The sequence below is a fragment of the Lysobacter sp. DMC97 genome, assembly GCF_056313745.1.
Map to the genome: position 1 here is coordinate 119,637 of NZ_JBQUZR010000007.1, position 167,959 is coordinate 287,595.

At 69.3% G+C, this 167,959-nt stretch carries 155 protein-coding genes, 3 tRNA genes and 1 pseudogene (1 of these 159 running past the window's edge); 74 read left to right on the top strand and 85 right to left on the bottom strand.

From position 1 onward, the window contains the following. Together cysD and cysN are read left to right on the top strand one after the other, a co-directional pair. Positions 1-264, top strand: partial view of a sulfate adenylyltransferase subunit CysD gene (gene cysD / locus ACT53Q_RS16020; RefSeq protein ID WP_476187652.1) — the 3' portion only. 645 nt of this gene lie to the left of the window's left edge; only the last 264 of its 909 coding nucleotides appear in the window; the start codon falls outside the window, past its left edge; the stop codon is at positions 262-264. After that, on the top strand, positions 264-2,177 hold the full coding sequence (gene cysN, locus ACT53Q_RS16025) for a sulfate adenylyltransferase subunit CysN (protein ID WP_476187653.1): 1,914 nt from the start codon (positions 264-266) through the stop codon (positions 2,175-2,177). Before cysD ends, cysN begins: the two co-directional genes overlap by 1 nt. A gap of 87 nt (positions 2,178-2,264) precedes the next feature. Here the strand turns inward: cysN and ACT53Q_RS16030 are convergent, their stop codons facing one another. Then, on the bottom strand, positions 2,265-2,501 hold the full coding sequence (locus ACT53Q_RS16030) for a GlsB/YeaQ/YmgE family stress response membrane protein (protein ID WP_476187654.1): 237 nt from the start codon (positions 2,499-2,501) through the stop codon (positions 2,265-2,267). Between the two features lie 152 nt (positions 2,502-2,653). Next, a complete protein-coding gene (locus ACT53Q_RS16035) occupies positions 2,654-4,162 on the bottom strand; it encodes a M20 family metallopeptidase (RefSeq protein ID WP_476187655.1) in 1,509 nt (502 codons plus the stop codon). A gap of 261 nt (positions 4,163-4,423) precedes the next feature. On the opposite strand from ACT53Q_RS16035, the gene ACT53Q_RS16040 reads away from it, so the two are divergent. The 3 genes from ACT53Q_RS16040 (at position 4,424) to ACT53Q_RS16050 (ending at position 6,456) form a co-directional block, all read left to right on the top strand. Beyond that, positions 4,424-4,759, top strand: coding sequence for a ComEA family DNA-binding protein (locus ACT53Q_RS16040; protein ID WP_476187656.1), 336 nt, complete (start codon positions 4,424-4,426; stop codon positions 4,757-4,759). Positions 4,760-4,899: 140 nt separating this feature from the next. Next, complete coding sequence (locus ACT53Q_RS16045) at positions 4,900-5,499, top strand: HutD/Ves family protein (RefSeq protein ID WP_476187657.1); 600 nt, start codon at positions 4,900-4,902, stop codon at positions 5,497-5,499. Positions 5,500-5,652: 153 nt separating this feature from the next. Continuing rightward, a complete protein-coding gene (locus tag ACT53Q_RS16050) occupies positions 5,653-6,456 on the top strand; it encodes an oxygen-binding di-iron domain-containing protein (RefSeq protein WP_476187658.1) in 804 nt (267 codons plus the stop codon). Positions 6,457-6,490: 34 nt separating this feature from the next. On the opposite strand, the gene ACT53Q_RS16055 is transcribed toward ACT53Q_RS16050, so the two are convergent. The 3 genes from ACT53Q_RS16055 to ACT53Q_RS16065 form a co-directional block, all read right to left on the bottom strand. Continuing rightward, positions 6,491-7,153: a PepSY-associated TM helix domain-containing protein gene (locus ACT53Q_RS16055; protein WP_476187659.1), complete on the bottom strand. Its 663-nt coding sequence runs from the start codon at positions 7,151-7,153 to the stop codon at positions 6,491-6,493. A 64-nt stretch (positions 7,154-7,217) separates the two neighbouring features. Next, positions 7,218-7,904, bottom strand: a complete 687-nt coding sequence (locus tag ACT53Q_RS16060; RefSeq protein ID WP_476187660.1) for a Fe2+-dependent dioxygenase — start codon at positions 7,902-7,904, stop codon at positions 7,218-7,220. A 21-nt stretch (positions 7,905-7,925) separates the two neighbouring features. After that, complete coding sequence (locus tag ACT53Q_RS16065) at positions 7,926-10,310, bottom strand: TonB-dependent receptor (protein WP_476187661.1); 2,385 nt, start codon at positions 10,308-10,310, stop codon at positions 7,926-7,928. Between the two features lie 251 nt (positions 10,311-10,561). On the opposite strand from ACT53Q_RS16065, the gene ACT53Q_RS16070 reads away from it, so the two are divergent. The 3 genes from ACT53Q_RS16070 to ACT53Q_RS16080 are packed head-to-tail and all read left to right on the top strand — an operon-like array spanning position 10,562 to position 13,531. Further along, the gene (locus ACT53Q_RS16070) at positions 10,562-11,245 is read left to right on the top strand and encodes a histidine phosphatase family protein (protein ID WP_476187662.1); all 684 of its coding nucleotides are present in this window, start codon (positions 10,562-10,564) and stop codon (positions 11,243-11,245) included. Further along, positions 11,242-12,507 carry an acyl-CoA dehydrogenase family protein gene (locus tag ACT53Q_RS16075; protein ID WP_476187663.1) on the top strand — a complete coding sequence of 422 codons (1,266 nt, stop codon included), beginning with the start codon at positions 11,242-11,244 and terminating at the stop codon, positions 12,505-12,507. The genes ACT53Q_RS16070 and ACT53Q_RS16075 overlap by 4 nt, the downstream gene beginning before the upstream one ends. A gap of 4 nt (positions 12,508-12,511) precedes the next feature. Then, on the top strand, positions 12,512-13,531 hold the full coding sequence (locus tag ACT53Q_RS16080; protein ID WP_476187664.1) for a phosphotransferase family protein: 1,020 nt from the start codon (positions 12,512-12,514) through the stop codon (positions 13,529-13,531). A gap of 157 nt (positions 13,532-13,688) precedes the next feature. Here ACT53Q_RS16080 and ACT53Q_RS16085 read toward each other — a convergent pair whose 3' ends face one another. From ACT53Q_RS16085 to ACT53Q_RS16125, 9 genes are read right to left on the bottom strand one after another with little or no spacing between them, the layout of a single operon-like run. Beyond that, positions 13,689-14,012 (bottom strand): Rieske (2Fe-2S) protein, encoded by a 324-nt coding sequence (locus tag ACT53Q_RS16085; RefSeq protein WP_476187665.1) that lies wholly within the window; start codon positions 14,010-14,012, stop codon positions 13,689-13,691. Next, positions 14,009-14,569, bottom strand: a complete 561-nt coding sequence (locus ACT53Q_RS16090) for a GNAT family N-acetyltransferase (protein WP_476187666.1) — start codon at positions 14,567-14,569, stop codon at positions 14,009-14,011. Before ACT53Q_RS16090 ends, ACT53Q_RS16085 begins: the two co-directional genes overlap by 4 nt. An 11-nt stretch (positions 14,570-14,580) precedes the next feature. Continuing rightward, positions 14,581-15,804, bottom strand: a complete 1,224-nt coding sequence (locus ACT53Q_RS16095; protein WP_476187667.1) for a cysteine desulfurase — start codon at positions 15,802-15,804, stop codon at positions 14,581-14,583. Beyond that, positions 15,801-17,111: a Fe-S cluster assembly protein SufD gene (gene sufD, locus ACT53Q_RS16100; protein ID WP_476187668.1), complete on the bottom strand. Its 1,311-nt coding sequence runs from the start codon at positions 17,109-17,111 to the stop codon at positions 15,801-15,803. Before sufD ends, ACT53Q_RS16095 begins: the two co-directional genes overlap by 4 nt. Beyond that, positions 17,108-17,875 carry a Fe-S cluster assembly ATPase SufC gene (sufC, locus tag ACT53Q_RS16105; RefSeq protein WP_476187669.1) on the bottom strand — a complete coding sequence of 256 codons (768 nt, stop codon included), beginning with the start codon at positions 17,873-17,875 and terminating at the stop codon, positions 17,108-17,110. The genes sufD and sufC overlap by 4 nt, the downstream gene beginning before the upstream one ends. A 58-nt stretch (positions 17,876-17,933) precedes the next feature. Continuing rightward, positions 17,934-18,179, bottom strand: a complete 246-nt coding sequence (locus ACT53Q_RS16110) for a CBU_0592 family membrane protein (protein WP_476187670.1) — start codon at positions 18,177-18,179, stop codon at positions 17,934-17,936. Then, a complete protein-coding gene (locus ACT53Q_RS16115) occupies positions 18,176-18,586 on the bottom strand; it encodes an ACT domain-containing protein (protein WP_476187671.1) in 411 nt (136 codons plus the stop codon). Before ACT53Q_RS16115 ends, ACT53Q_RS16110 begins: the two co-directional genes overlap by 4 nt. Further along, positions 18,583-20,052, bottom strand: coding sequence for a Fe-S cluster assembly protein SufB (gene sufB / locus ACT53Q_RS16120; RefSeq protein WP_476187672.1), 1,470 nt, complete (start codon positions 20,050-20,052; stop codon positions 18,583-18,585). Before sufB ends, ACT53Q_RS16115 begins: the two co-directional genes overlap by 4 nt. 8 nt (positions 20,053-20,060) lie before the next feature. Further along, positions 20,061-20,522 carry an SUF system Fe-S cluster assembly regulator gene (locus tag ACT53Q_RS16125; RefSeq protein ID WP_476187673.1) on the bottom strand — a complete coding sequence of 154 codons (462 nt, stop codon included), beginning with the start codon at positions 20,520-20,522 and terminating at the stop codon, positions 20,061-20,063. A gap of 211 nt (positions 20,523-20,733) precedes the next feature. On the opposite strand from ACT53Q_RS16125, the gene ACT53Q_RS16130 reads away from it, so the two are divergent. From ACT53Q_RS16130 to ACT53Q_RS16140, 3 genes are all read left to right on the top strand, one after another. Continuing rightward, on the top strand, positions 20,734-20,991 hold the full coding sequence (locus ACT53Q_RS16130) for a hypothetical protein (protein WP_476187674.1): 258 nt from the start codon (positions 20,734-20,736) through the stop codon (positions 20,989-20,991). An 84-nt stretch (positions 20,992-21,075) separates the two neighbouring features. Further along, positions 21,076-21,561: an SET domain-containing protein gene (locus ACT53Q_RS16135; RefSeq protein ID WP_476187675.1), complete on the top strand. Its 486-nt coding sequence runs from the start codon at positions 21,076-21,078 to the stop codon at positions 21,559-21,561. Between the two features lie 174 nt (positions 21,562-21,735). Further along, a complete protein-coding gene (locus tag ACT53Q_RS16140; protein ID WP_476187676.1) occupies positions 21,736-23,970 on the top strand; it encodes a DUF5916 domain-containing protein in 2,235 nt (744 codons plus the stop codon). Positions 23,971-23,995: 25 nt separating this feature from the next. Here ACT53Q_RS16140 and ACT53Q_RS16145 read toward each other — a convergent pair whose 3' ends face one another. The 6 genes from ACT53Q_RS16145 to dnaE form a co-directional block, all read right to left on the bottom strand. Continuing rightward, a complete protein-coding gene (locus ACT53Q_RS16145; RefSeq protein ID WP_476187677.1) occupies positions 23,996-24,571 on the bottom strand; it encodes a DUF1439 domain-containing protein in 576 nt (191 codons plus the stop codon). Between the two features lie 96 nt (positions 24,572-24,667). Beyond that, positions 24,668-24,964 carry a helix-hairpin-helix domain-containing protein gene (locus tag ACT53Q_RS16150; protein WP_476187802.1) on the bottom strand — a complete coding sequence of 99 codons (297 nt, stop codon included), beginning with the start codon at positions 24,962-24,964 and terminating at the stop codon, positions 24,668-24,670. A gap of 157 nt (positions 24,965-25,121) precedes the next feature. After that, positions 25,122-25,496, bottom strand: a complete 375-nt coding sequence (locus ACT53Q_RS16155) for an HU family DNA-binding protein (protein WP_476187678.1) — start codon at positions 25,494-25,496, stop codon at positions 25,122-25,124. A 237-nt stretch (positions 25,497-25,733) separates the two neighbouring features. Next, positions 25,734-26,786: a polyphosphate kinase 2 gene (gene ppk2 / locus ACT53Q_RS16160; RefSeq protein WP_476187679.1), complete on the bottom strand. Its 1,053-nt coding sequence runs from the start codon at positions 26,784-26,786 to the stop codon at positions 25,734-25,736. Between the two features lie 156 nt (positions 26,787-26,942). Then, positions 26,943-27,902, bottom strand: a complete 960-nt coding sequence (locus tag ACT53Q_RS16165) for an acetyl-CoA carboxylase carboxyltransferase subunit alpha (RefSeq protein ID WP_476187680.1) — start codon at positions 27,900-27,902, stop codon at positions 26,943-26,945. Between the two features lie 91 nt (positions 27,903-27,993). Then, the gene (gene dnaE / locus ACT53Q_RS16170; protein ID WP_476187681.1) at positions 27,994-31,557 is read right to left on the bottom strand and encodes a DNA polymerase III subunit alpha; all 3,564 of its coding nucleotides are present in this window, start codon (positions 31,555-31,557) and stop codon (positions 27,994-27,996) included. Between the two features lie 130 nt (positions 31,558-31,687). On the opposite strand from dnaE, the gene ACT53Q_RS16175 reads away from it, so the two are divergent. After that, positions 31,688-32,128 (top strand): hypothetical protein, encoded by a 441-nt coding sequence (locus ACT53Q_RS16175; protein ID WP_476187682.1) that lies wholly within the window; start codon positions 31,688-31,690, stop codon positions 32,126-32,128. A 36-nt stretch (positions 32,129-32,164) separates the two neighbouring features. On the opposite strand, the gene ACT53Q_RS16180 is transcribed toward ACT53Q_RS16175, so the two are convergent. From ACT53Q_RS16180 to ACT53Q_RS16250, 15 genes are all read right to left on the bottom strand, one after another. After that, positions 32,165-32,524 carry a hypothetical protein gene (locus tag ACT53Q_RS16180; RefSeq protein WP_476187683.1) on the bottom strand — a complete coding sequence of 120 codons (360 nt, stop codon included), beginning with the start codon at positions 32,522-32,524 and terminating at the stop codon, positions 32,165-32,167. Between the two features lie 80 nt (positions 32,525-32,604). Beyond that, positions 32,605-32,964: a hypothetical protein gene (locus ACT53Q_RS16185; RefSeq protein WP_476187684.1), complete on the bottom strand. Its 360-nt coding sequence runs from the start codon at positions 32,962-32,964 to the stop codon at positions 32,605-32,607. A gap of 157 nt (positions 32,965-33,121) precedes the next feature. Further along, on the bottom strand, positions 33,122-33,781 hold the full coding sequence (rnhB, locus tag ACT53Q_RS16190; protein ID WP_476187685.1) for a ribonuclease HII: 660 nt from the start codon (positions 33,779-33,781) through the stop codon (positions 33,122-33,124). Further along, entirely contained in the window at positions 33,778-34,944 is a 1,167-nt protein-coding gene (gene lpxB / locus ACT53Q_RS16195) for a lipid-A-disaccharide synthase (RefSeq protein ID WP_476187686.1), read from the bottom strand. Before lpxB ends, rnhB begins: the two co-directional genes overlap by 4 nt. Further along, the gene (gene lpxA / locus ACT53Q_RS16200; protein ID WP_476187687.1) at positions 34,944-35,729 is read right to left on the bottom strand and encodes an acyl-ACP--UDP-N-acetylglucosamine O-acyltransferase; all 786 of its coding nucleotides are present in this window, start codon (positions 35,727-35,729) and stop codon (positions 34,944-34,946) included. Before lpxA ends, lpxB begins: the two co-directional genes overlap by 1 nt. 10 nt (positions 35,730-35,739) lie before the next feature. After that, a complete protein-coding gene (gene fabZ, locus ACT53Q_RS16205) occupies positions 35,740-36,222 on the bottom strand; it encodes a 3-hydroxyacyl-ACP dehydratase FabZ (RefSeq protein ID WP_476187688.1) in 483 nt (160 codons plus the stop codon). Next, positions 36,219-37,244 carry a UDP-3-O-(3-hydroxymyristoyl)glucosamine N-acyltransferase gene (lpxD, locus tag ACT53Q_RS16210; protein ID WP_476187689.1) on the bottom strand — a complete coding sequence of 342 codons (1,026 nt, stop codon included), beginning with the start codon at positions 37,242-37,244 and terminating at the stop codon, positions 36,219-36,221. Before lpxD ends, fabZ begins: the two co-directional genes overlap by 4 nt. A 173-nt stretch (positions 37,245-37,417) precedes the next feature. Beyond that, positions 37,418-39,874, bottom strand: coding sequence for an outer membrane protein assembly factor BamA (bamA, locus tag ACT53Q_RS16215; protein WP_476187690.1), 2,457 nt, complete (start codon positions 39,872-39,874; stop codon positions 37,418-37,420). A 134-nt stretch (positions 39,875-40,008) separates the two neighbouring features. Continuing rightward, the gene (rseP, locus tag ACT53Q_RS16220) at positions 40,009-41,391 is read right to left on the bottom strand and encodes an RIP metalloprotease RseP (RefSeq protein WP_476187691.1); all 1,383 of its coding nucleotides are present in this window, start codon (positions 41,389-41,391) and stop codon (positions 40,009-40,011) included. Continuing rightward, a complete protein-coding gene (locus tag ACT53Q_RS16225; RefSeq protein ID WP_476187692.1) occupies positions 41,388-42,560 on the bottom strand; it encodes a 1-deoxy-D-xylulose-5-phosphate reductoisomerase in 1,173 nt (390 codons plus the stop codon). The genes rseP and ACT53Q_RS16225 overlap by 4 nt, the downstream gene beginning before the upstream one ends. A gap of 85 nt (positions 42,561-42,645) precedes the next feature. Beyond that, a complete protein-coding gene (locus ACT53Q_RS16230) occupies positions 42,646-43,512 on the bottom strand; it encodes a phosphatidate cytidylyltransferase (RefSeq protein WP_476187693.1) in 867 nt (288 codons plus the stop codon). Further along, complete coding sequence (gene uppS, locus ACT53Q_RS16235; RefSeq protein ID WP_476187694.1) at positions 43,509-44,288, bottom strand: polyprenyl diphosphate synthase; 780 nt, start codon at positions 44,286-44,288, stop codon at positions 43,509-43,511. The genes ACT53Q_RS16230 and uppS overlap by 4 nt, the downstream gene beginning before the upstream one ends. 11 nt (positions 44,289-44,299) lie before the next feature. Then, complete coding sequence (gene frr / locus ACT53Q_RS16240; RefSeq protein ID WP_476187695.1) at positions 44,300-44,857, bottom strand: ribosome recycling factor; 558 nt, start codon at positions 44,855-44,857, stop codon at positions 44,300-44,302. Between the two features lie 125 nt (positions 44,858-44,982). Beyond that, the gene (locus tag ACT53Q_RS16245; protein WP_476187696.1) at positions 44,983-46,041 is read right to left on the bottom strand and encodes a cation diffusion facilitator family transporter; all 1,059 of its coding nucleotides are present in this window, start codon (positions 46,039-46,041) and stop codon (positions 44,983-44,985) included. A gap of 55 nt (positions 46,042-46,096) precedes the next feature. Continuing rightward, positions 46,097-48,088 carry a peptide MFS transporter gene (locus ACT53Q_RS16250; protein ID WP_476187697.1) on the bottom strand — a complete coding sequence of 664 codons (1,992 nt, stop codon included), beginning with the start codon at positions 48,086-48,088 and terminating at the stop codon, positions 46,097-46,099. A 155-nt stretch (positions 48,089-48,243) separates the two neighbouring features. On the opposite strand from ACT53Q_RS16250, the gene ACT53Q_RS16255 reads away from it, so the two are divergent. Next, positions 48,244-50,325 (top strand): S9 family peptidase, encoded by a 2,082-nt coding sequence (locus tag ACT53Q_RS16255; protein ID WP_476187698.1) that lies wholly within the window; start codon positions 48,244-48,246, stop codon positions 50,323-50,325. Positions 50,326-50,399: 74 nt separating this feature from the next. Here ACT53Q_RS16255 and modB read toward each other — a convergent pair whose 3' ends face one another. The 12 genes from modB to ACT53Q_RS16315 all read right to left on the bottom strand — a co-directional run bounded on the left by modB (position 50,400) and on the right by ACT53Q_RS16315 (position 62,143). Continuing rightward, entirely contained in the window at positions 50,400-51,089 is a 690-nt protein-coding gene (gene modB / locus ACT53Q_RS16260) for a molybdate ABC transporter permease subunit (RefSeq protein WP_476187699.1), read from the bottom strand. Between the two features lies 1 nt (position 51,090). Continuing rightward, positions 51,091-51,882 carry a molybdate ABC transporter substrate-binding protein gene (gene modA, locus ACT53Q_RS16265; RefSeq protein ID WP_476187700.1) on the bottom strand — a complete coding sequence of 264 codons (792 nt, stop codon included), beginning with the start codon at positions 51,880-51,882 and terminating at the stop codon, positions 51,091-51,093. A gap of 58 nt (positions 51,883-51,940) precedes the next feature. Beyond that, complete coding sequence (locus tag ACT53Q_RS16270) at positions 51,941-52,153, bottom strand: YbdD/YjiX family protein (RefSeq protein ID WP_476187701.1); 213 nt, start codon at positions 52,151-52,153, stop codon at positions 51,941-51,943. Then, positions 52,128-54,185, bottom strand: coding sequence for a carbon starvation CstA family protein (locus ACT53Q_RS16275; protein WP_476187702.1), 2,058 nt, complete (start codon positions 54,183-54,185; stop codon positions 52,128-52,130). Before ACT53Q_RS16275 ends, ACT53Q_RS16270 begins: the two co-directional genes overlap by 26 nt. Before the next feature lie 181 nt (positions 54,186-54,366). After that, a complete protein-coding gene (locus tag ACT53Q_RS16280; RefSeq protein ID WP_476187703.1) occupies positions 54,367-54,822 on the bottom strand; it encodes a hypothetical protein in 456 nt (151 codons plus the stop codon). 134 nt (positions 54,823-54,956) lie between these two features. Further along, positions 54,957-55,979: a magnesium/cobalt transporter CorA gene (gene corA / locus ACT53Q_RS16285; protein ID WP_476187803.1), complete on the bottom strand. Its 1,023-nt coding sequence runs from the start codon at positions 55,977-55,979 to the stop codon at positions 54,957-54,959. Positions 55,980-56,035: 56 nt separating this feature from the next. After that, positions 56,036-57,268 carry a lipoprotein N-acyltransferase Lnb domain-containing protein gene (locus ACT53Q_RS16290; protein WP_476187704.1) on the bottom strand — a complete coding sequence of 411 codons (1,233 nt, stop codon included), beginning with the start codon at positions 57,266-57,268 and terminating at the stop codon, positions 56,036-56,038. Positions 57,269-57,370: 102 nt separating this feature from the next. After that, positions 57,371-58,603: a hypothetical protein gene (locus tag ACT53Q_RS16295; RefSeq protein WP_476187705.1), complete on the bottom strand. Its 1,233-nt coding sequence runs from the start codon at positions 58,601-58,603 to the stop codon at positions 57,371-57,373. Positions 58,604-58,749: 146 nt separating this feature from the next. Next, a complete protein-coding gene (locus ACT53Q_RS16300) occupies positions 58,750-59,634 on the bottom strand; it encodes an HlyC/CorC family transporter (protein ID WP_476187706.1) in 885 nt (294 codons plus the stop codon). Between the two features lie 87 nt (positions 59,635-59,721). Beyond that, positions 59,722-60,213 carry an rRNA maturation RNase YbeY gene (ybeY, locus tag ACT53Q_RS16305; protein WP_476187707.1) on the bottom strand — a complete coding sequence of 164 codons (492 nt, stop codon included), beginning with the start codon at positions 60,211-60,213 and terminating at the stop codon, positions 59,722-59,724. Beyond that, positions 60,210-61,133, bottom strand: coding sequence for a hypothetical protein (locus ACT53Q_RS16310; RefSeq protein ID WP_476187708.1), 924 nt, complete (start codon positions 61,131-61,133; stop codon positions 60,210-60,212). Before ACT53Q_RS16310 ends, ybeY begins: the two co-directional genes overlap by 4 nt. After that, positions 61,130-62,143, bottom strand: coding sequence for a PhoH family protein (locus tag ACT53Q_RS16315; RefSeq protein ID WP_476187709.1), 1,014 nt, complete (start codon positions 62,141-62,143; stop codon positions 61,130-61,132). The genes ACT53Q_RS16310 and ACT53Q_RS16315 overlap by 4 nt, the downstream gene beginning before the upstream one ends. A gap of 101 nt (positions 62,144-62,244) precedes the next feature. Here ACT53Q_RS16315 and ACT53Q_RS16320 point away from each other — a divergent pair, with 101 nt between their 5' ends. From ACT53Q_RS16320 to ACT53Q_RS16340, 5 genes are read left to right on the top strand one after another with little or no spacing between them, the layout of a single operon-like run. After that, a complete protein-coding gene (locus ACT53Q_RS16320) occupies positions 62,245-62,928 on the top strand; it encodes a TetR/AcrR family transcriptional regulator (RefSeq protein WP_476187710.1) in 684 nt (227 codons plus the stop codon). Continuing rightward, positions 62,925-63,902 carry an HlyD family secretion protein gene (locus ACT53Q_RS16325; RefSeq protein WP_476187711.1) on the top strand — a complete coding sequence of 326 codons (978 nt, stop codon included), beginning with the start codon at positions 62,925-62,927 and terminating at the stop codon, positions 63,900-63,902. Before ACT53Q_RS16320 ends, ACT53Q_RS16325 begins: the two co-directional genes overlap by 4 nt. Next, entirely contained in the window at positions 63,899-64,312 is a 414-nt protein-coding gene (locus ACT53Q_RS16330; RefSeq protein WP_476187712.1) for a DUF4260 domain-containing protein, read from the top strand. Before ACT53Q_RS16325 ends, ACT53Q_RS16330 begins: the two co-directional genes overlap by 4 nt. Positions 64,313-64,347: 35 nt before the next feature. Further along, on the top strand, positions 64,348-65,268 hold the full coding sequence (locus ACT53Q_RS16335) for an ABC transporter ATP-binding protein (RefSeq protein ID WP_476187804.1): 921 nt from the start codon (positions 64,348-64,350) through the stop codon (positions 65,266-65,268). Next, positions 65,265-66,347 (top strand): ABC transporter permease, encoded by a 1,083-nt coding sequence (locus ACT53Q_RS16340; protein ID WP_476187713.1) that lies wholly within the window; start codon positions 65,265-65,267, stop codon positions 66,345-66,347. The genes ACT53Q_RS16335 and ACT53Q_RS16340 overlap by 4 nt, the downstream gene beginning before the upstream one ends. Before the next feature lie 72 nt (positions 66,348-66,419). Here the strand turns inward: ACT53Q_RS16340 and ACT53Q_RS16345 are convergent, their stop codons facing one another. The 15 genes and pseudogenes from ACT53Q_RS16345 to ACT53Q_RS16415 all read right to left on the bottom strand — a co-directional run bounded on the left by ACT53Q_RS16345 (position 66,420) and on the right by ACT53Q_RS16415 (position 78,282). Then, entirely contained in the window at positions 66,420-67,061 is a 642-nt protein-coding gene (locus ACT53Q_RS16345) for a DUF2306 domain-containing protein (RefSeq protein ID WP_476187714.1), read from the bottom strand. Between the two features lie 121 nt (positions 67,062-67,182). Then, complete coding sequence (gene metX / locus ACT53Q_RS16350) at positions 67,183-68,295, bottom strand: homoserine O-acetyltransferase MetX (protein ID WP_476187715.1); 1,113 nt, start codon at positions 68,293-68,295, stop codon at positions 67,183-67,185. An 80-nt stretch (positions 68,296-68,375) separates the two neighbouring features. Next, positions 68,376-69,329, bottom strand: coding sequence for an endonuclease/exonuclease/phosphatase family protein (locus ACT53Q_RS16355; protein WP_476187716.1), 954 nt, complete (start codon positions 69,327-69,329; stop codon positions 68,376-68,378). 6 nt (positions 69,330-69,335) lie between these two features. Beyond that, entirely contained in the window at positions 69,336-70,103 is a 768-nt protein-coding gene (locus tag ACT53Q_RS16360) for a COG4705 family protein (RefSeq protein ID WP_476187717.1), read from the bottom strand. Positions 70,104-70,119: 16 nt separating this feature from the next. Further along, positions 70,120-71,145 carry a tetratricopeptide repeat protein gene (locus ACT53Q_RS16365; RefSeq protein ID WP_476187718.1) on the bottom strand — a complete coding sequence of 342 codons (1,026 nt, stop codon included), beginning with the start codon at positions 71,143-71,145 and terminating at the stop codon, positions 70,120-70,122. Further along, complete coding sequence (locus ACT53Q_RS16370; RefSeq protein WP_476187719.1) at positions 71,145-71,594, bottom strand: cytochrome c-type biogenesis protein; 450 nt, start codon at positions 71,592-71,594, stop codon at positions 71,145-71,147. The genes ACT53Q_RS16365 and ACT53Q_RS16370 overlap by 1 nt, the downstream gene beginning before the upstream one ends. After that, entirely contained in the window at positions 71,591-72,127 is a 537-nt protein-coding gene (locus tag ACT53Q_RS16375) for a DsbE family thiol:disulfide interchange protein (RefSeq protein WP_476170179.1), read from the bottom strand. The genes ACT53Q_RS16370 and ACT53Q_RS16375 overlap by 4 nt, the downstream gene beginning before the upstream one ends. Positions 72,128-72,229: 102 nt before the next feature. Continuing rightward, positions 72,230-74,155 (bottom strand): annotated as a pseudogene (locus tag ACT53Q_RS16380) (heme lyase CcmF/NrfE family subunit); the annotation flags it as partial. Between the two features lie 5 nt (positions 74,156-74,160). Next, positions 74,161-74,640 (bottom strand): cytochrome c maturation protein CcmE, encoded by a 480-nt coding sequence (gene ccmE / locus ACT53Q_RS16385; protein WP_476187720.1) that lies wholly within the window; start codon positions 74,638-74,640, stop codon positions 74,161-74,163. Then, positions 74,637-74,807: a heme exporter protein CcmD gene (gene ccmD / locus ACT53Q_RS16390; protein ID WP_476187721.1), complete on the bottom strand. Its 171-nt coding sequence runs from the start codon at positions 74,805-74,807 to the stop codon at positions 74,637-74,639. The genes ccmE and ccmD overlap by 4 nt, the downstream gene beginning before the upstream one ends. Beyond that, positions 74,804-75,598: a heme ABC transporter permease gene (locus tag ACT53Q_RS16395; protein ID WP_476187722.1), complete on the bottom strand. Its 795-nt coding sequence runs from the start codon at positions 75,596-75,598 to the stop codon at positions 74,804-74,806. The genes ccmD and ACT53Q_RS16395 overlap by 4 nt, the downstream gene beginning before the upstream one ends. A gap of 169 nt (positions 75,599-75,767) precedes the next feature. Further along, complete coding sequence (ccmB, locus tag ACT53Q_RS16400) at positions 75,768-76,463, bottom strand: heme exporter protein CcmB (RefSeq protein WP_476187805.1); 696 nt, start codon at positions 76,461-76,463, stop codon at positions 75,768-75,770. Between the two features lie 23 nt (positions 76,464-76,486). Further along, positions 76,487-77,128 (bottom strand): heme ABC exporter ATP-binding protein CcmA, encoded by a 642-nt coding sequence (gene ccmA, locus ACT53Q_RS16405; protein ID WP_476187723.1) that lies wholly within the window; start codon positions 77,126-77,128, stop codon positions 76,487-76,489. Between the two features lie 52 nt (positions 77,129-77,180). Next, entirely contained in the window at positions 77,181-77,696 is a 516-nt protein-coding gene (locus ACT53Q_RS16410) for a DUF3293 domain-containing protein (RefSeq protein WP_476187724.1), read from the bottom strand. Positions 77,697-77,808: 112 nt separating this feature from the next. Next, a complete protein-coding gene (locus tag ACT53Q_RS16415) occupies positions 77,809-78,282 on the bottom strand; it encodes a DUF3293 domain-containing protein (protein ID WP_476187725.1) in 474 nt (157 codons plus the stop codon). A gap of 123 nt (positions 78,283-78,405) precedes the next feature. Here ACT53Q_RS16415 and ACT53Q_RS16420 point away from each other — a divergent pair, with 123 nt between their 5' ends. Beyond that, positions 78,406-79,551, top strand: a complete 1,146-nt coding sequence (locus ACT53Q_RS16420) for a pyridoxal phosphate-dependent aminotransferase (protein WP_476187726.1) — start codon at positions 78,406-78,408, stop codon at positions 79,549-79,551. Between the two features lie 112 nt (positions 79,552-79,663). Continuing rightward, positions 79,664-80,476: an amidohydrolase gene (locus tag ACT53Q_RS16425; RefSeq protein WP_476187727.1), complete on the top strand. Its 813-nt coding sequence runs from the start codon at positions 79,664-79,666 to the stop codon at positions 80,474-80,476. 13 nt (positions 80,477-80,489) lie between these two features. On the opposite strand, the gene ACT53Q_RS16430 is transcribed toward ACT53Q_RS16425, so the two are convergent. Further along, positions 80,490-81,101: a hypothetical protein gene (locus ACT53Q_RS16430; protein WP_476187728.1), complete on the bottom strand. Its 612-nt coding sequence runs from the start codon at positions 81,099-81,101 to the stop codon at positions 80,490-80,492. Continuing rightward, complete coding sequence (locus tag ACT53Q_RS16435) at positions 81,098-82,210, bottom strand: NAD(P)/FAD-dependent oxidoreductase (protein ID WP_476187729.1); 1,113 nt, start codon at positions 82,208-82,210, stop codon at positions 81,098-81,100. The genes ACT53Q_RS16430 and ACT53Q_RS16435 overlap by 4 nt, the downstream gene beginning before the upstream one ends. Positions 82,211-82,380: 170 nt before the next feature. Between ACT53Q_RS16435 and ACT53Q_RS16440 the strand changes: the two genes are divergently transcribed. Together ACT53Q_RS16440 and ACT53Q_RS16445 are read left to right on the top strand one after the other, a co-directional pair. After that, entirely contained in the window at positions 82,381-83,760 is a 1,380-nt protein-coding gene (locus ACT53Q_RS16440; RefSeq protein ID WP_476187730.1) for a DUF2252 domain-containing protein, read from the top strand. 57 nt (positions 83,761-83,817) lie between these two features. Continuing rightward, entirely contained in the window at positions 83,818-84,975 is a 1,158-nt protein-coding gene (locus tag ACT53Q_RS16445) for a hypothetical protein (protein ID WP_476187731.1), read from the top strand. 22 nt (positions 84,976-84,997) lie between these two features. Here ACT53Q_RS16445 and miaB read toward each other — a convergent pair whose 3' ends face one another. Further along, entirely contained in the window at positions 84,998-86,398 is a 1,401-nt protein-coding gene (gene miaB / locus ACT53Q_RS16450; RefSeq protein WP_476187732.1) for a tRNA (N6-isopentenyl adenosine(37)-C2)-methylthiotransferase MiaB, read from the bottom strand. Between the two features lie 167 nt (positions 86,399-86,565). On the opposite strand from miaB, the gene ACT53Q_RS16455 reads away from it, so the two are divergent. The 6 genes from ACT53Q_RS16455 to ACT53Q_RS16480 all read left to right on the top strand — a co-directional run bounded on the left by ACT53Q_RS16455 (position 86,566) and on the right by ACT53Q_RS16480 (position 91,574). Then, positions 86,566-87,477 carry a transglycosylase SLT domain-containing protein gene (locus ACT53Q_RS16455; protein WP_476187733.1) on the top strand — a complete coding sequence of 304 codons (912 nt, stop codon included), beginning with the start codon at positions 86,566-86,568 and terminating at the stop codon, positions 87,475-87,477. Between the two features lie 162 nt (positions 87,478-87,639). Next, positions 87,640-88,281 carry a ubiquinol-cytochrome c reductase iron-sulfur subunit gene (petA, locus tag ACT53Q_RS16460; protein ID WP_476187734.1) on the top strand — a complete coding sequence of 214 codons (642 nt, stop codon included), beginning with the start codon at positions 87,640-87,642 and terminating at the stop codon, positions 88,279-88,281. Between the two features lie 3 nt (positions 88,282-88,284). Continuing rightward, the gene (locus tag ACT53Q_RS16465; protein ID WP_476187735.1) at positions 88,285-89,556 is read left to right on the top strand and encodes a cytochrome b; all 1,272 of its coding nucleotides are present in this window, start codon (positions 88,285-88,287) and stop codon (positions 89,554-89,556) included. A 10-nt stretch (positions 89,557-89,566) separates the two neighbouring features. Further along, positions 89,567-90,370: a cytochrome c1 gene (locus ACT53Q_RS16470; protein ID WP_476187736.1), complete on the top strand. Its 804-nt coding sequence runs from the start codon at positions 89,567-89,569 to the stop codon at positions 90,368-90,370. Positions 90,371-90,451: 81 nt separating this feature from the next. Further along, positions 90,452-91,084, top strand: coding sequence for a glutathione S-transferase N-terminal domain-containing protein (locus ACT53Q_RS16475; RefSeq protein WP_476187737.1), 633 nt, complete (start codon positions 90,452-90,454; stop codon positions 91,082-91,084). A 55-nt stretch (positions 91,085-91,139) separates the two neighbouring features. Continuing rightward, positions 91,140-91,574 carry a ClpXP protease specificity-enhancing factor gene (locus ACT53Q_RS16480; RefSeq protein ID WP_476187738.1) on the top strand — a complete coding sequence of 145 codons (435 nt, stop codon included), beginning with the start codon at positions 91,140-91,142 and terminating at the stop codon, positions 91,572-91,574. Positions 91,575-91,654: 80 nt separating this feature from the next. Here ACT53Q_RS16480 and ACT53Q_RS16485 read toward each other — a convergent pair whose 3' ends face one another. Beyond that, positions 91,655-92,005, bottom strand: a complete 351-nt coding sequence (locus ACT53Q_RS16485) for a DUF3301 domain-containing protein (RefSeq protein ID WP_476187739.1) — start codon at positions 92,003-92,005, stop codon at positions 91,655-91,657. A gap of 60 nt (positions 92,006-92,065) precedes the next feature. Between ACT53Q_RS16485 and ACT53Q_RS16490 the strand changes: the two genes are divergently transcribed. Both ACT53Q_RS16490 and ACT53Q_RS16495 read left to right on the top strand, forming a co-directional pair. Continuing rightward, positions 92,066-92,818: an FHA domain-containing protein gene (locus ACT53Q_RS16490; protein WP_476187740.1), complete on the top strand. Its 753-nt coding sequence runs from the start codon at positions 92,066-92,068 to the stop codon at positions 92,816-92,818. A 2-nt stretch (positions 92,819-92,820) separates the two neighbouring features. Next, complete coding sequence (locus ACT53Q_RS16495) at positions 92,821-93,117, top strand: hypothetical protein (RefSeq protein ID WP_476187741.1); 297 nt, start codon at positions 92,821-92,823, stop codon at positions 93,115-93,117. Positions 93,118-93,145: 28 nt separating this feature from the next. Here ACT53Q_RS16495 and nadC read toward each other — a convergent pair whose 3' ends face one another. After that, positions 93,146-94,015 (bottom strand): carboxylating nicotinate-nucleotide diphosphorylase, encoded by an 870-nt coding sequence (gene nadC, locus ACT53Q_RS16500; RefSeq protein ID WP_476187742.1) that lies wholly within the window; start codon positions 94,013-94,015, stop codon positions 93,146-93,148. Positions 94,016-94,026: 11 nt separating this feature from the next. Beyond that, complete coding sequence (locus tag ACT53Q_RS16505) at positions 94,027-94,278, bottom strand: Trm112 family protein (RefSeq protein WP_476187743.1); 252 nt, start codon at positions 94,276-94,278, stop codon at positions 94,027-94,029. 71 nt (positions 94,279-94,349) lie between these two features. On the opposite strand from ACT53Q_RS16505, the gene purE reads away from it, so the two are divergent. The 3 genes from purE to ACT53Q_RS16520 are packed head-to-tail and all read left to right on the top strand — an operon-like array spanning position 94,350 to position 96,957. After that, entirely contained in the window at positions 94,350-94,865 is a 516-nt protein-coding gene (purE, locus tag ACT53Q_RS16510) for a 5-(carboxyamino)imidazole ribonucleotide mutase (protein ID WP_476187744.1), read from the top strand. 7 nt (positions 94,866-94,872) lie between these two features. Further along, positions 94,873-96,024 (top strand): 5-(carboxyamino)imidazole ribonucleotide synthase, encoded by a 1,152-nt coding sequence (locus ACT53Q_RS16515; RefSeq protein WP_476187745.1) that lies wholly within the window; start codon positions 94,873-94,875, stop codon positions 96,022-96,024. A 51-nt stretch (positions 96,025-96,075) separates the two neighbouring features. After that, a complete protein-coding gene (locus ACT53Q_RS16520) occupies positions 96,076-96,957 on the top strand; it encodes a hypothetical protein (RefSeq protein WP_476187746.1) in 882 nt (293 codons plus the stop codon). Between the two features lie 15 nt (positions 96,958-96,972). On the opposite strand, the gene ACT53Q_RS16525 is transcribed toward ACT53Q_RS16520, so the two are convergent. The 3 genes from ACT53Q_RS16525 to sodB all read right to left on the bottom strand — a co-directional run bounded on the left by ACT53Q_RS16525 (position 96,973) and on the right by sodB (position 98,889). After that, positions 96,973-97,518, bottom strand: a complete 546-nt coding sequence (locus tag ACT53Q_RS16525; RefSeq protein ID WP_476187747.1) for a CcdC protein domain-containing protein — start codon at positions 97,516-97,518, stop codon at positions 96,973-96,975. Between the two features lie 118 nt (positions 97,519-97,636). Then, the gene (locus ACT53Q_RS16530; RefSeq protein ID WP_476187748.1) at positions 97,637-98,065 is read right to left on the bottom strand and encodes a hypothetical protein; all 429 of its coding nucleotides are present in this window, start codon (positions 98,063-98,065) and stop codon (positions 97,637-97,639) included. 245 nt (positions 98,066-98,310) lie between these two features. Next, positions 98,311-98,889, bottom strand: coding sequence for a superoxide dismutase [Fe] (gene sodB / locus ACT53Q_RS16535; protein WP_476187749.1), 579 nt, complete (start codon positions 98,887-98,889; stop codon positions 98,311-98,313). Between the two features lie 200 nt (positions 98,890-99,089). On the opposite strand from sodB, the gene grxD reads away from it, so the two are divergent. The 5 genes from grxD (at position 99,090) to ppnN (ending at position 106,057) form a co-directional block, all read left to right on the top strand. After that, positions 99,090-99,410 (top strand): Grx4 family monothiol glutaredoxin, encoded by a 321-nt coding sequence (gene grxD / locus ACT53Q_RS16540; protein WP_476170148.1) that lies wholly within the window; start codon positions 99,090-99,092, stop codon positions 99,408-99,410. Continuing rightward, a complete protein-coding gene (locus tag ACT53Q_RS16545) occupies positions 99,410-100,150 on the top strand; it encodes an SDR family NAD(P)-dependent oxidoreductase (RefSeq protein WP_476187750.1) in 741 nt (246 codons plus the stop codon). Before grxD ends, ACT53Q_RS16545 begins: the two co-directional genes overlap by 1 nt. Then, positions 100,147-100,755, top strand: a complete 609-nt coding sequence (locus ACT53Q_RS16550) for a MarC family protein (protein ID WP_476187751.1) — start codon at positions 100,147-100,149, stop codon at positions 100,753-100,755. The genes ACT53Q_RS16545 and ACT53Q_RS16550 overlap by 4 nt, the downstream gene beginning before the upstream one ends. A gap of 296 nt (positions 100,756-101,051) precedes the next feature. After that, positions 101,052-104,504, top strand: a complete 3,453-nt coding sequence (locus ACT53Q_RS16555) for a TonB-dependent receptor (RefSeq protein ID WP_476187752.1) — start codon at positions 101,052-101,054, stop codon at positions 104,502-104,504. Positions 104,505-104,668: 164 nt separating this feature from the next. After that, positions 104,669-106,057 carry a nucleotide 5'-monophosphate nucleosidase PpnN gene (gene ppnN, locus ACT53Q_RS16560; protein WP_476187753.1) on the top strand — a complete coding sequence of 463 codons (1,389 nt, stop codon included), beginning with the start codon at positions 104,669-104,671 and terminating at the stop codon, positions 106,055-106,057. A 27-nt stretch (positions 106,058-106,084) separates the two neighbouring features. Here ppnN and ACT53Q_RS16565 read toward each other — a convergent pair whose 3' ends face one another. Beyond that, positions 106,085-107,146: a sensor histidine kinase gene (locus ACT53Q_RS16565; RefSeq protein ID WP_476187754.1), complete on the bottom strand. Its 1,062-nt coding sequence runs from the start codon at positions 107,144-107,146 to the stop codon at positions 106,085-106,087. Positions 107,147-107,301: 155 nt separating this feature from the next. Between ACT53Q_RS16565 and ACT53Q_RS16570 the strand changes: the two genes are divergently transcribed. Genes ACT53Q_RS16570 through ACT53Q_RS16595 form a run of 6 tightly spaced genes read left to right on the top strand, consistent with a single transcriptional unit; the run spans position 107,302 to position 113,628 of the window. Next, entirely contained in the window at positions 107,302-107,910 is a 609-nt protein-coding gene (locus ACT53Q_RS16570; protein WP_476187755.1) for a GspH/FimT family pseudopilin, read from the top strand. Then, the gene (pilV, locus tag ACT53Q_RS16575; RefSeq protein WP_476187756.1) at positions 107,910-108,380 is read left to right on the top strand and encodes a type IV pilus modification protein PilV; all 471 of its coding nucleotides are present in this window, start codon (positions 107,910-107,912) and stop codon (positions 108,378-108,380) included. Before ACT53Q_RS16570 ends, pilV begins: the two co-directional genes overlap by 1 nt. 5 nt (positions 108,381-108,385) lie before the next feature. After that, a complete protein-coding gene (locus ACT53Q_RS16580; RefSeq protein ID WP_476187757.1) occupies positions 108,386-109,438 on the top strand; it encodes a PilW family protein in 1,053 nt (350 codons plus the stop codon). Next, positions 109,435-109,959 (top strand): pilus assembly PilX family protein, encoded by a 525-nt coding sequence (locus ACT53Q_RS16585; protein ID WP_476187758.1) that lies wholly within the window; start codon positions 109,435-109,437, stop codon positions 109,957-109,959. The genes ACT53Q_RS16580 and ACT53Q_RS16585 overlap by 4 nt, the downstream gene beginning before the upstream one ends. Positions 109,960-109,972: 13 nt before the next feature. Then, a complete protein-coding gene (locus ACT53Q_RS16590; RefSeq protein ID WP_476187759.1) occupies positions 109,973-113,182 on the top strand; it encodes a pilus assembly protein in 3,210 nt (1,069 codons plus the stop codon). Positions 113,183-113,187: 5 nt separating this feature from the next. Continuing rightward, the gene (locus tag ACT53Q_RS16595; protein WP_476187760.1) at positions 113,188-113,628 is read left to right on the top strand and encodes a type IV pilin protein; all 441 of its coding nucleotides are present in this window, start codon (positions 113,188-113,190) and stop codon (positions 113,626-113,628) included. 135 nt (positions 113,629-113,763) lie between these two features. Here ACT53Q_RS16595 and ACT53Q_RS16600 read toward each other — a convergent pair. Both ACT53Q_RS16600 and ACT53Q_RS16605 read right to left on the bottom strand, forming a co-directional pair. Further along, positions 113,764-113,840: transfer RNA gene (locus ACT53Q_RS16600), tRNA-Asn, on the bottom strand. Positions 113,841-113,913: 73 nt separating this feature from the next. Further along, positions 113,914-114,474 (bottom strand): GspH/FimT family protein, encoded by a 561-nt coding sequence (locus ACT53Q_RS16605; RefSeq protein WP_476187761.1) that lies wholly within the window; start codon positions 114,472-114,474, stop codon positions 113,914-113,916. 155 nt (positions 114,475-114,629) lie between these two features. Between ACT53Q_RS16605 and uvrB the strand changes: the two genes are divergently transcribed. From uvrB to ACT53Q_RS16620, 3 genes are all read left to right on the top strand, one after another. After that, positions 114,630-116,660 (top strand): excinuclease ABC subunit UvrB, encoded by a 2,031-nt coding sequence (gene uvrB, locus ACT53Q_RS16610; protein WP_476187762.1) that lies wholly within the window; start codon positions 114,630-114,632, stop codon positions 116,658-116,660. Further along, positions 116,657-117,283, top strand: coding sequence for a hypothetical protein (locus ACT53Q_RS16615; RefSeq protein WP_476187763.1), 627 nt, complete (start codon positions 116,657-116,659; stop codon positions 117,281-117,283). The genes uvrB and ACT53Q_RS16615 overlap by 4 nt, the downstream gene beginning before the upstream one ends. An 86-nt stretch (positions 117,284-117,369) precedes the next feature. Beyond that, positions 117,370-117,444 (top strand) — tRNA-Val (locus ACT53Q_RS16620). A gap of 123 nt (positions 117,445-117,567) precedes the next feature. Here the strand turns inward: ACT53Q_RS16620 and ACT53Q_RS16625 are convergent. The 3 genes from ACT53Q_RS16625 to ACT53Q_RS16635 are packed head-to-tail and all read right to left on the bottom strand — an operon-like array spanning position 117,568 to position 123,353. Next, a complete protein-coding gene (locus ACT53Q_RS16625) occupies positions 117,568-118,980 on the bottom strand; it encodes an efflux transporter outer membrane subunit (RefSeq protein ID WP_476187764.1) in 1,413 nt (470 codons plus the stop codon). Next, complete coding sequence (locus tag ACT53Q_RS16630) at positions 118,977-122,135, bottom strand: efflux RND transporter permease subunit (RefSeq protein ID WP_476187765.1); 3,159 nt, start codon at positions 122,133-122,135, stop codon at positions 118,977-118,979. The genes ACT53Q_RS16625 and ACT53Q_RS16630 overlap by 4 nt, the downstream gene beginning before the upstream one ends. Before the next feature lie 9 nt (positions 122,136-122,144). Next, a complete protein-coding gene (locus ACT53Q_RS16635) occupies positions 122,145-123,353 on the bottom strand; it encodes an efflux RND transporter periplasmic adaptor subunit (protein ID WP_476187766.1) in 1,209 nt (402 codons plus the stop codon). Between the two features lie 154 nt (positions 123,354-123,507). On the opposite strand from ACT53Q_RS16635, the gene baeS reads away from it, so the two are divergent. Next, positions 123,508-124,887: a sensor histidine kinase efflux regulator BaeS gene (gene baeS / locus ACT53Q_RS16640; RefSeq protein WP_476187767.1), complete on the top strand. Its 1,380-nt coding sequence runs from the start codon at positions 123,508-123,510 to the stop codon at positions 124,885-124,887. After that, positions 124,884-125,564 carry a response regulator gene (locus ACT53Q_RS16645; RefSeq protein WP_476187768.1) on the top strand — a complete coding sequence of 227 codons (681 nt, stop codon included), beginning with the start codon at positions 124,884-124,886 and terminating at the stop codon, positions 125,562-125,564. The genes baeS and ACT53Q_RS16645 overlap by 4 nt, the downstream gene beginning before the upstream one ends. 24 nt (positions 125,565-125,588) lie before the next feature. On the opposite strand, the gene ACT53Q_RS16650 is transcribed toward ACT53Q_RS16645, so the two are convergent. From ACT53Q_RS16650 to ACT53Q_RS16685, 8 genes are read right to left on the bottom strand one after another with little or no spacing between them, the layout of a single operon-like run. Continuing rightward, positions 125,589-127,112, bottom strand: coding sequence for a glycosyltransferase family 87 protein (locus ACT53Q_RS16650; RefSeq protein WP_476187769.1), 1,524 nt, complete (start codon positions 127,110-127,112; stop codon positions 125,589-125,591). Between the two features lie 28 nt (positions 127,113-127,140). Next, on the bottom strand, positions 127,141-127,890 hold the full coding sequence (locus ACT53Q_RS16655) for an HAD family hydrolase (protein WP_476187770.1): 750 nt from the start codon (positions 127,888-127,890) through the stop codon (positions 127,141-127,143). Position 127,891: 1 nt separating this feature from the next. Continuing rightward, a complete protein-coding gene (locus ACT53Q_RS16660) occupies positions 127,892-129,973 on the bottom strand; it encodes a hypothetical protein (RefSeq protein ID WP_476187771.1) in 2,082 nt (693 codons plus the stop codon). Continuing rightward, complete coding sequence (locus ACT53Q_RS16665; protein WP_476187772.1) at positions 129,964-130,551, bottom strand: PI-PLC domain-containing protein; 588 nt, start codon at positions 130,549-130,551, stop codon at positions 129,964-129,966. Before ACT53Q_RS16665 ends, ACT53Q_RS16660 begins: the two co-directional genes overlap by 10 nt. Then, entirely contained in the window at positions 130,548-131,297 is a 750-nt protein-coding gene (locus ACT53Q_RS16670) for a glycosyltransferase family 2 protein (RefSeq protein WP_476187773.1), read from the bottom strand. The genes ACT53Q_RS16665 and ACT53Q_RS16670 overlap by 4 nt, the downstream gene beginning before the upstream one ends. Beyond that, positions 131,294-131,713 (bottom strand): GtrA family protein, encoded by a 420-nt coding sequence (locus tag ACT53Q_RS16675; RefSeq protein WP_476187774.1) that lies wholly within the window; start codon positions 131,711-131,713, stop codon positions 131,294-131,296. The genes ACT53Q_RS16670 and ACT53Q_RS16675 overlap by 4 nt, the downstream gene beginning before the upstream one ends. Before the next feature lie 3 nt (positions 131,714-131,716). Then, positions 131,717-133,369, bottom strand: a complete 1,653-nt coding sequence (locus ACT53Q_RS16680) for an NTP transferase domain-containing protein (RefSeq protein WP_476187775.1) — start codon at positions 133,367-133,369, stop codon at positions 131,717-131,719. 26 nt (positions 133,370-133,395) lie between these two features. Then, positions 133,396-134,403, bottom strand: a complete 1,008-nt coding sequence (locus tag ACT53Q_RS16685) for a class II aldolase/adducin family protein (RefSeq protein WP_476187776.1) — start codon at positions 134,401-134,403, stop codon at positions 133,396-133,398. Between the two features lie 402 nt (positions 134,404-134,805). On the opposite strand from ACT53Q_RS16685, the gene ACT53Q_RS16690 reads away from it, so the two are divergent. The 25 genes from ACT53Q_RS16690 (at position 134,806) to ACT53Q_RS16810 (ending at position 167,886) form a co-directional block, all read left to right on the top strand. Next, positions 134,806-138,147: a non-ribosomal peptide synthetase gene (locus tag ACT53Q_RS16690; RefSeq protein ID WP_476187777.1), complete on the top strand. Its 3,342-nt coding sequence runs from the start codon at positions 134,806-134,808 to the stop codon at positions 138,145-138,147. Then, on the top strand, positions 138,148-141,510 hold the full coding sequence (locus tag ACT53Q_RS16695; RefSeq protein WP_476187778.1) for a non-ribosomal peptide synthetase: 3,363 nt from the start codon (positions 138,148-138,150) through the stop codon (positions 141,508-141,510). It abuts the gene before it with no gap. Positions 141,511-141,633: 123 nt separating this feature from the next. After that, entirely contained in the window at positions 141,634-142,971 is a 1,338-nt protein-coding gene (locus ACT53Q_RS16700; protein ID WP_476187779.1) for an MFS transporter, read from the top strand. Positions 142,972-143,188: 217 nt separating this feature from the next. Further along, positions 143,189-143,956: a DUF6875 domain-containing protein gene (locus ACT53Q_RS16705; RefSeq protein WP_476187780.1), complete on the top strand. Its 768-nt coding sequence runs from the start codon at positions 143,189-143,191 to the stop codon at positions 143,954-143,956. Next, positions 143,953-145,296, top strand: a complete 1,344-nt coding sequence (locus ACT53Q_RS16710) for an FAD-dependent oxidoreductase (RefSeq protein WP_476187781.1) — start codon at positions 143,953-143,955, stop codon at positions 145,294-145,296. The genes ACT53Q_RS16705 and ACT53Q_RS16710 overlap by 4 nt, the downstream gene beginning before the upstream one ends. Before the next feature lie 79 nt (positions 145,297-145,375). Further along, complete coding sequence (locus tag ACT53Q_RS16715; protein ID WP_476187782.1) at positions 145,376-146,035, top strand: 4'-phosphopantetheinyl transferase family protein; 660 nt, start codon at positions 145,376-145,378, stop codon at positions 146,033-146,035. 290 nt (positions 146,036-146,325) lie between these two features. Further along, a complete protein-coding gene (thrS, locus tag ACT53Q_RS16720; protein ID WP_476187783.1) occupies positions 146,326-148,245 on the top strand; it encodes a threonine--tRNA ligase in 1,920 nt (639 codons plus the stop codon). A 57-nt stretch (positions 148,246-148,302) separates the two neighbouring features. Further along, positions 148,303-148,827 carry a translation initiation factor IF-3 gene (gene infC, locus ACT53Q_RS16725; RefSeq protein ID WP_476187806.1) on the top strand — a complete coding sequence of 175 codons (525 nt, stop codon included), beginning with the start codon at positions 148,303-148,305 and terminating at the stop codon, positions 148,825-148,827. A gap of 191 nt (positions 148,828-149,018) precedes the next feature. Then, positions 149,019-149,699, top strand: coding sequence for an ankyrin repeat domain-containing protein (locus ACT53Q_RS16730; RefSeq protein ID WP_476187784.1), 681 nt, complete (start codon positions 149,019-149,021; stop codon positions 149,697-149,699). A gap of 60 nt (positions 149,700-149,759) precedes the next feature. Further along, positions 149,760-151,271: a Tle-like phospholipase domain-containing protein gene (locus ACT53Q_RS16735; protein ID WP_476187785.1), complete on the top strand. Its 1,512-nt coding sequence runs from the start codon at positions 149,760-149,762 to the stop codon at positions 151,269-151,271. A 129-nt stretch (positions 151,272-151,400) separates the two neighbouring features. Next, entirely contained in the window at positions 151,401-152,078 is a 678-nt protein-coding gene (locus ACT53Q_RS16740; RefSeq protein WP_476187786.1) for an ankyrin repeat domain-containing protein, read from the top strand. A gap of 79 nt (positions 152,079-152,157) precedes the next feature. Next, positions 152,158-153,414, top strand: a complete 1,257-nt coding sequence (locus tag ACT53Q_RS16745) for a Tle-like phospholipase domain-containing protein (protein WP_476187787.1) — start codon at positions 152,158-152,160, stop codon at positions 153,412-153,414. Between the two features lie 21 nt (positions 153,415-153,435). Beyond that, entirely contained in the window at positions 153,436-154,650 is a 1,215-nt protein-coding gene (locus ACT53Q_RS16750) for a Tle-like phospholipase domain-containing protein (protein ID WP_476187788.1), read from the top strand. A gap of 257 nt (positions 154,651-154,907) precedes the next feature. Continuing rightward, entirely contained in the window at positions 154,908-155,105 is a 198-nt protein-coding gene (gene rpmI / locus ACT53Q_RS16755; RefSeq protein ID WP_027083463.1) for a 50S ribosomal protein L35, read from the top strand. A 13-nt stretch (positions 155,106-155,118) separates the two neighbouring features. Beyond that, positions 155,119-155,478 (top strand): 50S ribosomal protein L20, encoded by a 360-nt coding sequence (rplT, locus tag ACT53Q_RS16760; RefSeq protein ID WP_476187789.1) that lies wholly within the window; start codon positions 155,119-155,121, stop codon positions 155,476-155,478. 126 nt (positions 155,479-155,604) lie between these two features. Continuing rightward, the gene (gene pheS / locus ACT53Q_RS16765; protein ID WP_476187790.1) at positions 155,605-156,615 is read left to right on the top strand and encodes a phenylalanine--tRNA ligase subunit alpha; all 1,011 of its coding nucleotides are present in this window, start codon (positions 155,605-155,607) and stop codon (positions 156,613-156,615) included. Between the two features lie 151 nt (positions 156,616-156,766). Next, complete coding sequence (gene pheT, locus ACT53Q_RS16770; protein WP_476187791.1) at positions 156,767-159,160, top strand: phenylalanine--tRNA ligase subunit beta; 2,394 nt, start codon at positions 156,767-156,769, stop codon at positions 159,158-159,160. A 68-nt stretch (positions 159,161-159,228) separates the two neighbouring features. Further along, on the top strand, positions 159,229-159,531 hold the full coding sequence (locus tag ACT53Q_RS16775) for an integration host factor subunit alpha (RefSeq protein WP_476170097.1): 303 nt from the start codon (positions 159,229-159,231) through the stop codon (positions 159,529-159,531). Further along, a complete protein-coding gene (locus tag ACT53Q_RS16780) occupies positions 159,524-159,880 on the top strand; it encodes a MerR family transcriptional regulator (protein ID WP_476170096.1) in 357 nt (118 codons plus the stop codon). Before ACT53Q_RS16775 ends, ACT53Q_RS16780 begins: the two co-directional genes overlap by 8 nt. Before the next feature lie 69 nt (positions 159,881-159,949). Further along, positions 159,950-160,026, top strand: a tRNA-Pro gene (locus ACT53Q_RS16785). 487 nt (positions 160,027-160,513) lie between these two features. Beyond that, positions 160,514-161,326, top strand: a complete 813-nt coding sequence (locus ACT53Q_RS16790) for a hypothetical protein (protein ID WP_476187792.1) — start codon at positions 160,514-160,516, stop codon at positions 161,324-161,326. Positions 161,327-161,332: 6 nt separating this feature from the next. After that, positions 161,333-162,256, top strand: a complete 924-nt coding sequence (locus ACT53Q_RS16795) for a hypothetical protein (RefSeq protein ID WP_476187793.1) — start codon at positions 161,333-161,335, stop codon at positions 162,254-162,256. 121 nt (positions 162,257-162,377) lie between these two features. After that, a complete protein-coding gene (locus ACT53Q_RS16800) occupies positions 162,378-163,523 on the top strand; it encodes a cysteine desulfurase family protein (protein WP_476187794.1) in 1,146 nt (381 codons plus the stop codon). Between the two features lie 119 nt (positions 163,524-163,642). After that, complete coding sequence (locus ACT53Q_RS16805; protein ID WP_476187795.1) at positions 163,643-164,572, top strand: DUF4007 family protein; 930 nt, start codon at positions 163,643-163,645, stop codon at positions 164,570-164,572. Further along, complete coding sequence (locus tag ACT53Q_RS16810) at positions 164,569-167,886, top strand: hypothetical protein (protein ID WP_476187796.1); 3,318 nt, start codon at positions 164,569-164,571, stop codon at positions 167,884-167,886. Before ACT53Q_RS16805 ends, ACT53Q_RS16810 begins: the two co-directional genes overlap by 4 nt. The last annotated feature ends 73 nt before the right edge of the window (positions 167,887-167,959 follow it).

Consider the following 167,959-nt stretch of genomic DNA (forward strand, 5'->3'; position numbering starts at 1 on the left):
GTGGTGGAACGCGACGGCGCGCTGATCATGGTCGACGACCACCGCCTGCCGCTGCAGCCGGGCGAGACGCCGGCGCTGCGCCGCGTGCGTTTCCGCACGCTGGGCTGCTATCCGCTGACCGGCGCGATCGAGTCCGAGGCCGACACGCTGGAGAAGATCATCGCCGAGATGCTGGTCGCGACCACGTCCGAGCGGCAGGGGCGGGTGATCGACCACGATCCCTCCGCGTCGATGGAGAAGAAGAAGCAGGAGGGCTATTTCTGATGAGCGACACCACTTCCCTGCCGGGCGCGCCCGAACAGGACGCCGCCGAGGCGGTCGCCGCCTACCTGCACCAGCACGAGCGCAAGCAGCTGCTGCGCTTCATCACCTGCGGCAGCGTCGACGACGGCAAGAGCACGCTGATCGGCCGCCTGCTGCACGACACCAAGCTGCTGCTGGACGACCAGCTCGCCTTGCTGGAGGCCGACAGCCGCCGCCACGGCACGCAGGGCGAGCGCATCGATTTCGCGCTGCTCGTCGACGGCCTGCAGGCCGAGCGCGAGCAGGGCATCACCATCGACGTCGCCTACCGTTTCTTCAACACCGAGCGGCGCAAGTTCATCGTCGCCGACTGCCCCGGCCACGAGCAGTACACCCGCAACATGGCCACCGGCGCGTCCACCGCGGACCTCGCGATCGTGCTGGTCGACGCGCGCAAGGGCCTGCTCACGCAGACCCGCCGCCACAGCTACATCGTGTCGCTGCTGGGCATCCGCCACGTGGTGCTGGCGGTGAACAAGATGGACCTCGTCGACTTCGACGAAGCCGTCTTCGCGCAGATCGCCGACGACTATCGCGCGCTGGCGGCGCGGCTGGGCATCGCGCAGGTCACCTGCATCCCGCTGTCGGCGCTGGACGGCGACAACATGCTCGCGGCCTCGCCGCGCACGCCGTGGTACGGCGGCCCGTCGCTGCTGGAGCACCTGGAAACGGTCGAGGTCGGCGGCGACGCCGGTGCCGACGCCCTGCGCCTGCCGGTGCAGTGGGTGTGCCGCCCGGACCAGCACTTCCGCGGCTTCGCCGGCACGCTGGTGTCCGGCCGCGTGGCGCCCGGCGATGCCGTGGTCGCGCTGCCGTCGGGCCGGCGCTCGCGCGTGGCGCGCGTGGTCGGCGGCGACGGCCAGGATCTGCCGCACGCGGTGCGCGGGCAGGCGGTGACGCTGACGCTGGCGGACGAGATCGACATCAGCCGTGGCGACGTCATCGCCGCCGCCGATGCGCCGCCGGAAGTCGCCGACCAGTTCGCCGCCCATGTGCTGTGGATGGGCGAGCGCACGCTGCTGCCGGGTCGTCCGTATTGGCTGAAGCTCGGCAGCCGCACCGTGGGCGCCACGGTCACCGAGATCAAGCACCGCGTCGACGTGAACACGCAGGAGCATCTCGCCGCGAAGCATCTCGAACTCAACGAGGTCGGCGCGTGCAACCTGCACCTCGACCAGCCGATCGCGTTCGAGCCCTACGCCGAGAACCGCGAACTCGGCGGCTTCATCCTGATAGACCGCCAGACGCATGCCACCGTCGCCGCCGGCACGCTCGACTTCGCGCTGCGCCGCGCCGGCAACATCCACTGGCAGCACCTGGAAGTGGACAAGGCCGCGCGTGCGCGCAGCCTCGGCCAGAGCCCGCACTGCCTGTGGTTCACCGGCCTGTCGGGTTCGGGCAAGTCGACGATCGCGAACCTCGTCGAGAAGCGCCTCACCGCGCTCGGCCTGCACACCTACGTGCTCGACGGCGACAACGTCCGCCACGGCCTCAACAAGGACCTCGGCTTCAGCGACGAGGATCGCGTCGAGAACATCCGCCGCGTCGCCGAAGTGGCGAAGCTGATGGTCGACGCCGGCCTGATCGTGCTGGTCAGCTTCATCTCGCCGTTCCGCGCCGAGCGCCGCATGGCGCGCGAACTCTTCGACGCCGGCGAGTTCATCGAGGTGTTCGTCGACACCCCGCTGGAGGAAGCCGAACGCCGCGACGTGAAGGGCCTCTACGCCAAGGCGCGCGCCGGCAAGATCCCCAACTTCACCGGCATTTCCTCGCCGTACGAAGTGCCGGAAGCGGCCGAACTGCACCTGCACACCGCCGGCGAGGCGCCGGAGTTGCTGGCGGAGCGCGTGGTGGCGCGGTTGCTGGAGGGCTGAGGCTGGCGCATCGCATCGATGCCGCCGACCATGACGACGCCCGGCTCCGGCCGGGCGTTCGCGTTCAGGGCTGGCGATCGGTACAGGCTATTTCTTTTTCCGCATCGATTCGTACACGAACAGGATCACCACCGCGGCGACGATGGCGACGATCCAGGTCCGCAGCCCGTGGCCCGCATACAGATAGCCGCCCACCGCGGCGCCGGCGATGCCGAGCAGGATGGTCATGATCCAGCCCATGGGATCGGCGCCGGGTTTGACCAGGCGGGCGAGCAGGCCGATGACCGCGCCGCCGATGATGTAGCCGAGGATGCCTTCGAACATGACGATGCCCCCACTGCCGGGCGCAGGACTGGCGCGCGCACAGGCTACGCCCGACGCTGCAGTGCGGCATGGGCCGCAGGCCGTTCGCATGGCCGGACACGACGACGCCCCGGACCGGCCGGGGCGTCGCGTTCACTGCTTGGCGGAGCGGATCAGCAGCAGCCGTGGCTGCCGTGCTGTTCGCCGCCGGCCACTGCGGCGATGCCGGTGGTCTCCCCGCGCACGCTGGCCTCGCGGTGTTCGGCGATCACCCGCGCCACGCAGGCGGTCACGCGCTTGCCCATCGGGATGTGCAGGAACTCGTTCGGGCCGTGCGCGTTCGAGTGCGGGCCGAGCACGCCGGTGATCATGAACTGCGCGCCGGGGAACTTCTCGCCGAGCATGCCCATGAACGGGATCGAGCCGCCTTCGCCCATGTACATCGCCTGCTTGCCGAAGGCGTCGCGGCTGGCGGCGTCGATGGCCTTGTCCAGCCACGGCGTCATCGTCGGCGCGTTCCAGCCGGACGAGGCCTTCTCCAGGTCCAGCGTGACTTCCGCGCCGTACGGCGGATCCTTCAGCAGCGCGGCCTGCAGCAGTTCGCCGGCGCGCTTGCCGTCGAGCGTGGGCGGCAGGCGCAGGCTCAGCTTCAGCGAGGTGTAGGGACGCAGCACGTTGCCCGCCGACGACAGCGGCGGCATGCCGTCGACGCCGGTGATCGACAGCGCCGGGCGCCAGGTGCGGTTGAGCACGAGTTCGGTGAGATCGCCGCGCATCGGCGTCATGCCGGGCAGGAACGGGAACTTGTCGTGCACCGCGCTGCCCAGCACCTGCGCGCACTTGCGTGCCTGCGCGTAGCGGTCGGCCGGCACTTCCACGTGCAGGCCGTCGATGAGGATGCGGCCGCTGTTCTGGTCCTCGATCCGTGCCAGCAACTGGCGCAGGATGCGGAAGCTCGACGGCACGATGCCGGACGCATCGCCCGAGTGTACGCCTTCGGACAGCACCTTCACCGTGAGGTTGCCGCCGGCGAGGCCGCGCAGCGACGTGGTGCACCACAGCTGGTCGTAGTTGCCGCAGCCGGAGTCGAGGCAGATGACCAATGAAGGCTTGCCGATGCGCGCGGCGAGGTGGTCGACGTAGGCGGGCAGGTCGTAGCTGCCGGATTCCTCGCAGGCCTCGATCATCACCACGCAGCGCGCGTGCGGCACGCCCTGCGCCTGCAGCGCCTGGACGGCGGCGAGCGAACCGAAGATCGCGTAGCCGTCGTCGGCGCCGCCGCGGCCGTACAGGCGATCGCCCTTCAGCACCGGCGTCCACGGGCCGAGGCCGTCGTCCCAGCCGGTCATCTCCGGCTGCTTGTCGAGATGGCCGTACATCAGCACGCAGTCGTCGCCGGTGCCGGCGTCGGCGCTGGCGGGCACTTCGATGAAGATCAGCGGCGTGCGGCCGGGCAGGCGCACCACTTCGACCTGCATGCCGGGCACGTTCTGCGCGCGCGCCCAGCGTTCCATCAGCGCCACCGCGTCGTCCATGTAGCCGTGCGCGACCCAGTCGCTGTCGAACATCGGCGATTTGTTGGGGATGCGAATGTAGTCGACGAGCTGGGGAACGATCTCGTCGTCCCATTTCTCGCCGACGAAGGCCTGCAGCGCGGTCGACTCGATGCGGGTGGAATCCATGGAGGCTTGGTCCGGTTCGGAAACAGGCCCGCATTGTACGCCCGGCCCGCCGAGGGGTCGGAATTTCCCGACCCCCGCATGCGGCGTTGCCCGGCCCTCCGGCGGGCGATCCGGCGATGTGGCCGACCCCCGTGGATCCGGAGACTGTCCCTGTCGACGCAGCGCAGCCCAACGGCCCGCCACCGTCAACGAAGCAGGACCCGCGGCGCCGCCGCACAGACCTTCACATCCGACATCCACTTCATTCCCAGGAGATCCGCCATGTTCGCCACCAAGACCCTGAACGCCATCATCGCCGCCGCCACCCTGTCGATCGCCCTCATGGGCAGCGCCTTCGCCGCCGAGCGCGTCAACATCAACACCGCCGACGCCGCGACGCTGGATCGCGTGCTGGTCAACGTCGGTCCCGCCAAGGCCGAGGCGATCGTCGCCTACCGCAAGGCGCACGGCCCGTTCCGCAGCCCCGAGCAGCTCGCGCAGGTGCAGGGCATCGGCCTGAAGACGGTCGAGAAGAACCGCGAGATGATCCTCGTCGGTGGCGCTGCGCCGGTCGCGGCGCCGGCCAAGGCGCCGGTGGCCGCGCAGCGGGCCCGCTGATCCCGCGTTCCCTTCCGCCGATCCATCCGTCACGCAGGCCGCGCCTTCCCGCGCGGCCTGCGTGCGTTCCTGCACAGGGCATCCGTGCATGGAGCGCGCGATGGCCTCCGCTACACTGCGGCGTCCGCACGGAGACCGGCATGTCGTCCTTCCTTCGCCCGCTGCCTGCCCACGAATACCGCCGCGAACGCTGGCGCAACGGCCATGGCTGGACGCGCGAAGTGCTGCGCATGCCCGAAGGCGCGGACGACTGGGACTGGCGCCTGTCGATCGCGGAGATCGAGCACGACGGGCCGTTCTCGTCGTTCCCCGGCATCGAGCGCATCCTGGTGCTGCTGCACGGCAACGGCGTGCGCCTGCGCTTCGACGACGGCGAACTGCGCGAGGTCGTGCCGCCGCATGGCCGCGTGCGCTTCGCCGGCGAGCGCGCGCTCACGGGCGAGCTGATCGACGGCCCCACCCACGACCTCAACCTGATGTGGCGGCGCGATCGCGTCGAGGCCGAGCTGTGGCATCGCCCGCTGGTGGGCCTGATGGTGCTGTTCGTCGAGCCCGGGGAGCGGTGGCTGGTGTTCCTGCTGTCCGGCCGTGCACATTGCACGCACGGCGACGACACCGCGGCCATCGCGATGGGCGATAGCCTGCTGCTATCGGCGGATGGGGCGCGGGAACGGTTTGCAATCGATGGCAGCGGCGAAGCGCTGATCGCCCGGCTCCGCAGGCGCACGCCGGAAGTGTGACTGCGGGCGGTTCGCATTGCGATCCCCGACGAAGAACGCGGCATTCGACCATGGTCCGGGTCCTGCATGGCCCGCGATGTTGAGCATGATCAAGAACTTCCGGCGGATGCCTCCTTACCCTGCGTGCACTTCTTTCGTGCAGGGGCGATCCACATGGGATTCGTGCTTTTCGATTCGGACGGACATCGGTGCGTTGCCTACAACGACCTGGTCCGTGGCGATGACGGGGTCCAGGCCAACCAGTTCCTGGTCAAGCACGGCGAACGCTCGGCCCTGATCGACCCGGGCGGCGCGCTGCTCTACAACCCGCTGGTGCTGGCACTGGGGCGTGACGTGCGCCCGCACCAGATCGACCTGGTGCTGTGCTCGCACCAAGACCCGGACATCATCGGCTCGGTCGACAAGTGGCTGCTCTACACCCAGGCCACGGTCGTGTGCTCGAAACTCTGGGGCCGCTTCGTGCCGCACCTGGTGCCGCACTACATGGAGAACGCGGGTCGCGAGCGCTACCTGCTGGTCGACGACGAAGGCGCGCGCATCCCGCTGGGCGACAGCGCCGAACTGATCGCGCTGCCGGCGCACTTCCTGCACTCGGTCGGCAACCTGTCGTTCTTCGATCCGGTCAGCCGCATCCTGTTCTCGGGCGACGTGTGCTCGGGGTTGGTGCCCAGCGGCGCGCCGTACGGTTTCGTCGAGGACTTCGACAGCTACCGTCCGTGCATGGAGGCGTTCCACCGCCGCTACATGGCCAGCAACCGCGTGCTGAAGCTGTGGGTGGACATGGTGCGCGAGCTCGATCCGGAGATGATCGTGCCGCAGCACGGCATGCCGTTCCGCGCCGCCGCGCAGCGTTCGCTGCTAGATTGGCTGTCGGGGTTGCAGTGCGGCGTGGACCTGGTCGGGCCGATGAACTTCCGGCCCAAGGTCACGCGCTTCGCGACGCCGGCGCAGTACTGACCGCGCCGGCGCCAATCGTCACATCAGGCCATCGTCACAGCAGGTTCGGTACCAGCACCAGCAGCGTCGCCACCACCGAGGCGCCGAACACGCTCAGGATCATCTGCTTCGGCGTGCGATTGCGCGCCCACAGCAGCAGGCCGGAGATCCCCAGCAGGATCATGCCGATCGCGAAGCTGTCGCCGAGCAGGCGCCAGCCCGCGCCGCCGGCCACCGCCTTGTGCAGGCGCGTGAACGCGGCGAGCGTGCTGTGCTGCGTGCGCTTGAGTTCCGCCGTGTCCGCGCCGGGCACGTACTCGACCGACCAGCTGGCGCTCGCGGTGCCGCCGCTGAGCGACCAGCCCGACGGGCCGCGACGCTCGCCACCTTTCTCTCCGCCCCGGCCTTCCGGCTTCGGCTTGCGGATGTTCTGCGCGTCCAGGCCCTGGCTGTCGCGCAGCCACAGCGACAGTTCCTCGGCGCTGGTCCGCGCCTCCGCGGGCACTGCGAGCGTGGTGCGCCCGATTTCGTGGCTGTCGCCCTGCGGCCAGGCGTTGTCGCCGAAGCGGTGGCTCATGATCAGGCCGGTGGTGCCGTAGAGCACCGCCGCCAGCGCGCCCCAGGCGCCGATCCACAGGTGGAGCTGGCGGATCCAGCGATGCATCGAAGAACGAGGGCGCGGGGCGGGACGATTCGGAGCGGTCGCGGTGGCGGACATGGCGAAGACAGGTTGCAGGAGGGGGTGAACGAGGAACGGACGAGAGGCCGTGTCGGTTGACGACTCAGGTCTCGGCCCATTGTCGCAGCAGGTTGTGATAGATGCCGGTCAGTCGCACCAGCGCATCGTGGTCGCGCAGTTCGGCGGTGAGCTGGCGGATCGAGACGTCGAGTTCGAACAGCATGCGCCGCTGCGCGTCGTCGCGCACCATGCTCTGCATCCAGAAGAACGAGGCCACGCGCGCGCCGCGCGTCACCGGCAGCACGCGATGCAGGCTGGTGCCGGGATACAGCACCATGTGGCCGGCGGGCAGCTTCACCCGCTGCGTGCCGTAGGTGTCCTCGATCTCCAGTTCGCCGCCGTCGTATTCGTCCGGATCGGCGAGGAACAGCGTCGCCGACAGGTCGGTGCGCACGGGGTCGACGCCGCCGCGGCTGCGGTCGTAGCGCACCGCGTTGTCGACGTGCCAGCCGAAGGTCTGGCCGTCCGCGTAGCGGTTGAACAGCGGCGGATAGATCCGCTTCGGCAGCGCGGCGGCGAAGAACGTGCTGTTGCGCGACAGCGCCGCGAGGATGCGCTCGCCCAGCGCCTTCGCCACCGGCGAGGTTTCCGGCAACTGCGCGTTGTCCTTGGCCATCGCGGACTGGTGGCCGGCGGTGATGCGTCCGTCCGCCCAGTCGGCGGCGTCGAGCGCGGTGCGGAACTCGGCCACCTGCGCGGCGTCGAGCACGTCGGGAATGGCGAGCAGCATGGCGTGGTCCCCCGTGTCCGATCAGAAACGCCAGGTGGCCGTCAGCGTGGCGGAGCGGCCGTCGCCGGGCGTGGCCCAGCCGTTGCCGCCGGTCACCGTCGCGCCGGTGAAGGTGATGTTGTTGCGGATGCGCGTGTAGTACTCGGCGTCGAACAGGTTGTTGACGTTGAGCTGCAGGTCGAGGCGATCGTTGACGGCGTAGTTCACCATCGCGCGCTGCACCCAGTACGCATCGGTCCAGTACAGCTTGCGGCCGTCCAGCGTGTTGTTCTGCACCACGAAGCGGCCCTGGTAGGTCGCGCCGTAGCCGAACGTCCACTTGCCGGTGGCGTAGGTGGTCCAGAGGCTGCCCGAATGCTTCGGCGTGTTGGTCAGCGGATTGCCGGCGAAGGGATCGCGGTCGGTCGCGCTGTTGCCGCAGGCGGTGCTCGGGTTTTCCAGGCAGTGCGACGACACGCCGCGCACCACGGCGCTGTCGAGATACGTGTAGTTCGCGAACACCTGCCAGCCCGGCAGCAGCGTGCCGGCGATGCCCAGCACCGCGCCGTCGACGCGGGCGCGGCCGTCGAGCTGCTGCTCGCCCGCGGGATTGTCCGGATTGCCGGGATCGGCGACGCGGTAGTTGCGGCGCTCGTTGCGGAATACCGCGGCGGTGAGCGCGAGGTTGCGGTTCGGCAGTTCCCACTTGGTGCCGAGTTCGATGTTCACCGCGGTCTCGGCGCCGACGTCGCAGTTCGCGGTGCCGGTGGTGCTGGTCAGCGTGCAGCTGCCGTTGACCGACGCACGCGACGGCGTCTTGCTGTTCGCCCACGCCAGGTACACCGTGCCGGCCTCGACCGGCTTGAACACCAGGCCCGCGCGGTACGACAGCAGGTTCTCGTCATTGCGTGCCAGCGGCGCGACGCCCAGCAACTGGCCGCGGGTGGCGTTGTCGGTGGAGACGATCCACGTCTTCGTCGCGCCGCGGTTGCGGTCGTAGCGGGCGCCGAGGTTGAGCATCCAGCGATCGCCGAACTTCAGCGTGTCGAAGACGTAGGCCGCGACGGTGTCGAGGTCGCCTTCGCTCTTCGCGCGGCGGAAGGCGTTGAGCGGACCGCGCCAGACGTTGTCGGGGCGATGCAGGTCCATCGGCGGATAGCCGGTCGCGTTGTCGGGCACCGGGCTGCCGTCGGCGTTGAAGAACACGCCGTAGTTTTCCAGCGAGAACGATTCGGTCGAGAACGCCGCGCCCGCGACCAGCGCATGCCGCACGGCGCCGGTGGCGAAGCGCGCGGTGACGTCGGTCTGGCTGATCGCCAGCGTGTTGCGGGTGTCGCGCACGTAGCCGCGCGGGCCGCTGTCGGGCAGCCACGTGCCGGCCGGCTGGCGGCTCGTGCATGCAAGGTTCGTGTACGGGTCGGTGCCGTCGTCCAGGCACCAGTGGCCCTGCAGCGCGGTCACGTTCGACACCTGGTCCACGCGCTGCAGGCGGGCGAGGCTGCGCAGCGTCACCGCATCGCCGAAATCGCGCTCGAACACGCCGGTCAGCATGTCCACGTCGCTGGTCTGGCGCGAGACGTTGCGGTAACCGAAGTAGGTGCTCGGGTCGACGCCCGGCAGCGGGCCATCGTGGTAGCCGTTCAGTGCGAACGGCACGCCGTACTGCGGCACGTTGTCATCGTGCTGGTGCAGGTAGCTCACGGTCACGCGCGTGTCGGTGCCCAGCCCGAACGCGACCGACGGCGCGATGCCCCAGCGCCGGAAGCGCTCGACGTCGCGGCCCGGCACGTCGTTGCGGTGGTTCATCACGTTCAGGCGCAGCGCGGTGCCGTGGCCGAAGTCGTGGTTGACGTCGGCGGTCGCACGCGCATAGCCATCGGTGCCGACGCCGACCGCATAGGCCTGCGCATCGCCTTCCTGCGCCTGCTTGCTGACCAGGTTGATGTTGCCGCCGACCGAGCCCGCGCCCGACATCGTCGAGTTCGCGCCGTTCACCAGCTCGATCGATTCGAGGTTGAAAGTGTCGCTGCGGGTGTACTGCGCGCTGTCGCGGACGCCGTCGGTGGTGATGTCGCTGCTGGCGGTGTAGCCGCGCAGGGTGATGCTGTCGCCGTAGCCGCCGCCACCTTCGCCGGCGCCGAAGGTGATGCCGGGCAGGGTGCCCAGCACGTCGCGCAGGCCGAGCAGGTTCTGCTGCTCGATCACCGCACGGTCGACCACGGTGATGGTCTGCGGGGTGTCGTTCAGCGATTCGGTGTACTTGGGGGATTCGGCCTTGCGGACCGTGGCGCCGACCACTTCGATGGTGTCGATTTCGGAGACGCCGGCGGCGGCATCCGCGGCGGGTTCGGCCAGCGCGGGGCCGGCGGCGAGGGTCAGGGCGATGGCGAGCGGGGACAGTCGGGCGGGGGAGGGACGATCGTTCATGGGGAGGAATCGGTCGGCAGGTGCCCACGCAGGCCGCGGGCGAGGAAGAGTGTGAACGCATAGTAATGAGAATCATTATCAAATGGAAGGGGCGATCTCCAGAATCGACGACTTGCTCGACGGCTCGTTCGACGGCTTGGAGGCCGTCCGCGGGCGATCTACGATGCCCGGCCCCCTTCGGAAGACCCGCCCTTGTCCTGTCCCGCTCCCGCTCCCGCGACGCGTCCCGCTCCGGCCGCAAAGGCCGCGCCATGAGCCTCCTGCTGGTCCGCCACGGCCAGGCGAGCTTCGGCACCGACGACTACGACCGCCTGTCCGATCGCGGCTGGGACCAGTGCCGCCGCCTGGGCGACTGGCTGGTCCGCGGCGGGCACCGCTTCCGCACCGTCGTGGTCGGCGGCATGCGCCGGCACCAGCAGACCGCCGACGCCATCGCCGACGCCTTCCTTGCGCAGGGCACGCCGCTGCCGGAACCGGTGGTCGACGCGGGCTTCGCCGAGTTCGACCATCACGCCGTGTTCCAGGCGTATCTCGATCGTGATCCGCATGACCCGATCGCCGTCGCCAGCCGCAGCGGCGATCCGCGCGACGTCGGCGCGATGCTGTGCGCGGCGCTGCTGGCGTGGGCGCGCGACGAACTGCCCGGCGTGCCCGAGTCGTGGGCGGTCTTCGGCCAGCGCGTGCAGGCCGCGGGCGAGCGCCTGGAAGCGCTGGCGGGCGACGACGAGGCGCTGGTGCTGACCTCCGGCGGCGTGATCTCGCGGCTGGCGCAGCACGCGCTGGACGTGCCGATCGAGCGCGCGGTCGAGCTCAACCTGTCGCTGCGCAACAGCGCGCTGTCCGAATTCCACCCGCACGGCGGACGGCTGCGCATGGGTTCGTGGAACGCGCTGCCGCACCTGCACGGCGAACGCGCGCTGTGGACGTACTATTGAAGGCCCGTGCCGCGCTGCCGACGATGACGCCCGACGCCCCCGCCACGCTGTTTCCCTTTTCCGATCGCTCGCGCCGCCTGCAGGCCGAGGTCCGCCGCTTCCTCGACGAGAAGATCCTGCCGGCCGAAACCGCGCTGCAGGCGCACGTCGGCGATCCCGCGACGCGCTGGACGATCCCGCCGCTCATCGAAACCCTGAAGGACGAGGCCAAGGCGCAGGGCCTGTGGAACCTGTTCCTGCCGCCGCATGCGGCGCATGGCGACGCCTCGCACGGCGCCGGCCTGAGCAACCTCGACTACGCGCCGATCGCCGAGATCATGGGCCGCAGCCTGTTCGCGCCGGAAGTCTTCAACTGCAACGCGCCGGACACCGGCAACATGGAAGTGCTGCTGCAGTTCGCCACGCCCGAGCAGCAGGCGCCGTGGCTGCCGGGCCTGCTCGACGGCCGCATCCGTTCCGCGTTCGCGATGACCGAGCCCGCGGTCGCCAGTTCCGACGCCACCAACATCGCGCTGCCGATCGTGCGCGACGGCGACGAATTCGTCATCGACGGCCGCAAGTGGTGGACCACCGGCGCGGCCGATCCGCGCTGCAAGGTGCTGATCGTGATGGGCGTGACCGATCCCGACGCGCCGGTGCATCGTCGCCAGTCGATGGTGCTGGTGCCGATGGACACGCCCGGCGTGCGCGTGCTGCGCCCGCTGACCGTGTTCGGCTACGACGACGCGCCGCACGGCCACGTCGAGATCGAATTCACGCACGTGCGCGTGCCGGCGGCGAATCTGCTCGGCGCGTCCGGCAGCGGTTTCGAGATCGCGCAGGCGCGGCTCGGGCCGGGTCGCATCCACCACTGCATGCGCCTGATCGGTCTCGCCCAGCGCGCGCTGGAAGCGATGGTCGCGCGTGCCCGTACCCGCGAGGCGTTCGGTCGTCCGCTCGGTGGCCACGGCATGGCGCAGGAAGCGATCGCGCTGTCGCGCTGCGAGATCGAACAGGCGCGGCTGCTCACGCTGCAGGCCGCTGCCGCGCTCGACGCGCACGGCAACAAGGGCGCGAAGGACCTGATCGGCATGATCAAGATCGTCGCGCCGCGCATGGCCTGCGCGGTACTCGATCGCGCGATGCAGATCCACGGCGCGGGCGGGTTGTCGCAGGACCATTTCCTCGCCCAGGCCTACGCCGGCGCGCGCTCCCTGCGCCTGGCGGATGGACCGGACGAGGTGCACATCGCCGCGCTCGCGCGCGCCATGCTCAAGGGATGAGCCCATGACCCACCCGCTGGACCTGCCGGCCGACGCGCTGGCGATGTATCTCGAAGCGCACGTCGACGGTTTCCGCGGCCCGCTGGTCGCGACCAAGTTCAAGGGCGGGCAGTCGAATCCGACCTACCGCATCGACGCCGCCAGCGGCACGTACGTGCTGCGGCGCAAGCCGCCGGGCGTGCTGCTGCCGTCGGCGCACGCGGTCGATCGCGAATTCCGCGTGCTGCAGGCGCTGCACGGCGGCGCGGTGCCGGTCGCGACGCCGCTGCACCTGTGCGAGGACACGGCGGTCATCGGCTCGATGTTCTACCTGATGGCGCACGTCGACGGTCGCATCTTCTGGGACCCGTCGCTGCCGGAGTTCGAGCCCGCCGCGCGCGCCGCGCATTACGACGCGATCGTCGACACGCTGGCCGCGCTGCACGCGATCGATCCCGCTTCGGTCGGCCTCGCCGACTTCGGCAAACCGGGCAACTATTTCGAGCGCCAGCTGCGGCGCTGGACCGAGCAGTACCGCGCCAGCGAGACGCGCCCGATCGCGGCGATGGACGCCCTGATCGACGCATTGCCGCCGCGCTGTCCCGCCGACGACGGCACCGTCGCGCTGGTCCACGGCGACTTCCGCATCGACAATCTGATCTTTGCGCCCGATGCGCCGCGCGTCGCCGCGATTGTCGACTGGGAGCTGTCGACGCTGGGACATCCGCTCGCCGACCTCGGCTACTTCTGCATGGCGCTGCGATTGCCGCGCAATCCGGCGCTGCCGGGGTTGGCCGGGCTGAACCGCGCGGCGCTGGGCATTCCCGACGAAGCGGCGCTGCTCGCGCGCTACGCGGAACGCAGCGGTCGCGCGATTCCCGCCGACTGGCCGTTCGTGCTGGCCTTCAGCTTCTTCCGCCTGGCCGCGATCGCGCAGGGCGTGGCCAAGCGCGCCGAGCAGGGCAACGCGTCCAGCGAGCAGGCCGCGCAGGCCGGTCGCATGGTCGAGCTGCTGGCGACGCTGGGGCTCGAAGCCCTGGGGTGATCATTGCCGGCCTGCGCCGCGCTTTCCCGTGGGAGCGACGGAAGTCGCGACGGACTGCGGAAAGATTTTCTTCGATTCGTCGCGGCTTCCGTCGCTCCCACGAGAAGCGATTGCGGCTTGTTCGAGGATTTCGATCCAGAGCCAGCCCTTCGCAATGTCACTCGCGATCGTCGCGAGTCCAGACGCCGCCGTGTTCGATCTTCACCGGGAATTTCGCGACCGGGTCGTAGGCCGGTGCGCACAGGGCGCGGCCGTCGCGCAGGTCGAAGCGGGCGCCGTGCAGCACGCAGGTGATGCTGCCTTCGGCGACATCGACGTCGCCGGACGACAGTTCGAATGCGTCATGCGTGCATTTGTCTTCGACCGCGTACAACTCGCCGTCGAGGTTGACGACGAGGATTGGCGTGTCGTCCGCCCACACCGTGGCCTTTTCGCCCGGCAGCAACTGCGCCGTCGGGCACACGAACACCCAGTCGCTCATGCGGCGGTCTCCGTCAGCGGCTTCTCGAGAACTTCGAAGCGCAGGCCGGCGCGCTTCGGCACGCCGTAGCGCGGGTCGTCGTAGGGGAAAGGCTTGAACACGCCGGTGCGGACGTAGCCGCGGCGCGCGTAGTAGGCGACGAGTTCGTCGCGGCAATCGATCACGGTCATGCGCATGCGCTCGGCGCCGAGCGTCTCGCGCGCGACGCGTTCGGCTTCCGCCAGCAGCATGCGGCCGAGGCCGCTGCCCTGCAGGTCCGGACGAATCGAGAACATGCCGAACGCCGCCGTGCGCACGCCGTCGTCGGAAGGCACGATCGCGACGTGCGCACAGCCGATCGCGCGACCGTCGTCGCCGGCTTCCGACGCGAGCAGGATGAGGCTGTCGGGCGCGTCGAGGTCGGCGCGCAGCATGTCGGCGTCGATGCGCTGGCCGTCGAGCAGGTCGGCTTCGGTGGTCCAGCCCTGGCGGCTGGCGTCGCCGCGATAGGCCGCGGTGACCAGCGCGATCAGCACGGGAATGTCGCCGTGCGTGGCGAAACGGTAGACGGGTGTCATGAAGGTCGGAATCAGCCGAGCAGGCGACGGACCTTGCGGATCGCCTCGGCGAAGCGCTCGATCTCGTCGTGGGTGTTGTAGAACGCGAGCGAGGCGCGGCAGGTCGCGGGCACGCCGTAGAACTGCAGTAGCGGATGCGCGCAATGCTGGCCGCTGCGCACCGCGACGCCTTCGAGATCGAGCAGCGTCGCGAGGTCGTGCGCGTGCGCGCCTTCGACGAGGAAACTGATGACGGCCGCCTTCTCGGGCGCGGTGCCGAGGATGCGCAGGCCGTCGATCGCGGTCAGCGCCTCGGTGGCGTGCGCCAGCAGTTCGGTCTCACGCGCCTCGATCGCATCCATGCCGATCGCCGAGAGGTAATCGACGGCGACGCCGAGGCCGACGTGGCCGGCGATGTTCGGCGTGCCGGCCTCGAAGCGGTGCGGCGGATCGTTGAACACCGAGCCCTCGAAGCGCACTTCCCTGATCATTTCGCCGCCGCCGAGGAACGGCGGCATCTGCGCCAGCAGTTCGCGCCGCGCCCACAGCGCGCCGGTGCCGGTCGGGCCGCACATCTTGTGGCCGGTGAGTGCGTAGAAATCGCAGCCGAGCGCGGGCACGTCGACCGCGCGGTGCGGCACCGCCTGCGAGCCGTCGACCACGGTGACGATGCCGCGCTTGCGCGCTTCGCGGCAGATCTCGCGCACCGGGTTCACCGTGCCCAGCACGTTGCTGACGTGGGCGAGACCGAGCAGCTTCACCTCGCCGGTCATCGCCGCGAACAGTGCGTCGAGGTCGAGCGAGCCGTCGGGCAGGAGTTCGGCGACGCGGATCGTCGCGCCGGTGCGCGCGGCGACGAGCTGCCACGGCACGATGTTGGCGTGGTGCTCCATCCGCGTGAGCAGGATGACATCGCCGGCCTTCAGTTGTGGCAGTGCCCACGAGTACGCGACGAGATTGAGCGCGAACGTGGTGCCGCTGCACAGCACCAGGTCGTCGCGATGCACCTTGAGGAAGCCGGCGAGCTTCGCCCGCGCGCCTTCGTAGGCTTCGGTGGCTTCGGTGCCCAGCGCGTGCACGGCGCGGCTGACGTTCGCATTGTGGCGACGGTAGAAGTCGTCGACGGCGTCGATCACCGCCGCCGGCTTCTGGCCGGTGTTGGCCGAGTCGAGGTAGATCAGCGGCTTGCCGTGGACGTCGCGCTGCAGCAGCGGGAAGTCGGTGCGGATCGCGGTCCAGTCGGGCGTCGTCGTCATGCCGCAGCGCTCCCGAGGCGGGCCAGCGCGGCGTCGAGTGTGGCTTCCATCGACGCGCGCAGCGCGGCATCGTCGATGCGAGACAGCGTCTCGCGGCAGAACGCGGCGGTGAGCAGCGCGCGCGCTTCCGCTTCGGGGATACCGCGCGAGCGCAGGTAGAACAGCGCAGTCGGATCGAGCTGGCCGACGGTCGCGCCATGCGCGGCCTTCACTTCGTCGGCGTGGATGACCAGCACCGGCTGGGTGTCGATCTCGGCATTCGCCGACAGCAACAGGTTGCGGTTGGACAGGTCGGCGTCGCTGCCGTCGGCCCCCGCGCGGATGGTGATGCCGCCGTGGAAGACCGCGCGCCCGCGATCCGCGCCGAGGCCGCGCCAGCGCAGCGCACAAGTCGTGTCGGGCGCGATGTGTTCGATGCCCAGGCGCGTGTCGAGATGGCGCTTGCCGTCGGCCAGCAGCACGCCGTCGGCGGCGAGGCGCGCGCCGAGGCCTTCGAGGCGCACGTTGAGTTCGTGCCGCGACAGCGCGGCGCCGAGTTCGAGATCGAGGCGGACGTAGTCCGCGTCGCGCGCGAGCACGGCGTCGGTGCGCGCGAACACGCTGGCGCTGGCGTCCTCGTGCTGCACGCGCACGTGCTCGCAGCGGCTGCGCTGGCCGAGGTGCAGGTGCAGGACGTGGTTCGAGAGCCCCTTGTGCGCGCCGAGCGCCAAGTGATGTTCGACCAGCACGAGATGGCTGTCGTTGCGCAGGTCGACGAAATGGCGCAGGTGCGCCGCCGTGTCCGGTGCGCGCCCGCTGGACACGAACACCAGGTGCAGCGGAAAGGCGCCCGCGGTTTCGCGATCGAGGCGGATCACCGCGCCTTCTTCCGCAAGCGCGGCGTTGAGGGCGGCGAAGACTTCGTCCGCACCGGCGTAGCGGTAGCCGAGGAAGTTCGCGTCGCGCGGTTCCTGGGTGCGCAGCACCTCGGAGAGCGGTTCGACGGCGATGCCGGGCATGACGATCGCCGAGACGCCGCTGCGGGCCGCATCGTGGCGGCCGTCGACGAACACCAGCCGCGGGAACGGGATGGCGGCGAGCGTCGCGTCGAGCCGGGCGCCATCGACCGGCGCATCGCTCGCCGGCGCGAACGCGCGGCGCTCCAGCGCACGCAGCGACGTGTATTTCCAGGCCTCGCTGCGCGGGCCGGGCAGGCCGTCGTGTAGTGCGGCCTCGAGCGCCGCGCGCCGGGACGGGCCCAGCGCCGCGGCCTCGGGCTGCGCGAGGCCGTCGAACGCGGCCGCGAACGAATCGAGCAGCGCGCTCATCGGGCGGCCTGCTCCGGGGCGACGCGATCCTTCAGCCAGGCGTAGCCGTGCGCTTCGAGTTCCAGCGCGAGTTCCGGGCCGCCGGTCTGCACGATCCGGCCGTCGGCGAGCACGTGCACCACATCCGGCTTGATGTAGTCGAGCAGGCGCTGGTAATGCGTGATGACGATGAACGCACGATCCGGGCTGCGCAGTGCGTTCACGCCGTCGGCGACGGCCTTCAGCGCGTCGATGTCGAGGCCGGAGTCGGTCTCGTCGAGGATCGCCAGCTTCGGCTCCAGCACCGCGAGCTGGAAGATCTCGTTGCGCTTCTTCTCGCCGCCGCTGAAGCCTTCGTTGACGCCGCGATGCAGCAGTTCGTCCTTCAGGTGCAGGATCGCCAGCTTCTCGCGCACCAGGCGCAGGAACTGCATCGAATCCAGCTCGGCCTCGCCGCGCGCGCGGCGCTGCGCGTTCAGCGCACTGCGCAGGAAGTAGGTGTTGTTCACGCCCGGGATCTCGACCGGATACTGGAACGCGAGGAACACGCCCGCGGCGGCGCGCGCCTCGGGTTCGAGCGAGAGCAGGTCGTTGCCCTCGAACGTCACGCCGCCGGCGGTGATTTCGTAGCCCTCGCGGCCGGCCAGCACGTTGCCGAGCGTGGACTTGCCGGCGCCGTTGGGACCCATGATCGCGTGGACCTCGCCGGGCTTCACGTCGAGCGTGAGGCCCTTGAGGATGTCCTTGCCGGCGACGCGGGCGTGGAGGTCGGTGATGGTCAGCATGCGGGGATCTTCGGAAGTGGGTGTCGCGCCGGTGGAGGCGATTCGATCGAAAGGAAGGTCACGGTGCGGTGTGCGGACGCCAGCGCAGCAGGCCCCAGCCGGCCACCGCGACCCAGACGCCCTCCAGCACCACGAAGGGCATGAAGTGCACCAGCCATGCGGACCAGCCGCAGAGCGCCGCGCCGACCATGTTCATGGCCAGGAAGGGGCGGGAATGTTCGGACAGCAGCCGGCGCTGGTTGAGCACGAAGCCGACCAGCAGGATGCTCACGCCGAGGGTGCCGATCACGTCGCTGGCGGTCATGCGCGCCCCCCGGCGGCGAGCGCGTGCAGTGCGGCCATCGCGTCGTCACGCTGCGTCCACGGCACGAACAGGTGGTCGTGGTAGTAGGCCGAGACGACGTTGCAGGGAATGCCCGCGTCGGCGAGCGCGGCCGAAATGGCGGCCATCATGCCGACGGCGTCGAGGCTGGAGTGGATGCGCAACGTGATCTGCGCCCACGGCGGCGCGTCGTCGCGTTCGCCGTCGTCGTTGTCGACAACGGGGACGATCACCGTCGTGCCTTCGTCCTCGCGGAACAGCAGCAGCGCGTCCGCGGGCACCGGTGCATCGTGGGCCTGCGTGCGGATCGCGCGCGGCTGCGGCGCCAGCGCGGGCGCGAGGCCGGCCAGCAGGCGTGCCAGATCGGTTTCGCCGACGATCGCGCTCATCCCACCGAACCTTCCAGCGAGACTTCCAGCAGTTTCTTCGCTTCCACCGCGAATTCCATCGGCAGTTCGCGGAAGACCGAGCGGCAGAAGCCGTCGACGATCATCGACACCGCGTCTTCCTCGGAAATGCCGCGGCTGCGGCAGTAGAACAGCTGGTCGTCGCTGATCTTCGAGGTGGTCGCCTCGTGCTCGACGGTCGCACCGGGGTTCTTCACCTCGATGTACGGGAACGTGTGCGCGCCGCAGTGCTTGCCGATCAGCAGGCTGTCGCACTGGGTGTGGTTGCGCGCGCCGTCGGCGCCGCGCTCCACCTTCACCAGGCCGCGGTAGCTGTTCTGGCCGCGGCCGGCGCTGATGCCCTTGCTGACGATCTTCGACTTCGTGCGCTTGCCGACGTGGATCATCTTGGTGCCGGTGTCGGCCTGCTGCCGGTGGTGCGTGAGCGCGACGGAATGGAACTCGCCCGTCGAATCGTCGCCCAGCAGCACGCAGGACGGGTATTTCCAGGTGATCGCCGAACCGGTCTCGACCTGCGTCCAGCTGATCTTGCTGCGCGCGCCGCGGCATTCGCCGCGCTTGGTCACGAAGTTGTAGATGCCGCCAATTCCATTTTCGTCGCCGGGGTACCAGTTCTGCACCGTTGAGTACTTGATCTCGGCGTCGTCCAGCACGACCAGCTCGACCACGGCCGCGTGCAGCTGGTTCTCGTCGCGCTGCGGCGCGGTGCAGCCTTCGAGGTAACTGACGTAGGCGCCTGCCTCGCACACGATCAGCGTGCGCTCGAACTGGCCGGTGTTCATCGCGTTGATGCGGAAGTAGGTGCTCAGTTCCATCGGGCAGCGCACGCCCTTCGGGATGAACACAAAGCTGCCGTCGGAGAACACCGCGGCGTTCAGCGCGGCGAAATAGTTGTCGCCGACCGGCACCACGCTGCCGAGATACTGCCGGACGAGGTCGGGATGCTCCTTGATGGCTTCCGACATCGAGCAGAACACGATGCCTTTCTCGGCCAGTTCCTTGCGGAAGGTCGTTCCGACGCTGACCGAGTCGAACACCGCGTCCACCGCGACGCCGGCCAGCTTCGCGCGTTCGTGCAGCGGCACGCCGAGCTTGTCGTAGGTGTCCAGCAGTTCCTGCGGCACTTCGTCCAGCGACTTGTACTTCGGACCCTTCGGCGCGGCGTAGTAGCTGATCGACTGGAAGTCGATCGGCGCGATCTCCAGCTTCGCCCAGTGCGGCGGCGTCATCGTCAGCCAGTGGCGATAGGCGGCGAGCCGCCACTCGGTCATCCACTCCGGCTCTTCCTTCTTCGCCGAGAGGAAGCGGACCACGTCCTCGTCCAGCCCCGGCGGCAGGGTGTCGGTCTCGATGTCGGTGACGAAGCCGGCGGCGTAGCGGCGGCCGAGCTGTTCGAGGATCTCGGCGTTCTGCGGCGCCGGCGTGTCGTGGGTGTCGATGGCGGTCATGGCGATCCTCAGCCGGCGGTGAGGGCGAGGGGAATGGCGCGGCCCGGGGCGAGGCCGCCTTCGGGCGCGGGCGGCAGGGCCATCTCGGCCAGGCTGACCCGGCGGAGGGCGTCGGCCACCACGTCGTTGATGCGGCGCCAGTTGGCGCGCGCGCCGCAGGAATGGGCGATGCCGCACTGGCCTTCGTGGCCGCTGCACTCGGTCATCGCCAGCGGGCCTTCCATCGCCTCGACGATCTCGACCAGCGTGATCTCGGTGGCCGGCCGTGCCAGCCGGTAGCCGCCGGCCACGCCGCGGAAGGCGCGGACCAGACCGGCCTGGGCCAGCGGCTTCAGCACCTTGGCGACGGTCGGCGGCTCCAGCCCGGCGCGTTCGGCCAGCCCGGCGGCACTGAGCACCGCCCCGGTCTCGGCGGCGAGCACGGTCAGCACCACGGTGGCGTAGTCGGTGAGCTTGGTGACGCGAAGCATGGGAAGTGCCGGACGGCGGCGACGGACGGAAAAGAGGACCGAAATTGTACGCTTTCGACCCCGGCGGCTCAAATCTTCCTGAACGGTGTCGGTGTCGTTCCGGGACATGCGGGTGACGGCTGTCATCCGCGATCGCTGACGCCCGTGCGTGGTCCGGTCGGCGCCGCTGCGGAGAATGGGCCGCGTCCACTCCCGGACGCAGGAGCCCGCCATGCACACCCGCACCGCCACGCCGTCCCCGATCGAAACCGCGCTGCACGCCGCCGTCGGCCAGCTCGTCGAGCGCGCGACCGCCGCGCCGGCCGCATCCGCCGACGCCGGCCGCACGCCGTGGCTGCGTTGGCTGATCGCGCTGGGCGCGGTCTTCCTCGCCTGGAAGGCCTGGCGCGGGCTGCGGTCGCTGTTCTGGACCGCATTCGGGCTGGGCATGGCACTGTTCTGGAGCGGCGCGTGGCACCGGATCTTCTGAGACCCGATGCCGCGACTGACGCGCCCGCGCCGGGCGGATCGGCCATAATCGACGACTCCGCCCGTCGTCCCCGGATCCGCGTCCATGCCGAAGAAGAAGATCGTCGCCCGCCTGTCCCCCATCCACGGCAACGGCGTGTTCGCCGACGAGGCGATCCGCAAGGGCGACCGCATCGTCCGCTACAAGGGCAAGGTGCGCAGCCATGCCGAGGTCGACGAGCTCTACGGCGAGCAGCAGGAGAACGGCCACACCTTCCTGTTCACGCTCAACGACGACTACGTGATCGACGCCAACGAGGACGGCAACATCGCGCGCTGGATCAACCACAGCTGCGCGCCGAACTGCGAGGCGGTGCAGGAAGAGAACGCCAAGGGCAAGACGCACAAGGACAAGGTCTTCATCGAGGCGATCCGCGACATCGCGCCGGGCGAGGAACTGACCTACAACTACGGCATCGTGCTGGACGAGCCGCACACCGCGAAGCTCAAGAAACTGTGGGGCTGCCGCTGCGGTTCGAAGCAGTGCACCGGCACGATGCTCCAGCCCAAGCGCGGCCGCGGCAAGGACTGACGCCGTACCGGCGCCGCGTCTCTCCGGCGCGCGGCGCACGGCCTCCCGACGGCCTTCCCGCCAAGGTCGGCAAACCCGCCGGTGACGGCGGATGCGCCGCGGCATGACCAAAGACAGTCGTCGATCGCCCGCGGATCGCGCAGGATGCGCGCACTTCAACGCGGGAGAGCCCCGATGCGCGTCTGGCTGCTGCTCGCGGTCCTGTGCCTGCCCCTGCCGGTCTTCGCCGTCGACATCGACGGCCGCATCGACGACGGCGAATGGGCCGCCGCGAAGCACATCGATGATTTCCGCCTGACCCAGCCGCTGAGCCGCGCGCCCAGTCCGTATCCCACCGAGGCCTGGGTGCTGTCGACGCCGGACGGGCTCGCGATCGCGTTCCGCAACCATCAGTCCGCCGACGTGCCGCGCACGCGCCAGCGTTTCCAGCGCGACAACAACGGCAACGTCGACCGCGTGAACGTCTACGTCGACTTCGACGGCGACGGTCGCACCGGCTACAACTTCATGCTGGCGATGTCCGACAGCATCGGCGACACCACCATCGCCAACGAAAACCAGTTCAACGCCGACTGGGACGGCGCCTGGCGGCACGCGGTGTCCGAGGACGCCGAAGGCTGGAGCGCCGAGTTGCTGATCCCGTGGCACATCGCGCCGATGCGCGAAACGCCCGGCGACACGCGCACGATCGGGCTGTCGCTGGACCGCGTGATCGGCGACACCGGCCAGCGCATGTCGTGGCCGGCGATCACCTTCAACGAGCAGCGTTTCCTCGGCGCGCTGGAAAAGATCGACGTGCCGCGTTACGACCAGTCGCTGCTGGTGGTCACGCCGTACGTCGCCGGCCTGCAGGACCTCGTGCACGGTGGCGCCGACGTCGATGCCGGCGCCGACGTGTTCTGGAAGCCGAACGGCCGCTTCCAGCTCAGCGCCACGCTCAATCCGGATTTCGGCCAGGTCGAGAGCGACAGCATCGTCGTCAACTTCAGCGCGATCGAGACCTTCTTCGGCGACAAGCGGCCGTTCTTCACCGAGAACCAGAGCTACTTCGAGATCCCGTTCGGCTCGCTCGGCAATGCGCAGCAGCTGATCTACACGCGCCGCGTCGGCGCGGCGTCCGACGACGGCACCGGCTCCGGCGACGTGGCCGCGGCGGTCAAGATCAACGGCAGCGCCGGCGGCTTCGGCTACGGCGTGTTCGCCGCGAGCGAGCACGGCGAGGTCGGCCGCGATTTCTACGCGCTGCGCGCCACCCGCGACTTCGCGGGGCAGGGCATCGGCGCGACGCTGACGCGGGTCGAGCGTCCGTTCCTCGATCGCGAGGCGACGGTCGCCGCGCTCGATCACCGCTGGTCGCCGACGCCGGCCTGGAACGTGCGCACGACGCTGGTAGGTTCCGACGTCGTGCAGTCTGGTGAACACACACGCGACACCGGCGGACAACTGCGCATCGACCACCAGATCGATCCGGTCTGGCGCCAGCAACTGTTCCTGCTGCACACCGGCGGCGACCTGCAGCTCAACGATTTCGGCTTCCTCGACCGCAACAATTTCAATTACGCGCGCTACGAACTCTCGCGCCGCATCACCGACCTGCCCGAGACCTCGCCGTATGCCTCGCACCTGTGGCGCTACGCGGTGTCGCGGCGCCAGAACGACGACGGCGTGAAGATCGCCGATGCCTTCGCGTTCAATCGCCAGAGCGAGCGCCGCGACGGCGGCAGCCAGTTCTTCGAAGTGGCCGGCTGGTCCGCAGGGCACGACGATCTGATCACCCGCGGCCACGGTGTCGTCGACCTGCCGGCGCGGCTGTACGCCTTCGCCGAGCGCGCGTTCCCGAAGAAGCGCCACTGGGCGTTCTACGGCAACGTGAATTTCGACTCGCAGGGGCTCGAAGGCGTGCACGGCGGCAGCTGGACGGCGTACATGGAACCGTCGTACGCGGTGAACGACGACCTGAGTTTCTTCGGCGGCCTGCAGTTGCAGCGCAACGCCGATTGGCTGCTGTGGCGCGGCGACGATCGCTTGGGCACCTTCGCCTCGCGGCAGGCGCTGCTCAGCGCCGGCACGGTCTGGCTGATCGGTGGCAAGCAGGAACTGCGGGTGCGGCTCGAAGCGCTGGGCCTGGACGCGCAGGCCCGGCAGGCGTGGCGGGTGGCGGCCGACGGCCGGCCCGTGCGCAGCGCCGATCCGCTCGACGATTTCGCGCTGCGCAACCTCGGGTTCCAGGTGCGCTACCGCTACGAATTCGCGCCGCTGTCGTACCTGTACGTGGCCTACGTGCGCGGCGGCTCGCGGTTCGGCGCGGGTGAGGGCCCGTACAGTGCGGGCGAGGAACTGGCGAGCGCCTTCGATCTGCGCGACAGCGAGCAGTTGCTGGTGAAGCTGTCCTACCGGTTCGAACTCTGAATGCGGTTGCAGCGGGTGGTCGCGCTCAGCGATCGAGCTTGATCACGATCCGGCCGTCCTGCACCAGCGTGCCGGCGATGCGGCGCTCGCCCAGTTGTGCTTTCAGGTCGGGATCGACCCGGTACACCGGTTCGCTGCGGGCGTAGTCGCGCAGCCAGCTGTTGATGAATTCGCGTCCCGTCGCATTCATGCGGTTGCCCAGCACCGGCAACTCGGCCGATTCCAGTTCCGGTTCGTCGAGATACAGCGCGCTTGCCCGGGTGTCGTAGCGCAGGCCGCTGGTCACGGCGAAGTGGCCGGCGGGGCTGTCCCCGTCCAGGCCGAGGCCGTCGATGCCGACGTCGAAATCCAGATGCAGCCGGGTGTCGGCTTTCGGGATCGCGACGCGGGGGTTCATCACGCGGAGCGTGGCGAGACCGCCGAGTTGCGGATAGTCGCGCGGATACTGGCGATCGAGATAGGTCTGCAACTGCGCGGCGGAGAGGGCGACCTGGTTGCCGAGCAGCGCCTGGGCGGTATCGAGCGCCGCGCAACCGGACAGGGCGGCGGCCAGGGCGACGACGGCGGAGCGCAGGAGGAAGCGACGGCGCGAAACGGGCATGGGTGGTCTCCGGACAGATCGGCGCAGCATCGTCACGTCCCGGTGAATGCGAGGTGATCGCGCGGGTCGATCCCCGGCGATGATCGCGTGCTCCGCTCAGCCGCGGCCGAGCATGGCCTTGCGTTCGGGGGTGTAGTGCCACCAGGGGCGGGCCGGCGCGCCGCGCATGAAATCCACGCTGGCAAGGAAGACGTCGATGACGCAGGGATCGTGGCGCACGCCGTCGATGTCGCACAGTCGGCGGTAAAGCGCGAAGGCGTCGCAACCGGCCAGTTCCGCCGGCGCACGCAGCCCGAGTCGGGCGAAGTCGTCCGCGGTGGCCGGGCCGACATTCGGAATGTCGGTGAAGCGGCGGACCTCGTCGGCGCTGCGGGCCTTGGCCACGGCGATCATTCCCGGCATGCGCTTCAGGCGCGGAAGCGACGAAGGAGGATCATCGTGGATACCGATGAAACCGGCATCCACGAGCAAAGCCGGATTCCGGCAGGAGATCCGGCCCTTCCTTCGTGCGTTGCCGCGGGCGAACCCGCGGCGTCGGACACGGCGGCGATCAGGCCGTGGCGGCGTCCTTGAGCTTCTTCATCGGACGCACCTTGACCTTGACCGTGGCCGGCTTGGCGGCGAAGACGGTTTCCTGGCCGGTGAAGGGGTTGATGCCCTTGCGCTTGGGCTTGGCCGCGACGCTGACGGCGGTGATCTTCAGCACGCCCGGGAGCACGAACTGGCCGGCACCCTTCTTGCCGATGGAGGCGTGGATGGCGGCCTCGAGCGCAGCCATCACGGCGCGGACGTCCTTCGCGGCGACTTCGGTCGCACCGGCGATGTGGGCGACCAGCGCGGACTTGCTCATCACGTCCTTGATCGGCTTGGCGGCGGCAGGTTTGGCCGCAGTCTTCTTGGCAGGGGACTTCTTTTTGGTTGCCATGAGAATTCGTTTTCCTCGTCGGATGGTTGATCAGTCTTCGGGCCGGTGGACCGGCATGCGCACTGTAGGCCAAGGGCTGGGCGTCGCCAAGCCCTTTTTCGCTTTTTTCACGTGTTTTCAGGGCTCTTGCGAGCGGCAGGTGCGTTTCGGCCGGTCGCGGCGGGGGGTTTCCTCGTTGATGCGTGAAATCCCGCGAAAAACGCGATTCCCTGCGTGGACGGGACACGTCCGCGCTGGTCACTGGCCGTTGGCGAGCACGTTCGCGGCGGCGCCGACGATGAGCGGGTCGGCGGACCGGGCGACCCGCGGGTCCTTCCCCGGATAGGGCAGGGTGCTGAGGAAGTGGCGCATGCAGTCCAGACGCGCCCGCTTCTTGTCGTCGGACTTGATCACCACCCAGGGCGCGTCCGCGGTGTCGGTGTGGAAGAACATCGCGGTCTTCGCCTCGGTGTATTCCGGCCACTTGTCCAGCGACTGCAGGTCGATCGGCGACAGCTTCCAGTGCTTGAGCGGATCGTTGCGCCGCGACTTGAAGCGCCGCAGTTGCTCCTCGCGGCTGACCGAGAACCAGAACTTGTACAGGCGCACGCCGCTGCGCACCAGCATGCGCTCGACCTCTGGCGCCTCGCGCAGGAATTCCAGGTATTCCGCGGGCGAGCAGAAGCCCATCACGCGTTCGACGCCGGCGCGGTTGTACCAGCTGCGGTCGAAGAGCACGAGCTCGCCGGTGGTCGGCAGGTGCTCGATGTAGCGCTGGAAATACCACTGGCCGCGTTCCTGGTCGTTGGGCTTTTCCAGGGCGACGACGCGCGCGCCGCGCGGATTGAGGTGTTCGGTGAAGCGCTTGATCGTGCCGCCCTTGCCCGCGGCGTCGCGTCCCTCGAACAGGATGACGATGCGCTGGCCGGTGTCCTTCACCCAGCTCTGCACCTTGAGCAGTTCGATCTGGAGCTTCTTCTTCTCCGCCTCGTAGTCGCGGCGGCGCATGCGGGTGCGGTAGGGATAGTCGGCCGGCAGCGGTGCGCTGGCGCTGTCCTCGTCGCTGAGCGGGACCGCGGCCATGCGCAGGGCGGCCTCGGGTGACAGCCCGGGTTCCAGCGCAGGCGCGGGGTCGAGTGGAGGTCCGGACAGGTCGGCGCCGACCGGCGGTGGTGTCGGGTCCGCGGCCGGTGACGGGGCCGGCTCGGTCGTTGCGGCGGCGACTGCGGCCGTGGTCGCGAGCGCGCGGCCACGGGGCGAGGAGGCGGAACGCGGGGTGGACGTGCTCTTGCGCGGACGCGATGCGGTCATGAAGGGCTCCTGGCGATCGATGGGGCGGCCGCGACGCTCATCGCGGCCATCCGTCCATCGTCCGCCGGGTGTCCCCCGTGCGCTTGCCTCCGGTCAACTTTCGGCACGGCATCCTGGGCCACTGTCCGGCCCCGGGCTGAGCCGCCGATGTCCGGTTCAGGCGGCCTCGTAGGCGCCGTAACCGCGCAGGCGGCGGTAGCGACGATCCAGCAGGTCGTCGACCGGCACCGCTTCCAGCGCGTCCAGCTCGTTCAGCAGCACGGCCTTGAGGCGCTTGGCCATCTGCACCGGGTTGCGGTGCGCGCCGCCGATAGGCTCGCGCACGACCTTGTCGATCAGGCCCAGCGACTTCAGCCGCGGCGCGGTGATCGCCATGGCTTCGGCGGCCTCCTGCTTGCGGTCGGCGGTCTTCCACAGGATCGAGGCGCAGCCTTCGGGCGAGATCACCGAATAGGTACTGTATTCCAGCATCACCGTGCGATCGCCGACGCCGATCGCCAGCGCGCCGCCGGAGCCGCCTTCGCCGATCACGGTGCAGACGATCGGCACCTTCAGTTCGGCCATCTCCATCAGGTTGCGCGCGATGGCCTCGGACTGGCCGCGCTCCTCGGCATCGATGCCCGGCCAGGCGCCGGCGGTGTCGATGAAGGTGAGGATGGGCAGGCGGAAGCGTTCGGCCATCTTCATCAGCCGCAGCGCCTTGCGGTAGCCCTCGGGACGCGGCATGCCGAAGTTGCGGCGGACCTTGCCCTTGGTGTCGCGGCCTTTCTCGTGGCCGATCACCATCAGGCTGCGGCCGTCGATGCGGGCCAGGCCGCCGACGATGGCGCAGTCGTTGGCGAAGGCGCGGTCGCCGGCGAGTTCCTGGAACTGGTCGCACATCACCCGCAGGTAGTCGAGCGTGTACGGCCGTGCAGGGTGGCGCGCGAGCTGCGAGACCTGCCAGGCGCTGAGGTCGCGGAAGATCTGGGCGGTGCGCAGGCGCAGCTTGTTTTCCAGCGCGCGCACTTCGGCATCGATGTTCACCGCGGGGCCGGTGCTGGCCTGACGCAGTTCGCGGATGCGACCTTCCAGGTCCGCGATCGGCTGTTCGAAATCGAGGTAGTTCGGGTTCATGCGAGGGGAGCGTTCCGTGGCCCGGGAACCGGCAGTCTAGCCGAGGAATCCCGGGAATCGCCGTACCGCGGGGAATTTGCCCGGGACCGCGTCACTGCGCCCAGGGCTTGCCCATGGCGACCTTGACCGTCCGCACCCCTGGCAGGGCGCGGAGGGCGCTGGGCAGCTCGGCCTCGACCCGGACCGACTGGGTGCCGTTGATGTCCAGGGTGCCCGCGGCCCCCTGCGGCAGCAGCAGGTCCATCCGCAGCGGGGTCTTGCCTGGGCGATGGCGGGCCAGCAGGTCCTCGACCGACCGCAGCAGCCCCGGGGTGCGCAGGTCCAGCCGCAGCGACAGCCGCTGGGCGTGCTGGGCGCAGATCGCGTGGTAGTCCCAGCAGCGCCGCGCGCGCAGGGAGAAGCCGCCGCTGAACTCGTCCTCGCGCAGGCCGCCCTCGACGATCAGGATGCGGTCGCGGGTCAGCAGCGTCTGGTTCTCGAAGAAGGCTTCCGCGAAGAACGCGCATTCCAGCCGGCCGCGCCCGTCCTCAATCTGCACGAACGCCTGCGAATCGCCGCGCTTGCGCATCGCCACCACTTGGCCGGCGACGATCGCCGTGGCCTCGGCGCGCCAGCTGCGGCCGCCGCCGTCCTCGCCGCCACCGCCGCGGCCGCGCGCGCTCTGGGCGCTGTCCCACAGGGCGTCGAGCCGGCCGAGGTCGGTGCCGACCAGCGCCGCGACCTCGTCGCGATACGGGTCCATCGGGTGGCCGCTGAGGTAGTGGCCCAGCGTCTCGCGTTCGCCCTGCAGCTTCTGCGACAGCGGCCATTCGGCGCAGGTCGGCAGGTCGATGGCGATGTCCGGCGCGCCGGCCGCGTTGCCGAACATGTCGACCATGCCGGCGTTGCGGTTCTTCGTGATCTGGTCGGTCGCCTTCAGCACTTCGGGCAGCTGCAGCATCAGCGAGGCGCGCGTTGGCGCCAGTCCGTCCAGCGCGCCGGCGTGGATCAGCGCTTCCAGCGTGCGCCGGTTGAGCTTGGTCGAATCCACGCGCTTGCAGAAGTCGAGCAGGTCGGCGTACGGGCCGTTGGCGCGGCGCTCGTCGGCGATCGCCTCGCAGGCGCCGCGGCCGACGCCCTTCACCGCGCCCAGGCCGTAGCGGATCGAGCCGTCTTCCTTCGCCTCGAACATGTAGGCGGAGGCATTGACGTCCGGCATGCGCACGTCGATGCCCAGCGCGCGGGTCTCGTCCAGGAACATCACCACCTTGTCGGTGTTGTCCATGTCCGAGGACATCACCGCGGCCATGAACTCGGCCGGGTAGTGCACCTTCAGCCACGCGGTCTGGTAGGCGACGAGCGCGTACGCCGCGGAGTGCGACTTGTTGAAGCCGTACTCCGCGAATTTCTCCATCAGGTCGAAGATCTGCGTCGCGGTCTTCGGGTCGACGCCGCGTTCGGCCGAACCGGCCTCGAACTTGGCGCGCTCCTTCGCCATCTCCTCGGGCTTCTTCTTGCCCATCGCGCGACGCAGCAGGTCGGCGCCGCCCAGCGAATAGCCGGCCAGGACCTGGGCGATCTGCATCACCTGTTCCTGGTACACGATCACGCCGTAGGTCGGCTTCAGCACCGGCTCCAGCGCCGGGTGCGGATACGTCACCTCGGTGCGGCCGTGCTTGCGATCGACCCATTCGCGATCCATCCCCGAGCCCAGCGGGCCGGGGCGGAACAGCGCGGCGAGCGCGATGATGTCTTCGAACGTGTCCGGCTGCGCGCGCTTGAGCAACTCGCGCATGCCGCGGGATTCGAACTGGAACACCGCGACCGTGTCGCCGCGCGCGAACAGCTGGTAACTCGGCTTGTCGTCCAGCGGCAGCGCGCCGATGTCCAGCGGCGGCTGGCCTTCGCGCGCGCGGCGGACGTTGATCGCCTTCACCGCCCAGTCGATGATCGTCAGCGTGCGCAGGCCGAGGAAGTCGAACTTCACCAGGCCCACCGCTTCGACGTCGTCCTTGTCGAACTGCGTGACCGGGTTGCGGCCGCGGCCGTTGCCGTCGTGTTCGGCGAACAGCGGGCAGAAGTCCGACAGCGGCTGCGGCGCGATCACCACGCCGCCGGCGTGCTTGCCGGCGTTGCGGGTGAGGTCTTCCAGCTGCAGCGCGAGGTCGATCAGGTCGCGGACGTCGTCCTCGCTGTTGTAGCGCTCGATGATCTCGCCGATCGCGCGGTCCGGATCCTGCTGCGCGCGCTTGCTGCGGCCCAGCACGTCCTCCAGCGACAGCGGGTCGGCCGGCTGCAGCGGGATGAGCTTCGAGATGCCGTCGACGAAGCCGTACGGCAGGCCCAGCACGCGGCCGGCGTCGCGCACCACCGCCTTCGCCGACATCGTGCCGTAGGTGATGATCTGGCTGACGCGGTCGCGGCCGTACTTCGCGGCGACGTAGTCGATCACCTCGTCGCGGCGGTCCATGCAGAAGTCGATGTCGAAGTCGGGCATCGACACGCGTTCGGGGTTGAGGAAGCGCTCGAACAGCAGGTCGTACGGCAGCGGGTCGAGATCGGTGATGCCCAGCGCCCACGCCACCAGCGAACCCGCGCCCGAACCGCGGCCCGGCCCGACCGGGATGCCGTTCTGCTTGCCCCAGTTGATGAAGTCCGCGACGATCAGGAAGTAGCCGGGGAAGCCCATCTTCACGATCACGTCCAGCTCGATGTCGAGCCGCGATTCGTAGCTGGCGCGGTCGTGCCCCGGCGCCAGCGGGTACTTCTCCAGCCGCGCTTTCAGGCCGTCGTGCGCTTCCTTGCGGATCCAGCTGTCGAGCGTGTGGTCGTCGGGCACCGGGAAGGCGGGCAGGTAGTACTTGCCCAGCGACAGTTCCAGGTTGCAGCGCATCGCCAGATCGACCGCGTTGTCGATCGCGTCCGGCGCGTCGGCGGCGAACAGCGCCGCCATCTCCTCGTTGGTCTTGAGGTACTGCTGCGCGGTGTACTCGCGCGGCCGCTTGGGATCGTCCAGCACGCGGCCGGTGGCGATGCACACCCGCGCCTCGTGCGCCTCGAAGCCGTCGGCATCGAGGAAGCGCACCTCGTTGCTGGCGACCACCGGGATGCCGCGCTCGCCGGCGGCGTGCAGCGCGAAGGCGTTGAACGCCTCCTCGCCGTCGAACCCGCAGCGGGTGAGTTCCAGATGGAAGCGGTCGTCGAAATGGCGCTGCCAGTCGTGCAGCCACTGCGAGGCGAGGTCGTGGCGGTTGCCCGCGGCCAGCAGCCCGGCCTGGCTGTGGCGGCCGGCCAGCGCGAACAGGCCCTCGTTGGCCTCGGCCAGCCAGTGCGGCCGCACCACCACGCCGTCGTGGCGCTGGCCTTCCATCCACGCCCGGCTGAGCAGTCGCGACAGGGCGAGATAGCCGCTGCGATCGCGGCAGAGCAGGGTGAGCTTCCAGGGCGCTTCGTCGCCCTCGGCCACCTGGATGTCGGCGCCGGCGATCGGCTTGATGCCGGCGCCCTCGGCCGCCTTCCAGAACTTCACCAGCGCGAACAGGTTGTTGCGGTCGGTCAGCGCCACCGCCGGCTGGCCCTGCGCGGCGCAACGGGCGACGAGTTCCGGGATGCGGATCGTCGAGTCGGCCAGCGAGTACTCGCTGTGGAGGTGGAGATGGACGAAGCGGGAGGACATCGGCGGGCCGGCGGGCGCAGACCGGCAGGGTAGGGCCCGGGACGGGTGGGGACAAGGCTTGACGGGCGGATTTCCTGCCGTCTCCGGGGCGCATGCGATCATCCGCCGCCGTTCATCCGCCTGCCTCCCCGTGCCTGCCTCCTCGATCCGCCTGTCCGGCGTCTGCCGCTTCTCGCCCCCGCTCGATCCGCGCGGCGGGCGGGTGCGCCGCGACGGTGGCAGCACCGAGCACTGGCTGATCCTCGCCTGCGACCCGGAGCTGGGGCGCTACCTGCGCCACCTCTACCTGCTCGACGCCCGCCGCACCCGGTCGCTCAGCGACCCGCTGTGGGGCCCGCACGTGTCCGTCGTCCAGGGCGAGGTGCCGGTGCAGCCGGCGTGCTGGAAGGACCGCGAGGGTGCCGAGATGGCCTTCGAACTGCGTTTCCCGCCGCAGGAGATCGGCGACTACGTGTTCTTCCCGGTCGACTGCGAGGCCGCGCTGGACTATCGCGAGGCGCTGGGCCTGCCGCGCGCACCGCGGCACCCGCTGCACCTGACGATCGGCAACCGCAAGCGCCCGTCGCGCTGACGCCGGCACCGCGCGGTGCCGGCGCCTGGTGTCGCGTCAGACGCAGTTGAGCGTGGTCGTCTGGGTCGCGCTGCCGAAAACGTTGTAGATCGTCACCGACACCCGGTACGGCCGCCCGGGCGTGCAGTGGCCGAACAGGTTGCTGCTGCCCGGCGGCGTGGTGAAGCTGCCCGGCACCGACCACGAGACCTTGGCGGGCGTCGCCGAGGCGTAGCCGACCTCGCACTCGAAGTTCCCGTGCTCGATGTTGAGCGGACAAACGAAGTAGGTGATGACCGGGGCCCCGGACTGCGCGGCCACCGGGGCGGACAGGCACAGCGGCAGAACGCAGGCGAGTGTGGCGAGGGCAGCGGTGCGGAGCGGACGGAGCATCGGACGGGCGATCGCGATGGGCATGGACAATCTCCTGATGAGAATGCGGGGTTCCTTCCGGACCCGGCGACGGCGCGGCCGCCGCCGGGGCATGCGGCGCGCGATCAGAGGATGATCGGCCCGCCGTTGCACTTGAACGTCCGCGAGCGCGAGGTCGAGCCGGAGGCGTTGGTCACCGTCACGGTCACGGTGATGTTGCTGCCGATGCTGCAATGGCCGTAGAAATCGCTGTGGCCGGTGTCGTTGATGATGGTGCCGCCGCCCGACCAGCCGACCGTCGTCGTGCTGTCGGAGGTGTAGTCGATGAAGCAGTAGAAGCGGCCGCCGCCATTGTCCAGCGGGCAGGCGAAGGTGGTGATGGTCGGGACGGCGGCATGCGCCGTCGTCGGCGTCATCAGGCCGCCGGACACGGTGGCGGCGAGGGCGGCGGCGAGGCCGAGGGTACGAAGCGGATGGAAATGCATGGTCTCCTCCTGAGGATTCCGTTGCGTCGAGTGCGACGCCGCTGCGGATGCCGCGGGCCGGTCGCGTTCCCGCGACCCGGCGAGCATGGCGGGCCCTCGTCTCGCGGACCGTGACCGGATGCGCGTCGCCGAGCGCTGCTGCCGTCCGGGGCGGTGTTCAGCCGCCGAGGCGGGCCAGCGCCTCGCGCACCGGAGCGTAGCTGCGCCGGTGTTCCGGGCAGGGGCCGTGCTCGTGCAGCGCGGCGAGGTGCGCCGGGCTGGGGTAGCCCTTGTGGCGGTCGAACCCGTACTGCGGCCACTGCGCGTGCAGCTCGCGCATGCGCGCGTCGCGGGCGACCTTGGCGAGGATCGACGCCGCCATGATCGCCGGCTCCAGCGCGTCGCCGCCGACCAGCGCCTCGGCGGCACAGGGCAGGTCCTTCGGCAGGCGATTGCCGTCGATGCGGGCCAGATCGGCCGCCGGCGACAGCGCTTCGAGCGCGCGGCGCATGCCGGTCAGGGTCGCCTGGAGGATGTTGAGGCGGTCGATCTCCTCGCGCTCCACGAACTCGATGTGCCACGCCAGCGCGCGTTCGCGGATCAGCGGGAACAGCGCCTCGCGCGCCGCTTCCGACAGCTGCTTGGAATCGTTCAGGCCGTCGATCGGGCGGTCGGGATCGAGGATCACCGCCGCCACCGACACCGGACCCGCCAGCGGGCCGCGGCCGGCCTCGTCGACGCCGGCGATGCGCAGCGGTCGCGTGCGGGCGATCGCGGCCAGCGGGTCCTCGAAGAGACCGTCGGTGTTCGCGGGTGGCGTGGCGCGACGCCGGGTCACGGCGTCAGCGTGGCGCGGGCCGGCGCGGTGGCCAGTTCGGCCACGACGTCCGCCGCGCGCGCGGAGGCATCGCGGCGCAGCGTCTCGTGCAGTTCGACGAAGCGCGGCAGCAGCGCCTCCACCGTCTGCGGCTGGCCCAGCCAGCGCAGGCAGGCGGCGGCGAGCTTTTCGGGCACGCAGTCGTCCTGCAGCAGTTCGGGGATCAGCGGCGCGTCGGCCAGCACGTTCGGCAGGCTGACGAAACGGGTCTTCAGCAGCCCGAGCTTCGTGACGATGCGGTAGGTCGTGGGCGAGATGCGATGCCCGACCACCATCGGCCGCTTGCACAGCATCGCTTCCAGCGCCGCGGTGCCCGAGGCCAGCAGCACCAGGTCGGACGCGATCATCGCCCGCTGCGCGTCGCCGTCGAGCACGCGCACCCGCGCGGCGACGCCGGGTTTCGTTGCCAGCTGCGCGCGGATCGCGCGTTCGCAGGCGTCGTTCGCGGCCGGCAGCACGATGCGCAGCGCCGGCACGCGCTGGGCGACGAGATCGACCGCATCGAGGAACACCGGCAGCATCCGCGCGATCTCGCCCAGGCGGCTGCCGGGCAGCAGCGCCAGCACCGGCGCGTTCGGTTCCAGTCCCAGCGCGGCGCGCGCGGCGGCGCGATCGGGTTCCAGCGGGATCGCATCGGCCAGCGGATGGCCGACGAAGCGCGCGTCGACCGCGTGCTTCGCGTAGATCGGCGGCTCCATCGGGAACAGGCACAGCACGCGGTCGGCGCTGCGGCCGATCTTCGCCGCGCGGCCCTCGCGCCACGCCCACACCGACGGGCTGACGTAGTGCACGGTGCGCACGCCGCGGCGCTTGAGCCATTTTTCGACGCCGAGGTTGAAGTCGGGCGCGTCGATGCCGACGAACACGTCGGGCTTCCACGCCAGCACGCGTTTGCGCAGGTTCGCGCGCAGGCGCAGCAGGCGCGGCAGGTGCGACAGCACTTCGGCCAGGCCCATCACCGCCAGCGCCTGGCTGTCGTGCCACGCCTCGAAACCGGCGGCACGCATCGCCGGCCCGCCGATGCCGGCGAATTCGGCGTCGGGGAAACGCGCCTTCAGTTCGGCGATGAGGCCGGCCCCGAGCTGGTCGCCCGAGGCCTCGCCCGCGACCAGCGCGATGCGCATCAGCGCAGCAGCGGCCGTTCGCCGCGTTCGATGAAATCGAGGAAGGCGCGGACGTCGTCGCTCTCGGCGGCGATCTCCGCGAGCTGGCGCTTGGCGTCTTCCAGCGGCGCGCCGGAGACGTACAGCGCGCGGTAGGCGCGCTTGATCGCGGCCACGCGCGCCGGGTCGAAGCCGCGGCGCTTCAGGCCTTCGCTGTTGATGCCGCGCGGGCGGCCGTAACCTTCCTGCGCCACCATCAGGAACGGCGGCACGTCGCCGTTGACCAATGCGCCCATGCCGATGAACGCGTGGTCGCCGATGCGGCAGAACTGGTGCACGCCGGCGAAGCCGCTGAGGATCACCTGGTCGCCCACTTCGACATGGCCGGCCAGGGTCGCGTTGTTGGAGAACACGCAGTCGTTGCCGACCTGGCAGTCGTGCGCGACGTGGGTGTAGGCGAGGAACCAGTTGCGATGGCCGATGCGGGTCGTGCCGCCGCCGCCGCCGGTGCCGCGATGGATGGTGACGAACTCGCGCACCACGTTGCCATCGCCGATCACCAGTTCGGTGCGCTCGCCGGCGTACTTCTTGTCCTGCGGATCACCGCCGATCGCGGCGTGGCCGTGGAAGCGGTTGTCGCGGCCGATGCGGGTCGGGCCGGTGATGCTGCAGTGCGGACCGACGTGGGTGCCGTCGCCGATCTCGACGTCCGGGCCGATCGTCGCGAACGGCGCCACGACGACGCCGGCGCCGAGCTTCGCGGACGGATCGACGTGCGCCAGCGGGCTGATCGAGGCTGCGCTCATGCTCGCCGCCTCAGTCCCGCGCTTCCGCGCACAGGATGTCCGCGCTTGCCGCTTCCTCGCCGTCGACGCGGGCGACGCCGCTGTACAGCGCCATGTTGCGGATGCGGCGCTTGATCGACACGTCCAGTTCCAGGCGGTCGCCGGGCACGATCATGCGGTTGAAGCGCGCGTTCTCGATCTTCACCAGGTAGAAGAGCTTGTCCTCGACCTGCACGCCGTTCATGCGGCTGGTGAGCTGGTAGAGCACGCCGCCGGCCTGCGCCAGCGCTTCCACCACCAGCACGCCGGGCATCACCGGGCGGCTGGGGAAATGGCCCTGGAAGAACGGCTCGTTGATGGTGAGGTTCTTGAACGCCAGGATGCGCGCGCCGGCCTCGAACTCGACCACGCGGTCGATCAGCAGGAACGGGTAGCGGTGCGGCAGCAGCGACTGGATTTCGCTCGCGCCGAGCGGCAGGACGGGGGGCGAGGCTGGGATCTCGGACGAGGTCATCGGGGTTCCTGGTTGCGCCCGCCGACCTGCCGCGCCAGGGCGTCGAGCTGTTTGAAACGGGCGGCGCTCTTGCGCCAGCTGCGGTTGTCCATCAGCGGGGTGCCCGACGAGTATTCGCCGGGTTCGCGGATGGTGCTGGTCACCAGGCTCATCGCGGTGACCACGACGCGATCGCAGACTTCGAGGTGCCCAAGGATACCCGCGCCGCCGCCGATCAGGCAGTAGCGGCCGATCGTGGCGCTGCCGGCCACCGCGGAACAGCCGGCCATCGCCGTGTGCGCGCCGATGCGCACGTTGTGGCCTATCTGGATCTGGTTGTCGAGGCGCACGTCCTCCTCGAGCACGGTGTCGTCGAGCGCGCCGCGGTCGATGGTGGTGTTCGCGCCGATCTCGCCGTCGTCGCCGACGACCACGCCGCCGAGCTGCGGCACCTTCAGCCAGCGCCCGTGCTCCATCGCCAGGCCGAAGCCGTCGGCGCCGAGCACCGCGCCGGGATGGATCAGCACGCGCTTGCCGAGGCGCACGCGGCGCACCAGCGTGACCCGGGCGACCAGTTCGCAGCCTTCGCCGACCACGCAGTCCTCGCCGATGACGCAGCCGGGGCCGATCGTGGCGCCGGCCTCCACGCGCGAGCCGGGGCCGATGCTCACGAACGGGCCGACGTGGGCCTCGGGCGAGACGGTCGCGGCCGGATCGATGGCGGCGGAGGGATGGATGCCCGGCGCCAGCACCGGGCGGTGGTCGAACAGCGCCGAGATCTTCGCGAACGCGGCGTAGGGGTCCTTCGCGATCAGGGCGGTGCCGGCGTGGTCCGCGGCGTCGTCCTCGCGCATCACCACCGCGCCGGCGCTGCTGGCGGCCAGCTGGCTGCGGTAGCGCGGGTTGGCGAGGAACGCGACCTGGGTCGCGCCGGCGCGGGCGAGGGTGGCGACGCCGTCGATCGGGCGGTCCGCGTCGCCGTGCACCGTCAGCCCGAAGCGCTCGGCGAGGGTGGCGACGGTGAAAGTGGGGGACGGAGGCACGGGCGGGCTCGGCAGGGCGAAACCGGGATTATAGGAGCCCGGCACCGCGGACCGCGGGATTCGGGACGGTTTCGTGCGTGGCCGGCGGGCGGGCGGCCGGAAACGCGAAGGCCCCGGCGTTGCGGCGCCGGGGCCTTCGGGTCATGCGGGTCGGACGACGGGGCGTGCCGCGATCAGAACGCGCCGCCGAAGGTGAACTGCAGGCGCTCCAGCTCGTCGTCCGGCTGGTCGCGGAACGGGAAGGCGTAGCTGATCGAGATCGGGCCGACCGGCGCGCGCCACAGCAGGGCCACGCCCGCGGAGCCGCGCAGTTCGGACGAGTCGAAGCTCTTCCAGTCCTTGAACACGTTGCCCACGTCGACGAACGCCGAGACGCGCGCCGCAGGGGTGTCGAGCAGGGTCGGGAAGAACATTTCCAGCGAACCGACGGTCTTCACCGCGCCGCCGATCGGCTGGCGCAGGCTGCTGTTCGCCGCGAAATCGACCGGGCCGAGGGTGTTGTCGCGGTAGCCGCGCACCGAGCGCACGCCGCCGGCGTAGAAGTTCTCGAAGAACGGCAGGCCGGTGGCGACCAGTTCGCGCTCGAACGTGCTGCCCGGGGCACAGGCGGAGTCGTTCAGCGCCGCCTTCGGGATGTGCGGCTGGCCGCCCTGCAGCGTGCAGGTGATGCGCGTGGTGTCGCCGCCGTAGCTGTCGCCGTAGCCCAGCTGGAAGCGGGTGTTCAGCACCAGCGCGCGGTTGAGCGGCCAGTACTTCGAGAACTCGTAGTTGAGCTTGTAGTACTCGGCGGTCGAACCGGGCAGGGTGATTTCGGCCGACAGGCGCTGGTAGGTGCCGTAGGTCGGGGTGAAGAAGTCGTTGCGGGTGTCGCGCGCCCAGCCCAGCTCGGTGCGCCAGGCGTGGAACGTGCTCTTGTCGTAGGCGTCGATGTAGTCGACCACCGACTTCGGCGACGAGCCCGGGTAGGCGAGGATCTGGTTGCGGTCCAGGCCGAACACCACCGAGATGCTGTCGTTCTCGGTCAGCGGGATGCCCAGCACGGCCTGGCCGGCGGCGCTGGTGGTCGAGTACTGCGCGGTGTTGAAGTCGGAGTTGTCGAACTCGCGCCACCACACGTTGTAGCCCAGCGACATGCCTTCGTCGGTGAAGTACGGGTTGAGGAACGAGAACGAATAGCGCTGCAGGTAGGCGTTGCGCTGCACTTCGGCGCTGATCTGGTTGCCGGTGCCGAGGAAGTTGTTCTTCGTCAGCTGCAGCGTGGTGGTCAGGCCCGACAGCTGCGAATAGCCGAAGCCGAAGGTGAAGCTGCCCGAGGTGGTTTCCTTCACGCTGAAGACCACGTCGACCTGGTCGTTGGTGCCCGGCACCGGCTTGGTCTCGACTTCGACCGAGCCGCTCTCGAAGAAGCCCAGGCGCTGCAGGCGCACCTTCGAACGGTCGATCGCGGCCTGCGAGTACCACGAACCCTCGAACTGGCGCATCTCGCGGCGCAGCACTTCGTCGGTGGTGCGCGTGTTGCCCTTGAAGGTGATCTGCCGGACCATCACGCGCGGGCCGGGCACCACCTGCAGGTTGATGCCGACCGTGCGCTTCTCGCGGTCGATGTTCGGGATCGGGTTCACCTCGGCGAAGGCGTAGCCGATGTTGCCCAGCGAGTTGGTGATCGCGTCGGAGGTCAGTTCCAGCAGCGCGCGCGAGAAGGTCTGGCCCTTCTTCAGGAACACGTAGCGCTGGATCTGCTCCTGCGACAGCACGGTGTCGCCGGTGATCTGCACGTCGTCGATGGTGTACTGCTCGCCCTCGGTGAGGGTGGCGGTGACGAACATGTCGCGCTTGTCGGGGCTGATCGCGACCTGGGTGTTGTCGACGCTGAAATCGACGTAGCCGCGGTCGAGGTAGAACTCGTTGAGCTTCTCGAGGTCGCCGGTGAGCTTCTCGCGCGAATACTGGTCGTCGCGGCGGTACCAGCTCAGCCAGTTGCTCTCGTTCGACTCCCAGCCGTCGCGCAGCGTCTCTTCCTCGAACTTGTCGTTGCCGATCAGGTTGATGTGGCGGATCTTCGCCGCCTTGCCCTCGTTGACGTTGATGGTGACGTCGACGCGGTTGCGGTCGAGGCGGGTGATGGTCGGGGTGATCTGGACGTTGTACTTGCCGCGGTTGTTGTAGGCGCGGTTGAGTTCGAGGGTGACGCGATCGAGCGCGAGCCGGTCGTAGGTCTCGCCCTCGGCGATGCCGATCTCCTTGAGATTGGTCATCAGGTCTTCGGTCTTGATGTCCTTGTTGCCGGACAGAGTCAGCGTGTTGATCGCCGGGCGTTCGGTGACGTTGACGACGAGGATGCTGCCTTCGCGGTCGAAGCGGATGTCCTCGAAGAAGCCGGTCTTGTACAGCGCCCGCATGGCCTCGGCGATGCGCGCGGAATCCACGGTGTCGCCGCGCTCGATCGGCAGGTAGGTGAAGACGGTGCCGGCGCCGATGCGCTGCAGGCCGTCGACGCGGATGTCGGAGACGGTGAAGCTGGAGGCGGAGGCCGGGGACGCGGTCTGCGCCAGGGTCGGCGCGGCGTGGAGCGAGGCCAAGCTCGTGGCGAGAGCGAGTGCGAGCAGGCGGCGGTGGGGCGTGCGCGTCATCAGGACATCCGGTAAATGGGTGCGGTGGAGCGGTGGCGGAATGTGGAGCGAAGCGGAGCGGTGGCCGGTCCCGGGCCGTCAGCTCGCCGGCCCGGCGTCGAGGGACGGCGGGCGGCGATCCGGATTGGCGGAAGTCATCGAATCAGCCCCTGAAGGTCGTTGTAGAACGCCAGGCCCATGAGTCCCAACAGCAGGGCGAGCCCCACATATTGACCGGCGGCCATGGCACGATCGCTTAACGGTCCGCCCTTGAGCAACTCGATAAGGTAATACAGCAGGTGCCCGCCATCCAAGACCGGGACCGGCAGCAGGTTCAGCACGCCCAGGCTCAGGCTGAGCAGGGCGAGCAGGCTGAGGTACCAGGCGAGGCCGTTCTTGGCGTAGGCATTGGCCGCCCGGGCGATGCCGATCGGCCCCGAAAACGTGTTCTTGACCGCCAGCCGGCCGTCGAAGGCCCGCTTGAACATGCCGAACAGTTCGCCGATCTGGAACTTCGTCTCGTGGAAGGCGGCCGGCACGGCCTCGATCGGGCCGTAGCGCAGCAGCGCGTCCTTGGGCGCCTTGGCGACGTCCCTGGCCGCGCCGATGCCCAGTTGCCAGGCCTGGCCCCCGCCGGCTTCCTTCGGGCGACTGCCCCAGCGCGGCACGAGGGTGGCGGTCTTGCGGGCGCCGTCGCGCTCGAACGTGATCGTGCCGCCGCCCGCCTCGCCCAGGCGGGCGACCAGCGGCGGCAGGTCGGCCCACAGCGCCACCGGCGTGTCGCCGACGGCGAGGATGCGGTCGCCCGGCTTCAGCACGCCGTCGGCGGCACCGCCCGGCGCCACCGAGTCCACCAGCGGGATCTGCATCTGGTGCCGGGGGAGGATGCCGATGTGGCCGGCGGCCACGTCCAGGTCGTTGCCGGCCGGGAGCTTCGAGAAATCGAGGGTGCGGACGGCGGTGGCGCCGCCGGCGGTGCGGATCTTCACCGGGGTGGGGCCGCGGTCGATGGCGGCGGTCAGCAGCGCCATGCTGGCCTCGGTCCAGGTCGGCGTCTCGCGGTCGCCGATCGCCAGCAGGGTGTCGCCGCGCTTGAGGCCGGCGGCCGCGGCGATGCCTTCGGCCTGGCCGACCACCGGCGCGTAGTCGGGGCGGCCGATCACGAACATCAGCCACAGCAGGGCGACGCACAGCACGAGGTTGGCGAACGGGCCGGCGAAGCTGATCAGCATGCGCTGGCCGACCGGCTTGTGGTCGTGCGACTCGCTGCGTTCGGCCTCGGACACCGGGGTCTTGCGGTCGACGAGGTCGTGCTCGCCCAGCATCCGCACGTAGCCGCCCAGCGGGATCGCGGCGATCGCCCATTCGGTGCCGTGCTTGTCCTTGCGCATCCACAGCGGCTTGCCGAAGCCCACCGAGAATCGCAGCACCCGCACCCCGCACCAGCGGGCGGCGGCGTAGTGGCCGAGTTCGTGGATGGTGACGAGCACGCCGAGGGCGACGATCAGCCACCAGGCGGAGGCGAAGAAATCGTTCATGCGTGCGCCTCGCGGGCGATCGCCGCACGGGTGGCCGCGCGCGCGGCGGCGTCGGCGGCGAGCAGGGCGTCGAGCGATCCGGCAGCGGCGTGCGGCATGCGGTGCAGGGCGTCTTCGACGAGAGCGGGAATGGACAGGAAACCGATGCGGCCCTGAAGAAAGGCTGAAACGGCCTCTTCGTTGGCGGCGTTGAGCACCGCCGTCGCGGCGCCGCCCGCGGCCAGCGCGTCGTAGGCCAGGCGCAGGCAGGGGAAGGCGTCGGTGTCGGGCGCCTCGAAGTCGAGCCGCCCCTGCGCCAGCAGGTCCAGCGATTCCACGCCGGACGCGATGCGTTCCGGCCAGGCGAAACCCACCGCCAGCGCGGTGCGCATGTCCGGCAGGCCCAACTGGGCGAGAGTGGAACCGTCGATGAACTCGACCAGCGAGTGGACCAGGCTCTGCGGGTGCACCAGCACCCCGATGCGCTCGCCCGGCAGCCCGAACAGGTGGTGCGCCTCGATCACCTCGAGGCCCTTGTTCATCAGCGTGGCCGAGTCGACCGAGATCTTCGGGCCCATCGACCACTTCGGATGCGCCACCGCCTGCGCCGGGGTGACGCCGGCCAGCTCGGCGCGGGTCCGGCCGCGGAACGGGCCGCCGGAGGCGGTCAGGCGGATCCGCGCCAGCCCGGCATGGGCCTCGGCGCTCGGCAAGCACTGGAAGATCGCGTTGTGTTCGCTGTCGATCGGCACGATGGTCGCGCCGTGGGCGCGGACCGCGGCCATCAGCAGGTCGCCGGCCAGCACCAGCGACTCCTTGTTCGCCAGCAGCAGGCGCTTGCCGGCGCGGGCCGCGGCGAGCGTGGACGACAGCCCGGCCGCGCCGACGATCGCCGCCACCACCGTGTCGCTGCCGGCGTCGGCGGCGAGGGCGTCGATCGCCTCGGCGCCGGCGTGGGCTTCGGTGGTCAGACCGGCGTCGCGCAGGCCGTCGCGCAGGGCCGGGTAGGCGGCCGGGTCGGCCACCGCCGCATGCGCGGGGCGATGCCGGCGGCAGAGGTCGACCAGCGCGGCGGCATTGCCGCCGGCGACCAGCGCCTCGGCGCGGAGGCGGTCGGGGTGGCGGGCGATCACGTCCAGCGCGGACGTGCCGATCGAGCCGGTGGCGCCGAAGACCGCGACCCGCTTCATCGGCGGGCTCCGGCGGGGGCGGGCGGCAGGGCGGGCATGGCGGCGGCGGGCATGACGCGGTTGGACCGTGGCGCGGTCATGGCGTTCAGAAGCCGAACAACAGTTTGCCCAGCGCGAACACCGGCAGCGCCGCGAGCTGGCTGTCGATGCGGTCGAGCACGCCGCCGTGGCCGGGGATCAGGTGGCTGGAATCCTTGGCCCCGACGTGGCGCTTGAGCAGGCTCTCGAACAGGTCGCCGACCACCGAGAACAGGATGGTCCACAGCGCGACGATGGCGACGTACGGCAACTGGCCGAGAGTGGCGCCGGCGAACGGCGCGGCGCCCACCGCCAGTGCCATGCCCGCGACCACCCCGCCGAACAGGCCCTCGATGGTCTTGTTCGGGCTGATCCGCGGCGCGAGCTTGTTGCGACCGAAGGCACGGCCGGCGAAATAGGCGCCGGTGTCGGCGGCCCAGACGATCGCCAGTGCCAGCAGCAGCCAGCGGTGGCCGCCGGGGATGCCCGTGGTCACCGGCGGCGCGCCGACCTGGCCGGCGTGGATCAGCACCAGCGCGCACCAGGCCGGGATGATGCTGAGCGTCGCCGCCGCCAGCTTGAACATGCGGGCGTGGGTGTCGTGGTCGGAGGCGAATTCGTAGCGGCGCAGCCACAGCAGCGCCAGCAGCCACCAGATCCCGCCCAGCAGCACGGTGATCTTGAACAGGATGAACGAGCCACCGCTGTTCGAGCGCGAGGCCCAGACCAGCGCGACCATCACCAGCAGGTTCACCAGCACCAGCACGCCGCGGGCGATCGGATCCTCGATCTCGGTCAGCCGCAGCCACTCCCACAGCCCGATCAGGAAGGCGGCGGCGGCGAGCAGCGCCAGCCACGGCGTGGGCAGCAGCAGCACCGCGGCGATCGCCAGCGGGGCCATGACCAGCGCGGCCAGGAGGCGGGTCCGGGTCATGCGTCGGTCCTGTCGGGAAGGGAAGAGGGCGGCACGGCCGCGTCGGGGGCGACCTGGGCGCTGGTCAGGCCGAACCGGCGCTCGCGGCCGCCGAAATCGGCCAGGGCGCGGTCCAGCGTGGCCTCGTCGAGGTCTGGCCACAGCAGGTCGGTGAACCACAGTTCGGTGTAGGCCAGCTGCCACAGCAGGAAATTGCTGATGCGGTGGTCGCCGCCGGTGCGGATGAACAGGTCCGGCGGCGGCAGGTCGGCCAGCGCCATGTGCCGGCCGACCGCGGCCTCGTCGATGTCGGCGACGGCCAGCCGGCCGGCCGCGACTTCGGCGGCGATGGCGCGCGCGGCATGGGCGATGTCCTGGCGGCCGCCGTAGCTGGCGGCGACGGTGAGGTGCAGGGCGTCGTTGCCGGCGGTGCGGGCCTCGGCCTCAGTCATCCGCGCCAGGATGTCCGGCGCGAAGCGCTCGCGTTCGCCGATGAAGCGCAGGCGCACGCCGCGGCGGTGCAGTTCCTCGACCTCGCGCTCCAGCGCGTTGAAGAACAGCTTCATCAGCGCGCCGACCTCGTCCTGCGGGCGGCCCCAGTTCTCGCTGGAGAACGCGAACAGGGTCAGCGCCGCGACGCCGCGGCGCAGGCACCAGTCGATGCACAGGTTCACCGCCCGGGCGCCGGCACGATGGCCCAGCACGCGCGGACGGTGGCGACGCTCGGCCCAGCGGCCGTTGCCGTCCATGATGACGGCGAGATGGCGCGGGACGCCGGGCTGCGGCGGCGGAGACATGCCGGCAGGCCTCAGACGGCCATCAGTTCCTGTTCTTTCGCCTTGACGACCTCATCCACGTCCTTGATGGCCTTGTCGGTCAACTGCTGGATGTCCTGCTCGCTGCGGCGCTCCTCGTCTTCCGTGATCTTCTTGTCCTTCAGCAGTTCCTTGACGTGCTGGTTGGCGTCGCGGCGGATGTTGCGGATCGCGACCTTGGTGTCCTCGCCCTCGGCGTGCACGTGCTTGGACAGCTCGCGGCGGCGCTCCTCGGTGAGCGGCGGCAGGTTGATGCGGATCACGGTGCCGGCGGTATTCGGGGTCAGGCCCAGGTCGGAGGCGTAGATCGCCTTCTCGACCGCCGCGACCATCTGCTTCTCCCACGGGGTGATCGTGAGCGAGCGGGCGTCGGCGACCGCGATGCTGGCCACCTGCGACAGCGGCATGTCCGAGCCGTAGTAGTTCACCTTGAGGTGCTCGACCAGCGACGGCGAAGCGCGGCCGGTGCGGACCTTCGTCAGGCCGTGGCGCAGGGATTCCACGCTTTTCGCCATGCGGGCCTGCGTGTCTTTCTTGATGTCGTTGAGCATGCCGGTTCCTGGTATCGGTCTGGTGGTGGCCGCGCGGGACGCCTGGTGCGGCCGGAACGCCAAGACCGGCGATTATATGCGATGCCGCCCGGGCGCCGGTTCGGTGCGGGCCGGACCGGGTGCGGTCAGGCCGGGCGGGCGGGCGCCGCGTCACCGTGGGGTGCCCGGCCGCCGCAGTCGTGGCCGCAGCGCGTGCCGTGCTCGATCTGCAGGGTCGGGTGATTGATGCCGAAACGCTCGTCCAGCGACTGGTGCAGCGTGTCGAGGAAGGCGTCGTGGTCGTCCGCGGCGGCCCGGACCAGATGCGCGGTCATCGCGATCTCGCCCGCGCCCAGCGACCAGATGTGCAGGTGGTGCACGGCGCTGACCCCCGGCTGCGCGGCGAGGAAGGCTTCGACCTCGGCCTGCTCCAGCCCGCGCGGCACGGCGTCCATCGCGGCGTCGAACGCATCGCGCAGAAGGCGGAACGAGCCGACCGCCACCACCACCGCGACCAGCGCCGCGGTCGCCGGATCCAGCCAGCGCCAGTCCAGCCACAGCATGCCGGCGCCGGCCAGCACCGCGGCCAGCGACACCGCTGCATCGGCCATCAGATGCAGGAAGGCGCCGCGGCGGTTGAGGTCGTGCGCGTGCGCATGCCCGCCGTGCACGAACCATGCCGCGCCCAGGTTCACCACGATGCCGATCGCTGCCACCACCATCACCGGCACGCCGGGGATTTCCGGCGGCGCGGCGAAGCGGCGCAGCGCCTCCCAGCCCAGCGCGCCGCTGAAGCCCACCAGCAGCAGCGCGTTGCCCAGCGGCGAGAGCAGGGTGGCGCGGCGCCAGCCGTAGGTGTGGCGGGCCGTCGGCGCGCGCCGGGCCATGACCATGGCGCCCCAGGCCAGCGCCAGCCCCAGCACGTCGCCGAGGTTGTGCACGGCGTCGGACAGCAGGGCCAGCGAATCGGTGGCGAAGCCGTAGCCGGCTTCCAGCGCGGTGTAGGCGAGGTTGATCAGCGTCGCGAACGCGAACGCGCGGGTGCCCGAGGCGATCCCGTGCGTGTGCCCGCCCGGGCCGTGCGCATGGTCGTGGTCGCGGTGGCGATCCTCGTGGCCGTGGCCATGCGGATGATCGTCGTCGTGGCCATGTGCATGGCCATGGTCGTGGGCGTCGTGGCCGTCGTGGGCGTGCGGGAACGTCATGTCGGAATTTTCACATGCACGCCGAAACGGACACTATCCGCCCCGGCGCCATGGCTCACTTGACCCCGTGCATCATCCGCCGCAGCAGCGGCGAGGCCGCGAACGCGACCACCGCACAACCGATCCCCATCCACATCAGCAGCCAGAACAGGTCGGCGTACTTCGCGCCGGCCACGGCCATGTCGATGGCGGTGCCCTCCGGCACGTCCAGCGCCGCCAGCTTGCCCAGCAGCGCGGCCAGCGTTTCCGAGAACGCCGTCGCCAGGAACCACGTGCCCATCATCAGGCTGACCACGCGCGGCACCGACAACTGCGTCACCGCCGACAGCCCGACCGGCTGCAGGCACATCTCGCCGATCTCCAGGATCAGGTAGGCCAGCACCAGCCACCACACCGTGGCCATCTGCCCGCTCGCGCCGGCCTGCTGCGCCGCCAGCGCCAGCGGCACGAAGCTCAGGCCGCCGAACAGCAGCCCGAAGGCGGATTTCGTCGGCTTCGACGGATCGAGGCCGCGCTTGTCCAGCCACGTCCAGATCACCGAGAACAGCGGCGCCAGCAGCACGATGAACAGCGCGCCGAGGTAGGTGAGCGAGCCCGCGGTCTGCGGCAGCACCAGCGCGTCGCGCAGCAGGAACACCAGCATCAGCAGCATCGCCGCGCCGAACAGCCACTTCGGCGCGGTCGAGTCCGCGTTGCGGTCCGACAGCGACGCCGACACCATGAACGCCAGCGGCGCCATCAGCAGCGAAATGATCGACCACGGTGCGCTGCCGACGAACGTCGCCAGGTCGGAGCCGAACCCGCCGCTCCAGTCCAGCGCCGGGGTCGGCTGCACCAGCTGCGGCACGATGTCCTTGGTCAGCATGCGCTCGGTGAACGTCACCCACGAACCGTAGGTCTGCTCGTACAGCGTGTAGAACACCAGCGCGGCGAAGATCAGCGCCATCATCGCGCCCATGCGTTGCGCCTCGACGCGCGAGCAGTGGCGGGTGACGAACCAGACGTACCAGAAGCCCACCAGCAGGAACACCACCGACATCAGGATCAGCGCGAGCGTCGATTCCTCGATGAAGAACGCCAGCACGCCGGTATTGGCCGACAGCCAGATCGTGCCGAGTCCGAGCAACGCGAACGCCGCCATCGACGGCGCATAGGCGAGCATCGGCTTCGGCGCGGCGTCGTCGCGGCGCGCGGACTGCCACATCGACCAGACGATGCCGGCCAGCGCCATCACCACGATGCCGAAGGTCCAGCGCACGAGGTCCGGGCCGAGCTTGATGCGGGTCACGGCCTCCATCAGCCACGCCACCCCGAACACCGCGGCCAGCGCGACCGCGTAGATGCCGAATTCGCGGCCCTTCGCCAGCGGCGCCGGCGGTTCGCCGATGCCGCGCAGGTACTTGCGGCCCCACAGGAACTGCACCAGCCCCAGCACCATGCCGATGCCCGCGGCACCGAAGCCGTAGCTCCAGCCGAAGGTCTGGCCGAGGTAGCCGCAGACGATCGACGCGAACAGCGCGCCGAGGTTGATGCCGGCGACGAACAGCGAGAAGCCGGAGTCGCGGCGCGGATCGTCCTCGCGGTACAGCCGGCCGACGATCGTCGACACGTTCGGTTTGAGGAAGCCCACGCCCATGATGATGAGCGCCAGCGACAGGTACATCGCGCGCAGCGCGCCGTCGTCGCGGGTGACGACGCCGTTCGCGACCGTGGCGGCATGGCCCTCGATGCTCATGCCCGCATGGCCCAGCACCAGCAGCAGGCCGCCGAAGATCACCGCCCGGCGCATGCCGAGGAAGCGATCGGCGAGCATGCCGCCGAACACCGGCACGCAGTAGACCAGGCCGCCGTAGGCGCCGAGCAGGTCCAGGCCCGCGCGGTCGCCGAACTTGTGGTGCTGCAGCAGGAACAGCAGCAGCAGCGCCTTCATGCCGTAGAAGGAGAACCGCTCCCACATCTCGGTGAAGAAGCAGACGTAGACGCCCTTGGGATGCCCGAACAGCTCGTCGGAGGACGGCACGGCGGCGGTAGCGGCGGTGGACGACAAGGCGGACTCCGGGGCGTGCGGGCGACGGGGGAGTATAGCCCCGGGCCCGCGGCCGTCCGGTTGGCCTGCGGACCCCGCGCCCCTGCCTTTCGGGCTATGCCGGTCCGGGGCGTCCGGCCTACCATCGCGTGTTGACCTCACCCAGGACGCCTTCGATGTCCCCGACCCGCCTTTCCCTCTGTCTCGCGCTGGCGCTGGCGCCGTTGGCCGCCCACGCCGCCACCGGTTCCGCCGAGCCCGCCCGCGGTTTCCAGCCGCGCGACATGGCCACGCTCGATCGCTATTCATCGCCGACGCTCTCGCCCGACGGCCGCCTGCTGGTGTTCGCCAAGCGCGTCGTCGATTTCGACGCCAACAAGGGCAGCACCGGGCTGTGGATCGAGAATCTCGTCGCGCGCGACGCGGCGCCGCCGAAGCGGCTCACGCCCGAAGGCTGGAACGTCAATTCGCCGGCGTTCTCCAATGACGGCAAGACCGTCTACTTCCTCAGCGCCAAGTCGGGCAGCCAGCAGCTGTATGCCATTCCCGCCGCCGGCGGCATGCCGAAGCAGGTCACCGACCTGCCGCTGGACGTCGGCACGTACAAGTTCTCGCCCGACGGCATGCAGGTCGCGCTCGGTCTGGAGACTTATCCCGACTGCGCCGGCGACCTCGACTGCACGAAGCAGAAGGCGGACGCCGCCGGCAAGCGCAAGACCACCGGCGTGGTGTTCGACCGCATGTTCATCCGCCACTGGGATGCGTGGAACGAAGGCAAGCTCAACCGCCTCTTCGTCGCGCCGCTGGGCGACGCGACGATCAAGACGGCGACGCTGGTCGGCGCCGACGTGATCGGCGACGTGCCGTCGAAGCCGTTCGGGGGCGACGACGAGTTCACCTGGTCGCCCGACGGCAAGTCGCTGGTGCTGTCGGCGCGCAAGGCCGATCGCACCGAGCCGTGGAGCACCAACTTCGACCTGTATCTCGTGTCGGCCGACGGCAAGGGCGCGGCGCGCAACCTGACCGAAGCGAACAAGGCCTGGGACACCGGCCCGGTGTTCTCCGCCGACGGCAAGATGCTGTACTACCGCGCGATGGCGCGGCCCGGCTTCGAGGCCGACCGCTTCGCGCTGATGGCGATGGACCTGGCGTCGGGCAAGACCCGCGAGATCGCGTCGAAGTGGGACGCGTCCGCGGACGGCATCACGTTGTCGGCCGACGGTCAGTCGATCTACACCACCGCGCAGGAACTCGGCCGCCACCCGCTGTTCTCGGTGTCGCTGAAGAACGGCGAAGTGACTTCGATCTGGAAGGACGGTTCGGTGTCGTCGTTCGCGCTGGCCGGCGGCACGCTGGCGATCGCGTCGAACTCGCTCAAGAGCGGCGACACGATCCGCACCACCACCGCCGACGGCAAGGCCAAACCGCGCGCGATCACGCCGACTGCCGGCGAGATGCTGCCGGCGGTGCGTTTCGGCGACTACGAGCAGTTCGCCTTCCCGGGCTGGAACGACGAGACCGTGCACGGCTACGTGGTCAAGCCGTGGAACTACGAAGCCGGCAAGAAGTATCCGGTCGCGTTCCTCATCCACGGCGGCCCGCAGGGCAGCTTCGGCGACGGCTGGAGCTATCGCTGGAATCCGCAGACCTACGCGGGCCAGGGCTACGCGGTGGTGATGATCGATTTCCACGGTTCGACCGGCTACGGCCAGAAGTTCACCGACGCGATCAGCCAGCACTGGGGCGACCGCCCGCTGGAAGACCTGCAGAAGGGCTGGGATGCGGCGCTGAAGAAGTACGCGTTCCTCGACGGCGGCCGCGCCTGTGCGCTCGGTGCCAGCTACGGCGGCTTCATGGTCAACTGGATCGCCGGCAACTGGAATTCGCCGTGGAAATGCCTGGTCAGCCACGACGGCGTGTTCGACCAGCGCATGATGGGCTATGCCACCGAGGAACTGTGGTTCACCGAGTGGGAGCAGGGCGGCACGCCGTTCGAGGTCGCGCAGAACTACGAGAAGTTCAACCCGGTCGACCACGTGTCGAAGTGGAAGGTGCCGATGCTGGTCATCCATGGCCAGCAGGATTTCCGCATCCCGGTGGAGCAGGGCATCGGCGTGTTCACCGCGCTGCAGCGCCAGGGCATCGAGTCGAAGTTCCTGTATTTCCCCGACGAGAACCACTGGGTGCTGAAGCCGCAGAACAGCGTGCAGTGGCACGAGACGGTCAACGGCTGGCTGAAGCAGCACATCGGCAACTGAGGTCGTCTCCGTTCCGCACGTGCGAAGCCCCGGCCATGCCGGGGCTTCGTCGTTTCAGGCGTCGCGCAAGGCGCTCACTCCGGCGGCCGGCGATACGCCGAGCGTCGCACCATCCATTCCGACAGCAGCAGCGCGCCGAACGCCAGCGCCAGCGACACCGCGGCGAGTCGCAGCATGCCGTCGCCGCCGTCGGGGCGTTCGATCAGCGTGTACATCGCCAGCGCGATCGTGCGCGTCTCGCCGGGGATGTTCGACACGAAGCTGATGGTCGCGCCGAATTCGCCCAGCGCCTTCGCGAACGCGAGGCTCATGCCGGCGACGATGCCGGGCAGGCTCAGCGGCAGCGTCACCTGCCGGAACGCCGCCCACGGCCGCGCGCCGAGGCCCGACGCGGCCTCGTGCACTTCGCGCGGGATCGCTTCCATCGACAGCCGGATCGCGCGCACGAACAGCGGGAACGCCATCACCGCGGCGGCGATCACCGCGCCGGTCCAGCGGAAGGCGAACGTGAGGCCGAACCACGCGTACAGCCAGTGCCCGATCGCGCCCTGCCGGCCCAGCAGCACCAGCAGCACGTAGCCGGTCAGCACCGGCGGCATCAGCAGCGGCAGGTGGATCAGGGCGTCGAGCAATGCCTTGCCGCGGAAGCGCCCGCGCGCCAGCACGTGCGCCGCGAGCAGCGCGAACGGCAGCGACACCGCGACCGCCAGCGCCGCCACGCGCAGGCTCAGAAAAATCGCCGAGGTTTCCTCCGGCGCGAACACGTCAGGGCGCGGTGAAGCCGGCGCGCGCGAACGCGGCCTGCGCCTCGCGCCCGCGCAGGTACGCGAGGAAGCCAGCGCTGCGGCGCGCGTCGGCGGCGCGCACGCGCGCGGCCGGGTAGACGATGCGCGGATGCGTGCGCGCGGGGAACGTCGCGACGACGCGCACGCGCGGCTCGGCCCGTGCATCCGTGGCATAGACGATGCCCAGCGGCGCTTCGCCGCGGGCGACGAAGGCCAGCGCGCCGCGCACGTTGTCGCTCTCGGCGAGATGCGCGGAGACCGTCGTCCACAGGTTCAGCGCAGTCAGCGCCGCGCGGCCGTAGCGACCGGCCGGAACCGTGGTCGTTTCCGCCATCGCGATGCGGCCATTGCCGAGCGCTGCCGCCAGCCCGCGTTGCGTCAGCGCGACCGTGCGCGGGCCGCCGTCCACCGGCGCGATCAGCACCAGCCGGTTGCCGACGAGGTCGAAGCGCGTCGCCGGATCGATCGTGCCCTGCGCCTGCAGCGTGTCCATCCACTGTTCGTCGGCGGAGACGAAGACATCGGCCGGCGCGCCCTGCGCGATCTGCTTCGCCAGCGCGGCGCTTCCGGCGTAGCTGATCTTCACCGGCTGCCCGCTGCGTTTGGTCCATGCAGTGGCGACGTCGTCCAGGCTGCCCTGCAGGCTGGCGGCGGCGAAGACGAGGATGGGTTCGGGCGCGGGCTTCGCGGGTGCGGCGATGGCCTGCGCGGCGAACAACGCGGCGCCGAGCAGCGCGAACGACGACAGCAGGAGGGCGATCAGGCGAGGCATGCGGATCGGTGGCGGGGCGGGCGGTCCAGCCTACACCAGCGGTGCGATCGTCCGCGCCTCAGCAGCAGCGCGACGCCCCGCGGCCGTAACGCGCCTGCACGCGATCGGCGAAGAACGCCTCGCGGGTCATCGGCGTGCGTTCCGGATGGCGCCGGCGCAGATGCGCGACGTACAGGTCGTAGTCCGGCACGCCCACGATCAGCCGGCCGGTCTGCACCAGCCAGCGCCACGTCGCCCGCAGCCCGTCAGCGAACGGCGTCGAACGCGACATAGGGCGTCTCCTGCACGCTCGGCTGCGCCTGCCGGCGTGCGGCCAGTGCGGCGCGCAGGCCCAGCAGCACCATCAGCACGACCACGCTCATGAACAGCACGCACAGCGCCGCGTCGAGCTGGTTGTTGAACACGATCCGGTGCATGTCCTGCATCGACTTCGCCGGTGCGATCACGTCGCCGGTCGCCAGCGCGTCGCCGTACTTGCGTGCGTTGGCGAGGAAGCCGATCTTCGGGTCGTCGTGGAACAGCTTCTGCCAGCCCGCGGTCATCGTGCAGACCAGCAGCCACGTCGTCGGCAGCAGCGCCACCCACAGGAATTTCTCGCGCTTCATCTTCACCAGCGCCACGCAGACGAAGATCATCGCCATGCCGGCGAGCATCTGGTTGGCGATGCCGAACAGCGGCCACAGCGTGTTGATGCCGCCCAGCGGATCGGCCACGCCCTGGTAGAGGAACCAGCCCCAGCCGGCGACCGCCAGCCCGGTGCAGACGAGGTTCGCGGTCCAGCTCTCGGTGCGGCGGAACGGCGGGTAGGCCACGCCGATCACTTCCTGGATCATGAAGCGCGCCACGCGCGTGCCGGCGTCGATCGTGGTGAGGATGAACAGCGCTTCGAACAGGATCGCGTAGTGGTACCAGAACGCCAGCATGCCGTCGCCGCCGAACAGCCCGTGCAGGATCTGCGCCATGCCCACCGCCAGCGTCGGGGCGCCGCCGGCGCGCGAAAGCACCGTGGTTTCGCCGATCTCGCGCGCGGCCGCGGTCAGCGCGTCGGGCGTGATCGTGAAGCCCCAGGCCGAGATCGCCTGCGCCGCCGATTCGGGCGTGGTGCCGATCAGCGCCGCCGGCGCGTTCAACGCGAAGTACAGGCCCGGATCGAGCACGCAGGCGGCGATCAGCGCCATCACCGCCACGAACGATTCCATCAGCATGCCGCCGTAGCCGATCAGACGCGCGTCGCGCTCGTTCTCCAGCATCTTCGGCGTGGTGCCGCTGCTGATCAGCGCGTGGAACCCGGAGATCGCGCCGCAGGCGATCGTGATGAACAGGAACGGGAAGAGCTTGCCCGCGAAAACCGGGCCGGTGCCGTCGGCGAAGCGGGTGACTGCCGGCATGCGCAGGTCGGGGAGGGCGACGCAGATCGCCACTGCCAGCAGCACGACGGTGCCGATCTTCAGGAAGGTGCTGAGGTAGTCGCGCGGCGCCAGCAGCAGCCACACCGGCAGCACCGCCGCGACGAAGCCGTAGCCGATCAGCATCCACGCCAGTGCCTTGCCGTCGAAGGTGAACAGCGCCGCCCACTCCGGCGACGCCGCGACGCGGCCGCCCAGCCAGATCGACAGCAGCAGCAGCGCGAGGCCGATCAGCGACACCTCGAGGATGCGGCCCGGCCGCAGCCAGCGCAGCCACACGCCCATCAGCAGCGCGATCGGGATGGTCGCCGCCACCGTGAACGTGCCCCACGGGCTGGTCGCCAGCGCCTTCACCACCACCAGGCCCAGCACCGCGAGCAGGATCACCATGATCGCGAGGATGCCGACCATCGCCACCAGCCCGGCGGCGTGGCCCAGTTCGCTGCGGATCATGTCGCCCAGCGAGCGGCCGTCGCGGCGCACCGACAGGAACAGCACCAGGAAGTCCTGCACCGCGCCGGCCAGCACCACGCCGAACAGGATCCACAGCATCCCCGGCAGGTAGCCCATCTGCGCCGCCAGCACCGGGCCCACCAGCGGGCCCGCGCCGGCGATCGCCGCGAAATGGTGGCCGAACAGCACGCGCTTGTCGGTCGGCACGTAGTCGAGGCCGTCGTTGCGTCGCCAGGCCGGCGTGGCCCGGGTCGGGTCCAGCCGCAGCGCGTGCTCGGCGATGTACTTCGAGTAGAACCGGTAGCCGATCGCGAACACCGACAGCGCCGCCGCCAGGATCCAGAACGCACTGATCGTCTCCCCGCGCGACAGCGCGACCGTCCCCAGCGCGAACGCGCCGAACACCGAGACTGCGCCCCAGCCCACCATTTTCATCGCCGTCATCGTCGAGCTCCCGCTTTGGTGTCGTGCCCGGCCCTCGCGACCGTGCGCGCAGGGTGTCGCCGAACCGGCCCGCGGTCAATGCGCGGTGCGGCAAGGCGTGCGGGGATGGGGATCGATCGGGGGGGGGCAGACAAAGACCCGGGCGCCGTTGCACGGCAGCCCGGGCGGCAATGCATGTGGATCAGCGCGGACCCATGATCAGGGGACGCGAGGAGTCCAGCACGACGCCGTCGTAGAGGAACCACACCTGGAGCGGGCTGTAGTACACCGGGCCACTACCGTAGTCGATGGCGACCTTGAAACCCACGGCGCTCTGTGGGCACGCACCTGCCGCCACGACATCCGGACGGTTCTGCAGTTGGAGGAGGTGGAATACGGGCGGGATGACCACCTGGTTGAGCACTGCGGCCCTGACTGACAGGCCACGCAAGTCGAAGCTGCCACCCGGGTTGGTGCAGGCCCAGCCCTGCGCCTCGACGCGGTAACCGGTGAAGGGGGCGCAAGTGGCGCGTCCCTGCGGACACTTGTCGACGAAGGTGTCGACCACGCCGCGTGCGGGTGCTGCCGGGTCCCATGCGAACGCGGGGGCGCTCGCCAGCAGTGCCGTTGCGAACAGAAGGGCAAGAGTCTTTCTCATGTGGATCTCCTTGGTGGTGGATGGATGGCATCGCCATCGGTCGGGCCACGAGGAGCGTCCTCAAACGCGGAGACGGGCGGAATTATCCGTTCGTCGTATGTACGCCGGGCGCAGGATCGCCATGCGCATTCGTTCTAGAGCCACTTCACCTTCTTCAGGTAGCGGTACAGCACGATGCACACGACCGCGACGACGAGGATCATCACCGCGTAGCCGTGGCGGGTGTGGATCTCGGGCATGAACTCGAAGTTCATGCCGTACCAGCTCGCGAGCAGCGTGGGCACCGCGAGCAGGCCGGCCCAGCCGGCGAGTTTCTTGACGACTTCGCCCTGGTGGATGGCGACCATCGACAGGTTGACGCTGAGCGCGGCGCCGAGCATCTCGCGCAGGGTGTCGATGCCGTCGTTGACGCGCACCACGTGGTCGAGCACGTCGCGCAGGTAGAGCTTGGCTTCGTCGGAGAACAGCGCCATCGGGCTGCGGCTGAGCTGCGCCAGGATGTCCTGCAGCGGCGCGACGGCGAGCCGCAGCTGGGTCAGTTCCTTCTTCAGTTCGTACAGCTTGACGATGGTGTCCTTGCGCCAGGTCTCGGCGAAGATCTCGTGCTCGAGGTCGTTCAGTTCATCGCGGAAATCGTTGACGATGGGCTGGTAGTTGTCGACGATGAAATCGAGGATGCCGTACAGCGCGAATGCCGGGCCCTGCGCCAGCAGTTCGGGCTCGCGCTCGAAGCGGTCGCGCACCAGCCGGTACGACAGCGACGCGCCGTGGCGCACGGTCACGAGGAAGCGCGGGCCGATGAAGACGTGGGTCTCGCCGAAGCGCACGTGGCCGTCGACCAGCTGAGCGGTGTGCACGGCGATGAACAGCGACTTGCCGTAGACCTCGATCTTCGGGCGCTGGTGCGCGTGGTGCGCGTCCTCGATCGCGAGGTCGTGCAGGCCGAATTCCTCCTGCAGCTTGTCGAGCTGGGTTTCCTCGGGCTCGTACAGGCCGACCCAGATGAAGCTGCCGTCGTCGACCGCGAGCACGTCGCTGATGTCGTCCAGGCCGATGTCGGTGCGCGCGCCGTCGCGGTACACGGCGCAGTTGACCACGCAGGCCGGCAGCGATGGCGCGGCGGCGGGGGCGGAGGACGGCGTCTGCATGCGCGGCATCGTGCCGCGATCGGCCGGCATCGGCAAGCGCGGTGCGGACAAGTCGCGCGGCCCGGTCAGGCCGCGGCCGGCGCGCGGTCCGCGCCGCGCCACAGCGCGACGTGGATCGGCAGCAGCAGCGCGATCCAGTGCGCGTCGGCCTGCGGCGGATTGGCCAGCCAGTAGACGAACACCGCCAGCGCGGCGGCGACGGCATGCAACACCAGCACGCCACGGAACAGCCGTCCCGGTGCCCGCCCGCGCAGGCCGCGCCACAGGCCGGGCAGCAGCAGCCACGCCGTCGGCAGGAACAGCAGCAGGTTGCGGTTGGCCCAGGCGAAGCGGTGTTCGGTGCCCACCCACAGCAGCAGCATCACGCTGCCCAGCAGCGCCGCCGCGAACCAGAGGACGCCGGCGATCGCCAGCGCGGTGCGCGGGGCGCGCGCATGCAGCAGGCGCCACGCGAGCGCGATGCCCAGCCCCGCCAGCAGCCAGGGCCACCACGGCTGCGGCTGTTCCGCCGGCTCCGGCGCGACGCGGTGCGGCGCGACCTCTTCCTCGGCGGCCACCAGCGGGCGGCCGTCGGGCAGGCGGGCCTCGCGCAGGCCCTCGGCCAGGCGCATCGGCACGTAGGCCTCTTCCCACAGCGACATCGGTGCGTCGGCCGCCGGCCCGAGGCCGACGTCGAAGCCCCAGCGCATCCACCACGCCGGCCGCGCGAGGCGCACCGCTTCGCTGCGATAGGTGTTGCCGCGCGAACGCGAGGTCAGCTGCCGGCGCAGGTCGCCGCCCAGCGCGCGGTCGATCGCGTCGCGCACGCGGGTGGCGCAGTTGTCGGTGAAGTATTCGTAGCGGTAGCGCGCGTTCTCCGGCCGCGCGTTCTCGGCCAGCGCGCGGGCCATGGCCTCGGCCTGCGCGGGCGCGAGGTCCAGCCACTGGATGCGCACGCCGCGGCCGGTCTCGCGGTAGTAGCGCAGGTCCTGGTTCCACGGCAGTTCGGCGAGCCGGTACACCATGTCGCCGTGGATGAAATTCCCGACGAAACCGGGTTCGCCCGGGTCGAAGATGCCGAAGTTGTACGAGACCGGCGCGGCGCCCGGGTACTCGACGACGATGGCGTTGTGGCCGAAGCGTTCGAAGAAGATCTCGCCGGGCAGCATCGTGGCCACACCGATGCGCGGCGTGGACGGCGCGGCCCAGGCGATCGCCGACAGGCAGAGGAGCAGCAGGCCGAACAGGCCCCGGACGATGGTGCGGCGACGGCGCGTCACGGTGTCGGCGCGTGGCAGGCAGGAGCGGGTGGCGATCATGGCTGCGCACTATGCCATGGGGCGGGGCGGTCGCGATCCGCCGTGCCCGGGCCGCCGCCACTACGCCCGCGGGCGATCGCGGCGATGGCCCGGGTCACGCGTTCAGAGCTGGCCGTTGCGCCACGCCTGGTTCAGCTGCGCCAGCGTCACTCGGACGTTTTCGAGGCTGCCGACCGCGAGGTAGGTCGTGTAGGTCAGCGTGGTACCCGCGGCGACCGCGCCGATGCGGTAGACCGCGTTCCACTTCATCGTCGCGTTGCTCTCGATCGACGACGGGAAGCGGAACTGGCCGTAGCCCGCGCCCGGGAACTGCGGCTGCGGCAGCGACGGCGACCACACGCCCATCGCATGGCTGCCGCTCGGGGTCGACAGCACCAGCGGCTTGTTCTGTTCGCCCATCGGCAGCGAGGGCGACAGCAGCGTCAGCGACTGGGTGGCGTCGGTGTAGGTGTAGAACGCGGTCATGTCGCCGGCGAGGTAGCCGGTGGGTGCTTCGATGACGAGGCTGTTCACCGCTTCCGGGACATGGATCCGGGTGATGAAGCGGATCGCATGGCGCATGCCGGGCAGGCCGACCTGCACGTCGGTGTACGTGCGGTAGTTCGAGCGCGTCGTGGTGTTGATGACGGCGCCGCAGTGCGGATCGGTGGTGAACGGCGCCAGCCAGAACGCCGGCAGCGTCTGCGTCGACAGCTGGCTGGACGCCACCGACGCGGCTTCCAGCAGGCTGCTGGTGCCGGTGCTCAGGCCGTCGGGCGCGCTGCCGGCGAGGGTCGGGTTGTAGCACTCGCCGTAGCCGTTCTTCGACAGCGCCGGCTGCAGCTGGCGGCCGTGGTCGTAGGAATTGATGAACTCCTTGCCGTTCCAGAACACGCTGTCGATCGCGCCGGCGACGCGCCGCGATGCCGTCACCGAGAGGATGTCGTTGCGCGCCGTCCAGCGGTTGTACGCGCCGGTGGCTTCGTTCGGCCCGTAGCCGATGCGGCCTTCGCCGATGCCGTAGACCAGATAGTGCCGTAGCGCCAGCGCGTAGTTGCTGCCGTAGGCGGACGCGAGATCGGCATAGCGGCCGATGTACTGCGCGGAGTGGAAGTCCGGATGCGCCTGGCGGCCTTCGCACAGGCCGTTGCTGCGCCAGTGGTTGCGCGCGCCGGCGGCGGAATTGATGCCCGCGGCGCCGAGGTCGGCGTTCTCGTTGAGGTAGTACTGCCAGTTGAAGACGCGGGCGTCGTAGAGGTCGACGCCGCTGGCGTCGTTCGGATTGCACGCGGCGGCGGCATGGCCGGCGGCGAGGAGCAGGAGCGGGGCGATCAGTCGCGCGATCGTTCTGGACACGGGAAACCTCCTTGTGGGGTGGGCGTCCGTCGCGACGCACGGCCCGTTCGGTTTCGTCCGATTGCAATCCATGCCTTCCGCGACGGCCGGGCGAGCATAGCGCCACGGCCGTGCGGCTTCCGTGCGCCTGTGCGCACGGCGAGCGATCAAGTGCCGTGCACGCTCACGTGCAGCGTGTGCAGGCGACGCGCGTCCGCGTGCGCGACGCGGAAGCCGAAGCGCGCCAGCGTGAGTTCCTCGCCGGCCTCCGGCAGATGCCCGATGGCCGCGGTGACGAGGCCGCCGATGGTGTCGTACTCGTCGTCGGCGAAATCGGCACCGAAGCGCGCGTTGAAGTCGGCGATCGGCGTGAGCGCGTCGACCAGGTACTGGCCGTCGGCCTGCGCCGCGATCAGCGCGTTCGGGTCCTCGGCGTCGTCGTGCTCGTCGTCGATCTCGCCGACGATCTGCTCCAGCACGTCCTCGATGGTGACGAGGCCGGAGACGCCGCCGTACTCATCGATGACGATCGCCATGTGGTTGCGCGACTGGCGGAACTCGCGCAGCAGGATGTCCAGGCGCTTGGTTTCCGGCACCAGCACCGCCGGGCGCAGCAGTTCGCGCACGGTGCCCGGGCCGTCGTCGGCGACCACGCCGCGCAGCAGGTCCTTCGCCAGCAGGATGCCGAGGATCTCGTCCTTGTCCTCGCCGTGCACGGGGAAGCGCGAATGGCCGGATTCGACCACCTGCTTCATCAGCGGCACGAACTTGCCGTCGACCGGCAGCGCGACCATCTGCGCGCGGGGAATCATGATGTCGCCGACGGTGAGGTCGGAGATGGCCACGGCGCCTTCCATGATCCGCAGCGTGTCGGCGTCGATGACGCCGTCGGCCTGCACGTCGCGCAGCAGCTCGACCAGATCGTCCTGATTGTCGGGCTCGCCGGAGATCGCGGCGGTCAGGCGGGAGAACCAGGAGCGCCGCTTCTCGGGGGCCTTCTCCTGCGGTTTCGCGGCGCCATCCGGCGCGCGGGTACTGTCGTCCTCGGACATCGTCGTCTTGGGGGCGCCCGTGCGGGCGGGTGGGCCAGTGTAACGCGTCAGACCGGAGGGCGTCCCCCGCGCCGGGGGCGCCGGCGGTCAGTCCTGCACGCGGTAGGGATCGTCGATGCCCAGCCCGGCCAGGATTTCGCGCTCCAGCCGTTCCATGCACTCGGCCTCGCGTTCGTCCTGGTGGTCCATGCCCAGCAGGTGCAGCACGCCGTGCACGGTCATGTGCGCGTAATGATGCGCGACCGGCTTGCCCTGTTCGGCGGCCTCGCGCGCCACCACCGGTGCGCACAGCACCAGGTCGCCCATCAGCGGCAGAGTCACGCCTTTGGGCAACTTCACGCCCTCGGGCATTTCGCCCGGGAAACTCAGCACGTTGGTCGCGTAGTCCTTGCCGCGGTAATGCCGGTTCAGCGCGCGGCCTTCGTCCTCGCCGACGATGCGGATCGCGATGTCCGCCTCGCGGATGCGGCCTGCCGCCGCCGCCGCGACCCAGCGCCGGAAACTCGGCGCCGCGGGCACCCCGGCGCGCGCGGTGGCGTAGCCGACGGCGACGTCGAGGCGAATGGGACCCTGGGTCATGGTTTGCCGCCCCAGTCGCCGGGTTCGAAGCGGATGGCGACGACCTCGTTCCGCGCGTCCGGCGCGCGGATCGTCGCGTCCCGCGAGGTCCCCGTACAGCCGCGCCAGCCCATCTCGTCCATGGCCTGCAACACGAGCCCGACGCTTGCGGAGCCCACGTCGCCGACATAGGCCGACGTGTCGCCGCAGCGGCCGATGTTCTCGATCTCGAGCCCGGACACGAGGCCCTGGATCACGCGATCGGCTTCCGCGCGATGCGCCTTGTCCGGGGCAGTGCCATCGAACGTGATCGTGCCGCGCACGAAGTACATGTGGCGGACGAAGACATAGACGAACTTCGTCGCGGGCGTCACGCCGTCCGCACCGGCTTTCGGGTCGGTGTAGGTCACGGTGATGCGATTGCCGCGCAGCGGCGGCTGCGGATAGAGCTTCTGGTCCGTGCTTGCGGGATGAGGCGATACGGTGACGCTCTCCACACCATTCGCGGGAACCGGTTGCGGTCCGATCGCGACGGTCGTCGACTGGGCGGGACGCCGCGGCATCTTCACGGTGAAACCCGACTGGTCCGCGATCCGGAAATCCGCATATCCCGTGCGCGCCGCACCTGCTTGCAACGTTTCGGCGACGTGGTCGACCTCGTCGCCCAATGCCTTGCGTTCCGGAGTGTCGCCGGCCGGATGGATCACGAAGGTGATCTTCATGTCCGGCCGTGCTGCGTCCCGGTAGCGCAAGACGACGCCGGCCAGTCGCTGCGCCGGATCGTATTCGGGGGCATCGAGGGACCATGCCTCGAATGCACGAGGTGCCGAGATCCGCGATTCCTCGACGTAAGGCTGCAAGGGCACCTGCGCCGGAGCATCGGCGGCCAAGGCGCTGGCCGCGAGTCCGGCCAGGATTGCGCCGATCGCGAAGGTCTTCATGGCGTCGCGTCCTTCGCGCGCTCCGTCTTCGCCGCCTGCGCGTCGTACGCGCGGACGATCTTCGCCACCAGCGGGTGGCGCACCACGTCGCGGGCCTCGAAGAAGGTGAAGCTCACGCCTTCGACGTCGCGCAGCACCTCGATGGCGTCGCGCAGGCCGGACTTCACGGTCTTCGGCAGGTCGATCTGGCTGATGTCGCCGGTGACCACGGCGGTGCTGCCGAAGCCCAGGCGGGTGAGGAACATCTTCATCTGCTCGACGGTGGTGTTCTGCGCCTCGTCGAGGATCACGAACGCATCGTTGAGCGTGCGGCCGCGCATGTACGCGAGCGGCGCGATCTCGATGACGTTCTTCTCCAGCAGCCGCGCCACCTTCTCCACGCCGAGCATCTCGTACAGCGCGTCGTACAGCGGGCGCAGGTAGGGATCGACCTTCTGCGAGAGGTCGCCGGGCAGGAAGCCGAGCTTCTCGCCGGCCTCCACCGCCGGGCGCACCAGGATGATGCGCTGGATGCGCGCGGTGTTCAGCGCCTCCACCGCCATCGCGACCGCGAGGAAGGTCTTGCCGGTGCCGGCCGGGCCGACGCCGAAGTTGATGTCGTGGGTGGCGATCGCGTGCAGGTATTTCTGCTGGTTGGCGCCGCGGCCGCGCACGGTGCCGCGCTTGACCTTCACCGCGACGTCCTGCGGCGCGTAGGCGGCGCCGTCGTTGCCGGCGTCGTCCGCGGCCTCGTCGCTGCCGAGGCGCAGGTGGATGGCGGGTGCATCGAACACGACGTCCGCGGCTTCCGCGTAGAGCGCGCGCAGCAGTTTCTCGACGCCGGCCACGACGGCCTCGTCGTCGCCGCTGACGCGGAAGACGTTGCCGCGGTTGGCGATCTCCACGCCGCGGCGCAGTTCGATCTGGCGCAGGTGGGCGTCGAAGGGGCCGGCGAGGTTGGCGAGGCGTTCGGGGTCGGCCGGGTCGAGCGCGAAATCGCGATGGTGCCTGTGGAGCGCTTGGGTCTGCATACGCCGCGCAGGTTAGCGCGGGGCGGGGGCGAACGCCATGCGGAGACGCCGTTCGTCGGGTCGGGATCGACATTAATTAATCGATGAATTAATTATGGCGCATGCCTGCCGATGCCCCTGCCGCCACGTCGCCGTCCCCGGCCCGCCGTCCCCGTCGGCGCGCGCCCGGCCGTCCCCCGGGCGACGGCGACGATCTGCGCGGCCGGCTGCTGGACGCCGCGGTCGGGCGTTTCGCCCGGCAGGGCATCGCCGGCAGTTCGCTGCGCGACATCGCCCGCGACGCTGGCACCACGCCGGCGCTGGTGCACTACTACTTCGGCAACCGCGACGCGCTGCTGGAGGCGGTGATCGAGGAACGCCTGATGCCGGTGATGCAGACGGTGCGCATGCCGCTGCTGGCCGGAGGCGAGGACCTGCGCGCGATCGTGCGCGGCTTCGTGCGCGCCGTGCTCGGCATCGCCATGGCGCACCCGTGGCTGCCGCAACTGTGGGTGCGCGAGGTGCTGCACGAAGGCGGCGGTCTGCGCACGCTCATGTTCGATCGCATCGGTCCGCTGCTGCCGCAACTGCTCGCCGCGCGCTTCGCGCAGGCGCAGGCGGCCGGGCAGCTGAATCCGCGGCTCGATCCGCGCCTGCTGGTGCCGTCGCTGGTGGGCCAGACGATGTTCCTCGCCGCCAGCGCGCCGATCTGGCGCGGCCTCTTCGACGCGCAGGACATCGACGCCGATGCGCTCTGCGCCCATGTCATCGCCCTGCTCGAATCCGGTCTGGAGTTGCCCGCATGAACGTCCGCGCACGATCCCGTGCCTTCCCCCGCGTCGCCGGCCTGTTACTCGCCGCCGCGGCGCTGTCCGGCTGCGCAGACGAGGGCACGCAGGTGCTCGGCACGCTGGAGTACGACCGCATCACCCTGCCGGCGCCTGCGGCCGAGCGCATCGCCTCGGTGGCGGTGCACGAAGGCGAGCGGGTGAAGGCCGGCGCCGAGGTGATGACGCTGGAAACGACGCGCGTCGCCGCGCAGACCGAGGCCGTGCGCGCGCAGGCGCGGCAGCAGCGCGACGCGCTCGACGAACTGCAGGCGGGCACACGCAGCGAGCAGGTCGCGCAGGCGCGGGCGCAACTGGCCGGCGCACAGGCGCAGGCGCGCGACGCGCAGGCTTATCTCGGCCGCGTGGAGCCGCTGGGCCGGCGGCAGCTGGTGGCGAAGGTCGAGGTCGACCGTGCCCGCGCCGCCGCGCAGAGCGCCGACGCCCAGGTCCGCGCGGCGCAGGCGCTGCTGGACGAACTCGAACACGGCGCGCGCCGCGAGCGCATCGCCCAGGCGCAGGCCGCGGTCGACGTTGCGGAAGCACAGGCGTCGGCGCAGGCGGTGACGCTGGACAAACTGCGCATCGTCGCGCCGCGCGATGCCCGCATCGACAGCCTGCCGTACAAGCTCGGCGACCAGGCGCCGGTGGGTGCGCCGCTGGCGATCCTGCTGGTCGGCGACGCGCCGTACGCGCGCGTCTACGTGCCCGAGCCGATGCGTGCACACGTGAAGGTCGGCGATGCCGCGAGCGTGCACGTCGACGGCGTCGACAAGGCGTTGTCCGGGCACGTGCGCGCGATCCGCAGCGATCCCGCGTTCACGCCGTACTACGCGTTGAGCGGCAAGGACGCGGCGCGGCTGAGCTATCTCGCCGAGATCACGCTCGATGGCGGCACCGATCTGCCCGCGGGCGTGCCGGTGCAGGTCACGTTCGCCGGAGCGTCGCGATGAACGCCGTCGTCGACGGCGCGGTGCGCGGCGGTGTGCGCGCGCTGCTGCGCATGGAGGCGGCGCTGCTGTTCGCGCTGGCGCTGTGGGCCTACGGACGGTGGGGCGCGGGCTGGGGCATGTTCGCGGCGTGCTTCCTGCTGCCGGATCTCGCATTCCTCGGCTATCTCGCCGGTCCGCGCGTCGGTGCGCTGGCCTACAACGTCACGCACGCGCTGGTCGGTCCGCTGGCGACGCTCGCCCTCGGCATCGCCGGCGGCGAACGCACCGTGCTGGCGGCGGGCCTGATCTGGATCGCGCACGTCGTTTTCGACCGCATGCTCGGCTACGGCCTGAAATACGCAACGGGCTTCCGCACGACGCACCTCGGTCGCATCGGTCGCGATCACCCGGCGACCGGGATAGCCGCATGAACGCTGCCTCCGCCGATGCCGACGGCGACCTCGCCATCCGCGCCACCGGGCTGAGCAAGCATTTCGGCGCGTTGCGTGCGGTCGATGCGGTCGACCTGCGCGTGCCCAAGGCGCACGTCTACGGCTTCCTCGGGCCGAACGGTTCGGGCAAGTCGACCACGATCCGCATGCTCTGCGGCCTGCTCACGCCGACTGCCGGCGACATCGAGGTGCTGGGCCTGCGCATCCCCGAGCAGGCCGAGGCGCTGCGTCGGCGGATCGGCTACATGACCCAGAAGTTCGCGCTGTACGAGGACCTGAGCGTGCGCGAGAACCTGGAATTCCTCGCCGACGTGCAGGGCGTGCCGCGGGCGGAGCGGCGGGCGCGGGTCGACGAACTGATCGAGACCTACGACTTCGCCGATCGCCGCAACCAGCTCGCCGGCACCATGAGCGGCGGACAAAAACAACGATTGGCGCTGGCGGGCGCCACCGTGCATCGCCCGGAACTGCTGTTCCTCGACGAACCGACCAGCGCGGTCGATCCCGAATCGCGCCGCGACTTCTGGGAAAAGCTCTTCGATCTCGCCGATCGCGGCACCACGCTGCTGGTGTCGACGCACTACATGGACGAAGCCGAGCGCTGCCATCGCATCGCCATCCTCGATCGCGGCCGGCTGGTCGCCGATGGCACGCCGGCCGCGCTCACCGCCGCGCTGGCCGGACGCACACTGGGCGTGCGCGCGGCCGAACCGCGTCGCGCGCAGGCCGCGCTGCATGGCGCGCCGGACGTGCTCAGCGTGGCGCAGGTCGGCAACGCCCTGCGCGTGCTGACGACCGGCGGCCTCGACGCCGCGACGCTCGCCGCGCGGCTGCGCGCCGCCGGCCTCGACGCCGACGCCGCGGACATCGAGCCGAACCTCGAGGACGTGTTCGTCTCGGCCACGCATCCGGCCTCGCCCGCGGAGGCGGCATGAACCTGCGCCACATCCTCGCGATCGTGCTCAAGGAAATCCGCCAGATGCGGCGCGACCGCATGACCCTGGCGATGATGATCGGCATTCCCACGCTGCAGCTGGTGCTGTTCGGGTTCGCGATCAACCTCGACGTACGCAACCTGCCGGCGGCGGTGGCGGACATGGCGAACACCGCGGGCTCGCGCGCGCTGGTGGAGGACCTCTATGCCGCCGGCGTGGTGCGCCGCGCCGGGGAGGCGCGGACGCCGCAGGAGATCCGGTCGCTGCTCGACCGCGGCGCGATCAAGATCGGCGTGGTGGTGCCGCCGGATTTCGAGCGCCGCCGTCTCGACGGCCGCGACGCGGTGCAGGTGATCGTCGACGGCAGCGATCTGACCGTCCAGTCCGCGGCGCGCCAGCTCACGGCGCTGCCGCTGGACGGCCGCGCGTCGTCGTCCGCGTCGCCGATCGTCATGCTGCCGCTCTACAACCCCGAACGCCGTTCGGCGGTGAACGTGGTGCCCGGGCTGATCGGCGTGATCCTGACCATGACGATGGTGATGTTCACCGCGATGGCGATCGTGCGCGAACGCGAGCGCGGCAACCTCGAACTGCTGATCACTACGCCGGTGTCCAGCGCCGAGCTGATGATCGGCAAGGTGCTGCCATACGTCGCGGTGGGCCTGATCCAGACCACCGTGGTCCTGCTGCTGGGCATCGGCGTGTTCGCGGTGCCGGTGCGCGGATATCTGGTCGACGTCTATGCCGCGGCGATGCTGCTGATCGTCGCCAACCTCGCGCTGGGCCTGCTGGTGTCGACCCGCGCGCAGACACAGTTCCAGGCGATGCAGATGGCGTTCTTCCTGTTCCTGCCGTCGATCCTGCTGTCGGGGTTCATGTTCCCGTTCGATGGCATGCCGGTGGCGGCGCAGTGGATCGCGGAGGTGCTGCCGCTCACGCACTTCGTGCGCCTGATCCGCGGCGTGATGCTGCGCGGGGCGTCGTTGCCGTCGCTGTGGCCGGACGCGCTGGCGCTGGTGGTGTTCTCGGCGATCGCGATGACCGCGGCGATCTCGCGGTTCCGGAAGCGGCTCGATTGATCGATGCGCGCGCACGGCGTTCCGGCGGACGTCATCGCCTCCGCGAGACGCCGTGACCGTCGCGCGCGATGGTCACCCGGCCGCTTTGGCGGGTGAACGGGCGATGTGGCGGATGACCATCTCGGCGACGATGATGTTCATGGCCCACGAGACGACGAAGAGGACGTCGGAAAGCAGGCCGATCGGGGGCTGGCCGGTAATCAGGTAGAGCGGCATGTACACCAGCGCGACGGTCCCCAGGCCCATGCCGACCGCGTAAGAGCGGATCATCCAGGCGCGGTGGCGGATGATGTCGCGTTTGTGGATGGCCGCCATCGCGATCGCGAGCGCGATCAGCAGCGCCACGCCGAAGATGCCGCGGGCGATGCCGACCATGGGCGTCCTCACCGACGTCACCTGCGCGAGGATCGACAGGCCCGACAGGCCGATGGCCGCACCCGACAGCACGAAGATCCGGCCCAGCACCCGGTGCAGCCTGCCGAAGCGGTGGCGGAGGGCACGGACGAATTGCGTGGGACCGGTGATGCCGAACGCGACGCCTGCCAGGACATGGAGGAACCACGAGACGGGGGCCACGGCCAGATGGGCGCTGTCTTCGGGGTAGGTCCCGGACGGAATCTGGAACACTTCCACGAACGAATTCAGGATCGGGATGCCGGTCAGGACGGCGAGCAGCAGGACGAGCGCGATCGGGCGCCGGAAGAAGCGGAACATGGGATGTCCTTATCCATTCTGCGGGATGTGCTGCGTTCGATGCCGGCCCGCAGCGGCCCCGGGTTTCCTGGTGAATGCGGCGAGGGGCGGCGGCAGGGTCGCGATGGCGGGCGGGGGGCCGTCACAGCGACGCGAGGAACTCCTGCACCGCCGGCCCGAACCGCGCGAAGTCGACGAGGAAGGCGTCGTGGCCCTGCGGCGAGGGCAGGGCGAGACAGCGGGCGTCGGCGCCGCCGGCGAGCAGGCCGTCGGCGATCTCCTGCTGCTGCTGGATCGGGAACAGGATGTCGGTGTAGACGCCGATCGCCAGCGCGCGGTCGACGCGCAGCTTCGACAGGCCCTGCTCACAGGTGACCTGGCAGGATTCGCCGACGTCGAACCAGTCCATCGACCGGCTGAGGTAGAGGTAGCAGTTCGGATCGAAGCGGCGGATGAAGCGGCGCGCGTGGCCTTCGAGATAGCTTTCGACCTCGAATTCCAGGCCGAACGGATCGTCGTCGCGGCGCATCGAATCCAGGCGCACGCGGCCGAAGCGGCCGTCCCATTCCAGCGCCGAGCGATAGGTGATCACGCCGAGCTTGCGCGCGAGGCGCATGCCCGATTCCGGATACACCGCGTCGTCGTATTCGCCGTTGTTCCACTGCGGATCGAGCCGGATCGCTTCGCGCTGCAGCGAGCGGATCGCGATCGAGAACGGCTGCGCGCGCGCGGCGCCGGAGATGTTGACGTGGGCGTGGGCGATGCCCGGATGCCGCTGCAGCAGCGACAGCGCGACCATGCCGCCCATCGAGTTGCCGATCACGCACGCGAGCCGCGCGATGCCGAGCGCGCGGACCACGTGCGCCGCGGCGTCGGCGCCGTCTTCGACCGACAGCTCGGGGAACGACAGGCGGTACAGCGCGCCGGTGGCGGGGTCGATCGATGCGGGGCCGGTCGAGCCCTTGCAACTACCCAGCGAGTTCACGCAGATCACGAACCAGCGATCGGTGTCGATCGGCTTGCCCGGGCCGACCATGGGTTCCCACCAGCCGGGTTCGGGATTGTCGCCGTGGCTGGCGGCGTGCGCGTCGGGCGACAGGCCGGTGAGGATCAGGATCGCGTTGCCGGCCGCGGCGTCCAGCGTGCCCCACGTCTCGTAGGCCATGCGTGCGCCCTGCAGCGCGCCACCGCGCTTCATCGGGAACGGCGACGGCAGGTCGACGAAGCGGGTACCGGGGGGAATGAATTCGGTCATCCGTGGAATCCAGGCGGCAGGGCGAGAAGTGCGCCCGGCAGCTTACGCGATGCCCCGCCGCTTTTCCCGCCCGACGGCGGTCACTGCATGGGGGTGTCGAGGGACAGAATGGCGCGGATTGGCCGGTGATCCGAGCCGATGTCGGGACCGCGCGCGGTTTCGCCGCGCCGCCAGCCCGGGCCGGCGAGGACATGATCGATCGGAATACCGACATGCGCCGACGGCCAGGTAGGGGCGAGGTCGGTCGCGCGGCGCAGGCCGAGGCGCGCTGCATCGGCGAGCGCACGCGACCACGGCGTGGCGTTGAGGTCGCCGGCGATGATCGTCGGGCGCACCCGGGCCTCGCGTGCGAGCGTGCGCAGCAGGTCGTCGCGCGCCTGCTGCCAGTGCGGCGCCAGCGGCGGCATCGGATGCGCGGCGATCACCCGCACCGGGCCCCGTGCGGTGTCGACGGTCGCGGCCAGCGCGGGAATGCCGTCGGCGCTGTCGGTGCGCACGACGTCGTGCAACGGTCGACGCGACAGCAGGCCGATGCCGAACGGCGAGTCCGCCACGAAGAACGCGTGGTGCGGATAGGGGCCGGCGAGTGCCTGCTGCAGGCCTTCGGCGTACGCGGGCGTGAGTTCGACCAGCACGACGACATCGGCCGGCTGCGCGCGCAGCCATGCCGCGAGCGGTGCGGGATCGGGATTGCCGGCGTGCACGTTCGCGCTGGCGACGACCAGCGTCGGCACGGCGTCGTCACGGGCAGGAGGCAGCGCCGGGCTCGCGGTCCACAGCGGCAGCAGCGCCAGCGGCGTTGCCGCCCACCAGCGCCGGTCACGCCGCGCCGACAGCAGGCACAGGCCGATCCACACCGCAGAGCACGCCCACTGCCAGTGCGCGGCGAGATCGATCGCCCAGCCGATGAGGCCGACCGGCGCCGGCCAGATCGCGCTCAGCCACGGCAATGCGAAGCCGGCGAGGCAGAGACTCGCGAACGGGATCGGCAGGCGTCGTCGCCACCAGGCCGGAGGGTCGCGCGGCGTCGACATCGAGGCTCAGTGCGCCCGCGTCGCCGACCGTTGCGGCAGGCGCCACACCAGCAGTGCGATCGCCGCGAGCAGCACGCCGGTGGCGCCGCACCGGCTGAGCGCGAGGCCGCCGTGATCCAGCGGCTTGTCGAGGAAGTCGCCGACCACCGCGCCCAGCGGACGGGTCAGCACGAACGCCGCCCAGAACAGCGCCGTGCGCGAGATCCGCGTGAATGCCGCCGCGAGGGCGATCAGCGCGATGAGACCACCGAACACCAGCGCGCTGCCGAGGTAGCCGAGCCCGGCGTCGTCCGCGGTCCAGTCGCCGAGCGCGGTGCCCAGCGTCTGCGACAACATGATCGTCAGCCAGTAGAAGGCCTCGGATTTCGGTCCGGCGACGCCGCCGATGTCCAGCGATCCGAGCGCGCGATGCCAGGCGAAGAACGACACCGCGAGCGCCGCGGCCAGCAATGTGGAGCCACCGGCGTAGCCGACGCCGAGCGAGCGGTCGGCGTAGTCGGCGAGGGTGGTGCCGACGGTGGTGGAGGCGATGATCGTCGCCCAGTACAGCGCCGGCCGGAACGTGTGCGCGCGGATCTGCGCGACGACGGCGACGACGAACAGCGCGAAGAAGATCGCGGTGCCGACGAGGTAGCCGAGGTCCATCGACATCGACACCGCGTCGCCGCCAGTCTCGCCGAGCGTGGTCGCGAGGATCTTGAGAATCCAGAACCGGAGCGTGACCTCGGGCACCTTGGCGACGATGCGGGCGGCTGCGGACGGCGCGGCGTTCATCGCGCTTCGCCGCCGGTCATTCGCCGAGCGTGAGCGCGACCGGTCCCTTGGCCGGCAGCATCGTGCGCACCGGCTTCGATTCGATGTCGCCCGGCTGGCGCATCGGCGAGCCGCTGTCGGAGATGCGCGCGAGCACTTCGACTTCGCCCACCCCCGAGAGCTTCGCCGTCGGCATCGGGCCGTCGCCGTCGTCGAGCACGACCTTCAGCGGCAACTCCGACACGGTGTGCTTCTCGACCGCGATTGGCATCGGCGGGCCGTCGGGCCCGCGCGCGATCACGAACACGGTGGCGTCGCCGCGCAGGCGCACGCGCTCGGCGAACGCGGGATCGAGCGCGACCGTCACGGTCAGCGCGTGCGCGCCGGGGCCGGCCGCTTCCGCCGGCTTCGGCGCCGGCAGCGGCGGCAGGCCGGCGTCGCGGCGCGCGGCGTCGACTTCCGCGCGCAGGGTTGCGCCGTTCTCGTCGCCGAGCGTGGCGAGCAACGGCTCCCACAACTGCGCGGCCTCGGCGGCCTTGCCCTGCTGGCGCCGCGCGATGCCGAGGAAGAAGCGCGCGCGCTGGTGGTTCGCGTCCAGTTTCAGCGCGTGTTCGAGGTAGCCGACCGCCTGCGCATCGAAACGATGGCCGGCATCGGCCTGCGCGCGCACTTCCGCGGCGGCGGCGAGGTAGTCGGGTTCGTCCGGTGCGCGCTTCAGCACCTGCTCCCAGGCGCTGCGCGCGTCGGCGAAGCGGCCCGCCTGCGCATAGGCGCCGGCGAGCATCACCCAGCCTTCCTGATCGGGGAACCGGTCACGGCTGCGCTCCAGTTGTTCGATCGCCTGCGCCAGCGTGGCCGGGCGTTCGACCATCGCGGCGTCCAGCGCCATGGGCGTGCCTTCGGCGCGGTACAGGCCGCCCGCCAGCACGGCGAGTCCGGCGATGAGCATTGCGGCCGCGCGCGGGCGGGCGCGCCACAGCGGGTGCAGCACGAGGCCGAACGCCGCGAGCGTGAGCACGGTGGCGACGAGGGCGAACACGATGGCGGAGGCGGAACCGGACATCACCACTCCTGGGCGTCGTCGGCGGGCACCGGCGTCGCGGTCGCGGGGGCGCGGCGCAGCAGCCGCCAGATCACGACGCCGCCGACCAGCACGAACAGCAGCGGGCCGAACCACAGCAGCCACGTGGTCGGCGACACCCGTGGGCGATACAGCACGAACTCGCCGTAGCGATCGACGAGGTAGTCGCGGATCGCCTGGTCGTCGCGGCCCTCGCGCATCAGCGTCAGCACTTCGCGGCGCAGGTCGACGGCGATCTGCGCGTTGGAATCGGCCAGCGACTGGTTCTGGCACATCACGCAGCGCAGTTCGACCACGAGGTCGTGGAAGCGCTGCGCCTCGGCGGCGTTGCGGAACTGCAGCGGTGTCGCGTCGACGGCCTTCTGCGCGGACACGGCGCCGGCCAGCGCCAGCAGCAGCGTGCACAGCAGCAGGCGGACGGCGGCCTTCACTTGCGCTCCGTGGCGGCGAGCGCCGGCAGCAGCTCGGTGCGGACGATGTCGTCGGTCAGCGGGCCGACGTGCTTCCAGCGCACGATGCCCTGGCCGTCGACGAGGAACGTCTCCGGCGCGCCGTACACGCCGAAGTCGATCGCGGTCTGGCCGACCTCGTCGCTCAGCACCACCCAGTACGGATTGTTGAACTTCTCCAGCCACGCCAGCGCGTCGGCGCGCTCGTCCTTCCAGTTGAAGCCGATCACGCGCACGCGCTTGGTCTCGGCGAAGCGGGTGACGACCGGATGCTCGACCTGGCATTCCACGCACCAGCTGCCCCACACGTTCAGCACGTAGGGCTGGCCGCGCAGGTCCTTCGCGGTGACGACGCGGGTCGGCTCGTGCAGCACCGGCAGCGCGAAGTCGGGCGCGGGCTTGTTCAGCAGCGCGGACGGCAGCGCGTCGCGATCGGGATCGCGGCTGAGCCACACGCCGGCGGCCAGCAGCGCGGCGACGAGCAGGAAGGCGATGAAGGGAAGCCAGCGTTTCATGGCGGTATTCGATCAGATGCCGACGTTGTCGGAGAACTCGCCGGTGCGTTCCGGCGGCGGTGTGCGCATCGATTGCAGTGCGCGCTCGTGTGGCTCCTGGCGTGCCTTGCGGAACCGGCGGTCGGTGGCGGTCACGAACCCGCCCAGCGCCATCATCAGCGCGCCGATCCAGATCCAGCGCACGAACGGCTTGACGTGCACGCGCACCGCCCACGCGCCGCCGCCGAGCGGCTCGCCGAGGGCGACGAACAGGTCGCGGGTGGCGCCGGGCAGGATCGCCGCTTCGGTCATCACCTGGCCGCCGAGGTACTGGCGCTTCTCCGGGTGGATCACTTCCACGAGGCGATCGTCGCGCAGTACCTGCACGGTGCCGATGCTGGCGCGGTAGTTCGGGCCCGGTGCCTCGCGCACGCCGTCGAAGCGGAAGGCGTCGCGGCCGATGGTCAGCGTCTGCCCCGGGCGCAGCGCGACCTCGCGCTGCTGCAACTGCGCTTCGACCAGCAGCGCACCGATCAGGAACACCGCGATGCCGGTGTGCGCCAGCAGCATGCCGACCATCTCCGGCGTGAAGCGGCCGCCGGCCTCGCGCACGCGCAGCCACGCGAAGCGCGCGGTGCCCAGCGCGATCCACAGCGCGCCGGCCACGCCCGCGGCGGTCTTCAGCGGGCCCTGCGGCGCCTGGACATACGCGATCGCGCCGGCCACCAGCGCAAGCCCCAGCCACGGCAGCAGCAGCTTGAACGGCCGCGACAGCTGGTCGCGCTGCCAGCGCACCAGCGGGCCCAGCGGCAGCAGCGCCACCACCGGCGTCATCAGCACGATGAACAGCAGCGAGAAATAGGGCGGGCCGACCGAGAGCTTGGCATCGCTGCCCAGTGCGTCCAGCAGCAGCGGGAACAGCGTGCCGACGAACACCATCGCCGCGGCCGCGGTCAGCAGCAGGTTGTTGACCAGCAGCAGCGTCTCGCGCGAGCTGGCGGCGAACGGCTTGCCGCCGTCGATCTCAGGCGCGCGCAGCGCGTACAGCAGCAGCGAGCCGCCGACCACGATCGCGAGGAACACCAGGATGAACACGCCGCGGCCCGGGTCGGCGGCGAAGGCGTGCACGCTGGTCAGCACGCCGGAACGCACCAGGAACGTGCCCAGCAGCGACAGCGCGAACGCGGCGATCGCCAGCAGCAGCGTCCAGCTGCGGAAGCTGCCGCGCTTTTCGGTGGTCGCCTGCGAATGCAGCAGCGCGGCGCCGGCCAGCCACGGCATGAAGCTCGCGTTCTCGACCGGGTCCCAGAACCACCAGCCGCCCCAGCCGAGTTCGTAATACGCCCACCAGCTGCCCAGCGCGATGCCGAGGGTGAGGAAGCCCCAGGCGACGTTGGTCCACGGCCGCGTCCAGCGCAGCCAGCTCGTGATGGCCTCGGGGCCGGAGGATTCGCGATCCAGCAGCGCCGCGATCGCGAACGCGAACGGCACCGCGAAGCCGACGTAGCCCATGTAGAGCATCGGCGGATGGATGATCAGGCCCGGGTCCTGCAGCAGCGGGTTGAGGTCGCGGCCTTCCTCGGCCATCGGCAGCACCCGCGCGAACGGATTGCTGGTGAAGAACAGGAACGCGAGGAAGCCGGTGCTGATCGCGCCCATTGCGCCCAGCACGCGGGCGACCACGGCGTCGGGCAACGACCGCGAGAACAGCGCCACCGCCGCGGTCCACACCGCGAGGATCAGCGCCCACAGCAGCTGCGAGCCTTCGTGCGCGCCCCACACCGCCGAGAAGCGGTACATCACCGGCAGCAGCGAGTTGGAGTTCTCGGCGACGTAGCGCACCGAGAAATCCTGCACGAGGAAGGCATGGACGAGGATGAGGAACGCCGCGCCCACCAGCGCCAGCTGCACGAACGCCGCCGGCCGCGCCACCGCCATCCACGCCGTCACGCCACGATGCGCGCCCAGTGGCGGCAGCACCGCCTGCAGCAGCGCGACCAGCATCGCCAGGACGAGCGTGATCTGTCCGAACTCGGGAAGCTGGTGCATGCGGATCAGGGCTGTGCCGGCGCAGGCGCGGCGGGCACGTTGTGCTTCTTGTGCGCCATGCCCATCTTGTCGGCCACTTCCTTCGGCACGTAGGTCTCGTCGTGCTTGGCCAGCACCTGCTCGGCCACGAACACCTGGCCGTGCATGCGGCCGGTGGCGACCACCGCCTGCTTCTCGCGGAACAGGTCGGGCAGGATGCCGGTGTAGACGACCGGCAGTTCGGCGTCGCCGTCGGTCACCTTGAAGTGCGCTTCCATCGAGCCCTGCGCGCGCTGGAACGAGCCGGCCGCGACCATGCCGCCGAGGCGGAACACCGCGTCGCCCGCGACGACCTTCGCGCCGGCGTCGCCGTTGATCACTTCGCGCGGCGTGTAGAGGTAGGCCACGTTGCGCTGCAGCGCGAGGGTGACCAGCGTGACCGCGGCGCCGGCCGCGGCCAGGACCGCCAGCACCAGCCAGAGCCGGCGTTTGCGCGAAGGATTCATCGTTGCAGTTCCGTGGGAAGGGGGGCGGCCTTGGCGGCGGTGCGGCGATGGCGCAGGCGCACGCGGCGCAGGGTGCGGCGGATGCGCGCCAGCGGCGCGAGCAGGTCCCACAGCAGCACGCCGGCGAAGAGCGCGTAGGCGGCGGCGACGTAGCCGAAATAGGTCATGGCGCGGCCTCCGCGGCGTCGGCGCGTTCGCGCACCCAGTCCTTGCCGGCCTCGCGGTCGAGGTTGTCGGCGCGGGCGCGCAGCAGCAGCGAGCCCAGGAACCAGAACTTGGTGCCGATCAGCATCACGATCAGCGGCGGCAGCATGCTGGCGTCCATGCTGGACTTGCCGAACATGCGGATCGTCTGGCCCTGGTGCAGCGAGTTCCACCATTCCACCGAGTAGCGGATCACCGGCAGCAGCGCGACGCCGACGATCGCCAGCAGCCCGGCGGCGCGCGCGGCGTTGCGGCGGTCGTCGATGGCCTGGTACAGGCCGATCACGCCGAGGTACAGGAACAGCAGGATGAGTTCGCTGGTCAGCCGCGGGTCCCATTCCCACCAGGTGCCCCACATCGGCTTGCCCCAGATCGAGCCGGTGGCCAGCGTGATGACGGTGAACGCGGCGCCGATCGGCGCGCAGGCCATCGCCAGGATCTCGCACAGCTTGATCCGCCAGACCAGGCCGATCGCGGCGTAGAACGCCATCAGCGCGAAGATGAACATGCTCATCCACGCCGACGGCACGTGGATGTAGAGGATGCGGAAGCTGTCGCCCTGCTGGTAGTCGGACGGCACGAAGAACCATGCGCCCACGCCGGGCAGCGCCGACAGCAGATTGAGCGCCCAGGCCACGCCGATCGCCATGACCAGCGCGCCCGTACCGAAGCTCCACGGCGCCCAGCGCGCGGCGAAGCGGTCGAAGTAGGGCGGCGAACCGAGTTGGTGGAACCAGCGGACGAGTGGATTCATGCCAGGGAATTCATGCCGGGGGAGTCGGGCCTGGAAGGTCGGGGCAAAGCGCGGACGGTGGCATCGGAAGATTAGGAGGAACTGAAGGCGCCCGCCGCCGCGGATTGTCCATGCCCGGGACGGGGTCCGGCCTTGACCCGCCTCAAGCGGGGACGGGCGCCGGCGGCGTTCAGCTGGCCGAGATCCGGATCGCGGCGGCTGCGGTCAGCGGTGCGGCGATCGCGGCGACCGCCAGCCCTGCGCCGAGCAGCAGCAGCGCACCGACGGGATCCAGCCCCTGCGCGCTGGCCGCCACGCTGCCGGCGCCGAACACCAGCACCGGCACGTACAGCGGCAGGGCGAGCAGCCCGACAAGGATACCGGACCGGCGCATGCCGACGGTGAGTGCAGCGATCACGGCGCCGATCAGGCTCAGCAGCGGCGTGCCCAGCGCCAGACCCGCCAGCAGCACCGGCAACTGCGCGTGCGGCAGGTGCAGCAGTTCGGCCAGGAACGGCGTCGCCAGCAGCAGCGGCAGGGCGGTGGTGGCCCAGTGCATCGCGGTGCGCACGGCGACCAGCCAGGCCAGCGGCACCGGCGCCAGCATCCACTGCTCCAGCGAGCCGTCCTCGACGTCGCTGCGGAACAGCGTGTCCAGCGCCAGCAGGCCGGCCAGCAGTGCGGCCACCCACAGCACGCCGGCGGCCACGCGCGACTGGAGTTCGGGTTCGTTGCCCAGCGCCAGCGCGAACAGCACCACCACGATGAGCGCGAACAGCGCCGGCTGGAAGGCGTCGCCGCGGCGGCGCCACAGCAGCTGCAAATCGCGGGCGAGCAGCGCGCGGGCGGCACCGGGCATCGACGGCGGGTGGCCGTCGATGGTCATGCGGACGGGGCGGACGGTGTCGTTCATGCAGCGCGCTCCAGCACCAGTTCGCGGGTGCGCACCGGCGGTGCGGCGTAGGCGCCGTGGGTGGTGACCAGCGCCGCGCCGCCCTCGCGCAGGTGCGCCTGCACCATCCGGTTCACCAACTGGATGCCGTCGAGGTCGAGGTTGGCGTAGGGCTCGTCCAGCAGCCACACCGGCGCCGGCGACAGCCACATCCGCGCCAGCGACAGCCGCTTCTTCTGGCCGGCGGAGAGCTGCCGGGCCAGCGCGTCCTGGTAGCCGTCCAGGCCGACGATGCGCATCGCCGAGTCCGGCGTCTGGCTGCCGCGGCGGCCGTGCAGGCCGCACAGGAACACGAGGTTCTCCAGCGCGCCGAGGTCGGCCTTCAGCGCCGGCAGGTGGCCGAGGTAGGCGAGGGCGCGGGTGCGTTCGGGGGTGTCGGTGGCGCGGCCGTCGATCTCGATCCGGCCCGATTCCGGCCGCAGCAGGCCGGCCAGCACGCGCAGCAGGGTGGTCTTGCCGGCGCCGTTGTCGCCGCGGATCAGCAGCGCTTCGCCGGCGTCCACCGCCAGGTCGACCGGGCCGAAGACCGGCGTGTCGTTGCGCGAGAAACACAGCCCGCGGGCGGCGAGCAGGGGAGGCGTCGGTGCGGGATCGGTCATCGCGGTGGCCGGCTGGCCGGAAGAGGCTGAGGGCCAGCCCGGGTCCGCGATTCTACGGATTGCCCGGGGGGATTGCCCGTCCGGCCGGATCGACCCAGTCGATGTCGGGGTGCGCGCCCGTCGCCGGGCGTGCGCCGCGCAGGCGCAGCCGCACCGGTTGCCCGCGTTCCCACAGCAGGCTGCCGAACTGGCCGAAGGTGCGGGTCAGGGTGTCGAAGGCCGCGTGTTCCGGGTCCACCACCAGCCAGCCGTAGGCCTTCCAGGTGCGGTTGCCGGCGGCGGCGCAGGCCGGCCGGTAGTGCAGGCCCAGCCGGTCGAGGGCGCGCTGCAGGGCCCGGTCGGCCTCCGCCTCCGCCGGTCCGGGATCGTTGGCGTAACCGGGGCGCGCGGCCGACAGCAGGCCGAAGCCGCGGGCCTCGGGGAAGGCGGCCTCCAGCTCGTCCGCCGGATGGCCGACGCGCAGCGCGCGCCAATGGCCGTCCAGCTCCCAGCGGTAGTCGGCCAGGCGCAGGCGATCGGGCAACAGGGTGGGGCAGGAGGCGGGACAGCCGGAGACGTTCGCGGGCACGGCGATTCACGGGACCGATCGGGGATGGCGAAAGGGTAGGCGGCACCCGTTCGAGTCCCCGCTCGGATTCGGCCGGCAGCGCGGGTCGCCGTTCAGGCCCATGACCGGCCGTTCAGGTTCGCAGCCAGTCGAGGTACGGGTGCCCCGCCAGCGACGGCGGCGCCGGGGCGTCGACCCGCATCCGCACCGGCGCGTCGGTGGGCCAGTACAGCGTGCCCAACTGGCCGAAGCGGCGCGACAGGGCATCGAACGCGCCCATCGCCATGTCGATCACCAGCCAGCCCGGTTCGCGCCAGGTGCGGTTGCTGGACGACGAGAACGCCGGGCGGAACGCGCAGCCGCTGGCGACGAGATCCGCCTGCAGCCGTTCGTCCTCGGCGCGGTTCTCGGCGTCGGACCGCGCGACCGAATGCGGGTTCCAGGCCGACAGCAGACCGGCGGTGCGTGCGGCCGGATAGCGCGCGGACACCGCGGGCGCGGGCGCGCCGACGTGCAGGTCGAGCCATTCGCCATCGCGCTCCCACCGGTATTCGGCGGCGAGATAGGCACGGACGAGATCGGCGATCCGGCCGTCGCCTGAGGACATGGGGGACACGGGCATGGCACAAGGTTTAACCCGGGCGCGCCTGCCCGTAAACTCTGGCGCCCATCGGCGGGAAATGCTATGGCGCGCGCCGCCGGCATCCCGCGCACGCTTCCGGAACCGAGCATGCCCCAGACCAAGCTGCCCCGCGTGGGCACCACCATCTTCACCGTGATGTCGCAGCTCGCCGTCGAGCACGGCGCGATCAACCTGGGCCAGGGCTTCCCGGATTTCCCGGTGCCGTCGCGGCTGGTCGACGAACTCGACAAGGCCATGCGCGCCGGACACAACCAGTATTCGATGATGACCGGCATCCCCGCGCTGCGCCGCGCGATCGCCGACAAGACCGCGCGCCTGTACGGCGTGCGTCCCGACGAAAACAGCGAGATCACCGTCACCAGCGGCGCGACCGAAGCGATCTTCAACGCCATCCACGCCGTGGTGCGCGCGGGCGAGGAGGTCATCGTGCTCGACCCGTGCTACGACTGCTACGAACCGGCGATCGACCTCGCCGGCGCGCGCGCCGTGCACATCCCGCTGGATCCGCAGACCTTCGCGCCCGACTGGGACCGCGTGCGCGCGGCGATCACGCCGAAGACGCGCATGCTGATGATCAACAGCCCGCACAACCCCTCCGGCGCGATGCTGGGCGAGGCCGACCTGCGCGCGGTCGCCGACCTGCTGCGCGACACCGGCATCTGGCTGCTGTCGGACGAGGTGTACGAACACATCGTCTTCGACGGCGCGCGCCACGAATCCGCGCTGCGCTATCCGGAACTGCGCGAACGCGCGTTCGTGATCTCCAGCTTCGGCAAGACCTACCACTGCACCGGCTGGAAGGTCGGCTACTGCATCGCGCCGCCGGCGCTGAGCACCGAGTTCCGCAAGGTGCACCAGTACAACGTGTTCTGCACCTTCCATCCGGCGCAGCACGCGTTCGCGGCGATGATCGACGCCGAACCCGAGCACTACGAACAGCTCGGCGCGTTCTATCAGGCCAAGCGTGACCGCTTCCGTGAACAGCTGCTGGGCACGAGGCTCAAGCCGCTGCCGGTGCCGGGCGGCTATTTCCAGCTGGTCGACTACTCGGCGGTGAGCGATCTCGACGATCTCGATTTCTGCCGCTGGCTGACGATCGAGAAAGGCGTCACCGCGATCCCGCTGTCGCCGTTCTACGAGACGCCGCCGGCCGGGCAGCGCCTGGCAAGGCTGTGTTTCGCGAAGAACGAAGCCACGCTGGACGCCGCGATCGAGCGCCTGATGAAACTCTGAAACGCTCCCTCCCCCGCATGCGGGGGAGGGTCGGGGTGGGGGCATGTCGAGGTCCTTCGCCCCCCATCCCGTACTTCCCCCGCGATCGGTTCCCCATTCCTGAAGAGACTCCATGAACGACCTGCGCATCAGCCTCGTCCAGGGTGACACCCGCTGGCACGATCCCGCGGCCAATCGCGACTACTACGGCGACCTGATCGGTGGCCTGCGCGGCCAGACCGATCTGGTCGTGCTGCCGGAAACCTTCACCAGCGGCTTCTCGAACGACGCCATCGCCCAGGCCGAGACCATGGACGGCCCGACCGTCGCGTGGCTGCGCGACCAGGCGCGGGCGCTGGACGCCGCGGTCTGCGGCAGCGTGCAGCTGCGCGTCGGCGATGGCGCCAGCGGTCCACAAGTGTTCAACCGGCTGCTGTTCGCCACGCCCGACGGCGCGCTGCACCACTACGACAAGCGCCACCTGTTCCGCTACGGCCGCGAGCACGAGCGCTACGCTGCCGGCCGCGAACGCCGGACGGTCGAGTGGCGCGGCTGGCGCATCTGCCCGCTGGTCTGCTACGACCTGCGTTTCCCGGTGTTCTCGCGCAACCGCTTCGACACCGAGCGCGCCGGCGCGCTCGATTACGACCTGCTGCTGTACGTCGCCAACTGGCCGTCGGCGCGGGCGTATCCGTGGAAGACGCTGCTGCGCGCGCGGGCGATCGAGAACCTGTGCTACGTCGCCGGCCTCAACCGCGTCGGCAGCGACGGCAACGGCCTGCACTACAGCGGCGACAGCGCGGTGATCGACTTCCTCGGCCATCCGGTGAGCGAATGCGGCGAGGAGGTGCTGGTCGTCACCACGACGCTGCAGGCGGCCGAACTCGCCGCGCACCGCGAGCGCTTCCCGGCAATGCTCGACGGGGATCGTTTCGACCTGCGCTGAACCCGCGCGGGCCTCATGGTCGCGCGAGGCCGCCGCGGCACTGCGCGATCGCGTCCTCCGCGCCGTACCAGTCCGGTGCCGGCTCGAAGCGCAGCGTGCGGTAGCTCCACAGCGACACTGTGTCGCCGCGCACGCGCCAACCGTGCGGATGGCGGCCGCCTTCGAATTCGTCGAACGCGAGGACGTAGCGCTGCCGCAGCGAGGCCATCAGCGACCACGTTTCGTGGCAGGCCGGTGCGTTGTTCATCAACTGCGTTTCCATCAGTGCGGTGCGGATGCCTTCGCCGCAGCCGACCAGCACCCACAGCGACAGACTCGCCGCCAGCGTCCAGCGCAGCGGCCGCGGCAGGCGATCGCGCGTCGGCCGCGCGGCAGACCATAGCAGCGCCGCGAACAGGGTGCCGCAGCCGTAGACCATGAGCGCGAACAGCGGCGCCCGCGTCGCCACGTCCCAGGCGCCGTAGACGCCTGCCGGCGGGAAGAACAGGTGCGCGACGGCGAGCAGCCCGACCACCGGCAGCGCCTGCACGGACAGCGCGACGTGTGTCAGCCCCAGCGCGAACAGCAGTGCGAGGCCGCTGCGCACGCGCAGTGGCAGGCGCGAGACGACGGTGGGCAACCTCATGCGACCTCCCGCCGGCCAAAGTAGACGCGTTCCGCGGCCCAGCGCATCGGCGCGGCGCCCAGCATCAGGTCGAACGGCCAGTCCATCTGCAGGTGGTCGAACGCCCAGCGCAGCGCACGCTTCATCCGGTAGCGCGGCGCCGCGCGTTCGGCCACGCGCTCGGGCGCGGGCCCGCCCTCGCGCAGGTGGCGCGCGATCGCCTCGCCGGTGGCCCAGCCGTGCTGCCACGCCGAATGGATGCCGCCGGCGGTGACCGGCGAGACGATGCCCGCGGCGTCGCCGGTGAGGATCACGCCGGGCATCGCCAGCGGCGCGACTGGTCCGCCGCAGGGGATCAGCCCGGCGCGGATCGCGCTCGGCGCGAGATCGTCCGGCAGCCCGAGGTCGCGGCCGACGCGGGCGCGCAGCGTTTCGATGTCCGGCGTGCCGGTGCGGCCGCTGCGATGGCGGAACGCGAGGCCGAGCTGCACGCCGGTCGGATTCTGCGCGGCCCAGCCGATGTAGCCCGGCGCCAGCGTGCGGCTGACGTAGCAGTGCAGGGCGTCGGGTTCGGCCAGCGCGTGGCCGGCGAATTCGTACTCCACGCCGTAGAGGAAATCGCGCACGTGGCCGAGCCCGAAGCGCTGCGCGACGCGCGATTTCGCGCCGTCGGCGCCGACCAGCCAGCGCGCGTGGCCGATGCCCGGCAGATGCCAGCGCCCGCGCTGCGGATCGGCCGACGGCGAGGCATGAGTGAACGACTGCGCCAGGCGCACGTCGATATGCTGCGTGCGCATCTCGTCGACCAGCCAGCGCATCAGGTTCGGGGTGTCGGTGGTGAGGAAGTAGTAGTCCGGCACCTGCAGCGCGACGTTGCGCAGGTTCGGCGCGTACAGGCGCACGCGCTCGATCCGCTGCACGAGATGCGACGGTGCGCGATTAAGCCAGGTGCGCTCGGCTGCCTCCTTCACGATGATCCCGGTGGTGTGCAGCTTCAGCCCGGGGTCGCGCTTGCGCTCCAGCACGCACACGCGCAGGCCGTACTGCGCGGCGGCGAGCGCGCAGGCGGCGCCGGCGAAACTGGCGCCGACGACGACCAGGTCGACATCGCGTTCGGGGGTGGCGGCCATGCGGACTCCTGCTGCGGGGACGGCGGGCAGTCTCGCGGCGCCGCGCGGGAGCCGCGTGGGGCTTGTGTGAAGTCGCGCTTCACACGGGCGGAGGTCGCCCGGCGGCGGTGACACGCGGCTGACATGCGACGCTGCTGCAATCACGGGCCGTTCCGTGGACAGGGTGTCCCATGCGAAGCTCGTTCAACAGCCTCTTCGCGCCGCTGACCGCGGTCCTTCTCGCCATGACCACGTTCGTGCCCCCCGCTTCGGCCGCGACCCCGCGCCCGACGTGGGTCGTCTCCGAGATCCGCGCCTGGAACCATCCGTACGCCGCCACCGCGGCCGGCGAACTGGATACCAAGCTCGCGAAGATGGCGCTGGATCCGTACACGTTCTATCGCGGCACCGCGCACCTGTTCCAGCGCGACATGGCGACGTGGCCGGCGTCCGCGTACGCGACGGCGCAGACCGGGCAGACGTGGATCGGCGGCGACGCGCACCTCGGCAATTTCGACGCCGCCCGCGACAGCAGCGGCACCGCGGTGTTCCGCGTCTCCGACTTCGACGAGGCCTACCTCGGCCAGTACGTGTGGGACCTGCGCCGGCTCGCGACGAGCTTCGTGCTGGCCGGCCGCGCGAACGGCGTGGCCGACGCCGATCTCCGCACCGCGATCGGCACGCTGGTCGGCGCCTACGCCGACAAGATGACCGACTTCAAGGGCAGCAGCGCCGAGGCGTCATTCCGGCTGACGAAAAGCACCACCACTGGCGTGGTCGACGACCTGATCGCCGCGGCCGACGCGAAGACGCGGGCGTCGCTGCTGTCGAAGTACACGCAGGTCTCCGGCGGCGTGCGCACGTTCCAGACCACGGCCGACCTCGTGTCCGTGCCGGCGACCACCCGCAGCGCGCTCGTCGGCGCGATGACCGGCTACGTCAATTCGATCGCGGCGTCCAAGCGCTACGCCGCCGGCTTCTACACGGTGAAGGACGTGCGGCAGAAGCTCGGTTCGGGCGTGGGCAGCCTCGGCCGGCTGCGTTACTACGTGCTGGTCGAAGGCGCGTCGACGTCGACCTCGGACGACGTGATCCTGGAATTCAAGCAGGAAGCCGCCAGCGCCGTCGCCCTGACCGTGCACGGCAACCTGCCGTCCTCCGCGTACGGCGGACACGAAGGCCAGCGCGTCGCGCGCACGGCCAAGGCGCAGGTGGCGAACGCCGACGTGCTGATCGGCTGGACCACCGTCGCCGGGCTGCCGTACTGGGTGCACGAGAAATCGCCGTACCAGCAGGACGTCGACGCGGCCGCGTTCGACAGCGCCGGCAAGCTCGACACCGCGGCGACGTACTTCGGCCAGGCGCTGGCCTCGGCGCACGCGCTCGCGGACCAGGACTACGACGCCGCGGTCGTGTCTTACAGCATCGACAAGCAGGTGAGCGACGCGATCACCAGCAAGAGCGGCCTGAAGACGGAGATCGCGAACTTCGCCTTCGCCTACGCCGACCAGGTGGCACTGGACTGGGCGGCGTTCGTCGACGCCTACGACAGCGGGGTGCCGCTGTATTGAACTGACGCCCGTTTCGTTTCGCTGTTCCGCGGCCCCGATCCTGTCGGATTAGACAGGATGCGGTCGCTTGTCGCCGTGCGCATGCTGGACGGCAGCCGACGTCAAGAAGGTGGGGAGGTGGCGCCGATGAGGCACGACGACCTGCGGGAATGCTGGGACGATGCGGCGCGGTTCGATCGGACGCTGTCGGCCATGCCTGTCCAGCTCCGGCGACTGGCCGAGCGTCGGGTGCTGCCCCGTCCTTATTCCCGGCGTGCCTTGTTTGAAGCGATGTCGCAGGGTCGGCCGATGCTGGCTTCGGGGCTGGGCGTGGTCGTGGAAAAATCCGAAGCAGGGCGCGCCGCGGATGCGTTGGCCGGGATGATCGCCCGTGCTTTCCCTCCGGCGGAGCGGATCAGCGTGCAGGCCGGAAAGACCGGGACACGCCGTCGCATCGCCGTATCCGAACTCGTGAGCCGATGGCGCGACCCCGGTCACGTGGTAAGCGTGACTGACCTGCACGTGCGCGGCACGTGTCTGGAAGGCGCGATCGATCTCGCGGCGTTGTCCGCGTTCAATCTGCTGCCTTCGGGTTCCGAGCGCATGCGCCTGCAGGAAATGATGACGCTGGTCGTGAGCTCGCGCGGCAACGTCACTGATTCGCACTCCGACGATCCGGACGGCAGCAATCATTCCTTCTGCGGTCGCAAACTATGGATCGCCTGGGAGACCTTCGAGGGTCTGCGCGTCGGTCTTCAGGACGTGCAGCGGGAAGATGCCGCCGATCGGGCCGCGTTCGACCTCGACGCGTTCTGCAGATTGCCCAGCGCCTGCTGGTGGGTCGTCGGCCCCGGCCAGACGCTCTTCCTGCCCGGGCGCCTGACCCACAAGGTCGTCACTCTGGAGGCCTACCTCGGCATCGGCAGTTTTTACGTGGCGCCGTGTTCCTGTCTCGATAGTCTCAGCCGATGGTACGTGCACACGCCGCTGTGGTCGCTCGAAGACCGGATGGGCGAGAACGCGGGCCTGGTCGACGAAATCGCCTATGCGATGAATGCCAAGCTGGAATGGCTGGCGGGGCAGTCGGCAGGGGTGCGCCGGACATGGGGCTTGGACGTCCTGCCGCGTGCACTCGCGCACTGGGAGCATAGCTGGACCGCATCCCGTCGCCGCTCGCTCCTGGCTCGCCCGCCGTTCGCGAATCTGATGCGGACGGTGAGGGCGCTGGCTGGATGAGGCGGCTTCGGTGGGCGCGGCCTCAGCCGGCCAGCCGCCCGCGCAGCGAGTTGCTCATCGCGTCGGTGATCACGACGTCGACGAAGCGGCCGAGCAGCGATGCGTCGGCCGGCGCCGGGAAGTTCACGAAGCGCATGTTCTCGGTGCGGCCGGTCAGTTCGTTCGGGTTTTTCTTCGACGGGCCTTCGACCAGCACCGTCTGCGTGGTGCCGACCATCGCCTGCGCGATGCGCCTGGCGTTGTCGTTGATCGCGGCCTGCAGGCGCGAGAGGCGGGCGTGCTTCTCGGCGTCGGTCACGGTGTCCTCGAGGTCCGCGGCGGGCGTGCCCGGGCGGCGCGAGTAGATGAAGGAGAAGCTCTGGTCGAAGCCGACGTCCTCGATCAGCTTCATCGTCTTCTCGAAGTCGGCGTCTGTCTCGCCGGGGAAGCCGACGATGAAGTCCGAACTGATCGAGATGTCCGGGCGCACCGCGCGCAGCTTGCGCACCTTCTGCTTGAACTCCAGCGCGGTGTAGCCGCGCTTCATCGCCGACAGCACGCGGTCGCTGCCGGACTGCACCGGCAGGTGCAGGAAGTTCGCCAGCTGCGGCACGTCACGGTAGGCCTCGATCAGCGAGTCCGAGAACTCCAGCGGATGCGAGGTGGTGAAGCGGATGCGGCCGATGCCCTCGATCCCGGCCACGGCGCGGATCAGCAGGCCTAGGTCGGCGACCTCGCCTTCGTCGCCATACGGGCCGCGGTAAGCGTTGACGTTCTGGCCGAGCAGGGTGGCCTCGCGCACGCCCTGGGCGGCGAGCTGCGCGATCTCGACCAGCACGTCCTCGAACGGCCGACTGATCTCCTCGCCGCGGGTGTAGGGCACCACGCAGAACGAGCAGTACTTCGAGCAGCCCTCCATGATCGAGACGAAGGCGGTCGGGCCCTCGGCGCGGGGTTCGGGCAGGCGGTCGAACTTCTCGACCTCCGGGAAGCTGATGTCGACCTGCGGCCGGCCGGTCTCGCGCTTGGCCCGGAGCAGGTCGGGCAGGCGGTGCAGGGTCTGCGGGCCGAACACCAGGTCCACGAACGGTGCGCGCTTGAGCAGCGCCTCGCCTTCCTGGCTGGCGACGCAGCCGCCGACGCCGATCACGACCGGCCGGTCCCGCTTCAGCCCGCGCCAGCGACCGAGCTGGCTGAACACCTTCTCCTGCGCTTTTTCGCGGATCGAGCAGGTATTGAGCAGGATCACGTCGGCTTCTTCCGCGTTCTCCGTCAGCACCATGCCTTCCTCGGCGCCGAGCACCTCCGCCATCTTGGCGGAGTCGTACTCGTTCATCTGGCACCCGTGGGTCTGGATGTAGAGCTTCTTCGGCGCGGCGGCCGGCGAGCGGGCGGGCGCGGACGGGGCGGCGTCGAGGGCGCCGGGGGCGAGGGTGTCGGTCATGGGCGTGTCCGGGGCGCGGCGGTGAGTCCGGGCCGGCAGCAGGGAAGGGAGGGCGTGGCGGGTATTCTGCCATGCGCCGGAGGGTGCCGGCCGCCGGTCGCGATGCGCGTCGCCGTTTGACAATCAAGGACTTGGCAAACCTTCCTCGTGCCGCCAGACTGTCGGCCATGCGAGGCGCCCGGATCACCATTGCGATTGGCCTGCTGCTCGCCGCCGTGCCCTGCGCGCACGCGGGGACGGTCTATCGCTGCGATGGCGCCGACGGCACGCCGACCTACGGCAGCAAGCGGGTCAAGGGCGCGCGTTGCACCGTGATCTCGCGCTACACGCCGTCGTCGCCGGCCGCGCGCACCGTGCCGCCGCCGGTCTCGGTGACGGTGACGCCGCCCCCTCCCGCCGTTCCCGCCCCGGCCGCCATGGTCCCGCTCGCCGCGGCGCCCGCGGCCGTCGCGCTGCCGCCATCGCCGCCGCCCGCCCGCGCGGCGAACACCACCCGCCGGGTGCAGGGACAGGTCTACTCCTACATCAAGGACGGCGTGCGCAACTACACCAGCAAGCCGCCGCGCGGCGTGGCCGGTGCGACCGCGGTCCGCACGATCCGCTACAGCTTCCTCGAGACCTGCTACGCCTGCGCCCCGCTGCCGGGCGTGAACTTCGGTACCCTGCGGCTCAACACCGCCGCCTACGCCGCCGAGATCCGCGCCGCCGCCGCCACGCACGGGGTCGAGGAGGCCATCGTCCGGGCGATCATCCACGCCGAGTCGTCCTACAACCCCAACGCCATGTCGCGGGTGGGCGCGCAGGGGCTGATGCAGCTGATGCCGGCCACCGCGCGCCGGTTCGGCGTCAGCAACGCCTTCGACGCCGGCCAGAACATCAGCGGCGGCGTGCAGTACCTGGCCTGGCTGCTCAAGCGCTACAACGGCGATCTCGCGCTGGCCGCCGCCGGCTACAACGCGGGCGAGGGCGCGGTCGACAAGTACCGCGGCGTGCCCCCGTACAGCGAGACCAAGCGCTACGTCGAGCGGGTCCGGGTCCTCGCCGAACGCTATCGCGGCGCCCTCGGCGGCCGCGGCTGACCCCCGGCAGGGCCGGTCCCGGCCCGCCCGGCCGCCTCCGATGGCGGCAAAGATTGTCGGCCGATTCAGCGTTCCGTTACACTTTGCCGTCTTTGCCGACCGACCTCCGGAGACGGAACGGGCCGGCAATCCAAGTAGCCCACGTTTTTTGCGGAGTGCCGGATGGCAACAAAAGTCGAAGGCGGGTCGGACCACCCTCGGGGTGACGGCGCGCAACCGGTCGATGCGGGGCGTCGCCGCTTCCTGACCGCCTCCACTGCCGTGGTGGGCGCCGTCGGCGTCGCAGGTGCCGCGGTCCCGTTCATCAAGTCCTGGAATCCCAGCGCGCGCGCCAAGCTCGCCGGTGCGCCCGTGACCGCCGACATCGGCGGGCTGCAGGAGGGCCAGCGCCTGGTCTACGAATGGCGCGGCCAGCCGATCTGGATCGTCAAGCGCTCCAAGGCGGTCCTCGACGGCCTGCCGGGCCTCGACGGCCGCCTGCGCGATCCGAAGTCGGAGAACGCGGACCAGCAGCCGAAGTACGCGGTCAACGAGTACCGCTCGATCAAGCCGGAGATCTCCGTGCTGGTCGGCATCTGCACCCATCTGGGCTGCTCGCCGGAGATGAAGGCCGAGATCCGGCCCGAGCCGTTCGACCCGGCGTGGCAGGGCGGCTACTTCTGCCCCTGCCACAAGTCGCGTTTCGACATGGCCGGCCGCGTGTTCGACGGCGTGCCCGCACCGAGCAACCTGCCGGTGCCGCCGCACCACTACGCCGACGACAACACCATCGTGATCGGCGTCGATCCGAAGGAAGGGGCGTAATCCATGTCGAACATCCTCATCCGTACCGCGAACAGCGCGATGGACTGGGTTACCGAGCGGGCGCCGGGCTTCATGCCCTTCTACCGCAAGCACATGACCGAGTACTACGCGCCGAAGAACTTCAACCTCTGGTACATCTTCGGCATCCTGGCGACGGTGGTCCTGGCCAACCAGATCGTCACCGGCATCTTCCTCACGATGCAGTACAAGCCGAGCGCGGCGGAAGCCTTCGCCTCGGTCGAGTACTGCATGCGCGACGTCGACGGCTGCAACATCATCCGGTACATGCACAGCACCGGTGCGTCGCTGTTCTTCATCGTCGTCTACCTGCACATGTTCCGCGGCCTGATGTACGGCTCGTACAAGAAGCCGCGCGAGCTGGTGTGGATCCTCGGCATGCTCATCTACCTCGTGCTGATGGCCGAAGCCTTCATGGGCTACGTGCTGCCGTGGGGCCAGATGTCGTTCTGGGGCGCGAAGGTGATCATCTCGCTGTTCGGCGCGATCCCCGTCATCGGCCAGAGCCTGACCGAGTGGATCATGGGCGACTACCTGCCCAGCGACGCCACCCTGAACCGCTTCTTCGCGCTGCACGTCATCGCGATGCCGCTGGTGCTGCTGCTGCTGGTCGTGCTGCACCTGGGCGCGCTGCATGAAGTCGGCTCGAACAACCCGGACGGCGTCGAGATCAAGAAGGGCCCGAAGGGCAACCGCTGGTCGCCCACCGCGCCGGCCGACGGCATCCCGTTCCATCCGTACTACACGGTGAAGGACACCTTCTTCGTCGGCTTCTTCCTGATGATCGCGGCGTTCATCGCGTTCTTCGCGCCGACCTTCGGTGGCTGGTTCCTGGAACACGACAACTTCGTCGAGGCCAACCGCCTCGTCACGCCGACCCACATCAAGCCGGTGTGGTACTTCACCCCGTACTACGCGATGCTCCGCGTGGTGCCGTCCTTCTTCGGCATCAAGCTGTGGGGCGTGCTGGTGATGTTCGGCGCGATCGTGATGCTGTTCCTGGTGCCCTGGCTGGACCGCGCCAAGGTCAAGTCGATCCGCTACCGCGGCACGCTGTCCAAGGTGGCGCTGCTGGTGTTCGCGATCTGCTTCGTGTGGCTGGGCAAGATCGGCGCCGGCCCGGGCACCGACCCGGTCGAAACCCAGATCGGCCGCGCACTGACCGTTCTCTACTTCCTGTTCTTCCTCACCATGCCGGTGTGGACGAAGCTCGACAAGACCAAGCCGGTCCCGGATCGGGTGACGATGCATGACTAAGCCATCCACGATGAAGACTTCCATGCTCAAGCGCGGCGCGATCGTCCTGCTCGGCCTGCTGGCCGTGTCCCCGGTGTTCGCGTCGGAAGAGGCGGGTCTCGACCACGCCGGTACCGACCTCGAAGACAAGGCCTCGCTGCAGCGCGGCGCGCAGTTGTTCATGAACAACTGCGCCGGCTGCCACTCGCTGAAGTACCTGCGTTACTCGCGCATGGCCGAGGACCTCGGCCTGACCGAGGACCAGGTGATGAACAACCTGAACTTCACCGGCGCGAAGATCGGCGACCACATCCTGTCGCCGATGCCGGAAGACAAGGCCACGAAGTGGTTCGGCAAGGCGCCGCCGGATCTCAGCCTGACCGCGCGTGTCCGCGGCACCGACTGGATCTACACCTACCTCAAGTCGTTCTACGTCGACGAGGCGCGTCCGCTGGGCTGGAACAACAAGCTGTTCCCCAACGTGTCGATGCCGAATCCGCTGTGGCAGATGCAGGGCAGCCAGCGCCCGGTGTTCGCCGCGAAGGAGCCGACCGGCGAGAAGGACGACAAGGGCAAGCCGCTCGTCGCCTGCCCGCACGGCACCACCGAGGCCGACGACGCCTGCATCCGCGAGCTCGTGGTGTCCCAGCGGGGCCTGCAGAACGCCGAGGAATTCGACGGCACCGTCCGCGACATCACGACCTTCCTCGAGTACGCGGGCGAGCCGGGCGCGCTCAAGCGCCAGCAGACCGGCGTCTGGGTGATCCTGTATCTGGCGTTCTTCACCCTCATGGCATGGCTGCTCAAGAAGGAATACTGGCGCGACGTCCATTGATGACCGGGTGTTCTCTCTGCTCGACGACGTTCACGCGCGGGGCGGCCGGCTGGTCCGGCCGCCCCGCGTCATTATTGAAGGATGGCGAGTCTGCGTATGCGTAATGCTCTGACCCTGTTTTCCTCCGTCGACGATGTCCTGTGCCACCGCGTGCGCCTGGTGCTGGCCGCGAAGGGCGTCACCTACGATCTGGTCGCGGTCGATCCGCAGAACCCGCCCGAGGACCTGATCGACCTCAATCCGTACCACTCCGTGCCGACGCTGGTCGAACGCGACCTGGTGCTGTACGCCGCCTCGGTGGTCAGCGAATACCTCGACGAGCGCTATCCGCATCCGCCGCTGATGCCGATCGATCCGCTGTCGCGCGCGCGCCTGCGCCTGGCGATGCTGCGGATCGAGCACGACTGGGTGCCGCAGGTGCAGGCCGTGCAGTTCGGCAACCGCCAGCAGGCCGAGGCCGGCCGCAAGCGCCTGAAGGAACTGCTCACCGCCGCGGTGCCGCTGTTCAAGGCCAGCAAGTTCTTCCTCAACAACGAAATGAGCCTGGCCGACTGCGCCATGGCGCCGATCGTGTGGCGCCTGCAGGCGCTGGACGTGCCGCTGCCCGGCGATGGCCGGGTCATCGAGGACTACGGCAACCGCATCTTCCGCAATCCGGGCTTCGTCCGCAGCCTCACGCCGCAGGAAAAAAGCCTGCGCGACCTGCCGGCCTGACGCGGGTTCGCAGCGTGTCGCAGTCCGCTACGTCCCTGCACAGTACACTGCGGCCATGACCGCAGGGCCTTCCACCCGCATGACCAGCCAGCGCCCGTACCTGTTGCGGGCGATCTACGCGTGGATCGTGGACAACGGCATGACCCCCTACCTGCTGGTCGACGCCGGCCGCCCGGGCGTGGGCGTTCCGCCCGGCGCGATCCAGGACGGCAAGGTCGTGCTCAATGTCGCCGACCGCGCCGTCGCCGGGCTGGACATGGGCAACGCGCTGATCACCTTCACCGCGCGGTTCCAGGGCGTCAGCCATGCCGTGCGGGTGCCGGTCGATGCCGTCCTGATGATCTACGCCCGCGAGACCGGGCAGGGCATGGGGCTGGCGGAGGAACCCTTCGCGCCGGATGCCGGCGGCGATGACGGCGATGCCGGTCCCGAGGGCGGTGACGATGCACCGCCACCGAAGCGCGGCAGTCATCTGCGCATCGTGAAATAGTCGCGGCACGGATTCGGGTTCGGGATCGCAGGGGGAGCGATGCAGGAACAGGCCACAGGCGCGTGCGGAGCGGTGTCCCGCTATTCGTCGATCGCGTTGCCGATCGTCTCCGCGATCGACGCCCGGTGCGCCGCGGCCGGGCCGGCGAACGCGACGAGCCGATCGCCGTGCAGCACCAGCCGCGCGATGTGCCGGTCGGTGCCGTCCTGCGAATACTCGAAGCGGAAGCTGCGTTCCAGCCCCAGCCAGCCGCTCTCGCCGCGACGCAGGCGGAAGCCCGTCGCGTGCACGGTGTGGTCGATGAGCTGCACGCCCGCGGCCTGGCAGGCCTCGCCGCCGATGCGCAGCGCGCGCTCGGCCGCGGCCCGCGAGGCCGTCCAGAATGCGAACCCCATCGCACCCACGATCATCAGGATCAGTAAAGTTGGCATTTCGTTAATTTGCGGCCGCCCGGCCGCGGATGCAATCCCGACCCCGGAGCCAGATCGCCCATGAAGCTCGTGTTCGCCGCCGGCGAATTTCCGCCCACCCTGCTGCAGCAGGGCGTCAAACGCATCGGTTCGGCGAGCGACGCCGACATCGGGCTGCGGGGCCCCGACATCCTGCCGCAGCATTGCGAACTTCAGGTCGGCCCGCAGGGCGTGATGCTGAAGATCGCCCGCGGTGCCGCGGTCAGCGTGAACGGCCGGCCGGTCGACGGCCCGATCGCCCTGCGCGCCGGCGATCGCATCGCCTTCGGCACCGTGCTGGCCTCCCTGGTCGCGCTGGACGGGCCGCGCACCACGCCGGGCACCGCCGCGTCGGCGGGCGTCGACGACGTCGGCACCACCACCGTCCGCGCCGCGCTGCCGAAGTACGCGCTGCGGGCGCAGACCGGCCGCAACCTCGGCCGCGTCTACCCGCTGACCGGCGCCACCGTCGTTGGCCGTGCCCCGGACTGCCAGTTGCGCCTCGACGACACCAGCCTGTCGCGCAAGCACGCCAAGCTGATCCCGACCAACGAGGGCGTGGTGCTGGAAGACCTCGGTTCCACCAACGGCAGCTTCCACAACGGCAAGCGCACGCAGCATGCGGTCGCGCAGCCGGGCGACGAGATCGGCTTCGACACCGTGCGCTTCACCCTGTTCGAACTGGGCAAGGAAGGCGCTGCGGCGCCGGAGGCCACCGGCGGCGGCGTGCCGCGCTGGGTGTGGCTGGCGGCCGCGGTCGCGCTGGTCGTCGTCGTGATCCTGGTGTTGCGCTGACCGTGACCCACCATCCCGACCCGCAACTGCACGCGGCGCATTCGAAGTCCTCGAACCATCGCGCCGACATCGAAGCCAGCCTCGTCTGTGGCTGCTTCTACTGCCGCACGATCTTCGAGCCGTCGGAGATCGCCGAATGGGTCGACTGGCCGGAGGATCCGGCCACCGGGCAGCCGGCGGAAGCGGGCCAGACCGCGCTGTGCCCGCACTGCGGCGTCGATTCGGTGCTCGGCGCGCAGTCGGGCTACCCGATCACGCCGGAATTCCTCGCGGCGATGCATCAGTACTGGTTTGGCTGAGCGCGTTCGGGTGCGCGCGCCGCCCGGCTCACTCGCCCGGCGGCGGCCCCAGCTTCAGCGACAGGTCGATCGCGCGCACGTGCTTGGTCAGCGCGCCGATCGAGATGCAGTCGACGCCGTCCTCGGCGATGCCGCGCAGCGTGGTCATGTCCACGCCGCCGGAGACTTCCAGTGGAATGCGGCCGTCGTACGGTGCCGAACGCGCGATCCGCACGGCCTCGCGGCGCGTGTCCGCATCGAAGTCGTCGATCAGGATGCGCGTGCAGCCGGCGTCCAGCGCTTCGTGCAGTTGCGCCAGCGTTTCCACTTCGACGATCAGCGGCAGCGCGGGCGACCGCGCGCGTGCCGCGGCGACCGCGCCCGCCAGCGAGCCGTAGGCGCGGATGTGGTTTTCCTTGAGCATCACCGCGTCGTACAGGCCGATGCGGTGGTTGCGGCCGCCGCCGACGCGCACGGCGTATTTCTGCGCGATGCGCAGGCCGGGAATCGTCTTGCGGGTGTCGAGGATGGTCGCGCCGGTGCCGCGCACGGCGTCGACGTACTGCGCGGTGACGGTGGCGGTGCCGCTCAGCGTCTGCAGGAAATTCAGCGAGGCGCGCTCGGCGCTGACCAGCGCGCGGCTGCGCCCGGACAGCGTCGCCAGCACCGTGCCCTTCGTCACGCGGTCGCCCTCGGCCACGCGCCAGTCGATGCGCACGTCGGGATCCAGCGCGCGATGGCAGGCGTCGAACCACGGCCGGCCGCAGACCACCGCGTCTTCCTTGCACAGAAGGTAGGCGATGTCCGGGCCGTCCGGCAGCAGCGCGGCGGTGACGTCGCCGGTGCCGAGGTCCTCGGCCAGCGCCGCGGCGACGTCGGCGTCGACCACCGAGGCCGGCGGCGCGGAGATGTGGGACATGCCGTCTGCGCTCACGCTGCCGCTGCCGCGATGCCTTCCTCGATCAGCAGCACCGGGATGCCGTCGTCGACGCGGTACACGGTCTTGCGATCGTGGGTGATCAGGGCCTCGCGCAGCGGCTCGGTCTGCGGCGCGCCGTCGACGCGCTGCACGCCGCCGGCGGCGATGGCCGCGTTCAGCGCGTCCAGGCCGGGTTTGTCGAGCAGGGCCAGCGGCTGGCGGGTGGCGGGGCAGACGAGCAGATCGACGAGCTTGCGGTCCATTTCGATGAAGCCGGGGTGGGATGCCGCTAGAATACCGCTTTGCAGCAGGCGCGATGCCGCGGGGAAGGGCCATGGCAGACAGCAACGCCGACACGACCGATCGACCCCTGGTCGGCGTCGTGATGGGATCGCGCTCCGACTGGGAGACGATGCAGCACGCGGTGTCGAAGCTCGAAGCGCTCGGCGTGCCGCACGAGGTGCGCGTCGTCTCCGCCCACCGCACCCCCGATGTCCTGTTCGACTACGCCACGACCGCCGAGGCCCGCGGCCTGCGCGCGATCATCGCCGGTGCCGGCGGCGCCGCGCACCTGCCGGGCATGCTGGCGTCGAAGACGACGGTGCCGGTGCTGGGCGTGCCGGTGCAGAGCAAGGCGCTGAACGGCATGGACTCGCTGCTGTCGATCGTGCAGATGCCCGCGGGCATCCCGGTCGCCACCTTCGCCATCGGCAACGCCGGCGCCGCCAATGCCGGACTCTTCGCCGCCGCGATGCTGGCGCCCGCATTGCCCGCGGTCGCCGCGGCACTGGCCGCCTTCCGCGCGCAGCAGACACAGGACGTGATGGATCACGACGACCCCCGCTCGTGAGGTACGCATGACCACCGTCGGCATCCTCGGTGGCGGGCAGCTCGCCCGCATGCTCGCGCTCTCGGGCGCCCCGCTGGGCCTGCGCTTCCGCGTGCTCGACACCGTCGCCGACGCCTGCGCCGGCCAGTTCGCGCCGCTGATCGTCGGCGACTACCGCGACGAGGCCGCGCTGGCCGCGTTCGCGGCACAGGTCGACGTGGCGACCTTCGATTTCGAGAACGTCCCCGCCGAATCCGCGCAGTGGTTGAACGAGCGCGTGCCGGTGTTCCCGAACCCGCGCGCGCTGGCCGTCGCGCAGGACCGCCTCGCCGAGAAGACGCTGTTCCGCGAACTGGGCATCCCGGTGCCGCCGTTCGCCGACGTGGCGGATCGCGCCGCGCTCGACGCCGCGGTCGCCGCGATCGGCACGCCGTGCATCCTCAAGACCCGCCGCCTCGGCTACGACGGCAAGGGCCAGTTCCGGATCAAGGCGCCGGGCGACGTCGACGCCGCGTGGGACGCGCTGGGCGCGCAGGCCGGGACCGTCGGCCTGATCCTCGAAGGCTTCGTGACCTTCGAGCGCGAACTGAGCGTGGTCGCCGCGCGCGGCCGCGATGGCACGTTCCGCACCTGGCCGCTGACCGAGAACTGGCACGTCGACGGCGTGCTGTCGGCCAGCCTCGCGCCCGCCCGCGTGGACGCGGCGCTGCAGGCGCGTGCGGTCGCGCACGCGCAGGCGCTGGCCGAGGCGCTGGACTACGTCGGCGTGTTCGCGCTGGAACTGTTCTGCCGCGACGGCGTGCTGCTGGCGAACGAACTCGCGCCGCGCGTGCACAACTCCGGGCACTGGACGATCGAAGGCAGCGAGACCTCGCAGTTCCAGAACCATCTGCGCGCGGTGCTGGGCCTGCCGCTCGGCGACACGCGCATGGTTGGCCACGCGTGCATGCTCAACTGGATCGGTGCGATGCCCGACGCCTCCGCCGTGCTGCGCGAAGCCGGCGGCCACTGGCACGACTACGGCAAGGAACCGCGCGACGGCCGCAAGGTCGGCCACGCGACGCTGCGCGCGGATGCGCCAGCCGAACTCGCGGACACGCTCGTGCGCGTCGGCGCCGCGCTCGGCCGCGAGGCGCAGGTCGCGCCGGCGGTGGCCGTATTGCGGGCCGACGCCGGCTGACGCTCCATCGACGATGCGCGCACGGAGCGGATTCCAACGGAAGGAGAGGGCGTGAACGCCGATCGCATCACCTCGCTGGCGCAACTGCGCCGTCTGCATCGTCCCGGCGAAGCGCCGCCGTGGCACGCGATGCGGCTGCAGCCCGAACTCAACGGCGGCAAGCTGCCGCCCGACGTGCTGCTGCGTCTGGCCGATGCGCCGGAGATCACCGTGCTGACCGTCAGCGGCGTCGAGCAGAAGACGCTGGAGCTGCTGTGCAGCGGGCTCGGTGCGCGGCTCACCGCAGTCCATTTCTGGAAGTGCCCGCGCATCGTCGACCTGACGCCGCTGGAGTCGATGCCGCAGCTCACGCACATCGCGTTCTACTGGAACCACAAGACGACGCGGCTGTGGAACCTTGCGCGCACGCCGTCGCTGCGCGGCCTGCATTTCGACGACTTCACCAAGCTGCGCGACCTGTCGGACCTCGCCCGCGGTGAAGCGCTGGAGGACCTCGTCTTCGGCAATGCGATCTGGAACAAGTTCGAGGTGGAGACGCTGGCGCCGCTCGCCGAGCTGTCGCGGTTGCGCGCGCTGGCGTTCAACGCGAAGGCGATCGGCGACGGTCGCATCCAGCCGCTGGCGGCACTGACGGGGCTGGAATCGCTGGATTTCCCGTCGGGCCTGTTCGAGACGACGCAACTGGCGTGGCTGCGCGCGCACTTGCCGGCGAGCGTCGCGTCGGACGTGCTGCAGCCGTTCCGGCGACTGCGGCAGCCGCTGCAGCGCAAGGGCCGGCAGCTCGACGTGCTGCTGTCGGGCAAGCGCAAGCCGTTCCTGTCGTCGCAGGCGGACGACGTGCGCCTGCGGCGCCACGTCGCCGAATTCGAGGCGCTGGTGCGGCGGTTCGAACGCGAGCCGACGCTGATGCCCGAGGACCTCGCCGACGCGTGATCGGCGCGCGGGCGATCAGAGCGTCGTCGGTGGATTCGACGTTGAAGACTGCGGAGCCGCGGGCGCCTGCAGGTGCTTCATCTGTACCATCAGCCCGGCGATGTGGATCAGCGAGTAGGTGATCAGCGCCATCGCGATGCCGAAGGTCACGCCGCTGGGCGCGGCCTGCGCCGCGGCGAATCCGCCGTGCTGCGTGAATCGCCACGCCAGCCGCCCGAGCAGCAACGCGCTGAGGGCGCCGCCGATCCACGGATTCGGCGTGTAGGTGCGCTGCCCGCCGACGAGCGCGACGTGCGTGTGCTTCAGGCCGAAGTAGCCGAGCACCGCGCCGCAGGCGAGGCCGATGCCGATCGCCGGCAGCGTCTGCGGGATCGCGATGCCGGCGATCGCCAGCATCAGCACCGCCAGCGACAGGAACACCAGCCGGATCCAGGCGCGCGTCGGCCGCCATGGCTGCACGCCGAAGTTGCGCCGGATGCGCCGGTACATCGCGAACGCGATCAGCAGCGGGAAGACGTAGGGCGCGATCGAGAGCGGTGCGGCGGGCGCGGGGACGGCCATGACGGTTCACGGAGGGCGGGACGAACCCGCAGTGTCGCGTGCGCTGCGGCCGGTGCCCAGTGAGCATTGTCATGCGCCGGCGATGGACCGGCGCATGACGGACGGCGCGAACGCGTGCTCAGCGGCAGCGGCCGTAGCGGTCCGGCGAGGCGCCCGGGCCACCGCGCCGGCCCGGCGGGTTTTCCCAGTTGGTGCCGGGGCCGCCGACCGGGCCCGGCGGGTTGCGGTCGTTGTCGAACCAGCAGCGCTTCGCCTGGTTCCAGAAGCCGTAGCGCGGGTGCCAGTAGCCGAAGCGCGGATTGAAGTAATAGCCGCCGTCGCGGATCGCGAACGTGTAGCGGACGCCGTGATGGCGGTAATAGCGCGTGTCCGGCGAGGCGCCGGGACCCCCGCGCCAGCCGGGCGGGTTTTCCCAGTTGGTGCCGGGGCCGCCGGCGGGGCCGGGCGGGTTGTTGTCGCGGTCGTGCGGGCGATCGTGCGCGGACACGCCGCCGGCGATGGCGAACGCGAGGGCGGCGACGGAGAGCAGGGAAGCGAAGCGACGCATGGTGGACTCCTGTTGCGGGGTGGCCACCGGGAAATGCCTGCGAGGGTCGTTGCGTTGACCCGCCGCCCGGCCGCATTCACGACGCAGCGGGATAGCTGTCGCGTCGATGAAGCGTCGCGCGTGCGACGTGTCAACCGGATGCACCGATGAAGGTGCGTCAACGAAAGGATCGATCGAAGGGAAGGGCATCAACGAAAAACGGCCGGGTGTCCCCGGCCGTTTCGCGTGCGCGGCAACTGCGACGCTTACTTCATCTGCGACGCGACGAAGTCCCAGTTCACGAGGTTCCAGAACGCCTCGACGTACTTCGGACGCGCATTGCGGTAGTCGACGTAGTACGCGTGCTCCCACACGTCGCAGGTCAGCAGCGGGGTGTCGTCGCCGGTGAGCGGCGTCGCGGCGTTGGAGGTGCTGACCAGCGCGAGCGAACCATCCGGACGCTGCACCAGCCAGGCCCAGCCCGAGCCGAAGGTGCCGATCGCGGTCTTGGTGAACTCTTCCTTGAACTTCGCGAAGTCGCCGAAGGCCTTGGCGATGGCCTCGCCGACCTTGCCGGTCGGCTCGCCGCCGCCGGCGGGCTTCAGGCAGTTCCAGTAGAACGTGTGGTTCCACACCTGCGCCGCGTTGTTGAACATGCCGCCCTGCGACTTGCTGACGATCTCCTCCAGCGACAGGTCGGCGAACTCGGTGCCCGCGATCATGTTGTTGAGGTTGGTGACGTAGGTCTGGTGATGCTTGCCGTAGTGGAAATCGATGGTCTCGGCCGAGATGTGCGGTTCCAGCGCGGTGCGGTCGTAGGGCAGGGCGGGCAGTTCGATGGCCATGGGAAATCCTTGTGTGCGGGAAGGGGCGGTTCCGGCACGCCAGCGGGGGCGGCGGCGACGGGACAGCCCCGGCGGAGTGGGGTCGGCACCCGGCGGAGGCAAGCCCGGGACCGCGCGAACGATTACAATGCCCGATTCTACCCCCACCTTCGCCGCAGCGGTTTTTTGCACGATGCGGCCACCTCCTGCAGGAGATTCCCATGCCGGTGTTGGAACGCATCCAGTCCGAGATCGAATCCCATCCGATCGTCCTCTTCATGAAGGGCACGCCGCAGTTTCCGATGTGCGGTTTCTCCAGCCGCGCGTCGCAGGCGCTGAAGGCTGCCGGTGCCAACGGCTTCCACAGCATCAACGTGCTGGAAGACCCCGAAGTCCGCGCCAACCTGCCGCGCTATTCCAACTGGCCGACCTTCCCGCAGTTGTTCATCAACGGCGAGCTGATCGGCGGCTGCGACATCACGCTGGAGCTGTACGAATCCGGCGAACTGGCGCGCATGATCGCCGAGGCGCAGAAGGCCTGATGACCGCGACGGAGCCCGTCGCGGCGGGGGCGCTGCGGGATCGCGTAGTGCTGGTCGCGGGCGCGCACGGCGCGCTTGGCCATGCGGCCGCGCTGGCGGCGGCGCGCGAGGGCGCGACCGTGGTCCTGCTCGGGCGCAAGGTGCCCAAGCTCAACCGCGTGTACGACGCCATCGTGCGCGACGGCGGCGAGGCGCTGCTGTATCCGCTCGACCTCGAAGGCGCGACGCCCGACGACTACGCCGAACTGGCGCAGCGCATCGCCGACGGCCCCGGGCGGCTCGACGGCCTGCTGCACTGCGCCGCCGATTTCCGCGGGCTGACGCCGCTGGAGCATGTCGATCCCGCCGCGTTCGCGCGCACCCTGCACGTGAACCTTACCGCGCGCTGGTGGCTGACCCAGGCCTGCCTGCCGCTGCTGCGCGCCGCGCCCGATGCCGCGGTGGTGTTCGCCATCGACGCCGCCGCCGCGCAGGGCGGCCCGTACTGGGGCGCCTACGGCCTCACCCAGTCCGCGCTGTCGACGCTGGTGTCGACCCTGCACGAGGAGCTGCGCAACACGCCGGTGCGCGTGTCCGGCCTCGCGCCCGGGCCGATGCGCACACCGCTGCGCGCGAAGGCCTACGTCGAGGAAGAGGACGTGCTGGCGCGCGATCCCGCCGTGCTCGCGCCGGCCTGCGTGCACCTGCTGTCCGCCGCCGGCGCCGACCGGCGCGGCACGATCTGGTCGCCGTCGGCGTGAGCATCGCCTCCGCCGCGCTGCTGCTGTTCCTGATCCTCGACCCGCTGGGGAACATCCCGGTGTTCCTCGGCCTGCTGCGCCGCCTGCCGCCGCCGCGGCAGCGGGTGGTGCTGGGGCGGGAGCTGCTGATCGCCCTCGGCGTGCTGATGCTGTTCCTGTGGTGCGGCAAGTACGCGCTGGACCTGATGCACCTGCGCCAGGAGTCGGTGTCGATCGCCGGCGGCATCGTGCTGTTCCTGATCGGCATCCGCATGATCTTCCCGCCGCCGGAAGGGCTGATGGGCGAGATCCCGGACGGCGAGCCCTTCATCGTGCCGATGGCCATCCCGCTGGTGGCCGGCCCCTCGGGCATGGCGGCGGTGATCCTGATGGGCAGCAACGAGCCGGCGCGCCTGGCCGACTGGAGCCTCGCGCTGTTGATCGCCTGGGCCGGCACGGCGGCGATCCTGTTCTCCGCCACCGTCCTCTACCGCTGGCTCGGCCAGCGGGTGCTGACCGCCGTCGAGCGCCTGATGGGCATGCTGCTGGTGGCGATCTCGGTGCAGATGCTGATGGATGGCATCGCCACCTATCTGAAGGTCCAGCCGCTGGTGCCGGTGCCCTGATCGACATCGTGTGACAGCCCTGTGCGCCTAGTCGGTTGCCGGGCCACCTTCAAGTGCTTTGTGAAGAATATTCATTCAATTCTTTCAATGACTTACATGCCGGAGACACGGTCACGGCACTGTCATCTCCGCGTTCTATCGTGTTAACCTATGGTTAACCCGGATCTGTCCGCGCGGCACGCCTGCGGGGCTGGGGCAAGGGGCCGGACAATCTCGAATCTGGTGGATCGCGACGCTGGCACGTTCGCGATCCTCTCGCACGTCAACGCATCGTTTCTCCACCGAGGCCTAGAGCAATGAACCACAGCAACCGTCTCCGACTTTCGAAACTGTCGATCGGACTCATCGTCGCGCTCGCCGCGGCGCCCGCGTTCGCCCAGAACACCACGGCGGCCGTCGGCGGCCAGGTGCTGGGTTCGGACGGCAAGCCGCTGGCCGGCGCCGACGTCACGATCGTCCACACGGAGTCGGGCACGGTCAGCCGCGTCACCACCGACGCCAACGGCCGCTACATCGTCCGGGGCCTGCGCGTCGGCGGCCCGTACACCGTCACCGCGAACAAGGACGGCGCCGGCACCCAGAGCGAGAACGACGTCTACCTCGCCCTCGACCAGACGTCCTCGGTTGACATCTCGCTCGGCGCGCAGCAGCTCGAGGCCATCCAGGTGACCGGCAGCGCCGGCGCCAACGTGTTCAGCTCCGACAAGATGGGCGCCGGCACCGCGATCAGCCGCGCCGACCTCGACAAGTACGCGTCGGTCCAGCGCAACCTGCAGGACTACGCCCGCTTCGATCCCCGTCTGTCGCAGACCGACAAGGAGCGCGGCGAAATCTCCGCTGGCGGCCAGAACTCGCGCTACAACAGCGTGACCATCGACGGCGTCGCCACCAACGACACCTTCGGCCTCGAAGCCAACAACCTGCCGACCGCCAAGCAGCCGATCTCGATCGACGCGATCAACTCGGTGCAGGTCAACATCTCGAACTACGACGTCAGCCAGAAGGGCTACACCGGCGCCAACATCAACGCCGTGACCAAGTCGGGCACCAACGCGTTCAAGGGCTCGATCTACTACGTCTACCGCGACGAGAGCCTGGCCGGCGACCGCTACAACCGCACCAGCGACTCGTACTTCGCCCCGCCGGCGTTCGAGGAAACCACCAAGGGCGGCACCCTCGGCGGCCCGCTGATCAAGGACCGCCTGTTCTTCTTCGCCGCCTACGAAGAGCTCAAGAGCACCCGTTCCTCGCCGGAATTCGGCCCGCTGGGCGGCTCCCGCACCAACGTCGCGATCACCCCGACCGCGATCGCCGGCGCGCAGTCCATTGCCCAGAACACCTACAACGTCGACATCGGCCAGGTCGACGCTTCCGCCGCCGAGCTCGAAGTGAAGGACGCGCTGTTCAAGCTCGACGCCAACATCGGCGACCGCCACCGCGCCAGCCTGCGCTGGAGCAAGACCGAGCAGTCCGATCCGATCTATCCGAACTTCTTCAACAACCTGATCTCGCTCAGCTCGCACTGGTACAGCCAGGAGAAGACGATCGAGACCTACGTCGGCCAGGTGTTCTCCGACTGGACCGACAACTTCTCGACCGAGTTCAAGGTCTCGTACCGCGACTACAAGAGCACCCCGGTCAACAACTCCGACCTGCCGCAGATCCGCCTGAACTTCGCCGGCGCGCTGCCGCCGGGTTCGCCGGCCGTGTCGTCGACCAGCGCCGGCCTGATGTTCGGCACCGAGCGCAGCCGTCACTTCAACGACCTCTCGACCGAGACCTGGAACTACTACGCCGCCGCCAACTGGTTCGTGGGCAACCACAACCTGAAGTTCGGCGCCGACTACGACGACAACACCGTCTACAACGCGTTCCTGCAGGACACCAAGGGCAACTACACCTTCGGCTGCATCAACACCTCGGCCAGCTTCACCTACCAGTTCAACGGCGGCGCCGCGCTGTCGTGCAACACCGCGACCCGCGCCCAGAACGAAGCGGCCGTGCTCGAGAACTTCCGCCGCGGTCGTCCGACGAGCTACCAGGTGCAGGTCGGCGCGCCGGGCTTCAACATCAACGACGGCGTCGCCAACTGGGACTACCAGAACCTCGGCCTGTTCCTGCAGGACACCTGGACCGTCAACGAGCACCTGACCCTGACCGCCGGCGTCCGCGTCGACCGCAAGGGCATGGGCGAGTCGCCGCTGTTCAACGCCGCCGCCGCCGCCGCGCCGGTGAAGGGCGCGCTCAACGGCTCGACCACGCCGCAGAACGGCACGGTCGTCCGCGCCACCGGCGGTTTCGGCCTGCGCAACGACGTCACCCTCGACGGCGACAACCTGATCCAGCCGCGCTTCGGCTTCAACTACACCTTCGACAGCGAGCGCGCGATGCAGCTGCGCGGTGGTTTCGGCCTGTTCGAAGGCGCTGCCGCCAACGTGTGGCTGTCCAACCCGTACTCGAACACCGGCATCGCGACCCGCATCATCGGCTGCGGCATCAGCGGTTTCGCCGCCTGCCCGGGCACCGACGGCCTGTTCACCCCGAACACCGGCGCGCAGCCGAGCAGCTTCACCGGCGCCACGCCGGCCGCCAACGTCGACTTCCTCGCCAGCAACCTGCACCAGCCGTCCGTGTGGAAGGCCAACCTGGCGTTCGAGCACGAGCTGCCGTGGTGGAACATGGTCGCCAGCGTCGAGTACATCCGCACGCAGGTGAACGACGGCATCTACTACCGTCACCTCAACCTCGGTGAGCCGACCCGCCAGGGCAAGGACGGCCGCAATCTCTACTACACCCCGCAGGGCTACAACCAGGCCTGCTGGAACGTCAGCGGCTCCAGCAACAGCTCCGGCGCGACCTGCACCGGCTTCCGCAACCGCGCGCTCAGCAACGCCAGCTTCGCCAACGTGCTCGTCGCCGAGCGCACCGGCAAGGGCTGGGGCGACAACCTGACCTTCTCGCTGGGCGGTCGCTTCATGGACGACTGGTCCTGGAACCTGGGCTATTCGTTCACCCGCGCCAAGGAAGTCAGCCCGCTGACCTCGTCGGTGTCGAACTCGAACTGGAACTCGGTCTCGGTGTTCAACCCGAACGAGGAAGTCGCCTCGAACTCCGCCTACCTCGTCCGCGACCGCTTCGTCGGCCAGCTGAACTGGGAGCACAAGTTCTTCGGCAACAACAAGACCTCGGTCGGCCTGTTCTACGAAGGCCGCAGCGGCAAGCCGTACAGCTGGATCTACAACAACGACCTCAACGGCGACGGCATCACCAACGACCTGATGTACATCCCGACGATGGCGGGCTCGGGCCAGGTGGTGTTCCGCGACGTCAACGGCAGCGGCAGCGGCGCCGACGAAGAAGCCACCTTCTGGCGCATCGTCAACCAGAACGGCCTCAACCGTTATGCCGGCAAGGTCGCTCCGCGCAACAGCGCCTTCGCGCCCTGGACCAACTCGTTCGATCTGCGCATGAGCCAGGAATTCCCGGGCTTCTTCGACGGCAACAAGTTCCTGGTCTCGCTCGACATCCTCAATGTCGGCAACCTGCTGAACAAGAAGTGGGGCCATATCGACGAGGTCGCGTTCCAGTCCAACGGCGGTCTGGCGCGCAGCTTCGTCAACTACCAGGGTCTGGATGCCTCGGGCCGCTACATCTACGGCGTCGACGGCAACGTCGAGGACTTCGTGACCCGTCAGGCCAAGGGCGAATCGCAGTGGGCGGCGCAGCTGACCGTGAAGTACAGCTTCTGATCCTCCGATCCGAAGCCTGATGCGACACCGAAACGGCCGGGGAAACCCGGCCGTTTCGCTTTCCGGAACCACGTCCCGGCGTTGCGGCGGCAGGTCTGTCCATGCGGGCGGCGCTGGGATACAGTCCCGCGGACACGAACGAAACGACGAACGACAAGCGAGCCATGACCGACCAACACGAACACTCCATCCTCCCCACCGTCGACGCGCACATCTACCCGCGCGGTGCGCTCGACGTGCTCTCGCGCGACGAGGTCGCGCGCCTGCGCGATGCGTCCAGCGGCGGCATGCACGAACTCCTGCGTCGCTGCGCGCTGGCGGTGCTCACCAGCGGCAGCGCGTCCGACGACCCGCGCGCCGCGCGCGAGCTGTATCCCGATTTCGACATCCAGGTGCTGCAGCAGGATCGCGGCGTGCGCATCGACCTCGTCAAAGCGCCGGCGATGGCCTTCGTCGACGGCGAGATCATCCGCGGCGTCGCCGAGCTGCTGTTCGCGGTGGTGCGCGACCTCGCGTACACCGCGATCGAACTGCGCGAGGGCCACGGCAACCGCGACCTCAACACCTCCGAAGGCATCACCGACGCGGTGTTCGGCCTGCTGCGCAACGCGCGCATCCTGCATCCGATCGACCCGAACCTCGTCGTCTGCTGGGGCGGTCATTCGATCAACCGCGACGAATACCTCTACACCAAGCAGGTCGGCTACGAGCTGGGCCTGCGCGGTCTCGACATCTGCACCGGCTGCGGCCCGGGCGCGATGAAGGGGCCGATGAAGGGCGCGACGATCGCGCACGCCAAGCAGCGCCATCGCCGCATGCGCTACATCGGCATCACCGAGCCGGGCATCATCGCCGCGGAGTCGCCGAACCCGATCGTCAACCACCTGGTGATCATGCCGGACATCGAGAAGCGTCTCGAAGCGTTCGTGCGCATGGCCCACGGCATCATCGTGTTCCCGGGCGGCGTGGGCACGGCGGAAGAGATTCTCTACCTGCTCGGCATCCTGCTGCGAGAGGAAAACGCGGGCCTGCCGTTCCCGCTGATCCTCACCGGCCCGGCCGCGTCGGCGCCGTACTTCGAGCAGATCGACAAGTTCATCCGGCTCACGCTGGGCGAGGCCGCGACCTCGCGCTACCGCATCATCGTCGGCGATCCGGCGCTGGTGGCGAAGACGATGATCAACGGCGTGCGCAAGGTGCGCGAATACCGCATCGCCGAGAAGGATTCGTTCTTCTTCAACTGGTCGCTGGAGATCCCGCTGGCGTTCCAGCGCCCGTTCGTGCCCACGCACGAGGCGATGGCCGCGCTCGACCTGCACCACGGCCGCAAGCCGCACGAACTCGCGGCCGACCTGCGCCGCGCGTTCTCGGGCATCGTCGCCGGCAACGTGAAGGAAGACGGCCTGCGCCGGATCGAACAGCACGGGCCGTTCCGCATCTCCGGCGACAAGGACATCATGCAGGCGCTGGACGCGCTGCTGCAGGCGTTCGTCGAGCAGCGCCGCATGAAGATCTCCGGCGCGTACCGGCCCTGCTACGAAGTCGTGGCCTGACGGCCGCGTGCCTGCGTCGGCGCGGGCTCAGGCCCGTGCCGGCGGCGGCAGCCGCACCGTCGCGATGAAGCGACCGTCCGCGGTGGCGACCTCCACGCCGCCGCGGCCTTCGGTGTAGGCCTCGATCTGCGCCAGCGAGGCGGGCAGACCGACGTTGTGCCCGCGCGAGGCGCCCGCCGGTTCCGGCGGCAGCGGGTTCGAGATCACGATGACGGCGCCGCCGTCGTCCCGCGCTTCCACGCCGATGTCGATGTCGCCGCCGCCGGGCAGGCGTTCGATCCCGTGCTTGATCGCGTTCTCGACCAGCGGCTGCAGCGACAGCGATGGCACCCGCAGGTCGGGCATGGGGTCGGGCAGGCGCCATTGCACGCGCAGGCGCTCGCGGAAACGCAGCGATTCGATCTCGAGATAGCGCCGGATCAGCGCGAATTCCTCTTCCAGCGCGATCTCGCGCGAGCCGCCGAGTGCGGCGCGGAACAGGTCGGCCAGGTCGAGCAGCAGTTCTTCGGCTTCGTGCGGGCGGCTGTGCACCAGCGCCGCGCCGGTGTTGAGCGTGTTGAACAGGAAGTGCGGCCGGACGCGGGCGCGGAGGGCGGCGAGTTCGGCCTGCTTGGCACGCACCGCCAGCTGGCGCAGGCGCCAGTGGTTCTGGAACGCGGCCAGCGCGAGCCAGCCGACGACCAGGGTGATGCCGGTCGCGCGGAGGAAGACGTCGTTCCGCGCCTGCACCGGGATGCGCCAGACCTCGCCGAGCAGCAGGTCGCTGACCGCGAACACCGACCAGCAGCTCATCACCAGCAGCCCCAGCGCCAGCCAGGCGATGCGCATCGGCCGGGTGTCGCGCAGCCGCTCGCGCAGCAGGTAGAGGGCGCCGAGGGTCAGCAACGCGACCCACTGCACCAGCAGCGACAGCAGGCCGAAGCGGATCCAGCGTCCCAGCGGCGGATCGCCGGCGAGGGTGAGGACGGCGGCCAGGCCTTCCGCGGCGACGACCACCCAGATCAGCACCTTCGCCTGCCACAGGCTGTCCAGCGGCGCGCCGACGGGCGCCGGATCGAGCGGAGCGGGGGCGTGCGCGGGCTGTGTCATCGGCGCATGATGCCCGGGCCGACGGCGCAGGGGCAGGGGGACCGCTCATGCAGCCGTGCCGGCCGCCCATCGGCCATCGTCTGGCCGCTCACCGGGACCGGGCCTAAGCTCGGTCCATCGATCCTGGAGGCGCAATGCGACCCATGTTCCCGCCCATGTCCCGACGCCGGCCGCTCTCCGCCGCCTGCCGTGGCCGACGCGCCCGGACGGCCGGTTTCTCGCTGATCGAGCTGATGATCGCCGTGTTCGTGATGGCGGTGGCCATCGGGATCTCGGTGCCGATGTTCACCAACGTGGTCAACGGCAGCCGGCTCACCAGCAACGCCAACGAGCTGGTGGCCGCGATGCAGTCCGCCCGCGCTGAAGCCATCCGCCAGAACCGCCGCACCTCCCTCTGCGGGAGCGACGACGGCCTGAACTGCAGCAACACCACGCCGTGGCGCGGCTGGGTCGTCTTCGCCGATGCGAACGGCAATGGCCTCGTCGACGCCGGCGAGCGCGTTCGCTCCGGCAACATCGAGGCGCCGATGCAGGTCCTGCCCAGCGCCAACATCACCGCCGCCAACAACCGCATCCTGTTCCGCGCCGACGGCCTGGCCTACGGCAACGGCGGCATGCTGCTCGAAGCGAACCTCCGGGTCTGCCTGCCCACCTCCAATCCGCCGGAAAACATGCGCGACGTGAACCTCGCCATGGGCGGTCGCGCGACCGTCCGTGCCGCCGTGAATGCCGCAGGCGCCTGTGCGGCGCCGGGGAACACCTGATGGCCACTCCGTCCGCCTCCCGTCGTCTCCGCGCCTCCAGCCGGCGCCGTGCCCCCGCCCGCGGCGTGGGCCTGATCGAAGTCCTCGTCGCGGTGCTGGTGCTCGCCATCGGCCTGCTCGGCGTGGCCGCCATGCAGGCCATGGCGCTGCGCAACAGCCAGAGTTCGCTGGAACGCAGCCAGGGCGTGGTCCACGCCTACACCATCCTCGATGCGATGCGCGCCAATCCGGTCCAGGCGCGCGCCGGCGCGTACAACATCGGCATGACCTGCCTGGCGCCGGGCGGCGGCTCGCTGGCTTCCAACGACATCAACGCGTGGATCACCGTGCTGCAGCAGAACCTCGGTCCCACCGCCTGCGGCCAGATCAACTGCGTCGGGCCGATGTGCACGGTCACCGTGCGCTGGGACGACTCCCGCGGCACCGCGGGTTCCGTCACCCAGACCTTCACCACCACTTCCCGGATATGAGCCGCATGCGCCCCTCTCCGCGTCGTCTCTTCGCGCGCCCCGCGCCCCGCACCGCCGTCCGCGGTCTCAGCCTGATCGAGCTGATGATCGCGATGATGCTGGGCCTGCTGGTGGTGGCCAGCGCGAGCGCCATCTTCCTGTCGAACCGGCAGACCTACCGCGCCACCGAAGGGCTGGGGCGGGTGCAGGAAAGCGGCCGCATGGCCTTCGAACTGATGGCCCGCGACCTGCGCGACGCCGGCGGCATGCCCTGCGGCAACGCCGACCGCACCGAGCCGATGAAGCTGGTCAACGTGCTGGTCAATCCCGCCGGCCAGTGGTGGACCAACTGGAACGGCGGCGTGATCGGCTACGAAGGCGCGGCTCCGCTGGGCAATCCCGCCAACCGCGTCCCCGGCACCGATGCCGTCGACCTGATGGCCGGCGACAGCACCAGCGCGGTGACGGTGCGCTCCGACAACACCGCGGGCGCCTCCATCCAGCTGAACACCGCCGCGCACGACTACCAGGCCGGCGACCTCGTGGTCGCCTGCGACTGGCAGCAGGCCTCGCTGTTCCAGGTCAGCGGCCTCGGTGGCGCCGACCGCCTGAATCACGGCCTCGGCGGCGCTTTCGCGCCGGGCAACTGCAGCCCCGGGCTGGGCTACCGCAACCCGCCGGACTGCAGCGCGCCGGGTCGTGTCCACCAGTACGGCCCGACCTTGCCGGATCCCAACCGTGCCGCCACCGTGGTCCGCCTGCATGCGGCCCGCTGGTACGTCGGCACCACGCCGACCGGCCGCTCGCTGTTCCGCAGCATGGTGGTCAACGAAGGCGCCGGCCCGGTGGTCCGCAACCAGGAAATCGCGGAAGGCGTCAACAACATGCAGCTGCAGTACCTGGTGGCGGGCGCGGCCAACTACGTCGACGCCACGGCGGTCCCGGCCAACAGCTGGAGCGACGTCACCGCCATCCGCGTCGCCCTCGACGTGCTGAGCAACGACCGCGCCGGTGTCGGCGGCGTCCAGCTCACCCGTCGCATCGCCCATACCGTCACGCTCCGGAACCGCATGCAATGAACCGCACCGCACGCCGTCCCGCACCCCCGCATCGCCGCCGCGGCGCCACTCTGGTCGTGGTGCTGATCCTGCTGCTGGTCATGACCCTGCTCGGGCTGGCCAGCCTGCGCAGCACGATGATCGAGGAACGCATGACCTCGAACCTGCTCGACCGCAGCTTGGGGTTCCAGGTCGCCGAAGCGGGCCTGCGCGAGGCCGAGGCCGCGCTCGATCCGCTGCCGCCGTTCCCGGCCGCCGGCTGCAACGCCAACGGCATGTGCGCACGCCCCGATCCCACCGTGGTGGAACGCTGGGCCGACAACGGCTTCGCGGGCTGGCGCACGGGCACCGCTGCCGACGCCAACACCGATCCGCCGCGTTACTTCGTCGAGGAAATGGGCGAAGGCCCCAACTGGCGAGACTGCGACAAGCTGTCCCCGATCCATCCCCTGTGCCTGACGTCGCGCTATCGCGTCACGTCCCGCAGCGAGCAGGCCGGGCGCGCCTCGGTCACGCTCCAGACCATTTACGCCGGCAAATAATCGCGAGGTTGCCGTGAACACTCCTGTCCGCACCGCTCATTCCCGTCGTTCCCGCAAGACCTGGCTGGCGCCGGTGCTCGCATGCATCGCGACGCTCGCCGGGCTGCCGGTCCACGCCACGGTCTCGTTCCCCGACGTGCCGATGCAGACCAACCAGGGCGTGCCGCCGAACATCTGGTTCATCCTCGACGACTCCGGTTCGATGGGCGACACCAAGATGCCCGACAATCCGCCGAACACGGCGCCGAATCCGAACATCCGGCTTCAGACCTATACCCGCAACACGATCTACTACAACCCCAGCCGCACCTACCAGCCGTGGCAGGGCGCGGATGGATCCTTCTTCCCGGTGACGCCCTACAACGCGGTCTGGAACGATACCGACCTGCTGACCAACGTCACCGATCTCAACGGATCGACCCAGGTCTTCTACATCCCGAATGTCGGCATCACGGACTATGGCGACACGCGGCAGTACACGCGCTACCAGTTCCTGACCGACGGCACTGCGAACGCTTGCACGTGGAAGACCACCACGCCGGTCGGTTTCAACACCTGCATCGCGAACGTCACCGTGTTCAACTGGCCGGGTGGCGTCGTCCGCAACCTGGTGCAGGAAAAGCAGAACTACGCGACCTGGTACTCGTACCATCGCACCCGCATCAAGGTCGCGAAGGCCGGCGCCAGCTATGCCTTCAACGACACGACCGTGTTCAATGACGACAACGATTACCGTGTCGGCTTCACCACGATCTGGCAGACCAACGAGTTCCGCATCCCGGTCGCCAACAACGGTGGTCTGTTCCGCGGCAACAATCCCGGCCAGAACCGCCGGGTGTGGTTCGATCGCCTGTTCGCCGCGGACAACACCGGCAACGTCACGCCGCTGATCCCGGCGCTGAGCCGTGCGGGCCAGTATTTCCAGGAAACCGGCACCAACGGTCCGTGGGGCCCGCAGGCGAACGGTTCGCAGTTCGAATGCCGGCAGAACTTCTCGATCCTGACCACCGACGGTTTCTGGAACAACGGCGCCACCACGCTCGGCAACGTCGACAATACCTCCGGCGCGACCATCACCCGCCCCGATGGTCCGGCCTACCAGTACACCGCGCAGGATCCGTTCCGCGACAACTGGAGCAACACGCTCGCCGACGTCGCGATGCACTACTGGAAGACCGACCTGCGGCCGGAAGCGCAGATGGCCAACATCGTGCCGTCCTCGCTCACCGACCCGGCGTTCTGGCAGCACATGGTCACCTTCGGCATCTCGATCGGCCTGCAGGGCAACATGGACGTGCCGACCACGATGGCGCGGGTCCGCGCGGCGCAGCCGGTGGCGTGGACGGATCCCTTCGCCGACACCACCCTCGGCCGCATCGACGACCTGTTCCACGCGGCGGTGAACGGCCACGGCACCTTCGTCGCCGCCACCGACCCGACCCAGTTCGCCGAAGGCCTCGGCAACGCGCTGCGCGCCATCGCGTCGCGCCGCGGTTCGGGTTCGAACGCCACCGTCACCGGCACGTCGACCGCGGGCGGCAACAAGGTCTTCCAGGCGCGCTACTTCTCCTCGACCTGGTACGGCGAGCTGCAGGCCTACAACGTCACCCCGAGCGGCGTGAACACCACGACGCCGGCGTGGACGGCCAGCATCCCCACCTACGGCTCGCGCTACATCTACACGCACAGCGGCTCGGCCGGCACCACGTTCCCGACCGCCGCGCAGTCCACGACCCTCACGCCGACGGTCGTCAACTACCTCGCGGGCGATCGCAGCCTCGAACTGCCCGGCGCCGGCAAGATCTACCGCGAGCGTTCCTCGCTGCTGGGCACCATCGTCGACAGCTCCCCGGCCTACGTGAAGACCTCGAACACGGTCGAAACGGTGTTCGTCGGCGCCAACGACGGCATGTTGCACGCCTTCAACGCCGCCGACGGCGTGGAGCGCTTCGCCTACGTGCCGCGCGGCATCGACCTGCTCAAGCTCAAGGACTACAGCGATCCCGACTACGGCCACCGCTTCTTCGTCGACGGCCCGATCGTGACCTCGACCAAGCGCGACCTGCCGACGCAGACGGTGCTGGTGTCCACGCTCGGCCGCGGCGGCAAGGGCCTGTTCGCGCTCGACGTCACCGACCCCAGCCTGTTCAATTCGTCGAAGGTCCTCTGGGACCACAACGCCAGCTTCGACAACGACATGGGGCAGATCCTCGGCAAGCCGGTGATCGCCAACCTCAACGACGGCAGCACCGCGCTGCTGGTGCCGAACGGCTACAACAGCAACAACGAGCGCGCCGTGCTGTTCGTGCTCGACCTGCGCACCGGCGCGAAGATCGCCGAGATCGACACCGGCGTCGGTTCCGCGGTGGCGCCGAACGGCCTGTCCGCGCCGCGCGGCTGGGACGCCGACGGCAACGGCACCGTCGATTACGTCTATGCCGGCGACTTCCGCGGCAACGTCTGGAAGTTCGACCTGCGCAGCAACAGCCCGGGCAGCTGGAGCACCTACGGTGGCCGTGCGCTATACGAGCCGACGGCGCCCGGCACCCAGCCGATCACCGGCGGCGTGACCGTCGCGGTCGATCCGTCCACCGACAAGCGCTGGGTGTTCTTCGGCACGGGCCGCCTGTTCACCAGCACCGACATCGTCGACACCACCCGCCAGAGCTGGTACGGCGTGATCGACGACGATGCCGCGTCGACGGCCGTGATGCGCAGCGGCATGACCGCGCGCAACATCGCCCAGTACGACGCGGGCACCAAGACCCGCGCCTTCGAACCGCACGCAGCCCTGCCGGGCGGCAGCAAGGGCTGGTACATCGACCTCGATCTCCCGCCCTCGAACACGGTGGAAGGCGAGCGCATGGTCGGCGACCAGCAGATCATCAAGAACGCGCTGATCGCCGCGAGCGTCATCCCGAGCACCAGCGACCCGTGCTACCCCGGTCGCGGCTACGTCAACGCGCTCGACGGTTTCACCGGCACCAGCCTCGACACCGGCTTGTTCGACGTGAACCGCAACGGTACATTCGGCGACAGCGGCGACAAGCTCGGCGGGACCGCGATCGGCTCCCTGGACCTCGGCGTGGGCATGGTCACCGACCCGGCGCTGCTCGACAAACTGCTGGTGGCGGGTGGTTCGCTGGCCACGCTGGCGTCGACGCCGCTGAATCCGGATCTCTACGGCGGCCGCATTTCCTGGCGCGAAATCATCCAGAGGTGACCTCAATGACCCGTTATCCCCGCGCCCCGCGCGCCGCTGCCGGCTTCACCCTGGTCGAACTGATGATCGTGGTGTTCGTCATCACGCTGCTCGCCGCGATCGCCTATCCGACCTACATGGATCAGATCGTCCGGGTGCGGCGCGATGCGGCCAAGACCTGCCTGTCGGAATCGGCGCAGTTCATGGAGCGCTTCTACACCACGAACCTGCGCTTCGACCAGACGCTCGGCGGCGTGCCGGTCGCGTTGCCGCCGTGCAACAGCGGCACGGACGTGACGAACTACTACACGATCTCGCTGACGGCCGTCGGCCAGCGCAACTACACGCTGCAGGCGGCGCCGAAGCCGGCACAGGCGAGCCGCGACGGCACCTGCGGCACGCTGGGGATCGACAACACCGGTACCAAGACCAAGTCCGGCACGGGGACGGTCGACTACTGCTGGTGATCCTGTCGCCGGGCCCCCGGCCCGCCCACGAAAAAGCCCGCTTCGGCGGGCTTTTTCGTGGGCGGGCCATGTCGCGTCGCGTTCGCGGGCGCGCAAAAAGAAAACCCGCGACTCGCGTCGCGGGTTTCCTGAAGATGGCGCCCGAAGTTGGACTCGAACCAACGACCCCCTGATTAACAGTCAAGTGCTCTAACCGGCTGAGCTATTCGGGCGGGGCTGCATATCGTAATGGCCTCGCCCGGCACGATCAAGCGTCTGGCGCCACTTCGCGTACGGCGGTGACGATCACAGCCCGGCGGCGCAGGCCGCCGCCGCGGCCGGGACGGGGCGATCGGCCCGCAGGCGGCCGCCGTTGGAGAGGATCAGCGCCAGCGCATCGTCGGGACCGCGGCGGTCGCAGAGCGTGAACGTGATGTTCGAGCCGGCATTGCCGCCGTACGGCTGGAAAACGAGCCGCGGCCGCCCCGCGCTGCCGGTCAGGCGCACGTCGCGGGGCAGAGCGGGATTGCGATCGAACACGGGCTCGGTGCCGTCCTGCAGGCGATTGCCGTTGGCGTCGACGAAGGCGATCCAGCCGCGGCTCCAGTCGCTGCCGCCGTCGCAGGCGCCGGCGCTGGCCGGGCAGATCACGATCTCGCGGCCGAGCACGGTGGCGTTGCGCTGGGCATCGAAGAGGGTGGCGGTGATCGCCTCGCGGGCGGTGCCCGCGTGCACGCGGGCGACGATGCGGCCCCAGGCGGGGACGGCCAGGCCGAGCAGCAGCCCGAGGACGACGAGGGCGATCAGCAGTTCGAGCAGTGTGAAGCCGGCGTGGCGGCGGGGACGAGCGGGGCAGGGACGGGACATGGCGGGCTCCGGGATGTGAACGTGCGTTCAGTCTCCCGGCGCCAGCGCTCGCACGGGATCGGCCCAACGCCCGGCCGGGGGTAGGAAAACGCCGCGGACGTCGCCACGCTAGACTGTCCCGTTGGCTTTTCGCCGTCCGCCCCCGACCCCAGCCGATGAACGACCGCACGCCCGTCGATGCCGACTTCCAGCTCGTGGCGCCCTACGCGCCCGCCGGCGACCAGCCGCAGGCCATCGCCCAGCTGATCGAAGGCTTCGAGAGCGGCCTGGCGCGGCAGACCCTGCTCGGCGTCACCGGCTCGGGCAAGACCTACACCATCGCCAACGTCATCCAGGCGGTGCGCAAACCCACGCTGGTGATGGCGCACAACAAGACCCTGGCGGCGCAGCTCTACGGCGAGTTCAAGGCGTTCTTCCCGCACAACGCGGTCGAGTACTTCGTCAGCTACTACGACTACTACCAGCCGGAAGCCTACGTCCCCAGCAGCGACACCTACATCGAGAAGGACAGCTCGATCAACGAACACATCGAGCAGATGCGGCTGTCGGCGACGAAGGCGTTGCTGGAGCGACGCGACGCGATCATCGTCTGCACGGTGTCGGCGATCTACGGCCTGGGCGACCCGAACGAATACTTCCGCATGGTGCTGCACATGGTGCGCGGCGAACGCATCGACCAGCGCGAGCTGATCCGCCGCCTCACCGAGATGCAGTACACCCGCAACGACACCGAACTGCGCCGCGGCACCTATCGCGTCCGCGGCGAGGTCATCGACGTGCATCCGGCGGAATCCGACAGCGAGGCGCTGCGCATCGAGCTGTTCGACGGCGAGATCGAGCAGCTCACGCTGTTCGATCCGCTGACCGGCGAGAGCATCCACAAGCTCCAGCGCTACACGATCTATCCGAAGTCGCATTACGTCACCACGCGGCGCACGGTGCTGGAGGCGATCGAGGCGATCAAGGTCGAACTGCGCGAACGGCTGGAGCACCTGTACGCGGCGAACAAGCTGGTGGAAGCGCAGCGGTTGGCGCAGCGCACCCAGTACGACATCGAGATGATGGCCGAGGTCGGCTTCTGCACCGGCATCGAGAACTACTCGCGGCACCTCACGGGCCGCATGCCGGGCGAGGCGCCGCCGTGCCTGTTCGACTACCTGCCGCCGGACGCGCTGCTGGTGGTCGACGAATCGCACGTCACCGTCCCGCAGATCGGCGCGATGTACAAGGGCGACCGCTCGCGCAAGGAAACGCTGGTGGAATTCGGCTTCCGCATGCCGTCGGCGCTCGACAACCGGCCGCTGCGGTTCGAGGAATGGGAAGGCCGCGCGCCGCGCACGATCTTCGTCTCCGCGACGCCCGGCAAGTACGAGGTCGAGAAATCGGAAGGGCAGGTCGTCGAACTGGTGGTGCGCCCGACCGGCCTGATCGATCCCGAGGTCGAGATCCGCCCGGTCGCGACCCAGGTCGACGACCTGCTCGGCGAGATCCACGAACGCGTGGCGATGGGCGATCGCGTGCTGGTGACCACGCTCACCAAGCGCATGTCCGAGAACCTCACCGAATACCTCGGCGACCACGGCGTGAAGGTGCGCTACCTGCACTCCGACATCGAGACGGTGGAGCGCGTCGAGATCATCCGCGACCTGCGCCTGGGTGTGTTCGACGTGCTGGTCGGCATCAACCTGCTGCGCGAGGGCCTGGACATGCCCGAGGTGTCGCTGGTGGCGATCCTCGACGCCGACAAGGAGGGCTTCCTGCGCTCGGCCGGCTCGCTGATCCAGACCATCGGCCGCGCCGCGCGCAACGTGCGCGGCAAGGCGATCCTCTACGCCGACAGCATCACCCGTTCGATGAAGGTCGCGCTCGACGAAACCGCGCGTCGCCGCGAGAAGCAGGTCGAATACAACGCCGAGCACGGCATCGTGCCAACCTCGATCAAGCGCGAGATCATGGACGTGATGGAAGGTGCGCGCAGTGCGCCCGCGCCCGGCGAGAAGAAGGGCCGCGGCGCGCGCGTCGCCGAGCCGGCCGAGGATTACGCCGCGCTCTCACCCGCGCAGGCGCAGGCGCGCATCGCGTCGCTGGAGCAGCGCATGTACCAGCATGCGCGCGACCTGGAATTCGAGGACGCGGCGCGCGTGCGCGACGAGATCCGCCGCCTGAAGGAATCCAGCCTCGGATGAGGGCGGACGTCGGGCCCGCGCGTTTCCCGCGGCTCGGCTGGCTGGGCCTGCTGTGGCTGGCCGTCTATCTGCCGGTGTACGCCTCGGCCTACGGTGCCCGCAATTTCCTGTTCCTGTGCAACATCGGCGTGATCCTCACCGCGATCGGCCTGATCGCGCGCAGCCGGCTGCTGGTCTCCAGCCAGGCGGTGGCGGCGCCGGTGATCGCGCTGGCGTGGATGCTGGACGCCGGCTGGAAGCTCGCCACCGGCGAGTTCCTGTACGGCGCCACCGCCTACATGTGGGATCCCGCGTTTCCGCTGCCCGCGCGCCTGCTGTCGCTGTACCACGTCGCCTGGCCGGTGCTGCTGTGGGCGGTGCTGCGCCGCATCGGCTACGACCGTCGCGGCTGGCCGCTGCAGGCGACCATCGCGGCAATGGCCATCATCGCCGCGCGCGTGGCGGCGCCAGCGTCGGAGAACATCAACTTCGCGTGGACCGATCCCTTCCTCGGGCGCCAGTTCGGCCCGGCCTGGTTGCACCTGGCGATCTGCTGGGGCCTGCTGTCCGTCGTGGCCTACGGCCCCACCCATGCGGCGCTGCGGCGGCTGTTTCCCGATCCGGGGCCGTCCGCAGGCACGTGAGCCGGCGATGGTTCCTTCCCGCCGGGACTGGTGTTACCATGTGCGCCCTCTCGGGACCGCCGGACATCGTCCAGCGTGACCTCGACGGGCGGTTAGCTCAGCGGTAGAGCACTACCTTGACATGGTAGGGGTCACAGGTTCGAACCCTGTACCGCCCACCAACCTGAAACGGTTGAATGTCCGGACGGCTGGCACCTCGGTGCCGGCCGTTTTCGTTTGTGCCCGATCCGGCACGCATCCGGCCCAGCGGCCCGGCGTGTTCATCCGAACCGCGCCGGGCGCCATCACTCCGCCTTGCCGCCCAGCGCCTTGTAGAGGGTCACGCGGTTGCTGGCTTCGACGAGTCGCAGGCCGATGAGCCCCTGCTGCGCCGCGTAGAGCGCGCGCTGGGCGTCGAGCACGGCGAGCTGGCTGTCCACGCCATTGCGGTAGCGGGTGCCGGCGAGTGCGTAGGCGCGCGCCGTCGTGTCGACCAGCGCCTGCTGCGCCGCGAGTCGCTCCTGCAGACCGGCGCGCACCGCGAGGGCATCGGCGACCTCGCGGAAGGCGGTCTGGATCGTCTTCTCGTAGCTGGCCACGGCGATGTCGCGCTGCGCCTCCGAGACCTTCAGCGACGCGCGCAGGCTGCCGGCATTGAAGATCGGAATGCTGATCCGCGGTGCGAACGACCACAGCCGCGTGCCGCCCCCGAACAGGTCGGACAACTGGTCGCTGCCGCGCCCGGCCGCGCCGGTCAGCGTGATCGTGGGGAAGAACGCTGCGCGCGCAGCGCCGATGTCGGCGTTGGCCGATTTCAGCGTGTGTTCGGCCGACAGCACGTCGGGCCGGTCGAGCAGCAGCGAGGACGCGAGGCCGACGGGGATCTCCGCCAGCGCCACCGGCGTGTCGGTGCCTTCGACGGGGAGCAGCGCCTCGGGGACCGGCGCGCCGGCGACGAGTTCGAGTGCGTTGCGATCCTGCTCGACCTGCGTCGTGTAGGTCGCCACGTCGATGCGCGCAGTCTCGACGCTGGTGCGCGCCTGCGCGAGGTCGAGCCCCGACACCACGCCCTGCGCGTGGCGCGCTTCGTTGCGCTTGAGCGATGCCTGCTGGCTCTCCAGCGTCTTCTTCGCCAGCGCCAGCCGTTCGATGTCTGCGGCCAGCGTCAGCCAGTCGCCGGCGACTTCGGCGACGAGGCTGAGCCGCGTGCTGCGCTGCGCCTCTTCGGTGGCGAGATACGCCTCCAGCGCCTCCCGCTTCAGGCTGCGGACGCGTCCGAACAGATCGAGTTCGTAGCCGCTGAAGCCGACGGTCGCGGTGTACTGGCGGCTGATCGCGAAATCGCCGCTGCCGGTGTCCGTGCCGTTCGCCGCCTGGCTGCCGTCGACGGCGACCGACGGCAACTGCGCGGCGCGCTGGATGCGGTACTGCGCCCGCGCCTTCTCGATGTTCGACACCGCCACCCGCAGGTCGCGGTTGTTCTCCAGCGCGAGCGCGATCACCTGCTGCAGGCGCGCATCGCGGAAGAACGCCTGCCACGCGATCTGCGAGACGGCCGGACTGTCGACCGAGCCGTCGGTCGCCTGCGCCGCGGCCTCGCCCTGGCGCCATTGCGACGGCACAGGGGGCGCGGGACGCTCGTAGTGCGGGGCCAGGCTGGCGCAGCCGGACAGCAGGGTGATCGCAATCGCGGCCGCGAGGATGTGGAGCCGGTTCATGCCTGCACCTCCGGTGGATGGGCGGCATCGCGGGCCGAGGCTTCCTCCCGACGCTTGCCCGGGAACAGCGTGCGCACGATGACGTAGAACAGCGGCACGAAGAAGATGCCGAAGAGCGTCGAGAACAAGGTGCCGCCGAACACGCCGGTGCCCAGCGAGTGGCGCCCCCCCGAGCCCGCGCCGCTGCTGAGCACCATCGGCAGCACGCCGAGCAGGAAGGCCAGCGAGGTCATCAGGATCGGGCGCAGGCGCATGCGGGTCGCGTGCAGGATCGCGTCGACGAGCGACAGCCCCTTCTCTTCGAGTTCCTTCGCGAACTCCACGATCAGGATGCCGTTCTTCGCCGCGAGGCCCATGGTGGCGAGCAGGCCGACCTGGAAGTAGATGTCGTTCGACAGGCCGCGCAACCACGTCGCGAGCAGCGCGCCGAGGATGCCCACCGGCACCGCCAGCATCACCGAGACCGGCACCGACCAGCTTTCGTACAGCGCCGCCAGGCACAGGAACACGAACACCAGCGACACCGCGTACAGGATCCAGGTCTGGCTGCCCGCGGTCTGCTCCTGGTAGGACATGCCGGACCATGCGTAGCCGACGCCGTCGGGCAGTTGCTTCACGAGGCCGGCGATGGCGGCCATCGCTTCGCCGGAACTCACGCCGCTGCCCGCGTTGCCGGTGATTTCCATCGACTCCGAACCGTTGAAACGGTTGAGCACCTGCGGTGCATACGCCCATTCGCTGCTGGAGAAGGCGGAGTAGGGCACCATCTCGCCTGCACTGTTGCGCACGTACCAGCGACCGATGTCCTGCGGCGACATGCGCGCGGAGGCCTGGCCTTGCAGGTACACGCGCTTCACGCGGCTGTTGTTGAGGAAGTCGTTGACGTAGCTGCCGCCCATCACCGTGGAGAGGGTACTGTTGACGTCCGCCATCGACAGCCCGAGCGCGCCGGCCTTCTCGTCGTCCAGATCGACGCGGAAGGTGGGCGCATCGTCGAGGCCGTTGAAGCGCACGGCGCTCAAGCGACTGTCCTGGTTCGCGAGGCGGAGCAGTTCGCCGCGCGACTCCACCAGCGCGTCATGGCCACGCCCGGCGAGGTCCTGCAGCTGCAGGGTGAAGCCGGAGTTGGTGCCCAGCGTGCTGATCGCCGGCGGCACGATGGCGAACACCTGCGCGTCGCGCATCATCCCCATCATGGCGCCGGTGATGCGCCGGGCGATCTCCTGCGCCGAGGCATCGCGCTCGCTCCAGTCCTTCAGGCGCACGAACCCCATGCCCGAGTTCTGGCTGCTGCCGGCGAAACTGAAGCCGGCGACGGTGAACACGCCCGCCACTTCCGGCTGCTTGCGGATGAAGTCGGCGGCGATGTCAATCGACTGCAGCGTGCGCTGCTGGGTCGCACCCGGCGGCGTGGTGAACATCACCATCATCATGCCCTGGTCCTCGTCGGGCAGGAACGAGGACGGCAACCGCCAGAACAGCAGGCCCATCACCGCGAGCGCGACGACGTAGGTCAGTGCGCCGAGGCGGCGATGCCCGACGACGCGCGCCACGCCATGGCGATAACGCTCCGCACCGCGGTCGAAGCGATCGTTGAACCAGGCGAAGAACCGGCCCAGCGGACCGCGCGGCGAGGCGTGCCCGCCCTTTTCGATCGGTTCGAGCAGCGTGCCGCACAGCGCCGGGCTCAGCGTCAGCGCCACCAGCAGCGACAGGATCATCGCCGCGGCGATCGTGATCGAGAACTGCCGGTAGATCTCGCCGGTTGCGCCGCCGAAGAACGCCATCGGCACGAACACCGCGGTCAGGACCAGCGCGATGCCGACCAGTGCGCCGGAGATCTGGCCCATCGACTTGCGTGTCGCTTCCTTCGGCGACAGGCCTTCCTCCGACATCAGGCGCTCGACGTTCTCGACCACGACGATCGCGTCGTCCACCAGCAGGCCGATCGCCAGCACCATCGCGAACATGGTGAGGGTGTTGATCGAATAGCCGAGCACCGACAGCACGCCGAACGTGCCCATCAGCACCACCGGCACGGCGATCACCGGGATCAGCGTCGCGCGCCAGTTCTGCAGGAACAGGTACATCACCAGCACGACCAGGAGGATCGCCTCGATCAAGGTCTTCACCACCTCCTCGATCGACAGGCGCACGAACGGCGTGGTGTCGAAGGCGATGGTGTAGGTGAGTCCCTTGGGGAAATAAGGCTGGAGTTCGGCCAGCTTCGCCTTCACCGCGGCGGCAGCATCCAGCGCGTTCGCGCCGGTCGCGAGTTGCAGGCCCATGCCGGCGGCCGGTTTGCCGTCGTACTTCGCGGTGGAGTTGTAGGTGCGTGCGCCCAGTTCCACCTTCGCCACGTCGCGCAGATGCACCGACGCGCCGCTGGCGTCGGAACGCAGCACGATCGCCTCGAATTGCGCCGGGGTCTTCAGCTTGCTGCGCGAGGTGATCGTCGCGTTGAGCTGCTGGCCGTCGGTCGCGGGCAGGCCGCCCAGCGCGCCGGAGGAGACATCCGCGTTCTGCGCCGAGATCGCGGCGGCCACGTCGGACGGCATCAGCCTGTAGTGCGCGAGTTTCTCCGGGTCAAGCCAGACGCGCATCGCGTACTCGGAACCGAAGACGTTGACGTTGCCGACGCCGTCGAGGCGGCTGATCGGATCCTGCAGGCTGGACACCATGTAGTCGGCGATGTCGGTGCCGCTCATGCTGCCGTCCTCGGACATGAAGGCGAGCACCATGAACATGCTGCCCGCGCCGGCCTTGCGCACGGTCACGCCGTTGCTCTGCACCGCCTGCGGCAACATGGATTCCGCCTGCGCCACCTTGTTCTGCACCTGCACCTGCGCGGTGTCCGGATCGGTGCCGGAATCGAACGTCAGGGTCAGCGACGCACTGCCGGCCGAACTGCTGCTCGACGACATGTACAGCAGGTGGTCGAGGCCGGTCATCTGCTGCTCGATGATCTGCGTCACCGAGTTCTGCACGGTTTCCGCCGATGCACCCGGATAGTTGGCGTTGACCGAGACGGTGGGCGGGGCGATGTCGGGATACTGCTCGAGCGGCAGCGTCACCACGGAGACGATGCCGGCGAGGGTGATCATGATCGCGATCACCCACGCGAAGATCGGTCGGTCGATGAAGAAACGGGCCATGGGCATTCCTCAGCGCGGCTTCGCGACCGCGCCCGGCGCGGCGCCGGCCGGTGGCACGGAGATCGCGGGTCTGGACGGATCGACTTCGACCGCCTTCACCGTGGCGCCCGCGCGGGCCTTCTGCGTGCCCTGGACGATCACGCGATCGCCGGCCTTCAACCCGGACACCACCGTCCAGCGATCCTTCACCGCGTCGCCGACGCGGATGGTGCGCTGTTCCACCTTGCCGCCGGCACCGACCAGCAGCACGGTCGCGTCGCCCTTGCTGTCGCGTGTGACCGCCTGCTGCGGCACCAGCAGCGCGCGTTCGTCGACGGCCATCGCCAGCACGGCCTTCACGTACATGCCCGGCAACAGCAGGCCATCGGGATTGGGCACCACCGCGCGCAGCTTCACCGTGCCCGTGGATTCATCGACGGCGGCGTCGACGACTTCGAGCGTGCCGGCATGCGGATAGACCGTGCCGTCCTCCAGCACGAGGTTCACCTGCGCCTTGCCGTCGACGGCTTTCAATGCGCCGCTCGCGAGTTGGCGGCGCAGTGCCAGCAACTGCGTGCTGGATTGCGCGACGTCGACGTACATCGGGTCGAGCTGATGGATGGTGGCGAGGGCCGCGGCCTGGCCGGCCGTCACCAGCGCGCCCGGCGTGTAGGCCGACGTGCCGATGCGGCCCGAGATCGGCGCACGGATGCGGGTGTAATCGAGGTTGATGCGTGCGCTCTGCAATGCGGCCTTCGCGCCGACCACGGCGGCTTCGGATTGCCGCAGGTTCGCAGTCGCATCGTCGGCATCCTGCTTGCTCGCGGCATCCTCGGCGACGAGGTTGCGATACCGCTGCGCTTTCGGCCGCGCGGAAATCACCGCCGCCTCGGCCTGCGCGAGCGTGCCCTGCGCGTTGTCGTACGCGGCACGATACGTCGCCGGATCGATCTCGTAGAGCACCTGTCCGGCCTTCACGTCGGCACCTTCCTCGAACAGTCGCCGGCGCAGGATGCCGCCCACCTGCGGGCGCACGTCGGAGGTCTGGTACGCACGCGTCCTGCCGGGCAGTTCGCTGTCGACCGACAGGCGTTCCTGCCTCAGCGTGACGACGCCGACTTCGGTTTGCGGCATCGGCATGGGTGCTGGCCTGGAACAGGCGGCCAGCGTCGTCGCGGCGACGAACAGCAGTGCCGTCGACACGAGGCGGAAGGGGCGGGGCGAGGACGGAGCAGACATGGGGATTCCCGGCGATTCGAGCGGGGCCATGCTGTTTCCGGATTGTGGAGGAAATATGTGGATTGCCGGAGAAAACCGGTTTCACGCTTGATTTCGCCGCGGAAGTGGTGCGCTAATGGCGCCGTCGCACTCGCCCGGTGGTTCGCAATCGCCCATGAAAATAGGCATCTCGGCCAAGTTGTTCGTGGCGGTCTTCGTGGCCTGCGCCATCGTGCTGTCCGTTCAGGCGCTCGTCATCCGCCGCAGCTTCGAGCGCGGTTTCTTCGACTATCTCGACGAGCAGAACAACCAGCGCATGGAAGAAGTGCTGCCCAGGATGCGGGCCGCCTACCGTGTCCACGGCAACTGGGATTTCGTGCGCGCCGATCCGGGCGCGTGGTTCCAGCTCGTGCTGCCGCATCGCGAGGGCGAGGACGTCGCGCCGCGCCTGTCCACCGCGGACCAGACCGGTGCGATCGCGAGGATGGGATTGCTGGACGCCGACCATCGCCGCGTCATCGGCAACGTCAATGTCGATCGCGGTTCGCGCCTGCGCGCCATCATCGTCGAGGGCCGCACCGTCGGCTGGGTGGCGATGGTGCCTTTCGGCAAGGCGGTGGAGCCGGGACGCGATCATTTCATGCAGCAACAACGGCATGCACTGCTGCTGATCGTCGTGGTCTCGCTCGTCGTCGTCGGCCTGCTCACGTTCTTCTTCACGCGCGGCATCCTCAGCCGCGTCCGCAGCCTCACCGCGGGCACCCGCGCGCTGTCGTCCGGCGATTTCTCCGCGCGCATCGAGGCCGGCCGCCAGGACGAACTCGGCCGGCTGGCGCAGGATTTCAATCGCATGGCGCAGGCGCTCGAGCACAACGAGCGTTCGCGCCGCGGCTTCATGGCCGACATCTCGCACGAACTCCGCACGCCGCTGGCGGTGCTGCGCGCGGAGATCGAAGCGATCCAGGACGGCATCCGTCCGGTCACGCCGCAATCGCTGGACGTCATCCACCAGGAGATCGGCCGTCTCGACAAGCTGATCGACGATCTCCACGATCTTTCGCTGACCGACGTCGGCGCAATGGCGTATCGGCATGAACCGGTGGATCTCGGCCTCGTCCTGCGCTCCGCACTGGCCAGCATGGAAGGGCGATTCCGGTCCGCGGGCCTGCGGCTGCGCACGCAGCTGCCCGAGGGGACGATGTCGCTCGTCGGCGATGAATCGCGACTGCAGCAGCTGTTCTGCAACCTGCTGGAGAACGCCTTGCGCTACACCGATGCCGGCGGCGAGGTGGTCGTGCATGCCGCATCGGACGATGCGCTGGCGACGCTCGTCTTCGAGGACAGCGCGCCGGGCGTGCCGGCGGACAAGCTCGCGCACCTGTTCGATCGTTTCTATCGCGTCGAGGCGTCGCGCAACCGCGCCAGCGGCGGAAGCGGGCTGGGGCTGGCGATCTGCCGCAACATCGTCGAAGCCCACGGCGGACGCATCGCGGCGTCGCCGTCACCGCTCGGCGGATTGCGCATCGTCGTCGAGCTGCCGGTGGGCGCGGCATGAGCACGCGCCGGCAGGATCACGTGCTGATCGTCGAGGACGAGCCGCGGCTGGCGTCCGTGCTCGGCGATTACCTCACGGCGGCGGGCTACACGCATCGCTGGATCGCCGATGGTGCGGAGGCGATCGACGCCTTCCGTCGCGAGCAGCCGGACCTCGTGCTGCTCGACCTGATGCTGCCCGGGCTCGACGGCATCGAGATCTGCCGTGCGCTGCGACGCGACAGCCAGACACCGATCGTGATGGTGACCGCGCGGGTGGAGGAAGTCGATCGCCTGCTGGGCCTGGAGATCGGCGCCGACGACTACATCTGCAAGCCCTTCAGCCCGCGCGAGGTGATCGCGCGGATCGGTGCGGTCCTGCGTCGGCATCGCCACGTGCCCGCGCCCTCCGCCGGGCCCATCGCGATCGACGAGGAGGCCTGCCGCGCGACCCTGCGCGGACAGCCGCTCGACCTCACGCCGGTGGAGTTCCGCCTGCTGCGCCGGTTGCACGGTGCGCAGGGGCGGGTGTTTTCGCGCGACCAGCTGCTCGACGGCCTCTACAACGATCACCGCATCGTCACCGACCGCGCGGTCGACAGCCACGTGAAGAACCTGCGCCGCAAGATCGCCGACGCCGGCGGCAGCGAGGACTGGATCAAGTCGATCTACGGCGTCGGCTATCGCATGGATTGCTGAGCGGGGCGTGTCGCAGACGGCCGATCAGGCCGCCGCCGGCGACAGCGGCGAACCCGTGTCGCCACCCGCCTGCGACGCCGCGCCGACCGGGCGGCGTAGCACGATCCACAGGCAGACGCCCAGCGAGGCGATCTGGCTGATCGCGGACACGACGTAGCGATCGGCGCCGTCGTCGAGCGGCGTGCCGGTGAACGGCAGCACTGCGGCCAGCACCAGCCACAGCAGCGCGAATAGCACCGCGCGGCTGCCGGTCATCGCCGCGGCGGCGGCGACGAAGCTCCACGCCCACAGCGGCGCGAACAGGCCGGTGTGGTCGGGCAGGAAGGGGCTGCGCGCCGCGGCGAGGCCGAGCAGCGCGATCCATGTCGCCGCCAGTTCCACCCGCGGCATGCGCGGTGCACGGCGCGCGGCGAGCACGGTCAGCGCCACCACCGCGAGCGTCCACACCCACGACAGCTGCTGCACCAGCGCGCGGGTCATGCCCGGCACGCCCAATGCGTTGAGTTTGTAGACGACGCCCGGCACCGAATCGTTGATCGCGGCGACGAAGCCCAGTTCCTTCATTTCGAGGAACGCCCAGGCTTCGCCGTTGCCGAGCCGCGGCAGGTGGTAGGCCAGCAGCGCGCGGAACGGCGCCTCGCCGATCCACAGGTACGTCACGATCGTGTAGACGAGCGAGAACGCCAGCGTCCAGCCCACGGCCTTCCAGCGGCGCGTGGCGATCAGGTAGATGCCGAGGATGCCCGGGAACAGCTTGAACACCGCGAAGCCCAGCAGCGCGCCGCCCAGCACCGGCCGTTCGCGCCAGAACAGCGCCATCGCGACCGCGGACATCGCCACCGCCAGCAGGTGGAAGTTGCCCAGTTGCAGCGTCAGCAGCACGGGCGTCGCCAGCCACACGGCCGGGATCAGCAGCGCCGCGCGTCGCCCGGCGCGATCGTCGGCACGTCTGCTGACCCAGCCGCACAGCCAGGCCATGCAGGCGAGCAGGGCGATGCCTTCGATCGCGAACCACACCGCGCGCAACTGGTCGAAGTCGCCGCCCGCGGCCACGCCCAGCATCGGCAGCAGCAGGAACTGCGGCAGGTACAGGAATTCGTCGAAACGGAAGATGCCGTGGCTCTGGCCGTCGTAGAGCGCGGGATCGTAGAGGTTGGGCGCGCCCTGCTGCGCCAGCTGCGCTGCCTGCCAGTAGCCGGAATAGCAGCTGTGGCCGATGTAGAACGGGTCGAAGCCGAACGCCGATACCGTCGCCTGCGCGGGATCGATCATGAAGACCGCGACGCCGGAGGTGCGCGCCAGCGTCAGCAGCGCGAGCAGCAGCCACAGCGCGGACAGCACGGGGCGGCGTTTGCCGAGGCCGTCCCATGCCGCGGGCAGGCGCCGCGCGATCGCGCGCAGCGGCAGCGCGCCGGCGACGAGGCCGATGGCGACGGCCGCCGCGACGGGCAGGCGGAACGCCGAGACGCCGGCCGCGACCAGCATCGCGATCAGCAGCGCGCCGAGGCCGGCGATGGTCCAGCGTTCGAGGGAAGGGGCAGCGGTCATGGCGGACTCCTGTGGCATCGCGGCAGGCTCAGGCGGCCTGCAGGCCTTCGATCTGGCCGGAGAAGACGAAACGTTCGAGGTCGCGGAAGTCGTCGAACACGACGTCCGCCTCGGGGGTGCCGTGGCCGGCATGGTCCACCCGCAGCAGCGTGGTCATGCCGAACGCGCGCGCGCCTTCGATGTCGCAGCGCAGGCTGTCGCCGACCATCCAGATGTCCGCGGGTTCGACGCCCAGCTTGTCGATCGCGAGCCGGAACGACGCGGGATCGGGCTTGTCGGCGCCGGCTTCCTCGGACGTCACCACGTAGTCGAAGCAGTCGTCCAGGCCGAAGTACACGATCTTGCGGAACTGGATCTGCGAAGTGAGGTCCGTGATGATCGCGGTCGCGATGTCGTGGTTGCGCAGGTTCATCAGCAGGTCGCGCACGCCCGGGAACAGCTCGCAGTGCGACAGGAACGTGCGCCAGTAGGTCTGTTCCAGGTCCAGCGTGATCAGCAGCTGCGTCTTGCGCCCGAGCATCTCGATGCCGCGCTGGAAGTACAGCAGGCGGCTGTGCGAACTGGCGGTGTGGCCGAGCTGGCGCTTCACGTCGTCGCGCGCGCGGGCGAAGGCCTCGCGCACGTCGCCCTGGTCGGCGCCGAGCAGGCGCACCGCCTTGGCCTCGGTGGCGGCGGTCGCCATCGCGTGCGGGCCGTCGTAGGCGTAGAGGGTGTTGTCGGTGTCGAAGATGATGGCGCGCGGCGCGCGCAGCGTTTTCGTCGGGTGCTTGACCACCATCTCAGCGAGTCCTGTTCTTGAGCGATTCTTCGATCTGCAGCAGCACCATCAGCTGCATGATCCCGGACATGCCATCTTCCCAGCGTGGGTGGATGTCGAGCATTTCCTGCAGGTTCGGCGCGAGCGTGCCGGCGGCGAGGGCGATGTCCTCGGCCCAGACGTCGCCCTCGACGGTGATCTCGACCTCGTCGGAGTCGTCGGCCAGTTCCATGTCCAGGTGCAGGCCGCAGATGCCGATCAGCATCCGCGCCAGCCGTTCATGGTACGTGCCGCTGCGGATCGTCGCCGTGAGCTTCAGCGGCACGTCGTGCGGCGAGGCGGCGTTCTCCAGCTGCCGCACGTTCACCGGGCGCAGCTTCAGCACCAGGTCGGCGCCGGCGCGCTGTGGCTGCACGTAGCGCTGCGCGTCGGGCAGGCGGCGGTCGATCGAACGCAGCACGTTCTCGATCGGGTGGCCGCGCTCCCGCACGTCGCGGTGCACCTTCCACGCGCGGCGCAGGTCCTCGTCGATGTCGAGGTACACCGACACGTCGTAGCGGCGGCTGAGCCGCTGCATGCGCAACGCATGCAGGCCGGAGACGATGATCACGTCGTTGCGGCGCAGCTTCACCGGTGCGAGGAAGCGCCCGGCCTTGTGGTCGTAGTGGCGGTTGTCGACGGTCTTGCCGTCGATCAGCGCCAGCGCGTCGTCGTGGAAGCGCTGCAGGTCGTTGGCGCGCGGGTTGAGGTGGGTCAGGCCCTTCCACATCGGCGCATAGCGATCCCAGACGTGGTAGTCGTCGCCGGACAGATGCACCACGGTGTGCTCGCCGAAGATGTCGGTGAGCGACCGGCTGAGCGTGTCCTTGCCCGCGCCCGAGTCGCCGGCGATGCCGATCGTCACCGGCTTCTGCGCGATGCGGAAGTAGTCGTTGCGGGCCACGCGCTCGCGCAGCATCTGCGCGATCAGCACCAGCCCGGTGCACACGACCATCGTCATCCACAGCGACAGCGTGTGCGGCGTGAGCAGCGTCGCGATGCCGGCGATGGCGCCGCGCGGCTGCCAGTCGAACGCCGGCACGCCCGCGCCCGGCGACACCAGCAGGTGCAGGGTGATGACCAATGCGGAGAACGCGCCGGTGAGCAGCATCGCGCCGCGGTCGGCCTGCAGCTGGTGCGCGACGAGGAACGGCACCAGCCACAGGTACCAGCCCGGCGGCGCCGGCGTGGACAGCACCACGAGGAAGAACGACAGCCCGGTCACCGCGACCAGCAGTTCGAAACTGATCCGGCGCAGGCGCCACACGCCGTAGGCCGCGAGCAGGTACAGCATCGGCGTGAGGTAGAGATGCAGCGTGTCGCCGATCGGCAGCGACAGATCGAACACGCGCGCGGCCTCGTGCGTGCCCAGCACCATCGTGCGCACGCCCGGCGAGGCGAGGCACAGCAGCTGCGGCAGGAAGCCGAGCAGCAGGCCGGTCGCGAACGGCGTCTGCAGCGCGCGCAGGCGCTTGTTGCGCCACAGGTAGATCGCCACGAACGGCACCGCCAGCAGCATGCTGAACTTCGCCGCCAGCGACAGCCCCAGCGCGATGCCCGCGGCGCGCGCGCGATGCTCGCGCAGCAGCACCAGGCTCAGCAGCAGCAGCGCCACCGGCACGATGTCGGTCTGGCCGGTCCAGTAGGTCGCGAACAGCACCAGCGGCGACCACCAGTACAGCCACAGCAGCCGGCGCGGATGCTTCGGGAACAGCGCGTGCAGCAGCGCCAGCGCGGCGAGGTCGGCCATCAGCAGCCCCGCGCGGAAGCCGATGCCGGTGAAGACGTGCCGGCCGGTCGCCTGGTCCAGCAGCCAGCCCGGCACGGCGCCGGGCAGGTGTGCGATCAGCATCACCGGGCCGTAGGGATACGCCACCGGCGAACCGCCCGCGGCGAGGAAGTGCGACCACGGATCGAGCGACGGATGCGCGATCGCGTACTCCACGAACGGCACGAACCAGTCGAGCTGGATCTGCGGCACCAGCAGCACCACCAGCGCCAGACGCAGCACCAGGCCCGCCCGGAACAGCGGGTCGCGCAGCATCGGCCGCAGGGTCAGGACCACAGCGCCGGCTCCTTGGTGCAGACCGCTTCGGGCACGATGCCTTCGCGCGCGAGCAGCTCACGCAGCGCGGGGATTTCGGTCGCGGCATCGCGGCCCTGCAGTTCCGGCGAGACCAGGCACAGCGAGAAGCCGGCCGCCTGCAACGCCGCGGCCTGCGCGCCGTCGAGCGGGAAGCGGGTGAAGCAGTCGACCCAGATCCAGCGCACCTTGCCGGCGAGCGTCATCGCGGTGTCGATCGCTTCGAATTCCGACACCCGCACCGCGCAGCGCGATTCGCCGCGGCGCGCGGTCTTCACCAGGAACGGGAACGACTGGTCGAGGAAGAACCAGTCCTCGATGCCGCGTTCGCGCATCAGCGCGATCAGGCGGTCCTCGAGGCCTTCCTCCTTGACGTTGAGGATCAACAGCCGGTGGCGGTAGCCGTCCAGCCAGCGCTCGAAATCCTCGCCGTCGACGAAGGCGTCGTGGTGGATGATCAGGCGCGACCCGTGGCTGCGGATGTCGACTTCGATGCCCAGCGACGGATCGGTCGCGCGCAGTTCGTCGAGGGTGTTGCGGCGATGGCGGACGAGGATCATGGCGAGCGCGAAAGCTCCCTGCGCAGACGGAGGCTGTAGTCGACGGTGCGGCGGATGAAGCGCGCTTTCGCGCGCCAGTTGACGTTCCAGTGCGAGCTGCCGTGGGCGCGCTCGCCGAACACCACCGGGAAGCGCTGCACGGCGAGGCCGCGGTGCAGCGCCTGGTAGTAGGCGTAGAGATCGAGCGAGAAATCGTGCGGCGGATCGCGCCAGCCATCGAAGAACGCGCGCGGGAACAGCGTCGGCTGCGCGTTGATGTCGACCATGCGCCGCCGCATCAGCAGCGTCTCGAACACCGACATGCCGGTGGTGAAGACGACGTCGGCGAACGGGCGTCCACTGCGGCGGCCCTTCACGAACAGCCGCTGCGGCGTCGTCGACTGTTCGAACAGCGCGAGGCCGCGCAGTGCGTCCGCGGGATCGGTCTGCATGTCGGCGTGGGTCCAGCCGATGACCTCGCCGCGCGCGGCGCGCAGGCCGGAGAGGATGCCGAAGCCGTAGCCCTGGTTCTGCGCCACGCGCACGCTGCGGATGCGCGGCGTGTCGCGCAGCAGCGTGCGCAGCACCTCGGGCGAATCGTCGGTCGAGCCGTTGTCGACCAAGATTGCCTCGACGTCGTCGCGGACGAAGGTCTCGCGCAGGCGCGCGACCAGCAGCGGCAGGTTCTTCGCTTCGTTGTAGCAGGGGATGACCAGCGACAGGTGCGGCGTGGCCGTGGTGCCGATGGCGTCGGGCGCGGCGCTCATGGCGTGGCGCTCCCGGCGGGCAGGCGCGGGCGGAACACGAGGAATTTCATGCCGATGAAATTGAGTGCGGTGGAGGTGCCGGTGGCGGCGACGAAGGCGAGGGCGATCGCGGGTTCGGAACGCCCGAGCAGCGCCAGCGCCACCGCGTTCACGCCGACGTTCGCCAGCAGCGAGGTCAGGTAGACGCCGACGAAGCGCGCGGTTTCCGACCAGTGCCACGCGGTCGCCACGCGGAAGGTGAAGAAGCGGTTGGCGAAGTAGCCGAACACCGCGCCGGCGATGTAGCCCGCCGCCTTGGCGTTGCCGATCGGCCAGCCTAATGCCATGCCCAGCCGATAGCTCGCATAGTCGATGCAGACCGCGGTGATGCCCACGATCAGGAAGCGCGCCAGCTCGCCGGTGATGCGACGGGCCATCGCTCAGGCCTCGATCGCCGCAGGGGCGAGCGCCGTCGCATGTGCATCGCGATGCACGCGACTGTCGTCGGCGATGCGGTACGGATGCGAGGGCCAGCGGTCGAAACCGCGCTGCCAGTACTCGAACGCGCGCAGGTCGTCCGGCGTGCCCCAGCACAGGTAATGCTCGATCTCGAAGATGCGGCAGCGCAGGCCCATCGCCACCGCATCGTTCAAGCACGTGTCGACGTAGAACTCGCCGTTGATGCGGCCGTCGCGGGCGATCATCGCATCCGCGGCGGCGACGAAATCGCGCGCGCGGCGGAAGGTGAAGGTGCCGACGATGATCGGATCGCGCGACGGGTCCGCCAGCGGCGTCTTCACCGACACGCCGCGCACCGCGCCCTCGACCTCGTCGACCCAGCCGTAGTGCGTCGGTCGCCGGCGCGCGCCGGGATAGCCGCGCGCGACCCAGACCAGCACATCGGTGCCGTCGTCGTCGAGCGCGGCGCGCAGCGCGTCGGCGTCGAACACCGCGCCGTTGTCGCAGGCGCCGATGGTCAGCGGCGCGTCGAGGTCGACGGCCGCGTCGGGATCGGCGAGGCCGAGCAGGCAGGTGCGCGCCTGACCGTCGGTGGTTTCGGCCAGTTCGACCGTCGCGCAGCCGGGGAAGCGTTCGCGCAGCGTCGCTTCGATCGCATCGAGGCCGTGCAGGTCTTTCCGCAGGACGAACACGTGCTTCTCCGCCGCGGGCAGGTCGAGCGTGGCCTGCACCGCCATCGGCTCGCCGGAGACGGGGATCAGCGGCTTCGGCAGCGCATGGCCTTCCTGCGCGAAGCGCGAGCCGAGGCCCGCCATCGGCACCATCGTCGTGCCGCGCTGTGGCACCGCGCGACGCGCGCGCGCCGGATCGCAGAGCGCGCGGAACGCCGCAGACCATGCGCGGTAGTCGGCGAGGTCCTCGGGCGTGCCCCACTGCATGAAGTGGTCGAGTGCGAACACCGCGACGCGGCGTCCGTCCTCCAGCAGCGGGCGATAGGCGAGGCTGACGTAGTACTCCTCGCCGAGCTTGAGGTCGGGCCGCGCGAGGCAGCGCTCGAACGCGTCGCGCATCAGCGCGCCGCTGGCGAAATAGTAGGTGCCGCTGGATGCGTATTCGCGCATCGGCGTGTCGGTGTATGGCTGCTTTTCCTGGATCGCCAGCACGCGCTCGCCCTCGGTGCGGACGTAGGCGTAGTTGGTCGAGCCCAGCATGTGCGGATGGAAGCCGGTGTAGCAGGGGATCGCGCCATCCCAGCCGCCTTCGGCGACCATGCGACGGAAGCGCGCGTAGTCCCACACGCAGGTGAAGTCGCAGTAGTTGGCGATCGTCGGCTTCGCCGGGTCGACGTGATCGATCGCCTGCAGTAACGCGTTCACCGGGCCGAGCTTGTGCGGCGCGATGCCGACGATGCGGCCGGTCGGGCACCAGCGGCGGATCTGTTCCGCCATCGCGAATTCCTGTGTGTCCAGATGATCCTGGTTGCAGACGAACAGGAAGTCGGTCTCGCCCGGGAACATGTCGACCACGTGCGCGATGATCGGTTTGCCGTCGACTTCGATCAGCGGTTTCGGCACGCGGTAACCGGCGCGGCGGAAGCGCTCACCGAAACCGGACATGGGGACGACGATCTGCATGCGGATCTTCCTGACGACGTGCGGATTCAGTCCGCGGCGGAACGGGAGTCTCGGGCCCGGCGGTACGCTTCCGCTTCCCAGCCCATCAATGCGGCGACGTCGGCGACGTCGAGATAGCGTAGGCCGTCCGCCGACGCGCAGCGCAGGCCGACGTCGGCGAGGCAACCGAGCATCGCGCGCGCGCCGTCGCTCAGCGTCGGCGCATGCAGCAGGCCGGCGCCCGGCACCAGTGCCCACGATGGCGGTTCGCGACCGGCGGCGGCGACGTCGGCGCGCATGCGCGAGAGCGGGCGCGCGGCATCCACGGTTTCCGCGCATTCCCCGAGGAACACGACGTGATCGGGATACAGCGCGCCGCGCGTCGCGATCGCGCAGGCGACGGGATCGGTGGCGATCGCGTGCAATTGTGGATCGTCGGCGACGACCCAGTCGAGGTCGTTCGCCGCGCGCAACGCCGCGTCGTCGCGTGCGGCCGGCGTGCGCGACGGCAGCGCGAGCCGGCGTTCGACCGCGTGCAGCCGCGCTTCGGCGTCGTCGCAGTCGGTGCCGCCGACGACGAGGCCGTGGTTGCCGAGCAGCAGGATGTCCGGCGGCGTCGCGGCCGATGCGAGTGCCTCGCGGATCGCGACGGTGAGCGGCAGGCCGGGGCGGCGATACGGCACCCACGCCCACGCGAGGCCGTCGAGCACATCGGCGAGCGCGGCCTGCGCGTCTTCGCGCACGGCCCACGCGATCGCGTTCACCGAGTGCACGTGCGCGACCACCGCATGCGGCAGCAGGGCATGCAGCGACGTTTCGATCGAGGGGCGCAGCGCACCGGGCGATGTCAACGCTGTCAGTGCCGTTTCGGCGTCCTCGCGGATCATCGCGCGGCGCACTTCGCCCAGCGGCAGGCGCACGAAGATGTCGCGGTCGTGCGCATGCGCGAGCCACGTGCCCGATGCCTTCACCCAGAACGTGTCGTCTGATTTCAGCGAGGTATTTCCACCACCGCCCTGCACGAGGCCTGCATCGTTGCCCAGCCGGGACGACATCGCGACCAGCGAGTCCGGTGCTCCGGAAGCGGGTGGGCGGGATGGGGTCGGGCCGTGCGTCATTCCAGGGACATCCATTCAATCGAGAGTACGCACGAACCCCGTCTCAACCGCCGGGACGGCCTGGAGCGGCGACACGCTTCAGGTCCATATCGTAAAAAGAGGAAAAAAGCGGACATGCTTTTTTGCACGGAACGATTCTCGTGATGTGCGACGTTCGCCGTTGAAGATGCGACCCATTGCCGCGTCGCGTCGACGCCGACACTCGACTTGCAGAATAAGCGGAGTGTGATAGCTTGGGAAGCTGATTCAGCGAGCGCAAGGATGCCTGGGGGGCGTCTACGCACATCGCCCCGAGGCGCGGCGTTCTGTCCCGCGTACATCGCACGGAAGTCCAGCAGAATGAATGAACTCGAACAACGCCTGGCCCGGCTCTCAGACGAACAGCGAGAGCAATTGCGGCAGGCCTCGATGCGCGAGCGCACGTCTCGCGCGCGCATCCGTCCACGTCCGCGACCGGAGCGTATCCCGCTGACGTTCGGACAGCGTCGCCTGTGGCTGCAGGATCGTCTCGATCCCGGCCAGGTCGCCTACAATTCCGCATGGGGCATGTGGCTCCACGGCACGGCAAATCCCGGGGATTTGCGGCATTCGCTGCAATCGCTGGTCGATCGCCACGAAGGCTTGCGCACCGTGTATCCCGCGGTCGGAGGCGAGCCGTTCCAGCGCATCCTGCCGCAGCTCGATCTGCCGTGGCGCGAGGTACGTGCCGAGGGGGCGGACCCCGCCGCACGACGCGCCGACGCCACGCGCATCGCGCGCGAGGATGCGGCCCGGCCGTTCGATCTCGAGAACGGCCCGGTGCTGCGCGTCGTGCTGGTGGCGGTCGAGCCCGACCTGCACCTGCTGCTGATCACCTTCCACCACATCGCGATCGACGGCTGGTCGGTGAGCACGCTGATGCGCGAGTTCTTCGATGCCTACAATCGTTTGCAGGAGGGTCGCGCGCTCGATGCGCCCGCGCCCGAACTGCAGATCGCCGACGTCGCGCTGTGGCAGCAGGAACAGCTCGCCGGCGAGCGCATGCGCACGCAGCTCGACTTCTGGAAGACGCAACTCGACGGTGCGCCGGCGACGCTCGACCTGCCCACCGACCGGCAGCGCCCGGCGACGCGCAGCTATCGTGGCGGCGCGTGGTCGGCGGACATCCCGCCCGGTGTCTATGCACGCCTGCAAACGCTTGCGCGCGAATGCCGCGCAACCGTTTCCAGCGTCGTGCTGGCCGCCTACCAGATCGTGCTCTCGCGCTACAGCGGCCAGGAAGACCTGGTGATGGCGATGGGCATCGCCGGTCGTTCGCGGCTCGAACTGGAATCGGTGGTCGGCTTCTTCATCAACCTGCTGCCGCTGCGTGCGGACCTGTCCGGCACGCCGACCTTCGCCGACTACCTCGAACGCACCCACGCCGGCGTGCTGCGCGCGATGGAGCATGCGGATGCGCCGTTCGAGCGCATCCTCGAAGCGCAGCGGCTGCCGCGCTCGGTCGGCTACACGCCGTTCGCGCAGGCGACCTATTTCTTCCAGAGCTATCCGGCGCGCGGCGAATCGCTGTCGGGCCTGCGTATCGAGGACGCGAAGCTGCAGGACATCGCGCCGGACACCGCGCAGACCGACCTGCAGCTGTTCGTGAACCAGCACCGCGAAGGCGAGCTGATCTTCGAATACAGCGCCGACCTCTACGACGAAGCGACGATCCGGCGCATGGGCGGCCATCTGCTCACGCTGCTCGCCGCCGCGGCCGATGCGCCGCAGACGCCGATCACGCTGCTGCCGCTGCTCACCGTCGACGAACACGCCGCGATCGATCGCTGGAACGCCACCGACCGCGACCTGCCCGCCGATCCGACCATCGCCGCGCTGTTCGCCGCGCAGGCCGCGGCCACGCCCGATGTCGTCGCCGTCCGCTTCGGCACGCGCGCGATGACCTATGCCGAACTCGATCGCCGCGCCGACGCCGTGGCGCGCGCGGTGCGCGACGCCGGTGCGGGCCCGGGCGTGCTCGTCGGCCTGTACGTCGAGCGCACGCTGGAAATGCTGATCGGCCTGGTCGGCATCGTGAAGGCGGGCGCCGCCTACGTGCCGCTGGATCCGGGTTTCCCGCGCGATCGCCTCGGCTACATGGTCGAGACCTCGCAGTCGACGATCATCGTCACCCAGGCGTCGCTGCGCGACCAGTTGCCGGCACCGGTGCCGTCGGTGGTCGTCGTCGATGCCGACGCACCGCTCGCCGACGGCGAGGCGATGCGTGGCAACGGCGTGGGCCCGCACGATCCGGCCTACGTGATCTTCACCTCCGGTTCCACCGGCAAGCCGAAGGGCGTCGAGATCCGGCAGCGTGCGGCGGTGAACCTGATCCGCTCGATCGCGCGCGAACCCGGCATCGCCGCGGGCGACACGATCTGCGCGATCAGCACCCTGTCGTTCGACATCGCGCTGACCGAACTGGTGATCCCGCTGACGGTGGGCGCCTGCATCCTGCTGGTCGATCGCGACACCGTGCGCGACGGCCTGCGCCTGCGTCGCCTGATCGAAGCCGAGCCGCTCACGCTGATGCAGGCCACGCCGGCTACCTGGCGCATGCTGCTGGACGTGGGCTGGCCGGGCAAACCGTCGATGCGGATCATCTCCACCGGCGAGGCGCTGCCGCGCGAGCTGGCCGATCGCCTGCTGCCGATGGGCCGCGAGCTGTGGAATCTCTACGGTCCCACCGAGACCACGGTCTATTCCGCGCTGTGCCGGGTCGAGCCGGGCACGGGGCCGATCATCGTCGGCCGGCCGGTCGACAACACCCGCCTCCACATCGTCGACCGCCACATGCAGCCGCTGCCGGTCGGCGTGCCGGGCGAACTGCTGATCGGCGGCGACGGCCTGGCCGCGGGCTATCGCGGCCGCCCGGATCTCACCGCCGAGAAGTTCATCTCCGATCCGTTCTCCGCCGAGGCGGACGCGCGCCTGTATCGCACCGGCGACCTCGCGTTCTGGCGTGCCGACGGTACCGTGCAGGTGGTCGGCCGCATCGACCACCAGATCAAGCTGCGCGGCTTCCGCATCGAACTGGGCGAGATCGAATCGGTGCTGGCCGACCTGCCGGCGCTGGACCAGGTGGTCGTGCATTGCCGCGAGGATCGCCCCGGCGATCCGCGTCTGGTCGCGTACTACACCTGCACCGGCGAGCGGCCCGATCCGGCGGACCTGCGCGCGGAACTCAAGCGCGCGCTGCCGGAGTACATGATCCCGTCGGCGTTCGTCGCGCTGGACGCGTTCCCGCTGACGCCGAACGGCAAGGTCGATCGCCGCGCGCTGCCGGCGCCGGAAGCGGCGTCGGGCAACGACGACGATTTCATCGCGCCGCGCACGGACGACGAAATCGCGCTGGCCGCGCTGTGGACCGAACTGCTGCACGTGCCGCGCGTCGACGTGCGCGCCGACTTCTTCGATCTCGGCGGCCATTCGCTGCTGGCGACGCAGATGCTGGCGCGCATCGAGTACGACTACGGCATCGAACTGCCGCTGCGCGCACTGTTCGAGTCGCCGACGCTGGAGCAACTGGCGGCACGGGTGGCGAGCGAGTGCGAGGCGGCCGATCGCGCGGCGATGGCGGCCCTGCTGGGAGATATCGACAATCTGAGCGAAGCCGAATTGCTGGATCGCCTTTCGGACGCGGGCGTGACCGGAGCGGCGTAAATGAGCGAACTCGAGCGGCGTCTGGCGAATCTCTCGCCGGAGAAACGTGCGCAACTGATGCAGCAGCTGGCGAAGCGCGCGGCGGAAACCGCCGTGCCGAAGTCCGAGATCGGACGACGTCCGCGGCCGGCGCGTCTGCCGCTGTCCTCGGCGCAGGAGCGGCTGTGGATCCTGGACCAGTTCGATCCGGGCAACAGCGTCTACAACGTCACCTCGCTGATGCGCTTCTACGGCGCGCTCGACCTCGACGTCCTGCAGCGCTGCCTCGACACCATCGCCGAACGCCACGAAAGCCTGCGCACGGTGTTCCCGCGGGATGCCGAGGGGCCGTTCCAGCGCATCCTGCCGCCCGCGCCGGTGCCGATGGCGCGGCTGGACGTCTCCGATCGCGGCGACGAAGCGGCCCGCACCGCGGCCGCGATCGCCCTCGCGCAGGCCGATGCCCGCGCCTCGTTCGATCTCGTCGCCGGCCCGGTGCTGCGCGCGACGCTGGTGAAGATCGGCGAACACGATCACCTGATGGCGCTCAGCGCGCACCACATCGCGGTCGACGGCTGGTCGCTGGGCGTCGTCTTCGGCGAACTCACGCGGCTGTATCGCGCGTTCCTCGCCGGCGAGGCGTCGCCGCTGCCGGAACTGCCGATCCAGTACGTCGACTACACGCTGTGGCAGCGCGACGAGCTGGGCAGCAGCGAGATGGCGCGCCAGCTCGACTACTGGAAGTCGCGGTTCGAGCAGCGCCCGACGGTGCTGGAACTGCCGGGCGATCGTCCGCGCCCGCCGGCGCAGAGCTATCGCGGTGCGATGCTCAACCGCGCGCTGCCGCCCGATCTGTACGACGCGGTGAAGCGCTTCAGCCGCCAGGAAGGCGTCACCCCGTTCATGACCTTCCTCGCCGCGTACCAGACGCTGCTGGCGCGCTATTCGGGGCAGAACGACATCGTGGTCGGCGTGGGCAACGCCAACCGCACCCGGCGCGAACTCGAGCCGCTGGTCGGCTTCTTCATCAACACGCTGCCGCTGCGCTCGGACCTGTCGGCTGATCCGACCTTCCGCGAACTGCTGGCGCAGGTGAAGACGGCGACGCTGGACAGCTACAGCAACCAGGACCTGCCGATCGAGCGCCTGATCGAGACGCTGAACATCGAGCGCGACCTGAGCCATGCGCCGCTGTTCCAGACGATGCTGTTCTACCAGAACTTCCCGGCCACGGACATCGATCTGCCCGGGTTGAAGCTGGTGCCGGTGGACATGGCCGACGCGCATTCGGGCACCGCGCGCGCCGACCTGTCGATCTTCGCCGCGGAGGACGACGAAGCCGGCCTGATCATGCTGATCGAGTACGCGACCGACCTGTTCGATCGCGCCTACGTCGAGGCCTTCGCCGACCATCTCGAACAACTGCTGCGTTCGGTGTTGGCCGCGCCCGACACGCGCGTGCGTGCGCTCGACATCCTGCCGCCGGCCGAACGCCGCCGGCTGCTCGTCGACTGGAACGCCACCGCGGCGCCGCTGCCGGAGGCGAAGACGCTGCATGCGCTGTTCGAGGCGCAGGCCGTGCGCACGCCGCAGGCCATTGCGGTGGTGCAGGGCGACATCGCACTGACCTACGCCGATCTCGATGCGCAGGCCGCGCGTGTCGCCGCGCGCCTGCGCGTGCAGGGCTGCGGCCCCGGGCGCATGGTCGGCCTGTACCTGGAGCGCACGCCGAAGATGCTGGCCGCGCTGCTGGGCGTGCTGAAGTCCGGTGCGGCCTACGTGCCGCTGGACCCGGGTTTCCCGGCCGAACGCATCGGCTACATGCTGGAAGACGCCGCGGCGCCGGTGGTGCTGACCGAACGCAGCATCGCCGCGCAGTTGCCGGCCGGCGCGCACGTCGCGCTGGTGCTCGAAGACGTGCTCGACGCGCGCGACGACGGCGCGGCTGTCGATGGCGTCGTCGTCGACGGCGCCGCCGGCGCGGACGACGCGGCCTACGTCATCTTCACCTCCGGTTCGACCGGCCGTCCCAAGGGCGTGCGCATCCCGCACCGCGCGGCAGTGAACTTCCTCGCGTCGATGGCGCGTGAACCCGGCCTTGGCGCCGACGATCGCCTGTGCGCGATCACCACGCTGTCGTTCGACATCGCGCTGCTGGAACTGATGCTGCCGCTGACCGTGGGTGCACGCGTGGTGCTGGCCGATCGCGCCACCGCCGCCGATGGTCCCGCGCTGGCCGCGCTGCTGGACGGCGCGGGCGCGACCACGCTGCAGGCGACACCGGCGACCTGGCGCATGCTGCTCGAATCGGGCTGGCGCGGCCGTCCGGGCCTGCGCATGCTCTGCGGCGGCGAAGCGCTGCCGCGCGAACTCGCGGATCGTCTGCTCGGCTGCGGTGCCGAACTGTGGAACGTCTACGGCCCGACCGAAACCACCGTCTGGTCGACGCTGGAGCGCGTGACCGCGGGCGAAGGCCCGGTCGCGATCGGGCATCCCATCGCCAACACCGAGGTCTACGTCGTCGACAGGACGCTGCAGCCGGTGCCGGCGGGCCTGCCGGGCGAACTGCTGATCGGCGGCCTCGGTGTCGCGCTCGACTACCTCGATCGGCCCGAACTCACCGCCGAGAAATTCATCGACGATCCGTTCGGGCCGCGTCCGGGCGGTCGCCTGTACCGCACCGGCGACCTCGCGCGCTGGCGTCGCGACGGCCGCCTCGAAGCGCTGGGCCGCATCGACCACCAGGTCAAGCTGCGCGGCTTCCGCATCGAACTGGGCGAGATCGAAGCGGTGCTGCTGCAGGGCGAGGAGATCGCGCAGGCGGTGGTGATCTGCCGCGAGGATCGCCCGGGCGACAAGCGCCTGGTCGCGTACGTGGTGCCCGCCGCGGATGCGATCGACGTGGCCGCGGTGCGCAACCGCCTGCGCGAACGCCTGCCGGACTACATGCTGCCGTCGGCATTCGTCAGCCTGGAACGCCTGCCGCTCACGCCGAACGGCAAGATCGACCGCCGCGCGCTGCCCGCGCCGGAAGCCGACGCCTTCGGTGCCGGCGAATACGCCGCGCCGCGCAATCCCGAGGAGGAAACGCTGGTCGCGCTGTGGGCCGAGATCCTCGGCCGGCCGCAGATCGGCATCCACGACGATTTCTTCGACCTCGGCGGCCATTCGCTGCTCGCCACCCAGCTGGTGACGCGCATGCAGGCCGCGCTGGGCCCGGACATCACCCTGCGCATGGTGTTCGAGGCGCCGACGGTGGCCCGTTTCGCCGAACTGCTGCTGCGCCAGCGCCTCGACAGCCTCGGCGCGGAAGGCCTCGCCGACATGCTCGGCGAACTGGAAGGACTGTCCGACGAAGACCTGCAGGCGTTGCTCGCCGGATGAGTCATCGAGGACGGAACGGAGACCGCGCATGAGTGTCCCGCACGATTCCACCGCCGCCGGTGCCGCGTCCTGCGGCGCACGCCTGCAGGCCTGCGGCGCGCCGCCTGCGCGCGGGCAGGGCGCATGAGCGCGTCCGTGTCGCCGGCCGCCGCCGTCCGGTCCACCGGGCTGCGCGATTTCCTGCTGATCTGGTTCGGCCAGCTGGTGTCGGGCGTGGGCTCGCGCCTGACCAGCTTCGCGCTGGCGGTGTGGGTCTACGACACCACGAAGTCGACCACGCAGTTCGCGATGGTGTTCGTGGCGATGGCGATCCCGGCGCTGCTGCTGTCGCCCGTCGCCGGCGCGCTGGTGGATCGCTGGGACCGGCGCCGGGTGATGATCGCCTGCGAACTGGCGTCGGCCGCGCTGATCGGCGGCCTCGCACTGCTGGCCGCCACCGATCAGCTCTCGCTGCCGGTGATCTACCTCGGCGTCGGCCTGTCGGCGATCACCAACGCCTTCCTGCAGCCGGCGTACGCCGCCAGCGTGCCGCTGCTGGCGGACCGCGACCAGTTGGTGCGGCTCAACGGGCTGATCCAGACCGGGCAGGGCGTGTCGCTGGTCGGCGGGCCGGCGCTGGCGGGCGTGCTGATGAAGTTCACCGGTCTGGTCGGCGTGCTCGCCGTGGACGCGGCGAGTTTCGTCGCGGGTGCCCTGTGCATCGCGCTGGCGCGCATTCCGCGCCCCGCGCGCGACGACGCCGAGGCGCCGGACCTGCTGCGCGAGGCCCGCGACGGCTGGCGCTACATCGCCGAACGCAAGGGCCTGCTCGGGCTGCTCGTGGTCGGTACCGCGGACAGCTTCCTGTTCGCGATCGCGAGCGTCGCGATCACGCCGCTGGTGCTGGGCGTGGTGCACGGCGACAAGGCGCTGCTCGGCCTGCAGATGTCGCTGGCCTGCAGCGGGCTGATCATCGGCGGCCTGCTGATCACCGCCTGGGGCGGACCGAAGCGCAAGGTCAACGGCCTGCTCGGTTTTTCGTTCCTTGCAGGTCTGGCGCTGTTCGCGCACGGCTTCGCGCCGTCGTTCACGCTGCTGGTGGTGGCCGGGTTCGTGATGTTCCTGACCATGCCGCCGGCGCAGTCCGCCGGCTTCGCGCTGTGGCAGACCAAGGTGCCGTCGCAGTTGCTGGGACGCTGCATGTCCATCGTGCGCATGACCAGCGAGGCCGCCTTGCCGCTGGGCTACCTGCTGGCGGGTCCGCTGGCGCAATACGTGTTCGAACCCGCGATGCGGCCGGGCGGTGCGCTGGCCGGCAGCGTGGGGCGCGTGATCGGCGTCGGCGAAGGCCGCGGGCTGGGGCTGTTGTTCATCGTGCTGGGCCTGGCGATGGCGATGTTGGCCGCTCTCGGCTACGCCTTGCGTCCCGTGAGGCGGGTGGAAGAGGAATTGCCGGATGCGGAGTCTCCGGTGGCGGCCTGAACGGCCGGAGGAGCGGTGGTGTCCGCGCCCGGAGGGCGCGACCCATCGCGACGCGATGCGGCGGGGCCGCATGCGCGAGGAGAAGCGGGCAATGAGAACGGGAACAGGAACAGTGGAGCGGCGGTTGCGGGACGCGTGCAGGCGCGGAGTCGCTGCGACGGGCATCGGCCCGGTCGCGCGGGCGTCGGCATCTCAGGACAGACACAGGAACACACCCATGAACGCAAGTGATCAGACCATGGCAGCGCGGGCGGTCACGCCCGAGGCCGTGTGCCCGCACGCCGCCAAGTCCGTGCCCGCGGCCGATCCCGGGGCAGGATTCGTCCTGCGCCGCGCTTCCGAGGTGGAAGCCGCGAGCGCGCCGGATTCGCCGCTGGCCGCCTCGGTGGCCTGGGTGCGGAGTTTCCTCGCGCGCCCGCACCCCGACGTGGGCCGCGCCGGTCCGGTCTGTCCGTTCACGCCGATGGCGCTGGAACTGGACACGATCTGGCTGATCGAGATCCCCGACACCGAACCCGATCCGCAGCGGATCCACGACATCATCGAGCAGTGTCGCCAGCTGTTCCTGGAGACCGAGCCGCGCGAAGGCCCGATGGCGATCAACAAGGTCTTCATGGCCGTGTTCACCGGCCTGGACGAGACCGCCGCGCCGCTGATCGACGCCATGCAGGCGCGGCTGAAGCCGGCGTTCGTCGACGTCGGGCTGATGCTGGGCGAATTCCACGCCCGCAACGACACCCCGGGCCTGCGCAATCCGGATTTCCGGCCGCTGCGCAGCCCGATGCCGATGCTGGTGATGCGGCAGATGGTGGAATCGGACCTGCCGTTCCTCAAGCGCGAGCTGGACACGCCGCAGGTGCGCAACGCCTACCTGCGCTCCTACCTGCGCCGCCTGGGCGCGACGATCCGCCGCAACTATTTCGACCAGGCGGTGGACGCGCTGGTGCAGGCCGAACTCGAACTGCGCACGGAGGCCGCACGATGAATGCGATGCAGATTCCCGCGACGGATTCGCACGTCGCGATCGTCGGCGGCGGCCTGGCCGGTTCGCTGCTGGCGCTGGCGCTGGCCGAGCGCGGCCATCGCGTCGACGTCTACGAGCGCCGCGACGACCCGCGCGTCGAGGGCGCCGAGGGCGGCCGCTCGATCAACCTGGGCCTGTCCAAGCGCGGCATCCAGGCGCTGACCGAGGTCGGCCTGATCGACGTGGTCATGCCGCTGACGGTGGTGATGCGCGGCCGTGTGATCCATGCGCCCGACGGCAGCACGCGGTTCCAGCCCTACGGCAAGAACCGCGGCGAAGTGCTGTATTCGATCGACCGCAGCGAACTGATCCGGCTGCTGCTGGATCGCGCCGAAGCGCATCCGCACGTGAAGCTGCATTTCGAGCATCGGCTGGTCGGCATCGACAAGGGCGAGCGCGAACTGCACATCGAGCACGACGGCATCACCGACGTGGTGCGCCCGGAGTGGGTGATCTGCGCCGACGGCGCGTTCTCGCGCTGCCGCCCGGAGATGCAGCGCGGGATGCGCGCCGACTACCACCAGGAATACCTGGAGTGGGGCTACAAGGAGCTGAGCCTGGCGGCCGGCCCGGACGGCCAGTCGGTGATCGACCAGACCGCGCTGCACGTGTGGCCGCGCTCGCACGGCCTGTTCGTGTCGCACCCCAACCGCGACGGCTCGCACACGCTCACGCTGTTCCTGCCGCACGAGGGGCCGGACAGCTTCGAGACCACGCAGACCCCGGACGAGATCCAGGCGCTGTTCCGCAAATACTTCCCCGACCTGCTGCCGATGCTGCCGGGGCTGGTCGAGCAGTGGCAGCGGCGGCCGGTCGGCGCGCTGTTGACCACCAAGACCGCGCCCTGGCGTTTCGAGAGCTGGATGGTGCTTGTCGGTGACGCCGTCCATGCGGTCTACCCGTTCTACGGGCAGGGCATGAACTCGGCGTTCGAGGACTGCTCGGCCCTGCTGTCGGCGCTGAAGGCCCATCCGGGCGACCGGGCCGCCGCCTTCGCCGCCTACGAGCAGGCCCGCCGGCCCCACACCGACGTGCTGATGGAACTGTCGAAGGCCAACTTCATCGAACTGCGCCAGAAGGTGGGTTCGCCCTGGTTCGTGGCCCGCAAACGCCTGGACGTGCTGCTCAACCGGCTGATGCCCCGGACCTGGTTGCCGATCTACACGATGGTGTCCCACACTACGATGCCGTATGGTGAAGCCTTGGCGCGCGCCCGGACCCAGAACCGGATACTGGGGGGGATCGCGGCGTGCGTGACGGTAGCCTTCGGCACCGGACTCTGGTGGATGTTGCGACACTGAAAGGACTCTCGACATGCGGCCCATGGAAGGACCATCGCTGTTTCGCCCTCTGCTCCCGCCCCCGGTCCGGCTGGCGGAAATGCCGCCGGCCGCGGCCGATCCGGACGCGCTGCCGCCCGAGGAGCAGGCGCTGATCGGCCGTGCGGTCGACAAGCGCCGGCGCGAATTCGCCGCCGGTCGCCTGCTGGCCCGGTCCGTGCTGGCCGAGGCCCGGGTGCCCGCCGGCCCGCTGCTGCCCGATGCCGACCGTGTGCCGCGCTGGCCGACGGGCATCATCGGTTCGATCACCCACTGCAACAGCCTCTGCGCGGTCGCCGTGGCCCCGGCCGATGCGTACGACGGCCTGGGGCTGGACGTGGAGCCGGCCCTGCCGCTGGAGCCGCGGCTGCTGCCGATGATCACCAACGCCGCCGAGCGCGAGCGCCTGGACCAGCTGCCGCCGGACCTGCGCCCGGTGGGCGGCCGCCTGGTCTTCTGCATCAAGGAAGCGGTCTACAAGGCGATCTATCCGACCGCCCGGGTGTTCCTGGACTTCCACCAGGTCGAGGTGCTGTTCGAGGGCGACGACGGTTTCGTCGCCTACGTGCTGGTCCCCGGCGCCGCGCCCATCGGCCACCAGAGCATCCGCGGCCGGTTCCGGGTGGCCCACGGCCACATCGCGGCCTCCGTGCTGCTGCCGCTGGCCCGCCTGCCGCGTCGCGTCGAAGCCGACGTGCCCGCGCTGGTGGAGGCGCGCTGACGGGCGGCGTGCCGGCGCGGGGCCCTGCGGCTCCGCGTTGACTTTGACCGGAGGCCGACCTATGGTTTCGGCCTCCGCATTCTTCCGGGACAAGGTGACGCCGGGAAACCGCCGTCGAGCGTGCGACATGAGGACTTTCCGCCGCCCCTGATCGAACGCCCGAGGCCCGCGTCATCGCGACAGCGCCTCCGGGGCGCTTTTTTTGCGCTTGTCTCCCGCCGCACTCACCTCTGCCCCACGCCCGCAGCACCGTCCGACGGGCCTGCCGCACGCCAGATTCCCGAACCCCCATGATCGCCATCACGCTCCCCGACGGCAGCCGCCGCGAATTCGAACATCCCGTTTCCGTCGCCGAGGTCGCCGCCTCGATCGGTGCCGGCCTCGCCAAGGCCGCGCTGGCCGGCAAGGTCGACGGCAAGCTCGTCGACACCAGCTTCCGCATCGACCGCGATGCCGAGCTGGCCATCGTCACCGACAAGTCGCCCGAGGCGCTGGAGATCCTGCGCCACTCCACCGCGCACCTGCTGGCCCAGGCCGTGCAGCGCCTGTTCCCCGGCGCGCAGGTCACCATCGGCCCGGTGATCGACAACGGCTTCTACTACGACTTCGCCTACGAGCGCCCGTTCACGCCGGAAGACCTGCCGGCGATCGAGGCGGAGATGCAGAAGATCGTGAAGGAAGCGCATCCGGTCAGCCGCAGCGTGAAGTCGCGCGACGACGCGGTCGCCTACTTCAAGGGCCTCGGCGAGGCCTACAAGGCCGAGATCATCGAGAGCATCCCGGCGAACGAGGACCTCTCGCTGTACACGCAGGGCGAGTTCACCGACCTCTGCCGCGGCCCGCACGTGCCCGGCACCGACAAGCTGCGCGCGTTCAAGCTGATGAAGGTCGCCGGCGCCTACTGGCGCGGCGATTCGAACAACCAGATGCTCAGCCGCATCTACGGCACGGCGTGGCTCAACGACAAGGACCTCAAGGCCTACCTCACGCAGCTGGAGGAAGCCGAGAAGCGCGACCACCGCCGCATCGGCAAGGCGCAGGACCTGTTCCACCTGCAGGAAGAGGGCCCGGGCCTGATCTTCTGGCATCCGAAGGGCTGGGCGATCTGGCAGGTCGTCGAGCAGTTCATGCGCAAGGTCTACCGCGACAGCGGCTACCAGGAAGTGCGCTGCCCGCAGATCCTCGACGTGTCGCTGTGGCAGAAGTCCGGCCACTGGGACAACTACCAGGACAACATGTTCTTCACCGAGTCGGAGAAGCGCACCTATGCGCTGAAGCCGATGAACTGCCCGGGCCACGTGCAGGTGTTCAACCAGGGCCTGCACAGCTACCGCGACCTGCCGATCCGCTACGGCGAATTCGGCGCCTGCCACCGCAACGAGCCCTCCGGCGCGCTGCACGGCATCCTGCGCGTGCGCGGCTTCACCCAGGACGACGGCCACATCTTCTGCACCGAGGACCAGATCGAGGCCGAGGTCCGCGCCTTCCACGAGCAGGCGCTGCAGGTCTACGGCCACTTCGGCTTCACCGCGGCTTCTGAAGGGAACGTCCAGATCAAGATCGCGCTGCGCCCGGAGTCCCGCCTCGGCGACGACGCCACCTGGGACAAGGCCGAGGACGCCCTGCGCGCCGCGCTGCGGGCGGCCGGGGTCGAGTGGCAGGAACTGCCGGGCGAGGGCGCCTTCTACGGTCCGAAGATCGAGTACCACCTGCAGGACGCCATCGGCCGCACCTGGCAGCTGGGCACGATGCAGGTCGACTTCATGATGCCGGGCCGCCTCGGGGCGACCTACATCGACGAACACAGCCAGCGCCGCCACCCGGTCATGCTGCACCGCGCCATCGTTGGGTCCATGGAGCGGTTCATCGGCATCCTGATCGAGCACCACGCCGGCCAGCTGCCGGCCTGGCTGGCGCCGATCCAGGCGGTCGTGATGAACATCACGGATGCCCAGGCGGACTACGTCGAGGGCGTGCGGAAATCCCTTATGAATCAAGGTTTCCGTGTGGCGGCCGATTTGCGGAACGAAAAAATCGGCTTTAAGATTCGCGAGCACACGCTGCAGCGGGTGCCGTACCTGCTCGTGGTCGGGGATCGCGAGAAGGAAAACGGCCTTGTGGCGGTCCGGTCGCGTTCGGGGGAAGATCTTGGCAGCATGAGCGTCGCCGAGTTCGTCGCACGACTCGCGCAGGATCCCGCCTCGGCGTGACCCGGGTTCCGGTCGGCGTGCCTGCCGGCCGGTCCTTTCCCTTTCGGAGATAGCCCCATCAGTACCCCCCAGGACAAGCAGAACCGCAAGAACCACGAGATCCGCGTGCCGCGCGTGCGCGTCATCGGCAGCGACGGCGAGATGATCGGCGTGCTGTCGCGCGACGAAGCGCTCGCCAAGGCCGAAGAGGAAGGGCTCGACCTCGTCGAGATCCAGCCCAACGCGGATCCGCCGGTCTGCAAGATCATGGACTTCGGCAAGTTCAAGTTCGAACTGCAGAAGAAAGCCAACGAGGCCAAGAAGAAGACCAAGCAGGTCGAGATCAAGGAAGTGAAGTTCCGTCCGGTCACGGACGAGGGCGACTACCAGATCAAGCTGCGCAAGATGCGCGAATTCCTGGTCGACGGCGACAAGATCAAGGTCAACATCCGCTTCCGCGGCCGCGAGATGAGCCACATGGAGCTCGGTCGCGAGATGGCGCAGCGGATCGAGGCCGACCTCGGCGACGACATCGTGGTCGAATCGCGCCCGCGCCTCGAAGGCCGGCAGATGGTCATGATGATCGCGCCGAAGAAGAAATGATCCGTTCCGCGGGTGCCGCGCGCGCCCGCTGATCCACGGTTCGCGGAGGGGCGCTTCGGCGCCCCTCGTCGCATGCGGCCGCCGCCGCCCGCATCGTGCACGACGGCGCCCGGAGCCCTTCCGCCTGCGCACTTCCCGACGGGCGGATTCGCTATGATCGGGCTTCGATCGTCAGGGATGTGGAGAGGCCGATGTCAGAGACCGTCGCGTTCGGCGTGCCCGTCAGCACGATCTTTCCCGATCCCCGGACCGCCGAACTGGCGGGCGCCGTGGTCGATGGCGATGCCGCACGCGTCCGCGAACTGGCCCGGGGCGCGGATCTGTCGGTCCGGGGCGACCGCGACGTGACCCTGCTGCAATGGGCGGTGTTCAACCGCAACCTGCCGGCCCTGCGCGAACTGCTCGATGCCGGCGCCGATCCCGCCCAGCCGGGCATGGACGGCGACACCGTGCTGCATCTGGCGGCGATGGCGGACGAGCCGGCCTATCTCTCCGAACTGCTCCGCCGCGGCGCCAGCCCCGACCTGCGCAACGCGACCACCGGCGCCGGCGTGCTGCGTTCGGCACTGATCGGCGACCGCCAGGCGCAGTTCCGCATGCTGCTGGTGGCGGGCGCGGATCCGAATCTCGCCGACCGCATGGGCAACACCCCGCTGCACGTCGCGGCGCTCGTCAACGAGCCCGCGCGCGTGCTGGACCTGCTGGCGGACGGCGCCGATGCCGCGCGCCGCAACGCGCAGGGCGTCACCTTCCAGCACTATCTGTTCACCACCCGTCTCGATCTGCTGGACGCGCCCACCAGCGCGGCCTGGGAGCGCGTGCTCGACTGGCTGCAGGCGCACGCCATCCCGCTCGAGGCCGCGCAGGCCTGATCGTCCCGATCCCTTTTCACCGCATCAACGACCGACCCAGGACGCACAAGGAGCGCCGCGATGGAACCCCATGACGGGCAGTCACAGCCGAGCAGCGGAGGCTTTTTCTCGACGTTCATGCGGCGGCAGTTCCCCGTGTTCCGGCCGCAGGTCGAGCCGCCGCGCGAGCGCGAGCCGATCCCGGCCTCGACGCTCGCGCAGATGTCCGACAACGTCTACGACCGGCCCGACCGGCAGACCGAGATCGGCGGATTCAAGCTGCAGACCCCGGAGCAACTGCGCAAGAGCGGCATCGATCCCGAAGCGCTGCACACGCCCAGCGGCATGCATGCCGACGTGTACCGCGACGATCACGGCCGCAGCGTCGTGTCCTTCCGCGGCACCGACAATCCCAGCGCGAAGGTGGTCGAGCGCGAGTTCAGCGGCTTCAACAACCCCGACGACTTCCTCGATGACTTCTACCGTTCGCAGCGGGGCAAGGAATACGCGCTGGAAGTGACGGGCGTGAAGCAGTCCTTCCAGGACTGGAAGACCAACGCGATGCAGGGCCTCGGCCTGGAAACGCAGCAGCACAACGACGCGGTGTCGCTGGCCAAGCAGTGCGAGACCGCGTTCGGCAAGGAGAAGCTGGCTTTCACCGGGCATTCCAAGGGCGGCGGCGAAGCCGAACTGGCGAGCGTCGTGACCGGTGCGCCGGCGATGACGTTCAATGCCGCCGGCATCCACGACGACACGCTGCGGCGTTACGGCCTGGATCCGGAGCGCGCGCACCCGTGGGCGTCGAAGTACATCACCAGCGTCGTGACCAAGGGCGAAGTCGTCAACGACACGCTGCAGGGCCGCGAATTCAACCTCAGGTTCGAGACGCCGGACGGGCCGCAGTCGCACACGATCAAGACCCCGGTGCCGCTGGGCAGCCGGATCGATCTCGTGCCGGACGAAAGCCTGGGCAGCGTCACGCGGCACCTGATGCGCCCCGGCGTGCTGCCGTACCTCGACCAGGTGAAGACGCTGGGCGTGGACGTGCCGACGCAGTCGCACGACGCCCGCACCGGGCCGGCGATGTTCGGCTTCGGCTCGACGCCGATGTTCCCGATGCATGGCCGGTTCGACCAGACCTGGCGGCAGTTGCTGCAGGAGCCGCAGTTGCACGCATCGTCGAGCCTGGCCTCGCGCCTGGGCACGGGCGTGCAGGTGGGCGAGGCCCAGCCGATGCTGTCCAAACCCGCGCATCCCGGCCATGCGATGTACGAGCAGGCGCTGACCGGAGTGCAGGACCTCGGGCATTCCGGACGCGATGCCGCCCGGATCGCCGGGGCGCTGACCGTCTCCGCGCAGAAGGCCGGGTTCGACGGCATCGATCGTGTCGTCGCCTCGCGGGATGGCAACCGCGTGTTCGCGATGCAGGGGGATCCCGCTTCCGACAGTGCGCTCCATCCGAGCGTCACCGTCGCCGAGGCCCGGAACAAGCCCCTGCGGGAGAGCAGCCAGGAGTCGATGGCGCTGTTCCGGCACGAGCAGGCCCCGTCCCGCGTGGACGGCCCCCACAAGGAAGGCCCGCACCTGTCCTGATCGCCTTGCCCTGACCGCCCCCAATCCCCCCGAATCGCCCCCCGCCCGATGACCCGAATCAGCACCCTCACCGTCTCGCTTATACTGGCCCTCTGCATGGCCGGGGTCGGCCGTGCAACGGAGAACCCGATGTCCGCAGCAGAAACCCGTTCCGTGAACCCCGCCGCGATCTTCGCCGATCCGCGCACGATCCAGCTGGCGGAAGCCATCGCCGACGGCGATGACGGCCGCATCCGGTCGCTCGCGACCGGCGCCGATCTGTCCGTCCGCGGCGACAAGAACGTCACCCTGCTGCAATGGGCGCTGCTCAACAAGCGCCTGGACAGCCTGAAGGTGCTGCTCGACGCCGGCGCCGACCCGCTCCAGCCGGGCATGGACGGCGACACCGTCATCCACATGGCGGCGATGGCCAACGATCCGGCCTACCTCGCCGAACTGCTGGCCCGCGGCGTCAATCCCAACGTCGCCAACGGCACCACCGGCGCCGGCCCGCTGCGTTCGGCCCTGATGGGCGAGCGCGCCGAGCAGTTCCACGCGCTGCTGGCCGCCGGCGCCGACCCGGACATGCCCGACCGCATGGGCAACACGCCGCTGCACGTCGCCGGCCAGATCAACGAGCCGGCGCGCGCGCTCGAACTGCTCGAGGCCGGCGCCGACCCGATGGCCCGCAACGCGCAGGGCGTCACCTTCCAGCGCTACCTGTTCATGACCCGTGCCGCCCTGCTCAACGCCGAGACCCGTCGCCAGCGCGAGGCGGTCGAGGCGTGGCTGAAGGCACACGACATCGCGATCGAAGCGTCGCGCTGACCGCGTTCCGCCGCCGTAATCCACCCGTCCGATCCATCACCCCCTGTCGGCCGCGCTGCGGTCGCCTCCGGAGGCCAGGATGAATGCACAGTTCGACCCGCAGCGTCTCGATCCCCAGCCCCAGGGCGGCGCCCGCCAGTCCGTCGACCCGTTGACCCACGAGGTCCACGTCCGGCCGTCGTTCGCCGAAGAGGTCCGCGGCCCGGCGCCGCGCGACATCGACCTGACCCTGGCGCACATGGCGCAGGACGTCTACGGCTCCGACAACCGCCAGCGCGGTGAAGTGCAGGGCTGGCACCCGCTGACCGACGACCAGTTCCGGCAGGTCGGCATCGACCCGGCGCTGCGCCACAACAGCTCCAGCGGCTTCGACGCCGACATCTACACCGACGGGCAGGGCCGCTATGCGCTGGCCTTCCGCGGCACCGACCAGGGCAAGGACTGGGCGACCAACCTCGGCCAGGGCCTCGGCTTCGAGACCGCGCAGTACAACCAGGCCATCGCGCTGTCGCGCCAGGCCAAGGTCGCGTTCGGCGAGGAACTGGTCATCACCGGCCATTCGCTGGGCGGCGGCCTCGCCGCGGTCGGTGCGATCACCGCCGACACTCCGGCCGTCACCTTCAACGCCGCCGGCGTGAAGGACAAGACGCTGGAGCGCGTGGGCATCGATCCCGACGCCGCGCGCGCACAGGCCGAGGCCGGCGGCATCCGCCGCTACGCCGTCGACCACGAGATCCTCACCGGCCTGCAGGAACGCAACCTCGCGACCCGCTACCTGATGCCCGACGCCATCGGCAACAAGGTGGAACTGCCGGATCCCGAGCCGCTGACCGGCTTCTCGAAGATCAATCCGTTCAAGACGGTGCCGCACAGCATCCACAACCACGGCATGGACGTGGTGATCCGCTCGCAGGAGCAGGCCTTCGGCCACGGCGCCGGCGCCACCGGCCTGCTGTCCAGCCCGGACCACCCGCAGCACGCCCAGTACCAGCGCATCTACGACCAGGTGCAGCCGCAGTTCGAGGCCCGCGGCCTCGGCCTGCGCGAGGCGCAGAACGTCGCCGGTGCGCTGACGCTCGAAGCCCAGCGCAACGGCATCTCGCCCGACCAGGTCGTCAGCAACGGCAACCGGATCTTCGCGGTGCAGGGGCAGCAGCCCGAGACCCAGCGTTACGTGCAGGTCGACATGCAGGCGGCGCAGCAGGTCCCGCTGGCCGAAAGCAGCCGCCAGTCGCAGGCGCTGGCCGCCACGCAGGCGCAGCCGGCCCCGGGCGCCCCGCAGCAGGTGGCGGAGCAGGGCCAGGACCAGGCGGCCCCCGCACGCGGCGGTCGCTGACCGCCCGGCACAGGTCCCGCCATGGCCCGCAGTCCCGACGCGTCTTCCGCCGCTCCGACGGGCTCGTCGGGCGGTTCCTTCGCCGACGGCGTCGAAGGGCGCACGCCGCAGCCGATCGACCTGACCCTCGCGCGGCTGATGCGCGACGTCTACGACTACGACGGCAACGGCCATCCCGACGGCGTCGGCCGCTGGAAACCGCTCGGGGCCGACGAACTGCGCGCCTCCGGCATCGATCCGGCGATGCTGCGCAACACCAGCAGCGGCTTCTACGCGGTGATCTACGGCGACGACCAGGGCCACCGCGTCCTCGCCTACAGCGGCACCGACGAGGCCAAGGACTGGACCACCAACTTCGGGCAGGGCCTCGGCTTCGAGACCGCCCAGTACAACCAGGCCATCGCGCTGGCCCGCCAGGCGAAGGTGGCCTACGGCGAGGACGTGGTCATCACCGGCCACTCGCTGGGCGGCGGCCTCGCCGCCGCGGCGTCCATCGCCGCCGACATCCCGGCGGTGACCTACAACGCGGCCGGCGTGCACGACCGCACCCTCGAGCGCATCGGCCTCGACGCCGACGCGGTCAAGGCCGAGGCCGGGAAGGGCCTGATCCGGCGCTATGCCGTCGACCACGACATCCTGACCGGGCTGCAGGAGCGCACGCCGATCCTCAACCACCTGATGCCGGATGCCGTCGGGCACAAGATCGAACTGCCCGATACCGACCCGCAGAGCTTCTGGCAGAAGCTCAATCCGGTGAAATCGGTGAAGCACGGCATCGACATGCACATGATCGATGCGGTGATCGCCGCGCAGGAAAAGGTCTACGGCAAGGATTACGACCGTTCGACCACCGAGCGCACGGCCACGCTCGCCGACCCGCAACACCCGGGCAGCGCGCTGTACCGGCAGGCGCTGGACCGGTTGCCCGCGACCGAGGTCTCCGGCGCCAACGAGCGGCTGGCCGGCGCGCTGGCCGCCGAGGCGCACAAGGCCGGGCTGTCGCAGGTCGACCACGTCGCGTTCGGCGACGGCGGCCGGCGCGCGTTCGCGGTCGAAGGCGATCCGGCCTCGCCCGCGCACCGGCAGGTCAACGTCGATGTCCTCCAGGCCGTGCGCACGCCGCTGTCCGAAAGCAGCGCGCAGGCGCTGGCCGCGCCGCAGGCGGCCGATGCGGGCCGGGCTCCGGTCGACGTCGCGCCCGCCCGCGAGGCGGACGCCGCGCCACGCGCCCGCTGAGGCCGTCCGCACGCCTCGCCCGCGGGAGGCCGGAACCGTTTGATTTGCATGGCAATCCCCGGGCGGGCATAATGGCCGGCCCGGTTCGCCGGGATGTTGCACGCACCATCCGAAGCAAGACCCCGAAATACCCCAGGACCCGCCCGCGATCCGGAATTCCTTTCCCGATCAAGGGCTTTCCACCGGCAGGGCAGGACGGAAAGCGTGGCCTCGGCCACCGCCCACGCCAGTACTCGATACGACCCCAGGACTTTCCAATGCCCAAGATCAAGACCAATCGGGCGGCGGCCAAGCGCTTCCGGAAGACCGCTTCCGGCAAGTACAAGTGCGGCCACGCCAACAAGAGCCACATCCTCACCAAGAAAGCGACCAAGCGGAAGCGCAACCTGCGGCAGACGAACCACGTTCGTGCCGAGGACGCGGGCCGTCTGGACCGCATGCTGCCGTATCTCTGAGGAGGACTGAACCATGGCTCGAGTCAAACGTGGTGTGACGGCGCGTCGTCGCCACAAGAAAATCCTGAAGCAGGCCAAGGGCTACTACAACGCCCGCCGCAAGGTCTTCCGCGTCGCCAAGCAGGCGGTCACGAAGGCGCTGCAGTACGCCTACATCGGCCGCAAGCAGAAGAAGCGCAATTTCCGCACCCTGTGGATCGCCCGCATCAACGCGGCCGCCCGCAGCAACGGCATCACCTACAGCCGCTTCATCAACGGCCTGCTCAAGGCCGGTATCACCCTCGACCGCAAGGTGCTGGCCGACATCGCCGTGCACGACGCGAAGGGCTTTACCGCGCTGGCTGAAAAGGCGAAGAGCGCGCTCGCGGCATAAGGTTTCCTCCCCGAGCCTCACTTCCCGGTGCAGGCTCGGTGCGAAGACATCGAATCATGCATGGGGAAGGGCGCAAGTCCTTCCCCATGTTCGTTTTGGGGCGCAGGCAGCAGCAACGAGTCGGACATGAGCGATATCGAACAGCTTTCGACACAGGCCCTGGCGGACATCGCCGCCGCCGACAGCCCGGACGCGCTGGAAGCCCTGCGCGTCGCGCTGCTGGGCAAGAACGGCAGCATCACCGCGCAGCTGAAGTCGCTGGGCGCGCTGCCCGCGGACCAGCGCAAGGCGGCGGGCGAGGCCATCAACCGTGCGCGCGACGCCCTCGGCGACGCGCTGTCGGCGCGCAAGCTCGCGCTCGATGACGCGGCGCTCGACGCGCGTCTCGCCGGCGAAACCATCGACGTCACTCTGCCGGGCCGCGACGCCGATCGCGGCGGCCTGCATCCGGTGTCGCGCACGCTGGAGCGCATCGCCGAGATTTTCGGCCGCCTCGGCTACGAAATGGCCGACGGTCCCGAGATCGAGGACGACTGGCACAACTTCGAGGCGCTGAACTTCCCGCCGCACCATCCGGCGCGGGCGATGCACGACACGTTCTATTTCCCGCCCGACGGCCGCGGCGTCGCGCGCCTGCTGCGCACGCACACGTCGGGCTGCCAGGTGCGCTACATGCTCGGCAACCAGCCGCCGCTGCGCATGATCGCCGCCGGCAAGGTCTATCGCAGCGACAGCGACCAGACGCACACGCCGATGTTCCACCAGGTCGAAGGCCTGCTGGTCGACGAGCGCGCGAGCTTCGCCGACCTCAAGGGCACGCTCGCCGAATTCGTGCGCGCGTTCTTCGAGCGCGACTTCGAGATGCGCTTCCGTCCGAGCTACTTCCCCTTCACCGAACCCTCGGCCGAAGTCGACATCGCCTGGCAGCAGCCGGACGGTTCGACGCGCTGGCTCGAAGTGCTGGGCTGCGGCATGGTCCATCCGAACGTGCTGCGCAACGTCGGCATCGATCCGGAGCGCTACACCGGCTTCGCGTTCGGCCTCGGCGTGGAGCGCTTCACCATGCTGCGCTACGGCGTGAACGACCTGCGCGACTTCTTCGAGAACGACGTGCGGTTCCTGCGCCAGTTCGCGTGACGCAGGCATAGGGCGGGCCCCTGGCCCGCCATCGCGGCGGTTCCGTTCGCGTCGCTCACACGGCGAAACGATGCCGATCGATGTCGATGTATCCGAAAGATCATGACGGTGGGCCAGGGCTCACCCTCCGGCGAAACAAGGGTTTCAACGCATGAAATTCTCCGAAAACTGGCTGCGGCAACACGTGAAGACCGACGCCTCGCGCGAGACGCTCGCCGCGACGCTGACCGCGATCGGCCTGGAAGTCGAGGAACTGACGGTGCTCGGCGCCGCGCTCGACGGCGTGGTCGTCGCGCGCATCGTCGAGTGCGCGAAGCATCCGGAAGCCGATCGCCTGCAGGTCTGCCAGGTCGATGCGGGGCAGGGTGAACGGTTGCAGATCGTCTGCGGCGCGCCGAACGCGCGCCCGGGCCTGGTCGCGCCGCTCGCCACGATCGGCACCACCGTCGGCGCGCTGACGATCAAGGCCGCGAAACTGCGCGGCGTCGCATCCAACGGCATGCTCTGCTCGGCGAAGGAACTGGGTATCGACGCCGACGCCTCCGGCCTGCTGGAACTGCCCGACGACGCGCCGATCGGCACGCCGCTGGGCGAGTACCTCGGCCTGCCGGACGCCGCGATCGAACTCAAGCTCACGCCGAATCGCGCCGACTGCTTCGGCGTGCGCGGCATCGCGTTCGACGTCGCCGCCGCGCTGGGCAGCGCGGTCGAACCGCTCGCCGCCGAGCCCGTGCCCGCCGCCAGCGACGTCGTGCTCGCGGTCGAACTCGATGCCGGCGCGAAGGTGCCGCGTTTCGCCGGTCGCGTGATCGACGGCGTCGACGCCACCGCGAAGACGCCGCTGTGGATGGCCGAACGCCTGCGCCGCAGCGGCGTGCGCCCGATCAGCTTCCTCGTCGACGTGACCCAGTACGTGATGCTGGAACTCGGCCAGCCGATGCACGCGTTCGACAAGGACACGCTGCAGGCGCCGGTCGTCGTGCGACCCGCGCGCGCCGGCGAGGAAACCAAGCTGCTCGACGGCCGCACCGTCGCGCTCGACGAGGATTTCCTGGTCGTCTCCGACAGCACCGGCGGCCGCGCCGCGCGCGCGGTCGCGCTGGGCGGGATCATGGGCGGGCACGACACGCGCGTGACCGACGCCACCCGCAGCGTGTTCCTCGAAGCCGCGCACTGGATTCCGTCGGCGATCATCGGCCGCAGCCGCAAGCTCGGGATGCACACCGACGCCGGCCATCGTTTCGAGCGCGGCGTCGATCCCGAACTGCCGCGGATTGCGGTCGAATACGCGACGAAGCTCATCCTCGACGTCGCCGGCGGCGTGCCCGGTCCGGTCATCGACGTGGTGCGCGAGGCCGACATGCCGAAGCCGCAGGTCGTCGGCCTGCGTCGCGCGCGGCTCGCGCGCGTGCTCGGCACGACCGTGGCCGACGCCGAGGTCGAACGCATCCTGCGCGCGCTGGGCCTGGGCGTGACCGCGACCGCCGACGGCTGGACCGTGGACGTGCCGACCCGCCGCTTCGACCTCGCGATCGAGGAAGACCTCGTCGAGGAAGTCGCCCGCATCCACGGCTACGACGCCATCCCGACCACGCTGCCCGGCGGCGCCACGCGCATCGCGGCCGGCAGCGAGACGGTGCTCGACGAAGCGACCGTCCGCCGCCAGCTCGTCGCCCGCGACTATCTCGAAGCCATCAACTACGCCTTCGTCGACGCCGACCTGCTGGCGACCTGGCAGGCCGTCGATGGCGCCGTGGCGCTGGCCAACCCGCTCAGCGCCGAACTGGGCGTGATGCGCACCCGCCTGCTGCCCGGCCTGACCGCCGCGCTGGCCCGCAACGCCGCCCGCCAGCAGACGCGGATCCGGCTGTTCGAGATCGGCAAGACCTTCGCCCTCGGCATCGACGGCGAGGCCCCGTGCGAGACCCGCCGACTTGCATTGGTCGCTTGCGGTAATGCTCATGCAGAGCATTGGCAGACCGGCACCGCTTGGGAAGTCCGCTTCGAGGATGTTAAAGGCGACCTCGAAAGCTTGGCCGCTGCGGCCAGAGCCGTTCTCACCTATCGCCCGGCTAGCTTTTCTTGGGGGCATCCTGGGCGTTCGGCTGATGTTTTCCGTGATGGCATTCACATTGGCTGGATTTGTGAACTCCATCCCCGGTTACAAAAGGCTTTAGGTGTTGACCACCGGATTTTGGCTTGTGAAGTCGAATTAGGGCCCCTGCTGCAGCGCACGATCCCGCGGGCCGCCGGGGTCAGCCGCTATCCGTCCGTCCGCCGGGACCTCGCGTTCGTCGTTCCGGAAACGGTGTCCTGGGACGCCCTGCGGGCCACCGCCGAGCGTGCCGCGGGCCCCTCCCTGCGCGCGCTCCGGCTGTTCGACCGGTACGTCGGGAAGGGGGTCGAAACGGGATGCAAGAGCCTTGCTATGGGCTTGATTCTCCAAGAGGAATCACGCACTCTCACCGACAGCGAGGTCGACGCGGCGGTGACCGCCGTGGTGGCCGCACTGCGGGGGGAACACGGGGCGGAAATCCGCGCATGAGGTCATGCGCCGGCCGGCTCCAGACGGCCGTCGCGTGAACTGATCAGGGCTCGTTCCGGGGGAAACGAATGGCATTGACCAAGGCGGAAATGGCGGAGCGTCTGTTCGACGAAGTCGGACTGAACAAGCGCGAAGCCAAGGAATTCGTGGACGCCTTCTTCGACGTCCTCCGCGAAGCCCTGGAACAGGGGCGCCAGGTCAAGCTGTCCGGGTTCGGCAATTTCGACCTGCGCCGCAAGAACCAGCGCCCCGGCCGCAACCCCAAGACCGGCGAGGAGATCCCGATCTCCGCGCGCACCGTGGTGACGTTCCGCCCGGGCCAGAAGCTGAAGGAACGCGTCGAGGCCTACAGCGGAGGCGTCGATGCTTGATCCCGGCAGCAACCGCGAACTCCCGCCGATCCCGGCGAAGCGGTACTTCACCATCGGCGAAGTCAGCGAGCTGTGCGACGTCAAGCCGCACGTGCTCCGCTACTGGGAGACCGAATTCCCCAGCCTCAAGCCGGTGAAGCGCCGCGGCAACCGCCGCTACTACCAGCGCCACGACGTGCTGATGGTCCGCCAGATCCGCAGCCTGCTGTACGAACAGGGCTACACCATCGGCGGTGCCCGCCTCCGGCTGGACGGCGAGGGCGCGAAGCAGGAATCGGCCATGTCCTCCCAGGTCATCCGCCAGGTGCGGATGGAACTGGAAGAAGTGCTGCAACTGCTCAAGCGCTGACGCGCCGCAGCGCATTCGTCCCGCAGGCTGGCCGATCCCGGCCCCGGCGGGTACAATGCGCGACCTACCCGGGGTATAGCGCAGCCTGGTAGCGCACCAGTCTGGGGGACTGGTGGTCGTCGGTTCGAATCCGGCTACCCCGACCAATACACGACGGCAAACCCTCTCTGCCGTATTCCGAAAACCCCGCAAATTGCGGGGTTTTCGCGTTTTGGCTGTGGACTTCGGTCCCTCGCCTCTCGCCCCTGTTTGGCGAAAAATTCGCCAAATTCTCCCTCTCTTTCTCCGGCCCTGTGGACTTCCAGATTGTCAAGTCCACAGGATGGTTTTCGGAATTCCTCTGAGATCAACGAATTACGTGTGGTCTCGGGAGAGCGGTTTTTTGGCGTCAATGCGTAGCCGACTTACGATCCAACGCGCCCGCGAAGTGCGATGTGTTCCGCAGCGCGTATCGCGTTGCTATTGCAAGGAGCGAACCACGTAGCAGCAATTATTTTGATTGACAAACGTGACGACGCTCATAAAATCCCGTCATCAAGTTAAAGAATCGTAAAACAAGCGTGGATCTGCGGTGCGCTTTGTCGGCGAAGGGGATCGTCGATGTCGGGTCGAGGTTTGCGCTGGAGACAGAACGTGTCCAGCCCAGTCATGCATTTGGATTTGCTCCTGAAACTACCGCCGGATGAAGTCTTCTTCGACTTCCTGGCGCAGTGCGGCTTGACGCTGCACGCCGTCGACGATGCGTCGGACGGCAATGTCTACGAGAAACTGCGGATCGTCATCGCGATCGAACTCTCGCCGGAACCGATCCGCGATGCCGTCGTGGCCAGCCTACGTGATGTCGCCCTGCTGGCCGATTCCGAAGGTCTTGTGGCTCTGCGCACCGTGTCCAAGCGCGCGCCTGGTCGCGTCAACCCGCTCCATCTGGCCGATGCCCCGGCCCAGTGCGCGCTGTGGATGTACCTGCGACACCGCGAGCTGTTCGATGCTGCGCTCCGGTTGCGCGGACTGCGTCCCAAGGTTCGCGAACCCCTGTCGCTGGAGCGCGTTCGTGCGCCGCTCGCCGCGCCGGACGATCTCGTGGTGAACAGCGTCCGCCTGTGCGAGGCGACCCTGCTCGACGAAACCACGGGCGGGGAGATCGCTGTGCGCGCGCCGGCCTGCGATCCAAGCCTCAGCGTGCTGGATCTGCTCAGCGCGTGGATGCCGATCGAGAACCCCATGCAGCAGGACCGCTTCCGCGTCGTCGCGGCGACGCTCGGCATCGAACTCTACCCTGAGCCCGGTCAGCCGCTTGGTCGATCCGTCACGCTGACCTTAAAACGGCGCGGGGGCGGCAATCTCGAAGCCTTCGACGCACGGACCCGTTCGCGCCTCGAATCCTGGTTGAACCAGTGGCGTCTCCAACCCAGCCCGCACTCCGGGCCGTTCCCGACTTCTCTGTGATGCGTCATGACCTTGCTGGAACTGTTGGCCGCCTGCATCGAGCAGGGGCGAACCTCCATTGCGCCCGCGATGGCCGAGGAGGCAACTCGTAAGCGACTCGACCGCCTGCACAAAGCTGGTGCGCTGGTGCGCGTCCGCGCGCGGGCCATCATCTGCCCGCAGTGTGAGGCGAACAGCGTGCGCGTGATCCAGGTCGGTGCCGGGCTCTGCCGCGCCTGTGGCCAAGTCCCGCTGGCCGCCGAAGACCTTCAGCGGCTCGCCCCCGACCACGATTGGCTGCGCCGTCGCATTGCCCAGGCGCTGGGACTCCCCGGCGAACCGCCCCGAAAGATCCTGCCCGGCCGTCTCTGGTACCTGGGCGATCTGGGCCGTGCTGGCGCGCGCAAGCGGGTCCTCTTCGGGCAGCAGCTGACAGGGACCGCTGTGCTGCGGGCACTGCTGGACGCTTGGCCAACCCACGTCGGCGAGACGCAGGCCGTGATCGTGACGACCTCGCTACCGGACCGAGTCTTCCTGCCGGGTGTGCCGGCCACCTTCATCCCGCTCCCCGCCGCGTTCCACCTGCGTGCCCGCGGCCTCGTGGCCGACGACGCCGTGTGGGCAGGCGTCCAGGCACCCGCTGCCCTGTTGGCCACCCAGCGCCGACACGGCCCGTTCTCGCACGACTTCCGGGAGGTGACCTTGCAGGGCGAGGACACGCCGATTGCCCTGACCCCTTCCCAAGCTGCGATCATGCGGGTCCTCTGGAAGCTGGATGGCGTCTCTATTGACCGTGAGACGTTGATCCGGCTTGCTGGCGTCGCGCTGGAGAAGCCGGTCGATGCGTTCGCGCGAAACAAGTATCCGAAGGCCAACAAGGTCTATCGAGTCATGGTTTCATCCGATCAGCGCGGGCGTTACAGCATTCCCAGCGATTGGGGGCTCCAGTAGTATCGGGCAGCGATACAAAAAAGCGCTGTGCAGTTTGAATCGGAGAGCACTGTGCGCAGCAAGTAATGCACTGCGCCCTCTCCCAAGACACGTTCGTCCGCTGGAAGAGACGCAAAGCGTAATGAGCTTGAAGACCATGATTTTCCTTGATTATCAGTCGACTACGCCGGTAGATGACCGGGTGATGGATGCGATGCTTCCATATTTCACGCAGAAATTTGGAAACCCGCATTCGACGGAGCACAGTTTCGGGATGCAAGCACAACACGCGATCGACGAAGGGGCAGCAAGAGTCTCGGCCGTGATCGGCGCTGCTGCTTCGGACGTGATCTTCACCTCTGGAGCTACTGAAGCAAACAACCTTGCGCTGCGTGGATTGATCCCAGAGCGCAAGAAGGTTCACTTCATAAGTTGTGTGGCTGAGCACAAGAGTGTACTGGGCATATTGTCCGCTTTAGAGAGGGAAGGGCACGCGGTGACCTTGCTACCCATTGATGCTGAAGGACGGGTAGATCCTGAGGTCGCGAAGGCGGCCATAAGGCCTTCCACCGTGCTGATGTCGATCATGGCGGTCAATAGCGAAATCGGGGTCATCCAACCGCTCGAAGAGCTGGGGCGCTTATGTCGTTCGCACGACATACTGTTCCATACAGATGCCGCGCAGGCTTACGGAAAGATTGACATTGATGTCGTATGCGACCACGTCGACCTGATGAGTTTCTCGGCTCACAAAATATATGGCCCGAAAGGGATCGGCGCCCTTTATGCCCGTGAGTCGGCGCGCAAGCGACTTCGCCCTCTGGTCATCGGCGGAGGACAGCAAGGCGGCCTCCGCGGCGGCACCATTCCGGTGCCACTGGTCGTAGGTTTCGGGATAGCAGCAGCATTGATGCAGGAAGAGGCAGCAATCGAGCGTGCTCAACTTGCGAATCTGCGGGATCGACTGTGGGCCGGCCTGCAGGATGCTGTAGGGGGCATCCACCTCAATGGCAGCAGAGAGCACCGTATCGAAGGCAATCTCAACGTACGCATCGACCATGTTGACGCTGACAGCCTTCTGCTAGCCATGCCGGATGTCGCTATTTCGACAGGTTCGGCATGCAGCTCAGGCGCGCTGACGCCGTCATCAGTTCTGCTGGCGCTTGGGCTGTCGCCGGAGCAAGCATCACAGTCGGTGCGATTCGGGCTGGGTAGGATGACGTCCGAAGCGGACATTGACGCTGCAGTGGAACGGCTGGCGCAGGTGGTGGCTGAGTTGCGGGACTGATTCCTCCTCGTGAGCGGCTTCATTGACCCACGAGGAGGACAGGGCGATACTGGGGCCCCGGCTTGACACGGGCTCACTTGAAGACTAGCCCAAGGTCGCAAAAAAACCTTTCAAATCAAATGCTTGACTCTATTCAAGCTCTTTCGCATGGACGTCCCTCGGGCGAACGATTCTCAGGACATGAGTCGTTTGCCTGTCGCTATGGCTGGCTACCAAAATTTTACAAGTTCCTCGTCGAGAAACCTGATGCGGTGCATCATGACGAAGAGGTCATGGTGGGTCTGGGGATCGGTCGTAACATGGTCAAAGCGGTACGATTCTGGGCTCAAGCGTTTGGCTTGATGGAGGACCTGCCGCGCCAGACTCCAGTAGCCACCCCGTTCGCCCACTGGCTGCTGGATGGAGCCAGAGGCGCCGATCCCTATCTGGAGGACGTGGGCAGCCTCTGGCTGTTGCACTGGCGCTTGGTTTCGACGGCGCACCTAGCTGCATGGGAAGTAGCGTTCTTCGAAACGCCAGAGCGCGAGATTCTGCGCCGCTTTCTGATCCAGAAAGTCGAGCGGCGAGCTGCGGAGTTGGAGAAGCGGTTATCAACCAACACTATCCGCCAGCACGTCGATATCTTCCTGAGCTGTTACGCGACCCCCTTGGAGGCAACGAACCAGTCGGTCGAAGAAGCACTGGCTTGTCCCTTGCAAGAACTGGGCCTGATTCGGATCAATCCAGCAGGGAATCGAGACGAGTTGGTCGAGTTCGCGCGCGGCCCATGGCGGCATCTTTCCACAGACACCTTCCTCAAAATCCTTTTCGACTATTGGCAACTGCGCGCGCTTCGCGATCGCACGCTGACACTGCGTGCGCTGTTAACGGACTTCGCCAGCCCGGGGTTGACGTTGCGTCTGGACGAAATAACACTGTGGCGGACACTTACGGAAGTCGGGCAGAAGCACCCGGACCTCATTGAGGTGTCGGACAGCGCTGAACGGCGTGCTGTCGTGCTCAAGGCGACGGACATTGCCATGGCGAAAGCCAGGATCGGCTACGTATGAAGAAATCATCTATCCCGCTGATTAAGGACGCACTGTCGATCCGCGGTCGTTATGTCCGCGCCGTGAACATCGGGCGTGACTTGGGTGATCGTGAAGCGCTAAATGGATACCTGCTGACCGACACGGCGCGCCAAGCATTGGAACGGCTGTGTAGTGGACTGCAAGTGGCATCGTCCCAACGCGCATGGCGTATCACGGGTGGCTACGGAGGTGGAAAATCCGCTTTTGGGCTGTTCCTAGCATCTCTTTTTGCCGAACCTATTAGCAAGCGTACGCTTCCCGGAAAGCTGCTAGATGAAGAGGCGCCGGAACTGCTGCCGAAAGCAAAAAAGCTGCCACGTTACGAGTTGCTGGTCATTACGGGAACAAGAAGCGACGCGAGCATTGCGTTGGCCAGCGCATTGCGAGAGTTGATAGGTCGCCGCCGTAGTAGTTCGGCTCAGAAGCAGCTATTGAAGGCTATAGACCTATTCGTTGAGGCGCGATCCCATCGTGAAGCTCCTGCTCAAATTGCAGTCCAGCTATTACGTGACGCTGCAGCTTATATGGGGGCAGGTGTCAACGCCAGTGAGGGGTTGTTGCTGATCGTCGATGAGATGGGGCGATGGCTGGAATACGCTGCAGACACGGACACCGACCTCGACGCATCTTTCTTCCAAACCTTGGCAGAGGCTTGCGGGGGAAAGGCGCAAGGCGTCCCGATAGCTATGATCGGCATCCTGCATCAGCGCTTCGAAGATTATGTCGGCGGTCGACGCGACCGGCGCTCGGGTATGGAATGGGCCAAAGTTGCGGAGCGCTTCGAAGACATCACCTTCTCGCAGTCATTCGATAGCACGTGCAAGCTCATCGCACGGGCCATGGAAGTAGATGCGGCCGCATATAAATATGCGGGCATTGCGGCAACCGCAGGCAAGCTGTATGGGCGCGCCAAGGAACTAGGCGTGATCGACTTGTTGGACATCGGATCGGGGAAGTCGGGCGAGGCCGCCCTGTATCCGTTCCACCCCGTGGCCCTGGTCGCCGCCATGACCCTGTTCCGGCGCTTCGGTCAGAACGAGCGCTCGACGTTCTCGTTCCTGTTGTCTTCCGAGCCTTTCGCGCTGCAGGACTTCATCGGACGCCAAAACCTCGGCGGCCCTGAGAGTTGGTACAGGGTCCACCATCTGTGCGACTGGCTGTTGGCCCAAGGCTCACTGCGCACACTTGAGGAGGAGCGCATCAAGCGTTGGGCACTGCTGCAGGACGTGCTGCGCGCGGCACCGGTGTACGACGAGCTGGAGGTGAAGTGCCTCAAGATCGTCGGACTGCTGAATCTGCTTGAGCCTCAGCCTGGGATGGCGGTCACGCAGGAGAATGTGGCGTTCGCCGTCGCCGACGAAACCGGTGACAGAGTGGTGTTGAGCACCATCGCCAAGCTGCTGGAGAAGGGCTTGCTCTACGTGCGTCCTGCGACTCAGGAACTGTGCCTGTGGCCGCAGAGCAGCGTGGACGTTTCCAGCGAACTGGTGCGTATCCGGAAGGCCGCACCGCCATTGAATCGGCTGGGCGGCCTGATCGACCATTTGCCAGCGGCGCGCCCGATAGTCGCGCATCGCCACTATCTGGAGTCGGGTACGTTGCGCACGGCCCATGTCGTCCTGGTGGACGACGTGGAGGATGTGGCCAAGCGTCTGCAGCAGTCGTGCGCAGGAGACGGGCAGATCCTGGTCGTTCCGTGCTATCCGGACCAGAACGTGGAGGCGATGGTCAAGCGCTTGGCAGCCTTGAGCGAAACGGCATCGAAGGGGACGCTGCATGTGCTTCGCAGGATCGGCGAGGACGACTTAGAGGTCGCCGATCAACTGCTCGCGTGGAAGCAACTTGAGCGCGAGTGTGTGGAACTCCGTGTAGACGCCTACGCGCGCACGGAAGTCCAGCAGGCGATCCACCGGCTGACATCCACTTTGATCCATCGCCTAGCGGACCTTCGTATGCCGAACCAAGGCACCCAGGATGCAAGCTGGTGGCATCAAGGGCGATCGCTGCCGATAACCGATGGTCGATCGCTCAATCGTCACCTTTCGGAGATTTTTGATGAGCTATACGGGCAGGCCCCGGTGGTCCGAAACGAACTGATCAATCGCTCAGCCGTGTCGACGGCCGCCGCCGCAGCCCGCCAGCGCCTGCTCGAACGTATGTTCACCCACGCTGAGGTGGAAGACCTGGGCATCGAGATGACGCCCCCGGAAAAGGCGATCTATCTGTCGGTGCTCAAGGAACCCGGGCTCCATGCTCCGGGACAAGGGGCGTGGGCATTCCGTGAGCCTGACGAGGGAAGCCAGTGGTATCCGGTCTGGATTTCGCTGCAGGAGATGCTGTATGAGCAAGGACTGATCTCAGTGGACGAGGTGATCCGCAGGTTCTCCGCCGCACCATTCGGAATGCGCGAGAGCGTCACGCTGTTGCTGATCGGAATGTTCCTGCGCGTGAACCGCCGGGATCTGATCTTGCGAGAGCGCGGTACCTATTTGACGCAAATAGAAGAAAGCCATCTGGCAAGATTGGTGAAACGCCCCGAGTCTTTCGAGTTGCACATGGTCAACTCGAAATCGGCGATGGCCATGGCGCTGGACGTCTATCGCGAGGTGCTCGCCGAACACCTGGGCAAGCAGGACATCGAACCCACCGTAGGCGAGCTGACGCGCTATTTGTATCAGTGGTATCTGTCGCTTTCCGAGCATACGCTCAATACGACCCGCCTCGATCCCAGGTATCGCGCTGCTCTGGCACTAATGGGCAAAGCAGGGGATCCAGTCGAGTTGCTGACCGTCGCGCTGCCGCTGGCGCTGGAAGTAACGAAAAAGGCGGAGCCAATCAACGCCAAGTCTAAGGTCAAGCTGGAAGTCCTTCGTGGGTCGTTGCGCGGCTTCCTCAAAGCGTGCAGCGCCCGCATGGACGTTTTGCGCAACGACATACTGAGCGTCATGGCTGAAGAAGTGGGCGTGCGCGATGTCCAGGCAGTCCGTCCGCACGTCATCACCTTGGCGGAAAAGGCTCAGGAAGAACTCGTGGATTATGCTCTCAAAGCGTTCATCCAGCGAAGCTTGGACGGGAGCCGCGATTCGACGAAATGGATTGATTCGCTAGCAAGCCTCCTGGGCGGACGGAGTATCGAGACGTGGCACGACGATACTTTGCTTCGCTTCAGAGCTGAATTCCGTCGGGTGTTCACCCTGCTCACACGGATCGTTGCGCTGGCGAAGCTCACGCGTAAGAACGATGGGGTCGACCATGCTGCAGTTGCTGTTCATGTCGTCGATCAGAAAGGGTGACCTGAGACGAATCATGTAGCCGATCGGCAGGTGAGTTCTCTACCCTCGACAGACCAAGGAGAACTCATGAAGA

Coding starts and splice junctions, on each gene's coding strand:
- cysN (WP_476187653.1), top strand. CDS start 264: ATGAGCGACACCACTTCCCTGCCGGGCGCGCCCGAACAGGACGCCGCC.
- ACT53Q_RS16030 (WP_476187654.1), bottom strand. CDS start 2,501: ATGTTCGAAGGCATCCTCGGCTACATCATCGGCGGCGCGGTCATCGGC.
- ACT53Q_RS16035 (WP_476187655.1), bottom strand. CDS start 4,162: ATGGATTCCACCCGCATCGAGTCGACCGCGCTGCAGGCCTTCGTCGGC.
- ACT53Q_RS16040 (WP_476187656.1), top strand. CDS start 4,424: ATGTTCGCCACCAAGACCCTGAACGCCATCATCGCCGCCGCCACCCTG.
- ACT53Q_RS16045 (WP_476187657.1), top strand. CDS start 4,900: ATGTCGTCCTTCCTTCGCCCGCTGCCTGCCCACGAATACCGCCGCGAA.
- ACT53Q_RS16050 (WP_476187658.1), top strand. CDS start 5,653: ATGGGATTCGTGCTTTTCGATTCGGACGGACATCGGTGCGTTGCCTAC.
- ACT53Q_RS16055 (WP_476187659.1), bottom strand. CDS start 7,153: ATGTCCGCCACCGCGACCGCTCCGAATCGTCCCGCCCCGCGCCCTCGT.
- ACT53Q_RS16060 (WP_476187660.1), bottom strand. CDS start 7,904: ATGCTGCTCGCCATTCCCGACGTGCTCGACGCCGCGCAGGTGGCCGAG.
- ACT53Q_RS16065 (WP_476187661.1), bottom strand. CDS start 10,310: ATGAACGATCGTCCCTCCCCCGCCCGACTGTCCCCGCTCGCCATCGCC.
- ACT53Q_RS16070 (WP_476187662.1), top strand. CDS start 10,562: ATGAGCCTCCTGCTGGTCCGCCACGGCCAGGCGAGCTTCGGCACCGAC.
- ACT53Q_RS16080 (WP_476187664.1), top strand. CDS start 12,512: ATGACCCACCCGCTGGACCTGCCGGCCGACGCGCTGGCGATGTATCTC.
- ACT53Q_RS16085 (WP_476187665.1), bottom strand. CDS start 14,012: ATGAGCGACTGGGTGTTCGTGTGCCCGACGGCGCAGTTGCTGCCGGGC.
- ACT53Q_RS16090 (WP_476187666.1), bottom strand. CDS start 14,569: ATGACACCCGTCTACCGTTTCGCCACGCACGGCGACATTCCCGTGCTG.
- ACT53Q_RS16095 (WP_476187667.1), bottom strand. CDS start 15,804: ATGACGACGACGCCCGACTGGACCGCGATCCGCACCGACTTCCCGCTG.
- sufD (WP_476187668.1), bottom strand. CDS start 17,111: ATGAGCGCGCTGCTCGATTCGTTCGCGGCCGCGTTCGACGGCCTCGCG.
- sufC (WP_476187669.1), bottom strand. CDS start 17,875: ATGCTGACCATCACCGACCTCCACGCCCGCGTCGCCGGCAAGGACATC.
- ACT53Q_RS16110 (WP_476187670.1), bottom strand. CDS start 18,179: ATGACCGCCAGCGACGTGATCGGCACCCTCGGCGTGAGCATCCTGCTG.
- ACT53Q_RS16115 (WP_476187671.1), bottom strand. CDS start 18,586: ATGAGCGCGATCGTCGGCGAAACCGATCTGGCACGCCTGCTGGCCGGC.
- sufB (WP_476187672.1), bottom strand. CDS start 20,052: ATGACCGCCATCGACACCCACGACACGCCGGCGCCGCAGAACGCCGAG.
- ACT53Q_RS16125 (WP_476187673.1), bottom strand. CDS start 20,522: ATGCTTCGCGTCACCAAGCTCACCGACTACGCCACCGTGGTGCTGACC.
- ACT53Q_RS16130 (WP_476187674.1), top strand. CDS start 20,734: ATGCACACCCGCACCGCCACGCCGTCCCCGATCGAAACCGCGCTGCAC.
- ACT53Q_RS16135 (WP_476187675.1), top strand. CDS start 21,076: ATGCCGAAGAAGAAGATCGTCGCCCGCCTGTCCCCCATCCACGGCAAC.
- ACT53Q_RS16140 (WP_476187676.1), top strand. CDS start 21,736: ATGCGCGTCTGGCTGCTGCTCGCGGTCCTGTGCCTGCCCCTGCCGGTC.
- ACT53Q_RS16145 (WP_476187677.1), bottom strand. CDS start 24,571: ATGCCCGTTTCGCGCCGTCGCTTCCTCCTGCGCTCCGCCGTCGTCGCC.
- ACT53Q_RS16150 (WP_476187802.1), bottom strand. CDS start 24,964: ATGATCGCCGTGGCCAAGGCCCGCAGCGCCGACGAGGTCCGCCGCTTC.
- ACT53Q_RS16155 (WP_476187678.1), bottom strand. CDS start 25,496: ATGGCAACCAAAAAGAAGTCCCCTGCCAAGAAGACTGCGGCCAAACCT.
- ppk2 (WP_476187679.1), bottom strand. CDS start 26,786: ATGACCGCATCGCGTCCGCGCAAGAGCACGTCCACCCCGCGTTCCGCC.
- ACT53Q_RS16165 (WP_476187680.1), bottom strand. CDS start 27,902: ATGAACCCGAACTACCTCGATTTCGAACAGCCGATCGCGGACCTGGAA.
- dnaE (WP_476187681.1), bottom strand. CDS start 31,557: ATGTCCTCCCGCTTCGTCCATCTCCACCTCCACAGCGAGTACTCGCTG.
- ACT53Q_RS16180 (WP_476187683.1), bottom strand. CDS start 32,524: ATGCCCATCGCGATCGCCCGTCCGATGCTCCGTCCGCTCCGCACCGCT.
- ACT53Q_RS16185 (WP_476187684.1), bottom strand. CDS start 32,964: ATGCATTTCCATCCGCTTCGTACCCTCGGCCTCGCCGCCGCCCTCGCC.
- lpxB (WP_476187686.1), bottom strand. CDS start 34,944: ATGCGCATCGCGCTGGTCGCGGGCGAGGCCTCGGGCGACCAGCTCGGG.
- lpxA (WP_476187687.1), bottom strand. CDS start 35,729: ATGAGCGCAGCCTCGATCAGCCCGCTGGCGCACGTCGATCCGTCCGCG.
- fabZ (WP_476187688.1), bottom strand. CDS start 36,222: ATGACCTCGTCCGAGATCCCAGCCTCGCCCCCCGTCCTGCCGCTCGGC.
- bamA (WP_476187690.1), bottom strand. CDS start 39,874: ATGACGCGCACGCCCCACCGCCGCCTGCTCGCACTCGCTCTCGCCACG.
- rseP (WP_476187691.1), bottom strand. CDS start 41,391: ATGAACGATTTCTTCGCCTCCGCCTGGTGGCTGATCGTCGCCCTCGGC.
- ACT53Q_RS16225 (WP_476187692.1), bottom strand. CDS start 42,560: ATGAAGCGGGTCGCGGTCTTCGGCGCCACCGGCTCGATCGGCACGTCC.
- ACT53Q_RS16230 (WP_476187693.1), bottom strand. CDS start 43,512: ATGACCCGGACCCGCCTCCTGGCCGCGCTGGTCATGGCCCCGCTGGCG.
- uppS (WP_476187694.1), bottom strand. CDS start 44,288: ATGTCTCCGCCGCCGCAGCCCGGCGTCCCGCGCCATCTCGCCGTCATC.
- frr (WP_476187695.1), bottom strand. CDS start 44,857: ATGCTCAACGACATCAAGAAAGACACGCAGGCCCGCATGGCGAAAAGC.
- ACT53Q_RS16245 (WP_476187696.1), bottom strand. CDS start 46,041: ATGACGTTCCCGCACGCCCACGACGGCCACGACGCCCACGACCATGGC.
- ACT53Q_RS16255 (WP_476187698.1), top strand. CDS start 48,244: ATGTCCCCGACCCGCCTTTCCCTCTGTCTCGCGCTGGCGCTGGCGCCG.
- modA (WP_476187700.1), bottom strand. CDS start 51,882: ATGCCTCGCCTGATCGCCCTCCTGCTGTCGTCGTTCGCGCTGCTCGGC.
- ACT53Q_RS16270 (WP_476187701.1), bottom strand. CDS start 52,153: ATGTCGCGTTCGACGCCGTTCGCTGACGGGCTGCGGGCGACGTGGCGC.
- ACT53Q_RS16275 (WP_476187702.1), bottom strand. CDS start 54,185: ATGACGGCGATGAAAATGGTGGGCTGGGGCGCAGTCTCGGTGTTCGGC.
- ACT53Q_RS16280 (WP_476187703.1), bottom strand. CDS start 54,822: ATGAGAAAGACTCTTGCCCTTCTGTTCGCAACGGCACTGCTGGCGAGC.
- corA (WP_476187803.1), bottom strand. CDS start 55,979: ATGCCGCGCATGCAGACGCCGTCCTCCGCCCCCGCCGCCGCGCCATCG.
- ACT53Q_RS16290 (WP_476187704.1), bottom strand. CDS start 57,268: ATGATCGCCACCCGCTCCTGCCTGCCACGCGCCGACACCGTGACGCGC.
- ACT53Q_RS16300 (WP_476187706.1), bottom strand. CDS start 59,634: ATGTCCGAGGACGACAGTACCCGCGCGCCGGATGGCGCCGCGAAACCG.
- ybeY (WP_476187707.1), bottom strand. CDS start 60,213: ATGACCCAGGGTCCCATTCGCCTCGACGTCGCCGTCGGCTACGCCACC.
- ACT53Q_RS16310 (WP_476187708.1), bottom strand. CDS start 61,133: ATGAAGACCTTCGCGATCGGCGCAATCCTGGCCGGACTCGCGGCCAGC.
- ACT53Q_RS16315 (WP_476187709.1), bottom strand. CDS start 62,143: ATGCAGACCCAAGCGCTCCACAGGCACCATCGCGATTTCGCGCTCGAC.
- ACT53Q_RS16320 (WP_476187710.1), top strand. CDS start 62,245: ATGCCTGCCGATGCCCCTGCCGCCACGTCGCCGTCCCCGGCCCGCCGT.
- ACT53Q_RS16325 (WP_476187711.1), top strand. CDS start 62,925: ATGAACGTCCGCGCACGATCCCGTGCCTTCCCCCGCGTCGCCGGCCTG.
- ACT53Q_RS16330 (WP_476187712.1), top strand. CDS start 63,899: ATGAACGCCGTCGTCGACGGCGCGGTGCGCGGCGGTGTGCGCGCGCTG.
- ACT53Q_RS16340 (WP_476187713.1), top strand. CDS start 65,265: ATGAACCTGCGCCACATCCTCGCGATCGTGCTCAAGGAAATCCGCCAG.
- ACT53Q_RS16345 (WP_476187714.1), bottom strand. CDS start 67,061: ATGTTCCGCTTCTTCCGGCGCCCGATCGCGCTCGTCCTGCTGCTCGCC.
- metX (WP_476187715.1), bottom strand. CDS start 68,295: ATGACCGAATTCATTCCCCCCGGTACCCGCTTCGTCGACCTGCCGTCG.
- ACT53Q_RS16355 (WP_476187716.1), bottom strand. CDS start 69,329: ATGTCGACGCCGCGCGACCCTCCGGCCTGGTGGCGACGACGCCTGCCG.
- ACT53Q_RS16360 (WP_476187717.1), bottom strand. CDS start 70,103: ATGAACGCCGCGCCGTCCGCAGCCGCCCGCATCGTCGCCAAGGTGCCC.
- ACT53Q_RS16365 (WP_476187718.1), bottom strand. CDS start 71,145: ATGTCCGGTTCCGCCTCCGCCATCGTGTTCGCCCTCGTCGCCACCGTG.
- ACT53Q_RS16375 (WP_476170179.1), bottom strand. CDS start 72,127: ATGAAACGCTGGCTTCCCTTCATCGCCTTCCTGCTCGTCGCCGCGCTG.
- ccmE (WP_476187720.1), bottom strand. CDS start 74,640: ATGAATCCTTCGCGCAAACGCCGGCTCTGGCTGGTGCTGGCGGTCCTG.
- ccmD (WP_476187721.1), bottom strand. CDS start 74,807: ATGACCTATTTCGGCTACGTCGCCGCCGCCTACGCGCTCTTCGCCGGC.
- ACT53Q_RS16395 (WP_476187722.1), bottom strand. CDS start 75,598: ATGAATCCACTCGTCCGCTGGTTCCACCAACTCGGTTCGCCGCCCTAC.
- ccmB (WP_476187805.1), bottom strand. CDS start 76,463: ATGACCATCGACGGCCACCCGCCGTCGATGCCCGGTGCCGCCCGCGCG.
- ccmA (WP_476187723.1), bottom strand. CDS start 77,128: ATGACCGATCCCGCACCGACGCCTCCCCTGCTCGCCGCCCGCGGGCTG.
- ACT53Q_RS16415 (WP_476187725.1), bottom strand. CDS start 78,282: ATGTCCTCAGGCGACGGCCGGATCGCCGATCTCGTCCGTGCCTATCTC.
- ACT53Q_RS16420 (WP_476187726.1), top strand. CDS start 78,406: ATGCCCCAGACCAAGCTGCCCCGCGTGGGCACCACCATCTTCACCGTG.
- ACT53Q_RS16425 (WP_476187727.1), top strand. CDS start 79,664: ATGAACGACCTGCGCATCAGCCTCGTCCAGGGTGACACCCGCTGGCAC.
- ACT53Q_RS16430 (WP_476187728.1), bottom strand. CDS start 81,101: ATGAGGTTGCCCACCGTCGTCTCGCGCCTGCCACTGCGCGTGCGCAGC.
- ACT53Q_RS16435 (WP_476187729.1), bottom strand. CDS start 82,210: ATGGCCGCCACCCCCGAACGCGATGTCGACCTGGTCGTCGTCGGCGCC.
- ACT53Q_RS16440 (WP_476187730.1), top strand. CDS start 82,381: ATGCGAAGCTCGTTCAACAGCCTCTTCGCGCCGCTGACCGCGGTCCTT.
- ACT53Q_RS16445 (WP_476187731.1), top strand. CDS start 83,818: ATGCGGTCGCTTGTCGCCGTGCGCATGCTGGACGGCAGCCGACGTCAA.
- miaB (WP_476187732.1), bottom strand. CDS start 86,398: ATGACCGACACCCTCGCCCCCGGCGCCCTCGACGCCGCCCCGTCCGCG.
- ACT53Q_RS16455 (WP_476187733.1), top strand. CDS start 86,566: ATGCGAGGCGCCCGGATCACCATTGCGATTGGCCTGCTGCTCGCCGCC.
- petA (WP_476187734.1), top strand. CDS start 87,640: ATGGCAACAAAAGTCGAAGGCGGGTCGGACCACCCTCGGGGTGACGGC.
- ACT53Q_RS16465 (WP_476187735.1), top strand. CDS start 88,285: ATGTCGAACATCCTCATCCGTACCGCGAACAGCGCGATGGACTGGGTT.
- ACT53Q_RS16470 (WP_476187736.1), top strand. CDS start 89,567: ATGAAGACTTCCATGCTCAAGCGCGGCGCGATCGTCCTGCTCGGCCTG.
- ACT53Q_RS16475 (WP_476187737.1), top strand. CDS start 90,452: ATGGCGAGTCTGCGTATGCGTAATGCTCTGACCCTGTTTTCCTCCGTC.
- ACT53Q_RS16480 (WP_476187738.1), top strand. CDS start 91,140: ATGACCGCAGGGCCTTCCACCCGCATGACCAGCCAGCGCCCGTACCTG.
- ACT53Q_RS16485 (WP_476187739.1), bottom strand. CDS start 92,005: ATGCCAACTTTACTGATCCTGATGATCGTGGGTGCGATGGGGTTCGCA.
- ACT53Q_RS16490 (WP_476187740.1), top strand. CDS start 92,066: ATGAAGCTCGTGTTCGCCGCCGGCGAATTTCCGCCCACCCTGCTGCAG.
- nadC (WP_476187742.1), bottom strand. CDS start 94,015: ATGTCCCACATCTCCGCGCCGCCGGCCTCGGTGGTCGACGCCGACGTC.
- ACT53Q_RS16505 (WP_476187743.1), bottom strand. CDS start 94,278: ATGGACCGCAAGCTCGTCGATCTGCTCGTCTGCCCCGCCACCCGCCAG.
- purE (WP_476187744.1), top strand. CDS start 94,350: ATGGCAGACAGCAACGCCGACACGACCGATCGACCCCTGGTCGGCGTC.
- ACT53Q_RS16515 (WP_476187745.1), top strand. CDS start 94,873: ATGACCACCGTCGGCATCCTCGGTGGCGGGCAGCTCGCCCGCATGCTC.
- ACT53Q_RS16525 (WP_476187747.1), bottom strand. CDS start 97,518: ATGGCCGTCCCCGCGCCCGCCGCACCGCTCTCGATCGCGCCCTACGTC.
- ACT53Q_RS16530 (WP_476187748.1), bottom strand. CDS start 98,065: ATGCGTCGCTTCGCTTCCCTGCTCTCCGTCGCCGCCCTCGCGTTCGCC.
- sodB (WP_476187749.1), bottom strand. CDS start 98,889: ATGGCCATCGAACTGCCCGCCCTGCCCTACGACCGCACCGCGCTGGAA.
- grxD (WP_476170148.1), top strand. CDS start 99,090: ATGCCGGTGTTGGAACGCATCCAGTCCGAGATCGAATCCCATCCGATC.
- ACT53Q_RS16545 (WP_476187750.1), top strand. CDS start 99,410: ATGACCGCGACGGAGCCCGTCGCGGCGGGGGCGCTGCGGGATCGCGTA.
- ACT53Q_RS16555 (WP_476187752.1), top strand. CDS start 101,052: ATGAACCACAGCAACCGTCTCCGACTTTCGAAACTGTCGATCGGACTC.
- ppnN (WP_476187753.1), top strand. CDS start 104,669: ATGACCGACCAACACGAACACTCCATCCTCCCCACCGTCGACGCGCAC.
- ACT53Q_RS16565 (WP_476187754.1), bottom strand. CDS start 107,146: ATGACACAGCCCGCGCACGCCCCCGCTCCGCTCGATCCGGCGCCCGTC.
- ACT53Q_RS16570 (WP_476187755.1), top strand. CDS start 107,302: ATGTCCCGACGCCGGCCGCTCTCCGCCGCCTGCCGTGGCCGACGCGCC.
- pilV (WP_476187756.1), top strand. CDS start 107,910: ATGGCCACTCCGTCCGCCTCCCGTCGTCTCCGCGCCTCCAGCCGGCGC.
- ACT53Q_RS16580 (WP_476187757.1), top strand. CDS start 108,386: ATGCGCCCCTCTCCGCGTCGTCTCTTCGCGCGCCCCGCGCCCCGCACC.
- ACT53Q_RS16585 (WP_476187758.1), top strand. CDS start 109,435: ATGAACCGCACCGCACGCCGTCCCGCACCCCCGCATCGCCGCCGCGGC.
- ACT53Q_RS16595 (WP_476187760.1), top strand. CDS start 113,188: ATGACCCGTTATCCCCGCGCCCCGCGCGCCGCTGCCGGCTTCACCCTG.
- ACT53Q_RS16605 (WP_476187761.1), bottom strand. CDS start 114,474: ATGTCCCGTCCCTGCCCCGCTCGTCCCCGCCGCCACGCCGGCTTCACA.
- uvrB (WP_476187762.1), top strand. CDS start 114,630: ATGAACGACCGCACGCCCGTCGATGCCGACTTCCAGCTCGTGGCGCCC.
- ACT53Q_RS16615 (WP_476187763.1), top strand. CDS start 116,657: ATGAGGGCGGACGTCGGGCCCGCGCGTTTCCCGCGGCTCGGCTGGCTG.
- ACT53Q_RS16625 (WP_476187764.1), bottom strand. CDS start 118,980: ATGAACCGGCTCCACATCCTCGCGGCCGCGATTGCGATCACCCTGCTG.
- ACT53Q_RS16630 (WP_476187765.1), bottom strand. CDS start 122,135: ATGGCCCGTTTCTTCATCGACCGACCGATCTTCGCGTGGGTGATCGCG.
- ACT53Q_RS16635 (WP_476187766.1), bottom strand. CDS start 123,353: ATGTCTGCTCCGTCCTCGCCCCGCCCCTTCCGCCTCGTGTCGACGGCA.
- baeS (WP_476187767.1), top strand. CDS start 123,508: ATGAAAATAGGCATCTCGGCCAAGTTGTTCGTGGCGGTCTTCGTGGCC.
- ACT53Q_RS16645 (WP_476187768.1), top strand. CDS start 124,884: ATGAGCACGCGCCGGCAGGATCACGTGCTGATCGTCGAGGACGAGCCG.
- ACT53Q_RS16650 (WP_476187769.1), bottom strand. CDS start 127,112: ATGACCGCTGCCCCTTCCCTCGAACGCTGGACCATCGCCGGCCTCGGC.
- ACT53Q_RS16655 (WP_476187770.1), bottom strand. CDS start 127,890: ATGGTGGTCAAGCACCCGACGAAAACGCTGCGCGCGCCGCGCGCCATC.
- ACT53Q_RS16665 (WP_476187772.1), bottom strand. CDS start 130,551: ATGATCCTCGTCCGCCATCGCCGCAACACCCTCGACGAACTGCGCGCG.
- ACT53Q_RS16670 (WP_476187773.1), bottom strand. CDS start 131,297: ATGAGCGCCGCGCCCGACGCCATCGGCACCACGGCCACGCCGCACCTG.
- ACT53Q_RS16675 (WP_476187774.1), bottom strand. CDS start 131,713: ATGGCCCGTCGCATCACCGGCGAGCTGGCGCGCTTCCTGATCGTGGGC.
- ACT53Q_RS16680 (WP_476187775.1), bottom strand. CDS start 133,369: ATGCAGATCGTCGTCCCCATGTCCGGTTTCGGTGAGCGCTTCCGCCGC.
- ACT53Q_RS16685 (WP_476187776.1), bottom strand. CDS start 134,403: ATGTCGTCCCGGCTGGGCAACGATGCAGGCCTCGTGCAGGGCGGTGGT.
- ACT53Q_RS16690 (WP_476187777.1), top strand. CDS start 134,806: ATGAATGAACTCGAACAACGCCTGGCCCGGCTCTCAGACGAACAGCGA.
- ACT53Q_RS16695 (WP_476187778.1), top strand. CDS start 138,148: ATGAGCGAACTCGAGCGGCGTCTGGCGAATCTCTCGCCGGAGAAACGT.
- ACT53Q_RS16700 (WP_476187779.1), top strand. CDS start 141,634: ATGAGCGCGTCCGTGTCGCCGGCCGCCGCCGTCCGGTCCACCGGGCTG.
- ACT53Q_RS16705 (WP_476187780.1), top strand. CDS start 143,189: ATGAACGCAAGTGATCAGACCATGGCAGCGCGGGCGGTCACGCCCGAG.
- ACT53Q_RS16710 (WP_476187781.1), top strand. CDS start 143,953: ATGAATGCGATGCAGATTCCCGCGACGGATTCGCACGTCGCGATCGTC.
- ACT53Q_RS16715 (WP_476187782.1), top strand. CDS start 145,376: ATGCCGCCGGCCGCGGCCGATCCGGACGCGCTGCCGCCCGAGGAGCAG.
- thrS (WP_476187783.1), top strand. CDS start 146,326: ATGATCGCCATCACGCTCCCCGACGGCAGCCGCCGCGAATTCGAACAT.
- ACT53Q_RS16730 (WP_476187784.1), top strand. CDS start 149,019: ATGTCAGAGACCGTCGCGTTCGGCGTGCCCGTCAGCACGATCTTTCCC.
- ACT53Q_RS16735 (WP_476187785.1), top strand. CDS start 149,760: ATGGAACCCCATGACGGGCAGTCACAGCCGAGCAGCGGAGGCTTTTTC.
- ACT53Q_RS16740 (WP_476187786.1), top strand. CDS start 151,401: ATGTCCGCAGCAGAAACCCGTTCCGTGAACCCCGCCGCGATCTTCGCC.
- ACT53Q_RS16745 (WP_476187787.1), top strand. CDS start 152,158: ATGAATGCACAGTTCGACCCGCAGCGTCTCGATCCCCAGCCCCAGGGC.
- ACT53Q_RS16750 (WP_476187788.1), top strand. CDS start 153,436: ATGGCCCGCAGTCCCGACGCGTCTTCCGCCGCTCCGACGGGCTCGTCG.
- rpmI (WP_027083463.1), top strand. CDS start 154,908: ATGCCCAAGATCAAGACCAATCGGGCGGCGGCCAAGCGCTTCCGGAAG.
- rplT (WP_476187789.1), top strand. CDS start 155,119: ATGGCTCGAGTCAAACGTGGTGTGACGGCGCGTCGTCGCCACAAGAAA.
- pheS (WP_476187790.1), top strand. CDS start 155,605: ATGAGCGATATCGAACAGCTTTCGACACAGGCCCTGGCGGACATCGCC.
- pheT (WP_476187791.1), top strand. CDS start 156,767: ATGAAATTCTCCGAAAACTGGCTGCGGCAACACGTGAAGACCGACGCC.
- ACT53Q_RS16775 (WP_476170097.1), top strand. CDS start 159,229: ATGGCATTGACCAAGGCGGAAATGGCGGAGCGTCTGTTCGACGAAGTC.
- ACT53Q_RS16780 (WP_476170096.1), top strand. CDS start 159,524: ATGCTTGATCCCGGCAGCAACCGCGAACTCCCGCCGATCCCGGCGAAG.
- ACT53Q_RS16795 (WP_476187793.1), top strand. CDS start 161,333: ATGACCTTGCTGGAACTGTTGGCCGCCTGCATCGAGCAGGGGCGAACC.
- ACT53Q_RS16800 (WP_476187794.1), top strand. CDS start 162,378: ATGAGCTTGAAGACCATGATTTTCCTTGATTATCAGTCGACTACGCCG.
- ACT53Q_RS16805 (WP_476187795.1), top strand. CDS start 163,643: ATGCTTGACTCTATTCAAGCTCTTTCGCATGGACGTCCCTCGGGCGAA.
- ACT53Q_RS16810 (WP_476187796.1), top strand. CDS start 164,569: ATGAAGAAATCATCTATCCCGCTGATTAAGGACGCACTGTCGATCCGC.